The following is a 228,467-nucleotide window of genomic DNA, read 5'->3' as shown; positions in this document are numbered from 1 at the left end:
CGCGTCGGCGGCGGCGTACTCGTCGCCGGCCGTCGCCGCCGCCCACAACGCTTCGACCCGTTCGCGGACGTCGTATCTCATGGCAGCCTCTGTCCGGCAGCGTCATGCGATTCCTCGCGGGACGCGGTGATGGCGACGACCGCCATGTCGTCGTGCTCGCCACCGCCGACCCACTGGCACGCCAGCATCTGGACCCGATCGGCCAGGGCTTCTGGAGGCATGCCGGCGCACTGCCGGAGCTGCTCGCACAGCCGCTCCTCGCCGAAGAACTCATCGCCGAGCGGGCCGCCCCTGGCCTCGACGATGCCGTCGCTGTAGAGCAGGCACGTCTCGCCGGGCTCCAGCAGTACCGACTCGGTGACGCTGGTGATGGGCTCCACCAAGCCGATCAGTGTGCCGGCGGCGCGGACCGGCTCCACGTGGCCGTCGTTCCGCACGATCAGCGGCGGAGGGTGCCCGGCGCTGGTCAGCCGCAGCACGACCTGCCCTCCGCGGCGTCCGATCGAGGCCAGTACGAGCGTGACGTAGCGGGTCGGATCGCCGTCGGTGAGCAGCACACCGTTCAGCAGTTCCAGCACTCGATGGTGGTCGTCGGCCAGCGGCACCAGGGCCCGCAGGATGTTGCGGATCTTGCCGGTGAGCACGGCGGCCTCCAGGCCTTTGCCGGACACGTCGCCGAGCACCACCAGCGACTCTCGCGCGGAGCCGACGACGGGATGCACATCGTAGAAGTCGCCGCCGACCTGCTCGCTGTCGCCCGCGGGCCGGTAGCGGGCCGCCAGCTCCACGCCCTCCAGCGGCGGCGCCGCGGGCGGCAGCAGCCCGGCCATCAGGGTCTCGGTGATGGCCGTCTGCTCGGCGTACAGCCGTGCGACGGAGATCGCCGCGCCGGCCCACGCGGTGAACAGCGGCGCGAACACCTTCTCGTCCTCCGAGAAGCCCGCCTGACGGGTGCGGCGCAGCAGCACCAACGCGCCCGCGGACAGGCCGTGGCCGGGCAGTGCGGTCACCGCCACGGAGCCCACCTCGCCGCCTTGGTCCCGGAGCACCCAGCCGGGGGCCTCGGCTGGATCGATCCACCGCGTGGGCGCCGGGGGGAAGCCCTGCAGCGCCTCCGTGAGCCCTGGGACCGTACGGGAATCGATGGCCGCACTCTCACGGACCACCTGACCCCGCGGATCGCAGTAGACGATCGCGTGCTGGCGAAGGGCCAGCGGCATGACGACCAGCGCGGCGTCGGCGAACTGCCGGGCGGCCAGGCGCGCGGTCGCCTCCAGACAGCGCTCGAGGTTCAGGGAGGACAGCAGCTCGGCGGACGCCTCGACCATGAACGCGGTCCACGCCCGCTCGGCGTGCAGCGCCTCGGCGGCCCGCTGGTGCTCGTTGACGTCGACGAGCCACCACGTGACACGATCGCCGTCGGCGTGTACGGCATGTGCCTCGAACACCGACTGGCCGACCGGCCCACGAGCCGGCTCACACCCGGTGCGCCGGCGGAGCCCGGCGCAGATCTCGCGGTGGGCCCGCGACAGCCATGCCGGAGCGACCCGCGCCAGCGGTACGCCGGCGGCCGCGCCGACGAGGAGCAGGCGGGCCGCTTCGTTCGCCTGCTCGATGATGCCGGCGGCATTGATCGCCAGCATCGGGTACGGCGCGTCTTCCCACACCATCCCGATCGTGCCTCGCCCCAGCCCCCTCTTCAGATCCGTCACTCTACGTGGTGCGGGCCGTGGCCTTCTTCACATCATTTGGTTCTTTGCAGTAACTTTCACCCTCCGCAGGCCGGCCCTGCCACGCGTTCACAGGCGGATATCGATTCCCAGATTTAGCAAGCCGTAACAGCAAGTTCTTGACGGTCGGCGTGTCGACTCCTACATTTCTGAGAAATCGATTGCTCGCCCCCCGAGCTCTCTCCAGATCAGGAGGATGCACTATGTCGGCTTTCGAGAGGGTGACTCGCAGATCACTGCTGCGTGGTGGCGCCGTCATGTTAGGTTCTGCGATGGCCGCGCCGCTGCTGTCCGCGTGCGGGGGCGGGGCGAAGGGCGGCAACGCCAAAGAGCTGACGTTCTGGAACTTCTACGGCCCCAACCCGCAGGCCGACGCGCAGAGCAAGTGGTTCACCGACCTCGTGGCCGCCTGGAACGCCGGCAACGAGGTCAAGGTCAAGCTCCACTACCTGCCCGTCTCCGAATACCTCGCCGGCACCGCGCTGCAGACCGCCTTCTCCGCAGGCCAAGGCCCCGACATCTTCCTGCTCAGCCCCGGCGACTTCCTCCGCTATCACAACGGCCATGTGCTGACCGACCTCACGCCGTACCTCAAGCCCGACCAGATCGCCGACTTCGACGGCGGCGTGCTCGACACGCGCAAGGTGGACGGCAAGATCTACGGCCTGCCCATGGAGCAGGAGCCGCTGGCCATCTACTACAGCATCGACGCCTTCGAGCAGGCCAAGCTGTCAGAGGGCGACATCCCCAAGACCTGGGACCAGCTGCTCGACGTGGCCGCCAAGCTGACCACCAAGGACCGGTTCGGCATCCTCTTCGAGACCATCCCCGGCTACTACCAGAACTTCACGTGGTACCCGTTCATGTGGATGGCCGGTGGCTCGGCCGTGCCGCAGAACGGCGGGGCCGGGTTCAACGCGACCGGCGTTCACAACGCGCTGAAGCTCTGGCAGGACGCCGTCAACACCAAGGTCGCGCCGCGCAAGCCGCAGGGCGACGGCGCGGGCAACGCACCGGCGAACCTCGGCAGCGGATACGTCGCCATGCAGCAGAGCGGCATCTGGTCGGTGTCCCAGCTGGAGCAGGAGAAGAAGGACTTCAAGTACGGCGTGTTCCCGCTTCCCGTTCCCGATGGCGGGACCTACACCACCGATATCGGCGGGTGGGCGTTCGTGGCCAACGCCAAGGGCGCGAACCCGGAGGCGGCGGCCAAGTTCATCGCCTGGGCGCTGGGCGCCACGGACGCGGCCGGTGTGGAGCGCGGACGGCAGTGGAACACGGTCGTCAAGACGAACCTGCCCGCCCGCAAGTCCGTCCAGGAGGCGGCCAAGGCGGCGGGAGCGTTCGACAAGCCCGCGCTCAAGGTCTTCCTGGAGCAGGTGGTCCCGGGCGGGCGGGGCGAGCCCCGTTACACGCCCGAGGTGTACAAGGCCGTCTCGGACGCCATCCAGGCCACCCAGCTCGGCGGGGTGGACCCGGCGAAGGCGGCGGCGGACGCCGCGTCCAAGATCGACACCTTCCTGAAGGGCTACAAGGGTGCGGCCATGCTCTGACGTTCGCGGAGCTGAAGCGGAGAGGTGGTAGGCATGGCCACATTGGTCGATCCGGGCACGGCGATCGGGAAAGAGACCGGCGCCGCGCCCCCGGTGTGGACCCGTCGCAGGCGGGAGGCGCTGGCCGGGTACGCGTTCGTGGCGCCCGACCTGCTCGGCCTGCTGATCTTCGTCGGGCTCCCCATGGTCCTGGCCGTGGGGGTGTCGCTGTTCAGCGTGGACGGGTTCGGCGGCTACACGTACGTGGGCCTGGACAACTTCCGGCAGATGGCCGAGGACGCGCAGCTCTGGCAGAGCGTCAAGGTCACGCTGACGTACATGGTGACCTTCGTCCCCATCGGCTTCGTCGTCAGCCTCGGGCTCGCGCTGCTGGTCCGTGACCACTTCCCCGGCGTCGGGCTGGTGCGCACGATGTTCTTCCTGCCGCACGTCATCAGCCTCGTCGTGGTCGGCGTGGTCTGGCAGTTCCTGCTGGCCGACAAGCAGGGCGCGGTGCCCGCGCTGCTGCGGCCCGTGGGGCTCGGCGACGTGTCGTTCCTCGGCAATCCCGCGCTGGCGCTCGGGTCGCTCGTGGTGATCAGCATCTGGTTCCTCATGGGATACCAGATGCTGATCCTGCTGGGCGGGCTCAAGGACATCCCGAAGGAGTACGAGGAGGCGGCACGGGTCGACGGGGCGACCTCGTGGCAGCGCTTCCGCCACATCATCTGGCCGCTGCTCCGTCCGACCAGCTTCTTCGTGCTGGTCAACTCGACCGTCGGCGCGGTGACCGGGCTGCAGGCCTTCGACCTCGTGTACGTGCTGACCAGGGGCGGCCCGGCCAACAGCACCTCCAGCGTGGTCTTCTACATCTACCAACAGGCCTTCACCTTCAACAACTACGGCTACGCGGCGGCGCTGACCACGGTGGTCGTCGGGTTCCTGGTCGTGGCCACGGGGCTCATGTTCGGGCTCACGAAGGGAGGCAGGTTCGATGTCGGTTAGGCTGCGCGCCCTCGTCGGATACGTGCTGGCGGCCGTCACGGTGGCGCCGCTGGTCTGGCTGCTGGTGACGGTGCTGAAGCCGGCGGACGAGCTGTTCGACGTGGCGCTGCCCTCGAAGCTGACCCTGGACAATCTGCTCTACGTGCTGACCGAGGTGCCCATCGGCACGTACATGCTCAACAGCCTCCTCGTCTCCGTGGCCGTCACGGTGGTCGCGCTCGTGCTGCACTCGATGGCCGCGTACGCGCTGGCCAGGCTGCGTTTCCCCGGGCGGCAGGTCATCTTCTCGATGATCGTGTCCACGCTGCTGGTGTCGCTGCCGGTCATCCTCGTGCCGCTGTTCCTCGTGGCCAAGCAGCTGGGGCTGCTGGACACGTACGCGGGGCTGATCCTGCCGGCGATCTTCCACGCGTTCGGGATCTTCCTGCTCCGGCAGTACTACCTGACGATCCCGCGCGAGCTGGAGGAGGCCGCGGACCTCGACGGATGCGGATATCTCCGGCGCTGGTGGCAGGTGGTCGTGCCGCTCAGCCGGCCCGTGCTCGCCTCGCTGGCCGTGCTGTTCTTCCTGGCCAACTGGAACGCGTTCCTCTGGCCGCTGACCGCCACCCGCGACCCCGATCTACGCATGGTGCAGGTCGGGATCGCCACCCTCCAAGGCCAGTACGGCTCGGCCTGGAACTACGTCCTGGCCGCGACGGTGATCGCGGCCGTGCCCACCTTGATCGCGTTCGTGCTCGGCCAGCGACGCCTGGTCGAGGCGATCAAGACCTCCGGACTGAAGTAAAGGATTCGACGGCATGACCTACGGAAATCACGGCAGCAGCCTGCGTGACCTGCCCCGCCTGCGGACGTCCCGGCGCAAGCGGGTCTCGAGCTACGATCGTACGGGCGGGAACGAGGACCGGCTGACGGTCCAGGCGGGCACCACCGTGACCCTGGCCGACATCGAGGGCCCCGGCTCGATCAACCACATCTGGTGCACGGTGGCGCTGCCGCTGAAGGACGTGCCGGACGCGGTCGACGTCGACTACCTGCGCAGGCTCGTCTTGAAGATCACCTGGGACGACCAGGAGCACCCGAGCGTGCTGGTACCGCTCGGCGACTTCTTCGGCATGGGCCACGCCAAGACCGCGAACTTCGTCTCGGCGCCGCTGCAGATGAGCCCGCAGGACGGCAAGGCCTTCAACTCGTGGTTCCACATGCCGTTCGCGCGGCGGGCCCGAGTGGAGCTGATCAGTGAGCTGTCGGCCGAGCCGGTCTTCTTCTACTACTACATCGACTACGAGCTGTTCGACTCGGCGGCCGGCGACCTGGGCTACTTCCACGCGCAGTGGCGGCGCGAGCGGCCCACCGACGGGATCCCGCAGGGCACGCAGAGCAACCGCGAGTTCCAGGTCGAGGGCATCAACGACACGGGCGACGGCAACTACGTCATCCTCGACGCCGCCGGGCGCGGCCACTACGTGGGGTGCGTGCTCAACATCCGCAACCTGCGCGAGACCAGCGACTGGAACTGGTACGGCGAGGGCGATGACATGATCTTCATCGACGGGGAGCCGTTCCCGCCCTCGCTGCACGGCACCGGCACCGAGGACTACTTCAACACCGCCTGGTGCCCTACGCAGACGTACCACGCGCCGTACCACGGCATCACCATGCCCGGCGGGGACAACTGGAGCGGCGAGATCTCCCTCTACCGCTTCCACGTCGAGGACCCGATCACCTTCACCGAGTCCATCAGGGTGACGATCGAGCACGGCCACGCGAACAAGCGCTCTGACGACTTCTCGTCGGTCGCGTACTGGTACCAGACGCTGCCTCACAAGCCGTTCGGGCTCGCACCGGTGGCGGAGCGGCTGCCGTTCCCGCGAGCGTAATCGATTTCCCACACCCCCGCCCGCGTCGCTTCGCTGAGATGGGATGAGTTTGGTCAAAATCCAGGACGTCGCGCGGCACGCCGGGGTCTCCGCCGCGACGGTCTCCCGCGTGCTCAACGGCCGCTCCACGGTCAACCCGGAGCTGGCGGCCCGCGTGCTCGCGGCCGTACGCGAGCTCGAATACCGGCCGAACGGGGTGGCGCGCAATCTCCGGCGCAGGCAGACGACGCTGTGGGCGGTGCTCGTCTCCGACGTCGGCAACCCGTTCTTCACCTCCCTGGTACGGGGGGTGGAGGACGGGGGCCGGCAGTTCGGGTACTCGGTCGTGCTGTGCAACACGGACGAGAACCGGGCACGCGAGGCCGAGTACATCGCGGTGGCGCTGGCCGACAACATGGCCGGTGTGATCATCTCCCCGGCGGACGACTCCACGGACATCAGCACGCTGGTCGCCGCCGGGACCGCCGTGGTCACCATCGACCGGGAACTGGCCGAGACCGAGGTGGACGCGGTGCTGGTGGACAACGAGAAGGGCGCGGAGATGGCCACCACGCACCTGCTGTCGTCCGGCTACCGGCGGATCGCCTGCATCACGGGCCCGCGCCGGATGTCGACGGCCATGCAGCGGCTCCGCGGCTACCACCGGGCCCTGCGCGCCTTCGGCGTGCCGGTGGATCGTGCTCTGGTGCGGCACGCGGACTTCCGGGAGGCGGGCGGCTACTCGGCCATGGCCGCGCTGCTGGACGAAGGGGTGGAGATGGACGCGGTGTTCGCCGCCAACAACCTGATGACGGTCGGGGCGGTGGAGTGCCTGACCGAGCGGGAGGTGCCGATTCCGGAGCGGCTGGGGGTGATCGGATTCGACGACATTCCGTGGGCCCGGCTGTTCCGGCCCGGGTTGAGTACGGTCCGGCAGCCGACGTACGAGCTGGGGCGGGCGGCGGCGCAACTGCTCGCGGACCGGATCGAGAACCCGAGCCGTCCGGCCGCCCGGATGGTGCTGCAGACGGAACTCCACCCCCGCGAAAGCTCCCGGCCCCGCCTGGGCTGAGCGGCTTGTGGCGGGCTCCACGGGTCTGGGCTTTCGTGTCCGGGGCACCGGCGCCCTGCCGGCGTGCCGGGGTCATGGCGTGCTGGTGTGTGGATGTGCGTTGCGCCAACGGCCGCGCCTCCAATGACGGCGCGCCCAACGGCGGCACTTCCACGGCGGCGCTTTTCAACGGCGACGAGTCCGGCGGCGGTGCGTCCGACCGCGGCGGGCCCGATGACGGCGGCCCCGATCGCGGCGGCGCCCACGGCCGCGTGTCCGTGGTGGGACCAACGACCGTGCCTGCGATGGCGGTGCGAGTTACAGGGGTGCTCGTGTCCGCGTCGGCTCAACCGGTGGGCTGGGGGTTTGCGAAGAGCGGCGAGAAATCGGTTCACCGTTGCGATTCTGTGATGTGATGCGGGATTGACGGTCCGAAGGGTGAGATTTAGCTTGAGTGGAAATCGATTTCTGAGCAATCGATTTCTTGAGTATGGAGGACATACCCCGTGGCACGTATCGGAGTGCTGAGCATCTCGGACGGGCGTGACTTCGTCGCCCGCGATCTCGTGGAGCACATCACCAACGCCACCACCGCCCTCGCAGAGGCCCTGCGCAAGGAGGGGCACGAGGTCATCGTGGCGCCGGAGATCGTGTGGACCAACGAACTGGCCACGTCGCAGGCCCGGTGGCTGGCCGATCGCAGGCCCGATCTGACCATCTTCAACTACGCGGTCTGGGCCTTCCCGCACTTCACCATGCTGGCCGCCGAGTCCACCCCCGGACCGCTGCTCCTCATGGCGAACATCGACCCGGCGCAGCCCGGCATGGTCGGCATGCTCGCCGGTGGCGGTGGCCTGGACCAGATCGGGCGGGTGCACGCGAGGGCCTGGGGCGACATCGACGACCCCGCCGTCAGGGAGCGCGTGCTGACCGAGGTCCGGGCCGCGCAGGCCGTGAGGGGGCTGCGCGGCTCGACGTTCGGCAGGATCGGCGGCCGGCCCATGGGCATGTACACCGCCGTCGCCAACACCGACCAGTGGATGCGTACGTTCGGCGTCGACGTCGAGGAGATCGACCAGTGGGAGATCGTCCGCCGCAGCGAGAACGCGTCACAGACCCGCGTCAAGGAGGCCCGCGAATGGCTCGAGACCAAGGGCAACGTCCATTACGACGGCAAGCAGCTCACCCCTGACCTGCTGGAACGCCAGATCCGCACGTACTACGCGATGCGCGAGCTCATCGACGAGTGGAACCTGGACTTCTCCGGCATCAAGGGCCAGCCCGAGCTGACCACCCACTTCTGCACGATGGACATCGCCGAGGCCTTCCTGAACGACCCGTACGACTGGGAGGGCCCGAAGGACACCCACGTCTGCGCCACCGAGGCCGACATGGACGGCGCCCTGACGATGCAGATCCTGAAGCTGCTGAGCGGCGACCCCGTGCTCTTCGCCGACGTCCGTCACTACCACGCGGACAAGGACGTCTGGGATCTGTGCAATTCGGGTCAGCACGCCACCTGGTACGCGGCGAGGTCCGACGATCCCGAGGAGAACCTCGCCAGGACGCACTTCTACCCCGAGGTGTTCTTCTTCCCGGCGGGCGGAGCCGGCGTGCATCACCTCGCCGCCCCCGGCGCCGCCACCTTCGCCCGCCTCACCCGCAGGGACGGCGACTACCGCATGCACGTGATGCGCGGCGACTTCGAGCTGTACGACGACGCCACCAACGAGGCGATGGCCCGGCAGTCCACGTTCGAGTGGCCGCACGCCTTCACCAGGCTGCACGTGCCGGCCACCGAGTTCCTCGGCCGGTTCGGCTCCAACCACATCCACGCGGTCCCCGGTGATTACGTCGCCGAGCTGGAGGCGGTCTGCAAGCAGCTGGGTGTCGAGTTCGAGGGGTTCGGCGATGCGGCTTAGTGTGATTCTGGCGACGGCCGCCCTGGTCGTGGCGGGTTCAGCGGCTCCCGCGCTGGCGGCGACGACCGCCAAGGGCCCCGTCGGGTGGGACGTCTACCGCAGGCTCGACCGGCTGCCCGAGCTGCCGGTCGGCGTGCAGACCAAGCAGTTCTCCAGCTTCGACCGCACCGGCGACAACAACGACGGCTTCGAGGGCAAGTACTCGTGCCTGAGCACCACCAGCCAGGGCTGCGTGATCGCCGAGCACACCGGCGCCGGTGAGGTGCAGGCCATCTGGTTCACCAGGGATGGGGGTGACGTCACCAGGACCGGCAAGATCACCATTGAGCTGGACGGCGAGAAAGTGGTGGACGCGAGCCTCCAGGACCTGGTGAACGGCAAGCTCGGCGCCCCCTTCGCCTACCCTCTCGTGGGCAACGCCGACCAGAGCTCCGGCGGCGTCTACGTCGAGGTGCCGATGCCGTTCACCCGCTCGATGCGGATCACCACCGAGCACAACCCGCTCTTCTACCACGTCAGCTACCGCACGTTCGCCGACGCCGAGGGCGTGAGCACGTTCGACCCGGCCGACAAGGCGCAGGACGTCATCGACCGACTCAAGGCGGGCGGCGACCCCAAGCCCGCGATCCCGGGCACCCGCACGCAGGACGCGGCGATCAGCCTCGCTCCCGGCGCGTCGGTACGGGTGGCGCGCACGCAGGGCTCGGGCCTGCTGTCGGGGATCAGGCTCAAGCTGCCCCAGGCCGAGCAGGTCCTGCCGAAGACCGAGGCCGACGAGGGCCGGGCGTTCGGCGCGAACGGCTCCAGCGAGTTCACGGTGAAGATCGACCCGGCCAACGACGGGGTGCGGTTGACCAGGCGCATCGACCCGGCCATCGGCAGGCAGGTCGCCAAGGTCCTGGTGGACGGCCAGGAGGCCGCCCAGTGGGCGCCGAGCAAGCTGGGCGCCGCCGGGATGTGGGCCGACGAGGTCGTGGACCTGCCGGCCGCAGCGACCAAGGGCAAGTCGCAGATCACGATCAAGAACGTGTTCGTCTCGTCGGACCTCGACTACAACGAGTTCACGTACTGGGTGGACAGCAACGGCAAGCGGACCGACACGGTGGACGTGGGCGACGCGGCCGGCGAGGCGGCGCACAACTACAAGATCGTCGCACAGACCTGGCAGGGCGAGCGGACCTTCGCCTTCCCGATGGACCAGGGCCAGCTGGCCGAAATCAGGACGGCGCAGGAGATCCTGCAGGGGCTGCGGCTGCGGATCAGCTTCGACGGCCGGCGTACGGTCGACTCGCCGGTCGGTGAGTTCTTCGGCAGCGGGCACGCGATGCTGCCGGTCAAGTCGCTGATGTACGACATCGACGCCACGACCAGCACACTCAACGCCTGGTGGCCGATGCCGTACAGGACGGGCGCGACGGTCGAGCTGTACAACGACTCCGACCGCACGATCGAGGGGCAGGCTTCGGTCGCATCGGCGAACCGCCCAATATCAGGAAATGTTGGATATTTCAGGACGCAGTCCCGCGCCGGCGGCACCACCCCCGGCAAGAGCTGGACCTTTCTGCGCGCAACAGGGCAAGGCAAATTCGTCGGGATCAGCCACACCATGCGCGGCCCGACCACCCGCAACTACCTGGAGGGTGACGAGCGCGTCTTCGTCGACGGCTCGCGTACCCCGCAGATCCACGGCACCGGCACCGAGGACTTCTACCAGGCGGGCTGGTACTTCAACCGCGAGACCTTCAGCACCCCCTTCCACGGCAACACCGCGCACCTCGCCCCCGCGACCGGCTGCCCGGCCGGCAACGACTGCACCGGCGCGTACCGGCTGATGATCGGCGACGCGGTGCCGTTCGGGAGCTCGCTCACGTTCGACATCGAGCACGGATGGACGAACGACGTCGAGGGCGTCTACTCCTCCACCGCCTACTGGTACGGCCGCGACCAGGCGAGCGCCGCCCAGACCGACAGCCTCACCGTCGGCGACCAGGCGAGCGAGCAGTCGCACGGCTACACCGGCCAGGGCGAGGTCGCGACGCTGGAGTCGGCGTTCGAAGGCGACTTCAGGAACCCCGTGACGCTCAAGGCCACCCACCGCGTCACCCAGGATCCGGTCACCTTCAAGCTGAAGATCGACCGGGGTAACCAGGGCGTCGAGCTGCGCCGTACCAGCGACCAGAGCGTCGCCGGGCAGCACGCCGAGGTCACCGTCAACGGGCGCAAGCTGCCCGACTGGGTGCAGCCGCTGGGCAACCAGACCCGCAGGTGGCTGGAGGACGTCTATCAGATCCCGGCGGGCCTCACCAGCGGGCAGCGCGAGATCACCGTCCGGCTCACTCCGAAGAGCCCCTGGTCGGCGGCCTCCTACACGGCGTGGAGCCTGAGGTGACGACGGTTCTGACGATGCGGGCCATCGGCAAGTCCTTCCCCGGCGTGCGGGCCCTGGACGGGGTGTCGCTCACCGTGGCGGAGGGCGAGGTGGTGGCCCTCCTCGGGGAGAACGGCGCGGGCAAGTCCACGCTGATGAACATCCTGGCCGGGGTGTTCAAGGACTACGAGGGCGAGATCGAGGTCGGCGGCGAGGTCGCGCACATCCACTCGCCCAAGGACGCCCGGCGGCACGGCATCGCCATGATCCATCAGGAGCTCAACCTGGTGCCCGAGCTGTCCATCGCGGACAACATCTTCCTCGGCCGGGAACGCGCGATCCTCGACCGGAAGGCCACGGAGTCGCGCACCGCCGAGCTGCTGCGCGGCCTCGGGCTGGACCTTTCGCCGCGCACGCTCATCAAGCAGTGCAAGATCGCCGAACGCCAGCTCATCGAGGTGGCCAAGGCCCTGTCGCAGAACGTCCGCGTCCTGGTCATGGACGAGCCCACCTCGGCCCTGGCCGACGCGGAGGTGCACCGGCTGTACGAGGTCATCCGCGACCTGACCGGACGCGGCGTGGCCGTCATCTACATCTCGCACCGCCTGGAGGAGCTGGAGGAGATCGCCGACCGGGTCGTCGTGCTGCGCGACGGCCAGTACATCGGCGAGCGCTCCGGCATCAACCGGGACGAGCTGATTCAGATGATGGTCGGGCGCCCCCTGGGCGAGATGTTCCCCCGCGCCGACGGCGACTCCACGGGCGAGGAGCTGCTGAAGGTCGAGGGGCTGTCGGTGCCCGGCGAGCCGGGCTCGGGGCGTACCGCGCTGCGTGACATCTCCCTGTCCGTATGGGCGGGAGAGATCGTCGGCGTCGCCGGCCTGATGGGCGCCGGCCGCAGTGAGCTGCTGGAATCCATCTTCGGCGCGCACAGGCCGGCCCGGGGCGAGATGACCCTGGGCGGCAAGCCGTACCGGCCGAAGAGCCCGAAAGGCGCGATCAGGCGCGGCGTCGCGCTGGTCGCCGAGGACCGCAAGGCGCAGAGCCTGGTGCTCGGCAACACCATCGGCTTCAACGCCAGCCTGCCTTCGCTCAAGCGGTTCCTGCGGCTCGGAGTCGTGGACGCCAGACGCGAGAACGCGGCCGTCGAGCGGCAGGTACGCGAGCTGCGGGTCAAGGCCCCCGGCACCCGCTTCACCGTCGGCAACCTCTCGGGCGGCAACCAGCAGAAGGTCGTGCTGGCCAAGTGGCTGCTGACCACGCCGTCGCTGATCCTCATGGACGAGCCCACGCGCGGCATCGACGTGGGCGCCAAGGCGGAGATCCACGCGCTCATGTCGTCGCTCGCCTCGGAGGGCAAGGGCGTGCTGGTGGCCTCGTCCGAGCTGCCCGAGCTGCTCGCCATGTGCGACCGGATCCTCGTGCTCTGCGAGGGCAGCATCACCGCTGAGTTCCGCGCGGGCCAGGCGACGCAGGAGGCGATTCTCGAGGCCGCCATGGCCAGACAAAAGGTGACCGTATGACAACCGTGAAGACCGCACCGCCCGTCAAGGCGCCGGGGGAGAGCCGGATGCGGCGTACGCTCTCCGCCCTCGGGGCCGCGCAGGCGTACATCGGCCTGGTGCTGATCCTCGCCGTCGGGATCGCCACCAAGGGCGAGATGTTCCTGAACGAGACGAACCTCACCAACGCCATCGGCGCCTTCGCCTCCCGCGGCATCCTGGCCGTCGGCGTCACGCTGGTGATCCTGACCGGCGGCATCGACCTGTCCGTCGGCTCGCTGCTGGGCATCGCGTCGATGACGGCCGCGATGATGCTCTCCAAGTTCTCGCTGGAGCCGTGGCAGATCGTCCCGATCTGCATGGTCGTGGGAGCCCTGTTCGGGTTCCTGAACGGCGCCGGCACCGCATGGCTGCGCATCCAGTCGTTCGTCATGACGCTGGCCATGCTGTCCGTCGTACGCGGTCTCGACCGGCAGGTCAGCGACAACGTCAGCGTCGGCACCCAGATCGCCGGGCCCGACGGGAAGCTGACGCCGCAGGCGGAGGCGTTCCAGGTGTTCGGCACGCCCGGCCACAACCTGTTCGACCGGTTCTACTACCCGGTGCTGGCGTTCATCGTGGTCTGCATCGTCTTCCACCTGATCCTGACGAAGTCCCGGTTCGGCCGGCACGTGTACGCCGTCGGCGGCAACCCCACCGCGGCCCGGCTGTCCGGCGTCAACGTCACGGCGGTCACGATCGCGGTGTTCACGTTGTCCGGCATGCTGGCCGGTTTCGCCGGGCCGATCGACGCAGCCTACAGCGCCTCGGCCGACCCGCAGGCCGGGCAGTCGTTCGAGCTGGACGCCATCGCCGCCGCGGTCATCGGCGGGGCGTCGCTGGCGGGCGGCAAGGGCACGATCGCGGGCACGTTCGTCGGGGCTCTCATCCTGACGCTCCTGGACAACGTGCTCGGCCTCAACGCGGTCAGTGACAACTGGCAGCTCGTGATCAAGGGACTGATCGTCGTCGTGGCGGTCGTCCTGCAGCGTCCCGATCTCTTCAAGTTCCTCCGGGGAGGGTCTCGATCGTGAAGAAGACCATCACTCTTGTGCTCTGTGCGCTCCTGGCCGCCGCGTGCGCGTCCAAGGCGCCCGCGCCGTCGGCGTCATCAGGTGCGAAGAAGAAGTTCGTCGTCGGCTACTCGCAGTCGAACAACGCCGAACCGTACCGGGCCCAGCTCAACCTGCAGCTGCAGCACTTCCTGAAGAAATATCCGGACATCGAGCTGTTGCCGATCGCCGACGCCAAGCAGTCGAGCGCCACCCAGGTCTCCCAGGTCCAGAACTTCATCACCCAGAAGGTCGACGCGCTCATCGTCTCGCCCACCGAGCCCGCCCCGCTGACGGCGGCCGTGCAGCAGGCGTGCGACGCGAAGATCCCCGTGATCGTCCTCGACCGCACCGTGAACACCGACTGCTACACCGCCTTCATCGGCGGCGACAACGTGCTCATCGGCAGGAAGGCGGGGGAGGAGGCGGTCAAGCTGCTGCCGGACGGCGGCAACATCGTCGAGCTGCGCGGCATCATGTCCAACCAGCCGCAGATCGACCGCGACAAGGGCTTCCGCGAGGCCATCGCGGCCAACCCCAAGATCAAGATCATCGCGGACCGCGAGGGCAAGTGGCTGAAGGAGCAGGCCACGCCGATCATGCAGCAGTGGCTGGCCCAGAACCAGCAGATCGACCTCGTGTACGGGCACAACGACCCGATGGCGCTGGGGGCGTACCTGGCGGCGCAGGCGGCGGGCAAGGCCGACAAGATCAAGTTCATCGGCATCGACGGCCTGGCCATCCCCGACGGCGGCATCCGCGCGGTCCAGCTCGGCCAGCTCTCGGCCACCTTCATCTACCCGACGGGCGCGCAGGAGGCGGCCGACACCGTCAACAAGATCCTGCACGGCCGGCAGGCGGAGAAGAAGCAGGTGCTCGGCACCACGCAGGTCACCAAGGAGAACGCGGCCGAGCTGTACAAGCAGTACGACCTGTCGGGCCAGAACTGATGTTCCTCGGCGTCGACATCGGGACCTCGAGCTCCAAAGGGGTGCTCGTGGCGCCCGGCGGCACGGTCGTGGCCACCGCGGTACGCGAGCACCATACCGCCACGCCGCGGCCGGGCTGGTTCGAGCACTCCGCGCAGGATGTCTGGTGGGCGGACTTCGCCTCGATCGTGGCGGAGCTGGCCCGCCCGGACATCGCCGCCGTCGGGCTGAGCGGCATCGGTCCGTGCGTGCTGCCCTGCACGCAGGACGGCACGCCGCTGCGGCCCGCGATCCTGTACGGGGTGGACACGCGCGCCACCGCCGAGATCGCGGCGCAGACCTCCCGGTACGGCGCCGCGGAGATCTTGGAGCGGTGCGGGTCGCCGCTCACCTCCCAGGCCGTGGGGCCCAAGCTGGAGTGGCTGCGGACCCACGAGCCCGAGGTGTGGGGGCGGACCCGGCGGATGTTCATGGCGCACTCGTGGCTGGTGCACCGGCTGACCGGCGCCTACGTGCTCGACCACCATTCGGCCAGCCAGTGCACGCCGCTGTACGACACCCGTACCCATGAGTGGATCAGCGACTGGGACCTCTTCCCCGAGGTGGAGCTGCCCGCGCTGGCATGGAGCGGCGACGTCGCCGGCACGGTGACAAGGTCGGCGGCGGCGGCGACCGGGCTGCCCGAGGGGATCCCGGTGGTCGCCGGGACGATCGACGCGTGGGCCGAGGCGCTGAGCGTCGGGGTGACCTCGCCGGGGGACGTCATGCTGATGTACGGCACGACGATGTTCCTGGTCGAGGTTCTCGCCTCGCGGGCCGTGTCGCCGCGGCTGTGGGGGACGGCCGGGGTGTCGCCTGGGACGTACAACCTGGCGGCGGGGATGGCCACCTCCGGGGCGATCACCGGATGGCTGCGGGACCTGACCGGCGCGTCGTACTCCTCGCTCACGGACGAGGCCGCCGCCGTGGGACGTGGGGCGGAGGGGCTGCTCATGCTGCCCTACTTCGCGGGGGAGCGGACGCCGCTCTTCGACCCGGACGCGCGCGGCACCCTGATCGGGCTGACGCTGCGGCACGGGCGCGGGCACCTGTACCGGGCCGCGCTGGAGGCGACCGCCTTCGGGGTGCGGCACAACCTGGAGGCCATGCGGTCGGCGGGCGGGTCGGCCAAGCGGCTGGTGGCGGTGGGAGGTGGTACGAAGGGCGGCCTGTGGACGCGGATCGTGTCGGACGTGCTGCAGCAGGCGCAGGTGCTGCCCGCCCACACGGTCGGGGCCGCCTTCGGCGACGCCATGCTGGCCGCGGGCGCGGTGGGGGTCTCGAGCGACGGCTGGAACCCGCCCGCCTCCGTGGTGGAGCCCGATCCGGGGGCGGCCGAGGACTACGGGCGGCTGTACGAGCTCTACCGGGACCTGTACGGCTCGACGTCCCACATCGCCCACGAGCTCGCGGCGCGTTAGCGGGAGCTGCTCTGGCGCGGGTGGAGCTCGGCGGGCAGGACGATCGTGGCGGGTTTGGCCGCAGGGGCCGCGATGCGGTCGACCAGGAGCCGGGCGGCCATCCGGCCCAGCTCGTACGTCGGCTGCGTCACCGTCGTGGGCGAGGGATGCACCAGGTCAGCCCACGGGATCTCGTCGAAGCCGACCAGCCCCATCGCCCCGGGCACGTCCACGCCGCGCTCCGTCAGGCAGCGCAGCGCACCCACCGTCATCAGGTTGTTGGCCACGAACACCGCGTCGGGAGGCTCGGGAGAGGACAGCAGTGAGGCCATGGCGTCGTAACCCCCCTGCTCGCGGAAGTCCGTACGGACGATCACGGGAGGCGTGGACAGGGCGGCGGTGTAGCCGCGCAGGCGCAGGTCGGCGGTGCTCACGCCCTCGGGCCCCGTGATGCACGCGATCCGCCGGTATCCGGCCGCGAGCAGGTGCTCCGTGGCCGTGCGCGCGCCCGCCTCGTTGTCGACCACGACCGTGTCCACGACGCCCCGGGGCAGCTCGCGGTCGACGGCGACGACCGGGATGGGCGATTCGATCAGGGTCTTGGCCGCCTTGACGCTCCCGGACGACGAGATGATCACGCCTGCCATCTGCTCGCTCAGCGCCGCCGCGACGTACGTCTCCTCCTTGGCCGGGTTCTCGTCGCTGTTGCACAGCACGACCGAGTAGCCCTCCTGCTGGGCGACGTCCTCGATGCCGCGGACCATGGCGGTGAAGAACGGGTTGCCGATGTCGGAGATGATCACTGCCCAGAGTGTCGTACGGCTGCGCCGCAGGTTGCGCGCCACGGCGTTGGGACGGTAGCCGAGCTCGCGGACCGCGGTGAGCACCCGCGCGACCATGGCGGGGTCGACGGTGCGGGCGCCGTTGAGCACGCGGGAGACGGTGGCGGCGGACACACCGGCCTCACGCGCGACGTCGTAGATAGTGGGCATCGCTCCAAGTTTCTACCATCGCGGAGCCCCGTACCCCCTGCCTCGCGCGGACCGGGGTCGAAGTCCTGGTCCAGGAATCGCTTTCCCTCCATGATCATACTTCCACATTTCTTGAAATATTGAAATGTAGTGGTCTAGCTGCGGAAATGCTCGACTTAAATCCTGACAATTCAGGGCTTGACGGGTGTCAGGGCGCGATTGTACGTTCATCCAGAAATCGATTGCTCACTCTCTTCTCCCTTCACCCCCACCCTCACGGCCTCCTGACTGCCGCGCGCTCAGGGTCCCGTACTGCCAGGAGAAGCCATGTTCTCGATCGTTCGACGATGTCTGGCCACGGGCCTGGCCGGCCTGTTGACAACAGCCTTGGCGGCCGTCCCGGAAGCCACGGCCGCCGTCTCACCGCCGCCCAGCCCGTTCTTCTCGACTGTGCAGATCGACTCCGGCGCCACGGTCGGCGCGCCCGCCGTGGGCGACAACCGCAACCACGGCGACCTGTGGCCGAACTGCTGGTCCGACGACGACAACGTGTACACCGCGTACGGCGACGGCGTCGGCTTCGGCACCGCGTACAGCGACATCGGAGTGGCCCGCATCTCCGGCATGCCGGGCAACCTGGCCGGCGCGCAGCTGCCGATCGGCGACAACGTCGGCCAGGTGTGGAAGCCGAACCACACCCGCAAGCCCACCGGCATGGCCTGCGTGGGCGGCACGCTCTACCTGGCCGTGCAGGACCTCGCGTTCGACTTCGACGACGCCCCGGCCGCGACGATCGCGAAGTCGACCGACCACGGCCGGACGTGGACGTGGGACCGGTCGGCGCCGATGTTCGACAACGGCCTGTTCACCACCGTCTTCTTCCTCGACTACGGCAAGGCGTACGGCAACGCCCCCGACGGCTACGTCTACGCCTACGGCCTCGACCACAACTGGCGCGACTCCTTCAGCGGCCACGTGCCCGATCCGGTGGACCTGTGGCTGGCCAGGGTGCCGAAGGACCAGGTGCAGAACCGGGCGGCCTGGGAGTTCGTCAGCGGCTTCACCGCCTCAGGCGCGCCCACCTGGACGTCGGACATCGGCAGGCGGGTCGCGGTCATGCACGACGACCGGCACATCTACCAGGACGTCTACACCGCCAACCGGGCCAAGAACATGACCGTGGTCAGCCAGGGCGGCGTGGTCTACAACAAGCCGCTCAACCGCTACATCTACACGTCCTGGACGGAGTACACCTTCGAGTTCTACGAGTCGCCCACACCGTGGGGCCCGTGGAAGCAGTTCTCCGGCAAGGACTTCGGCGGCTACCCGTGGACCACGACCAAGCACGGCGGCTACGCCACGACGATCCCGTCCAAATACATCAGCGCCGACGGCAAGTCCATGTGGCTCCAGTCGAACGTCTGCCCATGCGGCGGCGGCTTCCCCGAGGGGCAGCACTGGGCGTACACGTTCTCGCTGCGCAAGATGCGCCTCGAGCCGCACGTGGACACCGCCCCGGCCAACACGCCCGACGGCGCCAGGAACCTGGCCCGCGAGCCGGGCACGGTGGGCATCGAACGGGTGGCGCATTTCGGCAACGTCGGCTACTACAACGACGGTAACAAGGCGCAGAGCGAGGACGACTGGAACGACGAGCGCAAGGGCGCCAGCTGGTGGGGCTACACCTGGCCGCGCGAATACCTGATGAACAAGGTCGTCTTCACCAGCGGGCAGATGTTCGGCGACGGCGGCTGGTTCGCCCAGGACCTCCGGGTGCAGGTGCGCAGGAACCACGAATGGGTGGACGTGAGCGGGCTGCGCGTCACGCCGGACTACCCGTACGACAACACGGCCGGGCCGAACCGCACGTACGAGCTGGGGTTCAACCCGGTGGACGGCGACGGCGTGCGCGTCATCGGCGCGCCCGGCGGCACCCGCACGTTCACCTCCATCGCCGAGCTCGAGGTCTACTACGGCGGCACCACCGGGATGCTGCTCGGCGGCTCGCCGGCGGATTTCACCGGTGACGGCAAGGACGACATCGTCGCTTTTACGCACGGGTCGAGCGCGGACGTGTGGGCGGCCGCCTCCACCGGGACGGGCTTCGGCGCGTCCGGCAAGTGGCACGATTTCTTCGCCCCGAGCGGCGAGACCCCTTTGACCGGCGATTTCACGGGTGACGGCAAGGACGACATCGTCACCTTCACGCACGGGACGAACGCCGACGTGTACGTGGCCCCGTCCACCGGCACCGGCTTCGGCGTCGCCGCCAAATGGCACGACTACTTCGCGCCCAGCGGCGAGATCCCGGCGGTCGGCGACGTCAACGGCGACGGCAGGGACGACATCGTGACCTTCACGCGCGGCTCCGACGCGGACGTCTACGTGGCCTTGTCGACCGGCACGAGCTTCGGCGCGGGCCAGAAATGGCACGACTGGTTCGCGCTCAACGGCGAGTTCCCGGCCCTCGGCGACGTCAACGGTGACCGCAAGGACGACCTGATCGTCTTCACCCAGGGCGCCACGGCCGACGTCTACGTCGCCCTGTCCACCGGCACCGGCTTCGGCCCCGCCACCAAGGCGCACGACAACTTCGCTCCCGGCGCGGAACAGCCCCGCGTGGGCGACTTCAACGGCGACGGGAAAGACGACATCGCCACCTTCACCGGCAACCCCGCCGCCGACGTGTACGTGGCCCTTTCCGACGGCGCGGGATTCAAGACCGCCGCCAAATGGCACGACGACTTCGCCCCGGCCGGCGAGTTCCCCTACGTCGGCGATTTCGACGGTGACGGCAAGGACGACATCGTCACCTTCACCAAGGGCTCGGCCAACGACGTGTTCGTGGGCCTGTCGAACGGCAGCTCGGCCTTCGGCACCGGGATCAAGTGGCACGACTTCTTCGGCCTCAACGGCGAAACCACCCTCTGATTCAGGAGAACACCATGAGAAAGATCCGAGTTCGCCGCGCGTTATCCATCACCGCGGGCGCGCTGGCCATCGCCGTGGCTTCCGCCCTGCCCGCCCAGGCAGCCCCCGACCCCGGCAAGCAGCCGCACCGCTCCAACGCCGAACTGCTTCTCGCCTGCCCCTCCGTCCCCTCCACCCATGACCAGTGGGTCACGACGGCCGTCTACCGGGTCGGCCGCAGCCTCGACGCCAACGACAAGGTGATGCTCGCGGCGTTCGAGACCGGCTGGGTCGAGTCCCACATGAACAACCTCAACTGCGGCGACAAGGACTCACTCGGCGTCTTCCAACAGCGCCCGAGCCAGGGATGGGGCACCCCCGAGCAGATCCTCGACGTCAGCTTCGCCGCCAACTCGTTCTTCACCCGGGCCATCAAGAACGACGCGGCCAACCCCGGCTACAGCCCCGGCCAGCTCGCCCAGAGCGTCCAGCGCTCCGCCTTCCCCGACCGCTACGACCAGTCGGAGGCCAAGGCCCGCTCACTCCTGAACGAGGCCGCGTGGATGCACGGCATGCAGGCGGGCTCGCCGGCCGACTTCAACGGCGACGGCAAGGACGACATCATCACGTTCACCAAGAACGCCTCGGCCGACGTGTACGTCTCCACGTCGGACGGCACGTCGTTCGAGGGCACCTCGGTGAAGTGGCACGACTTCTTCGGCCTGGGCGGCGAGACCACCTACACCGGCGACTTCACCGGTGACGGCAAGGACGACATCGTCACGTTCACGCACGGCTCCAGCGGCGACGTGTACGTGGCGGCTTCCACCGGCAACGGCTTCGGTCCCGCCGCGAAATGGCACGACTACTTCTCACCCGGTGGCGAAACAGCGGCCGTCGGCGACTTCGACGGCGACGGCAAGGACGACATCGCGACCTTCGCCCGCGGGACGACGCAGGACGTCTTCGTGGCCCTGTCCAACGGGAACGGGTTCGGCGCGGGCCAGAAATGGCATGACTTCTTCGGCCTGAACGGCGAGTTCCCGGCCGTGGGCGACGTGAACGGGGACGGCAAGGACGACATCATCGTCTTCACCCAGGGCTCGACCAATGACGTTTACGTGGCGACGTCCACCGGGACGGGCTTCAACGCCGCGGTCAAGGTGCACGACAACTTCGCGCTCGCGGGCGAGCAGCCGCGCGTGGCGGACGTGAACGGGGACGGCAAGGACGACATCGTCACCTTCACCAACAACAACCTCGGCGACGTCTGGGTGGCCATCTCCGACGGCCAGGGCTTCGGTCCCGGGCTGAAGTGGCACGACTGGTTCGCCCCGAACGGCGAGTTCCCTTACACCGGCGATTTCGACGGCGACGGCAAGGACGACATCGTCACCTTCACCAAGGGCTCGGCCAACGACGTGTTCGTGGCTCTGTCGAACGGCAGCTCGGCCTTCGGCACCGGGATCAAGTGGCACGACTTCTTCGGCCTCAACGGCGAGACCACCCTCTAGAAGGAGCTGGAACAATGCAGTGGAAGCATGTGCGTAAGACGCTCTTATGCGCGGCCGTCGGCGGGCTCCTGCTCACCGCCAGGCCCGCCGTCGCCGCCCAGCCGGACGGGCTGGACGAGGCGTTCGCCGACGCGACGGCGGAATACCAGGTCCCCAAGGACCTGCTCGTGGCGGTTGGCTACGGCGAGACGCACCTCGACGACCACGACGGCGAGCCCAGCAGCGCCAACGGCTACGGCGTCATGCACCTGGTGAGCAACCCGCAGAACAAGACCCTCGAACAGGCCGCCAAGCTCACCGGCGAGTCCGAGGGCCAGCTGAAGACCGACACCGCGGCCAACATCCGCGGCGGCGCGGCGGTCCTGCGCGCCCTCGCCGACCAGGCGGGGCTCGACGCGTCCAAGCGCAAGGACGTCAACGCCTGGTACCCGGTCGTCGCCCGCTACAGCGGCGCCGCCGACGACCAGGTCGCCCGCCTGTACGCCGACACCGTGTACGGCATCCTCGCGCAGGGCCTCAAAGGTCCTGAGGTCGTCGTGCAGCCGCACAAGGTGAGCCCGGACCGCGGCAAGTACGCGAAGGTCAAACCCCTGGCGGCCTCCACCGGTGACGCCGAGGCCGGGATCCTGAGCACCGACTACCCGCCCGCGCACTGGGTCCCCGCACATCCCAACAACTACTCGGTCGGCCGCTCCAGCCCCATCCGTAAGATCGTCATCCACGTCACCCAGGGCTCGTACGCCGGCACGATCAACTGGTTCCAGAATCCGTCCGCGCAGGTCAGCGCCCACTACGTGATCCGCTCCTCCGACGGCGACGTCACGCAGATGGTCCGCGACACCGACACCGCCTACCACGTCAGATCCTCCAACCCCGAGGCCCTCGGCATCGAGCACGAAGGCTACGTCGACAACCCGTCGTGGTTCACCGACGCGATGTACCGCTCGTCGGCCGCGCTGACCAGGTACCTGGCCGACAAGTGGGGCATCGCCCGCACCCGCGCCAACATCGTCGGCCACAACGAGCTGCCCGGCAACGACCACACCGACCCCGGCCCGAACTGGAACTGGGACTACTACATGTCGCTGGTCAACGGCGGCGGCCCGGCCCTCGGCGGCTCCCCGGCGGATTTCAACGGTGACGGCAAGGACGACATCGTGACGTTCACGCACGGCGCAAATGCCGATGTGTACGTGGCGACGTCGAACGGCAACGGGTTCGACGGTACGTCGGTGAAGTGGCACGACTACTTCGCGCTGAGCGGTGAGACCCCGCTGACCGGCGATTTCACCGGCGACGGGAAAGACGACATCGTCACGTTCACGCACGGGGCGAATGCCGACGTCTACGTGGCTCCCTCCACGGGGACGAGCTTCGGGGCCGCCGCCAAGTGGCACGATTTCTTCGCCCCGAGCGGGGAGATCCCGGCGGTGGGCGACTTCGACGGCGACGGTAAGGACGACATCGTCACGTTCACGCGTGGTTCGGCGAACGACGTATATGTGGCGCTGTCCAACGGGACCGGTTTCGGCACGGGCATGAAGTGGCACGACTGGTTCGCGCTGAACGGCGAGTTCCCGGCCGTGGGCGACGTGAACGGGGACGGCAAGGACGACATCATCGTCTTCACCCAGGGCTCGGCCAACGACGTTTACGTGGCGACGTCCACCGGGACGGGCTTCAACGCCGCGGTCAAGGTGCACGACAACTTCGCGCTCGCGGGCGAGCAGCCGCGCGTGGCGGACGTGAACGGGGACGGCAAGGACGACATCGTCACCTTCACCAACAACAACCTCGGCGACGTCTGGGTGGCCATCTCCGACGGCCAGGGCTTCGGTCCCGGGCTGAAGTGGCACGACTGGTTCGCCCCGAACGGCGAGTTCCCCTACACCGGCGACTACAACGGCGACGGCAAGGACGACATCATCACCTTCACCCGCGGCACCACCAACGACGTCTACGTCGGCCTGTCCACCGGCACCGCCTTCGGCACCGGGATCAAGTGGCACGACTTCTTCGGCCTGGACGGCGAGACCACCCTGTGAAAGGGACGAGCATGACCCGAAAGCTGCTCGCCGCGTTGTCGACGGGCCTGCTCATCGCCGCCTCCGCCGTCGCCGTCACAGCGCAACCCGCTGTCGCGGCGGCGGGGGCCGGCAAGGGGCCGATCGGCTGGGACGTCTTCCGGCGCCTCGACCGGCTCCCCTACCTGAGTCCAGGCACGCAGACCCGGCAGTTCTCCAGCTTCGACCGGGCCGGCGGCAACACCCAGGACGGCTTCGACGGCGCCTACTCCTGCCTGCGCAAATCGGGCAGCTCCTGCGTGATCGCCGAGGACACCGGGCCGGGCGAGATCTCCTCCATCTGGTTCACCAGGGACGAGGGCGACGTCTCGGCCACCGGCACCATCACCATCGAGCTGGACGGCGCCACCGTCGTCAGCGCACCCCTCCAGTCCCTGGTCAACGGACAAGTGGGCGGGCCTTTCGTCTACCCGCTGGTGGCCAACGCCGACCAGAGCTCCGGCGGCGTCTACATCAAGGTGCCGATGCCGTACCGCGAGTCGATGCGCGTGTACGTACAGAACAACCCCCTCTTCTACCACGTCACCTACCGGCACTTCCCGGACGCGGAAGGGGTGAAGAGGTTCGACGTCACCGAGAACGCCACCGACGTCGTCAACCTGCTGAAGGCGTCCGGCACCCGAGACCCGAAACCGGCCCAGCCGGGCGCCCAGACCGTCACCCAGAAGGCGACACTGACGGCGGGGCAGCAGCGGGAAATGGCAAGGGTGACCGGGTCCGGCGCGATCTCCGCGCTGCGGGTGCGAGTCCCGGACGCGCAGGCCACCGACGACACCCTGGCCGGGCTGCGGCTGCGGCTCGACTTCGACGGCCGCACCACCGTCGACTCGCCGGTCGGCGAGTTCTTCGGCTCGGGGCTGGGCGAGCATCCCGCCAAGTCGCTGCTGTTCGCCATGGACACGGCGCCGGGCGGCTGGTACACGACGTGGTGGCCGATGCCGTACCGGACCGAGGCCAAGGTCAGCCTGGTCAACGGCACCGGGCGCACGCTGACGGACCTCGAGGCGCAGGTGACCTCCGCGGCCGACCCGGCCTGGGCCGACGCGCTCGTGCCCGGCGGCAAGGCGGGCTACTTCACCACCGAGTCCCGCCGCGGCGCCGTCGTACGCGACACCGACTGGCTGTTCGCCGACCGGACGGGGCGCGGCAAGTTCGTCGGCGTCTCGCACACCATGCAGGGGCTCGTCGCCGGCGGCAACACGCGGCAGTACCTCGAGGGCGACGAGCGCGTCCACGTGGACACGGCCCTGTCGCCGCAGCTGCACGGCACCGGCGGCGAGGACTTCTACGAGTCCGGCTGGTACTTCAACCGCGGCGAGTTCTCCAACCCGCTGAACGGCAACCCCGCACACGAGAAGTTCGCCGGGGGCTGCCAGTACGAATGCGACGCCACGTACCGGCTCATGCTGTCCGACGGCGTGGAGTACTCCAGCGCGCTGAGGTTCGGCATCGAGCACGGCTTCCAGAACGACACCCCCGCCACGTACGGCTCCACCGCCTTCCTCTACGCCCAGCCCACGTTCGGCACGCACCGCACCAGCGTCCTCGACGTGGGCGACGCGACCAGCAGGGCCGAGCACGACTACCGGGAGACCGGCGCGGCGACCCAGGCCACGCTCACGTCCGTGTACGAGGGCGACGACGACCACCAGACGGTACGCGGCGTCACCCGGTCCACGTCGAGCGCGGTCTCGTTCCTGCTGGGCCTGGACGGGGAGAACGCGGGCGTGCTGCTGCGGCGTACCTCCGACCAGGCCAACGCCTACCAGGCGGCCCGCGTCCTCGTGGACGGCACCGACGTCGGCGAGTGGCGGCAGCCGCTCGGCAACGGCACGCAGCGCTGGCTGGCGGACACGTTCTCACTCCCCGCGAGCGTGACCGGGGGCAAGCAGCTGATCCGTGTGGAGCTGCGCCCCACCTCCGGGGTGTGGACGGCAGCCAGGTACGCCGCCGACAGCCTCGTCCTCGCGCAGCACGTCGACGCGCGTGCCCCTTCGGCGACCGAGGGCGCGTCGCCGACCGGCGGGACCGACCACGCGCTGCACCTCACCTGGCGCGAGCCGGACGACGACCTCGGCATCCGCGAATACCGCGTGTACGGCTCCACGTCGCCGTCCGCGCAGGACACGCTGCTCGGCACGACCCGCACGCCGGGCTTCACCCACGGCCCGCTGGCCGCCGGCGCCACCTGGTACTACCGGGTGGAGGCGGTGGACCTGTCGGGCCGCACCGCCGACGTGGGCCAGGTCGTCTCCGCCCGCACCGGCACGCCCACCCGCACCGACGTCAGCAAGGACGGCAAGGACGACGTGCTCACCTTCACCCGGGGCAGCACGGCCGACGTGTACGCCTCGCTCTCCGACGGGACCAAGTTCGTGCAGGACGGGTGGAAGTGGCATGACTCGTTCGCGGTCGACCAGGAGATCGCCCTGACGGGCGACTTCGACGGCGATGGGCGGGACGACGCGGTGACGTTCACGAGAGGGAGCTCCGCCGACGTCTACGTGTCGCTGGCGGACGGCGGGAAGTTCGTGCAGAACGGGTGGAAGTGGCACGACTACTTCGCCGCGGGCACGGAGATCCCCGCCGTGGGCGACTTCGACGGCGACGGGCGCGACGACATCGCCACGTTCACCCGGGGCGACTCGGGTGACGTGTGGGTGGCGCTGTCGACCGGGTCCGGGTTCGGGGCGGCGCGCAGGTGGCACGACCGCTTCGCGATCGGCGACGAGTTCCCTGCCGTGGGCGACTTCGACGGGGACGGCAAGGACGACATCGCCACCTTCACCCGCGGCACGTCCGCCGACGTGTTCGTGGCACTGTCCAGTGGCAGCGTCTTCCGGCAGGACGGGTGGCGCTGGCACGACAACTTCGCGGTCGGCACGGAGACGCCCGCCGTGGGCGACTTCAACGGTGACGGGCGCGACGACATCGCCACCTTCACCGGCGGGGCGGCGGCCGACGTGTTCGTCTCACTGTCGGACGGAGGCAGGTTCGTGGAGAACGCTTGGAAGTGGCATGACAACTTCGCGGGCGGCGACCAGGTGCCGGGCGTCGGCGACTTCAACGGCGACGGCAAGGCCGACGTGATCGCCTTCACGCGGGGCGAGGCCGCGGACGTGTTCGTGGCCACGTCCGAGAGCGGCCGCTTCCAGCCGGTGGCGGCGAAGTGGCACGACCACTTCGCCGCCGGCACGGAGTGGCCGCAACCGAGCCAGATCCGCTGACCGGCCGCTCAGCCTGAGCCCGTCTCCTGTCCCGCCAGGGGGCGGGCTCTCGCCGTCGTCCTCCGCCCGGTTGCCGCGCAGCCCCCACAGCGCGCAGTCCAGCGGCGTCGGCCCCTCGTCGTCGAAGGCACGATCGTCCAGATCCGCGCCACGTGAGATCAGCAGCCGCACCGTCTCCGTGCGGCCGTGCATGGCGGCCTGGTCGAGTGGCGTGAAATTGCTCCAGCCCCGGGTGTCCACAGCCATCCCGCCGTCCAGCAGCGCCCGCACCACGTCGGTACGGCCCAGCAGCGCGAACCGGCCCAGGATCCAGCCGAAGTCCCCCCGCGCAGGTGCTCGAGCGAAGGGCGCTGGGGAAGAGCAGGCACGGCGAACCTCCGTATGCCCGTGTCCGCGTGCGCGGGCCGAGGTCCGTCGGCAACATGCGAGATGCCGCCGGTGGGATGGTCCCTTCCCCGCGGACTGGACGCGCCCGGCAACGCGACCCCCATTCCAGCGTTCGGGGGCCGCGCCGCGCTGTCAGGGCGTGATCGCCACCCGAGTGCCCGTGCGGGCCGACTCCAGGGCGGCCGTCACCATGGCCAGGCTGCGGATGTTGTCGTGGCACTCGCCCTGCGGCGCCCGCCCCGTACGCAGCCCAGTCACGAACTCCTCCAGCCCTTCGGCCAGCCCGCCGAAGCGCCGGCGATCGGGGAACGGATCGGCTCCCGGCAGGTACGCCTCCAGCGCCTGCCCCTCTGCCGCCTCCGCCGTCGGATGCCCGTCGCCGTCCCAGCGAGCCGTGCCGCGCGTGCCGGCGGCCCGCCAGCTGCCCGTCCACGACGTAGGCTGGCCGGGCGCCGACCAGCTCCCGGCGAACGTGTACCGCAGCCCGCCGGTCATCTCGAAGATCGCGGTGGCCGAGCACGCCCCCGGATACCACGTCCATGAGGGCCGGAACGACTCGCAGTAGACGGAGACCGGATCCGCTCCCGACACCGCCCGCGCCGCGTCGAACAGATGGATCGCCATATCCTGTAACAGCGGATGCTCCAGGGTGTCGAGGAAGGCCTTCCCCCGGTAGGGCATGAAGAACTCCGAGGTCAGCACCCCCAACGGCCCCAGGTCGGCCACCGTGCGCCGGAAGGCCACCAAGGTGGGCATGAAGCGGCGGTTCTGGTTGACCGCGAACAGCCGCTCCGCCTCGTCGGCGGCCCGCACCATGGAGCGGGCCTCGTCCAGGGTGACCGCCATGGGCTTCTCACTCAGCACCGACACCCCACGCCGCAGCGCCGTGACCGTCACGTCGTGGTGGGCCTGGGGGACGGTGCAGTTGACGATGAAGTCGGGCTCCTCGCCGTCCAGCACGGCGGTGAGCGAGGAGCTGACGGGCAGGTCGTCGAGGCCGAGCTTGCCGGCGGCGGCGTGGGCGCGCTCCTCGTCCACGTCCACCCAGCCGACCAGCGAGGTCTCCGGGTGGGCGAGCAGCTCGGGCGCCCATTGGCCGCCGATGAAACCCGCGCCGACCACCACGCCGCGTAGCCGCCTGTCCTCTTCGACGGTGTTGAAGGTCATGCGGCGCCTACCACGTGATCGGGGTGTGGGCGTTCTGCAGCGGCTCGCCGACGCCTTCCGGCGGGGCGGCCCACAGGACCGCGTTGGCCAGCACGCGCCGGACACCGGGGTGGTGGTAGATCGGATATTCCTGGTCGCCGGGGCTGAAGTAGAAGATCCGGCCCAGACCCCTGCGGAAGCAGCAGCCGCTGCGGAACACCTCGCCGCCGCTGAAGTTGCTGATGAACACCAGCTCGTCGGGCTCCGGGATGCCGAACGGCTCGCCGTACGTCTCCTGCTGCTCGATCACCAGGGGCCGGGGCACGCCGCGCGCGATGGGGTGGCCGGGCGCGACCGTCCAGACCAGCTCGCGCTCACCCGCGTCGCGCCAGGTGATCGTGCAGGTGGTGCCCATCAGCGCACGGAAGATCTTGGAGTAGTGGCCGGAGTGCAGCACCAGCAGGCCCATCCCGCCCAGCACGCGCCGCCGCACGCGCTCCACGATCTTGTCGTTCACCTCCTCGTGCGCCATGTGGCCCCACCAGGTCAGCACGTCGGTGCCGGCCAGGACCTCGTCGGTCAGGCCGTGCTCGGGGTCGTCGAGCACGGCCGTGCGCACGCGCACCTGGTCGCCCAGCAGCTCGGTCAGCCCCTGCGCGATGGCGCCGTGGATGCCGTCGGGATAGATGCGGCGTACCGCCTCCTCGCGTGGCTCGTGGTAGTACTCGCTCCAGACAGTGACGTTGACCGCCATGGTTTCCTTCCTGGCACGTACGGGCGCGTGATCAGCGTACGTCGCCGTCCGCCGTCTCCAACAGCACCCGCACGTCCCACGGGTCGAGTCGCACCTCTGCCCCCGCCTCGAGCGCGGAACCGCCGAGCACGTCTCTGACCTGCACGGACGCGGGCTCGTCGGTGAGGTCGCTGAACTCGTCGTACCAGGCGCCCGTGACCTCGGCGGGCCTGCCCCGCTGTACCTCCCTGCGCGCCCGCGCCCCGCTGGGAGATCCCTAGAACGTCACCTTCCGCAGGTAGCGGTATCCGACCTCCGCCGTCTGCCGAGGAGTCACGTCAGGCGTGTCGTTCTCCACGATGTACTCCTTCACGCGGTGCCTGTCGAAGATCCGCCGGAAGTCGATGGTCCCGGTGCCGAGGTCGGCCATGTCGCCGTCCAGATGGCGATCCTTGACGTGGAACTGCAGCACGCGCTGCGGCGCCTTGCGGATGACGTCGAGCGTGAAGCCGACCGGGTCGGCCGCGCCACGCCCGATGCCGCCGGTGACCGCCCAGTAGATGTCGATCTCCAGGTGGACCAGGCGCGGATCGAGTTCGGAGGTGAGCACGTCCCAGGGGGTCCGGCCCCCTCCGAGGTCGGTGGTGAACTCGTGGGCGTGGTTGTGGTAGCCGTAGCGCAGTCCGGCCGAGCGGGCGGCCTCCGCCTCGACGTTCATGCGCTCGGCCCACGCCTTCCACTCGTCCTTGCTGGTGGAGTTCAGGTAGGGGACGACGACGAAGGACTGGCCCAGGGTGAGCGCATTGTTGATCTTCGTGTCCAGCGCGGCCTGGTCGGCGGTGAGCCCGTCGTGGCTGGAGGTGGAGCGGATGCCGAGCCCGTCGAGGAACGCGCGGAGCTGCTGGGCCGTCCGGCCGAAGTAGCCGAGCGCGAGCTCGACCTTCGGGTAGCCGATCTCGGCCAGGTAGGCGAGCGTGGTGTCGTAGTTCTTGGCGAGGTCGTCGCGTACCGTCCAGAGCTGGATGCTGATCTGGCCGGGAGGGATGTGGCCCCTGCCGTGGTTGAGCGGTGCGGCCGCGGCGGCGGGGGAGGCGGCGGCGACGGCGGCCGCCCCGAGTCCGAGGCCTGCGGCGAGCAGGGACCGCCTGCTCGGGCCGTAACCGTAACACATGGTGATCTCCTGACGTGTGGGCTGGAGCACGACCTGGTCGCCGCTGGTCAGCGGGGGCAGGTCGCCGGTGCCGGGGTCGGTGAGGTGGTCGGTGTCCGGATAGTGCCTGATCGGCACGGTGGTCTGGATGGAGCCCGAGCAGCCGCCGTCCCAGAGGCTCGCGTGGCGGCGGCCGCAGCAGTGATGGCCGCGGGTGCTGTTCGCGCCTTCATGCCTCTCCCTTCGGTCTGCTCGGGGGGATAAGAGAGGGCAAAGCAACGCGAATGTAACCCGACTTGCGCCGACAGGGGAGGGCCTAATCGCGGACGTACGCGCATCTTCCGCTTCAAATCGGACTAAGTGCCCGAGTCACCTCGAAACTGATTGGCGTAGGGCGTTGACGTCGTGTTACGGTGCAATTAACGTCCTGAGTTAAATATTTGGCTCCATGGACGGACACACCCCGCATGAGCGATCTCAGCAGACGAGGATTCCTCCAGCTCGGCGCGGCCGCGGCCACCCTCGCCCTGGCCGGCTGCGCCGGGGGCGGAAGCTCGGGTGCCAGCCTCCAGTTCGCGTGGTGGGGCAGCACGACACGCCACACCGCGACGCAGAAGGCCATCGACGCTTTCAGGAAGAAGAAGCCCGGCGTCCAGGTCAAGACCCAGTTCTCCGGCTGGGAGGGCTACTGGGAGAAGCTGGCCACTCAGACCGCGGGCGGCAACGCCCCCGACGTGATCCAGATGGACTACTCCTATCTCGGCGAGTACGCCAGGCGCGGCAGCCTGCTGGACCTGGGCCCGTATGTCGGCAAGGGCCTGGACCTGTCCGGCTTCGATCCTGACGTGGTGGACGCCGGCAAGATCGACGGCAAGCAGTACGCCGTGAACTTCGGCATCAACTCCATGGCCCTCATCGTCAACAAGACCCTGGCGGCAGAGCGCGGGGTGGAGATCCCCGAGACCTTCACCTGGCCCGAGTACGGCGAGCTGGCCAAGAAGCTGGCGGGCAAGGGTGTCTTCGGCACCGAGGACGGTGCCCAGGACGGCGGCGCGCTGGAGAACTGGCTGCTGGAGCGGGGCAAGATGTTCTTCACCGCCGACGGCAAGCTCGCCTACGACGAGAACGACCTGAAGGAGTGGTTCACGTTCTGGGACGGCCTGCGCAAGTCGGGCGCGGCCACACCGCCGGACGTACAGGCCACCGCGCTGGGCGACGTGCAGAACAGCCTGGTCGCCACCCGCAAGGCGGTCATGGACTTCGCCTGGTCGAACCAGCTCACCGCCTACATGTCACTCACCAAGGACGAGATCGGCATCCACACCTTCCCGACGGGCGACAAGCCCGGCCAGTACTACAAGCCATCCATGCTGCTGACCGTCAGCGCTGGGAGCAAGGCCAAGGACGACGCGGTCGCCCTGGTCAACGCGCTCGTCGCGGACGCGGACGTGGCCGCCCCGCTCGGATCCGAGCGCGGCATCCCGCCCGCGAAACCGATCCGCGCCGCGCTGCGGCCCCAGGCGTCGCCGTCCGAGCAGCTGGTGTACGGCTACATCGACGCCATCAAGGACGAGATCGGCCCGCTCCCTCCACCGCAGCCGCTCGGCGCCGGTGAGCTGCACAACAAGGTGCTCACCAACATCAACCAGCAGATCGGCTTCGGCAAGCTCACGATCGATCAGGGGGTGTCCCGATTCTTCGAAGAAGCCCGACGCCTGCTCAAGTAGAGGGACGTTCGGCCTACCTGCTTCTGCTGCCGTGGTTCGCCGGTCTGCTCCTGCTGACCGGCGGGCCGATCCTGGCCTCGCTGGCGCTCTCCTTCACCGACTTCGACCTGCTCACCGCGCCGTCCTTCGTGGGCCTGGACAACTACGCCAGGATGCTCACCGACGACCCGCACTTCGTCAACGCCGTACGGGTCACACTGATCTACGTCGTCTTCTCCGTTCCGTTGTCCGGCGCGTTCGCGTTACTGGTCGCGGTGCTGCTGAACAGGCCCATGCGTGGCGTCGGGCTGTACCGCGCCGCCTACTACCTGCCGTCGCTGCTGGGCGGCAGCGTCGCGGTGGCGATCCTCTGGCGGCAGATCTTCGGGGCGGACGGCCTGATCAACGACGCCTTGCGATATTTCGGGATCGTGGGGCCGAGCTGGATCTCCACGCCCCAGTACGCGATCTACACGCTGATCGTGCTGCACGTCTGGCAGTTCGGCTCGCCGATGCTGATCTTCCTGGCCGGCTTGAAGCAGATCCCCGCCGAGCTCTACGACGCCGCCGCGGTGGACGGCGCCGGGCGGGTGCGCGCGTTCTTCCGCATCACGCTGCCCATGCTCAGCCCGATCATCTTCTTCAACCTGGTGCTGCAGACGGTGAACGCCTTCAAGGCGTTCACCCCCGCGTTCATCATCAGCGGCGGCACCGGGGGACCGGCGGACTCCACGCTGTTCTACACACTGTTCATCTACCAGGAGGGTTTCGGGAACTTCCGGATGGGTTACGCCTCCGCGCTGGCCTGGGTGCTCCTCCTGGTGACCGCGGCCTTCACCGCGCTGGCCTTCCGTTCCGCGAGGTACTGGGTGCATTATGCCGACTAGGCGCCGTCGCTGGGCCGTCCACCTGCTGGTCGTGGTGGGCGCGCTCGTCATGCTCTATCCGCTGTTCTGGCTGATCAGCTCCTCGTTCAAGCCCAACGACGAGATCTTCACCGATCCCGGGCTGGTGCCCGAGACCGTGGTCGCGGACAACTACGCCACCGGGTGGGGCGCGCTGGGAGTGCCCTTCAGCGGGTTCTTCGCGAACTCGTTCATCATCGCCGCGGCGGCCGTGGCCGGGAACGTGATGTCGTGCTCGATGGCGGCCTACGCCTTCGCCCGGCTGAGCTTCCGGTTCAGGAAGCTCTGGTTCGCGATCATGCTGATGTCGATCATGCTGCCGATCCACGTGCTGATCGTGCCGCAGTACACGCTGTTCAAGTACCTCGGCTGGGTGGACACGTTCCTGCCGCTGATCGTGCCGAAGTTCCTGGCCGTGGACGGGTTCTTCATCTTCCTGATGGTGCAGTTCATCCGGTCGCTGCCGCGCGAGCTGGACGACGCGGCCCGCATCGACGGGTGCGGGCCCATCCTCGTGTACTGGCGGATCATCCTGCCGCTGTCGCGGCCCGCGCTGATCACGACCGCCATCTTCACCTTCATCTGGACATGGGACGACTTCTTCAGCCAGCTCGTCTATCTGAGCGATGTGTCCACCTACACGGTGCCCCTCGCGCTCCGGGCGTTCCTCGACTCCAGCGGCGGCTCCAGCTGGGGCCCGATGCTCGCGATGGCGGTGCTGTCGCTGATCCCGATCCTGGGCTTCTTCCTGATCTTCCAGCGCCGCATCACCGAGGGCATCTCGACCACTGGCCTCAAGGGCTGAGGGCACGTCGGATCCGTGCCCGTCCGCGGCTGCCCGCCAACGCCTGGCGCCCCGGTGTCCGCTCGCCGGGTGACGGCCGGCGCGCGGTCCATGGCGCCGGGCTGGGCGGCCGCGGGGCTTGGGAAGGCTCAGCCCTGGGCGGCGGTGTGGTCGCCCAGCCGTCCGGCCGATGCGCACACGAGACCCCGGCGGGTCCTGAAGTAGTACGAGGTCGAGCCTTCCGGCAGGTCGGACGCCCTGTCGACGGTGCGGTGAGTCAGGCCACGCATGCCTTGTGCCACGATCAGCCTGGTCGCCACACCGGCGATGTCCTGAGCCCAGAGCCTGCCAGTCCAGGAAGTCGGCCGCGTCGTCTCGTGTGGCGCCGGCCTGAAAGAGCGTGACCGGCCGCTATTTGAGGCAGTCCTGCGCCTTCATGACGAGGGCCACAGCGAGGACCCCGTGCTTGCCCACGTTGAAGACGTAGGACGCCTTCGGGTTGCCGGGCACATTGGCGGTAGGCCCGAGCGGGCCGTTCTTCAGATCGGGATAGGCCGCCTTCACCCGCACGCTGTCGGCCCCCCTGCCGATGCCCTGAGGCGTCTTGGCCCCGGAGGGCGCGACGATCGCGGCCACGCCGCGTTTCTTCGAGATGAACACCCCTGCCCGGTCGTTGCCGTATCGCTCCTCCTTCAGGTCCCAGGTCGTGCACGTGGTCTGCGCGTCGATGGTCTTGCGGACGATCTTGCCGGTCGCCCGGGCCTTCGCGGCGGTCATCCCGAGCTTCAGGCTGCCGTACCCGAACGGTCCTAACGTGATCTTCTGCGCGGCGGTGGGGGCGGCGAGCGCCGCGGGCGTTACCACGGCCAGAGCGACCCCTCCAGCCAGCGCCGTCACCAGCGCCGACCGGCCGATCCGCAGTGCGATGGTCTTTTTCATGATCGCGACCATATACCCCCTGTAAGGAGACGCGCCCGAGTTGGCCCGGCTCGCCCGCTTGTGGCAGTGCGGGCGCGTCGCCATCACGAAGAGGTGGCCGCGTTCTACGCGGTCCACCTGATGTTGGGGTTGATGCCGCCGGTCCAGTTGAAGGTGGCCATGTTGTCCCACTGGTCGCCGGTGCCGTTGATGTTGGCCGGGTCCCAGCCGTTGCCCGAGATGGCGTACCAGGTCGGTTCCCAGTAGAAGACGCCGATCGCTCCGGCACTGCGGGCGGTGTTCTGGACCGCGGTGAAGTTGTTCGCCTGTCCCGTCCAGGTGGCCGGGTAGCCCGAGCACGGCGCCGAGCCGCCGACCACGTTCGCCTCACTGTCGGCGTTGGCCGCGGTGAACGGGTAGGCGGTCTCCGCCACGATGACCGGCTTCCCGTAGCGGGAACGCGCGTCGTTGATCACAGTGGACAGGGTGGACAGCGAGCCGTGCCACATGCAGTAGTACGACAGCGCGGTGATGTCCCATGGCACGCCCTTGGCGCGGATCCCGTCGTAGAACCAGCGCGCGTTCGCGAGGCTGTCGGCGTCCGCGGTGTGAATGATCACCTGGGTGCCGCTGCTGCACGCCTTGGTGGCGTTGTAGCCGGCCTTCAGCAGCAGGCTCAGGTTGGTGAAGTCGTTGTTGATGACCTTGCCGTCGTTCCACAGCATCCCGACGTTGATCTCGTTGCCGATCTGCACGCTGTCCGGCGTGGTGCCCTGCGCCTTCAGGCTGTTGCAGACGTCGTAGGTGTAGTTGTAGACGTCGGTCTGGAGCTGGCTGATGCCGTGGCTCGCCCACGCCGCCGGCTTGTACTGCTTGCCCGGGTCGGCCCAGGTGTCCGAATAGTGGAAGTCGATCATCAGGCCGAGGCCCTTTGCCTTGACCGTCTTGGCGTAGGCCAGGACCTTGGCCTTGTTGTTGTAGCCGCTTGCCGGGTTGTTCCAGATGCGCAGCCGGACGTAGTTGACTCCGACGCCCTTGAGGATGTCGAGCGGGTCGGCGGCTGTGCCCCCGGCGTCGTAGTACTTGGCCCCGAGGTCCAGGCTCCGCTGGAGCGAGGAGACATCGGCGCCGCGCATGGTCAGCGTCGCGGCGGCCGCGGGCGCGGGACTCAACGGTACGACCGCGAGCAGCGTCGCGAGTGTCAGTAGGAGCGTGACCCGGATCCTTCGTAAGCGGTGGACGGCCATCCCGATCTCCTTAATTTGTGTGAACGCTCACAGACGGAGAAGGCGGTGATATGCCTTAAGAATGCGCTTATGGGGGGCAGGGGAGGCCTTCTTTGTACTGTGAACGTTCACAGAATCCTTGAGCACGAGGATAAAGAAGAATCCGGCAGCGGGGAAGAGAGTGTTTCGCCCTTGTTTCGCGAGGGTTCCTGGCCACCGTGGGACGTGTGACCTAGTTGTTCCTATTTCGTGACAGATGCCCAGAATGAGTTGATCGTTTCCCTTCCCTTCTCTCACTCGATGCACACTGTTCACTCGTGCGCTCCAAAGTGTCCGCCCGAGAGCACGCCGCCTTATCGGCTGCTTATGCGCGACATAGAAGGGACTGCAGCTGATGCAGCCATTGGCAGCACGAAAGCTACTGGGCGGTTTACGGAGCCGAGGACGTCTCGCCGCGGTCGCCGCGGCCGCGGTGTTGCTGGCCGGCAGCCTCGTAACCGCGGCGCACGCCGACCCGGGACAGGCGGAACAGGATCGGGGACGGCCCAGCCCGACGCCGACCAGCTCCCAGAGCCAGCCGACGCTCACCCCCGCCGGCGGTTCGTACCTCGAGGGCACGGTGAAGGTCGCGGCGGTCCCGACCGCGGCCGGTGACAGCGTCACGAAACTCGCCATCGACGACACCGCACTCAACGCCACCCGGACGGTGGGCGTCTCCAAGCTCAGCTTCGACGTCGGCTCGAACTCGACGGAGGCGCAGTACCACAGCTACGTGCTCGTCAACGGCGGGTACCGCAGCGAGATCGGCAACTTCGTCAACGAGCGGGCGACGATCGAGATCCCGAACGAGCACCTCGTCAAGGGAGAGAACACCGTCGAGATCGTCGTCGGGACGATCCAGTCCTCATGCGGCCTCAACTACGACGACTTCGTGCTGTCCGACGTGGGCCTCGAACTCCTTGGGGAGGTCGCGGACGGCGAGGACAACCCGTACACCTTCTCCTTCGGCGACGGCAGCTGCGGCACGAACACCACGCTGCTGAAGCGCGCGACGCTCAAGTTCTTCGTCCAGGGCGACCCGCAGGGCACCACGGGCCTCACTGCGGACGTGGACACCACCACGCTGGCCAACGGCGAGCACGCCATCACCGCCACGACCGCGGCCGGCGTCGCCGTCAAGAACACCGTGACCGTGAACAACGCTCCGACCGGGGCGCCGAAGCTGCTGCCTACGGACGGCACGCTCGTGGCAGGCACCAAGCCGGTCTTCGCGACGGTCCCGGCCACGGGCGAGGGCGGCGTCAAGTCCCTCACCGTCGACGGCGCCGAACCCGCCACGAAGGCCATACTCGGCAACGGCGCCGCGAAGTTCGCCTTCGACGTGGGCGCGGACTCGATCGACGACAAGTTCGACAACTTCCTGCTGGTCAACGGCAAGCGCATCGACCTGGGCGGCTCCTGGGCGAACCAGCGGGCGACCGTCGCGATCCCGGCCCGGTTCCTGGCGCCCGGCGACAACACGATCAAGGTCGTCACCGGGGACTACAAGGAGTCCTGCGGCAACGGCCGCGACGACTTCACGATCGCGAACCTCGATCTCGCCCTGGACGGCGCCACCGTGACCGGCAAGGACATCAAGTCGTCGTACGAGATGGGCGACGGCACCTGCGGCAGCAGCCAGACCCTGCTCCGCGAGGTCGAGTTGCGCTACACGATCGACGCCCCGGCGGTGCACATCGTCGAAACGCTCGGCTCGGGCAACGCGACCCTCAGCTTCAACGTGGGCAGCAACTCGATCGAGGCGCGCTACCAGAACTTCGTGCTCGTCAACGGCCAGAAGGTCGTGCTCGACGGCGACTTCGTGAGCAAGCGCGTCGACCTCACGATCCCGGACGAGTTCCTGGTGCCCGGCTGGAACACGATCGACTTCGTGGCCGGCACCTTCCCGACGTCGTGCGGCAACAACCGCGACGACTTCGCGATCTCGAACATCGTCCTCACCCCGGCGCGGGGCACGGCATCCGGCCAGATGCTCAAGTCCTCGTACGGCATGGGCGACGGCAACTGCGGCGACAACGTGAACCCGCTCACCGAGATCGACCTCGAATTCCTCGTTGACGCTCCGGCCCGCGGCCTGCGCGCGGACCTGGACACCACGGCCATCAAGGACGGCAAGCACACCATCGCCGCGACGTCGGCCGCGGGCGAGGTCGCCACCCGCGTCCTGATCAGTGACAACTCGGCGCCGAAGGTCGCCAAGAGCGTCCCGGCCGCGGATGTGAAGATCACCGCGTCGGTCGTGCTGGACGTCAAGCTCGAGGACGCCTCCGGCGTCGTGTCCGGACCGGACGTCAAGCTCGACGGCAACCCGATCGAGCTGGGCGCCCAGGTGGGCCCCGGCCTGCACGCCGGCAAGCACACCCTCGCCGTGACCGGCGCCGACGGTCTCGGCAACACCGCGACCCGCGAGATCGTGTTCGAGTCCGCGGGCATCCCGGACGTGCCCGCCGAGCTGACCCCGGCGCTCGGGGCGGTGGACGTGTCGGATCCCGTCAAGCTCTCGGCGAAGGTGGCCGAGCCCGACGGCGGCCAGGTCACGGCCACGTTCTCCCAGGCCGAGATCCTCGCCCCGAACCAGGTCTTCCAAGGCACGGCCCAATCCGTCCCGACGACCCTGCAGGTTCCGGGCGAGATGCGCGTCAAGACAGACGAGCTCGAGCCCGCCGACGGCAAGACGCTCGACGCGCCCGCCGGCCAGGATGTCGTCTACCAGCGGTACGACGTCCAGGTACAGGGTCACGTGGACTCCCCGGTCCTGCGCTGGGAGGGCGTCATCGACCCCGAGCGCCTGGCGTCGCTGCGGGTGTGGAACACGAAGACCAAGGCGTGGGACCTCTTGACGAGCGCCCGCGGCGTCGCCGGGGGCAAGACCGCCCTCACGGCCGTCGTCGACCGGGGGTACGTCGACAAGCAGCAGGTCCACGTCATGGTAACGGGTGAGGACCCGTTCGCCGACGACATCGAGCCCGGCGACCCGAACGGCTTCGCCGACCCCGCCACCTACGACTTCTCGATCGTCCACTACACCGACACGCAGTACCTCTCCGAGGGCGCGGTGGAGCAGGAGACCCCCGAGGAGCGCGGGGTGTGGGAGTCCGGTTACTCCAAGGTCATGGACTGGATCAAGGAGAACAAGGACCAGCGCAAGATCTCGTACGTCGCCCACACCGGCGACATCATCGAGAACAACATCCGCAAGCCCGCGGACGAGGCCACGCAGAAGCAGGTCGTCGGCGAGTTCGAGCTGTCCTCGAAGCTGCAGAAGGTGCTGGACGACGCGGGCATCCCGAACGGCGTGATCGCCGGCAACCACGACAACCAGTCGGGCACCGAGGACGGGCCGGAGGCCATCTACAACAAGTACTACGGCCCCGGCCGGTACCAGAACCTGTCACAGGGCTGGGAGCACGCCAAGTACGGCGGGCCGTGGAAGGAAGGCGACAACCAGAACCACTACGACCTGTTCTCCGCAGGTGGGCTGGACTTCGTCGTGGTCGGCCTGTCGTACGGTGTGACGAGGGAGGAGGCCGAGTGGGCCGACTCCATCTTCAAGAAGTACTCCAACCGCAACGGCATCCTGCTCTCGCACGACTACCTGGTGCCGAGCACCAACCCCGACGGGCGCGGCACCGGATTCTCCGCCCCTGACGGCTCGATGCTCTACAAGACGGTGGTCGAGAAGAACCCGAACGTCTTCCTCATCCTCGCCGGGCACGAGCACGGCGTGGGCACCAACGTGAAGCCGAAGGTCGGCCAGGTCGGCAACGGCGTGGTCGAGCTCCTGGCCGACTACCAGTTCTACACGGTGTCGGCCGACCGCCTGGGGCTCACCCAGATCGGCGGGTACAACCCGCAGGACCAGCTCCAGTTCGGCGCGAGCTTCTTCCGGCTGCTGCAGTTCAACGTCAAGCGGGCGGAGCTGAGCGTGGACACCTACTCCCCGCTGCTCAACGACTTCGGCGCCACCGAGTTCGACCCGCTGCGCCGCTATGACGGGCGCGAGGACAACATGGTGCTGCCGGTCGATCTCACCTCCCGTACGACGACCTTCCAGACCGACTCGCTGGCGCTCTACAAGCCCACGCGGATCATCGGCAAGAGCACGGTCGCGTCGGGCCAGCTCGCCTCGGTGACCTGGGACCGCCTCAAGGACGACACGGCTTATGCCTGGTTCGTCACGGCACGATCCGCCGGTGGCGGCGTGACCGCCTCCGAGCCGAGCGTCTTCGTCACGAAGGACGAGCACGGAGGCCCGGGCAAGTGGGGGCCTGACTCGCCCATGTACCGCTGGTTCAACCGCTAGCCGACCGCTGCCGCCCCGGACCCGGTCCGGGGCGGCATTCACCCTCTGATCTGGAGAAACAGACATGCCCCGCAGGCACTGGCTGTTCGCCGTCGTCCTCGCCGTCATGATCGGCGGCGTGCTGGCCGACCTGGTCCACCCCGCCCCGGCGGCGGCGCACGACGCCACCACGACCGCCCACGCCGAGGTAACCGGCAAGGGCGCGAACGTCAGTGTCGTGCTCGACCTGGAGTACGACCTCCTCATGAAGTCGGCCTGGCTCTACGCGGAGGCCTATGAGGCGAAGGAGCGGACCGAACAGCTCCGCCAGCTCAAGCTCAACCGTGACGCCGTGACCGACTACGTGACGCGCCGCTTCGCCGTGGCGTACGACGACAAGCCGTGCGCGCTCACGACGGTGGGCGACGCGGACGTCCGCCTCCGCGGCAAGACGGCCTTCGCGGTGCTGACCCTCGCCTACGCCTGCCAAGGCGGGGAAGGGGGAACGCACGCGATCTCGAGCGCGTTGTTCCCCGACGCCGAGAGCTTCGTCCACAGCACGAAGACGATGGTCCGGTACGACCTCGACGGCGAGACGAGCTCCGCGGTCCTGGACGCCAGGATCCCGACCCTGCGGGTCGGCGAGCGCCCGGCATCGCATCAGGTCTGGGAGTTCTTCCTGCTCGGTACCGAGCACCTGGCGTTCGGCCTGGACCACATCCTTTTCCTGCTCGCCCTCCTCATCGGCGCGCGGCGCCTGCGCGACGTCGTCGTCACGGCCACCGCCTTCACGGCCGCCCACAGCATCACGTTCCTCCTGGCGGCGATGGGGGTCGTGGACGTGCCGGGACAGATCGTCGAACCGGTCATCGCAGCGTCGATCATCGTCGTGGCGGTCGCCAACCTCCTGGGCCGCGAAGAGGACAAATTGGGCAAATGGCGGCTGCCGATCGTCTTCGCCTTCGGCCTGGTGCACGGGCTCGGCTTCGCGGGCGCGCTCGACATCAAGGAGAGCGGGTCGTGGGAGCTGCTCCTGTCGCTCCTGAGCTTCAACGTCGGCATCGAGGCGACACAGCTCGTGATCATCGCGGTGCTCTTCCCGCTGCTCGTGCTGCTGCGCCGGACGTCCGCGGCCCGCTGGGCGGTGGCCGCGATGTCGGTCCCCATCGTGGCGGTCAGCCTGTACTGGTTCTTCGACCGCATCCCGCTGCCGCTCTGACAGGTGATGCCGGCTCTGCCGGGGCGAACGACACAACGACCTTGCTCCAGCGCCGGGCGTCGGCGGCCCCTTGAGACACCGCCACCGCGGTGCCGAGCCCGAAAACTGACGTTCGGCGTCACGGCTCGTGATCGCCAAGACGGCCGGCATCTTGTGGTGGAAGCGGCTCGATCCCGTCAACGTCAGCTCGCGGGCGCCCGCGACGTACAGCGGCCCACCCGGAGCGCCAGCCGTAGGGGCTCGTCGAACATGTCGGTCGCCGTGACCGTGGCCGCGGCACTGGCAAGAGCGACGGGGAGGAGACCGATGGGACCGGCGCCGAGATCCCATCAGCGGCCGGTGAACCGGCGGTGAGCGTGCGGTGAGCCATCGCCGCCATTGTCATTCCATCGCCGGAGCCACCGAGGATCCGGCCACGGAGTGAGGAGCGGAAATGGACGTTCTGGCTGGCAAGACCGCGCTGGTGACGGGCGCATCGCGGGGAATCGGCCGGGCGGTCGCGCTGCGGCTGGCCGCGGAGGGCGCGCTCGTCGCCGTGCACTACGGCGGCAACGACGAGGCGGCCAAGGAGACCGTGGCGCGGATCGAGGAAGCGGGCGGCCAGGCATTCACTGTCCGGGCGCGGTTCGGCGAGGCCGGTGCGGTGGACCAGCTGTTCGGGGGGCTGACCGCCGGCCTGGCGGGACGCGGGCTGGACATCCTGGTGAACAACGCGGGCATCGCCTCGGTCAACCCGATCTCGCAAGTCACCCCGGAGGAGCTAGACCGGCTGCTGGCGATCAACGTCACCACGCCGTTCTTCGTGATCCAGCGTGCGCTGCCGCTGCTGAACGACGGCGGCCGCATCGTCAACATGGGTTCGACGGCCAGCCGGTTCGCGGTCACCATACAGATCGGTTACACCATCAGCAAGGCAGCGCTGGAGTCGATGGCCCCGTCGCTGGCCAACGAGCTCGGCCGGCGCGGCATCACGGTGAACACGGTCGCACCGGGCGCGGTGCGGACCGACATGACCGCGGGCTACAGCTCCATCCCCGAGGTGGTGGCCGGGCTGGAGGCGATGACCGCGCTCGGGCGGCTCGGCGAGCCCGAGGACGTCGCCGACGTCGTCGGCTTCCTGGCGGGCCCGCAGGGGCGGTGGGTGACCGGCCAGACGATCGACGTGTCCGGCGGGACCTACCTGGGCCCGATCGCCCACGCGTGATCCTCGCCGGTGGATAATCACCGGCATGCGGTTTGCAATCCTGGGCGAAACCCGGGCGTGGCGTGACGACGGGGCGGAGGTTCCGCTGGGCGGCCCGGCCCGCCGTGCGCTGCTGGCCCTCATGCTGGTCCGTCCGGGCGAGGTCGTGTCGGCCGACCGGCTGGCCGACGAGATCGACCCGGACGGGGCGCTGTCGGCGCACGCGCTGCAGTCCCAGGTTTCTCGGCTGCGCACGGCGCTGGGCTCTGCGTCCCTGATCGAGCGGGCCGGGGCGGGCTACCGCGTCGTGGTCGACGACGATGACGTGGACGCCTGCCGGTTCGAGCGGCTGGCCCAGGAGGGCCGGGCCGCGCTGCGCGACGGCGACGCCGAGCGGGCGGTCGCGCTGCTGCGCGAGGCGCTGGAGCTGTGGCGGGGGCCGGCACTGGCCGGCCTGGGCGAGAGCCGGACCGCTCAGTCCGCCGCCGTACGGCTGGAGGAGCGCCGGCTCGGGGCCCTCGAGGATCGGATCGAGGGCGAGCTCCGGCTGGGCGAGCATCGTGCGGCCGTGGCGGAGCTGCGCGAGCTGGTCGGCCGCCATCCGCTCAGGGAACGGCTGGCGGGGCTGCTGATGCGGGCGCTGTTCGCCGAGGGCGGGCAGGCCGAAGCGCTGGTGGTGTTCGAGGAGACCAGGCGGCACCTGGCCGACGAGCTGGGCGCCGATCCGTCGGCCGAGCTGGTCGCGCTCCACCGGGAGCTGCTGAGCGCCGATCCGTCGCCGTCCCCCACCGCGCCGCCCGCCCAGCTGACGTCCTTCGTCGGCCGCGCCGAGGAGGTGGCCGAGGTCGCCGAACTGCTGCGCGTGGCCCGGCTGGTCACGCTGGCCGGTCCGGGCGGGGTCGGCAAGACCCGGCTGTCGGTCGAGGTGGCCGGTGTCGCCGCGGACGATGTGTGCTTCGTGGAGCTGGCGCCGTTACGTGATGGCGGCGCGCTGGCGCAGGTGCTGCTGGGCGCGCTGGGCTTGCGCGAGAACGGGCTCCAGCTGGGGGACGGCGGGCAGAAGCCGCTCGATCGCCTGGTCGGGGCACTGTCGGACCGGCTGCTCCTGCTGGTCCTGGACAACTGCGAGCACCTGGTCGAAGAGGTCGCCGCGCTGGTGGCGCGGCTGCTGGCGGCCTGCCCGCGGCTGCGTGTCCTGGCGACGAGCCGGGAGCCGCTCGGCATCATCGGGGAGAACTTCTGGCAGGTACGGCCGCTCGACGACGAGGCGGCCGTACGGCTGTTCACCGATCGGGCCCGAGCCGTGCGGCGCGGGTTCGCGGCCGACTCCCAGATCGTACGGCGGGTCTGCGCGGCACTCGACGACCTGCCGCTGGCCATCGAGCTGGCGGCGGCCCGGCTGCGCACGCTGGACATCGACGACCTCGCGGGACGGCTCGACGACCGGCTCGCCGTCGCGGCCCGCGGCAGCCGTACGACCGATGAGCGGCACCGGACGCTGCGCTCGGTGGTCGCGTGGAGCTGGGAGCTGCTGTCCGAGCCCGAGCAGCGGGCCGCGCGGCGGTTCACGGTCTTCGCCGGGGGCGCGACGGCGGAGTCCGCCGTGCGGGTGTGCGGCACCGACGCCGAGACACTGGAGTCGCTGGCCGACAAGTCACTCCTCGAGGTCGCGGGGGGCCGCTACCGCATGCTGGAGACGATCCGCGCGTACGGCGCCGAACGGCTCGACGCGGCGGGCGAACGCGACTCGGCCCGGCGCGCCCACGCCCGGCACGTCCTGGAGCTGGTGCGGATGGCCGACCCGCATCTGCGGCGGGCCGAGCAGCTGGAGTGGCTGGCGGTCCTGGCGGCCGAGCACGCCGACCTGCTGGCGGCCGTGCGCTGGGCGGTCGAGGGGCGGGAGGTGGAGACGGCGCTGGAACTGCTCGCCTCGGCCTCGACGTACCTGTGGATCCGAGGCGCGGCCGCCTCGGTGGCGCCGCAGGCGATCGCGCTGCTTGATTCATTGAACTCGCTGGACTCCGTGGGGTCTGTGGACTCCGGGAGCCGCGCGCTCCCGGCCGGGCTCGGCGAGGAGTACGCGGCGTGCGTCCTGCTGGCCGCGTCCGGCGAGGACGGGCGGCCGGTGTGGCAGCGGCACCGCGCGCAGGCCGGCAAGGCGCTGGCCGCCGCGTGGTCAGGTGCCGAGCCGGGCCGCTATCCGGCCGTCCTACTGCCGTGGATGATGTGGAACGCGAGCGAGGCCGACCCGCACGGCGCGTTCGCGCTCGTCTCGTCCCAGCGCGACCGCTCAGAGCCGTGGGTACGGGCGGTCGCCGAGTACGTGTGGGGATTCGGGCTCCTCGGTGAGGGTGACATCGCGGCGGCGGAGCGTGGCTTCGGCGCGGCCGCCGAGGGATTCCGCTCGCTCGGAGACCGGTGGGGCACCGCGCTGGCGTTGGACACGCTCGCGAGTCTGGCGGGCACGCACGGTAATCGCGCGACGGCCATCGCGCTCACCGATGAGGCGCTCTCCCTCGCCGAGCAGCTCGGCGCCCTGGAGGACAGCGCCGACCTGCTGGTCAACCGGGGCGATCACCTTGCCGGCGACGACGCGGCGGCGGCCCGCGCCGACTATGCCAAGGCCGCCGACCTCGCCCGCCGCGCCGGCAGCGCCACCACCCTGGCGGCCGCCTTCCGCGGCCTCGGTGACATCGCCCTGCTGGAGCAGGACCTTACCGAGGCGGAGCGGCTGTATGCGAATGCTCTTGAACGGATCGACCCGTACTGGATCAAAAGCCTCGGCAACCGGGTGCGCGCGCTCGCCGGGCTCGGTCGCGTCGCCGAGGCGCGCGGCGACCACGCCGCGGCTCGGTCGCGATACCGGGAGATCGTCGAGTCGGCTGCCGTGATCGGCGCCTCCACCCCGGACGCGCTCCGCCTGATGGGCCTGCCCGAAAGCCTCGTCGAGGCGGTGATTCTGCTGCGGTGAGCTCCGCCGGGGCAGCCATCGAATAGGTTTTGGTCATGGGCCACCGCGAGGAAGATCCGCACCCCGCCGGCGCCGGCTACACCCCCATGGTCGCTCCGGAGCAGGCCGAGCTCATCCGCCGCTGGCACGAGCGGGCCTACCAGGCCGCCAGGGCCGAGGCCGTCACCGAGCAGACTTTCACCTATCTGGGCAGGACCGTGGTAGTCCCGCCGCAGGTGCAGCCGATCACCGGGATGTCGCATCTGCTGGGCGAGGCCGTCCTGGCCGAGGTGCGGGCGGGAGACCGTGTCCTGGACATGGGCACCGGCAGCGGCGTCAACGCCATATTGGCCGCCTCGACCGCGAAACAGGTGCTGGCGGTCGACATCAACCCCGTAGCCGTCGAGGCCGCACGCGGCAATGCCGAGCGCAACGGCGTCGCCGACCGGGTCGAGGTCAGGCTCAGTGACGTGTTCGGCGACGTCGACGGGCGGTTCGACCTGATCGTCTTTGATCCGCCGTTCCGCTGGTTCTCCCCGCGCGATCTGCTCGAGGCCGCCACCACCGACGAGAACTACCGGGCCATGACGTCCTTCTTCCGCCAGGCCAGAGAGCATCTCACCCCGGCGGGCAGAATGCTGATCTCCTTCGGCAGCTCCGGAGACCTGCTGTACCTCAGACATCTGATGGACGAGCAGGGCTTCGCCGTAGAGGTCGTCGCCCAGCAGGACCTGGCCAAGGACGGCCAGTCGGTCAGTTACTTCACCTTCCGCCTGACCTGACCCATGACCTATGGGCGCAGATCAGCAATCAGTCCCCTCCCGAGATGGAAGCCCGCATGACCGTCACTCCCGCACAATTGCGCGCCCTCGCGAGCCGCGCCGAGACACTCACCGCCGAGGTCCGGGAACTCTGCGGCAGCGTCCCGGCCGGATCTCCCGAACGCGATCACCTTGGGGCCGCCTGGCATGCCGCGGACTGGCTCGCCAGAGGCGCCGAGGACCTGCAGCACGCGGCCGAAGACCTGGCCAGGCTCAGGTCCCAGCCGGTGTGCGGCATCGGCTGGGGCGTCTGCCCCGAGCACGGCAACACGCTGTCCTCCCGCGCCGGCGTCTCCACGTGCCGGGTGTGCCGCCTCGAGTGGAACTATGACCGGCTCGGCCAGCCGTGCCGCGAGCCGGTGACCTGGAAGGTGACCGACCCGGCCGGGACGGAGACGAAAATGTGCGACGGGCACGTGCTGGGCGCCCGCGCGGCCATGGGGAGCGCCACCTTCACACGCGTCGACGCAGGGGCCGAGCAGTGGTGATCGCTTGATCGCGCGGGGAGATCGCCACGGGCGGTCCAGCCCATGATCGACCTCCCCAGGTCGTCGCCACCCTCAGGTGAGAGCCTGGCGGTGCAGGCGGGCGGCCTTGGCCATGTTCCAGCCCAGCACTCCGGCGACCTCGCCGCCGAGGCGGTACAGGGCGACGAAGCGGTTCTGCTCGGGATCGCCCTCCACGACCTCGACCTCGGCGTCGCGAGAAAGGAAGCCGTGGGCCTGGATCTTGACGTCGTACTGGTCGGTCCAGAAGTAGGGGATGGGCGTGTAGGCGCGCTCCTCGCCGAGGATGTTGGCCGCCACGACCTGGGCCTGCTCGACGGCGTTGGTCCGGTTCTCCAGCCGTAGCCTGCGGTCGAGCGTCTCATGGTGCCAGGAGGCCAGGTCGCCCACGGCGTAGACGCCGTCGGCGGCGCGCAGCCGGGCGTCACACTCCACGCCGTCGCCCACCGGCAGCCCGCTGCCGTCGAGCCAGGCGGTCGCCGGGCGGGAGCCGATCGCCACCACCACCGCATCGGCCGGCAGCAGTTCGCCGGAGGCCAGGCGCACCCCTGTGACCCGGCCGCCCTCGGAGGCCAGGCTCTCGACCCCCACACCGAGCCGCAGCCGGACGCCGCGCTCGGCGTGCAGCCGGGTGAGCAGCGTGGCGGCCGGGTCGCCGATCAGGTCGGCCAGGACGGCGCGGCCGAGGCCGACGAGGGTGACGTCGAGGCCCATCTCGCGCGCGGTGGCGGCGACCTCGGCGCCCAGCACGCCCTCGCCCACGACCACGAGCCGGGGGCCGTCGAGCAGATGGGCCCGCAGGGCGAGCGCGTCGTCCAGGGTGCGCAGCACGTGCACGCCCGCCAGCCCGTCCTGGCCGGGGAGCCGGGACGGGGTGAGCCCGGTGGCCAGGACCACGGCCTCAGCGCGCAGGGTCCGCCCGGACGCGGTCACCACCTCGTGCGCCGCGGCAGCCGCGCTCGCCACCTGGCCCGCCGCCGGGGCCAGCCGTACCGCCGGATCTCCCAGGACGAACTCGGCGCCCAGCTCGGCGAGCTGGGCCTCGGCCCGCAGGTGCGCCCGCTCGCTCTGCCACGCCCCGGACAGGACCTGCTTGGACAGGGGTGGCCGGTCGTAGGGCGGGTGTGGTTCGGCGCCGAGCAGGGTCAGGCCGCCTTGGTGGCCCTTGCGGCGCAGCGCCTCCGCGACGGCCAGGCCGCCGGCGGAGGCACCCACGATCAGGACGTCGGTCAAGGGGTCACTCCTCCACGGTGATCGCGGCGCCCGGGCAGACGCTGGCGGACTCGCGGACCGCGGCGTGGTGCTCCGCGGCGGGGGAGGCGTCCAGCAGGATCACGATGCCGTCGTCCTCGCCCTGGTCGAACACCTCGGGAGCGAGCAGCACGCACTGTCCCGCGCCGCAGCACTTGTCGGCGTCAACGGTGATGTTCATCAAGGTTCCCTTCAATTACCAGGTGACCGGGACCTGCTCCAGGCCGCCGACGAGGAGCCCTTCGCGGCGGGAGAGCTCCTCGGCGGGCACGGCCAGTTCCAGCGTGGGGAGCCGGTCGAGCAGCACCTTGAGCACGGTCTGCAGCTCGGTGCGCGCCAGCGACTGGCCGAGGCAGGCGTACGGGCCGGCGCCGAAGATCAGGTGCGGGTTGGGGGAGCGGGTCAGGTCCATCTCGGCGGCGTCCTCGAACTCGCCCTCGTCCCGGTTGGCCGCCGACAGGCTGCAGATGACGGTGGTGCCCTTCGGCAGCGTGGTGTCGGCGACCTCCACCTCTTCGCTGATGTAGCGGGGGATTCCGAAGCCGAAGTTGGTGTCGTAGCGCAGGCACTCCTCGACCGCCGGGCGGATCAGCGTGCGGTCGGCCACCAGCCGCTCCCAGCGGGTGCGGTCGGCCAGCAGCATCGCGACCATCTTGCCGATCATGTTGGCGGTGGTCTCGTGCCCGGCGACCAGCAGTCCCTGGGCGGTCATCAGCATGACCTCCTCGGTGACCTTGCCGTCGAGCGCGCCGACCATCGAGATCAGCTCGCTGATCAGGTCGTCGCCCGGCTCGGCGCGCTTGGCCGCCACGTGGGCGCGCATGTACTCGGTGAACTCGGCCTGGGCGGCGTCGATCTCGTCCTGCGTGTACTTGGTCAGGCTGAGCAGCGTGTCGGACCAGTACGCGAACCTGTCGCGGTCGGAGTCGGGCACGCCGAGCAGGTCGCAGATCACCCATACCGGCAGCGGGAAGCCGAGGGCCGTGACCAGGTCCACGGGGGAGCCCTGCTTGACCATCTCGTCCACCAGGTGTTCGGCCATCGCCTCGATCCTGGGCTGCATGGTCGACACCCGCTTGGCGGTGAACGCCTTGCCGATCAGCTTGCGCCACTCCCGGTGGGTGTCGTCGCTCACGCGCGAGCCGCCGCCGTTGCCGAACACGCCGCCGGACTCGTTCGAGGTGACGTTGGCGGCGTCCTCGGCGACCAGGTGGTGGGTGAAGCGGGGGTCCGACAGCAGCTGCTTCACATCGGCGTACCGCGTGAGCAGCAGCGCCTGGTCGCCGCTGGCCAGCCGGATCGGCGCCACGGGACAGCCCTGACGCAGCTCGGCCCACTCCTGCGGCGGCTCCAGAGCGCTGGGCGCGGGGAACGGATACGGCGGTACCTGCTGAGTGGTGTCGCTCACACTTCCTCCAAAGTCATACAGAACCGGGGGTTGAGCTGCGCTGAGCGGCCGGGCGACCGGCGCCAACCGGACAAGATTGTCCGGTAACACCGTAGCTTGCTCTTCTGGCAGATGTCGAGTAAAGGGAAAGTCAATGTCAGAAGAGCGGACTTTGATGTCCGGTTGCTATCGTTGCCACCATGCCTGACACGCGCCGGACGAACAGAGGCCCCGGTGCCGCGGCGCAGAACCGGGCGGCGCTGATCGCGGCGGCTCGCGAGGTGTTCGCCACCGCCGGTTACGACGCGCCGCTCAGCATGGTCGCCCGCGCGGCGGGGGTCGGTCAGGGCAGCCTCTACCGGCACTTCCCCGACCGCATCAGCCTCGCGATGGCCGCCTTCGAGGACGCCGTCGCCGAGGTGGAGGCGCTGGCGGCCGAGCCCGGCGCCACGCTCGACGACGTCCTGGCCCTGATCATCGAGCAGACCATCGCCTCGACCGCGTTCATCGACATGGTCAGCGTGTCCCCCGCGGACCCCCGGATCATCGCGGTGCACCACCGCGTGGCCGACGTGCTCGCCGGCAAGCTCACCGAGGCCCGGCGCGCCGGGCGCGTCCGCGCCGACCTCACGGCCGAGGACGTGGTCCTGGCCGTGGGCATGCTCGCCGCGGTCATCGCCAAGAGGCCGGCGCCCGCCCGGCGCGTCGCCGCCGCACGCGCGTGGACACTGCTGCGCCGGGGCCTGAACGCCTGATCACCGCCCTGATAGGTTCAGGCGCAGATAGCGGTCGTCGGCGTGCTCTACGCGTAGTACGAGGCACCGGCCGAGGGCGTCACCTCCGGCGACGTGCTGCGCGCCGAGGCCGAAGGGACGCTATGCCGACGTCGCCGGGCCCGAGCCGCAGGACCTGGTGGACATGGCCCGGCGCACCAACCAGGCGCTCGGCCGTGAGGTGAAGCTCGTGCCGACCTGGTCGGGGCTGTTCGGCACGGGGATGGCCGGCGACGTGCTGCTGCCCGGCGAGGGAGCCCGCATCGCACCGACCACCTTCGACGAGTGGCCGGCCGGTCAGCGATAGAGCGGCCGGGGCCATCAGGGCCGTCGCGACCCGCAACGCCCAGTCGCCGCCGTGACCGGGCCGCGCACCATCAAGGGTCGGGGGTCACGGGCGCCAACCACACCCCGACGAGCGCGTCGATCAGCCCGGTCGCGGCGTCGTGCCAGCTGGAGCGCGGTGTGGGGGTGCCTTCGGCGAGAGCGCGTTCGCGCTCGGCGCACATGTGCGTGATCAGCTGACGTGCCATGTCGCTGCGCTCGGCACGCACTTCGGCCGGCAGTTCCGGCAGGCACCGGTGAAATCCCTCGAGAGTCCGTCGCAGCGAGGGGGAGGAGCGAGTCTCCTCAGCCATGATCGCGCGCAGCGCGGGGTCGGTCACCACCTGGGCGACGAAGCGGGCGTACCAGGTCGGCGAGCCCTGGGCGTCCAGATGCTCGGTGACCGGGCGCACGAGGCAGGCGGCCCAGTCACGCACGTCGGCGGAGTCGCCGAGGTCGGCCAGCATCCGCTCGCGTATCCGCTCGATCGGCTCGCCGTGTTTGCGGGCGATCGCGCGTACCAGGTGGGTCTTGGTCCCGAAGTGGTAGCCGACCGCCGCGTTGTTGCCCTGCCCGGCGGCCTCGCTGACCTGCCTGTTGGACACGGCGAACACCCCATGCTCGGCGAACAGCCGCTCCGCCGCCGTCAGGATCCGCTCGCGGGTCACACTGACCCGCTCGGCCCGATCGGTCTTGCCTGTCATCGTCACCACCGCACCGGGACTTCCCGCAGGCCGCCGACGACGAGTCCTTCGAGCCGGCGCAGGTCCTCCACCGGGACGGCGAGCTCCAGGGAGGGGAGCTTGCGCAGCAGCACCCCGAGCACGGCCTGCAGTTCGGTGCGGGCCAGCGCCTGCCCCAGGCACGAGTGCGCGCCGGCGCCGAAGGCCAGGTGCGGGTTGGGGCTGCGGCCCAAATCCATCTCGCCGGCGCCGTCGAAGGTGGTCTCGTCGCGGTTGGCCGCGGCCATGCTGCACACCACGGTCGTGCCGCGCGCCAGCACCGTCCCGCCGACCTCGGCCTCCTCGCCGATGTAGCGCGGCATGCCGAAGCCGGAGTTGGCGTCGAAGCGCAGCGCCTCCTCCACCGCCGTACGCACCAGCGACGGGTCCGCCAGCAGCCGCTCCCAGCGCCGCCGGTCGGCCAGCAGCATGCTCATCATCTTGCCGATCATATTTGCCGTGGTCTCGTGCCCGGCCATCAGCAGGGCGAGGCCGGTGGCCACCAGTTCGGCCTCGGACATCCGGTAGCCGTCGGCATCGGAGGCCGCGATGAGCTCGCTGAGCAGATCCGTGCTCGGTTCCTCCCGCTTGGCGGCAATGTGGGCGGCCATGTAGGCGGAGAACTCGGTCCGCGCCGCCTGGATCTCCGCGTCGGTGTAGCGGGTCAGGTTGAGCAGTGTGTCGGACCAGTGGGAGAACCTGTCCCGATCGGAGTCTGGGACCCCGAGCATGTCGCAGATCACCCAGACCGGCAGCGGGAAGCCCAGGCTCGCCTTGAGGTCGGCCGGCTGGCCGGACTTGACCATCTCGTCGATGAGCCGCTCGGCCATCGCCTCGATCCCCGGCCGCAGCGCGGCCATGCGCTTGGCGGTGAACCACTTGCCGACCATCCGCCGCCACCGCAGGTGGCCCTCGCCGGATTGGGGCAGCGCCTTCGCTGAGCCGGAGTTGAACACGCCGCCCGACTGGTTGGCGGAGATCCGGGCGGCGTCGCCGGCGTTCAGCTGGCGGGTGAAGCGTGGGTCGGACAGCACCTGCTTGACGTCCTCGTAGCGGGTGAGCAGCTTCGCCTCGTCGCCGCTGGGCAGCTTGATCCGCGCGACCGGGCACTGCTGACGCAGCTCCGCCCACTCCGCGGGCGGCTCCAGCGCCGCCTCGCTCGGAACCGGATAGCTCAACATCTGCTCACCTTGGCTCACGAGGAACCCTCCTTCGATCTGACTGGCAAATCGATGCTGTTAGTCTTAAGTCAAGCGACTGATTTACCGTATACCTCATTGCTCTCCTCCCCAACCCCCGTAACGGAGTCTTCGCATGGCCACAATCTCCGCCCATCCTTCTCACGCGGCCGGGCCGCCGCGGTCGAGCACCTTCGTGGTGGTGCTCGCCTTCGCCGGGATCGTCGTGTCGTTGATGCAGACCCTGGTCATCCCGCTGATTCCCGAACTTCCCAAGCTGTTGGGAGCCTCGGCGTCCGACACCACCTGGGCGGTCACCGCCACGCTGCTCGCGAGCGCGGTCGCCACGCCGGTGTGGGGACGGCTGGGGGACATGTACGGCAAGCGGCGCATGCTCCTGGTCAACCTGGTCCTGCTGGTCGCCGGATCAGTCCTGTGCGCCTTCAGCGACACCTTGACACCCATGATCATCGGGCGGGGCCTGCAAGGCCTGGCGTCCGGCGTCATCCCGCTCGGCATCAGCATCATGCGTGACGAACTGCCCACCGAGCGGCTCGGCTCCGCGACCGCCCTCATGAGCGCCTCGCTCGGCGTGGGCGGTGCCCTGGGCCTGCCGGCCGCCGCCCTCATCGCCGAGAACGCCGACTGGCACGCGCTGTTCTGGACCGCGGCGGGTCTCGGCGCCGTGGCCCTCGTCGTGGTACTGATGCTCGTGCCCGAATCGGCGGTGCGCAGCGGCGGCCGGTTCGACGTGGTCGGCGCCGCCGGGTTGTCGGCCGCGCTGGTGTGCCTGCTCCTGGCGATCTCCAAGGGCGCCGACTGGGGCTGGGGCGACGCCCTCACCATCAGCCTGTTCGTAGCGGCGGTCGTGGTGCTGCTGCTGTGGGGATGGTGGGAGCTGAGCATCCGGGAGCCGATGGTGGACCTGCGCACCACCGCACGGCGTCAGGTGCTGTTCACCAACCTCGCCTCCACCATGATGGGCTTCTCGATGTTCGCGATGTCCCTGGTGCTGCCGCAGGTGCTGCAGCTGCCTGAGGCCACCGGCTACGGACTGGGGCAGTCGATGCTGGCCGCGGGCCTGGTGATGGCGCCGTCCGGCCTGGTGATGATGGTCATGGCGCCCCTGTCGGCACGTGTGTCCGCGGCCATGGGGCCCAAGGTGACCTTGATGATCGGCGCCGTCATCGTCGCCGCCGGCTACGGTCTCAACATCGCTCTGATGTCCGAGATCTGGCATCTCGTCCTGGTCTCCTGCGTCATCGGAGCCGGTATCGGATTCGCGTACGCCTCGATGCCCGCCCTCGTCATGGGGGCCGTGCCAGTGACCGAGACGGCCGCCGCCAACAGCCTCAACACCCTCATGCGCGCCGTCGGCACCTCCGTCTCCAGCGCCGTGGCGGGTGTCGTCCTGGCCCAGATGACCATGAAGCTCGGCCCCGCCACGCTTCCCTCCCAGGACGGCTTCCGCGTCGTCATGGCCGTCGGTGCCGGCGCGGCGCTCCTCGCCTTCGTGCTCGCCTCCTTCCTCCCGCGCCGGAACGCGACCGCCGCCGCGGCGGCTCCGCACGCGGCCCCCGCCACGGCGACTGCCCCCGCGGACGCCCCGGCACGTTCCGAGGACGCGTTCGCGTCGGCCGGCGACCCTTGGGCGAACAGGCCGGACGGCGGCGTCGAGATCCGCGGCTTCGTCAGAAGCGATGACGGCCGCGCGCTCGGCCACGCCACGCTGACGCTGGTCGACGTGCGTGGCCACCAGCTCGGCCGGTCCCTGCCCCTGGCCGACGGCAGTTACAGCATCTGGACGCCCGGCATGGGCACCTATGTCCTGATCGCGTCGGCCGCCGACCGCGATCCGCAGGTGGCCACCCTCGTCGTGGGGGACCAGCCGGTCGACTTCAACCTGATCCTCGCCGGCTCCAGCAAGCTGACCGGTGTCGTACGCGACCTGGACGGCAAGCCGGTGCGCGGGGCGGTGGTCGTGCTGACCGACGTCCGCGGCGAGGTCGTCACCACGGGCGCGACCGACGCGGAGGGCTCCTACGGCTTCTCCGGGGTGAGCTCCGGCGGCTATACGCTCGCGGTCAGCGCGGACTCCTTCCGCCCGGCCGCCGTTCCCGTCGAGGTCATCGGCACCGGCCAGACCAGGCAGGACGTCGAGCTGCGGCCCGGCGCCCTGATCCGGGGCACCGTACGGGTGCGCGACCGCGGCCCGCTGAACGACGCGCGGGTCACGCTTCTGGACGCGGCCGGGAACGTGGTCGGCACCACGACCACCGGCGAGGACGGCGCATACGCCTTCGCCGACCTGACCGGCGGCCAGTACACCCTCATCGCCACCGGATACCCGCCCGTGGCCGACACCGTGACCATCAACGGCCGGGACGACGACGACCGCGACCTGTGGCTGGCCCACGCCGAGTAGCGCCCAACGCCCGGAGCAGTCGTTCCGGCGAGATCGTAAGGACTGCTCCGAAGGAACGAGCAGGGAGAGCAGGAGCACCATGTACACCAGCCAAGAGGCCGCTCACACCAGCCGGCAGGCCGAGCAGCGCGGCCCGAGCGGCCGCCGGGGCCTGCACGCCCTGATCCGTACGAAGGACGGGTGGCCCGTGCAGCAGGCGATCGTCACGGTGACCGACATGACCGGACAGCAGGTCGTGCGGGCCGAGGCCGACGCCGACGGCGTCGTGTCGAGCGGCCCCCTGGCGTCCGGCGTGTACACGGTCGTCGCCACCGCGGTCGGGTACGCCCCTGCCGCCATGACGGCGATCGCCACCGGATCCGGCACCGCCGAGCTGGGCACGGTGGTGCTGGCCCGGCAGGGCGGCGCCGACCTTCCCCCGCCCGGGATCTGGACGCTCGATCCCGCCCACTGCACGATCGCGGCGACGGCCCAGCATCTGGGGCTCAGCACCGTCCGGGGGCGGTTCACCGAGTTCGGTGGGCGGATCGAGATCGGCCCGACCCCGGAGACCTCCGCGGTGGCCGCCGACATCGTCGCCGCGTCGATCGACACGGGGAACAACATGCGGGACGACCATCTCCGCTCGGCCGACTTCCTGAACGCCGCCTCGTACCGGATGATCTCCTACCGCAGCACCGGGCTCACCCCCGCCGGCCCCGACCGGTGGATCGTGCACGGGACGCTGACGCTCGCCGGGGTGGCGCGGCCCGTCGATCTCGACCTGGCGTACCTGGGGACCGGCCCGGACCCGTGGGGCGGCCTGCGGGCGGCGTTCCGGGCCGAGACCGAACTGCGCCGCGAGGACTTCGCGATGACGTACAACCAGGTAGTGCGGGCCGGGGTCAATCTGATCGGCGCGACGCTGAAGGTGGAGCTGGACATCCAGGCCGTGCAGGGCTCATCCCTGCCGTAGGGGGTTCGCCAGGCCCGCGGTGAGGATCTCGAGGAGGCCGTCGGCGCGCCGCCCGCCGCGTGAGATCGGTCCGGCGAGCAGCCGCCATTGCGGTGGGATGGCCGCCCGGCCCTGGATGATCCAGGCCCAGGGCCGGGCGACCGTGCCGGGTTACGGCTGGGTGGCGGGTAGCTTCCCGAAGCCGACCTGGTCGGCCTCCTGATCGCCGCCGCGGTCGTCCAGGGTGACCACGAGCCAGCCCTTCGCCGGCGTGGCGGCGAGTTTCGACTGGTCCACGGTCAGCTGGACGCTGGAGGAGGCGCCCGGTGCGAGCGGCACGTACGCCCCCGTGGAGATCGCCGGAGCGAAGGCGTCGAACGCCGCCGCCTCGGTCTCGTCGACGAGCCCGTCGGGAATCAGCGAGAAACCGGTCGCCGAGTAGGTGAAGCGTGAGGCGCCCTCGGTCAGGCCCACCTCGGAGGCGAGCAGCGGCATCAACAGTGTGCCGCCGTTCATGGGAGCCGTGGCCACCCACGCGTCCACCATGGACCCGTCGGCCTTGAAGACGAACGTGGCGAATCGCCCGTCGAAATCGCCCGTGGTGACCAGCCCGTAGTCCGCGCCGACCAGGTAGTAGTCGCGTGTTCCGTCGTTGTTGACGTCGATCGAGACGTCGAACTCGTTGGCCGAGGCGTTGGACCAGCGGCCGGAGGTGTTGACCGCGAAGACCAGCGCCCGGTCGGTGTCGGCGCCGCCGAGTGCCGAACCGGGGAGTGTCTGCACGCCGACCGCGCGGATGTCCATCGAGTCCTCGGCGCCCTTGACGTCGTCGGCGTCGCTGATGCCCCAGGCGTAGACGTCCGCGGAGCCGGGGTGCACACCGTCGTTGCGTACATCGACAGACGTCACGAGCCCGCCGTCACCGGCCGTGTACTTGCCCGGCTTGGACGAGTGCACCTGGGACTCGGCGTCGGGGACGAGCAGGAACGCGCCCCGCAGCGGGTAGACGCCCTCGGCGGCCGTGCGCGGCGTGGCGGTGACCGCACCCTGGATGTGGACGACCGTACCGAAGTTGGAGGTCTCGGCGGCGGGAAGCGCGGCCACGGCCTGAGCGCTGAGCGACAGCGTGACCTGGACGGTGCGGCTGCTCTCCCGGCCCACGGTCACGGTCGCGGGAGATACCGAGACCTTCGCGCCGTAGGACTGACCGGTGAAGGCGGCCGCCAGGTCATAGGTGACCGGGGTCTTGCCCGTGTTGCGGATGGTGAAGCTCTCGCTCTGCCTGTAGGCGCCGTTCAGCGACTTCAGGCCGAACGACAGGTTGGCCGAGCCGTCCTTCGCCTCACCGATCACCGAGGCGCCGACCGCCTGCCGCGTGGCCACGACACCGGAGCCGGCGACCCTGGCGGTGTAGCCCGTGATCTTGGACGTGGCGTCGGCGGTGCTGACGATCGCCGCCTTGATCTGGCCGGGACGCCAGCGCGGATGAGCCTGCTTCACGAGCGCGGCCACGCCCGCGACCATCGGTGAGGCCATCGAGGTGCCCGAGATCGTCGCGGCGCCGGAGCCGGTGCCCACCCCGGTCGAGACGACGGCGACGCCGGGCGCGGTCACGTCCGGCTTCAGGAAGCTGCTGACGTTGGCCGGGCCGCCGGAGGAGAAGGAGGCGAGCTGGGCGTAGCTGGGATTGGGCACGGTCAGCGCCGCCAGCGTGGTGCTCTTGCCGTCCAGCGACGCGGCCGCGGCGCCGTCGGTGCTCTTGATGCCGAGGAACGGAATGGTGACCGTGTAGGACTCACCGGTGTCCGGGTCGGAGGTGATCTGCCCTTCCAGGGGCGGGTACGCGCTGTCGGTGTTGATCATCGCAACCGCGGCGGCGCCGGCCTTCTGGCCGAGGATGGCCCGCTTGACCCGGGCGCAGGAGCCGCGCAGGGTGATCACGAGCTTGCCGGTCACTCCGCCTGGGTAGGCGGTGAAGTCGGCGGGATCGCAGCCCAGCGAGAGCGGGCCGGACGGATAACTCGTACGCAGCACCGCGATGGGCAGGGTTCCCGAGGGCAGGGCCGCCTCGTTGGAGTTCTGCGCGATGACCTCGGTGCCGTTCGCTGAGATCTTCGCCGCGGGCAGCTGAGCACGTGCCGCGTCAATGGCGGCGACCGAGATGGCCGTCGGGGCGATGGCGGGTGCCCCGACCAGGTAGGCGTTCTGTCCCGAGTTGCCGGCGGAGGCGACCACCGTCACGCCCGCGCGGGTCAGCGTTCGAACGGCCTGCGCCGACGGCTCGTCGATGCGGCCGAAGGGCGAGCCGAGCGACATGTTGACGACGTCGGCACCGTCCTTGAGCGCCCGCTCCATGGCCGAGACGATGACGTCCTCGCTGGCCGAACCCTCACAGCCGAAGACGCGGTAGGCCATCAGCGAGGCAGCCGGCGCCACACCCGGTCCGACCTTGAAGGTCCTGGTGTGCGTGGTGGAGTCGTACGGACCTGTGTAGGTCTTGCCGTCAGCGGTCACGCCGAAGCCGGCCGTGCTGCCTGCCACGTGGGAGCCGTGGCCGTTGCAGTCGAGCGGGTCGGGGTCGGGCTTGGGCGTCGAGGCGGGGTCGTTGGCGTCGTAGTCGTCGCCCACGAAGTCATAACCGCCGATCACCTTGGCGGTCGGGAAGGTGCCCGGCTCGATCACGGCGCCGTTGTTGCCCTCGAAGTCCGCCGGATTGCCCGAGCCGCCGAAGTTGGCGTGCGTGTAGTCGATTCCGGTGTCGATGATCGCGACCTTGACGCCTGTGCCGGTCTTGTGGAGGTCCTGCCACGTCTGCGGGGCCCCGATATAAGGGATGGCGGCGGTGTTGTCGGCTCTGAACGTGCGTACCGGGTGCACGGAGAGCACTCCGGGGGTCTGCTGGATCGCCGGCAGGCTGCGCTGTGGAATCGAGGCGGCGATTCCGTTGAAGGTGTCGGTATAGGTGGTGAGGACCTGTCCACCCTCCGCCTTCACCTTCTCCTCGACGCTCTGCTGCTTGCCGTGGAGCGCGGCACGTAAGCTCGGCCTGTCGACCGTCTTGCCGGCCTCGGCGGCGTCGGCGGCGGCGTCGCCGACCGGCGTACCGTCGACCTGGATGAGGACCTTGAGCTGCCGGGTGGGATCGAGCGCGGCTGGTTTGAAACCGGCGTAGCCGAACGCGCCGTCCAGATGCTGGAAGCGATCTGGGCGGGCGGGTTCTGCGTTCGCGGTTAACGGCATCATGGTCAGCGGAATCGCAATTCCCGCGGACGCGAGCACTGCGAGAAGCGGACGCCTCTTCAAGGATCACCTCGGGTTGCTGCGTGGGATAGAGCTGATCAAAGAGTGAACCCGCCACAAACGCTTCAGATCGCACTTCGGTAACAAATGGAACACAGGTTCTGTAAAGGCACCGGTCGTCACCTGACCGCCTGTGACGACCGGCAGCCTCAGCAGCTCAGATCCGGGCAGCTCAACGCCAGCACCAGGCGGTCGCTCCCGTATACGCCGGCGTAATCGCCGCGGAATTCGTTGACCAGCCACACTTCTCCGCTCGCCGGCCAGTACGCGACGTTCTGCGCGTTGGCTGGAACAGTTGTCATGTAGTGGACGTCGAGTGTGCTCCGGTCGGCGGAAACCGTGACGCGGTGAAGGCAGGACTTCCGGTAATCGCCGTAAATGCTCGCCGTGCCGCCCGGCATGTAGCTGACGGGAGGCGCGCCATCGGGGCACAATCCGACCAGGATGCCGTTGCCGCCGGTGAACACGCCGCCTTGAAGTTCCCAGACCGGACTTGTCCATCCCTCGGTGGGGTGAACGAGCCCGTCGGAGCCGGTCTTGAGCAGGGCGGTGGACGCGTCCAGGGGCCAGCGGAGTATCTTCCCGCCAGAGGCGCCCTTCTTGTACTCGACAGTGGTGAGGTGGTCGGCACCGCTCCGATCGAGGGAGACGCCGTTGAAACAGGGCCTCGCCAGGTCAAGGCTGACGCACACCTCGGGCGAGTTGAGCCGGTAGTAGCCGATCTGCGGCAGGGCGAAGCCCGAGTATGCCGCCGAACAGACGCCGCCGGCGCAGCCGACGTTCCCTGACGTCGTGGAGTTCATCTTCCAGAAGTGGGTGAGGTCGAAGACCCGTACCAACCGGTCGCCGCCGGACACGGCCGGGTCTCCGCCTGTGACGAGGAAGAGCTTGTTGCCGTACCACGAGATGCCGTCGGCGTGGGTGGCGATCTCGTGGAAGCCCTCGCTGGTGCCGTCGGGTTCGACCAGCACGACATGCCGGTAGGGTGCTCCCGCCATTCCGTCGGTGACATCGACGAAAGTGACCCTGGCCAGGCGATTGGCCCCGTATTCGTGGGAGGCGCCGCTGCGCCAGCTCACCGCCACGATCTTCCGGCCGGCGCAGCCGTCGCAGGGCGGGTAGAGCACCGAGCCGTTCATGCCGTCGCCGCTGCCCGTGAGGCCTTGCGGGAACCAGTTCGCGGTCGTGTCGTCGGTGCTGTTCCAGCAGAATCCGCTGACGTGAACCGAGAGGTGGAGGTCGGTGGGGTGGCAGATCGCGCGGGTGGAGTAGCCGCCGGTGATGACGGTGTCCATCCTCACCTTGGTCACCGGCAGGGTGGAGGCGACCGCGTCACGCTCGGCCATGGTCGAGGTGAAGGCCAACGGCCGGACCTGGGCCAGTTGGGGGGCCGTCAACGCGTAGCCAGTGGCGGCGTCGGCGGGCAGGGGGACGATCAATAAGGAGGCGAGCAGCAGGACCAGGGCGGCTAATCGCGAGACCAAGTTGTCCTCCCGGGACGGGGAGGCCGACGCCATCCCCTGTTATGAAGGTTTCCTGCATTTCTTACCCCAGGCCCCCGGGAAGGTCAACGAGTCGACGGGACAATCCGCGTTACTTAATGAGGATTCCTGCGTATTGCCGGGAGTTTCAGCCGATCGGCTCCGGCATCCGGATCACTTGGTAGGCGAGCTGGATGGCGGCGCCGGTGACCGGGTCGCCCAGCTCCACGCGCCAGCCCTCCGCGAACTGGTCCACGTCCTTCGCCATGGGGATCGTCCCCGAGATCAGGACGGTGCCCGGCAGCAGGTCACCGCGATCGCGCAGCACGTCGATCCAGTAGGAGGGCGGCAGCAGCTCGGCGAGGGTGCCGTTCTGGATCTCGACCTCTTCGGTGCCCTGTGTGATCCAGGCCCGGAGTGTCAGGTCGTCGATGCGCTCCTGGACGTCGGCCAGGCGCCAGGCCTGTGAGGCCAGCACGTCGGGGGCGGCGTTCTTGCTCCATGCCACGCCGTGCGCCTCGAGCTCGCGGTCGGTGTGATCGCATGCGACCGTCAGAAGCAGCTCGCCGTCCTCCGCGACCACCAGCGCCCATTCGGCCTCCCCGGAGGTGCGCCCGTGCTGGACGCTGACGTGGCCGGTCTGCTGGGCGAGGTAGGGCGCGATCGGGTAGAGGGCCGGGGTGACCTTGGGGGCGGGCACTCCCAGCTCGGCGAGCTCGGCCACGTGGGCGGCGACGTCCGCCTGGCTCCGGCCGGCGTATCCGGCATTGAACACCTGTACGACGTCAACGGCCTGGTGAGAGCCGTCGGATAGCGTGAAAGTCAGCCTGCTCATGGTCCTCCTCGGACGGTCGCCCGTTTCGAAGCGGTTAACTTCTCAGGGCGGGACTTGCGCATACGAACGGTATACAGCAAGTATGCCGTAACGCGTCAGCGCCACAGGACAGGACGACATTCATGCACAATCCAGACACCCCGCCCCCGGTCCGGCCAGGAGCCCGCCGCGCCTTCGTCGCCAGCCTGACCGGAACCGCCCTGGAGTGGTACGACTTCGCGGTCTACTCCGCGGCGGCGGCGCTGGTCTTCGGCGACCTGTTCTTCCCTTCGGAGGACCCGTTCACCGGCACCATCCTGGCCTTCTCGACCTACGCCGTCGGCTACATCTCCCGGCCACTGGGCGGCTTCGTCTTCGGCCGCCTCGGCGACGTGCTGGGCCGCAAGAAGATCCTCATCGCCACGCTCGTTCTCATCGGGGTCACGACGCTGCTCATCGGCGTCCTGCCTGCCTACGACACGGCGGGCATCGCGGCCCCCATCGCGCTGGTCCTGCTCCGTTTCGGCCAGGGCGTCGGGGTGGGCGGCGAGTGGGGCGGGGCAGTCCTGCTGTCCAGCGAGTTCGGTGACCCGCGCCGGCGCGGCTTCTACGCCTCGGCCGCGCAGATCGGCCCGCCCGCGGGGAACCTCGCGGCCAACGGCGTGCTCGCGCTGCTGGGAGCGCTGCTGAGCGAGGACCAGTTCCTGTCGTGGGGCTGGCGGGTGGCGTTCCTGCTCTCGGGCGTCCTGGTGGTCTTCGGGCTGTGGATCCGCGTGAAGCTCGAGGAGACACCGGTCTTCAAGGCCATGGAGGCGGCCCAGACCCGGCCGGAGGCACCGATCCGGGAGGTGTTCACCACGCAGCCCCGCGCGCTGGTGGCCTCGATTCTCAGCCGCATCGCCCCCGATGTGCTGTACGCCATGTTCACGGTGTTCGTCCTGACCTATGCCACGCAGGAACTGCACATGTCACGCGGCTCGGCGTTGACCGCGGTGCTCATCGGATCGGGCCTGCAGGTCTTCCTCATGCCGCTGGCCGGCGCCCTGTCCGACCGGGTCAACCGACGTGCGCTCTACGGCTGCGCCGTCGTCGCCGCCGGCGTGTGGCCGTTCCTGTTCTTCCCCGCCATCGGCGGGGGCAGCTGGCCGCTGCTCATGATCGGCGTCGTCGGCGGGCTGGCCATCCACGCGTTCATGTACGGCCCCCAGGCGGCCTTCATCGCCGAGCAGTTCTCCCCGCGGCTGCGATACACCGGTTCCTCGCTGGCGTACACGCTGGCCGGGATCGTCGGCGGGGCGATCGCGCCGGTCCTCTTCGCGACGCTGCTCGGCAGTTACCGCTCCTGGGTGCCGCTCGCCCTCTACATCGCGATCGCGGCGGTGCTGAGCTGCGCGGGCGTCTATCTGGGCAGGAACGCGGACCACTCGGAGGACGAGGAGTTCGAACGGCTCAACTCCGTGGGCTCCCGGTGAGCCCGGCCGGACGCCTCAGGCCCCGAGCAGAACCCTCAGGGTCGTCTCCAGGTGGGCGCTGATCGCCGTACGGGCCGCCTCGGCATCGCCCTTGGCCAGCGCGTCGTAGATTTCCCAGTGCTCCCTGAGCACTTCCTGCTGACGGCCGGCCTGGCTGTACAAGGCGATCACCCCGGCCCGTATCTGGCGGCTGCGCAGCCCGTCGTAGTGCCTGCTGAGCAGGGAATTGCCGACGGCGGAGACGATCGTGGCGTGGAACAGGCGATCCACGGCGATGAACTCCCTGGCGTGCTCAGGGCCGCTCAGCGTGCGCTGGCGGTCCATGAGCTCGGAGAGCTCGGGCAGTGGCGTGTTGCCCGAGCCGATGACCTGCTCGGCCGCGTAACGTTCCACAATGCCGCGCAGCTCCATCAGCTCGGTGATCTCGCGGCCCGACAGCGGCGCGATGTGCGCTCCGCGCTTCGGGACCAGCTGGATGAGATCCTCGGCCGCCAGAAGCAGCAAGGCCTCGCGGATCGGCGTGCGCGAGACGCCGATCCTGGAGGCGATCTCCTGCTCTGAGAGAAACTTCCCCTGCATGTCGGGATCGGTCAGCACGGTCTCTTTGAGATACGCGTACGCCTTGTCTCGTCCGGACTGCACGGGCCCTCACCATCGATCGCATACAGCTGGTATGCAGAAATTACCATGATGCCCGCTCCCCCTGAGAAGGACCATATGGATCTGATCCCGACCGCACAAACGCCCGGCGACGACGCGGCCAAGCTGTCCGACGCCGCCGACGCGACCCTGATCCGCCGTCTTCACCGCGCCCTGGCCCGGCGGGAGGCCACCTCCGACGGTCCTCCGCCCGTTGCAGCCGAGGGCGAGGGCAGGGCGCGGCATGTCCGCGACGGCGGCCCGTACACCTGGACGGCCCCGCACGGATGGACGCCCGGTGACGTCCGCCCGGGCGCGGGCCTGCTCGACGGGTGGACGCTGGCGGTCAAGGACCTGATCGCCCTGGCCGGGCGGCCCATCGGTGCCGGCTCCGCGCTACGCGACCACGCGGCGGCCGAGACCGTGACCGCCGAGGTCGTCGCCCGGCTGATCAGCGCCGGCGCGGAGGTGGCCGGGACCACCGCGTTGCACGAGTTCGCGTTCGGGACCACCGGGATCAACCGGCACACCGGAACCCCTGACAATCCGAACGCCCCCGGCCGCATCACCGGCGGGTCCAGCTCGGGGTCGGCGGCGGCCGTCGCCGACGGCTCCGCGCGGCTCTCCCTCGGCACCGACACGGGGGGTTCCATCCGGATTCCGGCCGCCCTCTGCGGGGTGGCGGGCTTCAAGCCGTCCTTCGGCCTCTATCCGGCCGCCGGCGTCTTCCCGTTGAGCGCGTCCTTGGACCATGTCGGGCTGCACGCCCGCAATGTGGCGGACCTCTGCCTGGCGCATCGGGCGCTCGGGCACACCGTCGGCGAGGCCGTGGGGCGTATCAGGTTCGGGGTGCTGACGAGCGATGTCGAGGCGGCCGACGGCCCGGTTCGCGAGGCGATGGAGCGCGCGCTGGCCCGCCTCGGCGAGGCCGGTCACGATCTTGTCCCCGTCGAGGGGCCCGCACCTGAGCTGGTGTTCGCCACGAGTACCGCGATCATGTTCACCGAGGCCGCGGCCGTGCACGAGCCCACACTCGGCTCCCTCCACTACGGGCCCGACGTGTACGGCAGGCTGGCGACCGGTGCGATGATCGGCGGCACCACGTACCACAATGCCCTGATCGCCAGGCAAGGCCTGATCGCACAGGTCCGAGCGTTGCTGGCGGACGTGGACGCCCTGATCGGCCCGACCGTGCCGCTGCTCGCCCCCACCGTCGAGGCGGCCACGCAGGACGGCGCGCTGCCCGCCCGGCTCGTCGCGAACACCCGGCTGGCCAACGTCACCGGCCTGCCGGCCGTCTCGCTGCCGCTTCCCACCGCCGGACCGCCCATCGGCCTGCAGCTGACCGGGCTCGCCGACAGCGACGTGCTCGGTCTGGCCGCCGTCGTGGAGAGCGTCGTCGGCGGTTCCCAGACCGCCATGACAGACTGCCTGACCGGGAGATGATCGTCCATGGCAGACTCATGTGGCGGGGATGTGGTCGGCGGAGTTCGGCAGGGGTGCCTTGTTACATGGACGGGTCGCCGAGAAGGCGGAGAAGCCCATGGGTACGGACCGATGATCGGTACCGCGAAGAAAGGCTGGCCGGCGATCAAGATGGGATGGAACCCCATCTTCTGACCGTGCTCATGCCATCGCCCGGAGCCTGATGCGGATGCGAAGCGCGAAGATCGTACAGTTCTGTACGTGGAGGTGCGGTGATGCCGGAATGGCTGCAGGCGGGGCTGTGGGGGCTGGTGGCCGGCGGGGCACTGGTCCTGGGGGCCGGAGTCGCCTGGCGGGAGAGGGTTCCGGAGCGGGTGATCGCCATGATCATGGCCTTCGGGGCCGGTGTCCTGATCTCGGCGCTCTCGTTCGAGCTGATGGACGAGGCTGAGCGCACCGGCGGGCTCTTACCGACCGCCGCCGGCTTCCTCGCCGGCGCCTGCGCCTACGTGGCGGCCGATGCGCTGCTGGCCCAGCGCGGCGCCCGGCACCGCAAGCGTTCGGGCGATCAGCAACCGAGCGAGGCCGACGTCCAGGGGAGTGGCGCGGCGATCGCCATCGGCGCCCTGCTCGACGGCGTGCCCGAGTCCGTGGTGCTCGGCCTGTCTCTCGTGGGTGGGGGGAAGGTCGGGCCCGCCGTGGTCGCCGCCGTGTTCATCTCGAACGTTCCCGAAGGGCTCTCCAGCGCCGCCGGGATGAAGCGCGCGGGCCGCAGCGCCCGCTATGTGTTCGGCATCTGGGGAGGCATCGCGCTGGCCAGCGGCCTGGCGGCCCTGCTCGGTGATCTGACCATGCAGTCCGCCTCGCCGGCGGCCACCTCGGTCATCATGGGCGTCGCGGCCGGCGCGATCCTCGCCATGGTGGCCGACACGATGATCCCCGAGGCCTTCGAACGCGCGCACACTCTCACGGGGCTCATCGCCACGATCGGGTTCCTGGCGGCTTTCGCCATCGAGCGCCTGGCGGATTAGCGATTCCACACCCGCTTCATGACCGCGCCGCGGCGCTGTCCTTCGGCGACGGCGCGCACCGGTGTCCCGGATGGCGTCGGCGCCCCGCGTGAGCGTCGACAACGACATCGGCGGATACGAGATCCGCTGACAGTCAGAGCGGGGGAGTGAGCGGAATTCCAGCGATCGTCCAGCGATCGTCGAGAGAGAATCCACGGCACCGCCGAACCATCCCTGTATGAACCGTGGAGAAGAGCGGTATGGAGACCGGCTCTACTCGCACCAGGATCCCGCTGAGGCAGACCGTCTCGGGGCCTTGGCGCAGGTCTTCGACCCGTACTCATTCGAGCGGCTGCGGCCTCTCGTCCGCCCAGGCTTTCGAAGCTGTGACGTCGGAGCCGGGCTCGGAACGGTCGCCCAGTGGCTGATGAGCAATTCCGGCGCGGAAACGGTCGTGGTCGACACCGATACTCGCAACCTCGGCGGTCGCGGCTTCCGGGAGATCCAGGCCGACATCACCGATCCCACCTTCGATCCGGGCCTGTTCGATCTGGTGCACGCACGTTTCGTCCTGATGCACCTGCGTGAGCGAGACGCGGTGCTGAGGCGCATGGCGAACTGGGTGCGGCCCGGCGGCTGGCTGGTCGTCTCCGATTCCTGGGAGCTGGGTGCGCCGACCTCGCCGTGTACGGCGTACCGGGAGACGGCGGCCATGGCGAGTGACCTGGCCGCGCGGACGACCGGCAGCGATTTCAACGCGGGCCGGCGATATCCGCGGCCCATGGCCGAGCTGGGATTCTCGCAGATCGGTTTCGCGGTCGATGTCCCCGTGATCGAGGGAGGCGGGGCGCTGGCCCGGTTCTGGGTGAGTACGGCGAACGCGGCCCGTCCCGCGCTGGTGCGCGAACTCGGATCTGAGACCGTCGACAGCGCCTTGGCGTATCTCGCTGATCCGGATACCCGTGACATCGGAATCGCGATGGTCACCATGTGGGGACGCCGCGCCTGACCGTACTCCCGCAGCGAAACCCTGATCGCCGAAGGATCTCGTCGCCACGCCCCCGGAGGCAGTTGATGACCGCCACAGAAATGCTGTTCAACCCGTTCGCTCCAGGTTTCACCGACGACCCCTACCCGACCTATCGCCGAATGCGCGAGGTCGATCCGGTGCACCAGCATCCGTTCGGATTCTGGGTCCTGAGCGCGTACGACGACATCGCGGCGCTGCTGCGGGCCGGGCTCTCGGTCGACGACCGGGAGGTCACAGGCGGCCAGATCCGCGAGCAGATGGACCAACTGGACCTCGGCGTGCTCAACATGTCCATGGTCCATCGCGACCCGCCCGACCACACGCGGCTGCGGTCCCTGGTCGGCAAGGTGTTCACCGCACGCTCGGTCGCGGCGATGGAAGGCGAGATCACCGGACTCGTCGACGCCGCGCTCGACCGGATCGAGGCGGCCGGGCACGCCGACCTCGTCGAGGCGCTGGCGTTCCCGCTGCCGTTCGCGGTGATCTCGAAGATGCTCGGCATGCCGCCGACCGACCACGCCCGCATCCGGGAGCTGACCGGGGTGCTGGCTCTGTCCCTGCAAGTGGTCACCGATCCGGAGGTACTCAAGAAGATCGCCGAAGCCGGCCGGGAGATGACAGAGGTCACCAAGGAGCTGATCGCCTGGAAACGGGCGAACCCGGCCGACGATCTGTTCAGCGCGCTCATCGCCGCCGAGCACGAGGGCGACAAGCTCAGCGACGACGAACTGATCGCGCAGGTCGTCATGCTCTACATCGCGGGACACGAGACGACCGTGAACCTCATCTCCAACGGCACGGTCGCCCTGCTCCGCAACCCTGACCAGCTCGCCCTGCTCCGCGCCCGGCCGGAGCTTGCGACCAACGCCGTGGAGGAGTTCCTGCGCTACGACAGCCCGGTCCAGCAGTCCAAGCGGATCACCCTGACCCCGTACACTGTGCGCGGCCGTACGATCCCCGCCGGCACCTTCGTCTTCGCCTGCCTGGCCTCGGCCAACCGCGACGAACGCTTCTGGGGCCCGGACGCCGACCGGCTCCGGCTGGACCGCCCGAATGCCCGCAGCCACGTGTCCTTCGGCGCGGGCCCGCACCACTGTCTCGGCGCGGCGCTGGCCCGGCTGGAGGGACGAGTGGCCATCGAGCGCCTGGTGCACCGTTTCCCCGGCCTCGCCCTTGACGGCGAGGTGGAGTGGAACGGCCGGATCAACCTGCGCGGCCCGGCAAGACTCCCTGTAGCGGTTTAGGCGCCCCGGTCAGAAGATGTTCTTCAGAAAAGGCAGCAGAGCCTCGGCCGTACGCCCGGGAAGCTCCGACATCGGGTAGTGGCCCGCGTCGTCGATCACGACAGCCTGCCCGCGCAGCAGCGACGCCTGGGTCTGCGCCTCCGCAGCCGGGTCGGGGAAGTCGGGGTCCTTGGCGCCCATGAGGACCAGGGCCGGGCAGCGGACCTGGGGGATGGCCTGCTCGGCGTCCGGCTCGCGGTTGAGGAGCATGGTGCGCATCGCCTCGTGCCGTCCGGGGTCGCGCAGCATGGCCACCAGCTTGGCGCGGTGTTCGACCAGGTCGGCTGGCTTGGCGGTACGGTGCGCCGTGGCGTAGTAGAGGCTCCACAGCCGCGGGGACGAGGCGATCAGGCGGACGAGCGCGCGGACGGCGAAGTTGAGCGGGATGGCTCGGATGAATCCATCGATCGGGACGATGCCGGCCACCCGCTCGGGCGCGTCGGCGGCGGCGCGGATGATGCCGCCTCCGGCGTACGAGTTGCCGAGCAGGACGGCGCCGGGCGCGTCCAGCTCCTCCAGCAGGACCACGATGTCGCCGCCCACCGCGGACTGGGAGTAGTCGTCCCATCCCGCCGACGACTCCCCGTGGCCCCGCAGGTCCATCGTCACCACCCGGTACCCCGCCTCCACCAGTGGCAGGCGCAGGAACCGGTAGGCCTCGCGAGTGTCTCCCAGGCCGGGTACGCACACGAGGAGCGGCCCTTCGCCGACGGAGTCGTAGGCCAGGCGACCGCCCGGTACGTCGATGAACATGTCAGCACCTTTCTAACTGAGGACATCGACGGCGAGGCCCAGGACGAGCAGCAGCGTCATGACGCTGCCGGAGACGATCGCGCGCCAGGTGAAGGGTGCGCGCCGCCATACCGAGCGGAAGTACAGGATGGCTCCGGCCACCAGGAGGACCCCCTCGACGGCGGCCGTAGCCCAGGGGGTCTGCCACAGTCCGAGGCCGAGCAGCGGCAGGCCGCCGGCGTTGCCGGGCAGCAGGGGCAGGTCGGCGCGGTGGACGAGCAGGTCGAGCAGCCAGTGGCTGAACACCACCGCACCCAGCACCAACCCGGTCCTGCGGCCCCACCGCCATGCGCTGAGGCCGCCGTACAGCGCGGAAAGCAGCAACGCACCCAGCAGTGAGTGGGTGTACTGCGCGTCGATCAGGGCCTCGCCGTATGTCCCCGGGGCGACGGCCCGGAAGGACTCGATTCCTCCCGCCAGGTACAGGGCCACGAAGACGACGTCGAGGAACTGCGTGGCGAGCATGAGCGACCACAGCGGGACGCGCGGCTGGGTGGCCTTGACCGCGGCGGCCAGTCCGAAGTGTCCGACGAACATTCAGCGCCCCTTCGTGGGGATACGGGTGGCCCAGTGGTCGAGCCCGCCGCACAGCACGGCGAACAACAGTAGAAAGATCAAGAAATCCACACGCTTCTCCCTTACGTCTCGGACCCTGCCTGGCGGTACGACGTTAGGGATCAGGGGCGTCCGCCCGGTATCGGACGATTGACTGGTGCCGCCTGTCAGCTCGTCCGGCGGCGACGGTAGATTCCGATGGTGCTGTGGGGGCGGGAGCGGGAACAGGCGAAGATCGAGGCGCTGATCGCGCAGGCCGGGGGCGGCCGGAGCGGGAGCCTGATCCTGCGAGGCGAGCCCGGGATCGGCAAGTCCGCGCTCCTCGACCACGCCGCCCGGTCGTCGGAGGGCATGCGACAGCTGCGCGGCACCGGCATCGAGACCGAGGCCGAGCTGCCCTTCGCGGCGCTCCACCTGCTGCTCCGCCCGGCCCTCGACCGGATCGGCAGGCTCCCCGCGCCGCAAGCCAGGGCGCTGGAGGGGGCGTTCGGCCTGGCCGCCGCCCCTGAGGACCGCTTCCTCATCGGCCTGGCCGCCCTGTCGCTGCTCACCGAGCTGGCCGAGGACGGCCCGCTGCTCTGCCTGGTCGACGACGCCCAGTGGATGGACCGGTCGTCGGCCGAGGCGCTGCTGTTCGCGGCCAGGCGGCTGCACTCGGAGGGGATCGCGCTGCTGTTCGCGGCCAGGGACGGGTTCCACGCGCCCGGGGTGCCCGAGTTACGGCTCCAAGGCCTCGACCGGCCGGCCGCCGGCGACCTGCTGCACGAGCACACGCCCGGGCTGGGCCCCGCCGTACGGGAGAGGATCCTCGCCGCGAGCGGCGGAAACCCGCTCGCTCTGATCGAGCTGCCCCGGCTGCCCGATTCGCTCCAGCACGCACAGGAACCGCTGCCGCTGCCGCGCCGGATCCAGGAGGCATACGAGGCGCGGATCGCCGTCCTGCCGCCGGACAGCCAGACGATGCTGCTGGTCGCGGCCCTCGACGACGCCGGGGATCTCGACGTCGTCGTGCGCGCGGCCGGAAAGCTGGGGGTCGATGCCGCCGCCCTGGGCCCGGCCGAACGCGCCGGGTTCCTGTCCATCGCCGGCGGATGCCTGTCCTTCGGCCACCCCCTGATGCGTACGGCGGCGGCGCGGCGGGCGGCCTACGACGAGCGCCTGGCCGTGCACGGCGCCCTCGCCGGGGCGCTCGACGACGAGCAGGACGCCGACCGCCGCGCCTGGCACCTGGCCGCCACCGTGACCGGCCGCGACGAGCCGATCGCCGCCGCGCTCGAACAGGCGGCGGGCCGCGCCCGCGAACGCGCGGGCCACGCCGCGGCCGCCGCTGCCATGGAGCGGGCGGCCCGCCTTACCCCTCAGCCTGCCGAACGTGCCCGGCGGCTGGCCCTGGCAGCCGAGGCCGCAGCGGACGCCGGCGCCCTGGAGCACGCGCAGGTCCTGGCCGATCAGACGCGGCGGCTCGCCGACGACCCGCTGACCCTCGCCCGGCTCGCGGGCCTGCGCGGCCGGATCGCGTTCGACCGGGGCGCCGTGCATGACGCCCACCGGATCCTCCTCGACGGGGCCGCCTCCGTCGCGGATCTGGACCGGAAGGGTGCGGCACTCATCCTGCTCGACGCGGTGCGCAACGCGTGGTACCTCAGCGATCCGGCGGCCGTCGCCGAGTCCGCGGCGCGGCTCGCCGGCCTGCCGCTGACGCCGGAGGACGGGCTGGACGGGTTCGTCCGGGCGGCCCGCGCGATGGCCGACTTCCTGGCCGGCGACCTGGACCGGGCGCTCCCGCCGTTTCGCGAGCTCATCGCCGTGGCCGGGGCGATTCCCTCCGGCATGTCGGCCCTCAGGATCAGTATCTGCTCGCTGGCCGGGATATCGGGCGACTTCGACAACGGGCTCGGCATCGCGCAGTCGGTGATCGAGGAATGCCGGGCCGACGGCATGATCGGGCTGCTGCCGCTCGCCCAGGCGGTGCTGGCGATCCACCAGATGTACCTCGGGCGCTTCCGCGACGCCGTCATGACCGCGACCGAGGGACGCCTGCTCGCCACCGACATCGGCCAGACGCACCGCGTCGCGCACTTCGAGAGCGTCTTGGCCATGGTGGCCGCCGTCCAGGGGCGGGAACAGGACTGCCGCGAGCTCGCCGAGCGTACGATCGCGCACGTCACCGCCCATCCGGTGGCGACGATCGTGGGCTGGGCCGAGTGGGCGCTCGGCCTGCTGGATCTCGGCCAAGGCCGCTTCGAGGCCGCGCTGGAACGCTTCGACGCCGCCGCACGCGGGCCGCTCCGGCACCAGATCATGCCCATCTACTTCGTTCCCGACCAGATCGAGGCCGCCGTACGGCTGGGCCGGCCCGCCCGCGCCGCACAACCGCTCGCCCGCTTCGAGTCCTGGGCCACGGCCGCCCGCCATCCGTGGGCGGACGCCGTACTGCACCGCTGCCGTGCCCTCCTCGCCCACGACGACGAGGCGGAACGGCATTGGGAGCAGGCCGCACGGTCACACGCCGACGCGAACCGACCGTACGAACGGGCCCGCACCGACCTGCTCTACGGCGAGTGGCTGCGCCGCGCCCGCCGGAAGAACGACTCCCGCACCCGCCTGCGCTCCGCGCTGGAGACCTTCGAACGCGTCGGCGCCCGCCCATGGGCCGAGCGGACCCGCGCCGAGCTGCGCGCGGCGGGTGAGACCCTGGCCCAGGGCGCCCCCGACCTGGTCGCCTCGCTCTCACCCCAGGAACTGCAGGTGGTACGCCTGGCCGCCACGGGGGCCACCAACCGGGAGGTCGCCGCCCAGCTCTTCCTCAGCCCCAAGACCGTCAGCCACCATCTGTACCGCGCCTTCCCCAAACTCGGCGTCACCACCCGCACCGAACTCGCCCGCCTCGACCTGGGCTGAACGGAGCCTCGGCCCGCGCGACATCGCCGCGCGGTGCCCCTGCTCTCACCGGCTACCAGCGCCGCGATCTGGCGGGCGACGTCCGCTGCCGCGCCCCACTCGCCGACGAAGCAGGCGGCCGGCTGCTCCAGCCAATGCCCGCCCCAGGACGTGTGTGGATCGTGGCCGTGACGGACGACTCGGCGACGAAAGTCAGGTACTTCCTCGCGCGCGAGGAAGTACCTGACCGCGGGCGCCACCCCGGCCCTACGAGTTCACGTGGGCGGCTGTCCAGCAGTCCACCGCGCCGGGCTTGCCGCACCCCTTCAGCGCATCGAGGACCTTGCTGAGGTCGGCGGTTCTGGCGTTGCCGGGGTCGTTGGACTCCTCGCGAGGATCGGTGACGGTGTTGTAGTACTCGGGCTTCGGATCGCCCTTGTACTCGACATAGAGCTCACCCGCGGTGCGCACGGCATTGTAGGTGGGCGGACGGGAGTTGCCCTTCTTGAGGGCGTCCGCGTCGGGGTCGGGCTGGCCAGGCGCGTTGGGGGTCGGCTTGACGTGCTCGATCAGCGCCGCATCGCGCCAGCCGGCGACCTTCTGGCCCTGGATGAGGGGCAGCAGGCTGCGACCGTCGCGGCTGTCGCGCGTCGCCTGGTCGACGCCGGCCATGTCGAGGAAGGTCGCGAACAGGTCCACGTTCTGGGCGATGGCGTTGGTCACGAGGTCGCCGTGCTGCCCCGCGGCCGGCCGCCTGACGATGAGCGGCACCCGTACGTCCTGGTCGTAGGCGGTGGCCTTGCCGCGCACCAGGCGGTGCTGCCCAAGGTGGAAGCCGTTGTCGCTGGTGAACACGACGTACGTGTTCTGCTTCTCCTGCTCGGTCAACGCGGACAGGACGCGGGCCACCATGTCGTCGATCGACTGCACCATACGGATCCGGTCGCGGAAGTCCTCGCGGAGCTGCTCGACGATCTTCGGGCCGATCGGCGCCCGCCGTACCCAGGAGGGCTTGTCGGCGGTGTCCTCGTTGAACGTGGGCAGGGCGGTTACGTCGATGCTGTCGCAGTCGACGCCGCCGCAGTCGCCGTGGGGGAACTCCCCGCCAGGGAACCGGTCCTTCGGCCGGTCGCGTTCCGCGGGCGGAAAGCGCGGCTCCGTGTCACCGGGCTTGACGTTGACCCTGTTGTGCGGCGAGAAGGGCGAGACCTGCAGGAAGAACGGCTCGCCGGGGGCGTACTTGCGGGACCGCTCGATGAAGCCCACTGCCCGCTGCCCCAGCTCGTCCACCAGGTACGTGCCCCCAGAGGGATCGGTCGGCCGCTTGCCGCCCGATTCCTCCTTGATGTAGCGGGTGAGCCGGTACTTGTACTCGTTGTATCCACCGGCCGCGGTCACATGCCACTCGTCCCAGCCGACCGGCACCTTGTAGCCGTGGCCGGCGGGATACTCGTTGATGTACTTGCCCAGGTAGCCCGTACGGTATCCGGCTTGATGGAGGGAGACGGCGTACGTCCTGCCCTCGTGCTTCTGGAACGCCTGATAACCGCCGTGGTCGTAGCCCTGGTTGGTCCGCACGCCGGTGTTGTGGGGGAACTGGCCGGTGAACATGGTGGCCCGGGACGGGCAGCAGAGCGAGTCGGCCACGTAGTAGTCGGTGAACGAGGTGCCGTCGTGGGCGAGGCTCTTGACCGTGTCCATGTACTGGAGCAGCTCGGCTGACATGTCGTCGACCAGGAAGAAGATGATGTTCGGCCGCTTGGGCTGGGCCACGGTGCCGGCGGCCGCCTGGGACGCCATGGTCAAGGCGAGGACGACGGCTACCACCAGCGCCAAGCTTTTCCTGATATTTCCGGACATCGCCATGACAGCCTCTTCGGCGCAGATAGGAGGTTGGGAGTGCCGATGCACAGTAATTCAGGACAAATCACCCAAGCAACTCAAAGCATCACAAGGAGGTGTATATCACCCCATGGATGCCTCGACGTGGCCGTGGGTCTGGGCGTGGACGAGGCGGGCGTAGCGGCCGCGCAGGGCGAGCAGTTCGGTGTGGGTGCCGCGTTCGGCAATGTGGCCGTCCTCCACCACGAGGATGAGGTCGGCATCGCGTACGGTGCTGAGCCGGTGGGCGATGACGATCCTGGTCTGGGTCAGCCAGGCCAGGTTCTCCTCGATGGCGGCCTCCGTGGCGCTGTCGAGATGGCTCGTGGCCTCGTCGAGCAGGAGGATCTTCGGGCTGGACAGCAGCGCGCGGGCCAGGGCCAGGCGTTGCCGCTGGCCACCGGACAGGCCGCCGCCTTCCACGAGCATGGTGTCGTACCCCATGGGCATGGCGACGATCTCGTCGTGCACGCACGCCAGCCGGGCCGCCTGGACGATCCGATCGAGCGGAGCCCCGGGGTCGTTGAGTGCGATGTTCTCCTTGATCGTGCCGGTGAAAAGGGACGGTTCCTGGGTGACCACGCCGAACTGGCGGCGTAGCGAGCGCAGGTTGAGCTCCGGCACGGGGACGCCGTCGTAGCGGATCTCGCCCTCGGTCGGCTGGTGCAGGGCGAGCAGCAGCCTGGCCAAGGTGCTTTTGCCCGATCCCGACGGGCCGACCAGCGCCACCTTCTGCCCGGCCCGTACCGACAATGACACGTCGCGCAGCGTCCACGGCCCGCGCGGATCGTGACGGAAGCTCACGCCACGCAGGTCGATCGACCCGCGCAGCCGCAGCACCTCGATGCCGTCCGCGGGCTCGGGCTCGGCGGTGAGGATGTCGGACAGCCGGTCGAAGTGAGCGCCCGCCTGCTGGAGGCTCTGCAGGTTGCCGATCAGCGAGCCCAGTGGGCCGAGCGCGGCGACCGCGACGGCGTTGAGCGCCAGTAGTGTGCCCAGGCTCAAAGAGCCGTCGAGCACCCGCCAGGCGCCCGCCCACAGCAGGGCGAGCGGGGCGAGGTATCGGATGGCGCCCAGACCCGCCTCCACCACCCCTTGGACGAGGCCGCCGCGCACGTCCGCGTCCAGTTGCACGGTGAACTGGTCCGACCACCGCCGCATCACCTGAGGTTCCGCGCCCGACGCCTTCAAGGTCTCGATGCCGCCGATGGCCTCGAGCAACCGGTCCTGGGTGGCCGCCAGGGCCGACATCTCGCGCGCGGTGAGGTCGCGTACCTTTCTCGACGTGCTCAGCAGCAGGCCCGCCTGCAACACCGCGAGCGCCGCCACGCAGCCGCCGAACAGCGGATCGCGCGCGAAGACCAGAGCCAGATAGACCACCGCCAGCGGCCCATCCAGCAGCGACGACAGGATCTGCCCGGTGAGCATGTCGCGCAGCGACGAGACGCTGTGCGCCCGCATCGCCAGATCGCCCCTGCCTCGCGCCGCGAAATACCGGAAGGGCAACGCGATGAGATGCGAAACCAGACCTCTGGTGACCTCGCCGTCCATGCGAGCTCGCAGGGTGACCAGCAACGCCGCCCGCAGATACCCGATGACGAACTGTGTCAGCGCCGCCGCGACGACCAGCACGCCGAGAAGCGTGAGCAGCGAGGCGTCGCCGCCGCCCGGCAGGACGCGGTCGACCACCACCTGAGAGGCCCCGGCCAGCCCGAGCCCGAGAGCCTGGAGCAGGAACGACGCCAGCAGCACCTGGGCCAGCAGGCCCTTCCTGCGGGCCAGCAGCACTCGCAGGAAGTCGCGCCGCCACGCGCCCGACGGATTCGACCGCCTGCGCCGGAACCCCGGCCCCGGCTCGAACGCCAGCAGCACCCCCGTGAAACCGTCATCGAACTCCGCGGCCGTCAGCCGCCGCCGCCCCTGTGCGGGGTCCACGATGTCGGCGCGATCGGGCCCCCACCGCTCGACCACGACGAAGTGCTGGAAGTCCCAGTGGACGACGGCCGGAAGCGGCACCCTGGCAAGGTCGGACGGCTCCAGCGAGAACGCCCGTGCGTGCAGGCCGTGCTCGCGGGCGGCTGTGACGATGTCGAGCGCGCTCAAGCCGTCCCTGCCGACCTGGAGCGCGCCGGCGATCTCCGGTATGGAGGTGCGGCGGCCGTGGAAGGAGAGGATCATGGCCAGGCAGGCGGCCCCGCACTCGGCTGCGCCGCTCTGCAGGAGCAGCTGGACTCGCCGCCTCATATGCCGCCCCGCAGCAGCAACCACGTCAGTACGCAGATTGCCAGCGCCAGCGCGGCCACCGCCGCCCACAGCAACGCGAACGTCCGGCTGTGAACGTCCAGCGGCTCCGGCGGGGCCGGCGGCGGGGCGGCGCGGCGGCGCAGCGGCTCCCGACGGAAGACCCGCCCGTTCACCGGGCGCTCGTCCTTGCCGTGGTGCCCCAGAACCATTCGACCCTCGCGGTACGGCGCCGCTCCTGCAGCCACTCCTCGAAGATTCGCTGCTCCACGCGTCTGCGAGCCGACGCGTCCAGTTCGGCGGAGCTGACGGAGATCACCCTGATCAGCTCATCGCCGGGCGCCGGCTTCTGGAGGTCGGTGAGCGGCACCTCCTCGATCACCAGCCTCGCTTCCCCCGACTCGGCCAGGGTGTAGAAAACGTCAAGCGCCTCCGCGGACTCGGCGAGTCTCCCGGCCGCGCGGTGGGCCGCTGCGGCGTCCGGAAACGTCAGCCGGGCGATCCTGGCTGTGCCGAACTCGTCGCGATGCTCGTCGAAATACCGCTCCACCCGCCCCTCGGTCACCCGGCGGCGGATGTGCTCGGCCGCGGCCTCACCCGCCACGAGCTCTTCCAGGTCGCGCGTGGTCATCGAGCGCCGCTCCATCCACTCGCCGGTCTGCGCCGCGGTCAGCAGGCCGCGGGCGCGGCGGAAGGCGTCCACCGCCTCCTGCAGCTCGCCCTCGGCGAACTCGACCGGCGACTCCTGCAGGTCCTGTTGCAGCAGGGCAGAAGAGATCAGGCGGTCCATCAGCCCGGTCTCCTCCCACAGGAAGTCCAAGCGGGCCACGACTTCCGAGATCAGCACGGTGACGCCGTTGACGCGCAGGAACGCCAGCTCCCCGGCGCGGTGCACGCTGCGCAGCGGCCACGGCAACGCCCGGTCGGGGCACCAGGACAGCGAGACCGTGCCCTCGCCCGGCGTGGTGATCAGCAGGTCGTAGTGCAGCGAGCCGTCGTACTCCTCCCGCTGCCACAGCAGCCGGAACCGCGTATGGGGATGGCGTTCCCGCAGGTCCTTCAGCCGCTCCTGGGCCTCCGTCGGCTCCAGGTCCGCCACGGCGCGCAGGGTGCCGAGCGCCTCACGCAGCATGGCCCCGCCCCTCTCCGGAGGTTCCGTGCATGAGCAGGTCGCAGATGGCCGCGCTGATGGGCAGGCCCGTGGCGTTCTCGATCCACAACCACTGGCCGCTCGGGTTGATCTCCAGAAAGACGTAGCGATCGTCCGGGGTGAGGATCAGATCGATCGCCCCGTACGTCAGCCCGAGCCGTACGACAAGCTCGACGCATCGCGCGGCGACGTCGGGCGGCAGGTCGTGCACCGCGTGCCGGGTGGCCGCCAGGTCGTAGCGGCGCCAGTCGTGGCGGGCGTGGTTGTTCTCCTGCGAGTGGATCTCGGCGGCGAACACCGTGCGGCCGACGACGGTGACGCGCAGCTCGACGCGTTTGGCGACGTACTCCTGCACGATGACCGGCGCGAAGCGGATCGCGTCGGCGTGGCCCACGTCCCGTGTGGAGACCGGTTCCGACATGCGGCTCACCGCCTCGCCGTCGGCGCGCAGCGCCTTGGGGTCGTTGAGCGGCTTGGTGATGATCTGGCCGCTGTGCCGGTTGTAGAAGTCCAGGAACGTGCCGGGGTCGTGGGTGATCAGGGTGTCGGGCAGTTCGAAGCCGAGCCGGCCGGCCAGGGCGAGCTGGGAGGTCTTGCGCTGGGCGCGGCGGATGGACTCGCGCGGCGCGGGCACGTACCGGCAGCCGAGCTGGTCCCACAGGTCAGCGGCGAACGCGGCGCATTCCCGCTCGACGCACGCGCGGACGGCCGGTTCGATGATCTCGGGGTGCGCGGCGGGCGGCCTGGGGCGGCGGAACCACACGGCGGTCAGGGTGTCGAGGTCCACGTGGGCCTCGCCAGTCTGGAGCGTACGCCGTACCCGCCTGCCGTAGGCCGCCTCGATGCGGGCCCGCGAGGGGTAGTCGGCGGGGTCGAAGAGCACTGCCCGCGCGCCCCGATCGGCGAGGAGCCCGGCCACCTGATGGGCGTGCGTGTCGTCGTCGCAGGTCAGGATGAGGATTTCAGCTGACATATCGCGTTTTCTCCTGAGAAAGCCCGCGGGGCGCCGGACGGCGCCCCGCGGTGATATCGACTACGCGTCCGACATGTCGTCCCGGTCCGGGTACTCGCCCATCCCGATGACGATGACCCAGCTGGTCCGGTCGAACTTCGCGCCCCCGTTGACGAGGCGCAGGTCGCCCTCGTTCAGCTCGGGCCCGGCGGCCGCGATGTCGTCGATCTTGATCTTGGACACGGTGTTTCCTTTCGACGTCCCCGTAGGTGGCCGCCCGGACGGGCAACCGGAGAGAACGCTAGGAATCACCACTTGACGGACACTTCGCGAAATCTTGGATCGGACTTGCGATCCCCGCCCAAGCCGAACGTGCCCTTCACAAGTCGCGCCCAAGTCGCGCGCAATTCACCTGACAAGGCGCCGTACTGGGTGATCTGCACGTAGCGTCAAGAGCCTTTCGGGATCTACGATGTGCCCGTGCTCATCGAGGTTCCAAGACGGGACTTATCCGGCTTCCCGTTGGATCGGTCCAGGATCGTCCGGTGATCCGCATCGGGGTGCTCGGTCCCATTCAGGCCGCCGTCGACGGCTCCGCCGTCCCGCTTCGCGGAGCGCGGCAGCGCGCCATCGTCGGCCGGCTCGTGGCGGCCAGGGGAGACGTGGTCTCCGTCGACCGGCTCATCGACGACCTGTGGCAGGGCGAACCGCCGCCCCAGGCCATCGCGGCACTCCAGTCGTACATCTCCAACCTGCGCCGGGCGCTCGAGCCCGACCGGCCGCCGCGTGCCCCGGCCCGCGTCCTGGTCAGCGCCGCCCCCGGCTACGCGATCCGGCTGACCGACGACGCGGTGGACGCCTGGCGGTTCGAGCGGCTCGTCCGCGAGGCCCGCGAGCACCACCACGACAAGCCGGCCCACGCGAGGACCCTGCTGGAGGAGGCCCTCGCCCTGTGGCGCGGGGACGCGTACGCCGAGATGGCCCACGAGGAGTGGGCCGTCGCCGAGGCGGCCAGGCTGGAGGAGCTGAAGCTCGGCGCCGGCGAGCTCCTGGTGGCCACGATGCTCAGATCCGCCCCGATCGCCGACGCCGTGCCCGCGGCCGAGGTGCTGACGCGGCGGCAGCCGCTGCGCGAGGAGGGCTGGCGGCTGCTCGCGCTGGCCCTGTGGGGCGGCAACCGGCAGGCCGACGCGCTGAGCGCGCTGCGCAGAGCCCGCGGCACGCTGATCGACGAGCTCGGGCTCGATCCAGGACCGGCCCTGGTGGAGCTGGAGGAGGCCATACTCCAGCAGCGCATGGACGTGCTGCACGCCTCCGTGGCCCGCCACGACACCGGCGCGGCGCCCGTACGGGCGATGCCCGAGATCGCCCCGCAGCGGTCGCTGTTCGTGGGGCGGGCCGCCGAGCTGGCCGCGCTCACCCGCGCCGCGGACGAGGCGCTCGTGGGCACCCCGAGAATCGCCCTGGTCGCCGGGGAGCCGGGGGCCGGCAAGACGGCGCTGCTCACCCAGCTGCACGACCGTCTGGAGCCCGGCCAATGGCTCGTGACCGTGGGCCGCTGCCCGGAGACCGAGGGCGCGCCCCCGGCCTGGGCGTGGCTGGAGGCGCTGCGGCCGCTGGCGCGCATGTTCCCTCCCGGCGAGCATGAGACGGCGCTGTCGCCGCTGCTCGGGGAGGGTTCGCTGGCCGGCGACGATGCCTCGGCGGGGCGGTTCCGGCTGCATCGGGCGGTCTGCTCGTGGCTGCGTACGATCCCGCGGGGCAGGTCGCGGCAGGCGCTGGCGATCGTCCTCGACGACCTGCACCGAGCGGACACCGAGACCCTCGCCCTGCTCGGCGCGGTCGCCGACAACCTGGGTGACGCGCGCGTCCTGCTCATCGCCGCCTTCCGGCCCGCCGAGATCATCGAGACGCAGCAGGAGGACGTGCTGGCCGCGCTCGCCCGGCACGTCCCGCTGCGGCTGCACCTGGACGGGCTGCCCGTGGCCGACGTCGAGCGGCTGGTCACGTACGTGTGCGGCAGGACCGTCGATCCCGGCACCGTCGCGTCGCTGGCCGAACGCACCGGCGGAAACCCGTTCTACGTGTGGGAGAGCGCCCGGCTGCTGGCCAGCGAGGGCAGCCTGTCCCTGGTGCCGGAGGGCGTGCGTGACGTGCTCCGCCGCCGCCTCGCCAGGCTTCCCGCGGCGGCGGTGAGCGTGTTGCGGCTGGCCGCGGTGGTCGGCAGGGAGGCAGAGGTCGAGGTCCTGATCAACGCCGCCGACGGCGACGAGGACGAGGTGCTCGACGCGCTGGAGGCGGGGGAGCTGTCCGGGCTGCTGACCGAGCCGTCGCCGGGACGCGTCCGGTTCGTGCACGCGCTCGTGCGCGACACCCTCTACAAGGACCTTCCCCAGGTACGGCGGACGCGCATGCACGCCCGCATAGCCGAGTCGCTGCGGGCGCTGCATCCCGGCGATGCGACCGCGCTCGCGCACCACTACGCCAGGGCGGCGACCTCGGCCACGGCCGCGCACGCGGTGGACTACTCGGTCCGCGCCGCCGAGCTCGCCACCCGCAGGTACGCCCACGACACCGCGGTGGAGCTGCTCGACCAGGCGCTGGACTGCTTCGAGCGGGTCGCCGACGCCGGCGGCCGCGACGCCCGCCGGGTGGAGCTGCTGGGAGAGCTGCTGCGGGCGCAGGTACGCGCGGGCGCCGTGGTCGCCGCCCGCGACACCCGGGAACGGGCCGTCCAGGTCGCCAGGGAGTCAGGGCGCGACGAGCTGCTGATCGCCGCGTTCACGTCGTGGACCGAGGCCACGCCCTGGCAGATCCGCCCGTATGGGGTGGTGGACACGCCCACGGTGGAGTTGCTGTCGCGGCTGCTCCGACGCGGCGACCTCGATCCGGTCACCCGCTGCCGGCTGCTCGACGCGTTCTGCGGCGAGCTGGCGGGCGAAGGGGACCCGCGTAGCCTGGCGGCCGCCCGCGAGGTCGCCGACCTGGCCCGTGACCTGGACGATCCCGCGATGACCGCGCTGGGGCTGGCACTGCTGATCAAGGAGGCCGACTACGAGCGCGAGGCGCACGTCCGCGGCCCGCTGGCCGGGCAGCTGGCAGCGCTGTCGGAGGAGCACGACCTCATCGCCTACCGGTGGTTCGCCGAGTGGACCCTGACCACGGTGGCGGGCGCGGTGGGGGACACGGGCGCGCTGCGGGCCCACATCGACCGGGGCATGGAGATCGCGCGTGCGTACCAGATGCCCGAGGCCCTGACGGTCGGGCTGTGCGGGCACGCGATGCTCGCGCACATCGCCGGGCGCCTCGACGAGGCCGAGCGCCTGTACGGCGAGGTCCACGAGAAGATGGTCAGGGACGGCTCCATCCACGCCGGCATCGTCCACGGCCTCGCGCTCATCGCCATCCGCATCAGCCAGGGCCGGATCGGCGAGCACGAGCCCGCGGTGCGGCGGCTGTACGAGGCCGGTGGGCCCCTCCTCGCCGACGTGCTGGCCCTGTCCCTGGCCGCCGCCGGGCGGCCGGACGAGGCGAGAGCCGTGCGCCGCGACCTGCCGCCGCTGCGCCAGGACTTCTACCACTCCGTCTTCGCGACGCTACGCGCGATGGCCGTTGTCGCGCTGGGCGCGCGTGAGGAGGCCGAGGGCCTGGTGGAGGCCCTGCTCCCCATCCGCGACGTGGTGCCGGGGGCCGCCACCCACTCCCTCGCGCTGCGCCCGGTGGCGCACACGCTGGGCGAGCTGGCCCTCCTCCTGGGCCGCCGGGACGAGGCCGTCGAGCACTTCGAGCACGCGGTGGAGATCGCCCGCCGCTGGGGATCGCCGCTCTGGGAACGCGACGCCCTCCGCGGCGTGTAGCAGCTCACTCCGGTTCGTTGTCCGCCGAGCCTCCAACGGTGAAGCGGGTGGTGACCCCCTCGTACATCAGGTGGGTGACGAGCCCCTCGGAGGCGTGGGGCAGGTTGTGGCAGTGGTCCATCCAGACGCCGGGGTTGTCGGCGACGAACGCGATCTCGTACGACTCGTCGGCCCCGACCTCGAGGGAGTCCACCCACCAGGGGCTGCCGGTGGCCGGCACGCCGTCGCGGCTGAGCACCACCGCGTGGTGGCCGTGCAGGTGCATGGGATGGCCCTCACCGCTGTGGTTGGAGATGCGCATCCGCACCACGTCACCCTCGGCCACGTGGAACATGGGCACGTCGGGGTAGAGGTGGCCGTTGATCGTCCACCACACCCCCGGGACCCCGTCGAGGAAGCCGGGGCGGCGCCCCACGTCGTACTCGAACCGCCGGTCGGGCTTGCCGGGGTCGAACGCGAGCGGCGCACGGGTGCCGTACGTGAGCAGGTCGAGCGTCGCCGCCGGTCGCGGCACCGCAGGCGCGTCGTACGACCTCGAGCCGAGCACGACGCCGGCGGGGCCGCCGAGGTGGATCCGGACCGGGGAGCCGTCCTCGGGCATGGTCACCTCGATGTCGGCGCGTCCTCCGGCGGCGACCGCGAGGGCCTTGCCCGTCACCGGCGCGGGCCCGTTGATCTCCGTGCCGTCGACGGCCACCAGCCGGTACGGCGTGCCGCTGACCCAGGCCGGCATGACGCCGTACTCGGTGTTGATCACCCGTACCCGCGCCCGCGCGCCGGGCGCCGCCTCGACGTGCACGTCGCCCTCGCGCCCGTTGACGGTGCGGACCCCGTTGTACAGGTGCACCAGCGCCACGGCGTCGGTGACCTCGCCCTTGCGTGATCCCGGCTCGACCACCAGCGCCCCGAGCAGCCCCCCTCGGACCTGCTCGTGTGACATCTGGTGAGAGTGGTACCAGAAGGTGCCCGCACGATCCGCGATGAACCGGTAGGTGAACTCCTTGCCGACGCCGACCGCGTCCTGCGTGACCCCGGCGACCCCGTCCTCGGCGTTGGGCACGTCGACGCCGTGCCAGTGCAGCGTGATGCCCCCCGGCACCGACTCGTTGATCAGCCGCACCTGCACCAGCTGGCCCTCGGTGGCCTTGATGACGGGGCCGGGGGACTGGCCGTTGAGCGTGTAACCGTCGAACTCGCGGCCGGAGGACAGCCGGAAGCGCTGCTTGCGGGCGACCAGGCTCACCGAGACGTCGGCCTGGCGGCCGGCGTCGGCGGTCAGTCGCGTCACGTCGCGCCCGGCCGCCGGTCCATGGCCTGCATGGGCCGAGGCTCCTCCTGCCGAATGCGCTTCGTGCTGGGAGGAGCCGTGCGGTCCGCCCCCGTAGTCGGCGTACCCCATGTCCATGACCGAGTACGCCTCCGGCAGCAGGCTGTCCTGCCAGAGCCAGATCAGCGGCCCGAGTACGGCCACCGTCGCGGCGCACGCGACGATGAGACGGACGCGGCCGCCCGGGGGATGGCGAAGCATGAGACGCGCCGTCAGCCGTTGGCCACGGGGTGCACGGCGACGGGCGCGCTCACGGCCGCACCACGACGTGCCGCGTAGATCGCCGAGCCGAACAGCAGCAGCGCGTTGATGCCGTGCACGGCGCCCACCAGCGGGATGTCGTGGCCGAAGAGGCCGAAGGTGACCTGCAGGACGACCAGCAGGAGCACCAGCCCGGCCGCCTTCACGGCTCCGGGGACCTTCGCCCAGAACGAGGAGATCAGCAGGAGCAGCGCGAGGGCAGGGATGACGAACATCCCGTTCATGCCGTGGATGATGATGCCCAGGAACTCGGGGAACGGCGCTGCCCCGCTCTCGACGAGCGTCTTGTCGGCCACGCCGCCCCCGTCGATCCACTTGCCGAGTCCGGCGTCAAACCAGACCACCATCGACGCCTGCACGGCCACCTCGATCGCGACCAGATAGGCCAGGACCTTGTAGACCTGTTTCATTGAGCCCCTCCCCTTGCGAAGTCCGGCCATCGAGGACCGGTGTTCTCAAGGTAGGGAGCGCGAGTTGCAGGGGAATGGTGGACGACTTGTTACGGACTTGGTGGACCGCGGAGGTTGCTAGGCCACCACCGCGCCGGAGCCGGGCAGCCCGGCCTGGTCGGGCACCACCCGGGGCAGCCCGCGTAGCCATGCCCGCAGGTCAGCGGGCCACCACCGCCCCGCCGTCAGCCGCCCCAGCTCCTCGGCGACGGCTCCCGCCGAGGCGTGCACCGGCACGACCCGTACGGGCGCGGCTCCGCCCAGCACCCCGAGCCACCAGTGCCGCCACGTCTCCGTCATCCCGTCGGGGTCCAGCACCAGGTAGTAGTCGGGCAGCACCAGCCGGTCGGCGCGCAGCTCGCCCAGCGCGGCCTCGATGGCCACCTCCAGGGCGCCGGTCACTCCCGTGCCGTCGAAGTACGCCGTCCACGCCGTGGCCACATCGGCCAGCGGATCGGCGTCGTGCACGACGTACGTCGCCGCCGACCGCCCCGCGATCTCCATCACCTCGGCCGGCCGGCGCTCTCCCCGTGGGATCGCCCGCACGTTGTGCAGCCCGTCCAGCCCGGCGACCACATCCGCGGCCCCGTCTCCCGCCACCACGACCACCGTACTGCTCAATCGCCGCATATCGGGCAGTTTACTGTCGGCTCGCCCGGCATGGCGGGGCCTCGCATCCTGGGCATCGCCCAAGTGGCCCTGCTCATAAGACCGGTTTGCCTTGACGTCAGCGTCAAGGTTCTACGATCCGGTCCGCCCCTCCGGAACGAGCTGAAGGAAACAGCGGATGAAGTTCGGCGTCAGCTACAGCACGCCCCATTTCGGGGTCGACCCCGACAAGATCGTGGCCTTCGCCCGGCTCGCGGAGGAATGCGGCTTCGAGTCGCTCTACCTGCCCGAGCACATCGTGCTGTATCCAGGCGCCGCGGTGGGGCCGTACGAGTTGCCGCCCACGCTGCCCTACGTCGATCCGCTCGACTGCCTGAGCTTCGTCGCCGCGGCCACGGAACGGATCCTCCTCGGCACCGGCGTGCTGCTGTTGCCGTACCACCATCCGGTGATCCTCGCCAAGCGCCTGGCCACCATCGACGTGCTGTCCAGGGGCAGGATGCGGCTGCTGACCGCAGGGCTGGGCGCCCTGCCCGGCGAGGCCCGGGCGATGGGGGTCGACTTCGCCACCCGCGGCCGCCGCGCCGACGAGGCGATCGACGTGCTGCGCCTGCTGTGGGGCGGTGGCGAGGAGGGCGTCAGCTTCGACGGAGAGTTCTTCTCCTTCGAGAACCTGGTCAGCTTCCCCAAGCCCTACCAGATCGCACAGCTGCCCATCCACATCGGAGGATCGAGCCGGGCGGCCGCGCGCCGGGCCGGCAGGCGCGGCGACGGCTACTTCCCCGGCGGCGCGCTGGACGCGCGGGAGCGGGCCGTTCAGTGGGAGCTCGCTCGCTCAGGCGCGACGGAGGCCGGCCGCGACCCGGACGCGCTGGAATACACCCGCTTCGCCTCCATCGACATGCCCGTCGAACGGATCGAGGAGTTCGCCGCCCAAGGGGTCACCCGCGTCGTCGTCAACACCGCCGCCACCGAGCCGGACCAGCAGCGCGAGGAACTGTCCGCGTTCGCCAAGAGATTCGGCCTGCCCCAGTAGTACGATCCGCGCTTCGGAGGTCTCATGTCGCACGCAGTATCTGACGTGGAGCTGGCACGTTCGCTGGAGGGCGGGTTCGTCAGCAGCCATGCCGACGTCAACGGGATCCGCCTGCACCATGTGGCCGGCGGCCGGGGTGAGCCGCTGGTCCTGCTGGGCGGGTGGCCGCAGACCTGGTGGGAGTTCCACAAGATCATGCCGCCGCTGGCGGAGCGTTTCCGGGTGATCGCGGTTGATCTGCGGGGGATGGGCGGCTCGGACAAGCCCGCCTCCGGCTATGACAAGAAGACCATGGCGGGCGACATCCACGCGTTGATGCGCCATCTCGGCCATGACGCCGTCAACATAGCCGGGCACGACATCGGCGGAATGGTCGCCTACGCCTTCGCGGCGAACCATCCCGCGAGTACGCGGCGGATCGCGCTGCTGGACATCGCTCACCCTGACGACCGTTTCTACGGCCACTCCCTGCTGCCGCGCCCCGGGCGCCAGCAGATCGACGGCGACATCCACGCGGGTCCGGGGCGTTTCCTGTGGTGGTTCGCGTTCAACCAGGTTCCCGGCCTGCCCGAACGGCTGCTCGCAGGCCGGTCACGCCATCTGATCGACTGGATGTGCGACTACTTGATCGAAGATCCCAGCGCTGTCAGCGACCGCGACCGGGACATCTACGCTCACGCGTACTCCACCGCGGACGCGATCCGGGCCGGCAACGCCTGGTACCGGGCCTTCGGGCAGGACATCGCCGACGAGAAGACGTACGGTCCGGTGACCGCGCCGATCCTGGCCCTGGGAGGCGGGGAGGGAGGCTATCGGCTGCTGCGGCAGGTGCTCACCGGCAAGGGGACCGACGTCGAGGTGGTCGAAGTGCCCGGCAGCGGCCACTACATCCCCGAGGAACAACCGGACACGGTCGTCAAGCATCTGACGCGATTCTTCGCCTGACACGGTGGCCGGAGCCGATCGTACGGGGCATTTGACCTGGAGTGCGCTCCAGCAGGCAGGGTGTTCTCATGCACAACGTCCTGACAACGCGCGCCATCGGAAACCGCCAGGTGGGAGCCATCGGGCTCGGTGCCATGCCCATGTCGGTGGCCGGGCACATGCCCGACGAAACCCAGTCGATCCGTACGATTCTCGCGGCCCTGGACGCCGGCGTGACCCTGATCGACTCGGCCGACGCCTACACGCCCTCGCACGACGACGTCGGTCACAACGAGCGCCTGGTGGCACGCGCCCTGGCGCTGTGGGCCGGCGACGCCGACACGGTGCTCGTCGCGACCAAGGGCGGACACACCCGTACGCCCTCCGGCTGGGACCTCGACGGCCGCCCCTCGTACCTCAAGCAGGCCTGCGACCGTTCCCTGAAGGCCCTCGGCGTGGACAGCATCGGCCTCTACCAGCACCACCGGCCCGACCCGCGGGTGCCCTACGAGGAGACCATGGGCGCGCTCAAGGACCTGCACGACGCCGGCAAGATCCAGATGGCCGGCATCTCGAACGCCAACCCGGCCCAGATCAGGCTCGCCCACGACATCCTCGGCCACCGCCTGGTCAGCGTCCAGAACGAGTACTCCCCGCGCTTCCGCACCAGCGAGCCCGAGATCGACGTCTGCGCCGAGCTCGGCCTCGCCTTTCTCCCCTGGTCTCCGCTGGGCGGCGTCGGCCGTGCCGGGGAGCTGAGTCAGCAGAACGCGGCCTTCACCGAGATCGCCGAGGCGCGCGGCGTGTCTCCGCAGCAGGTCTGCCTCGCCTGGGAACTGGCCCGCAGCCCTGTGGTGATCCCCATTCCAGGCGCCAGCCGCCCGGAGACCATCCTCGACTCCGTCGCGGCCGTCGGCCTGGAACTCAGCGAGGAGGAACTGGCGCGCCTCGGCTGACCCGGCGGTGCGGGTCGAGGTCATGCGTAGTGCTTGAGCGGCACCACGTCCTCGGCCACCTCCGCCGGGGGCTCGGTGGGCGGCTGGAGGAACCAGCGGGCGGCGGTCCGGCCGTGCAGCTGGTTGCGTTCGACGTAGTCGCGTAGCCGCCGCTCGTACGCGGCGAAGGCGGTGGCGTGGCCGGGGGCCTCGGCCAGCTCGCCCGCCAGCACGTACGCGCCGATCAGCGCCTGGGAGGTGCCGCGGCCGGAGGTGGGGGCGGCACAGTAGGCGGCGTCGCCCAGCAGCGCGATCCGGCCGGTCGACCAGGAGTCCATCACCACTTGGCCGGAGGAGTCGAAGAAGAAGTCCTCGGCCTCGTGCATCGCCTCGAGCAGCCGGGGCACCTCCCAGCCCGCGCCCGCGAAGTGCTTGACCACCAGCTCCTCCTGCTGCCGGCGGTCGCGCCGGTCGTAGTCCAGGTGGTCGGCCCCGAACGACAGGCCGACCCGTAGCTCTGTGTTGCCGCGGGCGGGGAAGGCCAGCGCGTTGCGGCCGGTGGTGTTGTGCATCAGGCCCGTGCGGTCGAGGCCGAGGATGTTGGGAACGGTGAACAGCGCGCCGTAGATGCCCAGGTGACGGACATAGCGGGACTCGGGGCCGAAGGCGAGCCTGCGCACGGTCGAGTGCAGTCCGTCCGCGCCGATCACCAGGTCGAAGGTACGGGGCTCGTTGCGCTCGAAGGCCACGCGGACGGCGGAGTCGTCCTGGTCGAGCGCGGTGATCGTGTCGTCGAACAGGTACTCGGTGGTGTCGCGGGTGGCCTCGTACAGGATGGCCGTCACGTCGGACTTGAGCACCTCCAGGTCACCGGAGATGGCGGTGGCCGGCAGCTCGGCCAGGGCGGCGCCGGCGTCGTCGACCAGCGTCATCCCGGTCATCCCGGTCTCGTGCCGGCGCATCTCCTCCAGCAGGCCCATCCGCTCCAGCACCTGCAGGGCGGAGCCACGGAAGTCGATGGCGGCGCCGCCGCCGCGCATGGCGGGCGCCCGCTCCACGATCGTCGGCCGGTGGCCGTGGCGGTGCAGCCAGTAGGCCAGGGCGGGGCCGGCGACGCTGCCGCCGGAGATCAGGATCCGCATGGGGGTTTCCCTTCCGTAGGTCGAGGCCGTCACCGTACGACAGATTTGCGCGTACGCGCAAGACGTCTGTCTCATGCGTACGTGCTACGCTTGCCCGCCATGGGAAACCGTGAGGATCTGCTGGCCGGGGCGCGGCGCTGCCTGGAGGAGAAGGGGTGGGCGCGCACGACCGTCCGCGACATCTCGGCGGCGGCCGGGGTCAGCATGGCCGCGATCGGCTACCACTTCGGCTCGCGCGAGGCGCTGCTCAACGCGGCGCTGGTGGAGGCGATGCGGGAGTGGGGCGAGGAGATCGGGGCGGCGATGGCGGCCGTGGACTCGTCGGGTGCCGCACCCGCCGAGCGCTTCGAGGCGCTCTGGGAGCAGCTCATCGCCTCGATCGGCGAGCACCGTACGCTGTGGCTGGCCAACCTGGAGGCCATGGTGCAGGCCGAGCACTCGCCGGAGCTGCGTGACCAGCTCGTCGCCGGGCAGCGCGAGGGCCGCCGCGGCATGGCCGCCCACCTGGTGGGCGGGGACGAGGCGGACATACCCGAGCGCGAGGTGCGCACTGTCGGCTCGGTGCACCTCGCGCTGCTGCTGGGGGTGATGGCGCAATGGCTCAACGACCCGGAACACTCCCCGACGGGGGCGGAGGTCCTGGCGGGCCTGCGCACGCTGGCGTCCCAGTTCGGTGCGCCCGGCGCCTGATTCGAGAGATGGGGCCGTGATTTCACCAGACCCTTGCGCCGGCTACTGAACCGAATAAGCTGCGGCCATGATTCTTGATCGAATCCTGATTTATCCGCTCAAATCGGGAGGAAGTCACTCGCTGTCGGAGGCGACCGTCCACCCTTGGGGCCTGGACGGGGACCGGCGGTGGGCGGTCGTCGACGAGCACGGTGACAACCTGTGGCTGGGCGAGTTCCCGCGCCTGGCTTCCGTCACCGCGCACCCCACTCCCGGGGGTGGCCTGCGGCTCACGGCACGAGAGATGGAGCAGGTGACCGTGCCGCCCGCCACCGGCGAGGCGACGCCGGTCGGCTTCTCCGGGCTGGACAAGGCGGTGCTCGCCGATGGGGCGGCGCACGCCTGGTTCACCGAGCTGCTGGGACGCCCGGCCAGGCTGGTCTGGCTGGACGACCCCGGGCGGAGGTCGATCGATCCGGCGCATGGCGGATTGCCGGGCGAGGTGGTGAGTTTCGCGTGGGACGCGCCGCTCCTGCTCGTTTCGGAGTCGTCCGCAGGTGTCCTGGACGGGTGGCTGGCCGAGGAGGCGGCCACGCGAGGTGAGGATGCGCCCGGGCGGTTGTCGCGGTTGCGGTTCCGTCCCAATGTGATCGTCGAGGGTGCGGAGGCGTTCGCGGAGGACGGCTGGCGCGAGGTCCGGATCGGTACGGTTCCCTTCCGCGTCTCAGAGCTCTGCGACCGTTGCGCGGTGACCACGATCGATCCGGAGACCCAGGTGAAGGGCAAGGAACCGCTGCGAACGCTGGCCAGGCACCGCAAGTGGGACGGCAAGACCTGGTTCGGGGTCCGCCTGGTGCCCCGCGAGCCCGGCCGGATCCGGGTGGGGGATCCGGTCACCGCCCGCTGAGCGGCGAAACATGCGGCGCCGGCGGTCAGCTCTCGCCCTCGAACAGGCTGGTCACCGAGCCCTCCCGGAACACCTCGCCGATGGCGCGGGCCAGCAACGGAGCGATGGACAGCACGACCAGCTTGCCGGAGGGAAAACGCTCCGGAGTGGGCAGCGTGTCGGTGATGACGAGCTGGGCCAGGTCGGCTTTCTCCAGCCGCTCGACCGCGTCGCCGGAGAGCACCCCGTGGGTGGCGGCCGCGATGACCTGGGTGGCGCCCCGGCTGGTGAGCGCCTCGGTGGCCCGTACCACGGTGCCGCCGGTGTCGATCATGTCATCGATGATCACGCAGGTGCGCCCCGCCACCTCGCCGACCACCTCGTGCACGCTCACCTCGTTGGGCCGTTCGGCGTTCCGGCGCTTGTGGATGATCGCCAGCGGGCAGCCGAGCCGGTCGGTCCACTTCTCCGCCACGCGGACCCGGCCCGCGTCCGGCGCCACCACGGTCAGCCGCTCCGTGTCCACGTGCCGGGTGACGTGCTCGGCGAGCAAGGGAAGCGCGTGCAGGTGGTCGACGGGGCCGTCGAAGAACCCCTGGATCTGTGCCGTGTGCAGATCGACGGTCATGAGCCTGTCGGCCCCGGCGGTGGCGAACAGGTCCGCCATCAGCCGGGCCGAGATCGGCTCGCGGCCGCCGTGCTTCTTGTCCTGGCGGGCGTACCCGAAGAACGGTGTCACCACGGTGATGCGCCGCGCGGAGGCGCGCTTGAGCGCGTCGACCATGATGAGCTGCTCCATGATCCGGGAGTTGATCGGGCTCGCGTGGCACTGGATCACGAACGCGTCCGAGCCGCGAACGGACTCGGCGAACCGGACATAGATCTCGCCGTTGGCGAAATCGCGCAGCACGGTCGGGGTGATCTCGGTCCGCAGTTCCTTGGCGACCGCGTGGGCGAGCTCGGGGTACGCGCGGCCGGAGAAGAGCATCAGCTTCTTCTCTCCGGCTTGCTTGATTCCTGTCACGACCCCTCCCCGGATCGCCGGGAACGGTGGTGGGCGAGCATGATGTCCGTCACGATGAGCGCGATCACGACGCCGATGGCCGCCGTGAGCACGGGAATCCCGGCGGACAGGCTCAGGACCACCAGCCCGGCCGCGATGATCAGCGCGATCGAGCCCAGCATGATGTGCACCGCCTCGGCCGGAGTCTCGCTCGCCGTCGGCGTCTCTGTGCGCGAACGCCTGCCGGGCCACCAGTGCCCGGCGCGTCCACCCGGAGACATGTCCCCCTCGCTGGTTACCCGCTCATCGCGGGCTGTTTCTGTTCCTCGATGTACGACTTCAGCCGCAGCAGGTCATCCTTGAGCCTGGTTCCCGGGTCGGCACCCAGCAGCCGGGCGATCGCGTGGCCCGCGGCGCCCGCCACGGGGTTGTAGGTCAGCTGCACCTGCACCCGTGTCTTGCCGCCTTGCTCGGGCGCCAGCCGCACCTCCCCGGTGTGGGCGATCAGCTGGCCCTCGAGGGACTTCCACGTGATGTGGCTGCCCTCCTGCCGGCCAGTCTCCACGGCGTCGAAGCGGACCGCCCGCCCTATGGGGCCGCGGATCTCCCAGTGCGACCGCCTGCCATCGGGGGATCGCCGGACCTCGCGGACGTCGGGCATGATCCTCGCGAAGATGGAGTAATCGCTCACCAGTGGCCAGATGCGCTCAGGAGGCGCCGCGATCGAGACGGCGCGGGTCACGTCGACGGCGCGGCGGCCGGCGTTGATGCCCGTCAGCCGGCGCAGCGGCAGGTTGGTGGCGGCGCGGGCGCCGAGCACGAGCCCCGCGCCACGCAGCGGCCAGGAGATGGCTCGCGGGAACCGGCGGGCGAAGATCCACAGGGCGGCGGCGCCCGTGCCGGCCAGGAAACGGGCCGACGGAGCCCAGTGCTGCTGGAACAGCTCAGGGACGGGCGACCGGACGCGGGACGTGCCCTGGAACCGCGGCACCTCCGACGCGTCGCGGTGGACGCGCCACCTGGCGTCGACGGACTTGATCCCGGGGATGCGGCGAACCCCCCGCACCGCGCGCCGGTCCTCGCCGCTGAGCACGTCGCCGTCCAGCCGCGCCACTCCCTCCTCGACCTTCACTTCCACCGCATGCGGATGGGCCAGGTAGCGGCCGATCTGGGCCCGTACGCGCTCGTACAGGATCCGATCGTCCGCGGAGCGGCCGGCCAGCCGGAAGCGGGTCCCCGCGGCGACGCCACGCGACCGGTTCCTCAGATCGCGGCTCAGCCGGCCGAGTCCGTAGGTCAGCTCATGCGTGGCGTGCGAGGCCTGGTCACGTACCTTCGCCCGGCGACTTCGGCCGCGGTCGGGATCGAACAGGTACTCCACGGCGACGCCCACAGCGGCGCCGACGCCGGCCACGGCCACGATCCTGGCCTGCGGACTGTCTGCCTGTACCGGTGTTTCAGAGTCGTTCCGGCGCGTGCGCATGATCTCCGCACCCCCTTCCTCGCCTACCAGCGCGGCTACCCCAGGCCATGAGCCGCTAACAGCTCGGCGACGGGGTTTGGCGATGCCCTGTCCGGGGTAATCCGGGCAGCCGGATGCGCAGGTCAGAATCCGATAGTTGCCGAGATTTCGGGATAGGGGAGTCAGGGAGGGAGGCGACGACGCGACATGGCACGCACCAACGACGACGTGGCCGCCATGCTGGAGGAGTATGCCGACCTGCTGGCCATCACCGGCGGTGAGGACTTCAAGATCCGCGTCTACCAGAAGGCGGCCCGCTCCATCGGCGCCCACGTGGCGGACATCGCCGGCTACGACGCCGGCGAGCTGCGGCAGATCCCGAATGTGGGGGAGTCGATCGCCAAGAAGGTGGCCGAATATCTGCGCTCCGGCACCTTGACGCAGCTCGAGGAGCTCCGCGGCCGCATCCCCGCGGGGGTCCGCGCGCTGACCCGCATCCCCGCGCTGGGGCCCAAGCGGGCGATGGCGCTGCACCAGCGCCTGGGCGTGGACTCCCCGGAGAGCCTGGAGGCGGCGATCCACGCCGGCGCCCTGCACGGCCTGCCGGGTTTCGGCGCCAAGACCGAGGAGAACCTGCTGCACGGCATCGCCCTGCTGCGCGACGCCGGTGAGCGGGTCCATCTCGGCGTGGCCATGCCGCTGGCCGAGGACATCGTGACGGCGCTCAGGGCGGTGGGGGGCTGCCATCGCTGCGGGTACGCCGGCTCGCTGCGCCGCATGAAGGACACCATCGGCGACATCGACATCCTTGCCACCTCCAACCGGCCGAAGGTGCTCATGTCCGCCTTCGTCGATCTCCCTCAGGTGATCGAGGTGATCGTGCACGGCGACACGAAGACCTCGGTCAGGACCAGCGAGGGGCTGCAGGTGGACCTGCGCGTGGTGCCGCCGGACGCGTGGGGCGCGGCCATGCAGTACTTCACCGGCGCCAAGGCGCACAACATCCGCACCCGCGAGATCGCCGTCCACCGCAAGCTCAAGCTGTCGGAGTACGGCCTGTTCGACGCCGTCACCGATGAGCTGATCGTCTCCAAGACCGAGGAGGAGGTCTACCAGCGGCTCGGCCTGCCGTGGATCCCGCCGACGCTGCGCGAGGACATCGGCGAGATCGAGGCAGCCCTGGCCGGAGAGCTGCCCGATCTGGTCACCGAAGAAGACGTACGCGGCGACCTGCACACCCACACCACGCTCACCGACGGCCACGCCTCGCTGGAGGAGATGCTCGCCGCCGCGGCCGAGCGCGGGTACGCGTACTACGCCGTCACCGACCACGGGCCCAAGCTCTACATGCAGCAGATGACCCTGGACAAAGCCGTCGCGCAACGCGAGCGCGTCCGCGAGCTGGACGGCACGGGCGGGCTCAGGCTGCTGCACGGCATCGAACTGAACATCGACCCGGACGGCGACGTGGACTGGCCGCCCGACGTGCTGGCCGGCTTCGACGTGTGCGTCGCCTCGGTGCACTCCCACTTCGACCTGCCCCAGGACGAGACGACAAGGCGGCTGGTCCGCGCCGCGGAGCACCCATGCGTCAACATCATCGGCCATCCCAGCGCCCGCCTGATCGGCCGCCGCCCGCCGATCGACGCCGACTGGGACCAGGTCTTCCAGGCGTGTGCGCGCTCAGGCACCGCGCTGGAGATCAACGCCTTCCCCGACCGTCTCGACCTGGCCGCCGAGCTCATCCGGCGGGCCCGGCGGTACGGCGTGAAGTTCGCCGTCGACAGCGACTCCCACGCGGTCGGCCACCTGGCCAACCTCCGGTACGGCATCGGCACGGCCCAGCGCGGCTGGCTCACCGCCGCGGACGTGATCAACACCTGGCCGCTGGAGCGGCTCACCACCTTCCTGCGGAAGGAGAAGGCGTTCACGGGGGCAGGCAGAGGCCGCTGACGGTACGCTGTGAGCTGCGCAAACGTCCTCAGCTGACGTCCCGCGGCGCCCGATCCGCGAAGGAAGGCCCCATGAGCAATCACGTCCACGTCCGCGTCAACCACGGCCTGGCCGTCACCGAGGACGGAGACCTGATCGAGGAGTACCGCTGCGGGTGCGGTGCCACCTGGACCCGTGTTCACCAGGCCGACGAGGGCCGTCCGGAAGACTGACCGCCCCTCCGGGGCCGCGTCAGCCGCCACGTACTCGACCCGAGGCCTGACGTCGCCGATATCCGAAGCCTGGCCCGGTGCTCGTCGCGCGCTGATCGTCATCACAGCGGGTCCGGCCAGGACGATGGCGGCGCCGACGTACAGCGGAGCGGTGTAGCCGAGGCCGGCGCTGATGGCCAGGCCGCCGAGCCAGGCCCCCAGCGCGTTCCCGACGTTGGAGGCCGACACGTTGGCGCTGGCAGCGAGCGGGACCCCGTTCGCGTAATCGGTGACGCGGGTGATCATGCCGGGGACGCCGGCGAACCCGAACAAGCCCAGCAGGAAGACCAGGACCACCGATGCGACGGGACTACTGACCAGCAGCCCGAACGCGGTGAGCGTAACGGCGAGGCCGGCCAGGGAGACGATCAGCGTGCGGTCCCGGTTACCGTCCGCGGCCCGCCCGCCGGCCATGTTCCCGATCACCAGGCCGCTGCCGTGCACGACGAGCAGCCAGGCGACTTTCGGCGCTGGTGAAGCCGGTGATCCGGGTGAAGGTGTAGGCGATGTAGCTGAACGCGCCGAACATCCCGCCGTTAACCGAGCGCGGTGGCCGCCAGACCTGCAAGGAGCGGAACGCGCGTAGCTGGACACGCAGCCCGTTCAGGCCGGAAGCCGTGGAGGGATGTTATCCAGGGTCCGAGAAGGCGTCAGGCATGCACGGCAAGTGGGCTCCCGTGGAACATGCCTGACAGGTTATCTGCATCTCCCGGGCTCGATGGCGTGGGCCGACGAAGGAGACCTGCGGCGGCGATCGCCCCGGCCGCGCCCCGGCCCTGTAGGGGTCCCGGACTGGTGAGCTCGCCTGTTCAGCTGTCGTCAGTTCGACGGGGTGGCCACTGACCGGCCCGGTGCTGTAGGTCTGGCCCGGGAAGCGATGAGGGCTTGGAAGATCGCTTCCGTGTGTCACGAATGCAGGAGGAGTGTTATGTAGGCAGACAACCCTGATTGCAATGCTGCGTGGGAGATGAAGGTCATGGCCCTTCGGAGTCGCCCTGCGGGGGGAGATTCCAAACCGCCTCGTGCTGCGTTGGCTGAAGACCGTCGTGGTGAGCGATCGAGGAAAAGGCGCCTGCGAGGCGTCAGGTGGGGACCGGAAAGGCGAGCGCAAGCGAATCGCTGCTGACGTGTCGAAAATCTACAGATGGCATCGAAACCGGGGCGTGGAAGCGGATCCGGGATAAGTCTGGCGGGTGCCCGTTTATTGGCCAGGCGGTGCCCGGCATGGAGGCGACGCGAGTCCGGTCTGCTGCTCCCGCGTGGAACGTGAGAAGGCGTGCCCCGACACCGATCACCCACCTGGGTGGCGAGAGGGAGTGCCCGAGTCAGGTGTGCCCTGTAGGGCCTTGAGTACCGTCGCGGGGGGCGCTGGCGGACCGGTTCGTAGTAGCGGTGAGGCACCTGCAATGGGGGCGGAGCGAAGGGGCCGGGTCATCCGTGGCTGTTGTTCGGTCAGTCAACCGGGATATCCGGGAGGAGCTGGGTGGACGAGCTGAAAGCACAAGGCAAGCCGTTCGATATCTCGAAGCAGGAGGTCTGGGAGTCTTGGTGTGAGGTGAAGGCGAATAAGGGTGCGCCGGGGGTGGATGGGCAGTCCATCGATGACTTCGAGGCTGATCTGCAGAACAATCTGTACAAGATCTGGAATCGGATGTCGTCGGGGACGTACTTTCCTCCTCCGGTGCGTGCGGTGGAGATTCCGAAACAGCACGGTGGCGGCATGAGAATGCTCGGCATTCCCACGGTCGCTGACCGGGTTGCCCAGACCGTGGTGGCCAGGCATCTGGGAATTCGCGTGGATCCTGTGTTCCATGAGGACTCCTACGGCTACCGGCCCGGGAAATCGGCCCTTGATGCGGTGGAGCGCTGCCGGCGGCGTTGTTGGAAGCGGGATTGGGTGATCGACCTCGACATCCAGAAGTTCTTCGACAGCGTCCGGTGGGACCTCGTCGTCAAGGCCGTGGAGACTCACACCGACGCCGTGTGGGTGAAGTTGTATGTCCAGCGGTGGCTTCAAGCCCCGCTGCAACTGCCCGACGGCACTGTGCAGTTGAGGGACCGAGGGACTCCCCAGGGGTCGGCGGTCTCACCTGTTCTGGCGAACCTGTTCATGCATTACGCGTTCGACACCTGGCTGATGCGCCGCTACCCGCAGGTCGAGTTCGAACGTTATGCCGACGATGCGGTTGTGCACTGCGTCAGCGAGGACCAGGCCCGCAAGGTTCTGGCAGCGCTTGCGAACAGGATGGAGGAAGTCGGGCTACGACTGCATCCCGACAAAACCCGGATCGTGTACTGCAAGGACCAATCACGGCGTGGCTCGTACGAACACGTCGCGTTCACGTTCCTGGGGTTCACGTTCCAGCCAAGGCAGGCGCAGGACAAGTACGGGAGGCGGTTTCTCAGCTTCCTTCCTGCGATCAGCAATGACGCCCTCAAAAGGCTCGCCGCCGTCGTCCGTGCATGGCGGCTGCACCAGCGGGTCACCCTCACTGAGCAAGAACTCGCCAAGGCGATCAACCCGATCGTGGCGGGTTGGATGCGGTACTACGGCCGGTTTTACCGATCGAAGCTGTATCGGCTCCTGACGCGCATCAACGCCTATCTGATGCGCTGGGTCCGCTCGAAGTACAAACGGCTGCGGGCGAGGAAGAAGGCCCACCAGGCGTGGCTGAGGGTCACCAAGCAGTACCCGAGGCTGTTCGCGCACTGGCGCTGGATCACCACCATGCCCGCCGTCTGGTGACCAGGGTGACAAGAGCCGTATAAACCGAGAGGTTTACGTACGGATCTGTGGGAGCCGGGAGGTGAGATCCCTCCCGGCTACCCGACCGAGAGCGGCGTGATCGTTTCCCAGGCTAACGGAGAAGTAACAGCGCCTCGGTGCTTGCCGCGGGAGCATTGACGCGCTTCGCGAGACGGGATGCGTCCCCGGCGAAGATCCACCGGGTCACTGCCTGATCGCTTCGGCCAGCTCGTCGCGGAACTCAGCCCCTGCCAGAGGGTTGGCGTAGTCGCGCGAGTGGACGATCAGCCCGTTCCTGATCCGCATCACCATGACGTAGGAGAAGACGAAGGGCCGACCAGACCTCGTCATGGATCCGTGGAGGTCGTACTCCACGATGACGACCTCCGGGTCGCGCGTCTCGTGGATGACGACCGGGTCGGCCTTCTCGAACCGCCGCAGCCCAGCGGCTGCCTTGAATCGGGCACGGAAGATCTCCCGCCCCTGCGATCGGGCTGGGATGTCCTCGGGCGCGAAGGGGATCTCGATCACTGCGTCGGGGGCGTACAGGTCGGCGAGGTCGTCCCAGGCATTGGCGGCTGAGACGCGCAGGAAACGGTCGACGACCTCGCGGGGTGAAGGGGTGCTCGTGCTCATGGAACTCCTTGAGGGGAAGATGGCCGTGCAGGCCGTGGATAGAATCGGAACGATCCACCCGGTTTGGACGTTACGGAACGATCGCCCCGTTTGTCAACGCAGGCCTAGGAGGAGCACATGTCCGACGAGGTCGTCCGCGACGGCGTCGCGCCCGCGCGGGCGGACGCGCGGCGCAACCGGAGCCGCGTGCTGGAGGCGGCGCAGCGTGCCTTCGCGGAGCTCGGCCTCGAGGTGCCGCTGGACGAGATCGCGCGGCGCGCCGGAGTGGGAGCCGGAACGGTCTACCGGCATTTCCCGAGCAAGGAGGCTTTGTTCGAGGCGGTGGTGCTGGAGCGCCTGCAACAGCTCACCGAGGAGGTCAACGCCCTGACCGCCTCCCCTGATCCCGCCGAGGCGTTCTTCGAGGCGGTCCGCCTCACGGTCGAACGAGCCGCGCTGAACAAGGCCCTGTGCGACGCCCTGTCCGCCGGGGTGGACCTGCGCCTCGCCGCGCCGGCCCGGGAGGAGTACGCGGTCGCCCTCGGCACACTGCTCGACCGGGCCCAGCGCGCCGGCGCAGTACGGTCGGACGTCGACGCGGCCGACGTACGGACGCTCCTAAGCGGTTGCCTGACCATGGAGGGTGGGCGAAACGGCGCGCCCGGCCGGGCGACGGCGATCGTCCTCGACGGGCTGCGTCCCGCTCCGGCGGACGGGCGCCCCTCTCTGCCGCCCGTAACGAAAGCCCCTGCAGAACTGTCACGAAACTCGGCGACGGGCGCCGACAGCGGTGACGAAAGGGACGGTGCCAACGGATCCGGAGAGGAGGACCGTCCGCGCTGCCGGCAGTGCGGACGGCACCTCCGGCCCTCCCGCACCGGGCGGCCGGCCTGGTTCTGCGGCCCCGCATGCCGCCAGAAGGCGCACCGTCGCCGCACCACCGGGCGCTGACGTACGCGCACGCCGCGAGGAGCTGATGGTCGACAGAGCCGTACGCCCCACGCTGGCACGCATCGGCGAGTGACTATACCGAGTGATGGGCAGATCGGCCGACCGGCAGTGGGTTCAGCAGGTGGAGCAGGTCCGGTAGCGCTCCCATGCCCCAACGCTGCTCGCGCGTGCTCGCAGCATCGCGTAGCTGCTGCCGGTCTCATTGACTTCGGTGGTGACGTATCTGCCGTTTCCCAGCGACACCATCGATGACTGGCGCAGTGTGAAGGGATCGCCGCTGAACCGGAACTTTTCCCACGGCCCGGGACTGTCGGCGCGGGCGCGTAGCAGGCCGGAGTAATGGCCTTCATAGTTTAGTTCGGCCGAGACATATTTTCCGTTCGCGAGGGATTGGATCGTCCACGTGGTGCTGCCCGCCAGGCCATCGGACTCACAAATACGGAACCGTTCCCATGGGCCCACGGACGTCGCCCGCGCTCGGAGCATGCCGTACAACGTGCCGGTCTGGTTAAGTTCGGCGGAGACGAACATGTTGTTGACGTCGGAGATTATCGTCGTGTTCAGGCAGGTATCCGCGTTCGCCTGGGAGGGGGACATGGACACCAGTCCAGTCGCGGCGACGACGGCAGCGACAGGAAAGGCAATGAATGATCGTTTGGGCACGGAATTCTCCTTCGTAGCGGGTGGCCGGACGGCAGAAGCGAGACGGTCGGGATCCTCGGCAAGCAGCCACCCGGCGAGGTGGTTGGCACATCGAGAATCTTGCGTCCCGGAAGGCCGTGGTCGGTCGCCTGTGGACCATTCGTGGACCAAACTCGTACCGCTGAAACTGTCATCACCAGCAAGCCGATGTATCACCACGTGATGGAGTCGATGGCGATTGACATGGGGGCGTCGGATTCGGCGTAGAACTGCATACCTATGGCATGCAGATGGTCCACCGGGGGGACAGTCCACGTCAGAGGCGTCCACCCAGGATGGATCGGCAGCGGTATTTCGGTGTCGGGATTTTCCGGAGCCCACACCGGCTTGGAAGCCGAGTTCATCGCGAAGAATCTGACACCGCCGTGCTGGGCACCCGGTGCCCACACCCATACGGTCACCGCCATTCCTGGATGCAGCTCGGTCAGCCCGTGTGTAGTTCCGATGGCCGAGTACCCTTTCGACGCGGATGCCCCGGATATCGTGACCATGAATGAGCATCTTCCATCGCGTGCCAAGGCGCTGGTCACTTCGGCCTTGGCCACTTGGGAACCCCAGAACACCGCCAGGCGCTGGCCCTGACGTTCGAAACCGATCCGGACCGTTCTGGCCGGAGGGCTGGTGCGAGTATTCGCTGCTCCCGCACTGCCCTGGCCGGTGGGCGACAAGAGGGCGGCAATCACCGACGCCACCGCGGTTAGCACCAGCGCACTCAAAGCGATCGTGGAAGGAGAGGTGATGCGCCACCGTCTCTGACTACCGTTCTCGGTCGTGTCCTCCGGCATATCGGCGCGTGCCACGACCACGTCCGAAGAGATCACAGCCGAGTTCTCGGCCGAAGAGGCTGCGGTGGTTGGGGCACGGTCTGAGGGATCCTCGAGTAGCACAGCCGCGTGACGGTCGGCGCGCTCGGACAACGCCGCGGCACGCAACTTGAGCAGCTCCCCGTCGGGAACGTTCAGTACCCGCTCACAGGCCACAAGCAGATCCCGCGGCGGGATGCGCCGACCGTGCTCGTAGTCGATGAGCGTCCCGTGTCCACTTAATCCGACTTGGTGAGCCAGCGCCCGCAGCGAGAGCCCTTGCGCCAGCCGCCAAGTGCGCAGGGCGGCACCTAACTCTCGTATTGCCGTGTTGCTGTTCTCGCTCATCAGCGCTCTTTCCTCCAGGCGACGTCAACGCCGGTTTAGGGCACTCTCCCCGGGTCGTAAACCGGGAGAGAGACCAGGTGCAGCTCGAACACAAGTCGGTGGCGGTCTCGCCGGTCGCCGCCTCAGCGGACGATCCCGTGGGGACGATCCGCTGCCTGGTCGCGATCACGGGGATCGAGGACGGTGCCGGCGACATCATCATGCCTGGCGCGTTCGCCCGCACAATCGCCACCAGGAAGCCGAAGGGCATCCACTCCCACGACACCAAGGCGGTGGGTGGCGCGCGCCGACGCCGAGACCCGGGCAGTGCGCGCGGAACTCACCGCCGGGCGGCGCCGCTTGGACGACGAACGCGACCGGCTCCGCGAGCAGGCCGACCAGGCACGGCGGGCCCAGGCCGAGGTCAACACCGCGGCGGCGGCCGCTGAGACTCGGCTCCAGCTCACCCGGAGGACCTGCAGCAGACGCGTTCCCAACTGGTCGCCGCGCAGGTCGCCACCGGCCTGGCCCTGCTGACGCCGACGGACCTAGCCCGCGATCTCGGCGACGGGGTCAGCGGCGTCGTACTGCCTGAAGCCGCCATCGAGGCGGTCACCCGGCACCCCGGCGGCGCCGTCGTGCTCTATCACCAGGGCGACCAGATCCCACTCGGCGACGCGCCCACTGAGGATGCCCAAGCCCTAGCTCTGGCCGCCGCGCTGATCGCCGTCGCCGCCCATCGGCCGCCCACTGCGGCGGGTCCAGAACCTCTCCTCATGACCGGCCCAGCCACCCGGTGGCGATTGTGGTGGAGTCAGATAATGCGGGGGATACGGAACGAGCGCTGTACACCGCACGGTCGGCCGCCGACGACGCCCTCCGCCCTTCTTGATGCTGTCTCCTAGCTGGTCAGCTACCGGGGTGAGCTGGATCAATCACCGTGCTGGCCAGGGCGATCATGACGGTGCCCGTGTCAGGCGACAAACGTTCGCGCCGGACAAGCGTCCCGTGTTTTCGGACATAGAAGTCTCCCACTGTTCTTATATGGGGCCACTGGTGCAGAGAGTTGAGTTCGTCGAATGGGGTGGCGTGGCAAAGATCCTCGCCGCTCCGATGTGTCACCAGGAAGCTCACCTTCGGAGGAGCACTCTGATGTCCGATCTACGAGTTCACAACTTCTCAATCTCGCTCGATGGCTTCGCCACCGGTGCTGGTCAGGCCGCCAACGCGCCGTTCGGTCACGCCGGCGAGCGCCTGCACGAGTGGATGTTCGCCACCCGGTTTTGGCATGAGATGGTCGGCGGCCAGGGCGGCAGTGGCGGCGCCGACCACGCGTTCGCCGTGCTGCACGGTCCCGGTATCAGCGCCGAGATCATGGGCGCCGGCAAGTTCGGCCCCCCTGGTTGGCAGGACGACCCCGACTACAAGGGCGCGTGGGGCCCCAACCCGCCGTTCCACACGCCGGTCTTCGTGCTCACCCACAGGCCACGACCCTCCATCGAGATGGCCGGCGGCACCACGTACCACTTCCTGGACGCCTCACCCACTGAGGCGCTCAAGGTGGCCCGCGAGGCGGCCGGCGACCTGGACGTGCGCCTCGGCGGCGGAGCCTCCGTCATACGCGACTTCCTCACTGAGGGGCTGGTCGATCACATGCACGTTGTCCAGGTCCCGATCCTGCTCGGCCGCGGTGTCCGGCTCTGGGACGGCCTGGAGTCGCTGGAGGACGCCTACCACATCGAGGCGGTCTCCACGCCCAGTGGCGTCACTCACCTGACATTCACCGCTAAGAGCCGATGACCGCGAACGCGACGAACCGTAGGGGAGTGGAGACCTTGGACACCTTCATCAAGGACGTGGCGTCGTTGGTCAGCAGCATCGACGACGAATACGAGATCACGAAGCAGGTCGCGGCACTGTTGTCCGATCTGCTGGCCAGCGACTACCGGCTTCCCCCGGAGGTCATCCGGCCGTCGAACGAGCGCCACGTGAATTACCCGCTCTACATCGCCCCCGACGACAGCTGGTGCCTGGCGTCGGTCGTCTGGAACGTAGGTCAACGCACACCCGTGCACGGACACGAGACCGGGGGCGTCGTCGGAATCTACGCGGGAGCCGAACACGAGATCCGCTACGTCAAGCCCGTGGCGTCTGAGCCGGGCAGAGCCCTGACGCCTGCCGGTGAGCAGGTGTGGGAACGCGGGCAGGTCACCGTGTGCTGTACGACCGACGACGACGTCCACGCCGTCGAGGCCGTCGGCGACGAGCCCACCGTCGGCATACACGTCTACGGAGGCAACATCGGCACCATCAACCGGCGGTTGTACGATCCAGCCACCGGAGCTGTCCGATGGTTCGTCTCCGGCTGGGACAATCCGGCAGGCGGCGAATGAGGGAACCCTGCCCTTCCGGTCAGCGATGCGGACGGAAGGCTTCGGCGGTGGACTCGTCGATGGTCGTCAACGGAGGGTGGACGTACCGGGCCGATGGAGACCCTGGTCAGGGTCAGGCCGACATCGCCGTCGTTGCGCTCTCACGAGATGCTGTCCCGACGCAGTGCGTACGGTTCCACCGAATGCCCCACCACGGCGCTGGGTGCGTACCCGACAGCCCACGCCTCATCGGCCGACCGTACCGCCAGCCCGGTGAGCGCACGCCGGCGACCGGCTCGGGAACCTGCACCACCGTCCATGCCTGACCGTCCAGTGCACGGCCGGGGACCTGATCGAGGCCTCGTAACGGGCCTGGCCCGCTGCCCACATGTCGTCGGGACGGACAGCCGCCACCGCGTTCAGCCGACTCGGGCTACCTTCGCCCATGTCCGCCGGTCCCGGCAGGATCTTGAACGCGCCGTCGAGCCAGTGCGTGATGAGCACGTCAAGCCGACGAAACCGGGCCCGTTCCTGCCGCGTACCATCGAACTCGGCGTCTACCTCGGCCTCAGGTCCGGCCGCGTGCTGGTGGCGCTGGCCGGCGAACGCCTGCACCCGCCCGGCTGGACCGAGATCAGCGCCGTCTGCACCGACCCCGCCCACCGAGGCCGCGGACTGGCAACCAGGCTGGTGCTAGCCGTCGCCGCGGGCATCCGGAACCGGGGCGAGACGCCATTCCTGCACGCGTCGGCCGCCCACAACGGCGCGATCCGCCTGTACGAGCGGCTCGGCTTCCGCCTGCGCCGCACCCCGGACTTCCGCGCCGTACGCGTTCCGGCGCTGGATCCGTCCCAGGGCACCCCGGTGCCGATCACATAACCGACGCGACGGCCGCAGCGCGACCACGGCCGTCGGCACCAGCCGTCCGTTTTTCGGCCCCGTCCAGAAGGAACGGGGCCAAACACGGATCTTCAGTGGTCTTCCTGGTACGACCTACGAGAACAGTCGTGCGGCGTGACGTAGAGCGTAGGCCGCGACCTGGCGGCCCAACCTCACCCCGGCCTGGTCGGCGGAGCGGGTGTGGATACCCGACCAGACCCGGGCGTCGACGTTCTCGTCGGTCAGGACCTTCCATGTGGTGTAGGTGCGGGTGACCCCGGGCGCGGTCGGGCTCGTGAGCTCGAACGGTTCGCGGGAGTGGGAGCCGACCAGTGCGGTCAGCACTTGCTCGGCGGCACCGGCGTAGGTGTTGTGGCCGCTTGGGTAGTCGGGGTGCGACGGCGTCGTGTGCAGCGGTGTCCAGGCTGGATCCGAGGGAATGGAGGGGTGGCCGGTGTCGACGGCGCGAAGCGCGGTGACCGGGCGCCATCTCACATAGGTGTATTTGGCATCCGAAGTGGCGATCTGGGTGTCCACCAGAGCGACATGGAAGAGCGCGACGAGTTCGGTCTTCCTCGATGCCGGCAGGCGGGATTGGACGAGGGCGGCACGCAAGACGCCGTTGTAGATGGTCAGTGAGGACCCCAGCCAGAACTGCGCGATGTCCGTCTGGGCCTGCGTGCGTGCGATGCTGTTCGCCGCGCCGTAGTCGCGTACTTCCTCAAGGTCGGCCCGATATTCCGGAGAGCCGAGCTTGGGAGGAGGCCCTGGCCGGAACCGGTCGACGCGGCCCAAGAGGAACGGTCTGGCAAACCTCGTGCCCGCCTGAAGGGCCGGCCCGAGAGCCGGCGGCGTGGGCTGCCAGACTCCGGGCGCGGCTTGCGGGACCGGGTACGGCGGGTTGACCGACGCCGGGTCCAGGCCGTCATCGGTTCGTTCGGTGAGCAGCGCCGTCGCCTCCTCGGCTCCGGCCGCCACACCCCGATCCTTGGACGGGCCGGCGGGGATGCGCGCCAGCGTCGCCGCGAACGCAGCGTCCAACTCGGCGGCGCGGGCCGGAATCAGGCTCACGAGTGAGGTGCGGACCGCGGAGGCGAGCGCGGCGTCCTGGAAGGCGCGCAGGCGGGGACCGGATCGCAGGGCGCGGGTGGCGGACACCCAGCTGATGGCCCACGTGCGGCTGTTGGTGACCTGTGTGGAAGACCCGGCGGCGGCGATGGTGTCGGCGGTGACGTCGTACCATTCCACCGCCACGTCGACGTCGGGCGGGCCCGATGTCCGCGCTGTCGACGCGGAGGCGGCTGTGCCGCTCAAGGCCGTGCTGGTGGCGAGCACGGCCACCGTGACGGCGGAGCGCAGCCGGTGAGGCGGAGTGTTTCGCGTGCGGGGTGAAGGCGTTAACAAAGTGAGGCGTCCTTTCTGAGCGGCAAAGGGATGCGGTCGGTCTGAGCATTCGGCTGTGGCATCAGGCATCGGCGCTCATCCGCGCAACAGCGGTAGGAGCAGGTCGCCCTGACGCTTGATCTCTGGCAGATAGGGGTGTCGGAGAGGACGAAGTGGGTGATGCCGAGAGCCTGGTATTTGCGCAGCGACCACCTCTCCGCGTGCGGTCAGGTCGAGCAGCCGTTGCTGGCCGACGGCGGTGAACCGGTTGGGGTCGCGGGAGATGCCCGCTCGATCCGCTCCCCGATGCCGTCGAGTGGCTCGCCCCAGAAGAGCTGGACGTCGGCCTCGGTGGCGGCCACCTTCTCGGCGGCTTCCGAGGCGCCGCCGAAGTAGAGCCGGGGGTGCTTGCGTTCGCCCCGGACGACTGTTCGCGGCACGACGGTGGAGTCGGTGACGCTGAAGTGCTCGCCGCGGTAGGTGACGTTCTCCTCGGTCCACAGCTTGCGCACGATCTGGATGAACTCCTTGGTGCGGGCGTAGCGGTGGGCCTGGTCGCCTTCGCTGTCGCCGTACGCCGCGAGGTTGTCCTTGCCCGACACGATGTTGATCAGCACCCGTCCCCCGCTGAGATGGTCGAGGGTCGCGGCGACGGAGGCGAACTTCGCCGGATGCCAGTAGCCGGGCCGGACGGCGATCAGCGGCTGGAACGTCGTCGTCCGCGCGGCCAGCGCGGTGGCGACCGTGAAGGTGTCGGGCCGTCCCCCGCCGGTCCCGAGGAGCGCCCCGCTCCACCCGTGCTCCTCGAGGGCCTGGGCGTGGCTGGTGAGGGTCTCCAGGCTGTTGTGGTCCGCGACGACGTCGTCGCCGCGGTGCCCGGGCTGCGCTTGGTTTGGGATGTACCAGAGCAACTGGAGATTCATCAGTCGGTCTTCCTGCTCGGTGGTCCTATGACTCAGATCGCTTGGCAAAACCCACTCTTCATGTAGGTAAACTATAGATTCTGATTGGTTGCTTCGATACTCCAGGCGCGAGATTGACTTCGCTTTCTTCGCCGGCGCGCTGTGTCAGCGCTGATCGTGTACCGCTCGAATAGTGAGTTACGGGATTTGAGCTGTGGTCAAGCGGCGTGAAGGTATTCGCTGATCATGCCGGTGACGACGAGTTTTCGGCGGACGGTTCGCCGGTCACTCACGTCCATGGCCAGGTTGCGGGCCGCTGCACCGTCCATGCTCCGGTCGGGTGCGGGGGTCACTCCGGCCAGGTGCGGCCGCCGGTGCCCATGCTCGATGAAGACCAGCACATGCATCTGTGCCCCCATGTCGGGTACACCTTGCGATGGTCGCAGCTGCCGTCCTGATCATGCAGCAAAACCCCAGTTCAGAGCACGAGGTCGGGTTTCCGAGCGGGACACCGCTTGCGCAAAACGATCCTGGCTCCGGCGCCTTGCGCCGCAACCTGCTCACCCGTCTGCGTGTTCCCGTGCGCCCCGACCGGTCCTGAGGCTGAGCAGGGCCAAACCCAGGACGCCTACGAGCTGGCCCTGTCGGCGTTCGAGCGGTTCCCGCGGCACCCGGTCGCGGCGCGTTACGGCTTCCCCTACGACGACCTTGAGGACTTCGTCGCGCGCGGCTCGGCGCTCGCCGAGGTGGTCCCGGTGGTCCGCGTGGAGCTGGGCTGAGACCGGCACAACCGGAGACGATCATGCCGCCCGATCGCGAGCCGGGCAGTGCGATCGGCCCGTCCACCGCCTCGGGCAGGCAGGGGATGGGCCGTTCCCTTCAGCGGGGGGACGATGGCCCGAACGGGCGGTCGCCGCGCAGAGTGATGCGGTGCATGACCCGGTGGGCGGTGCCGTAGTCGCGGTTGGCGTAGTGGGATGTGCTGCGGTTGTCCCACATGGCCACGTCGCCGAGGCTCCAGCGGTGGCGGATGATGTGCTCCGGCTTGGTCAGGTGAGCGTAGAGCAGGTCGAGGATGTGACGGCTCTCAGCCTCGGAGACGCCGACGACGTGCGAGGTGAAGCCGGGGTTGACGAACAGGCCCTTGCGTCCGGTCTCGGGGTGGACGCGTACGACGGGGTGCTCCACCGGGTCCAGCCGGGTGACGACCTCGCCGTCCCAGACGCTGCCCTTGCCGCCGCGCCGCTGGGCCAGGTAGTAGCCGAACTCCCGGTTGCCGTCGTGCACCGCGGTGAGCTGGTCGGCCAGTTCCCGTACGGGCGCGGCAAGGGAGTCGTAGGCGAGCTGGCTGTCGGCCCAGCTCGTGTCCCCGCCGGTGGGAGGCAGGACCACGGCACGCAGGATCGAGCCGAGCGGTGGGCGGGGCATGAAGGTGACGTCGGTGTGCCAGACGTCGGCGAAGCCGTTGTCGGCGCTGTCGAGCGCGTAGATCTCCGGGTGCGCCTCGTCCACGCCGCCGACGACGGGGTGGGATGCGGTCAGCTCGCCGAGGCGGCGGCCCAGGGTGACTTGGCCGTCCTCGTCGAGGGTCTGCCCGGAGAAGAAGAGCACCTTCCGCTGGACGAGTGCGGCTCGTACCGCGGCCAGCTCCTCGTCGTCGGCGGTCGCCAGGTCGAGCCCTTCTATCTGAGCGCCGAAGTGCGGTCCGAGCGGGCGCAGGGTGAGCTTGGCGGCCAGGGGTGTGGACATGTGCGCTCCTGTTCTGTGGTGGTCATCCGGCGGCGTCGCGGACGGCATGACTGACGGTGGCACGCAGGGCCGTGTACTCGGGGAGGGCGCGGAGTTCGTCGGGCTCCAGGCCGGTGCGGGGCAGAGGGACGTCGAGGTCGAGGGCGATCTGGCCGGGCCTGCTGGTGAGCACGACGACGCGGCTGCCGAGGAAGACCGCCTCTTCGACGCTGTGGGTGACGAACACGGAGGTGCGGCCCGTCTGCTCACTGACCCGGCGCAGGTCCTCCTGCAGCCGCTCGCGGGTGAGCGCGTCCAGGGCCGCGAACGGCTCGTCGAGCAGCAGCAGCGGATTGTCGCCCGCCAGCGCCCTGGCGATGGCCACGCGCTGTTGCTGTCCACCGGAGAGCTGCCAGGTCCGGCGGTGGGCCACGTCGTGCAGGCCGACCCGTTCCAGGAGCTCCGGCACCCGGCGGGCGCGTTCCTCGCGGGGGACGCCGGCGTAGCGCAGCGCGAGCCCGACGTTGCCGCCCACGCTCTTCCAAGGGAACAGCCGGGGCTGCTGGAACACGATCCCGGCGCCGGCGCCGGGCACCGGCAGAGCTCCGGCAGTGCGGACGACGCCGGCGGTAGGACGCTCGAAGCCGGAGATCAGGCGCAGCAGCGTGCTCTTGCCGCAGCCGGACGCCCCGACGATCACGAGGAACGAGCCCTGGGGGACGTCCAGCGAGATCGGGCCGAGCGCGGTCACGGCGTCCGCGCCCGTCCCGTACACGTGCACGACCTCCTCCACGTGGACGGCGGGGTCCGTACCGAGCTCAAGGGGTGAGGACATCGGGCAGGCCCTTGTTGTAGATGGCGTTCCGCACGGTCGACAGATCGGGGACGGCTTCGATCTTCTGCAGGTCCTTGAGGAACTGCGCGGCGCTGACGAGGTTCTCGGCCAGCGCGCCCGGCCGCTCCGGCGTGCCGAGCCATTCGGCGGAGGCCAGGTCGGCGGGCTTGAGGAAGACGCCCTGGGTGAGCTGCTCCTCGGCGTCCTCCTTGGTCAGGTTGAGCTCGGCGGCGACGGCCGCGCCGGCCTCGGCGCGGTTGTCGGTAATGAGCTGTAGAGCCCTCGCCTCGGCCTTGCGCCAGGCGTCCACCGCGTCCGGGTGCGCCTTGAGGAACGTGGTGGACACCACCCCGAGGTCCAGCGTGGGCTTGCCGGCCGTGGCCAGCTCCCGGCTGGTGATCAGGACCTTGCCGTCCTTCTCCAGCTTCTTCAGGGTGGGCAGCCAGGTGTAGGCGGCGTCGATGTCGCCGCGCGTCCAGGAGGCGAGGATGTCCTGCGGTTCGAGGTCGACGATGGTCAGCTCCGACTCGCGCACCCCCGCCCGGTCGAGCGCGGCCAGCAGGCTGTAGTGGGAGGTCGAGGCGAACGACGTGGCGACCTTCTTGCCGCGCAGGCCCTCGATCGCCGACACGCCGCTGTCGTTCCTGACGACCAGGGCCTCGTTGTCGCCGGCCACGTCGAGCACGAACGCCACCTGGTACGGGATGTTCAGCGGGGCCGACAGCCCACGGGCCACGGGGCTGGAGCCGATGGCGGCGATGTCCACGCTGCCGGCCACGAAGGCGGTGTTGATGCTGGCACCGGAGTCGAACTTCGTCCACTGGATCTGGTAGCCGGGCAGCGCCTCCTCCAGCCACCTCTTGTTCTTGACGATGAGGTCGCCGCTGGGGAACGCCTGGTAGGCGAGGCGGATGCGGTTGGCCGCCGCGTCGTCACCGCCTCCCCGGGACGCGGTGCCGTCACCGCAGGCGGCCAGGACCGTGATCAGCACGAAGGACAGCAGGAATCTCAGACGCATGGCGGCTTCCTCATGAGGGACGTGCGGCGGGTCACGAGCGGCCCCGCCAGGGGATGAGCCGTCTCTCCGCGACCCGCAAAAGGCCGTCGATGAGCAGACCCGACAGGCCTATGGCCAGCAGTCCCAGCACCACGACGTCGGTCTGCAGGTAACGCTGGGCGTCCCGCACCATGCCGCCGATGCCGGGCACGCCGTTGACCGTCTCGGCGGCGACCACGGACGAGTACGCGATGCCGACGGCCAGGCGCACGCCGGTGAAGATCTCCGGCAGGGCGTTGGGCAGCACCACGTCCCGGATGACGTCGCGCCGCCTGGCGCCCAGCGCCCTGGCGGCCTCGACCAGGTCGGACGGCGCGCCGTGCACCGCGGCGGCGGTGGCCACCGCGACCGGCGGTAGCGCCGCGATCGCCAGCAGCCACAGCTTGGGCGTCTCGTCGATGCCGAACCAGATGATGAGCAGGCTGAAGTATGCCAGCGGTGGTAGCGCCCGCACGAACGTGACCACCGGCTCGGCCACGACGCGGATCCACGGCACGGTGCCGAGCACGACGCCCACGACGAGCCCGCCTATCACGCCGATCGCGGATCCGATGAGGATGCGCCGCAGGCTGATCCCGAGGTGCTCGACGAGCAGGCTGCCGCTGTAGCCGCGGATGCCGTCGTACGTCGTGGACAACCGCAGGAGCTGCTCCCACACGGCGCCGGGGGAGGGGATGAAGGAGGGGTTGGCCGCCGCGGTCGCGGCGAGCTGCCACAAGCCGAGGAGTGCGGCCGCGGCGAGCACGCGCACCACGATCCTGCGTGTCGCCGGTCGCCGGGTGGCGGACGCCGGTCCGCCGCCGGGAACGGCGGTCGAGGGGGCGGCCGTCGAGGTGGGCGAGGTCACCGTCTCAGACGGGCTCATGACCACGAAGCTACGGCGGGACCTCGCCAAAGTCAACATTTCCTACTAGTTTTAAGGGTTATGCTCCGGGCCGTGGATCGTCAACGACTACGAGAGCAGCGAGGTCATTGCGACCTGGCCGCCCTCGGCGTCCGGCTCGACGTCTCACCGGGGCCCGAGGCGGCGCTGCGCGCCGTGCTCGGCACCCCGCTCGGCCACATGACCCTGAGGTGATCATGACCACCCTTCGCGAATACCTATCGCACAAGCGCACCGCGCTGATGGCCCGCCGCGCGGCCCCCGCGTCCGGGCCGGTACCGCTGCACGCCCACGTCACCGCGGAGGGCCGCAGCGGAATCCGGCGCATCAGGATCAGGGACCACCAGCTCATCAGTGACAGCGGCCCCGACTTCGCCGGCTACGACCTCGGCCCCGCCTCGCCCGAGCTGCAGGCCGGCGTGCTCGGGAGCTGCGTGACCCACATCTTCCTCATCAAGGCGGCCGAGCTGGAGGTGCCGCTGGACGCGCTCGAGGTGGACGTGCGCGCCGAATACGACCCCAGGGCCCAGCAGCCGGGCGAGAGCGGCGTCCCGGTGCACCCGTACGGCTTCCGCTACGAGGTGCTGATCGACTCGCCCGCCTCGGACGAGGAGCTGGCGAGGCTGCACGACGAGGTCGAGCGGGTCTGCCCGATACTCAACCTGATCCGCAATCCGCAGCCCGTCACCGGGGCGGTGGTCAGGATCCGCTGATCGTCCGGGTCCGGGCCGTGGCGCCGTGCGCGCTCAGAAGCCGATCGGCTCACGCACCAGCACGGCCGTGGCCAGCTCCGGCAGGGCCTCGCGCTCGACGATGAGGATCTTGCCGATGAACGACGACTGCCCGAACTCCTGGAGGCGCCGGTGCTCGCGCGGCAGGCTGTACGAGCGGACCCGCCGCAGCGCCGTCTCCAGGTCCGGCACCACCTTTTGGGCGCCGGCCACCCAGACGACCTTGCGCGCTCCCGACGCGTACGGCGCGAGCTGGCTGCCGCTGGCCGAGGCATGACCAGGTGGCCCTCCTCCGTCACCGCGTGCACGCTGCCCACGACGTACTCTGCCGTGGCGCCGAGACGGACGACCGCCTGCACGTCGCCCTTGGGGTCCTCGGCCCCGGCCCGGACGGAGGCGAACCGGCCCGACTCGTCGAGGTCCGCGGCGATGCCGGACAGCCGGAGCGTCTCGCTGGAGGTGGTGAAGACGCTCTCGTCGCCGGGGATCAGTCCGGTGACGAGCTCGCGGGCCTCGGCGGCGCTGTCCACGACGTGCACGATGAAGCCGTTGTCGCGCAACGCGGCGGTCGCGCGGTCCAGTTGCCCGGCGGGCGCGGGGGCGGCGAACGTCTCGTCGGGCGCGCCCGGGGTCGTGCTGTTCCTGCTGGATCTGGCCGCCGCCACCGGGCACGAGGCGTACCTGGAGGATGCGGCGCGGTGCGGAGTGGCCGGCGGCCACCTGACGGCGGGAGGACGACCTGACGCTGCACCACGGGCTGACTGGCACGATGATCGCAGAGGCCGCTACCGCACCTCCTACGAGGACTCCAAGCAGCACGAGCGGTTGCTCGGCACAGGCGTCCAACGGCTGCCCGCCACCCATCCGGGTGCCGCCCACCGCCGCAGGTAGCGGACAGGGCTACTGGAGCCCGGAGCGGACGGAGGTGATGCGCCGGGTGTTGAAGCCGAGCCAGTGCATCCGGCCCACGTAGCGCGCGTGCTCGACCTTGAGACAGCGGTCCATGATCACGCTCGCGCCGCCGTCCTCGGCGATGCGCGCACCCTCCTCGTTGATCACGCCGAACTGGCACCAGAGGGCTCCGGCGCCGATCGCCACCGTCTCCCGCGCGATCTCGGGCAGGGCGTCCGGCGCGCGGAAGACGTTCACGAGGTCCACCGCAACGGGCACGTCGAGCAGACTCCGGTAGCTGGTCTCGCCGAGGATCTCCTTCTCGCGCGGGTTCACCGGAACAATCCGGTAGCCGTGCCGCTTGAGGTAGTAGCCGACGAAGTGGCTGGCTCGCAGCTCGTTGCCCGACAGGCCGACGATCGCGATCGTCCTGGTCGAATGCAGGACGCGCTGGATCGTCAGCGGGTCCTGGTAGCGGTTGAGTCCGGTCATGCCGAGGCCACCTTTCCGCCGATCGTTGCCGCCACGCGGGTCAAACCCTGCTCCAGGTCCCAGATCAGGTCGTCGACGGACTCGGTGCCGACCGACAGCCGCACCGTCCCCGGCCCGACGCCGGCCGCCCGCAGCTCGTCGTCGCCGAGCTGGCGGTGCGTCGTGCTGGCGGGGTGGATGACCAGGCTCTTGGCGTCGCCGACGTTCGCCAGGTGGGACCAGAGCGTCAGGCCGCCGATGAGGCCCTGCCCGCCGGCCCGGCCGCCGGCGCAGTCGAAGGAGAACACCGCGCCGGCGCCGCGCGGCAGGTACTTGTCCACCAGCGGACGGTACCTGCTGTCCGGCAGGCCGGGGTGGGTCACGTTGGAGGCCAGCTCGTGCGCCTGGAGGAACGCCGCGACCGCCCGCGCGTTGTCGACGTGGCGATCCATGCGCAGCGACAGCGTCTCCAGGCCCTGCAGGAACAGGAAGGCGTTGAACGGCGACAGCGCCGCGCCGAGGTCGCGCAGGGTCTCGGCGCGCAGCTTCATCAGGTAGCCGTACTCGCCGAACGTCTCGTGGAAGCGCAGCCCGTGGTAGGCCGGCGACGGATCCGCGACCACCGGGAAGCGCCCGTTCGACCAGTCGAACGTGCCCGCCTCCACGACGACGCCGCCGATGCTCGTGCCGTGGCCGCCGATGAACTTGGTCGCCGAGTGGGTCACGATGTCGGCGCCCCACTCGATCGGCCGGCACAGGTACGGCGTCGCGAAGGTGTTGTCCACGATCAGCGGCAGCCCGTGCTCGTGCGCGATGCCCGCCACGGTCTCGATGTCGAGTACGTTTCCGGCCGGATTGCCGATGGTCTCGCCGAAGAACGCCTTCGTGTCCGGCCGGACCGCCTTGCGCCAGGCGTCCGGATCGTCGGGATCGACCCACGTCAGCTCCACGCTCATCTTGCGCAGCAGGTGCTTGAGCTGGTTCACCGTCCCGCCGTAGAGCGCCGAGGACGACACGACGTGGTCGCCCGGCTGCAGCAGCGTGAACAGCGCCGCTGCCTGCGCCGCGATCCCGCTGGCGAACGCCACCGCGCCGGCGCCGCCCTCCAGGTTCGCCACCCGCTCCTCGAGCACCGCGACGGTCGGGTTCATGATGCGCGAGTACGTGTTCCCGTACTCCTGCAGGTTGAAGTACGCCGCCGCGGACTCCGGGTCCTCGAAGACGTAGCTGGTCGTCTGAAAGATCGGCACCGCGCGGGCGCCCGTGTTCGGGTCCGGCCGTTGCCCGGCGTGCAGTTGCCGGGTTTCGAATCCGAACTCGCGGGCTTCTTCCGCGTGGGGGAGCTGGTCGGTCACAAAAGCCTCTTCCTCGACGTCAAGCGGCCCCGTCCTGGGCCAGGAACCGGCGGATGATGGGCGTCTGTCGCGCCTCTTCCAGCAGGAAGCAGTCGTGGCCGTACGGCGCCTCGATCACCTGCAGCTCCACCGGCTTGCCGAGGCCGCGCAGCGCCTGCTCGATCTCCTCCGACGCCGACGGTGGGTACAGCCAGTCCGAGCTGAAGGCGATCAGCAGCGTGCGCGCCGAGACGTCGTCGAGCGCCCGCGCGAGCGACCCGCCGCCGTGCTGCCGGGCGAGGTCGAAGTACGTCAGCGCCCGCGAGGTGTAGAGGTAGGTGTTGGCGTCGAAGCGCTTGACGAACGAGTCGGCCTGGTGGCGCAGGTAGCTCTCCACCTCGAACTCCGGCTCGGTGATCGTGTAGCGGAGGTCGTCGGAGAACTGCAGTCGCCGGCCGAACTTGTCCTCCAGCGCGGGCGCGGACAGGTAGGTGATGTGGCCGACCATCCGCCCGATGCCCATGCCGGCGTCGGGCGCGCGGCCGGTGCCGTAGTAGCGGCCGGCCTGCCAGGCCGGATCGCGCATGATCGAGTCACGTGCAATCGCGTTCCAGGCCACACCCTGTGGGTGCAGGGCGTGCGTGCTGGCGATCGCCACGAGGGCGTCGACCTGGCCGGGGAACAGCACCGCCCATTGCAGCGCCTGCATACCACCGAGCGAGCCTCCGGCCACCGCCGCGAGCCGTTCGATGCCCAGGGCGTTCAGGAACGCGCGCTGCGTCCGTACCATGTCCGCGACCGTGATCACGGGGAAGTCCGGCCCGTACGGCCTGCCAGTCGCCGGGTCGATCGACGACGGCCCCGTGGTCCCCCGGCAGCCGCCGAGCAGGTTCGTCGAGATGACGAAGAAGCGGTCGGTGTCGAACGCCTTGCCGGGGCCGATCATCCCATCCCACCAGCCGAGCCCCTTGCCGCGCGCGCCGTCGCGGTCCTCGACGCCGAAGCCGTCGCGGGTGCTCTCCCCGGACGGCGCCTTGGACAGGCCCGCCGCGTGGGCGTCGCCGCTGAGCGCGTGGCACACCAGGATGACGTTGTCACGCCGGGGTGAGAGGTCGCCGTAGGTCTCGTACGCCACCCGGACCGGGTGCAACTCCCGGCCGCAGTCGAGGCGCACCGGCTCCGGCAGGTCGAGGTACTGCGTCTCCACGATGCCGACACTGCCGGCCGCGAACGTTGTGGCGGGCTGCGACATGGGACTTATGGTAGCCGCCACGCCCGATATATGGTCAAATACCTACCGGAAATACGGGAGATAGGAGCGGAAGCATGACCACAGTCGCGAACGGTGTGAACGTGCAGGCGCTGCTCGACGCGCGCGAGGTGCTGAAGGGCGCTCCCGAGGCCGCCCAGTTCGTCTGGCGGGCCTCCTCCACGTGGCGGAACGGCGTGCACAGCACCACGACCGTCAAGGAGTTCTTCGGTCTCGGGGAGGAGCGCAGCCACAAGAGGGAAGCGGTGTTCGACGCCGACCACCCCGAGGTGTTCGCGGCGGAGGACAACGGGATCACGCCGATCGAGTACCTGCTCGTCGGTCTGGCGAGCTGCCTGACGGCAGGCGTCGCGTCCGTCGCGCAGAACCGCGGCATCCAGCTCCGCTCGGTCGAGGCGACGCTCGAAGGCACGCATGACATCCGCGGGATACTCGGCACCGACGCCGACGTGCGAAACGGCTTCAACGACATCAAGGTGACGTTCCACATCGACGCGGACGCTTCCAAGCAGGACATCGAGGCGCTGGTGGCCCAGTCCCAGAAGCGCTCAGCCGTGTTCGACGCCCTGACGAACCCGACGAACGTCACCGTCGACGTCGCCTGAGCCTGGAAGGCCGAGCCATCATCGAGCACGTCACGACCGTCGTCATCGGCGCCGGGCACGCCGGCCTCGCCGCGAGCCATTTCCTCGGCGAACGGTCCATCGATCACCTGGTGGTCGAGCGCGGTGAGGTGGCCAACTCCTGGCGGCGCGAACGCTGGGACTCCTTCCGGCTGCTCACCCCCAACTGGCAGAGCCGCCTGCCGAGCCTCGCCTACGAAGGCCCGGACCCCGACGGCTACATGACCACGAAGGAGGTGACGCAATTCATCGAGGGCTTCGCCGCGCTCTCGCGGGCACCCGTCAGGACCGGCGCGAACGTCACGTCCGTACGAGCCGCCGGCGGCGGCTACCGCGTGACGACGAGCCGCGGCGAGATCGCCTGCCGGGCGGTGGTCATCGCCAGCGGCGCCTGCAACCGGCCGGTGGTGCCGCCGTTCAGCGACGTGGTGCCGCCGTCCGTGGAGCAACTGACGCCCTTCGACTACCGCGAGCCCGGCCGGCTCCCCGATGGCGGCGTGCTGGTGGTGGGCGCGTCGGCGACCGGTGTGCAGCTGGCGGCCGAGCTGCGGCGGTCCGGGAGGCCGGTGGTCCTGTCGGTGGGGGAGCACGTGCGGCTGCCCCGCACCTACCGCGGGCGCGACGTGCTGTGGTGGATGGACACCTCAGGCGTGTGGGACCAGCGGTACGACGAGGTCGACGACCTCACTCGGGCCCGGCGGCTGCCCTCACCCCAGCTCGTCGGGACCCCCGAACGCCAGACGCTCGATCTCAACGCGCTCACCTCGATGGGTGTCGAGCTGGTGGGCCGCTGGGCGGCCGTACGCGACGGCAAAGCGCTGTTCTCCGGCGGTCTGCGGAACGTGTTTTCGCTCGCGGACCTCAAGATGGAGCGCCTGCTGGACACGTTCGACGCCTGGGCTCGCATACGCGATCTCGAGATCTGCCCGCCCGAACGCTTCGCGCCGACCCGGGTGCCCGAGTCGGCGCGCCTGCAGCTCGACCTGCGGAGCGGCGAGATCCGCACGATCGTGTGGGCGACCGGTTTCCGTCCCGACTACGGGTGGCTCGACGTGCCCGTGGTCGATGAGAAGGGCCGACTGCGCCACGACGGCGGTGTTTCCGGCAGCCCAGGACTGTACGCGCTGGGGCTGCCCCTGCTGCGGCGGCGCAGGTCCACGTTCATCCACGGCATCGAGGCCGACGCGCGCGAGGTGATCGACCACCTCGCCGGGTACCTGGCCGTACGGCGGTGACTGCCGCGATCACGCGGGATGCCGGCCGGGCTCGGGCCCCAACCTGGTAGCGATGTCGGTGAGGATCTTCACGTAGTCCTCGTGGTCGAAGGTGAACGGCAGCGCGAACGCTCATGCGGTGCCGGACCCTGCGGCGTGGCGGTGCGGGATAGGCGCTTGCCCCGGCGTACTCCTTGTACCTGGCCCGCTGCTCCGGCGTGGCCGAGTCCGTGGGGATGACGACCAGCCCCTGCGAGACGCGGGCCCGCTCGCCGTCCGGGTGATGGGCGCGCAACTCCCGTATGTGCGAGAGCTGGATCTGCGGGAAGTCCTCCGGCTCCTCCGACTTGATCACGCTGCTGATCAGGAAGTTCGTGCCGTGCTCGCCAGTCCATCGGCCCTGGCGCAGGCTGGCGCCGCCGTACCACATGAGCGCGCCCAGGCCGGGAGAGTGGGGCCGCACCCGGTCGGAGAAGACCTCGAACCCCTCTGTCCCGTTGAAGGCGGTGGCCCCCTCGCGGTCGAGCCCGGCCACCTCCTCCCTGACGATGGGGATGACGTGGCGGCCGAAGTCGTGGGCCGGCATTTTGGTGAGTAGGAACGCGTGGTGGCCGGTGAAGCGGCCGGTGAACGCTTCTTCTAACGCGTTGATCTTGGCGCGTCGCCCGCGCTTGCCCAGCCCGCTGCCCAAGTGTTGGCTGGCGCGACCGCCGTCAGCTCGGCCTGATCCGGTTTGGCAGGCAGCGGCACCGGGACCTGCTGCCACGCATAACCATCCACCGCAACACGAGCGCCCGCAACGGGCCACCAGGGCGGATCTCGTACGTACTGCCCGCCCAGAAGTCCGCTTCCGAACGCCCGGCCACATCGGTCAGCTCATGTTGCCCTTACCTGGGTTGGGCGTAGGCAACACCGCCCAGCCGGAGGAACCGGCCGCAGCGGGCTCGGCCTTGATCATCGACGCATGGCTGCCTGTTCGCGGACGCTCAAGTCGGGGATGAACGCGCCATTCACGAGGACGATGAACGATGCGAGAGGACTCCAGTGGCGGCGATCATGCGCGCCTTCACCGCGAGCGCGCTGGCCGGCGCACTGACCATCACACGTGCGACTCGCGGTGGAGGGGGGACCACTAATGTGTGTCGGTGTTCTCAGTCGGGGGCGAGTCTGGCCACCAGCAGGGGTTGGTGTCTCCCTCCGGTGCAACCCCGGGTTCCGTTCCAGACCTTTGACCCGGCGTTCTGGGGGAGAATGCCTTGCCCGCCCCTGTCCTTGGGATACTTTCCCTTACTACGCGACGTGTTGGACTGGAAGCTGCCCACGAAACGGCGCGTCACTGAGCGGGACGAGCGCGAAATGGGTCCAGCCCCCACGGCGGCGCCGACTGGACACGACAAACCGCTCGGCTCCGGCGGAGTCTGGGTGGCGCTGCCAGGCCCGCGGGCGACACGAGATTCGGGTCATTGAACGCTACCGACACCGCCTGGGGAGCGTGCTTGAATTGCATCTACGGGATGCCTTCCCGACAGTGGAAACGGAACCCTAGACAAGTCCCACTGGTCAGAAAGGTATTCTCACTTCAACTCACCGACACTCTCCTGCTCGTGCTCGCGCTGACTGTCGCCTGAGCATGACCGGCGCAGCCCGTCCAGCACGAGGGTGATGACACCGTCGGCCTCGGCCCGCCAACCAGGGCGGTCATGGGCCGCACCGATGCCATGCAGTGCCATCATGACGGCACCGGCACCCACGTCGTCGCGGACGGCGCCGTCCTTCACGGCGGCGGCCACCAGGTCGGTGACAGCCTGCTCCCGGCGGTGTCACCGCCGCCATCGACCTGCACGGGACGGAGACAGCGTACGCCGCAAGGGAACTCGGCGTCCCGGACGGCCGCATCTGCACCATCGCCGCGCAGGTCGACGGCGTGTCGATGGCCAACGGCGCGAACGCCGCCCCCGGCGCCCTGGAAGAGGTCGCCCGCCTGGTCGCGGCGGGCCGACTCCGGGTGCCTATCGCGGCGAGCTTCCCGGTCGCTCCGCCGCGCGGCCGAGTTCCAGGCCGGCCGGCACGTGCACGGCAAGGTCGTCATCGACCTGTAGATCAAGGCCGTCGCGACGATGAAACGCGATGTCGTCGTCACTGATCAGGCGGGGGCGGCCTCCCGCCTACTGAGAGCGCAGGGCTTCTCGTCGAAGGCGTGGACCACATCGCGCACGGTGTCCTCGTCCGCGGCAAGCAGCCGGGCGATCGCCGACACCGGCGTCCCTGACGAGGAAGCCAGGAAGATCGTCGCCCCGCAGGACCGGACCCGAACCAGGCCGGCCACGACAACACTGCGGCCCGGCGGACCTTCCAGGTGCCGACCGCCGCGGTGCCCCACAACGACTCCAGCGCCTCGCCGACTTCGTCGTCAGCGCTACCGCGAGGTGCTGGTGCTGCACGGCCCAAACCTCGGCCTGCGCATCCCACCCCACCTCGCCGACACCGAGGACCAACGCAAAACAGAACTGGCGGCTGCTCGGAGGGACGGGCCGGTCACCGGCAGGCTCATGCGCTGGGGGCAGGTCCGGACGCCGTGAACAGCGTGGAGCGGCTGGCGTCGCCCGGTGGGTCCTGTTGGATATACGGCCTGCCTGCGGTATGCGGAGAGCAAGTGCCCGGCCGCCGCCGCAAGGTCCGAGCGCTGTGCCTAGGCGCACGCCGACGCCGTCTTCGGCATCGAAGATCCGCCATGCGGCGAACAAATCTCCCCCTGCTTTCCGCGTGGTCTTCTCCTTCGCTCCGCCGATGACTGCTACATCTCGTGCTCCCAGCTGCCGCGCGTGTCGACGTCCGCAGCATCCGCCAACGCTTCCAGCTCCGCGATCTCTTCGTCGGCGAGATCGATGCCGCGAGCTCGGACCAGCCCGTCGATGTAGCCGGCCTTCGTGACCCCGACGATCGGGGTGGTCCCCTTGGCGATGGCCCAGGCGATGGCGACATCGGCAACGGACCCGCCTCGGTCCTCGCCGATCTCCCCCATTCTGTCGGTCAGCGCCTGCAGCCGGGGCAGGGTGCCGTTATACGCCGCCGCCCGGCTGCTGCCTTCAGGCAACGGGTTGGCCGGGCTGTACCTGCCGGTCAGCGCCCCTTGTTCGAGGACCATGTAGGAGAGGAACCGCACGTCGTGCTCGCGGCAGTGGTTGAGGATGCCCGCGCGCTCAGAGCTCCGGTACAGGAGGCTGTAGTGGTTCTGGACCGCCTCCACGCGGAAGCCGGCCTCGCCGAGGATCTGATCGGCAAGAGCGATCTCCTCGATGTTGTGGTTCGAGACGCCCACATGCTTGATCTTGCCGCTCTTCAGCAGCGGGATCAGAAGCGGCGTCCATCGTGCCACGTCGGCAGGGTTGTGGATCCAGTAGAGATCCACATAGTCCGTACCCATTCGGTTGAGGCTCTGCTCCAGCATGTCCGCGACCGGATCGTCGCCGTCGCCCGCGATCTGCGGGGTGAACTTCGTCGACAGCTGGTACTCGCTGCGGTCGTAGCCCTTCAGCGCCTGGGCGAGGACCGCCTCCGAGCGGCCCATGCCGTACGCCACGGCGGTGTCCCACAGGGTGAAGCCGTTGGACTGCGCCTTCTCGACGACCTTTCGCAGGCCGGACTCGGTCAGCTGACTGCCGAAATAGCCGTCGCCCACCTCGCCGCTGTCTCCCCAGGCCCACGTGCCCAGCGCCGCCGCCGGCACTGTCAGTGTCTTGCTCGTCATGTCATACCTCCATTGCCTGTTCGGCCATCTCCGTATCGCAGGGTTGGGTCCAACGTGCTGATCCCAGGAAACCCGCCTGGCCGCGCGCGAGGCAGAGCGTTTTTATAGGGGGGACAAGCTCAACCCCCTTACCGCCGCCACCTGCGCGAACCCTGCGACTACCGTGGAGGGTATGGACCACCGGCCCGACCACCGCGCCCAGATCCGGGACTTCCTGGCCACCCGGCGCGCCAAGCTCACCCCTGAGCAGGTCGGGCTGCCCACCAGCGGCCGGCGCCGGGTTCCCGGGCTGCGCCGCGAAGAGGTCGCGGTGCTGGCCGGTGTGAGTACCGAGTGGTACACCCGGCTGGAGAAGGGCCACATCAGCGGCGTGTCCGAAGAGGTGCTCGACGCGGTCGCCCAGGCCCTGCGCCTGAACCAGGACGAACGCACCTACCTGTTCGACCTGGCCCACGCCGCCCGGCCCGCCCGCCGCACGCCCTCGCGCCGCAAGGACGTCCAGGTCCCGCCGCGGGTCCAGTGGCTGCTGGACTCCATGACGATGTCGGCGGCGTTCGTGCGCAACGGCCGCCAGGACATCGTCGCCCACAATGCGCTGGCCCGGGCGCTGCTCGCGCCGGTCTTCGACAGCCCTGCCACCACGCAGCACGGCCGCGCCAACATCGCCCGCTACGTCTTCCTCGACCCGGGCTCCCAGCAGTTCTTCGTCGACTGGGACGAGGCCGCCGTCGTCTCCGCCGCGCTGCTGCGCGCCGAGGCCGGACGCGAGCCCCATGACCGGGCCCTGCGCGACCTCGTCGGTGAGCTGTCCACGCTCAGCACCGAGTTCCGCAGCCAGTGGGCCGTCCACGACGTGCGTATCCGCCACGACGGCAGCAAGCGGCTGTGGCACCCCCAGATCGGCGACCTGGAGCTGACCTACCAGTCTCTCGACCTGCCCATGTCCAACCGGACGGTGTACGGCCTCACCATCTACACCGCCGAACCGGGCAGCACCTCAGAAGAGCGGCTCAAGCTCCTGGCCAGCCTGGCAGCCACCCAGCCGGCACACCCCACCAGCCAGCCGCGTTGAAGCGCGCCGACCTGCTCACCAGCGCAGTCAGACGGGCACTGCGAACGATTCGCCGTGCCCCAGGGGACTACGCTCCCTCCTCGTCCACGCCCCGCGGAGTAGCTACCCTGGACGTTGAGGTGGGCGTGGCCGAGCGGAGAGCCGGGCGGTGTCGGAGGTCCTTGACCGGAATGCCTTGGGCGCGCAGCTGGTCGACTGCGGCACAGGTACGCGAACCACAGCGCTGATCGTCCAGGAGAAGCTGCAAGCCACCGAAGCGCTCACGGTGGTAGCGCATTTCAACGAAACCAGCCGGTCATCGTAGGCAACAGGCGTGCCGAGGCAAACCCTGGACGGGCAAATCTGCCCGCCTACCAGCGTGTTGCCCTGCGTCACCTCCTCGCCTGGATCAGGCTCAGCGACCCGGAGGCGACGGGCTGCGGTGTCTGCGTGCCCCCCAGCACACCTCTGCCGTGAGCTGGGTGCCGACACCCTGTTGAACGCGTTGGCCCGGTGGTCCATGGTCCCGACGCAGTCCACAACGGTCTGCCCGATGTAGACCAGTTCCGCGGCGGTCAATGCGACCCGCGGGCTACGCGTGTTTCCGAAGCGGCTCCCTCACCCCTGTGCAGAGGACGTCGGACATCCGCGCAGGCGACTTCGGAAATCGACAATCCCCAAACGGAGCACATTGTCGGGGCGAGGTCGGGCGCGGGGAGGGCCCTTCAACAGCGAGAAGTGAGATCTGGCCCACCTCGTCGCTGAGAGTTTTGCGGGCTGCGCTGACCTGCCGGCTCAGCGGACTCGGTCGTAGATCATGGCGAGTTCGCCCAGCTCGCCGGTCTCCTGGTGGGTGAGCGTCCATTTCGTAGCCGGCAGGCCGTCGTCGAACAGTCGTTGCCCGCCTCCGGCGATCTCAGGGAAGATCATGAGGTACAGCCGGTCGAGCAGGTCTGCCGACAGGAGCGGCTTGATGATGCTGGCGCTGCTGTTGACAAGGATGTCGCCTTCACCGCTGGTCTTGAGCTCGGTGACGACGTCTGCGGCGGGGGCGTTCACCACGCGGGCACGTTTCCACGGCGCGTCGGTCAAGGTGGTCGACAAGACCACCTTTTCCGTGTCGACCAGCCACTTGGCGTATCCGCGGTCGCGCGGGTCGGCGTTGTCGTCTTCGGCGACCGACGGCCAGTAACCCAGGAATCCCTCGGCGTTGATCCGGCCGAGCAGTGCCGTCGTCGCGTGCTCCCACATGCAGGTCATGTGGTTGCGGGCGACGTCGCTGGTTACGTATGGGGCGAACGCGGCGAAATCGCCGGGCCCGCCGGGACCGTTGTAGCGCCCGTCGAGGGTGAGGCTCAGGTTCGCGGTCACCCTGCGGCCGGTCGTGTTCGTCATTTCGTGCTCCTTGTGTCGGTGCTGTCCGTGTCGGTGTCGTACGTGGCGAGGGTCGCCGCGAGCTTGTCGAGGGTCTGGCCGTAGCCGATCTCGATGCCCGCGATGAAGTCCGCGGAGTCGACGGTGCTGTCGGTGATCCGGACCTGAACGTCGAGGTCGGCGCCGGTGTCGGTGGGCCGCAGATCGATGGCGACGTGGGCGGTGAAGGCGACGCCGCCGCCGGCAAGTATCGGGGAGGACCGGTAGGCGAGGCGCTCACCCGGGCGTACGTCATCGACGACTCCCTCCGCGCGCCCGGCGATCAGGTCGGAGCCGTCGACGTCCTCGGTGTCGCGGTACTCCAGGACGACCCGTCCACCCGGCCGCGCCTCGAAGACGAGCTCGGAGACGCGCAGGTCGTCGGGCGTCCACCAGCGGGCGAGCAGGGGCGTTTCGGTGAGGTGGCGCCAGATCACCTCGGAGCGCTGGGTCAGCGACCGGAGGAACCTGAACGAGCGGCCGTCGGCCCACCCCGACTCATCTGCGGCGAGTCGCTCCGCTTGGAGGCTGAGCCCGTACCGGTTGTAGGTCGCGCGCGGACCGCCGGCCTGGTCCGCGGTGTCGGCGAGCCGGCTGAGCGCCGCCGCCAGGTGCCGCAGCGGAGCGGAGCGGAGCGCGTAGACGCGGCGCTGGCCGGTGCGCTGGGAGGTGACGACGCCGGCGCGCTCGAGGGTCTGCAGATGCTTGGTCGTCTGCGGCTGGCGTGCCTCGGCGAGCTGGGCCAGGACGCCGACCGAGCGGGGCCGCTCGGCCAGCAGGGTCACGAGCCGCCAGCGGGCCGGGTCGGCCAGTGCGATGAGAAGTGCATCCACTGCGTCCATGGGCATAAGTATTCGCTATGGCGAATATTCGTGTCAAGGAATATCTTAGATGTGTTGAGCGAGGTGGGAATCCGGGGGTGAGGAACCGGCGGACAGCCGTTATCGATGAGAACGATCTTGCAAGGGGGCGCGGTCGAGCAGAGTAGGGGCGCCGGGTAGATGCGGACGCGACCGTACGGCGGTGGCTCCGAGATCGCGGTCGGAGAGACCGCTGCCGGTCGCCTATTCGAACAAGGACGTGTCTCCCGTGCCCCGGCGGAGAATCTCGGGTTCCTCCTGCGAGAAGTCGACGACGGTCGTCGGAGCGGCGCCGCATTCGCCGGAGTCGATGACCGCGTCCACCACGTGGTCGAGCCGCTCCTTGATCTCCCAGCCCTGCGTCGAAGGTTCGGTCTCGTCGGGCAGCAGCAGGGTGCTGGACACCAGCGGTCCGCCGAGCTCAGCCAGCAGCGCCTGGGTGACGACGTGATCAGGGATGCGGACGCCCACCGTCTTCTTTCGGGGATGCAGCAGCCGCCGCGGGACTTCTTTGGTCGCGGGCAGAATGAACGTGTAACCGCCGGGAGTCGCCGCCTTGACCTGGCGGAACAGCGCATTGCTCAGGTGAACGAACTGACCGAACTGGGCAAAGTCACGGCATACCAGGGTGAAGTGGTGGTCGCTGCCGAGGCCGCGGATCTCCCTGATCCGGTCGAGGCCCTCCTTGTTGCCCGGCCGACATCCGAGGGCATAGCACGAGTCGGTGGGGTAGGCGATAAGCCCGTCCGCCCGCAGGATCTCGGCGATCTGGCTGATCAGGCGAGGCTGGGGATTGTCCGGGTGAAGATCGAAGTATCTGGCCACGCCTCGGATCTTAGGGTCCGGCACCATGGCATGACAGGCGGCCCCAGGGCGGTACGGTCTCGCCGTCCGGCAGCGCCTCCCCGTTGATCCACTTTGTAATCGAGTGCGAGTCGGTAGCCGAGTTCGCGTGCGGGTTGGGCGAAGTGGGCGGGTTGTTGGTCGGTGCAGGCCCGGTCGACGACGGCGAAGGCGGTGGGGAAGCCGAGCGCGGCCAGGGGTTTTCAGGGTGGTGATGGCGTTGGCGCCGATGCGTTTGTGTGGGGTGTCGAGGACCAGGCCGAGCGCCAGTTGCGGGAAGGAGTTGGGAACCGAGCGGGTCCGGGCGGCGACGGTGAGGGTGGCGCTGTAGCCGTACTCGGGTGGGTCGTTCCGGCCGAGTGGTGCCAGCCTACGGTGATCTCGGTGCAGACAGTGAGTTCTCCGGTGGAGCGGCGAGTTCGGGGCGGGCGGGCGAAGACCGGGACGGCGGTGGTGTCGATGCCGACGTCGCCGCGGAATCCGGCCAGGTAGCCGCGGCCTTTGCTCCAGAGGGCCGGGGGTGAGGACGAGTGCGGTGACGATGTCTTGCAGCAGGTTCCGCTTGCGGGTGTGGCCGGGATTGTTATCTTCCTAGGCGGTGGCGAGCAGGTCGGCCTCGTGCTGTGGCAGGCGGGTGCGGCGGTCGTGCCGGGCCGGGTCCAGCAGGCTGGTGAGCCGGTCGAAGGCGCGGTAGAAGCGCCGGTTGTCGGCCAGGCAGCGGCGAAGATGCCCGGCCCGGACGGCGGCCACCTCCCTATACTGGCGCAGAGCACTTATTCGAAGCGTGCGGTATTCCGAGTCCCGCCGAGTGTCGATGCGCAGTGTGGGCTGGACAGGCCGGAGTCAGCTGGTCTCGTTGAGATCACCGAGGATTGTGAGGGTTCGGGTGATCTGCTCCTCTGAACCGAATGGCACGGCGATGAATTCCGTCGCGCCGGCGTCTGCGAACCTACGAAGTTCTTGCTCCACCTGCCGTTCATCGCCGACGACCACGACGCCTTCGGGTCCGCCCACGCCTTCGCGTTGGAACAGCGCCCGGTAGCTCGGCACCCGGCGGGAGGCCCCGAAATGCTCCGTGATCCAGGAACGCGCGCCGTCGGGATCATCGGTGACCGCGATCGGCAGATTGACGACGATCTTCGGCGCCGGTCGTTGGGCAGCCTCGGCTGCCGCCGTGATCAGTGGAGCGATGTGCGTTGCGATAGTGCGGACGCCGGTCCAGACGGTGACCGTCCCGTCGGCGAGTTCGCCCGCGGTACGGAGCATGACGGGCCCCAGCGCGGCCAGGAGCACGGAGGGCGGCTGTGCACCCGGTGTGCGGATCCGCCCGGTAACGTGGTGGACCTCACCATCGAACTCGACCGGCTCGCCGTGAAGCAGTGGCATCAACGCGCTCAGATATTCGCGGGTGTGGCGGGCCGGTCGGTCGAAATTCATCCCGAGAGTCGTTTCGACTTGCTGCTTGTGTCCGGGGCCGATGCCGAGGGTGAGCCGGTTCCCGATGGCCGCCTGAACCGTCAGTGCCTGACTGGCCAGTGCCAGCGGGTGGCGCGGATAGGTCGTGACGACGGCCGTTCCGAGCCGGAGCCCGGATACCACGAGTCCGGCGACCGTGGCGGACGTGAGCGCGTCGGCGGTATGCCGTTCCGCCCACCACGCACCGCCCAGCCCGAGGTCAGCGGCGCGCCGAGTTTCTTCGACGATTTCGGCGATCGTCCGTGGGCGATCGATCCCGATACCGACGTTAGTGCTGATGCGCATTCACGCTCCTGAGGGTGAAGATCCTTAGTCAGGCGGCTATGGCGGCCATCGTGCGGTGGTGCTTCGGGGTCTCGATCTCGTCGATGAGCGCGACCGCGAGATCGACGTAGGAGAAGGAGGCCGTGCCGTCACCGCACGGAAGGACCTGGCTGCCGCCGATCCGGTATCGGCCGGTGCGCGCTGCGTCGTCGTCCAGGACGACCGGTGGCGGGGCCAGCACCAGCCAGTCGATCTCGGTGTCCGCTTCACGGAACACATCGAGTTCCGCGGAATGTCCCAGGGAGAACTCCCGGCCTTCCGCCGGGAAGCCAGGCGCGTCATGGACCATGATCCCCGGTGCGGTCTCCAGCGTCGTGCCGATCCCCACCAGCACCAGTCGGCCGGCTCCGGCGCGTCCGAGGCCGTTCAGCAGGGCGTGCGCCGAACCCGTGAAGAACTCCTGCGAGGGGACGTCGAGCCGGACGGCGGCGTTGATCGCCGCATCGTGCCCCGCCGCAGTCACCGCGACGCTGTCCGCCTGAGTCACATCTCCGGAGACCAGCCTCACGCCGTCGCCGTCCAGGTGCCGATACTTGGCTGGCTTGCGCACGACGGCAGTGACCTGATGTCCCCGAGTGACGGCCTCGGAGACCGCGCGCCTGCCCGCACGTCCGCCGGCGCCGAAGATAACGATCTTGCTCATCGGAAGAACTCCGTTCGACAGAGGCCGCCTGGTCGACGACCGCTGCCCCGGACGCTACGGGGTCCCCCCTTGGTTCCCGCAACGATAGTTACCTACGCTCCTTACGAGGTCAGACCGCAACCGAAAGCCAGCGCCATCAACGCCAGCGCGTCGGTGCGGGCCTGCCCGGGCAGGCGTTCGGCCCAGCCGCGCAGCCGGCCGAGCTGGGCCGGCGAGTACGGCGGGCTGACCCCCTTGGGAGCTTTCATCGGTGGCGGCGCCTGTTCACCGCGTTCCAGCCAGGCCAGCGTGGCGCGCATGTGCCGAAGCCAGCTGCGGTAGGTCTGCGCCGAACTCGGAGCCAGATCGGTGCAGCCGGTCAGCACGAACGCGTCGATCGTCTCGTGCCGCAGCCACACTTCCGGGTCATCCGGCAGGCCGCAGCGGTGACACCACACGGCCAGCCTGGCGGTCGCGGTGAGCAGCCTGAGGGGCCACGGAGTTGCTCGTGTGTGATCGGGCAGGCTTCGGGTTGGTAGCCGCTGGCGCGTGAGCACTTTGAGGTCCTGGACCTTGAGTCCTGTCCAAAGACCGTGCCCCTGCCAGTAGCTGGGAGAGTGATCGCTGCTGGGATGTCGTGCTCGCTCGTATGTGGCGTGAGCACTGTGTTCATTAGGTCGCTGATGGTTCTCTCCCGACCGGCTGCCACAGGAGATTGAGGCTGAGGAGGGGGAGCGGTGCTGTCCGTCGGGGATGACCGGGCTGAGGACCACCACGATGTGGAGGTGATGGACCAGGCCGGGAAGCGGCTGGCCAAGGCGCGGCTGCCGGAGGGCGTGGCGGGGATGGCCCGGCTGCACGCGATGATCGGCGAGCAGCTGGGCGAGCCGGCTCCGGACGAGGACGAGGCGGCCGCGGAGGTGCTGATCGGCATCGAGACCGACCGCGGGCCGTGGGTGCAGGCGCTGCTCGCCCGAACTCGTCGTACGCGGCTCGACCCTGGCAGCCTGACCAATCGGGTGTCAGACGGTCAGGTGAGGGTCGTCTCCCGGCAGTCCTTCTCCTCGCCTCCCTTGTAGAGGCACACCCGCGCCACCGGCGAGCCGACCGTGCCCGATCCGGTGGTGAAGGTGCCGCAGCGGTCGGCGTAGGCGCCGTCGTTGCCGGTCATCACCAGGCTGCCACCGGTGCGAGCGCGCACATAGGCGCGTACACCCCAGCCATCCGGCGCGTTGTCGCAGATCCGCAGCGTGGAGCTGTTGTCGGAGTACACGGCGAGGTTGGCCCAGCCCTCCCGGGACGCCGCCCCGGCCAGGACCGCGCCAACCTTGGTGGCCGCTGTGCCCCTGATGGTCACATTGGCCACCACCGGATAATGGTCCGAGGCGGAGGTGGTGACGGTGTGAGCGTCGGTGACGTCGAAGCCGGGGGTGGCGTAGACATAGTCGATCCGGGCGTCATCACCGTCTCCGGGGTGGGTGATGACGTCGGCGCCGATGTTGGGGTTGACCTGGGTCCAGGTGTCGTACCAGCCGGCTTGGGCGAACCAGGGCCTGATCTCGTTGTCCGGCCGCACGTTGAAGTCACCGGTGAGCAGCATCGGAGTGGGCATCAGCGAGGCGCTGGACACCTTGTCGATCGCGGCTCTGGCCTGCCTGTTGCGCCGCTCGGTCGCCTCGGTCCCGAGGCCCGGGGAGAAGTGGGTCGTGTAGATCCGCACGTCGGTGCCGTTGACATTGATCTTGGCGCCGCCGAGGCTGCGCAGCACGGCATCGCTGTCGGATGGATACTGCGGCAGCTGGTACGTGAGCTTCTCGGTGATGTCGTACTTGGAGAGGATGAGGTTTCCCGCCACCCCGCCGAGGGCGTTGGTGTCGCTCTTGGCGAAGTGCGCCTTGTAGGCAGGGAACCTGTTCAGCAGGAGCTGCCACTGGTTGTCGCCGCCGACGGAGGTGTTGTTGTGCAACTCCTGGAGCGTGACGATGTCCGGATCCTCGGCCGCGATGACATTGACGATGCGCCCGAAGTCGTACACGCCGTCCGTTCCCGTGCCGCCCTGGATGTTCCAGTCCATGACCTTCAGGCTGGTCGCGGCGGCCGCGACCGCCCTCGCCCTCTCGCCTCCGGCACCGGGTGCCACCACCACAGCCAGCACCACCGCCGCGGCTGTCAGCGCCGTCCTCAAGCTGAGCTTCGGTATGACCGTATCTCTCACAAGATCTTCACATCACAACAGCCTTCACAGGTCAACCTGTCGCACAACGGTTCGTCCAGTGATCTGAGCCCTTTCGGGGACAGGGCGCTCTCGTGATCATTATGATCTCGGCCAGCTCGCGCTCCTTCCTGGCCTTCATCACCGACCCGCACCTGGGCGCGATCGACACCCCCAACGGGCACACGAAGGCACGGCCGGGGAAGGGGAACCTCTTCCGTGTCAGGCAATGGCAACAGGTGTTCGATCTGAGCTCGGAGACTCACCAGCAGTGGAAATCTTCTGCTGTCGTCCCATGTCCATGGTCGTCCGCCAGCATCGTCACACGCCTGGTCACGCAGCGATCGCCTGCTGCGGCCGTAGCGGCGTCGACGGCTGTGACGTTCTCGCGTGAATATGATCGGTCACGTGGGCAAGGAGCAGAACCTGGATCATCTGGCCGAGCAACTCGTGGCGTTACCGGTGCATGAACTTGTCGATGTCTTGCGGCGCGTCTTGCCGCACTACACCGAGGAGGGGAACGGGCTACGAACAACGTTGGTCCTGGCCACTGCGACCGAATATGAGGATGAGGTGCCCAGCAGATTCCGGACAGTCGGCTACATAAGCTGACAGAAGTCTGGAAGAGGTAGGTACGTGACGAGGCGTCGTAGGCAGTTCTCGCCTGAGTTCAAGGAAGAAGCTGTCCGCATGGTGCTGGAGGGCGAGCGGACGGTCGCGTCGGTGGCGCGGGAGTTCGACATCAACGCCAGTACTCTGGGCAGCTGGGTGAACCGGCATCGGGTCGTGAGCGCGCAGGAGGAGCGGCCGCCGGTTTCCGGGCCGGAGCGGGCGCGGATCCGGGAGCTGGAGCGGGAGAACGCCGAACTGCGCGAGAAGTTGATCTTCTTGAAAAAAGCAGCCGCCTTCTTCGCGTCCGAGACTCGATGACGCTCGCCAAGTACGAGCTCATCGACGCGGAGAAGGCCTGCCACTCCATCGTGAAGATGTGTGCCTGGCTGGGCGTGTCCCGCTCGGGCTACTACGAGTGGCGCGAGCGGCCGGCCTCGGCCACCGCGCAACGCCGGGCGCTGCTGACCGCTTTGGTCGCCGAGATCTTCGCCGGCTCCCACGAGACCTACGGCTACCGGCGCGTCCACGCCGCCCTGGCCCGCCGCGGCGAGCACTGCTCACCCGAACTGGTCCGCGCCCTGATGCGCGAGCAGGGCCTCATCCCGGCCCAGGTGAGGGCGTTCCGGTTGATGTCCTTGTGGCCGCAGACGAGTTGGGCGATGTGCGGCGGCATGCCGTTCATCACGGCGTCGGTGACGAAGATTCTGCGTAGGTCGTGCGGGGCGAACAGCAGCGGCCGGCCGCTGGCGTCGGTGATGCCGGTCGCCTTTGCGGCGCGTTTGAGCAGGTCGCGGTCGACGCCCACGTCCACGGCCACGGCGGCGTTCAGCGCGGCGGCGCAGCCGTGCAGCAACGCGTCCAGCAGCGACTCCACCGCGCGGCAGCCTTCGAAGAGCTCGATCAGGCACTGCGTTGCCAGGACCCTGGCGCCTGCCAGGCTGAGCGGTGTGACCGCTGCGACCAGCATCCACGCCGCCACCGCGGCCATGGCCATCGCGACCAGGAACTGGAAGAGGATGAAGGCCGCCAGCGCCGCCCCGGCCGTGTACAGGGTGAGGGCGGTGACCACCGCACGGATCTCGACGCCGCGCAGATCGGTCAGGTAGGCGTCCATGCGGCGCTGGAAGGCCCGGCCATCCTCGCTGCGCCAGCTCATCTCGGCTACGTCGGCGACCAGGGCCTCGACGGCGAGCCGGGCGGCGGTGACGTCGTCGTGCACCTTGATCCAGGTCTGGGCTTTGTCGAAGAACTGCTGCGGGTCCCAGGCTACGCCGGGCCAGTTGGGCGAGGTTCACATCAGCCTCAGGGAACTCGCGTATTCGGCCGCCTGCCAGGTTCCCAGAGAGGCGGTCATGCCGTCCTGGATGCGTACCGTGTCATCGGCCCGGTGATGTAGCTCCGCGATCGTGAACGCCTCGACCTCGTTGTACGCCAGCGCGAGTGAGTACGTGAACGATGTGAAGGCGTGCTCCGCCACCGTGAGCGAGACCAGGCGCGGCAGCGCGTTCTCGAGCGGCTTGGCCGCCTCGGGCAGGCGGGACCTGATCTCCCGCAGCCTGGCCCGCTCGATCTCCACCTCGTGCGGGCTCGTTGGCTCTGTCCATGGACTGGGAATTGTTGGCATAGTTCGCTTTCGTTAGCCCTTGTGGTCTTCCCAGCGTGTCTCGAGGAAGATCGGGGCGGGGAGGTTCTGACGCAACCTGTACGCGAATCTGGCGTTCCACCTCGCGATCTTGACGCTCGAGACGCGGGCGTATGCGTCCCCGAGCGCCCTGGCCGCCAGGAGGAGAATCTCCTTCTTGATCGTTTTCCGCGCTCGTCGAGGCGCGGGTGGTCATGGCTGGCTCAACTCGGCACGACCCTGCTGATCCTCACCGTTCATGACGACGGCGGCCCCTCCACCCCGCACCTGTGCCAGGCCGAAGCCGACGACCAGCGCGGCCGCGGCCTCTACCTGGTGGAGACGCTGACCACGCGCTGGGGCATACACGGAGACGAAGCCGGCCGCGCCGTCTGGACCCTCATTCCCCTCGCCCCCGCCAACCCCGCCACCTGAGCCCACGGCGCATAGCACTCCTGTGAACCTGCCACTGCGTCGACGTCACCTACGAACTGTGCGCCGCAGGCGGCCAGACCTACCTCCGGCGCACCGACACAGGCACCGGGACGATCTACGAGACCCCCATGAACAGACGCACGTGCCATGCCACGTGGCAAGCCCTACTTCCATCCCCTACGTGCTGCCGCGGAAGTGTTTAGGTTGGCTGGGTTGGCAGATCCAGCTCGGGACGGGTCATCAGCTTCGGAGGCTAGGCCGGTTCGGCGTCGGCGGCGAGCTCCGACGATGCAGTTGGCGAGCCGGTTGACTCGTCACTCTGCTGATGGTCGGTGAGATTGCGCAGGTGCCGGATCGGTGAGGCCAGCAGGACCAACGGCATGCAGGCGGCCGCGACGACGAAAATCATCAAGGTGACGCGGCCGCTGAGGACCCCGGCGATGACTCCGGCGATCAAGCCGCCGATCGGAATTGCACCCCAGGAGACGAAGCGGACCGTCGCCATCACCCGGGGCAGCAGTTCGGGCGGGCTGGCCATCTGCCGGTAGGTGCGGGTGACCACGCTGATCACCACCACACCGGCGGAGAAAACCACGTTGCCGGCGGCGAAGGCGACGAAGGCCTGCCAGCCGGTGCCGAGGGGAACGACAAGCGCCCCGGCAACCGAGACGAATCCGGCGACGATCAGGGCGCGGGCGGTCCCGAGCCTGGCCGTGATCTGGTTCGTCAAGACTGCGCCGATCAGCGTGCCGACCCCGTCCGCCGCCAGCAGCAGGCCGACGAGGCCGGGCTCTGCGTGCAACTCGCGTACCAGGTACAGCGCGTAGAGCGCGTGCTGTGCCCCACAGACCGTGTTCGCCGCGGTGGCGACCCACATGCACGGGCCCATCACCGGGTGGTGCACGACGAAACGCCAGCCTTCGCGGATCATCTCGCGTATCGGTGGCCAGCGGTCGGGGGCCTCGGCGCGGCGTTCTGGGAGGGTTCGCAGCAGCAGGGCTGAGACGAGGTAGCTGGCCGCGTCGACGAGGAGGGTGGGGACCGCCCCGAGCACCTGGACGATGAGACCGCCGACGGATGGTCCGCCGAGCTGAGTAGTGGCGTGCGTGCCGGAGGTCAGGCTGTTACGGGACTGCAGCTGCTCCTTGCTCACGATCGATGGCAGGAAGGTCGAGTTGGCGACGTCGAAGATGACGTTCGCGAAGCTGATCACGAGGGCCACGATCACCAACTGGGCGACCGTCAGACAGCCGAGCCACCAGGCCAGCGGGATCGAGATGACCGCCGCCGCGCGGGCCAGGTCAGCGCCGATTTGAACCCTTCGCATGGGTAGTCGCTGCACCATCACCCCGGCGGGTAGGCCGATCACGATCCAGGCGACGTAACTGGCGGCGACGATCAGGCCCATCTCGAACGCGGAGGCGTCGAGCACCGTCAATGCCGTCAGCGGCAGCGCCACTGCGCCCACCGCTGAACCGACCGCGCTGGTTGTGCCGGCCGTCCACCACCGCCAGAAGACGCTCGCGCCACGAGCACTGTCGACTGCCATCCCGGCGCCCTCCCCAAGTGAGTTTTAGAATGGAACGCACTATACTCGGGTGTGTGAAGCGCGCTGATCTACCCGACGCCGACTGCGGAATCGCGCAAGCGCTCGGAGTGATCGGCGACTGGTGGACATTCCTGGTGGTGCGGGACATCGCCGGCGGCACCACTCGTTTCGACGACCTTCAGCGTGGGCTCGGCGTCAGCCGTCGAGTTCTGGCCGAGCGCCTGGCCGGCCTCGTCGCACACGGAGTACTGGAGAAGCGGCCCTACTCCGATCACCCGCTGCGCTACGACTACCTGCTGACCGCGAAGGGTGAGGGTCTGCTGCCGGCGCTCATCGCGCTACAGGATTGGGGCACCAGACATGTGATGGGCGATGGCGCGCTGACCGCGACCAGCGAGGACGGGTCCGCCGAGACCCGCCGGGTGCAGGAGCTGGTCGGTCGGAAAATGCCAGATGTCGTTCTGGAACGACACGACGGCGAGTGGGCCGCGCCCAACGCACCCGGTGTCTGGACCGTGCTCTACTTCTTTCCTGGTGCCTTCGCGCCCGGCGCCCAGGGCTACCCGCCTGGTTGGGCCGACATCCCTGGCGCCCAGGGTTGCACTCTGGAGTCCCTCACCTACGCGTCACGGCATGCCGACTTCGAGGCGTCGGGTGCCGTGATCCGAGGCGTCAGCACCCAGCCACCCGACCAGCTGTCCGCCTTCGTCACGCACGCGAGGTTGCCCTACCCGCTTCTGTCCGACCAGGACAGCAAGCTCGCGGCCGGGCTGCTGCTGCCGACCTTCCGGGCGGCGGGCGTCGACCGCTTCAAGCGCCTCACCTTGCTGGCCGACCCCGACTCGATCATCCGCGCGGTACAGTTTCCGATCAGCGACCCGGCCGGCTCAGTGGAAGACATGCTCGCTCTGGTCCGCGCTCAATAACAAAGACCCCGATCCGCTCATGCCGCGGAGCATGAGCACCTCCTTGATGCCTTTCGCGTACGAAGTGCAGGACATGGCGTGCTGTCAATGTCGCGTCAGTATTTCCGCGGCCGGCGTCTGAATTGCGTAGCGATGGAGGATTGTGGCCGGTGACGGTTCTAGCGTCTGCCGGGTACGACTCTTCGCTGGAAGGAAGCAGATGTCAGAGTCCCGATTGTGCGTGCCCGTCACGGTGGGCACGTGCGCCTCGACCCTTCGGTTGTTCCGCACCGCCTCGGGCAAGCGGACGGCGGTCGCGTTCTCCTCGCCGCTCAAGCTGGCCAAGGTGCTCGGAGCCGGCCAGCAGTGGATGCTGCTGACCGCTCCGGCGCTGCGCGGCATGATCGCTGAGCTGGACGTCATCGGCATCGTCATCGACCCGGCGGGCACGATGACCAGGCCCGCGAAGCGGGTGGCGTGATGTGCGTCCTTCACCAGGACCTGGCAGAGCAGGAGTCGCTGACAGCCGACGAGTCCTGAGGGGACACCTTGCGTTTCCGCTGATGGGGTGGGAGAGGCCGGCTTGCGCTGCCCCGCCTTCCCGTCCCACGCTGTAGGCCGCGAGAACGCTGTCGTGGCGAACTCGCCGACCCGGCTGGTCGGTTAAGGCGTCAGGAGCGGCCTCAAGGGTGTCCGGTGTGGGATCCAGCATGAACCGGCCGTTTCCGACGCAACTCGACCCCCGTGCCGGGCAGCCCTCGCCGGTCGACGTTCCAGTGTTTGCGACCCCAGGTCACGGTCCCGCCCTGTTCCAGGCGGAGGGATGGCCGGTCAGGGTGCCGTACTGGAAGCGGCAGCCCCGCAGGCGCAACAGGTCGGTGAGCTGGGCCGTGTGACGCGGCCGGCCACCGCGTCGGGTTCTTCGGCGCACTGGGCCACCGTCTCCGTGTCGCCGGTTCGCTGATGCGCCGTCAATGTTGCGTCAGGATTGCCGCGGCATGCGTCCAGATTGCGTAGAAATTGGCGGCATTGTCATGCGGTGCGCTTAGCGTCCTAGTTGAAGAGTTCTCGGAGGAGGAAACAGATGTCAGAGCTCGGGTTGCCCGTTCCCGGACCGCGTAGGCCCGTGTGGTTCAACGAAGTGATGCAGGAATCGCGGTTCGCGGCGGAGCCCTGGTCGGCCACCACTCGTTTCCGGCCGGTGGCCTGCGTCGGTGGTGTGCCGCTCATGGACATCGTTGAGCGCTTCGGCACACCGGCTTACGTGGTGGACGAGGCCGACGTGCGTGGGCGCTGCCGCGCCTTCCGCACCGCGCTCCCCGGCGCCGACATCCTGTACGCCGCCAAGGCGTTCCTGTGCCGGGCGATGGCCACCTGGGTCCGGCAGGAGGGGCTGGGCCTGGACGTCTGCTCCGGCGGCGAACTGGCCATCGCCCGGTCCGTCGGCTTCCCCGCCGACCGGATCGTCTTCCACGGCAACGCCAAGACCCCGCATGAGCTGGCCGAGGCGGTGGAGTACGGGGTCGGGCGGATCGTCGTCGACAACCTCGCCGAGGTCGTCCGCCTCGCGATGCTGGTCCCGCCGGGTCATCGGCAGAAGGTGCTGGTGCGGGTCATCCCGGACATCGAGGCGGGCGCGCATGCGGCGATCCGGACCGGCGGCGAGGGCCAGAAGTTCGGCCTGTCCATCGCCTCGGGAGATGCCGCCGCGGCCGTGGCCAGGGTGCTGCGCCAGCCGGAACTGGAGCTGGTAGGCCTGCACTGCCATCTCGGCTCCCAGATCCGCAGCCTGGAGCCGTACGAGCAAGCAGCCCGGATCATGGTCGAGCAGCTCGCCGCCATCCGCGACGCGTACGGGATCGCCCTTCCCCAGCTTGACCTGGGCGGCGGGCAGGGCATCGCCTATCTGGAGGGTGAGCACGGGCTGACCCCGGACGAGTACGCCACGACGGTCACCAAGGCGATCGAGGAACGCTGCGCGACGCTGCACCTGCCCGTGCCCCGGCTCACCATCGAGCCGGGCCGCTCGATCAGCGGTCCGGCCGGCCTCACCCTGTACCGGGTCATCGCGGTCAAGCGCACCATCGACCGTACTCATGACCGCACGTTCGTCGCCGTCGACGGCGGGATGAGCGACAACCCCCGCCCGTCCCTGTACGGGGCCCGCTACGCCGCCCGCCTGATCGGCCGCCGGTCGGCCATGGCCGACCGCCCGGCCACCCTGGTCGGGCACCACTGCGAGGCGGGCGATGTCATCGCCGAGAACGTTCCGCTGCCTGCTGACATCCGGCCAGGCGACGTCATCGCGGTGCCGGCGACCGGCGCCTACCACTACTCGATGGCCTCCACCTACAACCTGACCGGTCGCCCGCCCGTCATCGCGGTCGCCGAGGGGGCCGCCCGCATGGTGGTGCGCCGGGAGGAGATCGACGACCTGCTGCGCCGGGACGTGGGACTGTGACGCGTATCCGGCCGGAACGCGCAGGCTGGGCTCGCCCGAGTTCACCGTCCGCAAGGTCGCGGGTGGCGGTGGGCGATGAGGATGCACGCGGCCTTCTGGTGAGGTACGGCCTTACGACCGGGCCGCTGGACGGCCAACGTGAGATCGTGCCGGCCTCACCAGGCTGAGGGCGGCAGACCGGCATCAGGGACCTGCCCCAGCGAGAGCCGACCAACGGGGTCCCTGAGCTTCGTTACTCGGCCGGGCCATGTCTCGGTGCTGCGCGGACGTGCGCGCGTTCGCCTTGTTTCCCGATGAGACTCAGGTACTCGACGGGGCCGGCGCTGGTGGCCCCGAACCAGTGCGGGGTGCGCGTGTCGAACTCCGCGGCCTCCCCGGGCTTGAGGATGAGGTCGTGTTCCCCGAGTACAAGGCGGAGCGTTCCGTTGAGGACATAGACCCAGTCGTAGCCCTCGTGGGTGCGCAGGTCGGGTTCGGCGTCGTCGCTTCCGGTCGGGAGGACGAACTTGTAGGCCTGGATTCCTCCGGGCTTGCGGGTCAGCGGCAGGATGATCGAGCCGTCGCTGCAGGGGATTGGACGCATGTTGATGCGGGGGTCGCCGGTCGGCGGCGCGTCGACGAGCTCGTCGAGCGTGACCCCGTAGGCGCGAGCAAGCGGAAGCAGTTGCTCGAGCGTGGGACGTCGCAGGCCCGCCTCGAGCCGGGACAAGGTGCTGGTGGAGATGCCGGTCTCCGCCGCGAGGTCGGCGAGCGTGACGTCTCGATGCAGTCGAAGGCGTTTCAACCTTGGTCCGACAGCGTCAAGAGTGCGGTCAATTGCTTCATCCACCCCTCCATTTTGCCATTCGGCAACAACGTTTGCACATCCGCCTTCTCCGCCAGCACCATGAGCGAACCGGAGAACGCACCCGCAGAGGGGGTGCACGATCTGTCGGCGCGGGTGAGCCCGGTCACCGGCTACGGCGGAGAGATCATCACGAACGAGGAGGACGACCTGTGACGTATGGATTCGACAAGGACTTCTGGGAGCGGCACTGGCAGCAGGGGCGGGCCGGGGGCCTCGGATCCATGGGGGGCAACCCGCCGAACCCGTACCTCGCTCGTGAGACCAGCGGCCTGACACCGGGAACGGCACTGGATGCGGGGTGCGGCGGCGGTGCCGAGGCGATCTGGCTTGCCTCCCAAGGCTGGCACGTCACCGCAGCCGACATCTCGTCCGAGGCCCTTGCTCGCGCGGCCGAGCGCGCGGCGACCAGCGGGGTCTCCGAGCACTTGCAGTGGGTTGAGGCGGATCTGAGTGTCTGGAGCCCGGGCGCGCAGTTCGACCTGGTCATGACCCACTACGCCCACCCGGCGATGCCTCAGCTGGAGTTCTACGACCGCATCGCCGGATGGGTGGCTCCCGGCGGCACGCTGCTCATCGTGGGGCACCTGCACGCCGCGGGCTCTACCGGCCACGGGGACCACCCTCCTGCCGAAGCGTCGGCCACCTGCGCGGCCGTCACCGCGCGCATGGACGGCGTGGAGTGGGAGATCGTCACCGCCGAAGAGCGCCTCCGCACGCTCACCGGCCACGGGGGCCGAGCGGTCCTTCTCCACGATGTCGTCGTGCGCGCCACCCGACGCCGGTAATCACACCATCCGACAGCGCCGGGGCCCGCTGCTCCGGCGCCGATTCCCCTTGCCTTGTTGAAAGGAATCCCATGAGTACGAACCGGTCCTCAGACGCGGGAGCCCCCGACCCAGCCATCCAAGACCCACGACAACGACGTACGATCTTGGTCGGGGTCTGCATCGCGCTGATGGCGGTCATCGCTTCGGTGTCCGGGCTGAATGTCGCCCAGCCGGAGCTCACCGTCGCGTTCGACGCCTCGCAAACCGAGGTCTTGTGGTTCATCAACATCTACACCATCACTCTGGCCGCGTTGCTCCTGCCGCTCGGCGCGATGGGCGACCGGTGGGGCCGCAGGCCGGTGCTGCTCGCGGGCCTGCTCGTCTTCGGTATAGCGAGTGCGGCGGCCGGCCTTGCCACCTCGTCCGAGATCATGCTCGCTGCGCGTTTCCTGAGCGGCGTAGGCGCAGCGATGATCATGCCGGTCACCCTCGCCGTCATCACCTCGACCTTCCCGGACGAGGAGCGCTCCAAGGCGATCGGCGTGTGGACCGGCGTCGCCGGCGGTGGCGGCATCTTGGGGATGTACCTGTCGGCCGTCCTGGTCGACCTGGCGAGCTGGCGGTGGCTCTTCGTCCTGCCGGTCGTGCTCGTCGTCGTCGCCATCGTCATGGCGCTGCGATCCATCCCGAACTCGCGCGAGGCGTCAGGGAACGGGTTCGACGCCGTCGGTTCGCTGTCGTCCGTGGTCGCGGTGGTCGGGCTCGTCTTCTTCCTCCACGAGGGCCCCGAACGAGGCTGGACCGCACCCGCGGCGCTGCTGAGCCTCGTCGTCGGCGTCGTCGCCGCTGTCGGATTCGTGGCATGGGAGCTGCGCCGGCAGGCTCCACTCCTCGACGTCCGCCTGTTCCGCGAGCGAGGTCTCGCGAGCGGTTCCGTGTCGCTCGTGACGGTCTTCGGTGTGCAGGCAGGGATCTTCGTGGTCCTCTTCCCGTACTTCCAGGCGGTGCTCGGCTGGTCCGGCCTTCGCTCCACCCTGGCGCTCATGCCGATGGCGCTGCTGATGATGTTCGCCTCCGGTCTCGCCCCGCGGGTAGCCGCGCGCGTCGGCAGCCGCTCGACGATTGCCTCTGGGATCTTTCTGGGCGGCGCGGGGCTGGTCCTCATGGCTGCCTTCGTCTCCGTCGACGGCGGCTATCTCTCGATCCTCCCCGGCATGCTCGCCATGGGGCTCGGTATGGGTTTGACGATGACGCCCTCCACCGAGGCCATCACCGCCGCGTTGCCGCGTGAGCGTCAAGGTGTCGCGTCCGCGCTCAACGACATCACCCGGGAGTTCGGCACCGCGCTCGGTGTCGCGCTGCTCGGAGCGGTCCTGACCGCCGGCTACCGCGGCGCCATCGACTCCCGGCTCGACGGAGTGCCGCACGACGCCGCCGACACCGCCCGTGAGGGCGTCGCCAACGCCCTCGCCGCCGCCCACGGGGTGGGCCCTCAGGCGCAGGCGCTGACCCGAGCCGCCCAAGAGTCCTTCGTCGACGGCTGGCAGCAGGCCATGTGGGCAGGCGCAGTAGTCATGGCGGTCCTGTTCGTCTACGTTCTCGCGCGAGGTCCGCAGCAACGGCCCCAGGGTTCAGGTAGCAACAGCTGTGAATCCAACGATGTAGTCGCCGACCTGCGCTGACTCGCCGAGGGGCGCGAACGCCAGCCGGTGGGACGAGCTCCGTCCAAGCCAAGGCCATCCGTTTCAGCACACTCAGCTGTATCTGCCACGTCTTGGGCTGCCGCCCGTTCGATGAGATCCTGCGCCGATGCAGGCGTCCAGACCATGCTCACCGGGAGCCGGATGCCGCACATACGCCGAGGAGATCGGCTCGGTGGCGTCCTTCACGAGAATTCACATGCCGCTTGACCTGCACGGGCGAAGATTTCGGCAGGCGCAATGTCGCTGGGAGCCGGTCGGGACGCCCCGGCCATGCCCGCCCCTCGGCCCGCCAGTCCCACGTCGATCCGATCACGGGATGTGTGCCTGAGCCGACGTCAAGAGACGGGGCCCGCACGGGCGGTAGCCGGCAGCCGCAACGAGGCCGACGAGCCAGGTGACGAGCAGGACGGTGATCGGAAGTCCCTTGTATCTTGATAACGGTGTTGATAATCGTTTTCATTGATGTTAGACATGACTTCGGCTGATTGGTTCGGCCCTCGCATCGATGCCCCCGCCCCCGTTCGTGGAGGTCTGGTGACCCCTTTTCCGCTGGATGATGTGTCGTGCCCGTCGCTGGACGAGGTCGTCTCGTGTGTGGCGCAGGTGCTCGGGATCGAGGAAGGGGAGGTGGATCCGGACGCCAGGCTCACGGAGCTGGGCCTGGAGTCGTTCACGGCCGTACGGTTGCGCCGCAGGCTGCGCGAGCGTGTCGGGGCGGACCTGCCCATCGCCTCCTTCCTGGGCGACGCGTCCGCACGCTCGATCGCGCGGCGGGTCACGCCGGAGGACGCCGCCTTCCCCCTGACCGCCGCCCAGTCTGCGTACTGGGTGGGCCGGGATCCCGCATTCCCGCTGGGCGGCGTCGCGACGTTCTTCTTCCACGAGTACGACCGCCACCCCGACCACGGGCAGGCCGATCTCGACCGGCTGGAGCAGGCGTGGAACGTGTTGGTCGAGCACCATCCGATGCTGCGCATGGTGGTCGGTGACGACAGCAGGCAACGCATACTCCCGTCGCCGGGGCCGTACCGCATCGGCCGTACCGACCTGCGGGAGGCGTCCTCCGAGGAGGCCCGGCAGGTGCTCGACCGGCTGCGCGCGGAACGGTCGCACCAGCTTCGCCCGACCGATGTCTGGCCGCTGTTCGACATCCACGCCGCGCTGCTGCCCGACGGCCGGACGCGGCTGTTCGTCGGCATGGACATCCTGGCGCTCGACATGGCGAGCTGGCTGCTCGTGATGCGCCAGTGGGGCGAACTGGTCGCCGACCCCGCCGCACGGCCCGAACCGTGCGCGACCGACTTCCCCACCGTGGTCAGGGAGCGCGAGTCGGACCCCGAGGAACGCGAGCGCCGGGCGCTGGCCGGCGCGTACTGGGCCGAGCGCGCGCCGGACCTGCCGGCCGGGCCTACGCTCCCTCTGGCCGTGCCGATCGAGGAGCTCGGCGTGCCCAGGTTCGCCCGGCACGAGGGCCGGCTCGCCACTGAGGAGTGGACGCTGCTGCGGGCCCGCGCGGCCGAACATGGGCTCAGCCCGACCGGCGTGCTGCTCGCCGCCTTCGCCCTGACCCTCCACCGGCGGGGCGCGTCCGACCCCTTCTGCCTGAACGTGACGCTTTTCGACCGCCCGGACCGTCCGGAACTGCGTGACGTGGTGGGTGATTTCACCACGACGGCGCTGGTCGGCATCCCGGTCCCCGACCTCTCACGGCCGTGGACCTTCTCCGGATGGGCGGCCGAGGTGAACCAGCGGTTCTGGACCGATCTGGAGCACCGCGCCGTCTCCGGCGTCGAGGCGCTGCGGGCGGCGGGACGCACGAGCGGCGTGCCGGCGCATCCGGTCGTCTTCACCAGCGGCGTCGGGCTGGCCGGCGAGGAGGCCACCGCCTGGCTGGGGGAGGAGGTGTTCGGCGTGTCGCAGACCCCGCAGGTGCTGCTCGACCACATCGTGCGCGACGACGGCGGGCCGCTGAGGATCGCCTGGGACGCGGTGGAGACAGCTCTTCCCGAGGAGTGGGTGCAGGGATGTCTCGACGCCGAGGTACGCCTGCTGCGCAGGTTGACGGACCCGGACGCCTGGACGTCCGCGACCCTGGCCACCGATCCGGGCTTCCATGCCGACGAACCGCTGGAGTGCGTGCCGTTCCCCGAGGCCGGGCCGCTGCTCGACGACCCGTGGGCCACGGCTGCGCGCCGTGACCCCGGCGCCCCGGCCTTGCTGGGGCCCGGCGGCGCGATGACGCACGGAGAGCTGGCGGAGGCGGCCGGCAGGCTGGCGGCGGGGATCAAACCGGGCAAACCGGTCGCGGTCGCCCTCGACAAGGGGTTCGACCAGATCACCGCCGTCCTGGCGGTCGCCGCCGCCGGCGCCTGGTACGTGCCCGTCGAGCCGTCCTGGCCCGCCGCCCGGGTCGCCTCCGTGTGTCAGCAGGCGGGCGTCGCGCACGCGATCGCCGCCGACGGCGTCCCGGTCAACTGGCCCGACGGCGTCACCGTCCATCGGGTCGGCGACCACCCGTCCCCGGTCAACGGCCGGGTCCGGGAACGGCCCGAGCCGGGCGACCTGGCGTATGCCATCTTCACCTCCGGCTCCACGGGAACGCCCAAGGGCGTCGCCGTCGAGCACCGCGCGGCCCGCACGACCGTGGACGACATCGTCGACCGGTTCGGGATCGACCACCGGGACCGCGTGCTCGGGCTGTCGGCGCTCAGCTTCGACCTGTCGGTCTTCGATGTCTTCGGCGTCCTGGGCGTGGGTGGCGCGCTGGTGCTCCCCGAGGTGGCGCGGCAGCGCGACCCGGAGCACTGGCTGGAGCTGGCCGAACAGCACGGCGTCACGGTCTGGAACACCGCCCCCGCGCTCCTGGAGATGCTCGTCGAGTACGCCGAGCTGGACCCAGGCGCGGCCCGCCGCCAGTTGCGCTCGCTGCGCCTGGTGATGCTGTCCGGCGACTGGATCCCGGTCACCCTCCCCGAACGGCTGCGCGCGCTCGCGCCCCAGGCCCGCCTGTTCAGCCTGGGCGGGGCCACCGAGGCGTCGATCTGGTCGATCTCCCATCCGGTGGAGGAGGTGGACCCGGCCTGGAAGAGCATCCCGTACGGGCGGGCGCTGCGCGGGCAGAGCTTCCGCATCCTCGACGAGCACGGCGTGCCGGTGCCGCTGGGCGAGCCGGGGGAGCTGTACATCGGCGGTGACGGGCTGGCCCGCGGCTACCTGGGGGACCCCGAGCAGACCGCGGCCAGGTTCGCCGTGCACCCGCGGCTCGGTGAGCGGCTGTATCGCACGGGCGACCTCGGGCGCTGGCGGCCCGACGGCACCATCGAGTTCCTCGGCCGGGTGGACCGGCAGGTGAAGATCCGCGGGCATCGGATCGAGCTGGGCGAGATCGAGGCCGTGCTGGCCCGCGAGCCGGGGGTCAGGGCGTGCGTCGCGGCCACCGTCCGCGGATCGGACGGGCGGCCGAGGCTGGTCGCGTACGTGGTCGGGAAGGAGCCCCTGTCCGAGGAACGGCTGACCGCGGCCCTGCGGGAACGGCTGCCGTCGTACATGGTTCCCGCCCGTCTGGTGATCCTGGACCGGCTGCCGGTCACGGCCAACGGCAAGGTGGACCACGCCGCTCTGCCCGACCCGTACGCGCGGGCGAGCCGTCCCGCAGCCGAGGAGCAGGTGAACGTGCAGCCGGACGGCACGCGGGACCTCACGGACTGGGTGGCGCGGGTCCTTCGCGAGGCCCAGGAACGCGGCCTGGAGCTGGCCCTGACGATACGCCCCGGCGCATTGGAGCCGTCCGCGACGTTCCGGGCGCCGGACGTGGAGCCCGCACCCACCGCGCCGGACGTCCCGCGCGGACCCGGCCGCGAGAGCGGCGCCCCGGCCGATCCCGAGGTGCTGCGGTCCGTCGCCTCCGTCCTTGAGGAGCTGCTCGGGCACCCCGTCGATCCCGACGCCACCTTCTTCGACCTCGGGGCCACGTCGATCACCCTCGTCCTGGCCCACCGCGAGCTGCGCCGCCTGGCTCCCGCGCTCTCCGTCGTGGACCTCTTCGAACGGCCCACGGCCCGCGCCCTGGCGGCCCACATCGCCCGCCGCGCGGCGCCACCGGGGCCGGTCCGCGTCGCGGACTCCCAGCCTGCCTGTGTGGTGGACCCGGCGACGGCCCGCGGGTCGCGGCTGCGGGCCCGCGCGCACGCCGAGGAGGTGTCCCGGTGAACACGGCCATCGCGGTCGTCGGCATCGATTGCCGCTTTCCCGGCGCACCCGACGTGGAGTCGTTCTGGCGCATGCTGGTCGAGGGCAGGGAGGGTCTGGTCCGCTTCGACAGGAGCGAACTGCTGGCCCGGGGCGTGGACCCGTCCCTGCTGAGCAGACCGGGATACGTCCCGGTCGGCGGGCTGATCGAGGGTCAGGACCAGTTCGACCCCGATCTGTTCGGCATGACCGAGGCCGAGGGCGCGCTCGCCGACCCGCAGCAGCGGCTCTTCCTGGAGTGCTGCTGGCGGGCGCTGGAGTCCTCCGGCCACGGGGGCGGCGTCGGCGCGGGCACGGTCGGCGTCTACGCCGGGGCCGCGCACAGCTCCTATCTCATGGCCAACCTGCACAACCGCTACGACCCCACGGGCGGCGGCGCGGACCCGGTCGGCAGCCTGCAGTCGGCGATGGCCACCGTCGCCGACTATCTGCCGCTCCATGTCGCGTACCGGCTCGGGCTCACCGGACCGGCGCTCGCCGTCAACACCACCTGCTCGACCTCCCTGGTCGCCGTACACGTCGCCGCGCAGGCGCTGCTCAACGGAGAGTGCGACACCGCGCTCGCGGGCGGGGTATCGCTGACGGTCCCGCAGGGGCACGGCTACCTGCACGTGCCGGACGCGATGTTCTCCGCGGACGGCCGGGTGCGGCCGTTCTCGGCGGAGGGCAGCGGCATCGTCTTCTCCCAGGGCGTGGGAGCCGTCGTGCTGCGCCGCCTGGACGACGCGCTCTCCGACGGCGACGAGGTGCTGGCCGTGCTGCTCGGCTCGGCGGTCAACAACGACGGCGCCGACAAGGTCGGCTTCACCGCCCCCTCGGTGCGCGGGCAGGCCAGGGTCATCGCGGAGGCGCTGTCCGTCGCCGGGGTCGAGCCCCGCGCCATCGGGTACGTCGAAGCGCACGGCACCGCCACCCGCCTGGGCGACGCCGTCGAGGTGACCGCGCTGCGCAAGGTGTTCGGCCCGGAGGGACCGGCGTGGTGCGCACTCGGCTCTGTCAAGGGCAACATCGGGCACGCCAACTCCGCGGCCGGCATCGCGGGCTTCGTCAAGGCCGTGCTCGCGGTCCGCCACGGCGTCATCCCGGCCTCACTCGGCGCCAAGCCGCTCAATCCGGCGCTGGAGCTGGACGGCTCGCCGTTCGAGGTGGCGGTGGCGACCGGACCGTGGGAGGGGCGCCGGTACGCGGGCGTCAGCGCGTTCGGCATCGGCGGCACCAACTGCCACGCGGTCCTCGGAGAGGCTCCGCCTCGCCCGCAGGCCCCGGCGGACGACCGTCCCCAGCTGCTGCTGGTCTCGGCCCGTTCCGCCCCGGCGCTCACGCGGGCCGCCGAGGTGCTCGCGGCCGCGGAGCCGGCGGATCTGGCCGACGCCGCGTACACGCTGCATGCCGGGCGCAAGGCGTTCGCCCACCGCCTCGCCGTGGCCGTCCCCGGCCCCGCCGACGTGCCCGGCGCGCTGCGCGCCGCGGTGCCCGCCGCCGTGCCCGAGACCGCGCCCCGGGTCGTGTTCGCCTTCCCCGGCGGGGGTGCGCAGTACGCCGGCATGGGCTCTGGCCTGTACGGCGACGAGCCGGTCTTCGCCGAGTCCGTCGACCGGTGCGCCGAGGCGCTGGTGCCGCTCCTTGGCGCCGACGTACGCGAGCTGATCCTCGCCCGCCGCGACGACCCGGCGGCACGGACCGCCGCCCGGAACCCCGGGATCGGGTTGCCCGCGCTGTTCACCGTCAGCGTGGCCACCGCGGCGCTGCTGGAGTCGTGGGGCGTCGTGCCGGACGCCGTGCTCGGGCACAGCCTCGGCGAGTACGCAGCGGCCGTGGTCTCGGGCGCGCTGTCGATGCAGGACGCGGCGTCCCTGGTGGCTGTCCGGTCGACCGGCATGGCCGCGGCCGCGGGAGCGATGCTCGCGGTGTCCCTGCAAGAGGAGGCGGTCGGCGAGTTGATCGGCCGCCACCCGGACCTCGACCTGGCCGTCGTCAACGCCCCGGACTCGTGCGTGCTCTCCGGGCCCGCCGAGGCGGTGGCACGGGTGCACGATGAACTGCGAGAGGCAGGCGTCGAGGCCACGCTGCTGCACCTGGACGCCGCGGCCCATTCACGACTGATCGAACCCGTCATGCCCGCACTGCGCCGCGCTGCCGAACGTCTCTCGCCCCACACACTGAGGGTGCCGCTGGTGACCACGCTCACTGGGGACTGGGCGGGCGACGCGCTGTCCGATCCCGAGCACTGGGTACGTCACCTGCGCTCCACCGTGCGCTTCTCCGGTGCCGTGCGGACCGCCGTGGGGGACTCGCCCACCGTGCTCGTCCAGGTCGGACCCGGCAGCGGGCTGGTCACCGCCGCCCGCCGCCACGGTCTGCCCGCGCTGCGGGCCGCCCTGGCCACCTTCCCGGCGCCCGCCGAGGACCAGCAGGACCGGGCCGCCGCGCTGTCGGCCGCCGGACACCTGTGGACGCACGGCGTGCCGCTCGACGCCGCAGCCCTGCACCGGCCGGGACGCCACCGCGTCGCCCTGCCCGGGCACCCGTTCCGGCGCCGCCGCCTGTGGATCGACCCGCCCGCCCCGAGCGCGGCGGCGGTGCGGCACACGGGGGAGCTGCTGCAGATCCCCGTATGGCATCGGGCGGTCCCGGCTCCCGCTCCCCGGCTCCCGCACGGCCAACGATGGCTGGTCGTCGGCGGATCACCCGAGCTGGCGGACGCCCTCGCGCGAGCCGGGGCCGAGCCCGTCACCGCTGCCGATTTCCCGGGCGCGAGCTGTGCCGGAGCCGTCTACGTCCTCGATCGCCAGGACCAGGAGGAGAGCTTGGACGGGCGGGTCCGCGAGGCCGTCGTCGGCTTCGCGCGCTTCGCCGCCCTGCTCGCCTCCCACCCCGACCCGCCGCGGCGCCTGCTGCTGGTGACCGCCGCGGGCGAACGGGTGGAGAGCTCCGACACGATCGACCCGGCAGCGGCGGCGGTGCGGGCGCTGCCACGCGTCCTCGCACAGGAGAGCCCCGGCTTGACCTGGCGGTCCGTCGACCTACCCCGCGGTCCCGTGGACGTGCGCGCCGTGGTCTCCGAGGCCGCCGACCTCGCCGCCGCCGAGAACAGGCAGCCTGGGGGCGCTGTCGAGCCGGGGCCCACCGCCGCGGAGATCGCTGTGCGTGGTGCGGCGCGGTGGCTGCGTTCCTTCGCGCCCTGGCGGCCCGCGGCGGACCCGGCCGGGACCCGCGAGGGTTCGGTGGCGGTCATCCTGGGCGGTCTGGGCGACGTCGGGTTCACGATGGCGGAGCACCTGGCCGGTCAGGGGGTCAAGGTGGTGCTGACGTCCCGTACCGGGGTGCCTGCGCAGGCCGCTCCGGAGAGCCGGGACGCCGAGCGGCTGGCCTGGCTCCGGCGGCTGGCCGGGCTCGGGCTGGAGGTGCAGATCGAGGTCGCGGACGCCGCCGACGCCGGCGCGACCCGTGCGCTCCTGGACGGCGTGGCGCGTCGGCACGGGCGGCTCGACCTCGTCGTGCACGGCGCCGGTGTGGTCGCCTCCGCCGGGATCGGTCCGCTGCGAGAGGCCGACGCCGGCGTCGCCGACGCGCACGCCCGCGCCAAGGTCGGTGCCGCCGTCGCGCTGCGGCAGGCCATCGACGCGCTGCCCGAGCAGGTCAGGCCGCGCGCTGTGCTGTTGATGTCGTCGGCCACCGCCGCCGTCGGCGGGCTCGGCCTCGGCCCGTACGCGGGGGCCAACCGCGCGCTCGACGCCGTCGCCGAGCAGGCGGGAGCCGGTACGGGCACCCGATGGGTCAGCGTGGCCTGGGACGGCTGGCGGGTCGGCCCGGCCGGACGGGAGCGCATCGTCGCCTCGGCGCACTCCATCGGCGCCGCCGACGGCATGCGTGCCCTCGACCGGATCCTCGTGGCCGTGGCCGACGGCAGCGCGCCGCCCGTGGTGGCCGTGTCACCCGCCGATCTGGCCGCCCGCCTGTCCTTCGACGCTGCGGATGTCTCCAGGGAAGCGCCCTCGGAGGGAGAGAGCGTTGACTGGCGTCCGGCGGAGCGGCTCGTGGGCGCCCTCTGGTCCGAGCTGCTCGGCTTTCCCGTGAACGACCGCGAGGCGGACTTCTTCGCGCTGGGCGGGCACTCCTTGCTGGCCACCCGCATGCTGGCGCGGCTCGCCGACGACCACGGTGTGCCGCTGCGGCTGAGCGACCTGCTGGCCAGGCCCACGGTGACCGCGCTCGCCCAACTGCTGCCGGACGGCGGGTCCGGCGGCCCGGTCCAGGTCTCGGAACCCGCCTCGACAGGGGAGACCGACTTCCCGCTGACCCGGGTGCAGCACGCGTACTGGGTCGGTGGCGGAGGCGGATACCGTCACGGCGGCACGGCCTGCCACTTCTACCTCGAATACGACTGCCCGGATCTCGACATCCCGCGATACCAGCGGGCGTGGAACCGGGTCATCGCCCGGCACCCGATGCTGCGCGCCGTCATCACCCCCGAGGGCCGCAACCGGATCCTGGACCGGGTGCCCGAATACCGCATCCGCGTGCACGACCTGCGCGAGGAGGCCGATCCGGCGGCCCGCCTGGCCGTGCTCAGGGAACAGCTGTCGCACCGGACGCCGCGCCCCGACCGCTGGCCGCTGGTCGAACTGCGTGCCGCCCTGCTGCCGGCGGGCACGGTCCGCCTTTTCGTCGGCGTGGACGTGCTGGTCTGCGACACCGCCAGCTACCTGCTGCTCGATCGAGAGCTGAGGCACTTCTACGAGCACGACGGCGGCCCCGACCTGCCCCCGATCGGCACGGATTTCGCGGCCTGCGTACGCGCCGTGGAGGAGCGAGAGTCCGGACCGGCGGCCGAGTACTGGCGGGCCAGACTCGGCGATCTGCCGGGCCCGCCCGCGCTGCCCGTGCGGGACGGCGAAGCGGCGGCCCCGAGGTTCACCAGGCGCAGCGCCACGCTGACCCCCGAGGTCTGGGAGCGGCTCAAGCGGCGGGCCGCCGACCACGCGGTCACCCCCACCGCCGCGCTGCTCGCCGCGTACGGTGACGCGCTGCACGCCTGGTCGGGCAGCGATCGGTTCTGCGTCAACCTCACCCTGTTCGACCGGCCGCGCATCCATCCCGACGTCGGCAAGGTCGTCGGCGACTTCACCTCGCTCATGCTGCACGAGGTGGACCGGAGAACTCCGGCCACTTTCGCCGAGCGCGCCAGGGCCGCCCAGCGCAGGCTGTTCCAGGATCTCGACCACCGCGACTTCTCCGCGCTGGACGTGCTGGCCGAGCAGTCGGCCCGCACGGGACGGCTGGCACAGGCGCCTGTCGTCTTCACGAGCGCACTCGGCCTGGACGACACCCACGACCTCGACTGGGTCGGCACCCCCGTCTACGGGGTCAGCCAGACACCGCAGGTCTGGCTGGACCACCAGGCGTTCGTCCAGCACGGAGAGCTGCTCCTGCAATGGGACGTGGCCGAGACCGCGCTCCCGGCGGACGAGGCCGACGCCGCCTTCGACCGCTACGTGGCCGAGGTACGCCGCCTGGCCGACGACCCTTCAGCCTGGGAGAGCACGTACGGCGACCTGACCCTGCTGCTGCGCGAGGGCACCCACCCGCGGCCGCTGTTCCTCGTGCATCCGTCCGGCGGAGACGTGCTCTGCTACGCCGAGCTGGCCCGCCTGCTCGACACCGACCGCGCGGTCGTCGGGCTGACCGATCCCGCCTTCGCCGGCATCTCGCCGCCCGGCGACATGGAGGCCCTCGCCGACCTGTACGTGCGGGCGGTGCGCGCCTGGCAGCCCGCCGGCCCGTACGCGCTCGGCGGCTGGTCCATGGGCGGCACTCTGGCCCAGCTCATGGCCTGCCGCCTGGCGGAGGCGGGCGAGCGGGTCGAGCTTCTGGCGATGCTGGACTCGAACGTCCCCGACCGGATCCGTCCGCTCCCCGCCGAGAGAACCGATGCGCACGCGGCCGCCCGCTACCTGCGCTCCCTGCAGGCGTTCCGCGACGCGGACCTCGACGTATCAGCACCGGACCTGGAGGCGCGCCTCGCGGCACTGCACGAGGCCGACCTGCCGGGTGAGGTATCCGGGCTGCTGCGGCGGGCCGGGCTGCTCGGCGCCCGCGACTCGGTGGCGGAACGGCTAGAGGTCTTCACCCGCCACCTGCGCGTCCTCGGCGAGCACCGGGCCCGCCGCCTCGACGGCGACACACGGGCCCTCCTCGTCCGCGCCGCGCTGCCGTCCCCGCTCAACGGCGGGATCGGCATGGGCGTCGACGACGTGCCCGACCGCGACCACCTCGGCTGGCGCCCGTTCCTGCCCGGGCTCCGGGCGGAGCCGGTCGACGCGCACCATTACTCCCTGCTCCGCGCGCCCGCCGTGCGCCGTGTCGCGGAACTGCTCGACGAGCTCCTTCGCGAGCCCTGACCCTCCGGAAGAGGAATCCATGACCTTCAAGCAGCGACGACCTGCCCTGCTGATCGCTCTCGCGGTGCTCGTCGCCGGTTGCTCGGCGCCGCCGCCTACCTCGGGCAGCACCAGTACCCTGCGGTACGTGGCCGCGGGCAGCCCCGCCGCCGCGAGCAACGACCCGCACGGCGGGCTGGCCAACGAGTCGGACGGGCTGCGGTTCTCCCTGCTCTACGACGTCCTGACCGTGCCCGGGGACGACGGCACAGCCAAGCCCCGCCTGGCCGCCTCCTGGGAGCCGGACCCGACGCTCACCCGGTGGACGTTCCGGCTGCGCCCGGAGGCCACGTTCAGCGACGGGCGCCCCGTACGGGCCGCCGACGTGCTGTACTCGCTGCGCCGCATCGAGCGCAAGGCGGCCGAGAACTACGGCAGGCTCGCGTCGTTCGACACCCAGGCCTCCGCCGCGCCCGACGATCACACCGTCGTCCTGGTGAGCAGGACGCCGAACGCCCTCGCGCCCGAGGCGCTGGAATCGGTCACGTTCGTCGTCCCCGAGGGCAGCGAGGACTTCGGCAAGCCCGTGGCGGGCTCGGGGCCGTACCAGATGGCCGGCGGCGACGCCCAGACCGCGGTGCTGAAGCGTAACCCCCGGTGGTGGGGCCCCCGCCCGAGCCTGGACGGCGTCGAGATCCGAGCCGTCGCCGATCCCCAGGCCAGGGCCGCCGCGGTCACCTCCGGCCAGGCCGACGTGGCGGGCAGCGTGAGCCCCGCCGCCGCGAAGGCCGCCGGCACCGGCGTCCGGGTGGTGCGCCGCACGCCGGTGACCCAGTACCCCTTCGTGATGCGCCTGGACCGCAAACCCTTCGACGACCCGCGGGTCCGCGAGGCGTTCAAGCTGGCCGCCGACCGCCAGGCCCTGGTCGACACCGTCTTCCTCGGGTACGGGAAGGTCGCCAACGACCTGCCGACCCCGTACGACGCCTCCTACCCCAAGGACCTGGCGCAGCGGTCCCGCGACGTGGCCCGGGCCAAGGAGCTCCTGGCCGCCGCCGGACACGCGGACGGGCTTCAGGTCACCCTGCGCACCTCCACGTCGTACCCCGGCATGGACAGCGCCGCCACCCTGTACGCGCGTCAACTCGCCGACATCGGGGTCACCGCCACCGTGCGCAACGAGCCGCCGGACACCTATTTCACGAACGTGTGGAGCAAGGCCGACTTCTACACCGGCTACTTCGGCGGCATCCCTTTCACCGACGTGGCCAGAGTCGCGCTCGTCTCGACTTCCCCGACGAACGAGACCGCCTGGAAGCGGCCCGCCTGGGACAAGGCGTTCGCCGCGGCGCTCGCCGTCCGCGACGCCGCCGACCGCAACAGCCGCCTCGGGGTGCTGCAGAAGGAGCTGTGGAAGGACGGCGGGTACGTCGTGTGGGGCCTCGGCGAGGGACTGGACCTGACCTCGCCCGCAGTCCACGGCCTGCCCACGGGGCCCGGGTTCCAGCGCTTCCTTCTCGACGGCGTCCGGCTCGGCGACGCGGGCTGAGCGTGCGTCTCTCCACGCCGACGGGGCTGCCCCGTGCCGTCCTGGCGCCGTTACGGGCGGTCGTCCTGCTGGCCGCGGTCTCGGTCGCGGTGTTCGCCGCCACCGAGCTCCTGCCGGGAGACGCCGCCGACGCCGTGGGCGCCGGCCGGGCCTCGGCGGCGCAGCTCGACGAGCTGCGCGCCGAGCGCGGGCTCGACCGGCCCGGCTGGGAGCGCTGGGCGAGGTGGGCCTGGGCGCTGGCCCACGGCGACGCGGGCCGGTCCCTGCTGACCGGCCGCCCCGTCGTGGATCTGGTCGGCGGGCGGCTGCCCGCCACCGCCGTGCTGGCCGGGTCCGCCTTCGCGCTGACCGCGCTGCTCGTCCTGCTGGGCTGCGCGTTCGCCGGCCGCCGAGCGCTGCGCCGTCCGGGGGACGCCGGCGGCGGCCTGGCGACGGCGCTCACCGCCGTGCCCCAGGTGGTCGTGGCGGCCGCGCTCGCGGCGCTGCTCAGCGGGGTGCTGGGGTGGGTGCCGCCGGTGTCCCTGCTGCCTCCGGGCGGCGGTCCGCCGGATCCGTCGATCCTGGTCCTTCCCGTCCTGACGCTGGCCCTGCCCTCGGCGGCGTTCGGCGTCGCGCTGCTCGGCGGCGTCGTGGCCGACGCCCTGCGCAGGCCGTACGTGACGGACGCCCGCATCCGTGGTGTGCCGGCCGGTCGCATCCTGCGCCGTCACGTGCTGCCCGTGCTGGCCGCACCAGCGCTGCGGGTGCTGGCGGTCGTGGTCGGCGGGCTCACCGCGGGCAGCGCCCTGGTCGAGACGGTCTTCGGCTACGCGGGGGCGGGCGAGCTGCTCGTCAGCTCGGTGGCCGCCCGGGACACGCCCGTGGTGCAGCTCCTGGGGCTCGGCTCGGCCGCGGCCGTCCTGGCGGTGCTGCTGCTCGCCGACCTGGTCCCGGTGCGGCGGCCGTCGTGAGCCGGATCTCCCTCGCGTTCGCGGTCGTTGTCGTCGCGGTGACCTTGCTGGGGCCGGTCCTCGCCCCTTACGACCCGGCCGCTCCCATGACCGCGCCGTGGCAGGCAAGCTCCGCCGGCCACCTTCTGGGAGGCGACGTGCTGGGCAGGGACGTGCTCTCGCGGGCCCTGGCAGGAGGGCGGGACCTGCTGATCCTCTCGCTCGTGGCGGCGGTGGCCGCCACTCTCGCCGGCACGCTCGGCGGGCTCGCGGCCGGGTGGGGCGGGTCCCGCGTGCTCGCGGCCGGTGCCGACCTGCTGCTCGCCGTGCCGGTGCTGTTGCCCGCGTTGGTGCTGGCCGTGTCCCTGCCCGGGGACGCCGCCGTCGTCGCCGCCACGGTCCTGGCAGGAGCGCCGCTGACGCTGGGAGTGGTCCGCGACGCCACCGCGGGCGTACGGGAACGCGGATATGTTCGCGCGGCGCGGCTGCGGGGCGAGCGCACCCTCGCGGTGCTGCTGCGCGAGGTGCTCCCGGCCGTGGCCGGAGTGCTGGCCGCCGACCTCGGGCTGCGCTTCGTCACCGCGCTGCAGCTGGCCTCCGCGCTCGCCGTGCTCGGCCTCACCGACGCGCCTGCCACGGGGGACTGGGCCGCGATGCTCCGCGAGAACCTGGCGGGCGCCGCCCTCAACCCCGCGGCCCTCGCGGCTCCCGCGCTGCTGCTCGCCCTGCTGTCCCTGGCCGTCGCCGCCGCCGCGCACGCAGGACTCCGCCACGCCTTCGGGACGGGGGACGCCTGGTGACGGCACACGAGGGACTGCGCGCCGACCGGATCCGCGTCACCGGCCCTGCGGGCCGCGTCGTCCTCGACGGACTCGGTACGCACGCCGCGCCCGGCCGCGTCCTCGCACTGACGGGACCCTCGGGCAGCGGGAAGACCACACTGCTCAGGGCCCTGCTCGGCTGCCTGCCGCCGGGGCTGCGGCTCGCGGCCGGTGAGGTGCGCTGGCGCGGTGGCCCGGTGCCCACCGGACGGGCCGGCCGCCGCTGGCGTCTCACCCAGGTCGGCTGGCTGGCGCAGGACCCGGCCTCCACCCTCGACCCGTGGCGATCCGTGCTGGACCAGGTCACCGAGGCCCTCGCCGACCGCGGCGCCACGGAAACGGCCGCACGCGCCGAGGCCGCCGCGCTGCTCGAACGCCTCGGCCTCGATCTCACCCTGCACACGAGGACACCGGAGCGGCTCTCCGGCGGGCAGGCCCAGCGAGCCGCCCTGGCCCGCGCCCTCGCCGGAGACCCGCCCCTCCTGGTGCTGGACGAGCCCACCAGCGGCCTGGACCCGGCCTGCGCCCGGCTCGCCGCCGAGGCCGTGCGCCGGCGGCGGGGCGACCCGTCGCGGGTCACGGTGCTGGTCTCCCACGATCGGCGGTTGGTGGCGGACCTCGCCGACGACGTGACGGAGATCGCCGCCGTCGCCCCGCCCCGCAACCCGGCGAGCGTGTTTCGGCGGACGGACGCGCCCGCGGTGCTGACCGTACGCGGGCTCGTCCTGGACCACCCGGCGGGCGGGCCCCCGCTCCTCGCCGCCGACCTGACCCTGCACGCCGGCGAGCTCGTCGCGTTGCTCGGACCCTCCGGCAGCGGCAAGAGCACTCTGCTGCGCGCCCTCGCCGGGCTGCACGCGCCCGCCACGGGGACCCTGATCCTGTCGGCGGCCGACGCCGCGGGATCCCTTCCGCACCTGGCGAGCGAACGCAGCCGCGCCCAGCTGCGCCGCATCCAGCTCGTCGGCCAGAACCCCCGCGACGAGCTCAATCCCGCCCATCGGGCCGTGACGGCGGTCGCCCGCCCGCTGCGCACGCTCGCGGGCCTGGGACCCGCCCCGGCGCGGGCGCAGGCGCTCCGCCTCCTGGCCGACCTCGGCGTGGACGCCGAACACGCCGCACGCCGCCCGGGACGGCTCTCCGGTGGCCAGCGGCAGCGCGTCGCCGTGGCCCGCGCGGTGGCCCCGGGCGCCGCCGTCCTGCTCGCCGACGAGATCACCTCGGCCCTGGACGCGGCCACCGCGACGCGGCTGCTCGACCTCCTCGACCGGCTCCGCGCCGACGGCCTCGCCGTGCTCCTGGCCACACACGACCCGGACGTGGCGGTCTGCGCCGACCGGGTCCTGCGCCTGAGCGCCGGAGCCCTGCGCGAGCAGGACGTGAGGGCGCATCCATGAACACCATCCAGACGGAGGACCAGCCGTGACCGACGAAGCCATCCTTGACGTGCTGCGCGACCACCCGTGCGTGGCCACCGCGCGCCGGGGTCCTGAGGGCGTCCTGGTGCGCCCGCGGCCCGAGGTGCTCGCCGTGCGCCCCCGCCCGGGAGCGCTGCTGCGCGAGTTCCTGGAGCACTGGGGAGACGTCTACGACTGGGTCTACGAAGGCTCTCCCAAACCCGGCGAACCCGACTTCTCCGGCTGGCGCGCCTCCGACACCGGCCTGCCGTTGCCCCAGGAGCACATGGCCGACTGGCTCCGAAACACCGTCGACCTGGTGCTGAGCTGCCGCCCGTCGCGCGTGCTCGAACTCGGCTGCGGCAGCGGGCTGCTGTTGCACGCGCTGCGCGAGCACCTGACCGCGTACGTCGGCACCGACGTCTCCGCCGCCGCCGTCGAGCGGCTCGGCCCGGTGACCACATCAAGGGTCGCGGTCGTCCGCGCCGCCGCCCACGAGGCCCGTTCAGAACAGGTGACCAGGGCGCTGGCCGACACCATGGGACCGCGGGCCCGGCCCGACTGCGTCCTGCTGAACTCCGTCACCCAGTGCTTCCCCCATCTCGGCTACCTACGGGCCGTGCTGCTCGATGCCCTCGCCCTGGTCGCCCCCGGTGGCACGGTGATCGTCGGTGACATCCGGCACGCCGGGCTCCTCGGCCACTACTGCCGCTGGGTCGAACGCGCCAAGGACCCCGGGGCCGACGAGGCCGAGATCGAACGGCGGGCGGTGCGGCGGGCCGCGCAGGAGGAGGAGATGCTGCTCGACCCGCGCACGATCGCGCGCATCGCCCTGGAGGCGGGCCGTTCCGTCGCAGTGTCGGCCCACGCCCGCACCATGGCCGACGACACCGAGCTCACCCGCTACCGCTACGACCTCGTCCTGCACGTCGACGCCGAGAGGGCCCGGGCGTGGCCCGGGTCCGGGCTGCGCGACGGCATCCCCAACGCGCTCCTGGACGACTCCCCGGACGCGAGCACGCCCCACGCCCTCCGTCTCGGGACGCCGGATGACGGGTCGGTACTGCTCGATCTCGCCGATCCGGGCCGCCTGACCGTGGCACGGCCCGCGGCGGCCGGACGGTTCACGGCCGAGAGCGTCGCCGCCCTGGCCGAGGGCGTCGAACCGGGCCGGCTCGCGCACGAGCCCATGACCGCCTTCGTGGCCCGGCGGCTGCCCGAGGTGCTGTACGACCACCTGCGCGCGGCCCTGCCCGGCACGCCGCTTCCCGGCATCGGCGTGGAGGAGGCGCCCGGCGATGCCCATTGAGCTGCCCTCGCGCGACGATCTCCGGCTGGTCCGCCGCGCCCTCGAAGGGCTGCCTGGCGTGGCCGAGGCGGAGGTCTTCCTCATCGCCGACGGCCCCAGGGCAGCCATGTCAGCCCTGGTCTCCGACGGGCGCCCGCTGCCGGAACCTTCAGTCGCCACCCCGCCACCGGCCCGGCTCGGCAGTGGCGAGACGCAGGTCGTGCCGGGCTGCCTGGCGGCCATGGAACGGGCGGCCTTGCTGGCCATCGCCCACACCGTGCACACCACGGGATTGTTCCGCGACAGCGCGGAGGCGCTCGGGGCCGCCCCACGCCACCGGTGGATCGTCCGCCGCTGGCTGGCCGCACTCACCTCCGAGAACCTGCTAGCGCCCCCATCCCGCCAGGAGTTGGCCCGCGCCATGCGGGACCTCGACGCCGCCCGCCAGCAGCTGGGCTATCCCGCCGAGATGGGCCGCTTCTTCCAGACGGCGCTGCGCAGCCTGCCGCGGCTCGTACGCGACGAGATCACCCTGCAGTCCCTGCTCTTCGCGGGCGGAGGCATGACCACCGCCCGGGGCAACTACCGCGACAACCTGATCAGCCGCCACCTCAATGAAGTGGCGGCCACAGCCGTGGCGGCACGCGCTCCCGCCCGAGTGCTGGAGATCGGCGCGGGGGTGGGCGCCACCACCGACGCGGTACTCGCCGCCGTGGGCGAGGTGGACTACTTGTTCACCGACGTCTCCGCCTTCTTCCTGGACGCCGCGCGCGAACGCTTCGCGCACCGGCCGGGGCCGCGCTACGCCCTCTTGGACGTCAACGCCCCGATGGCGCTGGACGAGCAGCCGTTCGACGTCGTCCTGGCGGCGAACGTCCTGCACAACGCCCGCCACGCCGGACGCACCCTGGCCGCGATCCGCGAGCTGCTGGCACCCGGCGGCACGCTCGTGCTGATCGAGTCGTGCGTCGAACACCACCTGGTGTCGGCCTCGATGCACTTCCTCATGTCGCCGCGGACCGACGAGCTTCTCCCCGGCTTCGCCGACGTTCGGCAGGGCCAGGACCGCGTCTTCCTGAGCCGTACCGAATGGATCCGGCAGCTCACGGCGGCCGGGTACCGGGACGTGCGCGTCGAGCCCGCTCCCGACGACCCGCTCGCCGCGGCCGGACAGTACGTCTTCACCGCAGTACGCGGCGACCGCCACCCGGACCCCGCCCCGTTACTTTCCAAGGCGGCCGAGGCGCTGCCGCCGCGCCTTGTCCCCCGCGAGATCCACACCGTCGACGCCCTCATTACAGATCGGAGCCACCGCCCGTGACCGTAGACCCCGAACCCACGCTGCGCCGGATCTGGGCGGACATCCTCGACCTCCCCGAGAACGACATCTCTCCGGGCGACAGCTTCCTCTCCCTGGGCGGCGACTCCGTGCTCGCCGTCCGCACCGCCGCCCTCGTCCGCAGGCGACTGGGGGTGGTGCTGGCGATGTCCGACATCCCGGTGCAGCACACGCTCGCCGACCTCGCCGCCGTCGTCCGCGAGCGCGGCTCCGTGCGCGCTGCCGACGTGCCCGACCTCAAGGTGGCCCGGCGGGACGACCCGCTCGCGCCGTTCCCCCTGCTGCCGCTCCAGCAGGGCTACTTCGTCGGCCAGCAGGACGGCTGGGAGCTGTCGTACGAGTCCGCGCACCACTACGCGGACCTCGGCCTGACCGGCGTGGACGGCGACGAGGCCGCCGAGGCGCTGCGCGACGCCCTGCACCGGCTCGCCGCCCACCAGCCCGCACTGCGGGCACGCATTCTGCCCGACGGCAGCCAGCGCATCCTCGACCTGGACGCGCCCGGCGCGATCCCCTCCCTGACCGTCCACGACTGGCGCGCACTCGACCCCGACGAGGCCGTCCGGCAACTGGCCGGACTCCGCGCAGACATGCGCGCGCACGGCCCTGACCCGGCCACGGGGCCAGGCATCGACCTGCGCCTCAGCCTCCTGCCGGACGGGCGCGGCAGGCTGCACTCCTCCATGAGCCTGCTCCTGGTGGACGGCTGGTCGTCCGGCGTCTTCTACCGCGACCTCTTCGCGTTCGCCGCCGACTGGAACACCGTGCTCGCGCCGCTGGACATCGACTTCGGCGACTACGTCACCGCCGTCCAACGGCTGCCGGAGACACCGCAGTGGCAGGCCGACCGCGACTGGTGGTGGCAGCGGCTCGACACCTTCCCCCAGCCACCCGCGCTGCCGCTCGCGGCCGAGCCGGACGCCGTACGGGCCGACGTGATGCGCAGCCTTGAAACCCGGCTGGCCCCCGAGCGCTGGACCCGTGTCCAGGAGCTGTGCCGCGCGCACGGGGTGACGCCGTCCGCCGCCGCGCTGGCCGCCTACGCCGTCGCGCTCGCGCGTACCGCCGGCCATCGGCGCTTCCTGCTCAACAGCCTCCAGCTCAACCGGCTGCCGCTGCACCCGGACGTGCATCGCATGGTGGGCGCGTTCTCCTCCACCGTGCTGTTGCCGGTCGAGCTGCCGGAGCGGGCCTCGTTCGCCGCCCTCGCCCGCGACCTTCAGACGCTCACCGGCGAGGCGCTCGCGCACAACCTCGTCTCCGGCGTGGAGGTGTCCAGGGAGCTCGCCCGCCGATGGGGTACGACCCGGCCGGTCGCGCCCGTCGTCTTCCAGAGCACGTTGGGGGTGGACGCGGCCATGGGCAGCTCGGTTCCGGATGAGGCCGGGCCACTGGGCCGCATCGACCTGGCCGACCACCGGCAGGAGCTGCGCACCCCGCAGGTGGCCATGGAGGGGCGCCTCTACGAGGCCAGGGACGAGCTGGTGATCGTGCTGTCGCTGGTGGAGGAGCTCTTCCACGCCGCGGACGTGGAGCGCCTGTTCGTCACGTTCACCACGCTCCTGCGATCCTTGGAAACACCGGAGGGCTGGAAGAGCGACTGCGACCTGCCGGGCGTACTGGACCTGGAGGGCGGCCTCCGGCTCGGCGCCCGCCCCCGCGCCACCGCCGGGCAGGACAGCGGCCCGCCACGCGACGAGCTGGAACAGGCGGTGGCCGACTGCTGGCGCGAGCTCCTCGACCTGCCGATGCAGAATCGACTCGACCGGGCGGCGGAGTTCTTCGCGCTCGGCGGGGACTCGCTCATCGCCATCCGGATGCTCACCCGCCTGGCTCGCTCAGGACTCCCGCAGATCACGCCACGGGACTTCCTCGCCGCGCCCACCGTCGCCGGACTGGCCGCGGCCATCCGCGAGAAGCGCTGACCGGACGGCCCGGCGGCCGCGTGCCGCCGGGCCGTGTCGTCGTTCAGCTCACGCCCGGCGCGGCCAGGCCGGCGTCCTCGCGGAACAACTCCTGGTCCACCCAGACCGCGGCCCTGGCGCCGTCCGCCGCCCCCATGACCACGAACGTCATCGCGTCCGGCAACGCCTCAAGCCGGGCCATGTCGCCCGCCGCGTACACCCCGCGTACGGAGGTCTGCTGAAACTCGTTGACCCGCACGCACCCGTCCGGCAGCAGGTCACAACCCAGCCGCTCGGCCAGGTCGGAGTGCTGCCTGATGCGCGTCCGATGGAACACCGCCCCGCGGACGAGCGGCTGCCCGCCTTCGAGGCGCAGCTCAAGAGCGCCGAACTCGCCGCGCACCTCCGTGACCCGTTCCTCGCGCACCGCCACTCCGGCCTTCTCCAGGCGCTCGCGGTGCTCGTCCGGCGGCGCCTCGCCGTTGCCGCACAGCACGACGTCGTCGCTGAAGCGGTCGGCGACGTACAGGGCGAGCATGACGCTCGGAAAGTCTGAGCCCAGGACGGCGATGGGCTGCTCCCTGGCCTCGTAACCGTGGCAGAAGGGGCAGTGGAACACGCTGCGGCCGAACCGCTCGGCCAGGCCGGGGACGTCGGCGAGGACGTCGGTCTGACCGGTGGCGAGGACGAGCTTGCGCGCCCGTTCCCGGGAGCCGTCGGCCAGGGTCAGCTCGAAGCCCGAGGCGATGGCCGACGCGTCGACGACCTCGGCGGAGCGGGTCTCGACCGTGGGATAGGCCCGCAGATCCGCCTGCCCCGCCTCCCTGAGCGCTGTGGGGGAGAGACCGTCGCGGGACAGCAGCATGTGCGTCTCCTGCGCGGGTGCGTTGCGCGGCACGCCGCTGTCCAGCAGCAGCACGCGCCGCCGCTGCCGTCCCGACACCAGCGCCGCGTTGAGCCCCGCGGGTCCTCCGCCCACCACGATGACATCGAACATTTCGTATGCATCCCTTCGTCTTAGGTCGCCTATGTAACGATAATCATTTCCATCCTTGGGATGCCACAGATACGGTGGAAACGCGAGAATCATTGCGGGTGGCTGCAGGCACGACCGGAAATGATCGAGGTACGAGGTCTCTTCACGCCGTCGTCGGTGTCGCCGACCTGTCACTCCAGCCGGCGCGCGTGCGCTGGGCGCCGATGGCGCGGCAGGCCAGGTAGATGGTGAAGGAGATGGTGGTGACGTAGGGGCTGATCGGGATGCTGCTGCCCAGGGCGAGCAGGATGCCGCCGACCATGGAGGTGACGGCGAAGGCGACGCTGAGCAGCGGTACCAGACGGGGTGAGGCGGTGACGCGCATGGCGGCCGCGGCCGGGGTGACGACCAGCGCGAGGACCAGTAGCGCGCCCACGACCTGGATGGCGACGGAGACGGCCAGGGCGAGGATGACGGTGAAGACGGGTGACAGTGCGCGTACCGGTACGCCGCGTGCGGCGGCGACCTCAGGGTCGGTGCTCGCGAAGGTGAGGGGACGCCACACGACGGCGAGCGCGGCCAGCGCGAGGGCGCTGATGCCGATCAGCCAGGTCATCTGCGGCGTGTCGACGGCGACGATCTGCCCGGTGAGCAGGCCGAACTTGTTGGCCGCTCGGCCCTTGTACAGGGCAAGGAACAGCACGCCCAGCCCGAGGCCGAAGGGCATCAGCACGCCGATGATGGAGTTGCGGTCGGCGGCTCGGACGCCGAGAGCGCCGATGACCAGGGCCGCGACGATCGATCCGGCCAGCGAGCCGGCGGCGACGCTGACCCCGGCCAGCAAAGCGGCCGAGGCGCCGGCGAACGACAGCTCGGCGATGCCGTGAACGGCGAAGGCCAGGTCGCGCATCATCACCACGACGCTGATGAGACCTCCGACCACGCCGAGCACCGCTCCGGCGATGAGAGAGTTGGTGACCAGCGCCAGTAGCTCGCCGTAGTTGTCGTAGTTGAAGATCTGGCTCCAGATGCCGGGGTCGTCGGCGATCATGTGGATGATCATTGCTTCTCACCGCCGTGGTCATAGGAGCCGGGTGCGCCGACCACCACGAATCTGCCTTGTGCCCGGATCACCTCGACCGGGCTGCCGTACAGGTCCGACAGTACGGCCGAGGTCATGACCTGCTCGGGTGGGCCGATCCGGAAGCTTCCTGCGGCCAGGTAGAGCACCCGGTCGACGTACTGCAGGATCGGGTTGATCTCGTGGGTGACGAACAACACCGCCGTGCCGTGTTCTCGTCGCCGCTGGTCCACCAGGCCGGCCACTGCCCGCTGGTGGTTGAGGTCGAGCGACAGCAGCGGCTCGTCGCACAGGAGGAGGATCGGGTCGGTGGCCAGGGCCTGGGCGACACGCACGCGTTGTTGCTCGCCGCCCGACAGCAGGCCAAGCGGCACGTCGGCGTAGGGCGCGGCGCCCACGGCGGTCAGCAACTTGTCCACGCGCCGCCGGACGCGCCCGCCGCCGAGCGGCAGGCCCCAGCGGTGCCCGTCGATGCCCAGCCGTACGAGGTCGCGAGCGCGCAGCGGGGTGTGCGCGGCAACTGACCGGTGCTGGGGGATGTACCCGATCAGATCGCTTCCCCTGCGCTGTGGTCGCCCGTTGATCAGCAGGCTGCCCGCCGTCAGCTGCTGCTGTCCGAGCAGGACGCGTAGGAGGCTGGTCTTGCCCGATCCGTTCGGGCCGAGCACCGCGACGAACTCTCCGGCCCGCAGGTCGAGATCGAGATTCCGCCACAGGACGCGCCGGCCGTACGCCAGTGCCGCGTCCCGGAGGCTGAGCACGGTTGTGCCGGAGACTTCGTGTTCCGGTTCGACGTCGGTCACGGTGGTGTGATCGGTCATCGGCCCAGCGCCTTGGTGAGGGCGTCGAGGTTGCCGGTCATCCAGCCGATGTAGTCCTTGCCGGCGGGCAGGGTCTCGGTGACGGGTACGACCGGGATGCCGTTGTCGGCGGCGGCCTGCTGGAGCTTCTCGGTCTGTGGCCCTGCGGTCTGCTCGTTGTAGACCAGCGCCTGGACCTTCTTGCCGCTGAAGAGGGCGAGCGTCTCGGCCAGGACCTTGGGGGAGACGTCGTCGCCCTCCTCGATCGCCTCGGCGAACTCCTGGGGCGTGGCGTTGACCAGGCCGCACGCCTCCAGCATGTAGCCCGGAACCGGTTCGGTGATCGCCACGGCCGTGCCCTTGGCGGTCTCGGCGGTGCTCGCCTCCCGGTCCTGGAGGGTCTGGAGCTTCTGCTTGAAGGCGTCGGCGTTGCTAGTGAACATGGCCGCGCCGGCCGGGTCGGCCTTGCCCAGCGCGGCGGAAAGCTGGTCGGCCAGTTTCGCGACCGTGGGGAAGTCGTACCACACGTGCTCGTTGAGCGCGCCGCCCGCCGGGGCCGTTTTGCCGGAGATGGTGACGGCGTTGAGGAGCTGGGCCGAGGGGTTGTCGGCGGCCTTGAGCATGGTGTCGACGAAGTCGTCGTAGCCGCCGCCGTTCTCGATGACCACCTTGGCCTTGGACAGGGCGAGCTGGTTCTGCGTGTTGGCCTCGTAGGAGTGCGGGTCCTGCTCGGGGTTGCTGACGATCGAGGTCACCTGGACCTTGTCGCCGCCGATCTGCTGGGCGATGTCGCCGTACACGTTGGTCGAGGCCACCACGGTGACCGGCGCGGAGGCCGTCGCGGCGGCGGGGGTGCCGGAGGCTGAGGGAGACGATGAAGATCCGCAGGCTGTCAGCAACACGGAAGCCAGACTGGCCAGGACGAACAGCAAAGGACGGCGTTGAGGGGAACGCATACCGACCACCTAGGAACGATAACGATTTTCAAGTCAATTTAGCACCGTTCCAGGAGGCTGCTACCGAATGGGGGTATCAAGGGCATGGTGTGATGTAGTCGTTGTGATCCACCGACCGTTGATCTCCGGTCTGAGTGGTTTCAACGCTTCACCACACGTTGCGCGCCTGGTGGCGCGCGGTGTGTGGGCGTGCTGGGTTCGTGGCGACGTGTCCAGCGATGCTTAGTGCTCGTCCCAGTGGTCGTCGTGCTGCGCATGACGGTGGTCGTCATGGATGTAGTCCACGTGGTCCTCGTGTGGTACCGCGACGTGGCCGCAATTGGCCCCATGCTGATGATCATGGCCAGTGTGAGTGCTGTGGCCATGAGGGGTGCAGTCGTCGGCGTGGTCCTCGTGCAAGCGGTGCAGGTGTCCATCGTGAACGTAGTCCACGTGGCCCTGATGGGGTACGGCCACGTGCCCGCACGTTGGGCCATGCTGGTGGTCTTTGTTGTTGTGGACTTGAGGGTCGGCGGTAGTTGTCATGGGTGCGGTCCTCCGTCAGGTAACCAGGCTTCGGCCATATGCGGCTTCCTTTCTCCTGGCGTAGTAGGACCTACCCGGCTGATGCGACCGGCCATGGAGTTTGTGCTCTATTGGCCGACCGGTGGGGGAACCGAGGAACGGTCAGTCCGGCCGCCGAGGCTCGTGGCGGGCGTCGACCGCGAGCGCGACGGCCAAGCCGGTGACGGCCAGCGCGAGCGCGGGCACGATCGCCAGGCGTGGCGCGGCGACCAGCAGCGGCGTGGCCTCGCTCACCATGCCGCCCCAGTCGGTCTCGGGCGGCGGCAGCCCGATGCCGAGGAAGCTCAGCGAGGTGACGGCGATCAGCGTCCTGGCGAAGTCCGCGGTGGCGACGGTCAGGACGGGCCCGGCGATGTGCGGCCCGATGGTACGCCGGAGCAGGTAAAGCGGAGACGCGCCGATGGCCCGCACGGCCAGGACGTAGTCGGAGGAGGCCACCCGCCGGGTCGCCGTATGGGCGACGAGGCCGCAGTTGACCCAGCCGAGTGGTACGAGGGCGGTCAGGACGGCGACGTCCCCGGGCGGCAGCACGCCGGCCAGCGCGAGCGCCAGTGTGAGGCCGGGCAGGGCGAGTGCCATGGTGGCGGCCAGACGCAGCAGCCGGTCAGGGACACCTCCGGCGAGCCCTGCCGCGGCGCCGAACAGCGTGCCCAGAATCGTGGTGATCGCCGTGATGGCCAGCGCGAACAGCAGGGACATGCGGCCGGCCGCGGCGGTTCTGGTGAGGAGGTCGCGGCCGAGCTGGTCGGTGCCGAGCCAGTGTTCCGTACTCGCCGGCAGGAGAGCGTGCTCCAGGTCGGGCAGATGCGGGTCGTACCCGGACAGCGTGGGGGTGAGCAGGCAGAACAGTACGACCACGGCGAGCATCGCGATGCCGGCGCGGCCCCTCACCGGCGGCGCACCCGCGGATCGGCGGCCGCCAGGCAGAGTTCGAACAGGGCCAGGAGCAGTACGGTCGTGACCGCGGTGACCAGCACGTACGCCTGCACGATGGGCAGGTCTCGCTGCCTGATCGCCGACACCGCGAGCTGTCCCACGCCCGGCCAGGAGAACAGCGTCTCCACCACCACCGCGCCGGCCAGCAACTCCACGAGCACCGTACCGGCTGCCGTGATGGCGTTGGGCGCGGCCACGCGCAGAGCGTGCACCATGATCGCGCGCCGGGGCCGTACCCCCTTGGCGGCGGCGAGTTTGACGAACGGCAGCCGTAAGGCCTGGGCCAGGTCGGCCCGGAGCAGCCGCAGCAGCGTCGCGGCGCCCGCCAGGCCGAGGGTGAGGGCGGGGAGCACCACGGCTCCGGGGCTGTCCGCCCCGCCCGTGGGCAGCGCGCGCAATCCGACCGCGACGACGCTGATCATCAGGATCCCCACGATGTAGGGCGGGACGCCGGCGATCGCCACCGTCACGAGAGCGACGGCGCGGCTGTCGAGCGCCCCCGGCCTGAACGCGGCTCTGACGGAGGCGAGCACGGCGAGTACGACCGCGACGAGTGCCGCCGCTCCGGCCAGCCGCAGTGTCGCCGGAACCCGCGAGAGGATCTCGGCGGCGACGGGGGAGCGGTCGGTGTAGGAGTGTCCGAAGTCGCCGCGCAGCACGGCGAGCAGCCACCGCAGGTACTGGGTGAACAGCGGCTGGTCGAGACCGAGTTCGGCGCGCAGTTCCGCCACACTGCGCGCGGTCGGCTGGATGCCGCCGCGCCGCAGGATCTCCTCGGCGGGATCGCCCGGCGCCAGCGAGGTGAGCAGGAAGACCAGCACCGAGAGCGCCAGCAGCACGAGCAGGAGTTCGGCGGCGCGGCGCAGGACGGTGGCCGTCACCTCAGGGGGGCCAGCTTGCCCAGGTCGACCACGTACGCCACGCTCTGTGCCACCCCGCCGACCTTACTCGTCGTCACGATGGGATTGTCCTGGTACGCGAGCGGGATCATCGGGCGGTCGCCGGCGAGCAGGCGCTGGATCCGGTGGTAGAGGTCACGCCGCCGGGCCGGGTCGGTCTCTGTCGCGGCCTGGTCGATCAGCTTGTCGAACTCGGTGTTGCGGTAGCCGAGCCTGCGCTCGATGTTCCAGGAGGCGTCGGAGCGCAGGAAGCGGCGGAACAGGTAGTCGGCGTCGCCGTTGGGCACGCTGTAGGCGCTGAGGAAGATGTCGTAGTCCCCGGACTCCATCACGGACTTGGTGGCCTCGGCCACGGTCACCTTCGCGGGCAGGCCCGCCTGCTCCAGCGACGTACGCAGCACCTCGGCGATGTCGGTGTAGGGGAACTGGCCGGTCTCGGCCGAGGAGATGAGGATGGAGACGGGCGTGGTCGGCGCGCCCGCGGCGGTGACCAGCCCACGAGCCTTGCCTGGGTCGTACCTCGCGGTTGATCCGGGCTCGGCGAGGTCACCGAAAACGGGCGACAGGAACCCGGCGCCCGCCGTGGCCGTGCCGGCGAGGAGCTTGGCGGCTATGGACCGTCGATCGATCGCCAGGTCGGCCGCCTCGCGCAGGCGGGGATCGGAGAACGGCTCGCGCGAGGCGTTGAAGGTCAGGTAGTGCGTCAGCACCGAGGGGCTGCGGACGACCCGGAAGCCGCTGTCGCCGCCGACCGCCGCGACCTGCCCCGGCAGCAGCGCGCCCTTGTCGATCAGCCCGTCCACCTCACCGGCGCGCAACGCCGCGACCCGCGCGTTGGCGTCCGGGATCACCCTGACCACGATCTTCTCGTAGGCGGGGGCGGCGCCGTAGTAGTACGGGTTCGCGGCAAGCTCGGCCTGCTGGCCCTTGACCCAGTTCACCAGCGTGTACGGCCCCGTCCCCAGCGGCTTGCCGGCGAAGTCGCCCGAGGAGGTGAACGCCTTCGGCGACTGGACCATGCTGTAGAAGCCCGCCAGCCTGCTCGGCAGGTCGGCCACCGGCTGGTCCAGGACGAACGTCACCTTGCCGCCCTCGGCCCGGACATCGCCGAGCTTGCCGTAGGCGGCCTCTATACCGGCGTCCAGGCTGAAGAACGCCGACTGGCGGGGCGCGATCCGCAGGAACCGTTTGATGTTGGCGACCACCGACTCGGCGTTCAGCGGCGTACCGTCGCTGAACCGTACGCCGTCCCGTAGCGTGAACGTCCAGCGCCGCCCCTGGTCGGCGCTGTCCCAGGCGGTGGCCAGCGCGGGAACGGGCCGCAGCTTGTCGTCCACGGTCACCAGGGGCTCCCACACCCGTAACGTCTGGTGCGTGTAGTACGGATCTGCGGGGCCGGCGACGAGGTCGCGCGGGGCTGCCAGGGTCAGTTGGCGGCCGTTCCGCTCTGGGGGCTCCTGGCCGCCGCACCCCGCGAGGAGCACTCCCAAGAGCGCCGCCAGCATGATCGCGGCTCGTTTTCGCATCCCGATCTCCGTTCCAGAGGCCCGTATTCAGGTGTAAACGATAACCGTATTCATTCTGGCTTGGCAGATCGAGGGTGCTATTCGTACGGCTCGACGGGTGGGGATATCGGGTGGACGTCGGAAGCGGTCATGGCCGGTACGTACGTGTCCGATGGCCGGCCCTTTCGGGGGATCCAGGTGCCGGTGACCCGTACCCAGGTGTCCCTTGCCGGGGCGGGGGCTCCTCTGACGATGACCTTCATGGTCAGGGCGTCGGCGGCGCAGCAGCTGATCCGCATGCGAGCGATGTGCCACTCGCCCTTGTCGTGAGACGGCAGCACGAACCCGGTCAGGCTGATGGGCTTGCCGGCGAGCGATCTGGTCGGCTCATACCAGGCCCGGTCCGCGAATTCGGCCAGGCTCAGGACGTTCACGCGGTCGCTCTTGAGCGGTGTGAGGGGTTGCGCGTCCACGATGGCCGGCGGAGGTGGGGGAGGGGCCTGTTCGGCCTGCTGGGCAGCGTACGAGCCGAGGGCGGGCGGGGCGATCAGAAAGATCGCGGCAACCGGAGCCGTCAGCAGCCACGCCACCCTGCCGCCTTCCCCGTGTTCGTGGCCGGGCGAGCATGCCTGCACAGGGGTGGCGGGCTCGCGGCCGGTCAACTGTGCCAGGTGGGCGTCCTCGGCGAGGCGGGCGTGCGTGAGACGCGCCTGCCGCGTGCTGCGGATGCTCTTGCGGCGCTCCTCGATCAGAGTGGCCACTGCCAGGATGACCAGCGCCGCGCCCGCCGCGACCAGCAAAGGCCGGAAACCCGGCTTGACGTAGTTGGTGAAGTCCGTGGAGAAGGCGGAGATCTTCAACAGTGCTCCGCCGAGCAGGAGGAGCAGCAGGCTCTGGCTCTTCATCGGAACTTATTCGTAAGGTTCCGCTGGTTGCGCGATGGCGGTGACTTCGGTGGCGGTGAGTGCCGGCGGTTCGTAGTCATCGGGAATGCCCCCTTTCCAGGGGGTCCACGTGCCGGTGACCCGCACCCAGGCGTTCTCCTTGGGGGAGGGCACGCCGTGCACGGCGACCTCCAAGGCCATGGCGTCGGCGGCGCAGCAGTTGATCCGCATCCTGGTGACGTACCAGCCGGTCTTGGACGGTACGGCGAAGCCGGTCAGCCTGACCTTCCTGCCCGTGAGCGAGGAGCCTGACGGTGCGTAGGCCCGCCCGATGAACTCGCCCAGCGTCAGCTCCGTCACGCCGCCGCGGCCGAGCTTCCCGTAGTTCGCGGTACGGGATGGCGCGGGCGCGCCGTCGGCGAGCCTGACCGCGAACGAGCCGAGCGGGGGAGGCGCGACCATCACGACGGCGAACACGGGCGCGGCCAGCAACCACGCTACCCGGGGTGCGTGACCGTGGGCGCCGGGCCTGCCCAGCCAGCCCTGGACGACGGAAAGCAGGCCCAGAACCACCAGCACCACACCGGCTCCCACGAGCAGCGGCCGGAAGCCGGGCTTGACGTAGTTGACGTACGTCGTGGAGAACGCGGAGATCGTCAGCAGCACCGCGCCGAGGATCACCAGCAGAGCCCCCTGCGTCTGGCGGTTCACAGCAGCGCCCAGCCCGCGACGAAGCTGACGCCGATCGCCAGGGCCAGCGTGAGCGGCACGAAACGCCAGGCGAAGGCCCGTCCGAAGGTACCCGCCTGGAGCGCGATGAGCTTCAGGTCCACCATGGGCCCGACCACCAGGAACGCCAGCTTGGCCGTCGGGGAGAACGCCGTGAGTGAGGCCGCCACGAACGCGTCAGCCTCCGAGCAGATCGACAGCAGCACCGCGAGCAGGGCCAGCACCAACACGGACACGACCGGTACCCCCGCCACCGTGGTCAGCCACGCTCTGGGGATCACCACATTCAAGGTCGCCGCGGCCAGGGCGCCGACCACCAGGAATCCGCCGGCGTGCATCAGGTCGTGGCGCATCGCGTCCAGGAAGGCGTACACCTTGCTCTGCCCGGCCTCAGCCGTGCGGCGAGGTGCCGGCAGCCACTCGCTCCGCCCGAACCGCGCCCAGATCCACCCGGCCAGCACCGCGACCGCCAGCGAGGCGGCGAACCGCGCGACCACCATCGAGGGCTCGTTCGGGAAGGCCACCGCGGTGGCCACCAGCACCACGGGATTGATCGCCGGCGAGGCCAGCAGAAATGCCAGCGCCGCGGGGGGAGCGACGCCACGGGCCATCAGCCCCGAGGCCACCGGCACGGACGCGCACTCGCAGCCGGGCAGCACCGCCCCGGCAACCCCGGCGATGGGCACCGCCGCATAGGTACGCCGTGGCAGCGCCCTCGTCCAGAACGACGCGGGCACGAACGCGGTGATGCCCGCCGACAGCGCCACCCCGAACACCAGGAACGGCAGCGCCTGCACGCACACCGCCACGAACACCGTCGCCCACGTCTGCAACGCCGGAGCCGTCAGGTACGGCGCCAGCAGGAACCGCCCCACCACCAGCAAGGCCGCCAAAGCGATGAACGCCCATGGCAGCCGGATCCCACCGGAGTCCTTCGTGGGGGCGTGGCTCTCCTGGCCTGGCAGAGCCGTCGTGCTCGGCTGCGTCATCGCCCTCCTCGGCCCCGGCGCGAGCTCATACTGATACGCGGCAGCAGCGTAACGGTTGATCTCGCACCGACAGACCGCCTTTGGCTGTATTCGGTCGTTTCTAAATGGCGTTGCCCGTTATGGCGGGGGGGACCACCGAGCCGGCGAGGTGCGGCTCGAACTCAGCGCTTCTCGCAGGTCGCGCAGACTCCGTAGACCTCTTCGGCTCTGAAGCCGTCCACGACGTCGTTCTCCTGCCGTTCCGCCACCATCCCGCAGACGCGGCAGACGAGATGGTGGTGCCTGGCGGGGCCGCACAGCCGGTACACGGCCTCTCCCGTGTGCGTGAACGCGTGCACGATCCCGGCCTCCGCCATCGAGGTGAGTGCGCGATAGACGGTGGTGAGCCCGGCGTTCTCGCCGCGGTCCTGCAGTTCGGCGTGGACGCGCTGCGCCGAGACGGGCAGCCGATGGGCCGCCAGAACATCGAGCACGAGCAGCCGCTGCTTGGTCACCCGGATGCCTGCCGCTGCCAGCATCGGTCCCCACCGCGCCGTATCGACCATGCCTCCTCCATCGCCGATGCAACGGTCATGGGCGTTGGCCCCGCGCGACCCCTTACTCGGGTGATCTGGTGATGCACCACAGACCGAGATCGGTTAGGCCGGTGGGGTTGACGTGCAGGCCGTGTTCGGAGAGTTCAGCCTTGAGCCTGTCAGGGCCGAGGACCCACCAGGCGTACTCGACCTCCACTTCCTCGGCCGGTTCCCCGTCCTGGAAGACACGGTAGGTCATGCGCCAGGTGACCTGCTCGGGCCCGGCGGGTTCAGCGCGGCCCCAGCCCTCGTACCGGCGCCGCCCGATACACAGCTCGGAGAAGCGGGTGTGCGGCACGGCCATGGGTTCGGCCGGGGGCTGGAGGTTGAGCACGGCCCGGCCGCCCGGCAGCAGGCGTTCGGCCAGCAGCCGCCAGATCGTGCGGCGCCCGGTGGGGTCGAAGTGGCCGATGACGTTCATCGCGACCAGCGTGCCCAGGCGGGGCGGGAGCGTGGCCCGGAGCAGGTCGCCGGGCAGCACGGTCACGCGGTCGCGCAGCTCCGGGTCCTCGTTGACCCTGGCGAGCAGGACCGCGCGCAGGCCTCGCGACGGCTCCACGGCGAAGATCTCCGCCTGGGGCATGGCCCGCGCGATCACCCGGGTGCCGTGGCCGCCGCCGGCCCCGACGTCCACGACCGGTCCGGGGGCTCCGCGCAGCGTCTCGGCCAGCACCGGGTCCAGTGCCGTCCAGACCGGGGCGAGCATCACGTCCACGAACTCGGCGGAGCGTTCGTACTGGTCCATCTCGGTGACATGTACATGGTTAGGCTTCACGCGCTCTCCTCCAGATTCAGTACGGGTGCGAACGGATCGTCGTAACAGGCCCACGCCGCGGCACCCGGCAGGATGTCGTCCTGGTCGATGAGGCAGGAGTCGAGCAGGCCGCAGATGCGGTCGCGGTCGATGTCGGGCCCGGTGAAGACCAGGTGCTGGACGCGGTCGCCGATGATCGGGTTCCAGTCCAGCGCGGCGGCGACCCGGCGGATCGGGGAGATCAGATCCCAGGCGGCCTCGGGCAGCGCGGCCAGCCAGGGACCGGCGTCCGCCACGGAGATCACTCCGGCGACGGCGTCCCAGGCCAGCATGCGTTCGTGCCGGCTGGCCAGCCAGAACCGGCCGCGGGAGCGGACCGTGGTGGTGACGAGCTCGTCCATGGCGTCGAACAGGCGGCCGGGGTGGAGCGGGCGCAGACGGTGCCAGACGACCGTGGTGACCTCGCCGGTCTGCCTGTCGGCCGGGAGCTGGGCGGTGGCCGGGTCGACGCGTTCGGCGAGTTCGTGGACGTCCAGCTTGGGGCCGGTGACGTCGGGGAGGGTGACGATCGGCGTGTGCGGCGCCAGGTGGCCGAGCACGGCGGCCGACAGTTCGGCGTCCTCGGCGTCGCCGCCGTGCAGGGACAGGCTGGTGGCGTACTCGATCTGGCGGGCCAGCACCTCGGCCAGGTGGCGCTGGTCGCCGGCCATCGCGGCCTGGCCGGTCTCGGTCAGTTGGTCGCCCCGGCAGATGTCCAGCGGCAGGTGCCGGGCGTCCAACGCCGTGTGCACGCAGGCCAGGCGGAGTTTGCGGGTACGGGCCAGCGCCTCGGCCACCGGGCGCGGCTCGATCGAGTCCCAGAGGTCGATGATCAGCAGGGAGGCGCCGGTGACGTGCCGGACGAGCTGGGAGAGAAGATCTTCATGGACGGTGCGAGTGACGCAGTCGCGGGCGTTTCGCACCTCGGCGCGGTCCAGGACGCCGGAGGTGTCGCGGACCACGCGCTCGACCCGGCCCGCGACGACGGCGTGATGGATCGCGACGGCTCCCGGATGGCGGTGCAGCAGCCGATCGACCGCGGCGGCCCGGGCAGTGTCGTACAGGCCCCCGACGAGGGCGACGGGAACGGGCTTGTTCATGCGCTGGGGCGTGAGGCGTAGGGGAGCAGGGCCATCTCCCGGGCGTTCTTGATGGCCCTGGCGATCAGGCGCTGCTGCTGCACGGTGACGCCCGTGACCCGGCGGCTGCGGATCTTGCCCCTGTCGGAGATGAACTTGCGCAGCAGTGCGGTGTCCTTGTAGTCGATGCGGTCGACGTGCAGGAGCGGGTTGGGCTTCTTCCGCGGGGTGCGGCGGGTCTTCATGCGTTCTCCTTGATGAGGATGGGGGCGAACGGGTCGTCGTAGCGGGTCCAGGCGTCCTCTCCGGCCTGTTCCTCCTCCTCGGTGAGCAGGCAGGAGTCGAGGAGCGTACGGAAGCGGGCGGCGTCGAGATCGGGGCCGGTGAAGACCAGGTGCTGGACGCGGTCGCCGCGCTCGGGGTCCCAGTCCAGGTCGGCGGCCAGACGGCGGGCCGGGGAGACCAGGTCCCAGGCCGCCTTGGGCAACGCGGCCAGCCAGGGGCCCGCGGCCTCGACCGAGACGATGCCGGCCACGGCGTCCCAGGCCAGCAGCTCGCCGGGGTGGTTGGCCAGCCAGAAGCGGCCGCGCGAGCGTACCGACTCGGTCACCAGCTCGTCGATGGCCTCGAACAGGCGGGCCGGGTGCAGCGGGCGGCGGCTGCGCCAGACGGTGGTGACGATCTCGTCGGTCTGGGCGTCGCCGGGCAGCTGGGCGGTGGCGGGGTCCACGCGTTCGGCCAGTTCGCCGGCGCATACCCGGGCGCCGGTGACCGGAGGCAGGGCCTCGACGGTGTGGACGGGAGTGAAGGGGGCGAGGTGGGCGAGCACCGTGCGGGACAGCTCCCGGTCGTCCTCGTCGCCGCCGTGCAGCACCAGGGCGGTCGGGTATTCGAGCTGCCGGGCCAGCACCTCGGCCAGGTAACGCCGGTCACCGGCGGCCGCGGGCCTGCCGACCTCGCTGAGGCGTTCGCCGCGGGTGATGTCATCGGGCAAGGCCGCGGCGTCCAGCGCGGTGAGTACGGCGGCGAGCCGCAGGGTCTCGTGCGCCTCGTCGCAGTCGATCGCCTCGGCCACCGAGCGGGGCTCCACCGAGTCCCACAGGTCCACGATCAGCAGTGCCGCGCCGGGCGCCAGCATGACGAGCTGAGGGAGCAGGTCCTCGCGCACGGTGCAGGTTATGCAGCCGTGCGCGAGCCGCACCTCGGCCGTGTCGAGCACGCCCGTCCTGTCCCGAACGCTGCGGTGGACGCGCCCGTGGGTGACCTGGCTCAGGTCGTGGTGGATGGCGAGCGAGCCGGGATGCTCGGCGAGCAGCTGTTCGACGGTGGCGGTGCGAGCCGTGGCGTGCAGGCCCGCGACGAGGACGACCGGGGTTGGCACGGAGCCTCCAGTTGCAAGTATGAAAACCGTTTTCGTTATCATGGCACACCATGGCAAGTGGAAAGGAACCGTTTTGGCCAGAAATGAGGTGCGCCCCGTGATCAAGCTCAGATCGACGGCGGGCACCGGCTACACCTACGTGACCAGGAAGAACCGCCGGAACACCCCCGACAGACTCACCCTTCGCAAGTACGACCCGACCATCCGCCAGCACGTGCTCTTCCGGGAGGAACGATGAAGAAGGGCGTCCACCCCGACTACCGTCCGGTCGTCTTCCGCGATCCCGGCGCGGACTTCGCGTTCCTCACGCGCTCCACGATCACGAGCGACAAGACGATCGAGTGGACCGACGGCAACACCTACCCGGTGGTGGACGTCGACGTGTCCTCGGCCAGCCACCCCTTCTACACCGGGCGCAGCCGCGTCCTGGACACCGCCGGTCGCGTCGAGCGGTTCAACCAGCGTTACGGGAGGACATGATGTCCGCGCACTGCCAGCTCACCGGGGTCAAGCCGGTCTTCGGCAACAACGTCTCCCACTCCCACCGGCGCACCCGCCGGCGCTGGAACCCCAACATCCAGCAGCGCCGCTACTGGCTTGAGAGCGAGGGCCGCTACGTCCGGCTCACACTCAGCGCCCGCGCGATCAAGACCATCGACAGGATCGGCATCGACAAGGCCGTCGCCCAGATCCGTGCAAGAGGAGAGAAGGTCTGATGGCCAAGAAGAGCAAGATCGCCGCGAACGAGCGGCGCAAGGCCGTGGTCCAGCGCTACGCCGCGCGGCGGGCCGAGCTGAAGGAGATCATCCGCACCGGCACCCCGCAGGAGCAGGCGGAAGCGGCCCGGGCACTGGCCCGCCAGCCGCGCGACGCCAGCGCCACCCGCGTCCGCAACCGCGACTCCGTCGACGGCCGTCCCCGCGGGCACCTCACCAGGTTCGGCCTGTCCCGGGTGCGCTTCCGCGAGATGGCCCACCGCGGCGAGCTGCCGGGTATCAGGAAGGCGAGCTGGTAGCCGTGGCCGTGCCCAAGCGCAAGACCTCCCGCAGTAACACCCGGCATCGCCGCAGCCAGTGGAAGGCGACCGCGCCCGACCTCGTTCCGATCACCGTGAACGGGCGACAGCTGCTCGTGCCCCGGCGCCTCGTCCGCGCTTACCAGCGGGGTTTGATCGCCGTCGACTGAGCTGACCCGGCCACCGGGCTCCTGCCGTGCATGGAAAGCCGGGCGCGGCGGCACGGCAGGATGCCCGGTGGCCGACACCGATCGACGCTGCGGGCTTCTCCGCTGAGCGTCCGTGCGGACTCGTCCGGGCCGGTGAGCATGCCACGGAAGCCGCTGCCGAGAGCGACCTGCCAGGCGAGGGCCGGGTTCAGAGGGATCCGCAGCGGTGCGCGGGTCACGGCCCAGGTGCTGATGACCAGCCGTCCGCCGGGCCGGACGAGCCTGGCCAGGCGGGAGGCCGATGCGTCCATGTCGGTGCAGCAGGAACACGCCGTGGACGCATTGCATCACGTCATAAAGGTGCCTCTCGTGAGGCTCCCAGGCGGTGGCCAACCTGGCGAACCTGCGGGCGCCCTCTTCGGAGGGTGCTTCCCGGATGGTGACAGACTGCCGGACGCCGGCCGATGAGTTTCGCCGCGCCCGCTGGTCTACATTGCGAACATCGAGAAAGGGTGACCCAGATGACCGAGCCCAAGACCCACACCCTCGAGGCGCCCAGCGGCATCCTGTACTACGACGTACGGGAGGCCGAGGCGAGCGGCGCGCCGATTCTGCTGATGATCGGATCGCCGATGGACGCCAGCGGGTTCACCGGCCTGGCCGGGCGCTTCGGGGATCGTACGGTGGTCACCTATGACCCGCGCGGGATCGGGCGGAGCAAGCGGACCGACGGCGCCGTCGAGTCGACGCCCGAGCAGCATGCCGACGACCTGCACCGGCTGATCACCGTGCTCGGCGGCGGGCCGGTGGACGTCTTCGCCAGCAGCGGGGGCGCCGTCAACGGGCTGGCGCTGGTGGCCCGGCATCCGGAGCAGGTGCGTACGCTCGTGGCGCACGAGCCGCCGGCCGCCCAGCAGCTGCCGGACCGGGAGCAGGCGCTGGCTGCGGTGGCGGACATTCGCCGGACGTATGAGCGCGAGGGTTTCGGGCCTGCGATGGCGAAGTTCATCGCGGTCACCAGCCTGCGGGGCGAGATTCCGGCCGACTTCGCCGATCAGCCCGTTCCGGGCCCGGCCGATCTCGGGATGCCGGCCGAAGACGACGGTTCTCGTGACGACCCGCTGTTCGGGCAGAACATCATGACCTGTACGCACTACGAGCACGACTTCGAGGCGCTCCGCGCGGCTACGACGCGCATCGTCGTCGGCGTCGGAGCCGAATCGGAGGGCGAAATGGCCTACCGCGCGGGCGTTGCGGTCGCCGAACGGCTCGGCACCGAGCCGGTGATCTTTCCCAGCCATCACGGCGGGTTTCTCGACGGCGAGTTCGGCATGAAGGGCGACCCCGACGCCTTCGCCGTCACGCTGCGCGGAATTCTGGCCGAGTAGGGGAGGGCCGCCGCCTCGCTGCTACCCGATGAGGGCCTGGGTGCCGAGCACGGTCAGCAGCGCGAGGCGTTCGGCGTCCTCGGTGCCGGGCTCGGCCGTGTAGAGCATGATGCGCAGGTCGCTGCCGGCGACAGTGAGCACGTCGCAGTCCAGCGTGAGGGGCCCCACGTGCGGATGATCGATGGTCTTGCGGGCGGCCTCGTGGTGGCCGACGGCGCCGGAGTCCCACAGCTCGGCGAACCGGTCACTGCCGCCCCGCAGTTCCGCGACCAGCCGCCGTAGCCGCTGGTCAGCGGGGTAGCGGCCGGCGGCCGCGCGCAGGTCGGCGACCAGCGCGGCCTCGAAGGCGCGCAGGGACTCCGGCGTGTGCCGTGCGCGGCTGCCCGGGCCGAGAAAATGCCGCCACACGGCGTTGCGCTGGTTGCCACGCCATCCGGACGGATCGCCCATCAACGCCGTGTACGGCGGGTTGGCCATGAGCAGCGTCCAGGACGCGTCGTAGACCGCGACGGGTGTCCCGGTCAGCCTGTCCAGCATGCGCTGGACGCTCGGGGTGATGTACGCGGGCACCGTTTCCGGGCCCGGCGGCGCCAGCCCGGCCAGCCGGAACAGATGCGCCCGCTCGGCTTGCGACAGCCGCAGTGCCCTGGCCAGAGCTTCGACGACCTGAGCCGACGGGTTGGACGCGCGGCCCTGCTCGAGGCGGGTGATGTAGTCAACGGAGATCCCGGCGAGCAGCGCCAGCTCCTCGCGGCGCAGCCCGGTCGCGCGCCGGTGCCCGCCGGCGGGCAGCCCGGCGGCCTCCGGCGAGACCCGGTCGCGCCAGAGGCGCACCGCCTGCCCGAATTCCGTTGTCGCCATACCCACCAGTCTGCACCGCGGGCAGCGGACCTGCCTGGTACCGGCAGTCCCAGGAAGATGGGACGACTGGCTGACCACACCGCTCCGGCCGGAAGGTGGGGGCATGACAACAACACTGATCACCGGAGCGAACAAGGGACTCGGCTTCGAGACCGCCCGCCGGCTCATCGCGGCAGGTCACACCGTCTACATCGGCAGCCGGGACGCCGAGCGCGGGCGCCTGGCCGCCGAGCGGCTGGGCGCGCGGACGGTCCTCATCGACGTCACCGACGACGCGTCCGTCGCGGCGGCGGCGAAGGCCATCGAGGCCGACGGCGGACTGGACGTGCTCGTCAACAACGCCGGCATCGAAGGGCGGACTCGGGATGGAGGTGTGATCGGCGCCGCGGAGGTGACCGGTGACGTGATGCGGCACCTGTTCGATACGAACGTCTTCGGCGTGGTGCGCGTCACCCACGCGTTCCTGCCTCTCCTGCAGCGGTCGGCCGCCCCTGTCGTGGTCAACGTCAGCAGCGGTCTGGGCTCGATGGCCCGGGTCACCGCCCCGGGCACGCCGACGTACGCGTACCCGGGGCTCGCCTATCCGGCGTCGAAGGTCGCGGTCAACATGATCACCGTGCAGTACGCCAAGGCGTTCCCGGGCATGCGGATCAACGCGGTGGAGCCCGGTTACACCGCGACGGACCTGAACGGGCACACGGGCACGCAGACCGTCGAGGAGGGCGCCGAGATCATCGTCCGCATGGCGCAGGTGGGCCCCGACGGCCCGACCGGCGGCTACTTCGACGCCGCTGGGACCCTCCCTTGGTAAAAGGGGATGGTTCCTCACCCGAGGAACGCTCGGAACCGAGTTCAGACCCGCCCTCCAGCGCGGTGGCCGTCGGCGCGGCGTACGCGGGTGCTGCGTGAGCGGCGGCCGGTCCCGTCCGGGCACTCGAAGGTGCTGAGCTGGTGAGCGGGGGAACTCATGACGTGCCGGTTCGGTTCAGTACTGGGCCACCCAGGTCTTGAGCGCGATGATGGCCAGTCCGAGCGCGAGGTTCGCGCCCCCGGAGAGGACCACGATCCGCGTCGAGGAGCGGGCCTTGACGGCGGCCGCGACGGCCCAGGCGACCTGGCTCGCCACCGCGACACCCAGCGCCACCCAGGTCGCGACCACGTCGGACAGGCCGAGCGTCGAGGCGAAGGCGGCACCCACGGCAGGCGGGAACGAGGCCTGAGCCACCGGCCACTCGTGACGGCCGGCTTCGCGGAGCCGCCGCCAGGTCGGGCCGTCCGTTCCGTGGGTCACGACCGAGGCGTAGACGTGGGCGATCCAGAACACCACGCCCGTGCAGAGCAGCACGACCACGAGGCTCCCCGCCGAGATCGGTGTGCCGTCCACCGCGGTGCCGGCCGCGACCGAGGCCGCCAGCAGCGAGCCGTACACGGCCCCCGCGAACTCGGCCCGCTCCGGGGATCCCTCACTGTCACGCGCGTTCATGGCAGCAGTGTCGTCGGGGGCCTGCCGGGCTCGACCGGTCGGCGTGCGGGACGATGCATAGTTTTGGGGTGTTCGAGAAGATCACGCGGCGGCGCGGGGGGCCGCGCCGCCGCGAGGAGCCGCGTCAGGTGCCGTGGAAGGGAGTCCAGTTCCCCAGGTACGCCCGAACGGTGTAGTCGCGCGCCTGGTCGTCGGTGAGCTGCGGCCGGTCCGCCGTGACGGCCGCGCCGGGGCCGGTGTTGCGGTACTCGGCGAAGCGGCCCGCGCCCTCCCACGGATCATCCTTTATCTGCGCGCCCAGCCAGGAGTCGCGGACCACGACGCCGCCGGAGGTGCCCAGGGAGACGGACCTGGCCGCGTCGCCCTCCAGCCGGCTGCCGGCGATGAGGACGGAGCCGCCCGCGGTCACGCTGCCGGGGCCGAGCGACCTGATCACGCAGCGGTCCAGGACGGTTGTGCCCTGGCCTCGGACGATGCCGGCGTCGCCCTCCATGTAACAGTCGCGCAGGTACGCGCGGCGGCCGTCGGACTGGTAGACGCCCTCGTTGCCGAGGAGACGGGTGTTCTTGAAGGCGATCCGTTCACCGGCCGTCTGTACAGCGGGAGCCGGGCCGGGGGCGGCCGACTCGTCGTAGGTGTTCTGGAGTGTGACGTCTTCGACGGTGATGTCGCTGCCGAGCAGGCCGACGGTGGCGCTGCCTGCGGGGCCCCACGTGCCGCCGTAGAACTTCTGGCCGTTCGCGGGCAGCTCGTAGGTGATGACGACGTCCTCGGCGCGGCCGGTCGCGCCCTTGATCGTGAGGTCGCGGCGGTCCGGCCAGACCCTGACCATCTCCCGGTAGACGCCGGGTTTGACCGTGATCACCGCGCCGCGCGGGGCAGCGCCGACGGCGGCCTGGACGCTGCCGAAGTCGCCGGTGCCGTCGAGCGCCACGGTGATGCGGCGCGGCGCCGGCCGCTCCCCGCCGAGCGGTCCCGCGCCGTGGGTGACGATGGCGGGCACCCGGTCGGCGGGGTCGAGGGTGTAGGCGTAGTAGGCGGACGGGTCGAACGCGGTGCCCACGTTGTCGGTGCGCCCGCGGGTGCCGTCGAACACGTTGCCGCGCTGGACCACCTGCGAGCCCGGGTCCTTGGCGACGATCGGGTCGGGCACCGAGCGGTAGTAGCTGTTCTCGACGACCATCTTGCCGCTGCCGCGGATCATGGTCCCGTACATGCCGATGTCCTGGACGTAGTTGTTGTACAGGTGCGCGGCCTCGGTGTTGTCGATGCTGCCGTTGCGCTGGAACGTCCCGCGGATCCAGTTGTGGTGCATGGTCACCTTGGTCACCACGTTGGAGGTCCAGCCGACGCCGATGGCCTTGTTGTGGTCGCTGAACACGTTCCAGGAGACGGTGACGTAGTCGCTGTCCTTGCGGATGTCGAGCAGTCCGTCGCCGGTGCGGGTGAAGTGGTTGTGGTCGATCCACACGTGGTGGGCGCCGTCCATCTGCACACCGTCGTAGTCCTTGCTCTTGCCGTCCCAGTCGCCGGGGACGTAGGAGTCACGGATCGTGAGGTTGCGGATGACGACGTTGTGCACCTGGTTGAGGAAGAAGCCGCCCTGGACGATCTCGGCGCCCGCGCCGTCGCCGACGATGCTCTTGTCGGAGGCGACCTCGATCTCCCTGCCGTACGGCTCCATCTTGATCGAGCCCTTGACCTTGATGACGTACGGCTCGGTCGCTGTGGCGTACCGCTCCAGGTCGGCCTGGTTGTCCACGGTCACGGTCTGGCCGGCCGCGCCGCCGGTGGTGCCGTCCACGCCGAGGGCGTTCAGCGAGGCGAACCCGTCGGCCCGATCCGGCCACCGCGTGGCCGCCGTCGCCGGGGCGGGGGCGGCCGCCGTCAGCGCCGCCACGAGCACGGCGAGCAGGGGAAGACGTCTCATCAGGATCCTCCGTTGCGCTGCTTGTAGGACGCCTGCGCCTCGGTCAGCTTGGCCGCGAACTGGTCCAGGAAGTCCTTGGCGCTGAGCTGGGCGAGCAGCACCTTCTGGAACTGCGGCTCTGCCCACGTCTTGGTGATGTCGTTGAACTCCGGCAGGTGGTAGGGCATCTGCACCACCTTGGTCGCCGGGTCGTTCATCACCCGCTGCGCCTCGGTGATGTGCGCCGCCTGGGACGGAGGCACGTCGGTGTTGGCCGGGATGACGCCGCTCTTGTCGGCGATGTAGCCGTCCATGTCCTTGGAGGCGAAGAACTCCGCCAGCTTGAACGCCGCCTCCTTGTTCTCGGAGCCGGAGAAGACGCCGACGCCGCCGACCGGGTTGGACAGCACGGACTGGACCCCGGAGTCGGATTTGGGCACGGAGAAGGAGGCCACCTTGTCGGCGCCCAGCGCCTTGATGTGGTCCTGGTAGGAGCCCAGGTTGTGCTGCATGACGGCGATGCTGCCGGCGGTGTCGAACTGGGCGACCATCTTGACGTAGTCGTTCTGCAGGTCGGCCTCGGGGGTGTTCTTCTTGTAGAGCCCGGCGTACTTCTCCAGCGCCGTCACGTTGCGCGGGTCGTTGAGCGTGGCCTTGCCCGAGGCGTCGAAGAACTCGGTGATCCCCGACTGGCCGTAGACGACCTCCAGCATCTGGGCGATGGAGCCGGCGCCGCCGCGAATGGTGAAGCCGAACCTGTTCTCGCTCGGCTTGGTCAGCTTGTCCACCGCCGTGAAGAACTCGCTCCACGTCTTGGGCGGCTCGAGGCCCGCCTCCTTGAACCAGTCCTTGCGGTACCAGAACGCTCCGGCGTTGGTGGACAGCGGGATGATGTACGTCTTGTGGTCCGGCACGACGTTCTTGACCGTGGTCAGGAGGGCCTCGTTGAACTTGCCGTTCAGCGCCGGGTTCTTGGCGATGCGCTCGTCCACCGGTTCGAGCGCCTTCTGCGCGACGAGATTGCCCAGCCCCGAGGTGGACACGTCGGCCACGTCCGGCACGCCGCCGCCGGCGATGGCGGTGTCGATCTTCTGTGGTGCCTGGGCGATCGGCACTCCCACGTAGTTGACGTCGATGGTCGGGTTGGCCTTCTCGAACTCGGCGATGGCGTGCTGCCAGATCGGCGTGCGGGCGGGACCCGCGTTGGTGTCCCAGAAGGTGATCTTGGTCTTGCCGTCGGAGCCCGTGTCCGAGCCGCACCCGGCCAGAACGGCGGCGGCCAGCGTGATCACGGCGATCGGCGCTTGTCGTCTCATTGCCTCTACCTCTCGATGTCCACGGTGAACCGGTCGAAGATCGCCTGTCCTGTGCCGTCTCCCGCGGCGAACAGGCCGAGCACCGCTCCCACCCAGCGGCCCTGGGTGGCCTGGAAGGGCGTACCGACCTCGCACAGCCCGTCGCCGGTGTCGGCCAGGAACGTGACCAGCGCGCCCTCGCCGACGCGTGCTCCGATGACGACCTGGTCGCGCACCGGCACCGGCTCCATGTCCCCGCACACCAGCACCAGCCCGTCCGGTGTGCGCTCCACCCCGACAAAGGCGTAGGTGTCACCGGTCACCACCAGCCCCGCCCTCCCCTGGCCTTCCAGGGTGAGGCTGGTGGTGACCGTGCAGGGGTCGCCGGGCAACCGCTGCCCGAGCACGGACGGACGCTCCCGCAGATCCTCCGACCCCGGCACACAGGCCAGGCGGAGGGTGCCGTCGCTCACCTGCCACCAGGAGGGGTCGGGGTTGGCCTGCCAGCTCCACTGCAGCCCCAGCTCGGGCCCGGCGAAGTCGTCGGAGGTGGCGGGCTCACTCGGCGTGCCACCCTCGACCGGGACGGGCGCCTCGGCCACCGGCTCGCCGTTGTCGCCCATGACCGGCCAGCCGTCCTCTGCCCAGGTCATGGGCTGCAGGTGGACGACCCGGCCGTAGGGGCCACGGTCCTGGAAATGCATGAACCAGTGCTCACCGGACGCGGTGTCCACCCAGCCGCCCTGATGAGGCCCGTTCACCTCGGTGCCGCCCTGCTCCAGCACGATCCGGTCCTCGTACGGCCCGAAGACCGAATCGGCTCGGAACACCGACTGCCAGCCCTGCTCCACACCCCCGGCCGGAGCGAAGATCCAGTAGACGCCGTCGCGCTTGTAGAGCTTGGGTCCCTCCAGCGTCCGGTAGCCGGGAAGCAGGTCGGCGTCGATGACCAGGGTGCCCTCGTCCAGCACCTTCCGGGCGTCCGGCGACATGCGGTGCAGCGTGAGCCGGTTCTTCACACCCGCGCGGCTCTTGGCCCAGGCGTGCACCAGGTAGGCCTGGCCGTCGTCGTCCCACAGCGGGCACGGGTCGATCAGCCCGAGGCCGGGCTTGACCATGTGCGGCTCGGTCCACGGCCCGCGCGGGTCGGCGGCGTTCACCTGGTGGATGCCCACGTCGGGGTCGCCGTAGAAGATCCAGAAGCGGCCGTCGTGGTGGCGCAGGGAGGGCGCCCACACCCCGCAGCCGGGCCGCACATCGTCGTAGCCGCTGGTCACGGCATGCCCGATGATCGTCCAGTTCACCAGGTCACGCGAGTGCAGGATCGGCAGCCCTGGCACCTTGGTGAAGGTCGAGGCCGTCAGATAGAAGTCGTCGCCGACGCGGATCACGTCGGGGTCGGACCAGTCGGCGTTCAGGACGGGGTTGCGGTAGGTCGAGGTCATCCCTTCACCGCCCCGGCCGACAGCCCCTGGACGAGGTAGCGCTGGATGAAGGCGAAGACGATGACGACGGGCAGTGCGGCGACGACGCCGCCGGCGGCGAGGGCGCCGAGGTCGACGCTGTTCTCGCCGAGGTTGTAGGCCAGGCCCACGGGCACGGTGAACTTCTCCTGGTCGTTGATGAACATGAGGGCGAAAAGGAAGTTGTTCCAGCTGTGGATGAAGGCGAACGAGCCGACCGCCACCAGCGCCGGGCGCAGCAGCGGCAGCACGATGGCCAGGAAGGCGCGCAGCCGCGAGCAGCCGTCGACCCAGGCCGCCTGCTCGAGCTCGTACGGGATGTTCCTGATGAAGCCGCTGATGAGGATCAGGGAGAGCGGCAGCTGGAAGACCGTCTCCGCGATGACCAGGCTCCACAGCGAGTTGGTCAGCGCCAGTGTCCGGAAGATCTCGAACAGCGGGATGATCATCAGGGCGCCCGGAATGAACTGCGTGCAGAGCATCCCGACCATGAACGCGCCCTTGCCGCGGAAGGTGTAGCGGGCCAGGGCGTACCCGCCGGCCAGGGCGACGACCGTGGTGGCGATCAGGGAGGCGAGGCCGACGAGCAGGCTGTTCTGGAAGAAGACGGCGAACCCCATCCCATTCCAGACCGTGTCGAAGTGCTCGAACGTGATAGGCCACGGCACCATCGACATCGATCCCGCCGGGCGGAACGCGAAGACCAGCATCCAGTAGAACGGCACCAGCGTGAACAGCAGGTACAGGCCCAGCGGGACGTAGATCTGCCAGCGGGACACCCGGTTCGCCCGGGCTCGCACCGGGGCGGACAGGACGCGCGGACGCTCGGACACCAGGGTCATGACTTCGCCCCGAACTTGCTCAGACGCAGATAGACGATGGAGAAGAAGGTGAGGATCACGAACGCCACGGTGGTCAGCGCCGTGGCATAGCCGAAGTCGTGCGACTGTGCGGCCAGCCCGGCGACGTACAGCGGCAGTGTGGTGGTCTGGTGGGCCGGGCCGCCGCCGGTCAGCGTGTACAGGAGGTCGACGTTGTTGAACTCCCACACCGAGCGCAGCAGCGTGGACAGGATGATCGCGTCCCTCAGGTGCGGCAGCGTGATGTGGAAGAACCTGCGCATCCGGCTCGCGCCGTCGACCGAGGCCGCCTCGTACAGCTCCTTCGACACCGACTGCAGGTCGGCCAGGAGCAGGATCGCGAAGAACGGCACCCCCCGCCACAGCTCGGCCACCACTGCGGCCCAGAACACCGTGCCGGGGTTGGCCAGCGGCGCGGCCCCGTAGTCCATCAGGCCCATGTCGGCGAGGTAGCGCGACATCCCGGTGAGCGGGTTGTAGAGCAGGACCCAGATGGCGGTGGTCAGCACGCCGGAGACGGCCCACGGCGAGAAGACCAGTGCCCGCGACAGCGCCCGGCCTACGAAGCTCTCGTTCACGATCAGCGCGAGCACGAGCCCCAGCACGAACTGGATCGCGACCTCGACGACCACCCAGCGGGCGGTGAAGCCGAGGCTCTGCCAGAACAGCGGGTCCTCGAACAGCAGCCTGCGGAAGTTGTCGAGCCCGGCGAAGCCGTTGTCCCAGGGCTTGGTCACGTTGTACCGCTGGAGGCTGTAGTAGATCACGCTGGCCATCGGGTAGACGAGGAACCCGAGCATCGCGACCAACGACGGAGCGATCAGCAGGTAGGGCGTCAGCGCTCCCCGGCGAGGACGACGGGTCGCTGGAACGGCGGCCACGTATGTGACTCCTTTGTTACGATTCCGGCCGTTGTGCCGGATGCTGCAAGCGGTTGCAGGAAACGTTGCGGTAGCACGAACGCAACGTCAATGGCCCGTGACCGTACGAGATGCCACTGAGCAGGAAAAATCGCCGCAATCTCGAAATTTTCGGTGCGATGGTCTGGTGGCCTGCGGACTCAGCGGAGCAAAGTGTGAGGATGACCGTCGAAGACCCGGCCACGCCGTTGCCCAAGCTGGCCCTGATCGCCCGGGAGGCGGGCGTTTCGGTGGCAACCGTTTCCAAGGCGCTCAACGGCAGGCCGGACGTCTCCGCGCAGACCCGCCGGCTGATCGCCGAGGTGCTGGAGCGGCTCGGCTATCCCAGGCAGCGCCTCAAGCCCGCCAAGGGCAGCCTGGTCGACGTCGTGTTACAGGGGCTGGGCTCGGCGTACGCGCTGGCGATCCTCGAGGGCGTGGAGGAGGCCGCCTGGCGGCTGGGCGTGGACCTGGTCCTGTCCGCCGTGGTCGACCGCACCAAGCACGGCCAGCCACCGCCCGCCTGGATGGACCGGATCAGCGCGCGCGACAGCGCCGGCGTCCTGCTCGTACGCACCATGCCGACCGCCACTCAGCGGACGTGGATGGCCGACCACGGCATCCCCGCGGTGATCGTCGAGCCGCCCCGGAACGCCCCGCACAACATGCCCGTCGTCGCCTCCACGAACCTGGCCGGCGCCCGCGCCGCGACCGAGCACCTCATCGGCCTGGGCCACGAGCGCATCGCCATCGTGACCGGCCGCCCCGGGGTGCCGTCCGCCAGGGAACGGCGGGCCGGCTATCGCCGGGCCATGGGCGCGGCGGGGCTCAAAGTCGACCCGCGCTGGGAGGTGTGCGGCTACTTCCAGCGGGAGGATGCTCTCACGGCCACCAGGGCGATGCTCGCCTCGCTGCCCGAACCGCCGACCGCCGTCTTCGCCTGCTCCGACGTCATGGCGCTCGGGGTCTACCAGGCGCTCGGCGAGCGTGGCCTGCAGGTTCCTGACGACGTGAGCGTGGTCGGCTTCGACGATTCGCTGGCTGCGGTGCATGCCACGCCGGAGCTGACGACCGTCCGCCAGCCGTGGCCCGAACTGGGCGCGGCCGGGCTCACCGCCCTGCTCTCCGGCAGACCGCCGGCGAGGGTGGAGATGCCGACCACCCTCGTCGTACGGTCCAGCACGGCGACCGCATGAAAGTTTCACGCGCGACCTCCTTTTCTGACCCGGATTTAGTTTGTTGAGTTGACATACCTATTCCGGTGCTTCTTTCTCGGTGGCTACGAGGAAGGAGAACGCGAGATGTACATGCGCAAGCTCGTGGGCGTCGCCCTGCTCACGGCGACGGCGATCGTCTACGGGGCGTCGCCGCAGGCCGCCCAGGCGGCCGCCGCGCCCGTGACGGGCGGTGTCTACCAGCTCAAAGTGACCAAGAGCGGTATGTGTCTGGATGTCTCCGGCGGCTCGCCGGACAACGGCGCGTTGCTGCAGCAGTGGGGGTGCACCGCTGACCCTGGCAGCGGTTCACCGTGGTGTCCGCCGGGTCGGATTCCTACACTCTCCGCAACCTGAACAGCGGCCGGTGCGTCGATGTGCCGAACGGCGCGGCCACCAGCGGGCTGCGGCTGCAGCAATGGGGGTGCGGTGACGGCACCAAGAGCAATCAGTTGTGGCGGTTCGTCGCCTCGGGGAGCGGCACGTACCAGGTCATCAGTGTCGCCACCGGGTTGTGCATGAGTGACGAGGGCGCCTCCACCGCCTCCGGAGCCGCGATCATCCAGGAGACCTGCACGGCCAACACCAACAAGCAGTGGCTGTTCGCCTCCGTCGGCGGGCGCACCTGGTCCAACGCCGCCGACGGGTTCGCCGCCACCAGCGGCAACGGCCTGGATGCCACCACCGGCGGCGCGGCCGGAGCCACGGTGACCGTCACCACCTACGCCGACCTGGTCAAGTACGCCACCGCCAGTGAGCCGTACGTCATCAAGGTCAACGGCGCCGTCACCGTCACGCCGTACGGCACCGAGATCAAAATCGCCTCCAACAAGACCATCGTCGGCGTCGGCACCAAGGGCCACATCGTCAACGGCGGCTTCTTCCTCGGCTCCGGCGTGAGCAACGTCATCATCCGCAACCTGACCATCCGCGACACCCGCATGGCGGACGACGACCAGGACGACAAGCTCTACGACTACGACGGCATCCAGATGGACACCGCCCACCACGTCTGGATCGACCACAACACGGTCACCCGGATGAACGACGGGCTGATCGACAGCCGTAAGGACACCAGTTACCTCACCGTGTCCTGGAACGTCCTGTCGGAGAACAACAAGGCGTTCGGCATCGGCTGGACCGACAACGTCACGGCCCGGATGACCATCCACCACAACTGGATCCACGACACCAACCAGCGCAACCCCAGCACCGACAACGTCGCCTACGCGCATCTGTACAACAACTACCTGCAGAACGTCACCAGCTACGGCAACTACTCGCGCGGCGCCACCAAGATGGTGATCGAGAACAGCTACTACGACACGGTCAAGGACCCCTTCTACCCCGACTCCACCGCGCAGCTCCGCCAGAGCGGCAGCATCCTGGTCAACTGCACGGGCAAGCAGACCACCAGCGGCTCCGCCTTCACCCCGAGCTCGTTCTACTCCTACAGCCTCGACCCGGCCGCCAACGTGCCGTCCCTGCTCAGGACGTACGCGGGCCCCCAGGCCAATATCGGGACCTGACGCAAGCGCGAACCGGCGCCCCACCTACGCCCCGCAGGTGGGGCGCCGGCCTGATGGACAACGACCGGGCCCTCGGCACCCTGATACGCCTTGTCCGCCAGGGTGATGACGCGGAACCTGCGCGCCGACATCGGCATCCAACAGCGCATGAACGTACGTCGCCTCCTATGTTCGACCGCTCTGGCAGCCCCGGTCCTGTACGCCGCGGTCAACCTGATCGCGCTCCAGCTGATCGCCCATCCGACGGGAGAGCTCAATCCCTGGTACGAAGAGCCATGGAATGACATGTTGCTGGAGCAGCTGGAGCGGGAGGTCGCGCATGCGCGGAATGTGACGCTCGGCATCACCCTGATCCTGGCCGCCGAGGCGGCTCTCATCGCCGTGCTCGACCGGCTGAACCATCGATCACCCTCCAGGTCCAGCGTGCCGACCGGCGTCTGGTTCATCCTGTACGAACTGACTCTGGTCGTGGGTGTGCTGCTCTCTCCCCTGACCCGGTTTTGGCTGCTCAATGACGATGGCGATCTCGAGATGATGGCTCCCGAGTGGCATTCGCCCGCGTTGATCGCCATCCCCGTCCTGACACTCATAGGCCTGATCGCCTGGATGTCCGGCCCGCCGGACGCTGTACCGGGTCCGCGCGATGAGCGGTGAGGGGGTCAGCGTGCCTTGGGGAAGGCGGCGCGCCGGCTGGAGACTCCCGTGCGCCTCAACGGTCGAAGGGCGACGATACATCATTCCGGAGCGCGCGCTCTGTTATTGTGGTCCGCATGCCTCGGCCCCGGGCTGACGGAGGGCCGGAGCGGTTGACGGTGCGGGGGCTGGCGGCGGCCTCCGGGTGTCGAACGGGGCGATCTGCCACGCGTTCGGGTCACTCCCGGTCGCCTGCTGCGCCCGTGCCGCGCGGTAGCCGCGCGGGCCGCCGTTGCGTGTGATCTCGCGGCCGACGGTCGACCTCGGCCGCTCCAGGCGACGGGCGATCTCCGCTTGGACGAGCCCTTCCGCCAGTCCTTCGGCGATCTTGTGGCGGTCCTGGTATGTCAGGTGGCCTCCCGGCATGCGTCCCCTCGCCGGTGCTCGGTTTCTACACACGGTATGAGTTGTTGCATTTGCCCACATTGTCGTTTCGCCAATCAATCAATCCTGAACTGCGATTACGACGTTTACGGATTGCCGAATCATCAAACGCATCCGTAGCTTTTCCATATGCGTGAACGATCGCCGTTCCCGCGGAGGGCGTGGGCCGCGCCGTGTCGCATGTGCTCGAGCTCTACCAGAACATGCGCGAACTCCTGATCGAGGAGATCAGCCGACAGAGACTCACTTGGCTGGAGGAACCGTGGACATCGTCAATCTGACAGACCCGGCACTCATGCAGGACCCCTTCGGCGGCTTCGCTCGAATCCGCGAGGAGGGGCCAATGGTCAGGGCCTCCTATCCCGGAGATGTGACTCCGATGTGGCTGATCACCCGCTACGAGGACGTGAAGAACGTGCTCAGCGACACCCGGTTCGTCAACAATCCGGCGAGCGTGCCCGGGATGGATGTGGGCAACATTCGCGAGCAGCTCATGGCGGCCACGGACATCGACCAGGAAGTGGCCCCTTACCTCCTCGGCAGCATCCTCGACGCGGACGGCGCCGACCACCTCCGGCTGCGCCGCCTGGTCTCCCGCGAGTTCACCGCCCGCCGGGTCATCGACCTGCGTCCCCGCATTGGCGAGATCACGGAGTCGCTGCTCGACCTGCTGGACGACGAGACCGACCTGATCGAGGACTTCGCCTACCCGCTGCCGATCGCGGTCATCTGCGAACTGGTCGGCGTACCCGAGCGGGACCGTCTCGCCTGGCGCGAGCAGGGTGAGGCCCTCATGACCCTCCCGCCCGGCGCGGTGAACGCACCGTGGCGGGGCATGATCGAGCTGTCCCGGGACCTGATCGAACGGCGGCGCGCGGAACCGGGGAACGACCTGATGTCGGCTTTGATCCGCACCCACGACGAGGACGGCGACCGGCTGAGCGACCGCGAACTGATCACCATGATCATCACCCTCATCCTGGCCGGGCACGAGACGACCACGCACCTGATCGGCAACGGCACCCTGGCCCTGCTCACCCACCCCGACCAGCTCGACCTGGTGAAGAAGGACCCAGGGCTGTGGCCGCGTGCCGTACACGAGCTGATGCGCTGGTGCGGGCCGGTGAACGGCACCCAGATGCGGTACGCGGCCGAGGACGTCGAGATCGACGGTCAGACGATCAAGAAGGGCGAGGGTGTCATCCCGGTCCTGGTGAGCGCCAACTACGACCCGCGCCGCTTCGCCGACCCCGAAGGGCTCGATGTGAGCCGTGAGCAGGATTCCCGGCGCGAGGTGCACGTGGGCTTCGGTCACGGGCTGCACTATTGCCTGGGGGCGGCGCTGGCGCGCAGCGAGGCGGAGATCGCGTTCAACGCGCTGTTCCGCCGGTTCCCCGACCTCGCCCTGGCCGGTGAACCGGAGCGGCAGTACGTGCCGTGGTCCTGGCGCCTCGCGAGGCTCCCCGTCCGGTTGTCCCACTAGGCGCTCCTGAGACTTTGACGGACTGTCTTGATGAACCCCCCTATTCCGCGCTGCCCTCTATTTACGCAACGCTGGGATGACGGCGGTGATCGGCGATCTCGTTCGGCCGATCCATGCGTACATGGCGAAAGCGCGGGCGGACGCGGTTCCCGTTCAGACGGAAGTTCTCGTCTTGGAGGACGCCATGCACTCTGGTGGAATCCGGATGTCGACGAAGCCGAGCCGCGGAAGAAAGCGGAGGCCTTCGTCACGGACCCCGGGAGCTCGCGGCGCATCCCTCCACACGCCACCGGGGGAGCCGTGGATCTGACCCTGGCGGACGCACATGGGCGCGAGCTCGACATGGGCACGCCGTATGACCACTTCGGGCCGGAGCCGGCCGCGCTCTACTTCGAAGACAACGCCCAGAACACGGCTGCCAGGAACAATCGGCGGATACTCCGGGACGCGATGACGGGCGCTGCTTTCGATACGACGCCGATGAATGGCGGCACTTCGTTTTCGGCAACCAGACCTGGGCTGCGCACTACAGCGCGCCGGTCGCCTGTTATGGCGAGATCGATGTCTTCGACAAGAAAGCGGCCGCTCTCGTGCGGTCACCTGTTGATCCCTTGCCCGTACGCCCGCGATGGCCGGCTCGCGACCGCCATCATGCCTAATTTCCCGACTGACTTACATCAGCTGTAAATTCACTCGAAAGTGGTGTCATCTGTGAAAACAACTCACCAGGCCCCGAGACTCATACGCGTGGCGCCCGCGATCGGGCTGTTCTTCCTGGCGCCGCTGGACGCAGAGGCCCTCATGGGGAACTTCCCGCTCGCCAGCCCGATCGGTGTCGTGGGGTTCCTCGCCGTACTTCCCCTGTACGGGGCCGGCGCTCTGTTCATCCGCGAGGTGGTCCGGCGGAGCGGGCGCGGCTGGCCGACCATGCTCGCGCTCGCGCTGGCGTACGGGATGTACGAGGAAGCGTTCGTCACCCAGACGCTTTGGAACGAGGACTGGGTCGGCATCCGCATCCTCGACTACGGCTACATGCCCGCGCTGGGGACGGCGCTGCCGTGGATCATGTTCATGGTAGGCGTGCACACCATCTGGAGCATCAGCGTCCCGATCGCGATCATGGAGACGCTGGCCGGTCCGCGTCGCACCACGCCATGGTTGAAGAAGCGCGGCTTCGTGGCCGTGGGCGTGATCTTCGCCGTCTACTCAGTGTTCGCAGCCGTCGGCAACGCCGCCCAGGAGGGAGGGCTGCTCGCCGGCCTGCCCCAGTTCATCGTGGCGGCCGTGGTGGTTGCCGCGCTCGTTGTGCTCGGCCTGCGCCTGCGCCGCAGCGCCCCCACGGTCGAGGGGACGGCGCCCGGCCCGTGGGCGGTGTTCGCCTTCGCCCTGGTGGCCGGTGCGATCTTCGTCCTCCTCTACGCGGTCGACCCCACCGGCCTGTCGCCGTGGCTGGCGATCCCCATCCCGGCGTGGGGCAGCGTGCTCATCTACCTGGCCCTGTTCGCCACGGTCGGCCTGCTGGTGAGGCGCTGGTCGCACCGCTCCAACTGGTCGGACGCGCACCGGCTGGCGCTCGCGGCAGGGGCCATGCTCACGTACGCGTGGCACTCGTTCCCATGGAAGCCGACCTTGACCGTGCCCATCGACCAGGCGGTCGACCTGACCAGCAACACGATCACAACGGTCGGTGCCGGCGTCCTGCTCGTGATCGCGGCCCGCCGGGTCTCCGCGTGACCAGCGGGCAGCGGCCACGGGCCCTACCAGCGATGGTCGCAACGCCGCGTGCACGCTATCTCGCATGACCAGGAGCTGAAATGATCTACCAAGGGCGGGCCAATGCGCCCGCCATCGCTCCGCTCAGCGAGACCCGGCTCTGGTCACGATGGCGCCGTAGCCATCAGGCCCGAGCTCGACGATGCCACTGCCAACGGAGACCCGACCGTGGCGCAGAGCGGCACTGGAGTGCTGTCGGCGTGCTTCCTGCGGGCGGCGTACTCGCTCTGCTCGCAGGAGCCAGGCCGGGTCGGCGGTTCAGCGGCCGGTGCGGAGTTGACCGGTTGCAGGGCCATGACGGAGGTCGTCGCAAGCACGACCTACAGAGATTTGCGAGGCATCGAGACTCCTGACTCTTGGTTCAGAATGACGTGGTCGAAGAGGTCGGATGCTGCACGCGTCCGGAGATCGGCTCCGCTGCGAGTACGTGCTGCGGCTGGTGGGCGGGCGCCGCGCGGGGCGCCCGCCCACCGTGCCGGGTCAGTGCAGGGGCCGGCCGGTCACCGACAGCGGCCGCTCCTCCGTCGCGCGCACCGAGGCGGGCGGCTGTGAGGGGTATTCGGGAGCGCAGTGTGTGCCGTTCGGCGGCAGTTTCAGGCTTGTCAGGTATGTCTCGATGTGGGTGCGGGCGCAGGTGCTGTTGCGGTACTGGCCGTGGCCGACGCCGTCGTACTCGAGGATCGTGGTCTTGGGGATCTGTGCGGCCGCGGCGTAGTTCCAGGCTGCCGGGGTGCCGACGTCGTAGCGGGCCTTGGGCAGCAGGGTGGGCTGGGTTCCTGAGATGTCCAGGCGGTGCTGTGGGTTGGTCACCTTGCCCTGCCAGTTCAGGCAGCTCATCACGTCCGACCAGAACGGTGAGAGCTTGGTGTGCGGGTAGAGCGCTTCCAGCCGTTTGCGGTACTGGTCGAGCTCCTTGAAGCCGCTGACCTGCCACTTCCAGTCGGAGCACCAGATGGCCGGGTAGGCGTAGTTGACGGTCTCCGCCTTCGGCGTGGCCACGGTGCGGAGCTGGGCGGCCTTGCCGGCCTGGAGGGCCTTCAGGGTCGTGGCCACGTCGAACCAGCTGCCGGCCGGGTCGTACATGCCGTCGAACAGGAACACGCGCAGCTGCTCGGCCGTGATCGGATCGCCGGTCGAGGGGTCCTTCAGCGTGCCGTCGGCCGCCTTGCGGTGCAGCCCGTCCCAGAGCGCCGTGACGTCCTGGCCGTGGAGCGGGCAGGACTGCGTCTGGCCGCACCATCTGGCGAACGCCTTGAACGAGCCCTCGAAGTCCTCGGTGGTCGTCTGCAGGTAGCGGAAGGCGGAGGTGATGCTGTGGTCCATGTTCGAGTCGATGGCCATGGCCCGCAGGTTGCGCGGGAACAGCTCGGCGTACTGCTGGCCGACCTGGGTGCCGTAGGAGATGGCGAAGAAGCTGATCTGCCGCTCGCCCAGCGCGGCGCGGATGGAATCGACGTCGCGGGCGGCGCTGGTGGTGTCCACGTGGTCGAACGCCGGGCCGGTGCGCTCGCGGCAGTTCTGCGCGAGTTTCGCGTTGTAGGCGAGCCAGGCCTTGTACTCGCTCTCGCTGGCCGGGTAGGTGAGCGGCCCCTGCTCCACCACGTCCAGGTCGCACTGGACCGGGTTGCTGCGGGCGACGCCGCGCGGGTCCACGCTGACCAGGTCGAAGTACTGGCGCAGCGCGCTCTCGGCGGGGATGGCGTTGCGGAGGATGAACGGGTTGATCCCCGAGGCGCCGGGCCCGCCCGGATGCACGATCAGCACGCCGATCCGCTTGGCGGGGTCGAGCGCCTTGAGCCGGCCGATCGCCAGGTCGAGGGATGCGCCCGACGGGTTCGCGTAGTCGACCGGGACCTTGATCGTGGCGCATTCGCCGCCGTACTCGCCGCACGCCTCCCAGCTGACGGGGGCGGGGGCGGTTACCTGGGGTTTCGGTTTGGCTGAGGCGGCTGTGGCAGTCGCGGTGGCGAGCGCTACACCCGCCAGGAGGGCACTGACTAACCTTTTTCGCATTGAATTCCTATCTCAGATTGCTGCTGTCCTGCCAGCTGGCCAGGCAGATCGACGCGTGGACCCTGATGCGATGCCTCGATCGCCGTGGAGGCCGAGTGTCACGGCGGCCGACCCCGGTCCCTTGAGAGGATCGGCAGGGTCCTCGGCGCCTTCGCATCCCGCCGAATCTCGGGTCGCCCGCAAGAACGGTGAAGAGTGTGGCTCAAGGGAAGTGGTGATCCATCGCTGGGCCATGTGCCCCCACGCGCACCTCGACTGGGATCCCTGAGCGCGCCGGCCGGTCTTCCAGCCGTTTCCCAGCTTCTGCGCGAGGCCCTCGGCTCCGCTCAGACGAAGATCCTCATGCGACCGCTTCCGCCAACGTTCCAAGATCGACCCGTTACTTTGGGTAATTGCTCGGTCATAATGGCTCCCCAGAAGATACATCATTCCGGAGCACGTGCTCTGTTATAGTTGGGGCATGCCTCGTCGTCGGACGCATGATCTCGATCGGTTGCTGGATGTCGCTGAGCAGCTGGTGGCCGACGGCGGTCCGGAGCGGTTCACGGTGCGGGCGCTGGCGGCGGCCTCCGGGGTGTCGAACGGGGCGATCTACCACGCGTTCGGGTCGTTGCCGGTGCTGCTCGGGCGGTTGTGGCTGAGGGCGGCGGAAGATTTCCTGGATCTGCAGGTCGAGCTCGTCGACGCGGTGCGTGGGGGCGACCGCGAGGCGGCAGTCGAGGCAGTGGCGGCGGCGGCGAGCGCGCCCGCGGTGTTCGCCGACCGCCGGCCCGCCGCGGCCCGGATGCTCATAGCGGTGCGCCGTGACCAGTTGCTCGGTCCCGAGGTGCCGCAGGAGCTGGCCGAGGCGATGTTCGCCCTGGACAAGCGGTTGGTGGCGTTGCTGACCCGCCTGTCGCGGGCATTGTGGGATCGAGCTGACGGGGCGAGCGTCGAGGTGGTGACACTGTGCGTGGTCGACTTGCCGACGGCTGTGTTCCGCCGGGCGTTGACCGGGCCGACCACGGACGGCCGGCCCTCGATCGGAGCCGACAGCCGAGAACGTCTGAAGGCGGCTGTCCGCGCGGTCCTCGCCCTCCCGCCGCCCCCACGGGCCGTGCGGCCTTCTGGCGGTTGATCGTGGTCGACACCCCTTCAGCCGGACTGATAGGCAAGACGGCTCGGGCCTGGCTCGCGCAGACCCGGCCCACCCGCCTGATCGGCGGCGGCTTCTGGTCGCCCGGCCAGGCCGTACACGCTGCCCTCGGCGTGTCCTTCGTCGTGCTGATCCACCTGCACAAGGTCAAGGCCGCCAAGCTCCCGCCATGACCTCTCCAGTACGGTGATCTCATGGCCGGAGTTTTCGAGATGTTCCAAGCTTCGCCCGACGATGGGGATGTGGTCGGTGAGATCCACGCGGAGTCCTGGAAGGCCGCTTACGCCGGCTTCTTCACCGCGGAGTTCTTCGACGCAGCGGTGAGCCGGCGGCGCCACAAATGGCATGGCGTGCTCGCCGAGGGCAAGGACACCATCATGCTGGCCGCGTTGGACGGGCGACCGCTGGCCTTCTCCTACTTCGGCCCCTCGCCGACGCGGCCGGAGTCGGCGGAGATGTTCGGCTTCTACGGTCACCCGGATGGCTGGGGGAGCGGCGTCGCGAAAGCCCTGATGAACGCCTCCCTGGACACGATCCGCGAGAAGGGCTTCAAGCGGGTCCATCTGTGGACGCTGCGTGACACGCCGCAGTCACGCCGTTTCTACGCCAAGAGCGGCTTCACGGAATCCGGCGCGGTCCGCGCGCACGACTTCGGTGACGGCAACCCGATCGAGCAGGTCGAGTACGAGCTGATCTTCCGGTTCGGATCTTGATCGCCGGTCAGGCGCGCGTCACCGACATCTTCAAGACCAGCGAACCGGACGTGTCCACCGGCGTGATCGGCCGCCAGCACGGCGTGGCCGCCGGCGCTGGTGACCTGGCTCGTCTCCTGGGGGTCGCTCGGGTCGAGGGCAATCCCAAGAATGGCGCGAACGCGACCTGACACCCGGTGTGAGCCCGCGGGCCGGATGGCGGGATCGCCCGCCATCCAGCCGCACTCGCATGCGCATGCCGGTGTCCCCATCGATCGAGCCGCGCCGACGCTCCCCGACGCGGAGAGGGCCGCCTCCGGAGGAGACGGTCCTCTCCGCAGAGAGGATCAGCGCACGCCGTAGGCGCGCATGATCGTCTGGACCACGGTGTTACCCGCCTCGTCGGCCGCCTTCGCGCGGAGCGAGACGAAGCCCTCGGCGTCGGGGTTTCGGACCTTGGCCTCGCCGTTCTCGACCTCGACCGCCTGCCAGGTGGCGCCGTCGTCGAAGGACACCTCCAGGCCGGTCAGGCGCGCGGGCGAGGGCGCGGCGCCAGGGCTGCGCTCCACCGAGATCGCCAGCTTGGTCTGGTGGCCGGCCTTCGCGTAGTTGCTCATGTCGAGCCCCTTGGCCAGGGCGCGGACCGCGATCAGCGGCACGATCTCGATGTCGTCGGTGGCACCGGAGTCGAAGGTCCACTCCGTCTCGACCCTGGTCGAGATCCCGGCGTAAGGCCGGTCCCTGAGCACGGTGCCGCGCAGGGTGTAGGTGCCCCTGCCCGCAGGGACGGTCGCCGTCGGCTGCCACAGCCCGACGGGCGACCACCGCTTGATCAGCTTGCCGTCGAGCTCCAGGTCGAGCGTGCCGGTGGCGCCCCAGTCGGTGCCGGTGGAGCCGGACTCGCCGTCGATGAACCATTGGATGCCGTAGCTGGAGTTCAGTCCGATGACGTTGCCGAGCCTGGCCACACCGTCGATCGCCATGGTCGGTCCGATGATCCCGGCGTTCCACACCAGGCGGTTGCGCTGGTCGGGGCCGTACTCACGGGGGGCGGCCTCCAGCGCCATCCTGCCCTCCACCCTGATCCTGTCCCGCCAGGCGCCGGGGGTGCGGTAGTCGACGACCTGCGACGGGAAGGCGACGGGCTGGTCGAACATCGTGGTCGGGTGCCCGTCGAGCGGCACGGAGCCGCTGTTGCCGGTGGACGGGGCGCCCTGGGCGCGGTACTCGACGCGCACCGCGGTCAGCCGGTCACGACCGGTCCGGTAGGACAGGTCCGCGGGCACGCCACCCTCGCGCAGATCGGTCACGTGGTAGAAGAACGGGCTCGGCTCGGCCGCGGTCGCGCCCTTCTGGGCGAACGTGGCGTGCGTCCGGTAGGAGACCGAGGGGTCGTCAAGCGGGGTGAGGTAGACCTTGCCGAAGTCGGTGGTCCCCGAGGCGGACACGGTGTACGAGCGGGAGCCGTCCAGACGCGGAAGCAGGACGCTGGCCACGAGCGCGACGCCCTCGGCGCGTTCGTCGTCGACCTTGACGTCGACCGGGGTGCCCAACCTGGCGTCCACGGTCACGGACTTGTCGCCGTCCAGCGTCACCGGCACGATGGCCAGCGTGCGACTGCCGTCGGAGGGGGTGTTCACGCTGTGCACGGCGTAGTACTGGCCCTCGGGGACGCTGATCGATCCCGTTCCGCTGGTCAGGCTGACGTAGTGGTTGACGCCCGTGTAGCGCTCGTACAGCTCCACACTGCCCTTGGCGGGCTGCCCTGCCCTGTCGAGCGAGTTGATCGTCAGTTTGCGCGAGGGAATCGGGGTGTAGTCGGCGAGGATGGTCCGCACTGAGGTCGTGCCGCTCCTGGCGATGAGCGCCGCGGCCTGCGCGCCGCGCGGCATGACGTCGTGGATGGTCACCGTGACGGCCGCGCTGCCGTGGGCGGGCACCTCCACGCTCTGCTTGTCCAAAGTGAACATGGTGGGGTTGCCAGGGGCGCCGCCCGTCGAGGACGGGGTCTCCACCGCCAGGTCGAGCGTCACCGCGCTGTCGCCGTCGTTGGTGTAGGTCACCTCGTGAGAGGCCTCGCTGCCTGGCTGCCTGCCCCAGCCCGCCTTGACCGACAGGTTGGCGGGAGAGGCGGTGATCTGCTGGCCGACCGCCCTGGCCGCGTCCACGCGGCCGGAGCCCTGGTGGTACGGCGTGAGCCCGGCCGTCGGGGCGGCGGCGCCGATGAGCGCGGACTTGATCTTCGCGCCGTTCCAGCCGGGATGCTGCTGGGCGATCAGCGCGGCCACGCCCGCCACGTGCGGGGTCGCCATCGACGTGCCGCTCATCGCCACGTAACCGCCACCCATCCTGGCTGCCACGATGCCGACGCCGGGACCGGTGATCTCGGGCTTGACGGCCATGTCGCCGAGCCTGGGCCCGCGGCTGGAGAAGTACGCCAGGGCATCGGAGCGGTCGACGGCGCCCACCGACAGTGCGGCGTCGGCGGTGCCCGGGCTCTCCACGGTGCCCAGGCCCGCTTCGCCGGAGTTGCCCGCGGCGACCACGAACAGCGCGCCGGTCTGGGCGGAGAGCTGGTTGATCGTGTACTCCAGCGGGTCGACTCCCGCGTAGTCCTGCCCGCCGAGGCTCATGCTGACGATCTTGGCGCCCGCGGTGGTGGCGGCCCAGGTCATGCCTTCGATCATGGCGGAGTCGGAGCAACTGCCGTTGTTCGTGCAGACCTTGCCGACGGCCAGCGTGGCGTCCGGCGCGACGCCGCGGTAGCCGGAGTCGGCCGAGCCGCCGATTGTGGAGAGCACATGGGTGCCGTGCCCGTGGTCGTCCTCGGGGCTGCCCACACCGGTGAAGTCCTCGGCGAGCGTCACGCGCCCGGCGAGCATGGGGTGGTCGGAGTCGTAACCGGAGTCCAGCATCGCCACAGTGACGCCCTTGCCGGTGTAGCCCGCCGCCCAGGCGGTGGGCGCGCCGACCTGCGGGACGCTCTTGTCGAGCGTCAGCCGCGTCTTGCCGTCCAGCCAGACCTTCGAGACGCCCGAGCGCAGGCGCGCGCCCGCGGCGATCTGCTGCCACAGGGCGCCGGTCCTGGACTTGTCCGCGGTCAGCGTGGTCACGCCGAGTCCCGGGATGTCCTTCTTGACCGTGGCGGCGCTGAGTGCCGCCCGAGCTTTGGCCAGACCGCCGGGGGCCTGCACGATCAGCGGCAGGTCGGCGCGCGAGACGTCGTCGTAGCCGAAGTCGAGGAGCGTGCCGATCTCGAACAGGCGCTGGTCGAGTGTGCCCGCGGCCAGCATGGGCATGGCGTCGGAGGGGATGACGGCTAACTCGCGCGGCCCGTCGGAGTGGGTGGCGAACGTGATGTCGTCACGCCCAGGGCCGGGGTGCGCCTCGAACGAGACGATGCCGGAGGCGTCCGCCACGGCGGTGACGGTGTCGCCGGTGATCAGCGTGAAGGCGAACGTGCCCACGGCGGGGCCGGTGGCGAACCGGGCCGTCGGGACGGCCTCGGTCTCGGGGGCGGCGGCCGCCGTGCCGGGCGCGGCGGCCAGCGCGAGAGCGAGAGCGGCGGCGGCCGCCGTCGCCAGCGCGCGTCCTGGGTGATGCAAGGGGAACTCCAAGGGGGTGTGGGGGTCAGTCGTGCCGTACAGATCACGGCGGCCGCGCACGACCGGCCGTAGTCGGACACTCCTAGAGCTCTTCTGGCAGCGGCAGGGGATCTCCGGTGCGGATGCGGAGGCCTCCGACGCCACCGGCCACGGCCGCCTCCTCCACCGCGTAACCGCGCCGCCCGCACCAGGCGGTGGCGGCGGCGCGGACCTCGGCGTCGTCGGTGACCAGGTCGATGAGCCCGCCGCCTGGCAGGTGCGCCACGCGGTCGGACAGCACGGGAACGACCCGTGACCACGGCTCGCCGCCCGCGTCGATGACGACGGCGGCGGGAGGCACGTCAGCGGGCATCGGGGTTTCCCTGGGTCGATGTGTTCGGGTCGGGAGGACCCTAGACAGCGGTCGTTACCGGGGCATTACCGGCCTCCCGCGCCGCGGCGGCCAGGCCTTCGCGTAGGTGCGCGGCCCTGGCCAGGTCGCGCTGCGCGACCGCGCCGCCCGCCGCCGCAGCCCGGGCCTCCAGCAGCCGCGCCAGGCCGTACGGGTAGGGCATCGCCTCGGCGCGCTCGACCGACTCAGTGAGCACCGCCACCGCCGCTCCGCCGCGCCCCATGGTCGTCAGCGCCATGCCGAGGACGAGCGAGGCCTCGATCCCGGCCAGCCCGTTCGCCTTGGGCCCCGCCGCCTCGGCGGCCTTCGCCGCCCCCTCGGCGTCGCCCGTGGCGAGCAGGGCGCGCGCTTTGACGGCCGGCTCCACCTCGCCGATCAGCGCCTCCTCCGGCCTGCCCGCGCCGATCGCGATCTCGGCGAGCATCGTACGGGCGTCGGCCAGCACCTGCCTGTCGCCCGTCGCCTCCGCCAGCTCCACGCTCTCCGCCAGGCACGCGGCCGCGCCCTTCCCGTCTCCCGTCCAGAGCCGGGAGGCGCCCAGGTTGACCAGCGTGTACGGCAGGCACCACGAGGGCCCGAGCGGCCGGGCGAGCGACACCGCCGAACGCGTAAGGCGCAGCCCTGCCGCCCAGTCGCCGACGAGCAGGTGGAGCCTGCCCAGGTTGCCGGTGCGGAAGGCGACGACGGCGGGATCTCCTACCCGCGCGGCCAGCTCCAGCGCCCTGCGCGCGTACTGCCTGGCCTCGCCCAGCCTGCCGTCCAGGCCGGCAAGTTCGCCGAGTTGAGCCACGACGGTTCCCGTCAGAGCGGCGTCGCCGGTGGCCTCCGCCGGCTGGAGTGCCTGGCCGGCGGCCTCCTCGGCGGCCGGCAGTCTGCCGAGCATGGCCAGCGAGACCGAGCGGCTGACCAGCGCCCTGACCAGGAGCCGCCGCCCGTGAGGCGGTCCGGCTTCCACCGCGAGATCCATCGCGGCCGTGACGGCGGCCAGGCTCTCGTCGTACCTGCCGGTCGCGAAGCAGGTCAGGGACTCGGCCAGGTGGCGGGCCGCCCTGGTGGCGGCGGTCACCGACGGCTCGGCCGGCGGCGCGGTGGCGAGCAGGCCGCGGGCCTTCGCGGGCTGCCCGGCGCCGACCAGGACCTCAGCCAGCAGGGTGACGGTCGCGGAGACACGGTCGGCGGGCGGCTCGGAGCCCGTCCCTTCGAGTTCCGCCCGCACGCACGTGGCGTCCATGCCGCGAAAGGTGGCCAGCGCCGCGGAGAGCTCCCGCTCGGCCGCGTCGTACCTCCCGGTCCTGCGCAGCGCCTCGCCCCAGGCCAGCCTGGCATCGGCCGCCGCGGCGGCGCCCGCGGCGTCGAGCAGCCCGACCAGCCGCTCCAGGTAGCCGGCCGCGCTCTCGTTCGCGTAGAGGGAGGCCGCGCGCTTGGCCGCCCGCCACAGGTACGGCACGGCTCGCGGATCACCCGCCCTCGTCAGGTGGTAGACCACCGCGTCCACAGCCTCGGGCCTGTGGCTGAGGACCGCGTCGGCGTAGGCGGCGTGGAGCCCCGTGCGCACGACGCCGCTCAGCCGTTCGGCGCAGGCCAGCCGTACCAGGGGGTGCCGGAAGCCGTGGCCGGGCACGTGCCGCCCGTCGAGCAGCACCTCGCGCTCCTCCACGATGCCCGTCTCGAGCGCCTCCGCCAGCGCGGCGGCGACCTCGGGCCTGGACATCGGCGGGTAGAGGCCCGAGGCCGCCACCTCGAACACCTCCGCGAGCGGCGCGTCGCCGCCCGCCACCGCCAGCACCTCCACCATCCGCCGCGCGGGCGTGTTCATGCGCGCCAGGCGGCCGCCCACGAGGTGGCGGACCGCGACGGGCACACCGGCCTCGCCCACGCCACTCGTGACCACGGCGGGGTCGTGCAGGTAGGCGCCCGCCAGCTCGATCGCGAACAGCGGGTTGCCGAGCGACAGCCCATAGGCCCAGTCCAGCTCGGCCGGGGTAAGGGGGCGGCCGACCGCCTTGGTGAGGAGCCTGTCGCAGTCGGCCCTGCCCAGGCGCATCAGCTCCAGGCGCTGCGCCAGGCCGTGCCTCAGCACGGCCTCCAGCGTGTGCCGCCGCCCGTCGTCGACCGGCAGGTCCTCCTCCCGCCAGGTCGCGAGGAACCGCCATGGCCGCTCGCCGGTGGACCTGGCCAGGTGGTAGAGGAGCTGCGCCGACCCCGTGTCAGCGGCGTGCAGATCATCGAGCACCACCAGCAGCGGACGTGCGGACAGGTCCGTCAGCAGGGCGGCGACCGCGCTGAAGATCCGCGCCCGTTCCCGCTCGTGATCGCCGTCTCCGGGCGGGATCAGGCCGAGCGACGGAAGCAGCGTGGCCAGCTCGGGATACTGCGAGCCGATGGCGGCCCGCTCGGCGGCGGGCCTGTCGGCGAGGTAGCCGTCGAGCGCCTCCACCCACGCGCCATAGGGAGTGTGGCCCTCAGCCTCGTGCCCGGCGCCCCACAGGACGAGCGCGCCGCAGGCGGCGTGCCTGCGGGCCGCCTCCGTCACCAGGCGCGTCTTGCCCACGCCCGCCTCGCCGCTGATCAGCACCAGAGGCGCGGCGGCCGAGCGCCCCGGGCCGACGAGCTCGGCGGCGTGCTCGCGGCCGACCAGGTCGTGCCTGGAGGGGCGGCGAGCCTGCGCGGGCAGCAGCGGAGCGGCTCCGTCCCCGGCGGCGGTCACGACGACGCGCTCGGCCAGCGCCCGCCGGTACAGCCGCTCGGTCTCCTTCGCGGGCCTGGCGCCCAGCTCGGCGGCGAGCGCGTCCCTGCAGCGGTGATACTGGACGACCGCGTTGCGCCGCCGGCCGAGCGCGAGATACGCCTCGATCATGGCCCGGTGCGCGTCCTCGGCGGCGGGGTCACGGTCCAGCACGGGGCCGAGGACCTCGACCGCGCGCTCCGCCGTTCCCTCGGCGACCGCGGCGGCGGCCAGTGCGAGCACCACCCGGCGCCCGAGCACGTCGAGCGCCTCCCTGCTCGGCGTCGCCCACTCGGCGTAGCGGTCTTCGGGCAGCAACTCGGCGGCCAGCTCCCCATGCGCCTCCTCCAGCGCCGCCAGGCCGCCATCCGCCAATGCGAGGTCGGCCAGCGCCATGACGTGGTCGAGGTCCACCTCGACGAGCTCGGGATGGAGCAGGAGCAGGCCGCCCTCTCCGAGCAGGTAGGAGGAGGGCGCACGGGCGGGCAGTTCGGGTTCGAGGGTGTGCCTGGCGGCGTGCAGCGCCACCCGCAGGCTCCTGACCGCGGACTCCGCGTCGGACTCGGGCCAGCAGACGTCCATCACCTGGTCGCGGTGGAGCCGGTGTCCCGGGGCGACGGCCAGCAGCTTCACCAGAGTCTTCGCGCTCGGTCTCCGCCATCTGCCCGCGGAGGGCGCGGTGCCGGGCCGCTCGGCCGCGAACCCGCCCAGCAGACGCAGACGCAGGGGCGGAGGGGGAGCCATGAACTGCACAATATCGGGCGATTGTTTCCGGAACCGCTGGCGTGCGCCCGTTGGGTCCACGCGTGTACCCGCCAGAGCTCGAGTATCGCCGCGCGCGCCGGGGAGTTACCGGGTATGGGTGGAACCATGATCTTTTTGAGGCGGGCGGTCCAAGCCGCCGTACTCACTCTTCTGGTCATCCCGATCATCGCCGTCCCGCACGCGGTGGCCGAGACGCGTAAGCGGCCGCAGGCCGCTGCCGGGGCGCTGGCCCGCCGCATGCTGGCCCAGCTGAAAGTCGCCAGGCCGTTATCCATCCGTGGTTACAGCCACCGGAAGTTCCTGCCGCGATGGGCTCATCACAGAGGCAGGTGCGATTCACGAGAGGTGGTCCTGGCTCGCGACGGGCGGCACGTGCGCAGGAACGCGGCCTGTCACCCCGTGAAGGGCATCTGGTACAGCCCCTACGACGGTAAGCGGCTGAAGAGCGAGAAGCAGGTGGACGTCGATCATCTGGTGCCGCTTTCGTACGCCTGGCGCTCCGGCGCCGGCAAATGGAGCCAGGCGCGCCGGCGGGCCTTCGCCAACGACCTCGTCCGCCCGGAGTTGATCGTGGTCAGCCACTCCGCCAACGTCGCCAAGGGCGGCCAGGGACCGCAGAGCTGGCGACCGCCACGCCGCGCCTACTGGTGCCGCTACGCGACCTCGTGGATCACCGTGAAGCATCACTACCGGCTCTTCGTGACGCGGAAGGAGAAGACGGCCCTGCTCAACATGCTCCGCACCTGTCCGGGGCGCTGAACGGGCCGGAAACCTGGACGTTGAAGTGGCCGGACCCGGCTATAAGGGACTAAATGCCAGCTTGACGGTTAAATGACCATCTTTGGCTAGGGGTTTGACGGGCCGTTAACGTGCCAGTAATAGCCACTTCATAGCCTCGAGAAGATGGCAAAGCTGACACGGGCCGCCGGGCCGGGCATGCTCGCCGCCCTCACCATGGCAGCCTGCGTCGCCGGCTTGAGCGGGACCGCGATGTTGACTCGCGACGATGCGCCCAAGAACCCTCCGGTCGCAGCGTCGATCTCCGGCTCCGGCTCGAGCGCGCAGAAGGGCGCGATGGACGCCTGGCGCGCCGACTTCCACCGGATCTACCCCGACCTGCGGGTGGACTACCGGGCCGACGGATCGGGTGCGGGCATCCGCGAATTCATCGAGGGCACCACCGCGTTCGCCGGCTCCGACGTCGCGATGGGACCTTGCGAACAGGCGCTGGCCGACAGGCGCTGCGGCGGTAAGGCCGTCCACCTTCCCATGGTGGTCGGCCCCATCGCGGTGGCCTACAACCTGCCGTCCATGCCGAACCTGAAGCTTTCGCCCACCACCCTGGCCGGCATCTTCAGCGGGCAGATCACCAGATGGGACGCCCCGCAGATCGCCGCCGACAACCGAGGCACACGCCTGCCGCACACCAGCATCCGCGTCTTCCACCGCTCCGACGAATCGGGCACGACCCACAACTTCGCCACCTATCTCAGGGCGGCGGGCCGGTGGCCGTCCCAGCCGTCCAGGAAGTGGACCGGCGCCGGGCGGGGCGTCGCGGGCTCCGCGGGGATCACCGAGGCCATCCAGCACACCCAGGATTCCATCGGGTACGTCGAGTACGGGTTCGCCAGCAACGCCAGCCTGTCCACGGCCAAGGTCCGCAACGCCTCCGGTCAGTTCGTCGCGCTCTCGCCCCAGAGCGCCACCAACGCCCTGAAGGACGCCCGGATCGTCGGCAAGAACGATGATCTGGTGGTGAAGTTCGACTACCTGACCAAGAGCAAGGACGCCTACCCCATCGTCCTGGTCACCTACGAGATCACCTGCTCGAACAACCGCAACCCGCTCGTGACGACCTTCCTGAGCTACACCGCGGGCAACGCCGGCCAGTCCTACCTCTCTCTGTACGGCTACGCTCCGCTCCCGCCCGACCTCCTCGCCAAGGTGCGCGCCGAGCTCGGCGTCACCCGCTGAACGAACTCGTCGTCCGGGTCCGCTGACCCCGGCCGCAAATTTCTTCAAGACCGGCGAGGCCCGCACGGCCGATACTCGGCTGCGTGATCCCCTCAACCCTTCCTGCTGTGACGGTCGTGCGCCGCGGACCGATGCTGGCCGTGCTGCTCACCGGTCAGGCCATGGCGTCCATGGACGGCTCGATCGTGTCGGTGGCGGCGCAGACCATCCGGCAAGGACTGCATGCCGGCGACGGGGCGATCCAGCTGATCATGTCCGGCTACCTGCTGACCGTCGGCGTGCTGCTGGTCACCTGTGCACGGATCGGCGACATCGTCGGGCAGCGGCGCGCGTTCCTGCTCGGCCTGGGCTGGTTCACGGGAGCTTCGCTGGTGTGCGGGCTGGCACCCAGCGCGACCCTGCTCGTGCTGGCCCGCATCGCCCAGGCCGTGGGGGCGGCGCTGCTGATGCCGCAGGTCTTCTCGCTCATTCACCGGCACTGGGACGGAGCGGCACGCCGCCGGGCGATCGGCCTGTACAGCATGGTGCTCGCCTTGGGCGTCGCGCTGGGCCAGGTCATCGGAGGGCTCGTGGCAGGCGCCGACCTGTTCGGCCTCTCCTGGCGCCCGGTTTTCTTGATCAACATCCCGATCGGCGCGGTACTGCTGGCCGTCGGCCCGCGTCTCCTGGTGAACTCCCGCACAGACGAGCGGGTACGCCTGGACCCGGCCGGAGTGGCGGTTCTGACCGTCGCCATGGCCGCGTTCACCGTGCCGCTCATCTTCGGCAGGGACCACGGCTGGCCCGCCTGGGCATGGATCTCGCTGGCCTGCGGAGCCGTGCTGTTGGCGGCGTTCGTCCGCTATGAGACCAGAGCACGGCACCCGCTGCTGGAGCCGGCGGCGGTGCGGCCGAACGGGGTGAAGCCAGGGCTGGTGGCCTGCTGGATCATCATGGGCTGCTACACCGTGTTCCTGTTCATCCTGACCCTGCACCTGCAGTCCACCCTGGGCTTCTCCCCTCTCCAGGCCGGGCTGGCGTTCGTTCCGTACGCCATCGGTTTCGGCATGCTCAGCCTGAGCTGGAACCGCTACCCGCGGCGGCTGCAGAACGCGTTGCCGGTGGCGGGTCCGATCGCGTTCGCGGTGGGAGCGGTCCTGCTGGTGCTCCTCTATCGCGACCAGTGGCACCCGTACGGCACCGTACCGCTGCTGCTCCTGGCCGGAGCCGGACACGCCGCCGGCTACAGCCCGCTGATCGCACAGATCACATCCCTGGTCCAGCCGCGCCTCGCCTCGGCGATCTCGGCGCTCAACTCCACAGGCCCGACACTCACCGGCGTGACGGCCGTCGCCGGGCTCGGCAGCGTCTATTTCGCGGCACCTTCCTCCGCCGAGGGTCTCCTCCGGGTCGTCACCGCCGTGGCCGCTCTCCTCGCGCTCGGGACGGCATGCGCGACACGGGTCGCGCTGGCCCGCCGGACCCCCTAGCCGGAGGCCCGTTGTTTAACCGTTTACATAGCTGGGTCAGGATCCCCTCCTCCGCTCCAGCGCCACGGGATTTGACGCGCCGGACCACGTGCGCAATCATCCCGTTTAAGCGGTTACATGGGTTTGCCAAGGGTGAGGGAGGTCGGATGCCTCGCTGGGCCATGCCCGAAGACGGACGGCCTCGCCCCTCGACGATCCGGGACGTGGCCAGGCACGCCGGCGTCTCGGTCGCCACCGTCTCCCGGATCCTGTCCGGCAGCTACCCCAGCGCTCCCGCCACACGCGGCAAGGTGATGCGTGCGGTGCGCGAGCTCGACTACGTGGCCAATGCCCATGCGCGCGGGCTGGCGGGCGTGCGCCCCAAGAGCGTGGCCATCGTGGTCACCTCCGTCGTCTCCCCGCACTACGCCCATGTCGCGCAGGGGGTGCAGGACCAGGCCGCGCGCGAAGGCAGGCTGTGCATCGTCGGCACCACCGGCGGCGACCCCGAGCGGGAGCTCGCCACGGTCCGGTTGCTGCGCGAGGAGCACGCCGAAGCCGTCATCCTCGTCGGCAACATGCCGGCCGACGACGCCTACCGCGAGCGCATGGCCGGCTACGCTCGGGCGCTGGCCGTGGCCGGCTCGCGGCTCGTGCTGTGCGGCCGGCCCCCGCTGGGCGATGACGTACCGGCCATCGTCGTGGAGTACGACAACACCGGCGGCGCCTACGCGATCACCAGCCACCTGCTCTCGGCCGGTCACAAGCGCATCCTGTTCCTCGGGCGGCGGACCGGTTACACCACGCCCGAGAGCCGGATCGCCGGCTACCGCGCGGCACTGGCCGCGCACCGCGTCCCGCACGATCCTGGGCTGGAGGTCGACAGCGTGGTCATGGATCGGCGCGACGGCTACCGCATGATGCGCGAGCGGCTCGACGCCGGGCCGCGGGACTTCACCGCCGTCTTCGCCGGGAACGACCTGATCGCCGCAGGTGCGCGCGCGGCTCTGCGCGAACGCGGGTTGCGCGTTCCCGGCGACGTCTCGCTGGTCGGCTTCGACGATCTTCCCCCGGCGGCCGACATCGACCTCACCACCGTGCACGTGCCGCACGAGGAGCTGGGCCGCACCGCCGTACGGCTGGCCCTGGAGAGCGAGACGCCGGGCACCGCCCAGCACGTCATGCTCGGCACGCACATCATCGTCCGCGACTCAGTACGCCCCAACCTGGAAGAACCGCCTTCACTCTGATGATTCCGCCCACCGACCCCCGGCTGTCCCCTTATACCGGCTGGACCCGCGCTCATTGGGAGAGCGTGGCGGACCACCTGCTGGACTCCGTGGTGCCCTACGCCACGGACGACTTCGCCCAGTTCCGCCTGCCCGGCCCGGCGAGCCGGTCGGGCCCGGTGAGCGACGGCCTGGAAGGCTTCGCCCGCACGTTCCTGCTCGCGGCCTTCCGCATCGCCGGGGCAGGCGGCGCCGTGCCGCCCGCCCTCCTGGAGCGCTACGCCGCCGGGCTGGTGGCCGGCACCGACCCCGCCCACCAGTACGCGTGGCCGCCCCTGGCCGACATGTCCCAGCCGCTCGTGGAAGCCGCCTCCGTGGCGCTCGCGCTGCACGAGACCCGCCCCTGGCTGTACGACCGGCTCTCCCCGGCAGAGCAGGAGCGGGTGGTGGCGTGGCTGGCCGGGTTCGTCGGGCGGCGGACGCCGGCGAACAACTGGGTGCTCTTCCAGGTGGTGGTGGAGCAGTTCCTGGCCGAGGTGGGCGGGCCGCACGACCCCGGCGAGATCGCCGGCGGGCTGGAGCGGATCGAGGACTGGTACGTCGGCGACGGCTGGTACTCCGACGGCAAGGGCAAGAACTTCGACTACTACTCCGGCTGGGCGATGCACCTGTACCCGTCGCTGTGGGCGAGGATGGCCGGCGACACCGCCCGCCGGCAGCTCTACGCGGCCCGCCTGCACCGGTTCCTGGACCAGTACCAGCATTTCTTCGCCGCCGACGGCGGGCCGGTCCACCAGGGACGTTCGCTGATCTACCGGTTCGCGACGGTCGCGCCGCTCTGGCTGGGCGCGCTGACCGGCGCCTCGCCCCTTCCGCCGGGACGGACCAGGCGGATCGCGAGCGGCGTGCTGCGCCACTTCGCCGAGCGTGGCGCCCCCGACAGCCGCGGCCTGCTCACGTGCGGCTGGTACGACGCCTTCCCTCCCGGCAAGCAGGACTACTCCGGCCCCGCCTCGCCGTACTGGGCCAGCAAGGCCTTCCTCGGCCTGCTGCTGCCAGCGCAGCACCCGGTCTGGACGGACGCCGAGGTGGCCGCGCCGATCGACCTCGCCGACCAGGTCGTGGCGATGCCCGCGCCCGGCTGGCTGCTGCACGCCACTCGAGAGGACGGCGTCGTCCGGATCGTCAACCACGGCAGCGACCGCGATCGCGTCCAGGATCCCGCCGGCCCGCCGGACCCCCACTACCTCAGGCTCGCCTACACCAGCCACACCGGCCCCGACATCGGCGATGAGGCGATCGACGGGCAACTCGCCGTCGTCTCACCGCAGGGAGCCACCTCCCGGCGGCGCCGCATCCAGCCCCTCACCGTGGGGGAGCGCCTCGCCGTCTCGGCCTACGACGACGGCCCCGTCCGCGTCGTGACCGCCTCCGTGGTCGACGGCGCGGCCGAGGTGCGCATCCACCAGGTCACGGCGCCCGCCGGGCACCGGGTACGCGACGGCGGTCACGCGCTCGCCGGCCAGGAGCCGCCCGCGACCCGCTCCGAGGACACCTGGGCGCAGGCCAGGCGCGCGGACGGCCTGACCAGCGTGGTGCGCGGGCTGCACGGCTACACCGGGGCGGGCGTGGCGAGCGCGCACGGCGTGAACGCCTTCGGACGGCACTCCGCCACGCCGTACCTGACCTGCGACGCCCATCCTGGCGGCACCGCCGTGTACGTCAGCCTGGTCCTGCTCACGGGAGCCGAGCAGGAGCCGCCCACGCCGGAGATACAGGTCGACGGCGAGGAGGTCACCCTGAGGCTGTCCGGCGGCGAGCCGGTCAAGGTCCGTCTCAGCGACCTTTCCGCCGGCCGGCGGCAGGAGTAACCCGACCGCGCCGACCACTTCAAAACAGCCGGCTGACAGGTATGGCTCGAGCCGGACGCTTCAGCGCAGGATGCGGGTCCGCCCTTCTCGGGTCATGATCGTCATGAGGGAGGACGCGATGAGTACTGCGGAGTGGTACAGGAGCTTCGGGGCCATGGAGGCGCGCGGGCAATCCCCGGCCTATGACATGCTCGCCGGCCGGATCGCCGACGACGCCGAGATGCTGGCCCTGCTCGAGGAGCTTCCCGAGCCGAAGCGGCAGCCGAACCTGCTGTTCGGAGTGGTGCGGTTCCTCGGCGGCCCGGTCGAGGACTATCAAGCGTTCCGGACGTGGACGTCGGCCGAGTGGGAGCGGGTACGGCAGGCCATGAGCGAGCGCCGTACCCAGACGAACGAGCCGGGCCGGTGCGCCGTGCTGCTGCCGGTCCTCGCCACTCTGCCGCAGCCGTTGGCGCTGATCGAGGTCGGCGCGTCGGCCGGGCTGTGCCTCTATCCGGACCGCTACCGATACCGCTACGACGACGGGCATGTGGTCGGGCCCGCCGACAGCCCGGTCGTGCTCGAGTGCCACACGAACGGGCCGGTTCCGCTGCCTGAACGCGTGCCCAGGGTGGTCTGGCGGGCCGGCGTGGACCTCAATCCGCTCGATGTGCACAGCGCGGAGGACATGCGATGGCTGGAGTGCCTGATCTGGCCGGAGCAGCATGAACGGTTGCCGCGGCTACGGGGCGCCGTTCGCGTCGCCCGGGAGGAGCCCCCGCAGCTGGTACGCGGGGATCTCAATGAGGTGATCGGAGACCTGCTCGCCAGGGTCCCCGCGGACGCCACGCCGGTGGTCTTCCATACCTCCGTGCTGGCCTACCTGTCGACCGAGCAGCGGGAGGCCTTCGCCGAGAAGATGCGGGGCCTGCCCTGCCGCTGGGTCTCCAACGAAGCGGTCGGTGTCCTGCCGTCCGTGGACCGCCGCCTTCCCCGGCCGGCGCCCCAGGACCGCCTGGTCTGCGTTCTGGCGCTGGACGGGCGGCCGCTGGCCTTCGCCGGGCCTCACGGCCAGTCCCTGGACTGGTTCGGCTGAGGTCACGAGCCGGTGATGCTGATCTGGGTGAACCACTCCCCGGGGACGTGGACGATGCCCGGTGATTTCGGTACGACGGCGAGGTAAATCCCCGCGTCCTTGAACACGGCCTTGTGGGCGAAGCGGTTGCCGTGGCTCAGCGCGGCGGCGACGCGCTCGCTGACGCCCACCGTGGAGCTGGTGCCGGGGCGGGCGGTCATGGTGGACTGCTGCCTGATGCCATACCAGACGAGTGCGCCGCCGGCCGACGTCCTGAGCGCGTAGATCTCCGGCGTGGGCTGCGAACGGACCGTCATGGTCCACTGGCCCTGTAGTGCCTTGCGATCGGTGGCCCCGGCATCGCCGTTGAGCCTGGCGGGAGAGTTGGCCGTGAACATCTGCCGGGCACGCCGGTCCTGGCCGAAGGTGCTCTGCAGGCGGGCGTGGGCCTGGGCGATCTGGCGCGGGGAGGCGATGAGGGCGTCGCCGTCGTCCGGCGCCACCGCCGTGGCCAGGCCGTTCTCGTCGCGCGCGGCGGCGGGCGGCCTGGACTTGGACGTGGTGACGGACATGGCTATCGCGCGCCAGCCGGCGGACGTCTTCTGCAAGATCGCCTGCCACCAGCCGGAGGCGCCTTTGCGGCCGTACTCGACCATGAACCATGGCGCGCCGGACACCTTCCCCGGTATGGCGAATCGCGGTTTGACGGCGGCCTTCCAGGGCTTTTGTGAGCTCTCGCCGAGCATTTTGCTTATCTTGCGCTGGACGGTGCTGATCTCCGCGGCCAGGCCGGCCTCCGCCGCCGTCCAGTCCGTACCGCCCTGCCGGTCGGCCTCCTTCTCCGCCTTCTCCCACTGGTCGAAGACGGCCTTGGCCTCGGCGACGGTCACGACGCCGCGCGGCGCGGACGGCGCTGTCGAGGCCGGGGGGCTGCCGAACGAGGACGCGGCCTGTCTGCCGGAGCTGCAGGCGGTGGCGGGCAGGGCGAGTGCGACGAGCACGACAAGTAAGGGGCGGACAGGCATGGCAGGTCTCCGGGAGGTTGATTGCCCGGAAGTACGTGATCGCCGTCCGCCCGGGTTCAGCCCCGGCCCGGGCGATAACGAGAAGGTTGGTGACACGCCCCAAAGACGAGAGTTTCGGTCATCCGTACAAATTGACCTCTAACGGCAGGGGCGAAGCGCGAAGGCGGCGCGCGGGTTGGCGATCAGCGCCGACTTGGCCACCTCGCCGAGCCCCGCCGCCTCCAGCCGCGGCACGAACCGCTCCAGCAGGTACGTCAGCCCCGGCCCGCCACCCAGCCCGGGCCAGTACGAGCGCCGGGCCAGGTCCATGCCGAACAGCAGCCGATGCCCCAGCCCGCACCCGGCCAGTTCGGCGACGAGCGCGACGATCTCGCTGTCCGGCCCGTACTTGATCCGCCCGGGGCGGTCGAAAGCCAGGTACGCCCCCCTCTCCGCCAATGAGGTGAGATATCCGGCGTCGGGGTTGTGGTCGATGTGCCCGAGTACCACCTGATCGGCCTCCACACCGCAGGCCGACAGCGCGTCCAGCAGTTCGTGCCCCATCGTGCCCTTGTCGCAGTGGGTGACGACCGGCACGCCGGTGCGGAGGGCGGCGGCGGCCACGGCGCCGACCAGCCGCTCCACTCCGCGCCCGAACGAGTGGTACGAGGTCGCGATCTTGATGGCTCCCGCGCGGGCGGACGACCGCCGGACCAGCGGACCGACCAGCCCGTACTCGTCCATGCCGAGCTCGATCTCGGCCACCAGCAGCTCGGCGATCTCGCCGGGGGAGTAGCGATGGAGCCAGTGGGCGTCGCTGTAGTAGGTGCTCTTGTGGAAGCCGGTCACCGCGATCACGTGCAGCCCGGTCCGCTCGGCCAGCGCCTTCATCAGCGACGGGCTCCGCCCGAACCCCAATGGCGTCATCTCGACCACCGCGGACAGCCCGAGCCGCTGCGCCGCCGCCACCTCGGCGACGGCCGCGTCCAGGGAGTCCAGCCGATAGTCGGGTTCGTTGCGGACGGGCCAGTCACCGGTCATGAAGAGGTGCTCATGCGCATAGGTCACGCCGAGCTCCTCGACGTCCCCCAGCACCGTGCGAACCATCACAAAAGCGCTCCTTCCTCGCGTAGCCGGGCGCGCAGCAGGTCCACGTCCACCGCCGCGGGCTCCACCCCGGCCTGTGCGGCCAGCGCCGCGGCCGTCCCGGCCGCCTGTCCCATCGCCATGCACTGCCCCATCGACCGGGCCGAGGCATGGGCGTCGTGCGTGGCCGACAGGCACCGCCCCGCGACGATCAGCCCGTCGACCTCGACCGGCAGCAGGCACCGGTACGGGATCCCATAGGTCCCGTAGTCGTGCACGTACTCCCATCGGGTGGCCGACCCCGCGGCGTGGTCCTCGATGGGCGCGCCGCACCGGGCGATCGTGTCGGGAAAATCCCTCCCCGCCAATACATCATCAGAAGTCAGGACATATCGCCCGACGAGCCGCCGCGACTCCCGCACGCCGATCCGCACGGAAGTGCCCAACAGCACCGCCGACTCATACCCGGGCACTTTGGCGCGCAGGAAGCGCACATATTCGCGCACCTGCGCACGTCCCTCACGTTCGGCACGCGACAGCTCGAACGGGTCGGTCGGGTCGAGCCCGGTCACCCGGGTCAGGTTGGTGTGCACGATCCCGTCGTGGACGGTCCTGTGCACCGAGCCCTCGCGCCTGGGCAGGTCGGCGTCGGCCATCAGCGCGTGCAGCTCGGCCGTGCTGGTGGCGGACAGGTCCACCCCGCCCAGCCGGAACGTGGCCGTCATCGGCTGCGACCGCATGCCGGGGCGCTCCAGCGTGGCCCCGGCCCGCCACGCCACCTCGCCGTCGCCCGTCGCGTCCACGACCACCCGGGCCTTGACCAGGAACCTGCCCGCCACCGTCTCCACCTCGGCCCCGGCGCCCGGCACGTACTCGCACACCCGCGCGTGCAGCAGCACGCCGGCGTCCGAGGTGAGCGCGTCCCAGACGAGCTTGAGCTCCTCCGGCTCGTACGTGACGCCGGTGCCGGCCCCGTACGTGTTGGGCCGCTCGAAGGCGGCTCCGGCCGAGAAGAGCCGTTCGCACACCTCCCAGCCGATCCCGCCGACGACGCGCCGCGAAACAGGGCCCGGGGCGTAGAAGCCGTAGAACGTGTCGAGCACGGCGACACCGGTGCCGCCGAGAAAGCCCGCGGGCTCCACCAGCAGGCACGACGCGCCGGCCCGCACCGCCGCGACGGCCGCGGCGCAACCGGCGCTGCCGCCGCCCGCGACGACCACGTCGCCTTCCCACAGGACGTTCACCGCAGATGCCACCCTCCGTCGACGGGGATGACCGCGCCCGTGGTGCGCCCCGACGCCGGCGAGAGCAGCCACAGCACGGCCTGCGCGACCTCCTCCGGCAGGCAGGGTGACGCGCCGAGCGGCATCAGCGACGGCAGCCTGGCCTGGACGGAAGCGGACGTACGCGCTCGAAGGCTCATCGGCGTGGCCACGAGACCCGCCGAGACCAGGTTGACCCGCACGCCACGCGGCGCGGCCTCCCGGGCGGCGGTCCTGATCAGCGGGATCAGCGCGCCCTTCGCCGAGGCGTAGGCGACCGTGCGGAAGTCGTCGTCGATCGACGTGCCGAGCGCCGAGCCGATCACCACGATCGACCCGCCGTCGGGCAGCGCCGGGATCGCCGCACGCAGCAGCCGGAACACCGACTCGTGGTTGACCCGGTGCACCTCGTGCCAGGCCTCGTCGGTGCATTCGGCCACGCCGCCGTCGCCGAGCCGCCTGCCGGACATGCCGACCGCGTGCACGACGCCGGCGAGCCGCCCGTGCAGGGCCTGGGCCTGGGCCAAGGCCTTCTCGACCCCGCCTGGCGCCGTGATGTCGACGCCGTCGGAGAGGTCCACGCCGTACGCACTCGTACCGGATGCCTCGACCGCCTCCACGCAGGCGCGGCCGATGCCGCCGTCCGATCCGGCCACCAGCACGGCGCTCATGGCTTCCTGAGCACGGCGGCGGCGCGGCGGGCGTGTTCGAGGTAGGCGGCCTCGAACAGCTCGTCGGAGCGGGGAGCGCCGACGAGCTTGGCGCTGGAGATGACCGGCGGCGTCCAGCCGCCCGCGACGAGCAGCTCGGCCGTGCGGACCTTGATCTCGTTGACCACGGAGACGGCTGCCAGCGTGCTGCCGGGCCCGACCGGCTCGGCCAGTCCTTCGACCTGGCACAGCGCGTCGCCGACCGGGGTGCGCAGGTCGATCACCACGTCGGCGTGGTCGGCGAGCCGGGTCCCGCTCGGGTGACCCGGCTCGACGGCCATGGTCTCGTTCATCGAGGTCACGGCCACGACGGGCAGACCCGCCTTGCGCAGGCCCATCGCCATCTCGATGGGCACGGCGTTGAGCCCGCTGACGCTGAACACGATGGCCGCGTCGCTCGGCCGCAGCTCGAAGTTGGCCAGGATGGCGTCGGCCAGCCCTTCGACGCGTTCGATGAACATGGCCTGCCGCATCCCGTTCGAGCCGGCCACCTGGGTGTAGAACGTCGTGGACAGGTCCACGATGGGGTGGAAGCCGGGATAGGAGCCGTAGCGGGGGAACATCTCCTCCACACCCATCCGCGAATGCCCGGTGCCGAACGTGTGCACGACTCCTCCGCCGAGGATGGCCTTGGAGGCGATGCGAGCGGCTTCGGCAAGGGCCTCCTCCTGTGTCCGCTGGATCTCGCCGAGCAGTTCCATGGCGCGGCTTATCCACTTCATCCAGATCTCCTCCCATAGAGCGCGGCGCCGATGGCCCCGGCCAGCGGGCCGAGTACGGCGGGCAGTACCGCGATGTCGCCGATCAACGGTCGTCTCCGTGCGAGTTCGGCATGCAGGGCGGGGCGCATGAGATCGAGCGCGCCGGACACGCCGCCGCCCACGACCACCGAGCCGACGCCGAAGAACGAGGCCGCGTCGCCCAGCGCCACGCCGAGCGCCCACCCGGCCCGCTCGAACACCTTGGCCGCCCGGCCGTCGCCCGCCCTGGCCGCCTCGGCGACCGCCGCCGCCGTGATCTCCGCCGCTGTGATCTTCGCCGCTGTGATCTTCGCCGTGCCCGAGCCGAAGGCCCGCACGATCCCCGGCCCGGCGGCGAACGTCTCCACGCAGCCCCGGTTGCCGCAGCAGCAGGCCGGACCCCAGGGAGCGACCGTGACGTGCCCGATCTCGCCGAGGTTGTCGCGCGGCCCGACCAGGACGTCTCCGCGCAGCGCCACGGCCCCGCCCACGCCGGTGCCGAGCACGGCGAACAGCACGTCGGCCAGCCCGCGGGCCGCGCCCAGCTCCAGCTCGGCGAGCGCGAACGCGCGGGCGTCGTTGACGACGGAGACCGGGACCCCGACCAGCGCCCGCAGCCGGGCGCCCACGGGGTAGCCGTCCCAGTCACCCGGAGGATTCGGGACGAACAGCGCGGTTCCGGTGTCACGGTCCACGTGCCCCGGGAGCCCGATCCCGATGGACTCGGCGCGCGGGGCCAGCGAGGCCGCCAGCTTCACCGTCTCATCGGGGCCGGGCGGTGTGGGGACGGTGCCCGAGCCGGCGACCACGGCCCCCTCCATCAGTACCCATTTAGTGTACGTGCCGCCGACGTCGATCCCGAGCAGGGTCACGGCCCGACCTCCAGCACCCGGGAGGCGAAACGGGCGCCGCCGCGCGGCCGCCGGAAGGGCTCGACGCCGAGCAGCCGCAGGTAGGCCAGTAGCGGCTGGGAGTGGCTGTGCAGGTTCGCGACCGGGTACGCCTGCATGGCCACGCCCACGTCGGCCAGGTCCCACGTACGTCCGGGACGGCCGGTCTCGGGCGCCAGGTAGGCGTCGGGGCCCGACAGCGTGCCTTCCCAGACGTCCGGGTAGGCGGTCGTGTGCGCGGCCAGCGTCATCCGCCGCCACCAGTCCCAGGCCAGCTCGGGGAGGTGCCCGGCGGCGGCCCAGACGAGCGTCATGTTGATCGCGTACCAGATTGTGCCGACCCCGCCCGGGCCGTACTCGTCGCGCACGGGCCAGCGCAGCCGCGCGCCCAAAGGGGAATCGGCGGCGGAGGTGCACTCGATCGTGCGCAGAAGCTCCACGGCCCGCTCAGGCGGGGCGGCGCCGCACAGAATGGCCCAAGGTTGCACTTCCAGCCACAGATCGTCGTCGCCGACGACGGTTCCCGGGCCGTACGCGCGGCGGTACCAGCGGCCGTTCCACTCGCCCGCGACCAGCTCGCGCAGCTCCTCGCCCAGCTTGCGGGCCTCGGCGGCGGTCGCGTCGTCGCCGAGGCGCTCGGCCAGCGTCGCGTAGCGCGGCAGGACCCAGGCGGCCATGGCGGAGTTCAGGACGGACTCGCCCTGCGCGATCATCACCTCGCGGGGCACGCCGCTCTCGGTGATCGCCATGTCGTTCCAGTCGGCGTTGAGCATGCGGATGTGCCCGTGCTCGCCGCGTCCGACCGCGTCGGTGAGGAACCTGAACTGCCTGCGCAGGTTCTCGTGCAGCGGCACCTCGGGGGCCTCGTGGACCGGGTGGTAGGGCACCTTCGCGTGGAAGGCGGCCTCGTCGCCCGTCGCGCTCAGGTACTCGGCGGCCAGCCACAGGGCCCACAGGTTCTGGTCCGACGGGCGGAACAGGCCGGTCCAGGGCTGCTTGTCCGGTCCGAGCGCATAGGGCAGGTCGCCGTCGGGCCCGCCCCATGCGCACGTGTTGCGCAGCACGGACAGCGCCAGGTCGGGCTCGATGTAGACGAGCGGGAGGGCGTGCTGGAGGGGGTCGCGGGCGGCGCCGTTGAAGCCGTGCCTGAAGGAGTAGCAGGATCCCTGGTCGAGGGTGTGGCCGCCGAGCACGCCGTCGGCGCAGGCCGCCCCGGTGAGCAGGGCGGCGTGCCAGGGGATCTCGCGCCCGGCCTCGGGTGCTCGTGCGGCGGACGCGCGCGGCAGCCGGGCGCGCAGGGCCTCCAGACTCTCCTCGAACGTCGCCGTCCAGGGTGCGGAACCGAGCAGCCCGTAGCGGAAGTCCAGTACCCGCTCCTCGCCCGCCCCCAGCTCCAGCGGCACCTCCAGCCGCCCGGACCGCGTCCTTGACCCGCCGGACAGCTCCAGCTCGAGCCCGGGATCGTCCGCGTCCACGGCGCCGGTGATGAGCTCGACCCTGGCTGCTCTGACCTCCCATTCCTCGGTCAGCTCCAGCCGTACCGGCGAATCGAGCAGGTTGCGCACCCGCAGCCGGATCAGCACCCACGGCTGGTCGCCCTCCGGGCAGAGGACGGCGCGCTCCAGAGACACCCGCTCGTCTGCCACCCGGACGATGGCGAAGGTGGGCCCAAAGACCCGCTCAGATCCCGAAATATCAGTGAAAAGCCCGCCGACTCTGGTCACGCCGGCGCCCCGAGTGAGCCACAGCAGGCCCGTGTGCTCGTCGAACAGGTCGCTCAGCCCGTAGTTGTCCGACACCAGCGTGATCCGCCGGTTGCCCACGTGCGCGAAGTGCCGCCGCGTGGGCGGGTCCAGCACGGGGTCCCACTCGGCGCGCGGGTCCCGCTCCTGGTCCAGCGTGTACGCGAACGCGGGCAGGCCGTAGGCCATCGTCCACTCCCCGTACGAGCTCATTTCCGCAGCCCTCCCAGCGTCAGCCCCGCGACGTAGTAGCGCTGCAGCAGGAACATCAGCGCCAGCGGGGGCACCGCCGTGATCAGCGCGGCGGTGCTGACCAGGCCGATGCTGAAGTCGTACTCGGTCTGGAGCTGCGACAGCCCCACGGGCAGCGGCCACAGCCCTGGATCGTTGGCCACGATGAGCGGCCAGAGCAGGTTGTCCCACTGCGCGAGGAACTGCAGGAGGAAGAGCGTCAGCAGCGCGGGCCGTAGCAGGGGGACACCGACGCGGACGAAGATGCGCAGCTCGCTCGCCCCGTCCACCCGCGCCGACAGCAGCAGCTCGCGCGGCAGCGCCAGGGCGAACTGGCGGACCAGGAACACCCCGAAGGCGCTCATCATGAACGGCACGATCATGCCCTGGAAGGTGTCGATCCAGCCCAGCGCCTTGACGACGAGGTACATCGGCACCAGCACCACGATCGGCGACAACGACAGCGTGCCCACGATCATCGCGAACAGCGCGCGGCTGCCGGGGAAGCGGAGCTGCGCGAGCGCGTACCCGGCGGCGGAGGAGAGGACCACCTCGAGCACCGCAACGCCGAACGCGAGGATCAGGCTGTTGCGCAGGTAGAGCGGGAAGCCGCCCTGGCCGAACAGCTGCGCCACGTGCGAGCCGAGCTGGGAGACGTCGAACGACAGCCCGCCCAGGTCGTTCGCGTCCGAGGCCGAGGAGACGGCGAGCATCGCGTACACCGGCAGCAGCATGACCGCCACGACCAGCGTGAGCACGACCTTCATTGGTCATCGCCTCCCCGCAGTACGCGGAACTGCGCGAGCGAGAGCGCCAGCATGGCCACGAGCAGCACCATCGCGATCGCCGACGCGTAGCCCATGCGCTCGAACGTGAAGCCGGTCGCCCACAGGTAGAGCGGCAGCACCTCGGTCGCGCCGGCCGGGCCGCCCTTCGTCAGCAGGAAGGCGGGCACGAACGACTGCATCGCCCCGACCACCGCGATGACCAGCACGAACAGCAGCGTGCGGCGCAGCAGCGGCAGCGTGATGCGGTAGAAGATCCGTAATGGTCCCGCACCGTCGAGCGCGGCGGCCTCGAAGACGCCCGGTGGCAGCCCCTGGAGGCCCGCGGTCAGGATGATCACGAACAGGCCGAGGTGCTTCCACGTCGTCATGATCACCAGGGCCCAGAGCGCGAGCCCCTCGTCGGTCAGCCACGGCCTGGGCTCCACGCCGGCCAGCCCGATCAGCGTGTTCGCCAGCCCCTTGTCGGCGAAGATCACTGACCATGTCAGCGAGGTGGCCACCAGCGGCATCGCGGCCGGGATCATGACCAGCGCCCGGAGGAAGGCGTTGTAGCGGCCCGGCTTGCTCAGCGGCACGGCTATCGCCAGCCCGAGCACGATCGACGGGACCACGGACGCGACGGTGTAGACGGCGGTGACCTTGGCCGAGTTCCAGAAGCCGGGGTCGGCCAGCATCCTGCGGTAGTTGCCCAGGCCCGTCCACTCCGGCGCGCCGGCCAGATCGTAGCTGGTGAAGCTGAGGTAGACGGCCGAGACGAACGGCACGAGCCAGAAGAGCAGGAAGTACACGGCGGCGGGGAGCGCCAGCAGGCCGCCGGTGCGTGCCTCGGCGCACCGCTGCCCCTTGCCCGACACCCGCGCGACGCGCGGTGCGATCTCCAGCGACAGCGTCATAGGGCGATCCGCATCGCCTGGTCGAAGTCGGCCGCGGCCTGCTCGGGCGTCTTCTTGCCGTAGGCCACCGCGTCGGCGGCGTCGGTCAGCGCTTTGGCCATCTCGTTCCAGACCGGCGTCTGCGGGCCGAAGTCGGCGTACGGGGCGGAGGCGGCCATGATGTCGATGGCCTTCTGGTCGGCTCCGGGCAGCTTCTCCCAGCCCTTGACCGGGGTGAGCAGGCTCGCGTCCTTGAGCTGCGTGGCGGCGACGTCCTCGCGCTGGAGATAGTCGATGAAGTGCCAGGCGGTGTACTGGAGCCGGGACTTCTCGGCGACCGCCCAGCCCCAGGTGTAGGCGGGCGCGACGGGCCGGCCCGACTCCCAGCGCGGCATCGGCGCGATGTCGAAGGCCTTGCCGAACGTCAGCTTGGGGTTCAGCGTCGGGAACAGGTCCATCGCGAACAGCCCGGACACCAGCATGGCGGCCTGGCCAGTGGCGAAGAGCCCGAAACCGGATAACGGGTTCGACAGCTTGGGGTTGCCCAGGCTGCCGTAGTAGCGCAGCGCCGCGACCCCGGCGTCCGTGGCGAGCGTGGCCTGGGCGGCGTCGGGGCTGAGTATCGCGCCGCCCTTGCCCTTGACCAGGGCGAGCAGCTGCATCAGCGTCCACTGCGGGTTGCCCAGGATCCACTGCAGGCCCACCTTCTTGCCGTCGGCCGAGGTCAGCCGCTTGCTGTACTCGGCGACCTCCTCCCAGGTGGTGGGCGGCTTGTCCGGGTCGAGCCCGGCTTCGGCGAACCTGTCCCTGCGGTAGTAGAGGTAGCAGATCGTGTAGTCGATGGGGACGCCGTACAGCTTGCCGTCGTAGGACAGCGAGCCGATCGCGTGCTCGTCGTACGCCTGCACCAGCGCCTTCTCGTCGGCCACGCCCATGGCCTTGGGGATGATCGGGGCGAGCCTGCCCTTGCGCGCGTGGCCCGGGATGGTCCAGCCGCCGATCTTGAACAGGTCGGGCGGGACGTCGCCGGCGAACGCGGTCAGCAGCTTGGCGTCGAGCTTGTCGACCGGCACGTACAAGGGGGTGATGTCCACGCCGCCGAACTCCTGCACGTAGCTGTGGAGCAGCGGGTTGAACACCTTGTCGTACGCTTTGGTCTGGTGCAGCCAGACGGAGAGCTTCCCGCGAGGCACCCCGTCGGCGGGGACCGTGGGGGCCGGGTCCGAGCCGCAGGCGGCGAGCAGGCCGGAAGCCGTCGCGAGCGTGGCGGTTCTGAGCAGGGCACGGCGGGACAACCTGGTCATGCGCGACCTCCCGGTACGGGGTTACTGACCCATGAGAGCGTTCTTGGCGTCGTTGAGCTCCACGGAGAACACCGTGAGGTCGCCGCGAGCGTGGCGGATGGTGTACTCGAGGGCGATCCCGCTCTCGGCGCACGTGCTGCGCGCGGTGGCCAGCAGCGCCGCGGCCATGGGCACGCGCAGCAGCTCGGCGAGCCGGTAGTCGGCGTTGACCGCGCCGATCGTCTCCCGGCCGCTGGCGGGGGTGAGGCCGTACTTGGTGCGCAGCAGGTCGTACAGGGAGCCGGTGAGGTCCTCGTCGAGGATGCCGGGGACCAGCTCGACCGGCAGGTGGGCGCTCTCGAGCATGCACGGCACGCCGTCGAGCAGGCGCAGCCGCTCGACGAAGACGACCTCCTGGCGCTCGCGCACGCCGAGCGCGACGGCGACATCGGGCCCAGCGTGCTGGAGGCAGGCTTTGAGCACCTGCGTCGTGGGCTTGCGGCCCAGCCGTGCCATCGTCTCGGTGAACCCGACCGGCCGCGATCCCAGCTCCGGGGTCACGGCCAGCGGGGCGGTGTAGGTCCCGCTCCCTTGCCTGGCGACCAGGAGCCCTTCCTGCACGAGGTCGCCGATCGCCCGCCGGGCCGTCGCCCTGCTCACGCCCGCGTAGACCATCAGGTCCTTCTCGGCGGGAATCATCGTGCCGGGCTCGCAATCGCGGATCACCGCCCGCAGGCGCTCTCGCAGCTGGTAGTAGAGCGGCACCGCGGCTGAGGGGTCGAGTGCCAGCCTGCGTTCCCAGTCGGTCATGCTTCCCCGCCTAAGTTGTACGGACGACCGTATCTTTTACGTTCGGCGGGGAAGTGTCAACCATGGCCGCTCCTCACCCCTCCAGGGCGAGGACCACCCAGGACTGATCCGGAGCCAGACCGGCCAGTTCGCGGCCGCACTCCTGAAGGACCTGCGGGCCCGAGGTGATGTGCGCGGTGCCGGTGTGGACGTCCCTGAACAGCCGCTGGATCAGCCCGTCGCGCACCGCCGTGGTGCCGCCCGACGCGTAGACGAATCGGGCCACCTCGGCGACCGTCGACGTGATGTGGTTGAGCGCGAGCCGCACCATCGTCTCCTGGCGTACGTCGAGCGCCCGGCCCGAATCAAGGGTGCGTTCCGCGTCGTCCCACGTGTCGTGCACCAGGGCCTTCGCCGCGCGGAACTTCGCCTCGGCGCGGGCGAAGTCGGCGTGGAAGGCGTCACTGCCGGCGATCTGGCCGGGCCGCCCGGACCGCGCCACGGCGTAGCGGACCAGCTCGTCGAGCAGCCGGCGGCCGACCCCGAGTGCCCAGCCGGAGTGGCAGATCAGCGCCTGGTCGAGCACGCCGAGCCGGTAGATCGCGCCGCCGCGCAACGGCTCGTTCTGGGTGAAGACGTGCGTCTGCGACTCCGGTACGAAGGCGCCCTCGATGGCGTAGTCGATGCTGCCCGTCGCGCGCAGGCCCAGGACGTCCCAGTTGCCGAGCATCTTGGCGTCCTCGATCGGGGTGATGAAGATCCGGGCCTCGTCGGTTCCCTCGATGGCGCCCAGGCTGTGAACGTACTGGGCGTGCAGCATGCCCGAGGCGAAGCTCCACTGGCCGCTGAGGCGGAAACCGCCGTTCTCGCGCACGGCGGTGCCCGGCCGGGTGCCCTGACCCGCGATGAGCGGCATCCGCGGGCCCTTGAAGATCCGCTCGACGGCATCGTCGCCCAGGTAGGCGCCGGCCGTGCCGTTCTCGAGCGTGGTGGCCATGACCACCCAGCCCGTCGAGGGGTCGGCGTACGAGAGCTCCTCGAAGACGGCGATCAGTTCCGTGGGTGACAGCTCGGCACCGCCGAGTGGCACCGGCACCCATAGGCCGAAAAGTCCCGCCTCGTGCAGGGCGTCCACGACGGGGGTGGTGAGCCTGCCCTGCGCCTCGGCCGTGGTCGCCTCGCGCTCGATCAGCGGGCGCAGGTCGCGGGCTCGCTCCAGCAGGGCCGGGCCGGCGGTGTGCAGTCGCGGCGTATCGCTCATGTCCAGGTGCTCCTGTTCGTGATCGGCGGCGCTCCTCCTCTGTCAGATCACGTGAGCGGCACGTTGTCCAGAGCCGGTAACGGGATCCAGTACTGGTCAGTCTCCGATTCATACGTTTTCTTGACGCCCTGACCAGGCGAATTACCCCTTTGCCGTGGATAGTGTGCGATGCGGCTTGATGCGGTCTTTACGGAGGGGTGTGCCCGTTATGGTGCTGGCGAAGCGGCCGGCCGCTACGGAAGGGACTGTGCGTTCCTGGCTGTTGGAGGGCTTGCAGACCGACCGTAGGCAGATCGAGCACGGTCCCCATGTGAAGCATCCGTGGTGGCGGGTGATGTGCCTGACCGGCGTGGACTACTTCTCCACGCTGGGTTACCAGCCGGGCATCGCGGCGCTGGCGGCCGGGCTGCTGTCGCCGCTGGCCACGCTGTTCCTGGTGGCGCTGACGCTGCTGGGGGCCCTGCCGGTGTATCGGCGGGTCGCCGCCGAGAGCCCGTACGGGCAGGGCTCCATCGCGATGCTGGAGAAGCTCGCGCCGCAGTGGTGGGGAAAGCTGTTCGTGCTGGCGCTGCTGGGTTTCGCGGCGACCGACTTCGTGATCACGATGACGTTGTCGGCGGCGGACGCGACCGCGCACCTGCTGGAGAACCCGTTCGTGCCCGACTTCCTGGCCGGACAGCGGGTCATCGTGACGCTGGTGCTGCTCGCCCTGCTCGGCGGGGTGTTCCTGATGGGCTTCACCGAGGCCATCGGCATCGCCACGCTGCTCGTCTTCGTGTATCTGGGGCTGAACGCGGTCGTCGTGGCGACGGCGATCCTGCACGTGCTGGAGGCGCCGCAGGTGGTGGTGGACTGGCAGCGCGCGCTGAGCCTGGACTTCAGCAGCCCGCTGACCATGATCGGGCTGTCCCTGCTGGTCATGCCGAAGCTGGCCCTGGGCATGTCCGGGTTCGAGACGGGCGTCGCGGTGATGCCGGTGGTCAGGGGCGACATCGGGCAACGGGTGAAGGGCACTCGCCGCTTGCTGACCACCGCGGCGTTGGTCATGAGCGTGTTCCTGGTCTTCTCCAGCTTCGTCACCACCGTGCTGATCCCGCACCAGGAGTTCGAGGAGGGTGGCAAGGCGAACGGCCGGGCGCTGGCCTACCTGGCGCACGAATATCTGGGCAACTGGTTCGGCACCGCCTACGACGTCTCCACGATCGCGATCCTGTGGTTCGCCGGGGCGTCGGCGATGGCCGGGCTGATCAATCTGGTGCCGCGTTACCTGCCCCGGTACGGCATGGCGCCGGAGTGGACGGGCGCGGTCCGGCCGCTGGTGCTGGTGTTCTCGGCGATCGCGTTCGGTATCACGATCATCTTCGACGCCGATGTGGACGCCCAGGGCGGCGCGTACGCCACCGGCGTGCTGGTGCTCATGCTGTCGGCGGCGGTGGCGGTGACTCTGTCGGCGTGGAAGAAGCGTCAGCAGGTGGCGACGGCCGGGTTCGCGGTGATCTCGGCGGTGCTCGGCTACACGCTGGTGGACAACGTGATCGAGCGTCCGGACGGCGTCAAGATCGCCTCGTTCTTCATCGCGGCGATCATCGTCACCTCGTTGATCTCCCGCGCCACCCGCTCGACCGAGCTGCGCGTCACCGAGGTGCACCTGGATCCGCTGGCCGAGGAGTTCGTGAACGAGGCGTGCGGGGACATCCACGTGATCGCCAACGAGCCGAACGCGCGGGACCAGGAGGAGTACAACGACAAGCTCCGCGAGACGTGGGTCAATCACCGGTTGCGCAGCTCGGAGCCGGTGCTGTTCGTGGAGGTGTCGGTGCCGGACGCCTCGGAGTTCGAGACCGAGCTGCACGTCAAGGGCGAGGAGCGGTACGGCCACAAGATCCTGACCATCGAGAGCTCGGCCGTGCCCAACTCGCTGGCGGCGCTGCTGCTGTATCTGCGGGATCGGACCGGGGGAGTGCCGCACATCTACTTCCACTGGACCGAGGGCAACCCGGTCGTGGCCATGCTGCGCTACCTGGTCTTCGGCGGCGGCGACGTCCCGCCGCTGACCCGTGAGGTGCTGCGCCAGGCCGAGCCGGACCCGGAGCGCAGGCCGCACGTCCACGTCGGCTGACAGCCGGTCCTTGGGAAAACTCCCGCCCGCCGTACTGGACGGCGGGACGGTCGGCGAAGCCCAGGAGGCCGCGTCAGCCCAGGATGACCGTGAGGTCGAACGTGCCCTGGTGAGGGACGCGGAGGGGCGTGGAAGCGGCGAGCACCGTCGCGGAAGAAGCGCACGGTGCCGGCCGCGACGGCCGCCTGCAGGGGGGTGTCCCAGCGGAAGCGGATCGTGGTGCGGCCCCGGCGCACGTCGAAGCCGTCGGCGGTGGCGGTGGTTCAGCCGCCGAACGTGGCCCGCGTGCCGTCGGTGAAGGTGAGGACGTCTTCGGGCTGGAGGACGGGGGATCTGCTCGGTGGCCGGGCCACTCGCTGCCGCCGGGGGCGCCGCGGAAGTAGGCGGCCGGGAGTGGGCCGTTGGAGTCGGGCGCCTGGCCGGGGAAGACGGTGGACCATGCGCGGTAG

200 protein-coding genes and 7 pseudogenes (1 of these 207 only partly in view) are annotated in these 228,467 nt (G+C 70.2%); 100 read left to right on the top strand and 107 right to left on the bottom strand.

Annotated features, from left to right (window positions below; translation table 11 throughout):
• On the bottom strand, window positions 1–81 hold the beginning of the coding sequence (locus ACQPWU_RS33125; RefSeq protein ID WP_433428706.1) for a cobalamin B12-binding domain-containing protein. Its footprint begins 966 nt before the window's first position; only the first 81 of its 1,047 coding nucleotides appear in the window; its start codon is at window positions 79–81; its stop codon lies off the left edge, out of view.
• On the bottom strand, window positions 78–1,712 hold the full coding sequence (locus tag ACQPWU_RS33120; protein WP_433428703.1) for a PP2C family protein-serine/threonine phosphatase: 1,635 nt from the start codon (window positions 1,710–1,712) through the stop codon (window positions 78–80). Before ACQPWU_RS33120 ends, ACQPWU_RS33125 begins: the two co-directional genes overlap by 4 nt.
• Window positions 1,713–1,987: 275 nt before the next feature.
• Between ACQPWU_RS33120 and ACQPWU_RS33115 the strand changes: the two genes are divergently transcribed.
• The 11 genes from ACQPWU_RS33115 to ACQPWU_RS33065 all read left to right on the top strand — a co-directional run bounded on the left by ACQPWU_RS33115 (window position 1,988) and on the right by ACQPWU_RS33065 (window position 16,449).
• Window positions 1,988–3,283, top strand: coding sequence for an ABC transporter substrate-binding protein (locus ACQPWU_RS33115; protein ID WP_433428700.1), 1,296 nt, complete (start codon window positions 1,988–1,990; stop codon window positions 3,281–3,283).
• Window positions 3,284–3,316: 33 nt separating this feature from the next.
• Window positions 3,317–4,267: a carbohydrate ABC transporter permease gene (locus ACQPWU_RS33110; protein ID WP_433428698.1), complete on the top strand. Its 951-nt coding sequence runs from the start codon at window positions 3,317–3,319 to the stop codon at window positions 4,265–4,267.
• Window positions 4,257–5,054 carry a carbohydrate ABC transporter permease gene (locus ACQPWU_RS33105; protein ID WP_433428696.1) on the top strand — a complete coding sequence of 266 codons (798 nt, stop codon included), beginning with the start codon at window positions 4,257–4,259 and terminating at the stop codon, window positions 5,052–5,054. The genes ACQPWU_RS33110 and ACQPWU_RS33105 overlap by 11 nt, the downstream gene beginning before the upstream one ends.
• A gap of 13 nt (window positions 5,055–5,067) precedes the next feature.
• Window positions 5,068–6,147, top strand: a complete 1,080-nt coding sequence (locus ACQPWU_RS33100; RefSeq protein ID WP_433428693.1) for a glycoside hydrolase family 172 protein — start codon at window positions 5,068–5,070, stop codon at window positions 6,145–6,147.
• Between the two features lie 43 nt (window positions 6,148–6,190).
• Window positions 6,191–7,198 carry a LacI family DNA-binding transcriptional regulator gene (locus tag ACQPWU_RS33095; RefSeq protein ID WP_433428691.1) on the top strand — a complete coding sequence of 336 codons (1,008 nt, stop codon included), beginning with the start codon at window positions 6,191–6,193 and terminating at the stop codon, window positions 7,196–7,198.
• 485 nt (window positions 7,199–7,683) lie between these two features.
• Window positions 7,684–9,099, top strand: coding sequence for an L-fucose/L-arabinose isomerase family protein (locus tag ACQPWU_RS33090; RefSeq protein WP_433428689.1), 1,416 nt, complete (start codon window positions 7,684–7,686; stop codon window positions 9,097–9,099).
• Window positions 9,089–11,488, top strand: coding sequence for a glycoside hydrolase family 172 protein (locus ACQPWU_RS33085; RefSeq protein WP_433428686.1), 2,400 nt, complete (start codon window positions 9,089–9,091; stop codon window positions 11,486–11,488). The genes ACQPWU_RS33090 and ACQPWU_RS33085 overlap by 11 nt, the downstream gene beginning before the upstream one ends.
• Window positions 11,485–12,990, top strand: coding sequence for a sugar ABC transporter ATP-binding protein (locus tag ACQPWU_RS33080; protein WP_433428684.1), 1,506 nt, complete (start codon window positions 11,485–11,487; stop codon window positions 12,988–12,990). Before ACQPWU_RS33085 ends, ACQPWU_RS33080 begins: the two co-directional genes overlap by 4 nt.
• Window positions 12,987–14,042, top strand: coding sequence for an ABC transporter permease (locus tag ACQPWU_RS33075; protein WP_433428681.1), 1,056 nt, complete (start codon window positions 12,987–12,989; stop codon window positions 14,040–14,042). Before ACQPWU_RS33080 ends, ACQPWU_RS33075 begins: the two co-directional genes overlap by 4 nt.
• On the top strand, window positions 14,039–15,010 hold the full coding sequence (locus ACQPWU_RS33070) for a substrate-binding domain-containing protein (protein ID WP_433428679.1): 972 nt from the start codon (window positions 14,039–14,041) through the stop codon (window positions 15,008–15,010). The genes ACQPWU_RS33075 and ACQPWU_RS33070 overlap by 4 nt, the downstream gene beginning before the upstream one ends.
• Entirely contained in the window at window positions 15,010–16,449 is a 1,440-nt protein-coding gene (locus tag ACQPWU_RS33065; protein ID WP_433428676.1) for an FGGY-family carbohydrate kinase, read from the top strand. The genes ACQPWU_RS33070 and ACQPWU_RS33065 overlap by 1 nt, the downstream gene beginning before the upstream one ends.
• Here the strand turns inward: ACQPWU_RS33065 and ACQPWU_RS33060 are convergent.
• Window positions 16,446–17,420, bottom strand: coding sequence for a LacI family DNA-binding transcriptional regulator (locus ACQPWU_RS33060; protein ID WP_433428674.1), 975 nt, complete (start codon window positions 17,418–17,420; stop codon window positions 16,446–16,448). The two genes, ACQPWU_RS33065 and ACQPWU_RS33060, sit on opposite strands and share 4 nt — an antisense overlap.
• A gap of 306 nt (window positions 17,421–17,726) precedes the next feature.
• Here ACQPWU_RS33060 and ACQPWU_RS33055 point away from each other — a divergent pair, with 306 nt between their 5' ends.
• The 4 genes from ACQPWU_RS33055 to ACQPWU_RS33040 are packed head-to-tail and all read left to right on the top strand — an operon-like array spanning window position 17,727 to window position 27,134.
• Window positions 17,727–20,330, top strand: coding sequence for an FG-GAP-like repeat-containing protein (locus ACQPWU_RS33055; protein WP_433428672.1), 2,604 nt, complete (start codon window positions 17,727–17,729; stop codon window positions 20,328–20,330).
• 14 nt (window positions 20,331–20,344) lie between these two features.
• Complete coding sequence (locus tag ACQPWU_RS33050; protein WP_433428669.1) at window positions 20,345–21,823, top strand: FG-GAP repeat domain-containing protein; 1,479 nt, start codon at window positions 20,345–20,347, stop codon at window positions 21,821–21,823.
• Window positions 21,824–21,837: 14 nt separating this feature from the next.
• Window positions 21,838–23,868 (top strand): N-acetylmuramoyl-L-alanine amidase, encoded by a 2,031-nt coding sequence (locus ACQPWU_RS33045; RefSeq protein WP_433428667.1) that lies wholly within the window; start codon window positions 21,838–21,840, stop codon window positions 23,866–23,868.
• Between the two features lie 11 nt (window positions 23,869–23,879).
• Window positions 23,880–27,134, top strand: a complete 3,255-nt coding sequence (locus ACQPWU_RS33040; RefSeq protein ID WP_433428664.1) for a DUF2961 domain-containing protein — start codon at window positions 23,880–23,882, stop codon at window positions 27,132–27,134.
• A gap of 81 nt (window positions 27,135–27,215) precedes the next feature.
• Here the strand turns inward: ACQPWU_RS33040 and ACQPWU_RS33035 are convergent.
• The 5 genes and pseudogenes from ACQPWU_RS33035 to ACQPWU_RS33015 all read right to left on the bottom strand — a co-directional run.
• Window positions 27,216–27,422 (bottom strand): annotated as a pseudogene (locus tag ACQPWU_RS33035) (ankyrin repeat domain-containing protein); the annotation flags it as partial.
• A gap of 231 nt (window positions 27,423–27,653) precedes the next feature.
• Complete coding sequence (locus ACQPWU_RS33030) at window positions 27,654–28,688, bottom strand: Gfo/Idh/MocA family protein (RefSeq protein ID WP_433428662.1); 1,035 nt, start codon at window positions 28,686–28,688, stop codon at window positions 27,654–27,656.
• Window positions 28,689–28,695: 7 nt separating this feature from the next.
• A complete protein-coding gene (locus ACQPWU_RS33025) occupies window positions 28,696–29,421 on the bottom strand; it encodes a ThuA domain-containing protein (RefSeq protein WP_433428660.1) in 726 nt (241 codons plus the stop codon).
• Window positions 29,422–29,452: 31 nt separating this feature from the next.
• Window positions 29,453–29,572, bottom strand: a pseudogene (locus ACQPWU_RS33020) (Beta-galactosidase C-terminal domain); the annotation flags it as partial.
• Between the two features lie 105 nt (window positions 29,573–29,677).
• Window positions 29,678–30,688 (bottom strand): sugar phosphate isomerase/epimerase family protein, encoded by a 1,011-nt coding sequence (locus tag ACQPWU_RS33015; protein WP_433428657.1) that lies wholly within the window; start codon window positions 30,686–30,688, stop codon window positions 29,678–29,680.
• Between the two features lie 329 nt (window positions 30,689–31,017).
• On the opposite strand from ACQPWU_RS33015, the gene ACQPWU_RS33010 reads away from it, so the two are divergent.
• The 3 genes from ACQPWU_RS33010 to ACQPWU_RS33000 are packed head-to-tail and all read left to right on the top strand — an operon-like array spanning window position 31,018 to window position 33,966.
• Complete coding sequence (locus ACQPWU_RS33010; RefSeq protein WP_433428655.1) at window positions 31,018–32,277, top strand: ABC transporter substrate-binding protein; 1,260 nt, start codon at window positions 31,018–31,020, stop codon at window positions 32,275–32,277.
• Window positions 32,244–33,143 (top strand): carbohydrate ABC transporter permease, encoded by a 900-nt coding sequence (locus ACQPWU_RS33005; RefSeq protein ID WP_360694265.1) that lies wholly within the window; start codon window positions 32,244–32,246, stop codon window positions 33,141–33,143. The genes ACQPWU_RS33010 and ACQPWU_RS33005 overlap by 34 nt, the downstream gene beginning before the upstream one ends.
• On the top strand, window positions 33,133–33,966 hold the full coding sequence (locus tag ACQPWU_RS33000) for a carbohydrate ABC transporter permease (RefSeq protein WP_433428652.1): 834 nt from the start codon (window positions 33,133–33,135) through the stop codon (window positions 33,964–33,966). Before ACQPWU_RS33005 ends, ACQPWU_RS33000 begins: the two co-directional genes overlap by 11 nt.
• A gap of 128 nt (window positions 33,967–34,094) precedes the next feature.
• Here ACQPWU_RS33000 and ACQPWU_RS32995 read toward each other — a convergent pair whose 3' ends face one another.
• The 3 genes from ACQPWU_RS32995 to ACQPWU_RS32985 all read right to left on the bottom strand — a co-directional run bounded on the left by ACQPWU_RS32995 (window position 34,095) and on the right by ACQPWU_RS32985 (window position 36,110).
• On the bottom strand, window positions 34,095–34,235 hold the full coding sequence (locus tag ACQPWU_RS32995; protein WP_433428650.1) for a hypothetical protein: 141 nt from the start codon (window positions 34,233–34,235) through the stop codon (window positions 34,095–34,097).
• A 121-nt stretch (window positions 34,236–34,356) separates the two neighbouring features.
• Entirely contained in the window at window positions 34,357–34,884 is a 528-nt protein-coding gene (locus ACQPWU_RS32990) for a hypothetical protein (RefSeq protein ID WP_433428648.1), read from the bottom strand.
• Between the two features lie 104 nt (window positions 34,885–34,988).
• A complete protein-coding gene (locus ACQPWU_RS32985) occupies window positions 34,989–36,110 on the bottom strand; it encodes a glycoside hydrolase family 53 protein (protein WP_433428646.1) in 1,122 nt (373 codons plus the stop codon).
• Window positions 36,111–36,483: 373 nt separating this feature from the next.
• Here ACQPWU_RS32985 and ACQPWU_RS32980 point away from each other — a divergent pair, with 373 nt between their 5' ends.
• The 6 genes from ACQPWU_RS32980 (at window position 36,484) to ACQPWU_RS32955 (ending at window position 47,092) form a co-directional block, all read left to right on the top strand.
• Window positions 36,484–40,452, top strand: a complete 3,969-nt coding sequence (locus ACQPWU_RS32980; protein ID WP_433428643.1) for a metallophosphoesterase — start codon at window positions 36,484–36,486, stop codon at window positions 40,450–40,452.
• 64 nt (window positions 40,453–40,516) lie between these two features.
• Window positions 40,517–41,650 carry a HupE/UreJ family protein gene (locus ACQPWU_RS32975; protein WP_433428639.1) on the top strand — a complete coding sequence of 378 codons (1,134 nt, stop codon included), beginning with the start codon at window positions 40,517–40,519 and terminating at the stop codon, window positions 41,648–41,650.
• Between the two features lie 433 nt (window positions 41,651–42,083).
• Window positions 42,084–42,854, top strand: coding sequence for an SDR family NAD(P)-dependent oxidoreductase (locus ACQPWU_RS32970; RefSeq protein WP_433428637.1), 771 nt, complete (start codon window positions 42,084–42,086; stop codon window positions 42,852–42,854).
• A gap of 25 nt (window positions 42,855–42,879) precedes the next feature.
• Entirely contained in the window at window positions 42,880–45,804 is a 2,925-nt protein-coding gene (locus tag ACQPWU_RS32965; RefSeq protein WP_433428635.1) for a BTAD domain-containing putative transcriptional regulator, read from the top strand.
• Between the two features lie 35 nt (window positions 45,805–45,839).
• Entirely contained in the window at window positions 45,840–46,565 is a 726-nt protein-coding gene (locus tag ACQPWU_RS32960; RefSeq protein WP_433428634.1) for a methyltransferase, read from the top strand.
• Window positions 46,566–46,621: 56 nt separating this feature from the next.
• Complete coding sequence (locus ACQPWU_RS32955) at window positions 46,622–47,092, top strand: hypothetical protein (protein WP_433428631.1); 471 nt, start codon at window positions 46,622–46,624, stop codon at window positions 47,090–47,092.
• A 72-nt stretch (window positions 47,093–47,164) separates the two neighbouring features.
• Here ACQPWU_RS32955 and ACQPWU_RS32950 read toward each other — a convergent pair whose 3' ends face one another.
• The 3 genes from ACQPWU_RS32950 to ACQPWU_RS32940 are packed head-to-tail and all read right to left on the bottom strand — an operon-like array spanning window position 47,165 to window position 49,769.
• Complete coding sequence (locus tag ACQPWU_RS32950) at window positions 47,165–48,343, bottom strand: NAD(P)/FAD-dependent oxidoreductase (protein WP_433428630.1); 1,179 nt, start codon at window positions 48,341–48,343, stop codon at window positions 47,165–47,167.
• A 4-nt stretch (window positions 48,344–48,347) separates the two neighbouring features.
• On the bottom strand, window positions 48,348–48,542 hold the full coding sequence (locus ACQPWU_RS32945; RefSeq protein WP_433428627.1) for a ferredoxin: 195 nt from the start codon (window positions 48,540–48,542) through the stop codon (window positions 48,348–48,350).
• A gap of 15 nt (window positions 48,543–48,557) precedes the next feature.
• Window positions 48,558–49,769, bottom strand: coding sequence for a cytochrome P450 (locus tag ACQPWU_RS32940; protein WP_433428625.1), 1,212 nt, complete (start codon window positions 49,767–49,769; stop codon window positions 48,558–48,560).
• Window positions 49,770–49,948: 179 nt separating this feature from the next.
• Between ACQPWU_RS32940 and ACQPWU_RS32935 the strand changes: the two genes are divergently transcribed.
• Window positions 49,949–50,503, top strand: a complete 555-nt coding sequence (locus ACQPWU_RS32935) for a TetR/AcrR family transcriptional regulator (protein WP_433428622.1) — start codon at window positions 49,949–49,951, stop codon at window positions 50,501–50,503.
• Window positions 50,504–50,666: 163 nt separating this feature from the next.
• Window positions 50,667–50,828: a hypothetical protein gene (locus ACQPWU_RS32930; protein WP_433428619.1), complete on the top strand. Its 162-nt coding sequence runs from the start codon at window positions 50,667–50,669 to the stop codon at window positions 50,826–50,828.
• Between the two features lie 70 nt (window positions 50,829–50,898).
• On the opposite strand, the gene ACQPWU_RS32925 is transcribed toward ACQPWU_RS32930, so the two are convergent.
• Together ACQPWU_RS32925 and ACQPWU_RS32920 are read right to left on the bottom strand one after the other, a co-directional pair.
• Window positions 50,899–51,549, bottom strand: coding sequence for a TetR/AcrR family transcriptional regulator (locus tag ACQPWU_RS32925; RefSeq protein ID WP_433428617.1), 651 nt, complete (start codon window positions 51,547–51,549; stop codon window positions 50,899–50,901).
• Between the two features lie 2 nt (window positions 51,550–51,551).
• A complete protein-coding gene (locus tag ACQPWU_RS32920; RefSeq protein ID WP_433445349.1) occupies window positions 51,552–52,748 on the bottom strand; it encodes a cytochrome P450 in 1,197 nt (398 codons plus the stop codon).
• A 133-nt stretch (window positions 52,749–52,881) separates the two neighbouring features.
• Here ACQPWU_RS32920 and ACQPWU_RS32915 point away from each other — a divergent pair.
• The 3 genes and pseudogenes from ACQPWU_RS32915 to ACQPWU_RS32905 form a co-directional block, all read left to right on the top strand.
• Window positions 52,882–54,360: pseudogene (locus ACQPWU_RS32915) on the top strand (MFS transporter); the annotation flags it as partial.
• A gap of 198 nt (window positions 54,361–54,558) precedes the next feature.
• Window positions 54,559–55,170: an MSCRAMM family protein gene (locus ACQPWU_RS32910; protein ID WP_433445347.1), complete on the top strand. Its 612-nt coding sequence runs from the start codon at window positions 54,559–54,561 to the stop codon at window positions 55,168–55,170.
• A 79-nt stretch (window positions 55,171–55,249) separates the two neighbouring features.
• Window positions 55,250–56,125 (top strand): YceI family protein, encoded by an 876-nt coding sequence (locus ACQPWU_RS32905; protein ID WP_433428614.1) that lies wholly within the window; start codon window positions 55,250–55,252, stop codon window positions 56,123–56,125.
• Between the two features lie 150 nt (window positions 56,126–56,275).
• On the opposite strand, the gene ACQPWU_RS32900 is transcribed toward ACQPWU_RS32905, so the two are convergent.
• The 3 genes from ACQPWU_RS32900 to ACQPWU_RS32890 form a co-directional block, all read right to left on the bottom strand.
• A complete protein-coding gene (locus ACQPWU_RS32900; protein ID WP_433428612.1) occupies window positions 56,276–59,347 on the bottom strand; it encodes a S8 family serine peptidase in 3,072 nt (1,023 codons plus the stop codon).
• A gap of 206 nt (window positions 59,348–59,553) precedes the next feature.
• Complete coding sequence (locus ACQPWU_RS32895) at window positions 59,554–60,888, bottom strand: hypothetical protein (protein ID WP_433428610.1); 1,335 nt, start codon at window positions 60,886–60,888, stop codon at window positions 59,554–59,556.
• Window positions 60,889–61,033: 145 nt separating this feature from the next.
• Window positions 61,034–61,720: a DUF2848 domain-containing protein gene (locus ACQPWU_RS32890; RefSeq protein WP_433428608.1), complete on the bottom strand. Its 687-nt coding sequence runs from the start codon at window positions 61,718–61,720 to the stop codon at window positions 61,034–61,036.
• 122 nt (window positions 61,721–61,842) lie between these two features.
• On the opposite strand from ACQPWU_RS32890, the gene ACQPWU_RS32885 reads away from it, so the two are divergent.
• The gene (locus tag ACQPWU_RS32885; protein ID WP_433428605.1) at window positions 61,843–63,171 is read left to right on the top strand and encodes an MFS transporter; all 1,329 of its coding nucleotides are present in this window, start codon (window positions 61,843–61,845) and stop codon (window positions 63,169–63,171) included.
• A gap of 15 nt (window positions 63,172–63,186) precedes the next feature.
• On the opposite strand, the gene ACQPWU_RS32880 is transcribed toward ACQPWU_RS32885, so the two are convergent.
• Window positions 63,187–63,813 (bottom strand): GntR family transcriptional regulator, encoded by a 627-nt coding sequence (locus tag ACQPWU_RS32880; RefSeq protein ID WP_433428602.1) that lies wholly within the window; start codon window positions 63,811–63,813, stop codon window positions 63,187–63,189.
• Between the two features lie 75 nt (window positions 63,814–63,888).
• Here ACQPWU_RS32880 and ACQPWU_RS32875 point away from each other — a divergent pair, with 75 nt between their 5' ends.
• The 4 genes from ACQPWU_RS32875 to ACQPWU_RS32860 all read left to right on the top strand — a co-directional run bounded on the left by ACQPWU_RS32875 (window position 63,889) and on the right by ACQPWU_RS32860 (window position 68,519).
• Entirely contained in the window at window positions 63,889–65,256 is a 1,368-nt protein-coding gene (locus ACQPWU_RS32875; RefSeq protein ID WP_433428600.1) for an amidase, read from the top strand.
• Window positions 65,257–65,510: 254 nt separating this feature from the next.
• Entirely contained in the window at window positions 65,511–66,266 is a 756-nt protein-coding gene (locus ACQPWU_RS32870) for a ZIP family metal transporter (protein WP_433428598.1), read from the top strand.
• A 217-nt stretch (window positions 66,267–66,483) separates the two neighbouring features.
• Window positions 66,484–67,254: a class I SAM-dependent methyltransferase gene (locus ACQPWU_RS32865; protein ID WP_433428596.1), complete on the top strand. Its 771-nt coding sequence runs from the start codon at window positions 66,484–66,486 to the stop codon at window positions 67,252–67,254.
• Between the two features lie 65 nt (window positions 67,255–67,319).
• Window positions 67,320–68,519 (top strand): cytochrome P450, encoded by a 1,200-nt coding sequence (locus tag ACQPWU_RS32860; protein WP_433428593.1) that lies wholly within the window; start codon window positions 67,320–67,322, stop codon window positions 68,517–68,519.
• 9 nt (window positions 68,520–68,528) lie between these two features.
• On the opposite strand, the gene ACQPWU_RS32855 is transcribed toward ACQPWU_RS32860, so the two are convergent.
• Window positions 68,529–69,311, bottom strand: a complete 783-nt coding sequence (locus ACQPWU_RS32855) for an alpha/beta fold hydrolase (RefSeq protein ID WP_433428590.1) — start codon at window positions 69,309–69,311, stop codon at window positions 68,529–68,531.
• A 12-nt stretch (window positions 69,312–69,323) separates the two neighbouring features.
• Window positions 69,324–69,887 carry a permease gene (locus tag ACQPWU_RS32850; protein WP_433428588.1) on the bottom strand — a complete coding sequence of 188 codons (564 nt, stop codon included), beginning with the start codon at window positions 69,885–69,887 and terminating at the stop codon, window positions 69,324–69,326.
• A 216-nt stretch (window positions 69,888–70,103) separates the two neighbouring features.
• Between ACQPWU_RS32850 and ACQPWU_RS32845 the strand changes: the two genes are divergently transcribed.
• Window positions 70,104–72,806: an ATP-binding protein gene (locus ACQPWU_RS32845; RefSeq protein ID WP_433428585.1), complete on the top strand. Its 2,703-nt coding sequence runs from the start codon at window positions 70,104–70,106 to the stop codon at window positions 72,804–72,806.
• Between the two features lie 246 nt (window positions 72,807–73,052).
• Here the strand turns inward: ACQPWU_RS32845 and ACQPWU_RS32840 are convergent, their stop codons facing one another.
• From ACQPWU_RS32840 to ACQPWU_RS32815, 6 genes are all read right to left on the bottom strand, one after another.
• Window positions 73,053–74,612 carry a sulfatase family protein gene (locus tag ACQPWU_RS32840; RefSeq protein WP_433445346.1) on the bottom strand — a complete coding sequence of 520 codons (1,560 nt, stop codon included), beginning with the start codon at window positions 74,610–74,612 and terminating at the stop codon, window positions 73,053–73,055.
• 138 nt (window positions 74,613–74,750) lie between these two features.
• The gene (locus ACQPWU_RS32835; RefSeq protein WP_433428582.1) at window positions 74,751–76,910 is read right to left on the bottom strand and encodes a peptidase domain-containing ABC transporter; all 2,160 of its coding nucleotides are present in this window, start codon (window positions 76,908–76,910) and stop codon (window positions 74,751–74,753) included.
• Entirely contained in the window at window positions 76,907–77,083 is a 177-nt protein-coding gene (locus tag ACQPWU_RS32830; RefSeq protein ID WP_433428580.1) for a hypothetical protein, read from the bottom strand. Before ACQPWU_RS32830 ends, ACQPWU_RS32835 begins: the two co-directional genes overlap by 4 nt.
• The gene (locus ACQPWU_RS32825; protein ID WP_433428577.1) at window positions 77,080–78,039 is read right to left on the bottom strand and encodes a TIGR04500 family putative peptide maturation system protein; all 960 of its coding nucleotides are present in this window, start codon (window positions 78,037–78,039) and stop codon (window positions 77,080–77,082) included. The genes ACQPWU_RS32830 and ACQPWU_RS32825 overlap by 4 nt, the downstream gene beginning before the upstream one ends.
• Window positions 78,029–79,030, bottom strand: a complete 1,002-nt coding sequence (locus tag ACQPWU_RS32820) for an MvdC/MvdD family ATP grasp protein (RefSeq protein ID WP_433428574.1) — start codon at window positions 79,028–79,030, stop codon at window positions 78,029–78,031. Before ACQPWU_RS32820 ends, ACQPWU_RS32825 begins: the two co-directional genes overlap by 11 nt.
• Window positions 79,031–79,090: 60 nt before the next feature.
• On the bottom strand, window positions 79,091–79,252 hold the full coding sequence (locus ACQPWU_RS32815) for a hypothetical protein (RefSeq protein WP_433428571.1): 162 nt from the start codon (window positions 79,250–79,252) through the stop codon (window positions 79,091–79,093).
• A gap of 302 nt (window positions 79,253–79,554) precedes the next feature.
• Here ACQPWU_RS32815 and ACQPWU_RS32810 point away from each other — a divergent pair, with 302 nt between their 5' ends.
• Window positions 79,555–82,866: a BTAD domain-containing putative transcriptional regulator gene (locus ACQPWU_RS32810; RefSeq protein WP_433428569.1), complete on the top strand. Its 3,312-nt coding sequence runs from the start codon at window positions 79,555–79,557 to the stop codon at window positions 82,864–82,866.
• 4 nt (window positions 82,867–82,870) lie between these two features.
• Here the strand turns inward: ACQPWU_RS32810 and ACQPWU_RS32805 are convergent, their stop codons facing one another.
• The 3 genes from ACQPWU_RS32805 to ACQPWU_RS32795 form a co-directional block, all read right to left on the bottom strand.
• On the bottom strand, window positions 82,871–84,394 hold the full coding sequence (locus ACQPWU_RS32805; protein ID WP_433428566.1) for a multicopper oxidase family protein: 1,524 nt from the start codon (window positions 84,392–84,394) through the stop codon (window positions 82,871–82,873).
• Between the two features lie 11 nt (window positions 84,395–84,405).
• Window positions 84,406–84,864 carry a hypothetical protein gene (locus ACQPWU_RS32800; protein ID WP_433428564.1) on the bottom strand — a complete coding sequence of 153 codons (459 nt, stop codon included), beginning with the start codon at window positions 84,862–84,864 and terminating at the stop codon, window positions 84,406–84,408.
• A gap of 117 nt (window positions 84,865–84,981) precedes the next feature.
• Entirely contained in the window at window positions 84,982–85,533 is a 552-nt protein-coding gene (locus tag ACQPWU_RS32795) for a hypothetical protein (protein ID WP_433428561.1), read from the bottom strand.
• Window positions 85,534–85,690: 157 nt separating this feature from the next.
• On the opposite strand from ACQPWU_RS32795, the gene ACQPWU_RS32790 reads away from it, so the two are divergent.
• From ACQPWU_RS32790 to ACQPWU_RS32780, 3 genes are all read left to right on the top strand, one after another.
• Window positions 85,691–86,548 carry a TIGR03619 family F420-dependent LLM class oxidoreductase gene (locus tag ACQPWU_RS32790; protein ID WP_433428558.1) on the top strand — a complete coding sequence of 286 codons (858 nt, stop codon included), beginning with the start codon at window positions 85,691–85,693 and terminating at the stop codon, window positions 86,546–86,548.
• A gap of 24 nt (window positions 86,549–86,572) precedes the next feature.
• Complete coding sequence (locus ACQPWU_RS32785) at window positions 86,573–87,493, top strand: alpha/beta fold hydrolase (protein ID WP_433428555.1); 921 nt, start codon at window positions 86,573–86,575, stop codon at window positions 87,491–87,493.
• Window positions 87,494–87,561: 68 nt separating this feature from the next.
• Window positions 87,562–88,428, top strand: coding sequence for an aldo/keto reductase (locus ACQPWU_RS32780; RefSeq protein ID WP_433428552.1), 867 nt, complete (start codon window positions 87,562–87,564; stop codon window positions 88,426–88,428).
• Window positions 88,429–88,448: 20 nt separating this feature from the next.
• Here the strand turns inward: ACQPWU_RS32780 and ACQPWU_RS32775 are convergent, their stop codons facing one another.
• A complete protein-coding gene (locus ACQPWU_RS32775; protein WP_433428549.1) occupies window positions 88,449–89,549 on the bottom strand; it encodes an FAD-dependent monooxygenase in 1,101 nt (366 codons plus the stop codon).
• A gap of 99 nt (window positions 89,550–89,648) precedes the next feature.
• Here ACQPWU_RS32775 and ACQPWU_RS32770 point away from each other — a divergent pair, with 99 nt between their 5' ends.
• Window positions 89,649–90,239 (top strand): TetR/AcrR family transcriptional regulator, encoded by a 591-nt coding sequence (locus ACQPWU_RS32770; RefSeq protein WP_433428546.1) that lies wholly within the window; start codon window positions 89,649–89,651, stop codon window positions 90,237–90,239.
• Window positions 90,240–90,306: 67 nt separating this feature from the next.
• Complete coding sequence (locus tag ACQPWU_RS32765; RefSeq protein ID WP_433428543.1) at window positions 90,307–91,125, top strand: MOSC domain-containing protein; 819 nt, start codon at window positions 90,307–90,309, stop codon at window positions 91,123–91,125.
• A 25-nt stretch (window positions 91,126–91,150) separates the two neighbouring features.
• Here the strand turns inward: ACQPWU_RS32765 and ACQPWU_RS32760 are convergent, their stop codons facing one another.
• Genes ACQPWU_RS32760 through ACQPWU_RS32750 form a run of 3 tightly spaced genes read right to left on the bottom strand, consistent with a single transcriptional unit; the run spans window position 91,151 to window position 93,590 of the window.
• Window positions 91,151–92,128, bottom strand: coding sequence for a ribose-phosphate diphosphokinase (locus ACQPWU_RS32760; protein WP_433428541.1), 978 nt, complete (start codon window positions 92,126–92,128; stop codon window positions 91,151–91,153).
• The gene (locus ACQPWU_RS32755) at window positions 92,125–92,388 is read right to left on the bottom strand and encodes a hypothetical protein (protein WP_433428538.1); all 264 of its coding nucleotides are present in this window, start codon (window positions 92,386–92,388) and stop codon (window positions 92,125–92,127) included. Before ACQPWU_RS32755 ends, ACQPWU_RS32760 begins: the two co-directional genes overlap by 4 nt.
• A gap of 14 nt (window positions 92,389–92,402) precedes the next feature.
• Window positions 92,403–93,590 carry an SRPBCC family protein gene (locus ACQPWU_RS32750; protein WP_433428536.1) on the bottom strand — a complete coding sequence of 396 codons (1,188 nt, stop codon included), beginning with the start codon at window positions 93,588–93,590 and terminating at the stop codon, window positions 92,403–92,405.
• 186 nt (window positions 93,591–93,776) lie between these two features.
• Here ACQPWU_RS32750 and polX point away from each other — a divergent pair, with 186 nt between their 5' ends.
• Window positions 93,777–95,522: a DNA polymerase/3'-5' exonuclease PolX gene (polX, locus tag ACQPWU_RS32745; RefSeq protein ID WP_433428534.1), complete on the top strand. Its 1,746-nt coding sequence runs from the start codon at window positions 93,777–93,779 to the stop codon at window positions 95,520–95,522.
• 71 nt (window positions 95,523–95,593) lie between these two features.
• Window positions 95,594–95,734 carry a hypothetical protein gene (locus tag ACQPWU_RS32740; RefSeq protein ID WP_433428531.1) on the top strand — a complete coding sequence of 47 codons (141 nt, stop codon included), beginning with the start codon at window positions 95,594–95,596 and terminating at the stop codon, window positions 95,732–95,734.
• Window positions 95,735–95,812: 78 nt separating this feature from the next.
• On the opposite strand, the pseudogene ACQPWU_RS32735 reads toward ACQPWU_RS32740, so the two are convergent.
• Window positions 95,813–96,367, bottom strand: a pseudogene (locus ACQPWU_RS32735) (MFS transporter); the annotation flags it as partial.
• 889 nt (window positions 96,368–97,256) lie between these two features.
• Between ACQPWU_RS32735 and ltrA the strand changes: the two are divergent.
• On the top strand, window positions 97,257–98,519 hold the full coding sequence (ltrA, locus tag ACQPWU_RS32730; protein ID WP_433428528.1) for a group II intron reverse transcriptase/maturase: 1,263 nt from the start codon (window positions 97,257–97,259) through the stop codon (window positions 98,517–98,519).
• A gap of 204 nt (window positions 98,520–98,723) precedes the next feature.
• Here the strand turns inward: ltrA and ACQPWU_RS32725 are convergent, their stop codons facing one another.
• Window positions 98,724–99,155, bottom strand: coding sequence for a nuclear transport factor 2 family protein (locus ACQPWU_RS32725; protein ID WP_433428525.1), 432 nt, complete (start codon window positions 99,153–99,155; stop codon window positions 98,724–98,726).
• Window positions 99,156–99,272: 117 nt separating this feature from the next.
• Between ACQPWU_RS32725 and ACQPWU_RS32720 the strand changes: the two genes are divergently transcribed.
• Window positions 99,273–100,085, top strand: coding sequence for a TetR/AcrR family transcriptional regulator (locus tag ACQPWU_RS32720; protein ID WP_433428523.1), 813 nt, complete (start codon window positions 99,273–99,275; stop codon window positions 100,083–100,085).
• Window positions 100,086–100,199: 114 nt separating this feature from the next.
• On the opposite strand, the gene ACQPWU_RS32715 is transcribed toward ACQPWU_RS32720, so the two are convergent.
• Window positions 100,200–100,748 (bottom strand): fascin domain-containing protein, encoded by a 549-nt coding sequence (locus ACQPWU_RS32715; RefSeq protein ID WP_433428520.1) that lies wholly within the window; start codon window positions 100,746–100,748, stop codon window positions 100,200–100,202.
• 191 nt (window positions 100,749–100,939) lie between these two features.
• Window positions 100,940–101,938, bottom strand: a complete 999-nt coding sequence (locus ACQPWU_RS32710; RefSeq protein ID WP_433428518.1) for a helix-turn-helix domain-containing protein — start codon at window positions 101,936–101,938, stop codon at window positions 100,940–100,942.
• Window positions 101,939–102,214: 276 nt separating this feature from the next.
• Between ACQPWU_RS32710 and ACQPWU_RS32705 the strand changes: the two genes are divergently transcribed.
• The gene (locus tag ACQPWU_RS32705; protein ID WP_433428515.1) at window positions 102,215–102,454 is read left to right on the top strand and encodes a hypothetical protein; all 240 of its coding nucleotides are present in this window, start codon (window positions 102,215–102,217) and stop codon (window positions 102,452–102,454) included.
• 11 nt (window positions 102,455–102,465) lie between these two features.
• Here ACQPWU_RS32705 and ACQPWU_RS32700 read toward each other — a convergent pair whose 3' ends face one another.
• Window positions 102,466–102,615, bottom strand: coding sequence for a hypothetical protein (locus tag ACQPWU_RS32700; RefSeq protein ID WP_433428513.1), 150 nt, complete (start codon window positions 102,613–102,615; stop codon window positions 102,466–102,468).
• Window positions 102,616–103,069: 454 nt separating this feature from the next.
• Here ACQPWU_RS32700 and ACQPWU_RS32695 point away from each other — a divergent pair, with 454 nt between their 5' ends.
• From ACQPWU_RS32695 to ACQPWU_RS32685, 3 genes are all read left to right on the top strand, one after another.
• Complete coding sequence (locus tag ACQPWU_RS32695) at window positions 103,070–103,717, top strand: dihydrofolate reductase family protein (RefSeq protein ID WP_433428510.1); 648 nt, start codon at window positions 103,070–103,072, stop codon at window positions 103,715–103,717.
• A gap of 35 nt (window positions 103,718–103,752) precedes the next feature.
• The gene (locus ACQPWU_RS32690) at window positions 103,753–104,310 is read left to right on the top strand and encodes a hypothetical protein (RefSeq protein WP_433428508.1); all 558 of its coding nucleotides are present in this window, start codon (window positions 103,753–103,755) and stop codon (window positions 104,308–104,310) included.
• A gap of 468 nt (window positions 104,311–104,778) precedes the next feature.
• Window positions 104,779–105,168 carry a GNAT family N-acetyltransferase gene (locus ACQPWU_RS32685; RefSeq protein WP_433428506.1) on the top strand — a complete coding sequence of 130 codons (390 nt, stop codon included), beginning with the start codon at window positions 104,779–104,781 and terminating at the stop codon, window positions 105,166–105,168.
• Between the two features lie 114 nt (window positions 105,169–105,282).
• On the opposite strand, the gene ACQPWU_RS32680 is transcribed toward ACQPWU_RS32685, so the two are convergent.
• Entirely contained in the window at window positions 105,283–106,416 is a 1,134-nt protein-coding gene (locus ACQPWU_RS32680; protein WP_433428503.1) for a vanadium-dependent haloperoxidase, read from the bottom strand.
• Between ACQPWU_RS32680 and ACQPWU_RS32675 the strand changes: the two genes are divergently transcribed.
• A complete protein-coding gene (locus ACQPWU_RS32675) occupies window positions 106,397–106,534 on the top strand; it encodes a hypothetical protein (RefSeq protein ID WP_431919733.1) in 138 nt (45 codons plus the stop codon). The genes ACQPWU_RS32680 and ACQPWU_RS32675 overlap by 20 nt on opposite strands.
• Window positions 106,535–106,778: 244 nt before the next feature.
• Here the strand turns inward: ACQPWU_RS32675 and ACQPWU_RS32670 are convergent, their stop codons facing one another.
• Together ACQPWU_RS32670 and ACQPWU_RS32665 are read right to left on the bottom strand one after the other, a co-directional pair.
• Window positions 106,779–107,474, bottom strand: a complete 696-nt coding sequence (locus tag ACQPWU_RS32670) for an LLM class flavin-dependent oxidoreductase (RefSeq protein ID WP_433428500.1) — start codon at window positions 107,472–107,474, stop codon at window positions 106,779–106,781.
• Between the two features lie 197 nt (window positions 107,475–107,671).
• Entirely contained in the window at window positions 107,672–107,872 is a 201-nt protein-coding gene (locus ACQPWU_RS32665; RefSeq protein ID WP_433428497.1) for a hypothetical protein, read from the bottom strand.
• Window positions 107,873–108,025: 153 nt separating this feature from the next.
• On the opposite strand from ACQPWU_RS32665, the gene ACQPWU_RS32660 reads away from it, so the two are divergent.
• Window positions 108,026–108,232: a hypothetical protein gene (locus ACQPWU_RS32660; protein ID WP_433428495.1), complete on the top strand. Its 207-nt coding sequence runs from the start codon at window positions 108,026–108,028 to the stop codon at window positions 108,230–108,232.
• Window positions 108,233–108,332: 100 nt separating this feature from the next.
• Here the strand turns inward: ACQPWU_RS32660 and ACQPWU_RS32655 are convergent, their stop codons facing one another.
• The 4 genes from ACQPWU_RS32655 to ACQPWU_RS32640 are packed head-to-tail and all read right to left on the bottom strand — an operon-like array spanning window position 108,333 to window position 111,938.
• The gene (locus ACQPWU_RS32655; RefSeq protein WP_433428493.1) at window positions 108,333–109,202 is read right to left on the bottom strand and encodes a TauD/TfdA dioxygenase family protein; all 870 of its coding nucleotides are present in this window, start codon (window positions 109,200–109,202) and stop codon (window positions 108,333–108,335) included.
• Window positions 109,203–109,224: 22 nt separating this feature from the next.
• Window positions 109,225–110,016 (bottom strand): ABC transporter ATP-binding protein, encoded by a 792-nt coding sequence (locus ACQPWU_RS32650; protein WP_433428490.1) that lies wholly within the window; start codon window positions 110,014–110,016, stop codon window positions 109,225–109,227.
• Window positions 110,000–111,034 (bottom strand): taurine ABC transporter substrate-binding protein, encoded by a 1,035-nt coding sequence (locus ACQPWU_RS32645; protein WP_433428487.1) that lies wholly within the window; start codon window positions 111,032–111,034, stop codon window positions 110,000–110,002. Before ACQPWU_RS32645 ends, ACQPWU_RS32650 begins: the two co-directional genes overlap by 17 nt.
• A gap of 31 nt (window positions 111,035–111,065) precedes the next feature.
• Window positions 111,066–111,938: an ABC transporter permease gene (locus ACQPWU_RS32640; RefSeq protein ID WP_433428485.1), complete on the bottom strand. Its 873-nt coding sequence runs from the start codon at window positions 111,936–111,938 to the stop codon at window positions 111,066–111,068.
• Between the two features lie 72 nt (window positions 111,939–112,010).
• Between ACQPWU_RS32640 and ACQPWU_RS32635 the strand changes: the two genes are divergently transcribed.
• Entirely contained in the window at window positions 112,011–112,151 is a 141-nt protein-coding gene (locus ACQPWU_RS32635; RefSeq protein WP_433428483.1) for a hypothetical protein, read from the top strand.
• 2 nt (window positions 112,152–112,153) lie between these two features.
• Complete coding sequence (locus tag ACQPWU_RS32630; protein ID WP_433428480.1) at window positions 112,154–112,669, top strand: OsmC family protein; 516 nt, start codon at window positions 112,154–112,156, stop codon at window positions 112,667–112,669.
• Window positions 112,670–112,702: 33 nt separating this feature from the next.
• Here the strand turns inward: ACQPWU_RS32630 and ACQPWU_RS32625 are convergent, their stop codons facing one another.
• Window positions 112,703–112,900, bottom strand: coding sequence for a hypothetical protein (locus ACQPWU_RS32625; protein ID WP_433445585.1), 198 nt, complete (start codon window positions 112,898–112,900; stop codon window positions 112,703–112,705).
• Window positions 112,901–113,019: 119 nt separating this feature from the next.
• Window positions 113,020–113,217: pseudogene (locus tag ACQPWU_RS32620) on the bottom strand (hypothetical protein); the annotation flags it as partial.
• A gap of 10 nt (window positions 113,218–113,227) precedes the next feature.
• Here ACQPWU_RS32620 and ACQPWU_RS32615 point away from each other — a divergent pair.
• Window positions 113,228–113,578 carry a hypothetical protein gene (locus ACQPWU_RS32615; protein WP_433428478.1) on the top strand — a complete coding sequence of 117 codons (351 nt, stop codon included), beginning with the start codon at window positions 113,228–113,230 and terminating at the stop codon, window positions 113,576–113,578.
• Window positions 113,579–113,587: 9 nt separating this feature from the next.
• Here the strand turns inward: ACQPWU_RS32615 and ACQPWU_RS32610 are convergent, their stop codons facing one another.
• The 3 genes from ACQPWU_RS32610 to metX are packed head-to-tail and all read right to left on the bottom strand — an operon-like array spanning window position 113,588 to window position 116,635.
• Window positions 113,588–114,070, bottom strand: coding sequence for a CoA-binding protein (locus ACQPWU_RS32610; protein ID WP_433428475.1), 483 nt, complete (start codon window positions 114,068–114,070; stop codon window positions 113,588–113,590).
• Complete coding sequence (locus tag ACQPWU_RS32605; protein WP_433428473.1) at window positions 114,067–115,404, bottom strand: O-acetylhomoserine aminocarboxypropyltransferase/cysteine synthase family protein; 1,338 nt, start codon at window positions 115,402–115,404, stop codon at window positions 114,067–114,069. The genes ACQPWU_RS32610 and ACQPWU_RS32605 overlap by 4 nt, the downstream gene beginning before the upstream one ends.
• A gap of 19 nt (window positions 115,405–115,423) precedes the next feature.
• Window positions 115,424–116,635: a homoserine O-acetyltransferase MetX gene (metX, locus tag ACQPWU_RS32600; protein ID WP_433428470.1), complete on the bottom strand. Its 1,212-nt coding sequence runs from the start codon at window positions 116,633–116,635 to the stop codon at window positions 115,424–115,426.
• A gap of 74 nt (window positions 116,636–116,709) precedes the next feature.
• Between metX and ACQPWU_RS32595 the strand changes: the two genes are divergently transcribed.
• Together ACQPWU_RS32595 and ACQPWU_RS32590 are read left to right on the top strand one after the other, a co-directional pair.
• Window positions 116,710–117,258, top strand: coding sequence for an OsmC family protein (locus ACQPWU_RS32595; protein WP_364838587.1), 549 nt, complete (start codon window positions 116,710–116,712; stop codon window positions 117,256–117,258).
• A complete protein-coding gene (locus tag ACQPWU_RS32590; RefSeq protein WP_433445345.1) occupies window positions 117,255–118,511 on the top strand; it encodes an NAD(P)-binding domain-containing protein in 1,257 nt (418 codons plus the stop codon). The genes ACQPWU_RS32595 and ACQPWU_RS32590 overlap by 4 nt, the downstream gene beginning before the upstream one ends.
• Here the strand turns inward: ACQPWU_RS32590 and ACQPWU_RS32585 are convergent.
• The 4 genes and pseudogenes from ACQPWU_RS32585 to ACQPWU_RS32570 form a co-directional block, all read right to left on the bottom strand.
• Window positions 118,438–119,181: a hypothetical protein gene (locus ACQPWU_RS32585; protein ID WP_433428467.1), complete on the bottom strand. Its 744-nt coding sequence runs from the start codon at window positions 119,179–119,181 to the stop codon at window positions 118,438–118,440. The genes ACQPWU_RS32590 and ACQPWU_RS32585 overlap by 74 nt on opposite strands.
• A gap of 883 nt (window positions 119,182–120,064) precedes the next feature.
• Window positions 120,065–120,289 (bottom strand): annotated as a pseudogene (locus ACQPWU_RS32580) (hypothetical protein); the annotation flags it as partial.
• Window positions 120,290–120,633: 344 nt separating this feature from the next.
• Window positions 120,634–120,816, bottom strand: coding sequence for a hypothetical protein (locus ACQPWU_RS32575; RefSeq protein ID WP_433428465.1), 183 nt, complete (start codon window positions 120,814–120,816; stop codon window positions 120,634–120,636).
• Between the two features lie 468 nt (window positions 120,817–121,284).
• Window positions 121,285–122,238, bottom strand: a complete 954-nt coding sequence (locus ACQPWU_RS32570; RefSeq protein ID WP_433428463.1) for an aldo/keto reductase — start codon at window positions 122,236–122,238, stop codon at window positions 121,285–121,287.
• 172 nt (window positions 122,239–122,410) lie between these two features.
• On the opposite strand from ACQPWU_RS32570, the gene ACQPWU_RS32565 reads away from it, so the two are divergent.
• Window positions 122,411–123,310 (top strand): helix-turn-helix domain-containing protein, encoded by a 900-nt coding sequence (locus ACQPWU_RS32565; RefSeq protein WP_433428460.1) that lies wholly within the window; start codon window positions 122,411–122,413, stop codon window positions 123,308–123,310.
• Between the two features lie 774 nt (window positions 123,311–124,084).
• On the opposite strand, the gene ACQPWU_RS32560 is transcribed toward ACQPWU_RS32565, so the two are convergent.
• From ACQPWU_RS32560 to ACQPWU_RS32530, 7 genes are all read right to left on the bottom strand, one after another.
• Entirely contained in the window at window positions 124,085–124,684 is a 600-nt protein-coding gene (locus tag ACQPWU_RS32560) for a dihydrofolate reductase family protein (RefSeq protein WP_433428458.1), read from the bottom strand.
• On the bottom strand, window positions 124,681–125,544 hold the full coding sequence (locus tag ACQPWU_RS32555) for a metalloregulator ArsR/SmtB family transcription factor (RefSeq protein ID WP_433428456.1): 864 nt from the start codon (window positions 125,542–125,544) through the stop codon (window positions 124,681–124,683). Before ACQPWU_RS32555 ends, ACQPWU_RS32560 begins: the two co-directional genes overlap by 4 nt.
• 222 nt (window positions 125,545–125,766) lie before the next feature.
• Window positions 125,767–126,387: an L-threonylcarbamoyladenylate synthase gene (locus ACQPWU_RS32550; protein ID WP_433428453.1), complete on the bottom strand. Its 621-nt coding sequence runs from the start codon at window positions 126,385–126,387 to the stop codon at window positions 125,767–125,769.
• Window positions 126,388–126,996: 609 nt separating this feature from the next.
• A complete protein-coding gene (locus tag ACQPWU_RS32545; RefSeq protein WP_433428451.1) occupies window positions 126,997–127,155 on the bottom strand; it encodes a hypothetical protein in 159 nt (52 codons plus the stop codon).
• 93 nt (window positions 127,156–127,248) lie between these two features.
• Window positions 127,249–128,166: a TIGR03564 family F420-dependent LLM class oxidoreductase gene (locus tag ACQPWU_RS32540; RefSeq protein ID WP_433428449.1), complete on the bottom strand. Its 918-nt coding sequence runs from the start codon at window positions 128,164–128,166 to the stop codon at window positions 127,249–127,251.
• Between the two features lie 28 nt (window positions 128,167–128,194).
• Window positions 128,195–128,848, bottom strand: coding sequence for an NAD(P)-dependent oxidoreductase (locus ACQPWU_RS32535; RefSeq protein WP_433428447.1), 654 nt, complete (start codon window positions 128,846–128,848; stop codon window positions 128,195–128,197).
• Between the two features lie 101 nt (window positions 128,849–128,949).
• Complete coding sequence (locus ACQPWU_RS32530; protein WP_433428445.1) at window positions 128,950–129,384, bottom strand: hypothetical protein; 435 nt, start codon at window positions 129,382–129,384, stop codon at window positions 128,950–128,952.
• A gap of 180 nt (window positions 129,385–129,564) precedes the next feature.
• Here ACQPWU_RS32530 and ACQPWU_RS32525 point away from each other — a divergent pair, with 180 nt between their 5' ends.
• Window positions 129,565–129,906, top strand: a complete 342-nt coding sequence (locus ACQPWU_RS32525) for a hypothetical protein (protein WP_433445584.1) — start codon at window positions 129,565–129,567, stop codon at window positions 129,904–129,906.
• Here ACQPWU_RS32525 and ACQPWU_RS32520 read toward each other — a convergent pair.
• Window positions 129,858–131,012, bottom strand: a complete 1,155-nt coding sequence (locus ACQPWU_RS32520) for an endonuclease/exonuclease/phosphatase family protein (protein ID WP_433428443.1) — start codon at window positions 131,010–131,012, stop codon at window positions 129,858–129,860. The two genes, ACQPWU_RS32525 and ACQPWU_RS32520, sit on opposite strands and share 49 nt — an antisense overlap.
• A gap of 435 nt (window positions 131,013–131,447) precedes the next feature.
• Between ACQPWU_RS32520 and ACQPWU_RS32515 the strand changes: the two genes are divergently transcribed.
• Genes ACQPWU_RS32515 through ACQPWU_RS32505 form a run of 3 tightly spaced genes read left to right on the top strand, consistent with a single transcriptional unit; the run spans window position 131,448 to window position 132,757 of the window.
• Entirely contained in the window at window positions 131,448–131,651 is a 204-nt protein-coding gene (locus tag ACQPWU_RS32515) for a hypothetical protein (protein ID WP_433428440.1), read from the top strand.
• 24 nt (window positions 131,652–131,675) lie between these two features.
• Window positions 131,676–131,969, top strand: a complete 294-nt coding sequence (locus tag ACQPWU_RS32510; RefSeq protein ID WP_433428438.1) for a transposase — start codon at window positions 131,676–131,678, stop codon at window positions 131,967–131,969.
• A complete protein-coding gene (locus ACQPWU_RS32505) occupies window positions 131,966–132,757 on the top strand; it encodes an IS3 family transposase (RefSeq protein WP_433428436.1) in 792 nt (263 codons plus the stop codon). The genes ACQPWU_RS32510 and ACQPWU_RS32505 overlap by 4 nt, the downstream gene beginning before the upstream one ends.
• 185 nt (window positions 132,758–132,942) lie before the next feature.
• On the opposite strand, the gene ACQPWU_RS32500 is transcribed toward ACQPWU_RS32505, so the two are convergent.
• A complete protein-coding gene (locus ACQPWU_RS32500; RefSeq protein ID WP_433428433.1) occupies window positions 132,943–133,227 on the bottom strand; it encodes a hypothetical protein in 285 nt (94 codons plus the stop codon).
• Between the two features lie 733 nt (window positions 133,228–133,960).
• Complete coding sequence (locus tag ACQPWU_RS32495) at window positions 133,961–135,256, bottom strand: MFS transporter (RefSeq protein ID WP_433428431.1); 1,296 nt, start codon at window positions 135,254–135,256, stop codon at window positions 133,961–133,963.
• Window positions 135,257–135,309: 53 nt separating this feature from the next.
• Between ACQPWU_RS32495 and ACQPWU_RS32490 the strand changes: the two genes are divergently transcribed.
• The 3 genes from ACQPWU_RS32490 to lysA all read left to right on the top strand — a co-directional run bounded on the left by ACQPWU_RS32490 (window position 135,310) and on the right by lysA (window position 138,622).
• Window positions 135,310–136,182, top strand: coding sequence for a winged helix-turn-helix transcriptional regulator (locus ACQPWU_RS32490; protein ID WP_433428428.1), 873 nt, complete (start codon window positions 135,310–135,312; stop codon window positions 136,180–136,182).
• 199 nt (window positions 136,183–136,381) lie between these two features.
• Window positions 136,382–136,642, top strand: a complete 261-nt coding sequence (locus tag ACQPWU_RS32485) for an SAV_915 family protein (protein ID WP_433428426.1) — start codon at window positions 136,382–136,384, stop codon at window positions 136,640–136,642.
• Between the two features lie 603 nt (window positions 136,643–137,245).
• Window positions 137,246–138,622 (top strand): diaminopimelate decarboxylase, encoded by a 1,377-nt coding sequence (gene lysA, locus ACQPWU_RS32480; protein WP_433428424.1) that lies wholly within the window; start codon window positions 137,246–137,248, stop codon window positions 138,620–138,622.
• 232 nt (window positions 138,623–138,854) lie between these two features.
• On the opposite strand, the gene ACQPWU_RS32475 is transcribed toward lysA, so the two are convergent.
• Window positions 138,855–139,451 (bottom strand): helix-turn-helix domain-containing protein, encoded by a 597-nt coding sequence (locus tag ACQPWU_RS32475; RefSeq protein WP_433428422.1) that lies wholly within the window; start codon window positions 139,449–139,451, stop codon window positions 138,855–138,857.
• A 167-nt stretch (window positions 139,452–139,618) separates the two neighbouring features.
• On the opposite strand from ACQPWU_RS32475, the gene ACQPWU_RS32470 reads away from it, so the two are divergent.
• The 11 genes from ACQPWU_RS32470 (at window position 139,619) to ACQPWU_RS32420 (ending at window position 161,815) form a co-directional block, all read left to right on the top strand.
• On the top strand, window positions 139,619–140,254 hold the full coding sequence (locus ACQPWU_RS32470) for a class I SAM-dependent methyltransferase (RefSeq protein WP_433428419.1): 636 nt from the start codon (window positions 139,619–139,621) through the stop codon (window positions 140,252–140,254).
• Window positions 140,255–140,325: 71 nt separating this feature from the next.
• On the top strand, window positions 140,326–141,918 hold the full coding sequence (locus ACQPWU_RS32465; RefSeq protein WP_433428416.1) for an MFS transporter: 1,593 nt from the start codon (window positions 140,326–140,328) through the stop codon (window positions 141,916–141,918).
• Between the two features lie 555 nt (window positions 141,919–142,473).
• Window positions 142,474–146,148, top strand: a complete 3,675-nt coding sequence (locus tag ACQPWU_RS32460) for an amino acid adenylation domain-containing protein (protein ID WP_433428414.1) — start codon at window positions 142,474–142,476, stop codon at window positions 146,146–146,148.
• On the top strand, window positions 146,145–152,588 hold the full coding sequence (locus tag ACQPWU_RS32455; RefSeq protein WP_433428411.1) for an SDR family NAD(P)-dependent oxidoreductase: 6,444 nt from the start codon (window positions 146,145–146,147) through the stop codon (window positions 152,586–152,588). The genes ACQPWU_RS32460 and ACQPWU_RS32455 overlap by 4 nt, the downstream gene beginning before the upstream one ends.
• Window positions 152,589–152,607: 19 nt before the next feature.
• Entirely contained in the window at window positions 152,608–154,116 is a 1,509-nt protein-coding gene (locus ACQPWU_RS32450; RefSeq protein ID WP_433428409.1) for an ABC transporter substrate-binding protein, read from the top strand.
• Window positions 154,117–154,118: 2 nt separating this feature from the next.
• Window positions 154,119–155,066 carry an ABC transporter permease gene (locus tag ACQPWU_RS32445; RefSeq protein ID WP_433428407.1) on the top strand — a complete coding sequence of 316 codons (948 nt, stop codon included), beginning with the start codon at window positions 154,119–154,121 and terminating at the stop codon, window positions 155,064–155,066.
• Window positions 155,063–155,845: an ABC transporter permease subunit gene (locus ACQPWU_RS32440; RefSeq protein ID WP_433428404.1), complete on the top strand. Its 783-nt coding sequence runs from the start codon at window positions 155,063–155,065 to the stop codon at window positions 155,843–155,845. Before ACQPWU_RS32445 ends, ACQPWU_RS32440 begins: the two co-directional genes overlap by 4 nt.
• A complete protein-coding gene (locus tag ACQPWU_RS32435; RefSeq protein ID WP_433428401.1) occupies window positions 155,842–157,263 on the top strand; it encodes an ABC transporter ATP-binding protein in 1,422 nt (473 codons plus the stop codon). Before ACQPWU_RS32440 ends, ACQPWU_RS32435 begins: the two co-directional genes overlap by 4 nt.
• 25 nt (window positions 157,264–157,288) lie before the next feature.
• Entirely contained in the window at window positions 157,289–158,572 is a 1,284-nt protein-coding gene (locus tag ACQPWU_RS32430) for a methyltransferase domain-containing protein (RefSeq protein WP_433428399.1), read from the top strand.
• Complete coding sequence (locus ACQPWU_RS32425; RefSeq protein WP_433428397.1) at window positions 158,562–159,872, top strand: methyltransferase; 1,311 nt, start codon at window positions 158,562–158,564, stop codon at window positions 159,870–159,872. Before ACQPWU_RS32430 ends, ACQPWU_RS32425 begins: the two co-directional genes overlap by 11 nt.
• Window positions 159,869–161,815 carry a phosphopantetheine-binding protein gene (locus ACQPWU_RS32420; protein ID WP_433428395.1) on the top strand — a complete coding sequence of 649 codons (1,947 nt, stop codon included), beginning with the start codon at window positions 159,869–159,871 and terminating at the stop codon, window positions 161,813–161,815. Before ACQPWU_RS32425 ends, ACQPWU_RS32420 begins: the two co-directional genes overlap by 4 nt.
• Window positions 161,816–161,858: 43 nt before the next feature.
• Here ACQPWU_RS32420 and ACQPWU_RS32415 read toward each other — a convergent pair whose 3' ends face one another.
• The 15 genes from ACQPWU_RS32415 to ACQPWU_RS32345 form a co-directional block, all read right to left on the bottom strand.
• Entirely contained in the window at window positions 161,859–162,791 is a 933-nt protein-coding gene (locus ACQPWU_RS32415) for an NAD(P)/FAD-dependent oxidoreductase (RefSeq protein ID WP_433428393.1), read from the bottom strand.
• Between the two features lie 142 nt (window positions 162,792–162,933).
• Window positions 162,934–163,833, bottom strand: a complete 900-nt coding sequence (locus tag ACQPWU_RS32410; RefSeq protein WP_433428390.1) for a metal ABC transporter permease — start codon at window positions 163,831–163,833, stop codon at window positions 162,934–162,936.
• On the bottom strand, window positions 163,830–164,672 hold the full coding sequence (locus ACQPWU_RS32405; RefSeq protein WP_433428387.1) for a metal ABC transporter ATP-binding protein: 843 nt from the start codon (window positions 164,670–164,672) through the stop codon (window positions 163,830–163,832). The genes ACQPWU_RS32410 and ACQPWU_RS32405 overlap by 4 nt, the downstream gene beginning before the upstream one ends.
• Complete coding sequence (locus tag ACQPWU_RS32400) at window positions 164,669–165,553, bottom strand: metal ABC transporter solute-binding protein, Zn/Mn family (RefSeq protein WP_433428384.1); 885 nt, start codon at window positions 165,551–165,553, stop codon at window positions 164,669–164,671. The genes ACQPWU_RS32405 and ACQPWU_RS32400 overlap by 4 nt, the downstream gene beginning before the upstream one ends.
• Window positions 165,554–166,273: 720 nt before the next feature.
• Window positions 166,274–167,062 (bottom strand): ABC transporter permease, encoded by a 789-nt coding sequence (locus ACQPWU_RS32395; RefSeq protein ID WP_433428381.1) that lies wholly within the window; start codon window positions 167,060–167,062, stop codon window positions 166,274–166,276.
• Window positions 167,059–167,988, bottom strand: coding sequence for an ABC transporter permease (locus tag ACQPWU_RS32390; RefSeq protein ID WP_433428378.1), 930 nt, complete (start codon window positions 167,986–167,988; stop codon window positions 167,059–167,061). Before ACQPWU_RS32390 ends, ACQPWU_RS32395 begins: the two co-directional genes overlap by 4 nt.
• A complete protein-coding gene (locus ACQPWU_RS32385) occupies window positions 167,985–169,532 on the bottom strand; it encodes an ABC transporter substrate-binding protein (protein ID WP_433428375.1) in 1,548 nt (515 codons plus the stop codon). Before ACQPWU_RS32385 ends, ACQPWU_RS32390 begins: the two co-directional genes overlap by 4 nt.
• 77 nt (window positions 169,533–169,609) lie before the next feature.
• Window positions 169,610–170,416 (bottom strand): TIGR03943 family putative permease subunit, encoded by an 807-nt coding sequence (locus ACQPWU_RS32380; protein ID WP_433428372.1) that lies wholly within the window; start codon window positions 170,414–170,416, stop codon window positions 169,610–169,612.
• A 6-nt stretch (window positions 170,417–170,422) separates the two neighbouring features.
• Window positions 170,423–171,106: a TIGR03943 family putative permease subunit gene (locus tag ACQPWU_RS32375; RefSeq protein WP_433428369.1), complete on the bottom strand. Its 684-nt coding sequence runs from the start codon at window positions 171,104–171,106 to the stop codon at window positions 170,423–170,425.
• On the bottom strand, window positions 171,103–172,113 hold the full coding sequence (locus tag ACQPWU_RS32370) for a permease (RefSeq protein ID WP_433428366.1): 1,011 nt from the start codon (window positions 172,111–172,113) through the stop codon (window positions 171,103–171,105). Before ACQPWU_RS32370 ends, ACQPWU_RS32375 begins: the two co-directional genes overlap by 4 nt.
• A gap of 161 nt (window positions 172,114–172,274) precedes the next feature.
• Entirely contained in the window at window positions 172,275–172,658 is a 384-nt protein-coding gene (locus ACQPWU_RS32365; protein ID WP_433428364.1) for a Fur family transcriptional regulator, read from the bottom strand.
• A 52-nt stretch (window positions 172,659–172,710) separates the two neighbouring features.
• Entirely contained in the window at window positions 172,711–173,463 is a 753-nt protein-coding gene (locus ACQPWU_RS32360; RefSeq protein WP_433428361.1) for a class I SAM-dependent methyltransferase, read from the bottom strand.
• Window positions 173,460–174,581, bottom strand: coding sequence for a GTP-binding protein (locus ACQPWU_RS32355; RefSeq protein WP_433428359.1), 1,122 nt, complete (start codon window positions 174,579–174,581; stop codon window positions 173,460–173,462). The genes ACQPWU_RS32360 and ACQPWU_RS32355 overlap by 4 nt, the downstream gene beginning before the upstream one ends.
• Window positions 174,578–174,805: a 30S ribosomal protein S18 gene (rpsR, locus tag ACQPWU_RS32350; protein WP_357596804.1), complete on the bottom strand. Its 228-nt coding sequence runs from the start codon at window positions 174,803–174,805 to the stop codon at window positions 174,578–174,580. The genes ACQPWU_RS32355 and rpsR overlap by 4 nt, the downstream gene beginning before the upstream one ends.
• Window positions 174,802–175,941 carry a CobW family GTP-binding protein gene (locus tag ACQPWU_RS32345; protein ID WP_433428355.1) on the bottom strand — a complete coding sequence of 380 codons (1,140 nt, stop codon included), beginning with the start codon at window positions 175,939–175,941 and terminating at the stop codon, window positions 174,802–174,804. Before ACQPWU_RS32345 ends, rpsR begins: the two co-directional genes overlap by 4 nt.
• Before the next feature lie 73 nt (window positions 175,942–176,014).
• Here ACQPWU_RS32345 and rpmG point away from each other — a divergent pair, with 73 nt between their 5' ends.
• Genes rpmG through rpmF form a run of 5 tightly spaced genes read left to right on the top strand, consistent with a single transcriptional unit; the run spans window position 176,015 to window position 177,126 of the window.
• Entirely contained in the window at window positions 176,015–176,179 is a 165-nt protein-coding gene (rpmG, locus tag ACQPWU_RS32340; RefSeq protein WP_349452821.1) for a 50S ribosomal protein L33, read from the top strand.
• Window positions 176,176–176,421 (top strand): type B 50S ribosomal protein L31, encoded by a 246-nt coding sequence (locus ACQPWU_RS32335; RefSeq protein ID WP_433428352.1) that lies wholly within the window; start codon window positions 176,176–176,178, stop codon window positions 176,419–176,421. Before rpmG ends, ACQPWU_RS32335 begins: the two co-directional genes overlap by 4 nt.
• Window positions 176,421–176,657, top strand: coding sequence for a 50S ribosomal protein L28 (gene rpmB / locus ACQPWU_RS32330; RefSeq protein WP_433445344.1), 237 nt, complete (start codon window positions 176,421–176,423; stop codon window positions 176,655–176,657). The genes ACQPWU_RS32335 and rpmB overlap by 1 nt, the downstream gene beginning before the upstream one ends.
• Entirely contained in the window at window positions 176,657–176,956 is a 300-nt protein-coding gene (rpsN, locus tag ACQPWU_RS32325) for a 30S ribosomal protein S14 (protein ID WP_433428349.1), read from the top strand. Before rpmB ends, rpsN begins: the two co-directional genes overlap by 1 nt.
• Before the next feature lie 2 nt (window positions 176,957–176,958).
• Window positions 176,959–177,126, top strand: a complete 168-nt coding sequence (gene rpmF, locus ACQPWU_RS32320) for a 50S ribosomal protein L32 (protein ID WP_433428347.1) — start codon at window positions 176,959–176,961, stop codon at window positions 177,124–177,126.
• Here rpmF and ACQPWU_RS32315 read toward each other — a convergent pair.
• Window positions 177,096–177,416 (bottom strand): hypothetical protein, encoded by a 321-nt coding sequence (locus tag ACQPWU_RS32315; protein ID WP_433428344.1) that lies wholly within the window; start codon window positions 177,414–177,416, stop codon window positions 177,096–177,098. The two genes, rpmF and ACQPWU_RS32315, sit on opposite strands and share 31 nt — an antisense overlap.
• 210 nt (window positions 177,417–177,626) lie before the next feature.
• On the opposite strand from ACQPWU_RS32315, the gene ACQPWU_RS32310 reads away from it, so the two are divergent.
• On the top strand, window positions 177,627–178,493 hold the full coding sequence (locus ACQPWU_RS32310) for an alpha/beta fold hydrolase (RefSeq protein WP_433428342.1): 867 nt from the start codon (window positions 177,627–177,629) through the stop codon (window positions 178,491–178,493).
• A gap of 21 nt (window positions 178,494–178,514) precedes the next feature.
• Here ACQPWU_RS32310 and ACQPWU_RS32305 read toward each other — a convergent pair whose 3' ends face one another.
• Entirely contained in the window at window positions 178,515–179,354 is an 840-nt protein-coding gene (locus ACQPWU_RS32305; protein WP_433428340.1) for a helix-turn-helix transcriptional regulator, read from the bottom strand.
• 103 nt (window positions 179,355–179,457) lie between these two features.
• Between ACQPWU_RS32305 and ACQPWU_RS32300 the strand changes: the two genes are divergently transcribed.
• Window positions 179,458–180,165, top strand: a complete 708-nt coding sequence (locus ACQPWU_RS32300) for an SDR family NAD(P)-dependent oxidoreductase (RefSeq protein ID WP_433428337.1) — start codon at window positions 179,458–179,460, stop codon at window positions 180,163–180,165.
• Window positions 180,166–180,339: 174 nt separating this feature from the next.
• Here the strand turns inward: ACQPWU_RS32300 and ACQPWU_RS32295 are convergent, their stop codons facing one another.
• The 6 genes from ACQPWU_RS32295 to ACQPWU_RS32270 form a co-directional block, all read right to left on the bottom strand.
• A complete protein-coding gene (locus ACQPWU_RS32295) occupies window positions 180,340–180,837 on the bottom strand; it encodes a hypothetical protein (RefSeq protein ID WP_433428334.1) in 498 nt (165 codons plus the stop codon).
• 124 nt (window positions 180,838–180,961) lie between these two features.
• Window positions 180,962–182,767: a pectinesterase family protein gene (locus ACQPWU_RS32290; RefSeq protein WP_433428331.1), complete on the bottom strand. Its 1,806-nt coding sequence runs from the start codon at window positions 182,765–182,767 to the stop codon at window positions 180,962–180,964.
• Complete coding sequence (locus tag ACQPWU_RS32285; RefSeq protein WP_433428328.1) at window positions 182,767–184,062, bottom strand: ABC transporter substrate-binding protein; 1,296 nt, start codon at window positions 184,060–184,062, stop codon at window positions 182,767–182,769. Before ACQPWU_RS32285 ends, ACQPWU_RS32290 begins: the two co-directional genes overlap by 1 nt.
• A gap of 5 nt (window positions 184,063–184,067) precedes the next feature.
• The gene (locus ACQPWU_RS32280) at window positions 184,068–185,486 is read right to left on the bottom strand and encodes a glycoside hydrolase family 43 protein (RefSeq protein WP_433428325.1); all 1,419 of its coding nucleotides are present in this window, start codon (window positions 185,484–185,486) and stop codon (window positions 184,068–184,070) included.
• Window positions 185,483–186,346, bottom strand: coding sequence for a carbohydrate ABC transporter permease (locus ACQPWU_RS32275; RefSeq protein WP_433428322.1), 864 nt, complete (start codon window positions 186,344–186,346; stop codon window positions 185,483–185,485). Before ACQPWU_RS32275 ends, ACQPWU_RS32280 begins: the two co-directional genes overlap by 4 nt.
• Window positions 186,343–187,245 (bottom strand): carbohydrate ABC transporter permease, encoded by a 903-nt coding sequence (locus ACQPWU_RS32270; protein WP_433428319.1) that lies wholly within the window; start codon window positions 187,243–187,245, stop codon window positions 186,343–186,345. Before ACQPWU_RS32270 ends, ACQPWU_RS32275 begins: the two co-directional genes overlap by 4 nt.
• A gap of 200 nt (window positions 187,246–187,445) precedes the next feature.
• Here ACQPWU_RS32270 and ACQPWU_RS32265 point away from each other — a divergent pair, with 200 nt between their 5' ends.
• From ACQPWU_RS32265 to ACQPWU_RS32250, 4 genes are all read left to right on the top strand, one after another.
• Window positions 187,446–188,459 (top strand): LacI family DNA-binding transcriptional regulator, encoded by a 1,014-nt coding sequence (locus tag ACQPWU_RS32265; RefSeq protein ID WP_433428317.1) that lies wholly within the window; start codon window positions 187,446–187,448, stop codon window positions 188,457–188,459.
• A 105-nt stretch (window positions 188,460–188,564) separates the two neighbouring features.
• A complete protein-coding gene (locus ACQPWU_RS32260; RefSeq protein WP_433428315.1) occupies window positions 188,565–188,834 on the top strand; it encodes an RICIN domain-containing protein in 270 nt (89 codons plus the stop codon).
• On the top strand, window positions 188,792–190,006 hold the full coding sequence (locus ACQPWU_RS32255) for an RICIN domain-containing protein (protein ID WP_433428313.1): 1,215 nt from the start codon (window positions 188,792–188,794) through the stop codon (window positions 190,004–190,006). The genes ACQPWU_RS32260 and ACQPWU_RS32255 overlap by 43 nt, the downstream gene beginning before the upstream one ends.
• Window positions 190,007–190,111: 105 nt before the next feature.
• Window positions 190,112–190,660 (top strand): hypothetical protein, encoded by a 549-nt coding sequence (locus tag ACQPWU_RS32250; protein ID WP_433428311.1) that lies wholly within the window; start codon window positions 190,112–190,114, stop codon window positions 190,658–190,660.
• 225 nt (window positions 190,661–190,885) lie between these two features.
• Here ACQPWU_RS32250 and ACQPWU_RS32245 read toward each other — a convergent pair.
• Window positions 190,886–191,065, bottom strand: a pseudogene (locus ACQPWU_RS32245) (helix-turn-helix domain-containing protein); the annotation flags it as partial.
• A gap of 280 nt (window positions 191,066–191,345) precedes the next feature.
• Here ACQPWU_RS32245 and ACQPWU_RS32240 point away from each other — a divergent pair.
• From ACQPWU_RS32240 to ACQPWU_RS32230, 3 genes are read left to right on the top strand one after another with little or no spacing between them, the layout of a single operon-like run.
• Window positions 191,346–192,566 carry a cytochrome P450 family protein gene (locus tag ACQPWU_RS32240; protein ID WP_433428309.1) on the top strand — a complete coding sequence of 407 codons (1,221 nt, stop codon included), beginning with the start codon at window positions 191,346–191,348 and terminating at the stop codon, window positions 192,564–192,566.
• Window positions 192,567–192,596: 30 nt separating this feature from the next.
• Window positions 192,597–193,253, top strand: coding sequence for a M15 family metallopeptidase (locus ACQPWU_RS32235; protein ID WP_433428307.1), 657 nt, complete (start codon window positions 192,597–192,599; stop codon window positions 193,251–193,253).
• Between the two features lie 60 nt (window positions 193,254–193,313).
• Complete coding sequence (locus tag ACQPWU_RS32230; protein ID WP_433428305.1) at window positions 193,314–194,300, top strand: hypothetical protein; 987 nt, start codon at window positions 193,314–193,316, stop codon at window positions 194,298–194,300.
• 519 nt (window positions 194,301–194,819) lie between these two features.
• Here the strand turns inward: ACQPWU_RS32230 and ACQPWU_RS32225 are convergent.
• A complete protein-coding gene (locus ACQPWU_RS32225; protein ID WP_433428303.1) occupies window positions 194,820–196,352 on the bottom strand; it encodes an alpha/beta fold hydrolase in 1,533 nt (510 codons plus the stop codon).
• 460 nt (window positions 196,353–196,812) lie between these two features.
• On the opposite strand from ACQPWU_RS32225, the gene ACQPWU_RS32220 reads away from it, so the two are divergent.
• Genes ACQPWU_RS32220 through ACQPWU_RS32205 form a run of 4 tightly spaced genes read left to right on the top strand, consistent with a single transcriptional unit; the run spans window position 196,813 to window position 198,370 of the window.
• Window positions 196,813–197,469: a TetR/AcrR family transcriptional regulator gene (locus ACQPWU_RS32220; RefSeq protein WP_433428300.1), complete on the top strand. Its 657-nt coding sequence runs from the start codon at window positions 196,813–196,815 to the stop codon at window positions 197,467–197,469.
• On the top strand, window positions 197,466–197,660 hold the full coding sequence (locus ACQPWU_RS32215; protein WP_433428299.1) for a hypothetical protein: 195 nt from the start codon (window positions 197,466–197,468) through the stop codon (window positions 197,658–197,660). The genes ACQPWU_RS32220 and ACQPWU_RS32215 overlap by 4 nt, the downstream gene beginning before the upstream one ends.
• A gap of 21 nt (window positions 197,661–197,681) precedes the next feature.
• Window positions 197,682–198,200 (top strand): N-acetyltransferase family protein, encoded by a 519-nt coding sequence (locus tag ACQPWU_RS32210; RefSeq protein ID WP_433428296.1) that lies wholly within the window; start codon window positions 197,682–197,684, stop codon window positions 198,198–198,200.
• Complete coding sequence (locus ACQPWU_RS32205) at window positions 198,197–198,370, top strand: hypothetical protein (protein WP_433428294.1); 174 nt, start codon at window positions 198,197–198,199, stop codon at window positions 198,368–198,370. The genes ACQPWU_RS32210 and ACQPWU_RS32205 overlap by 4 nt, the downstream gene beginning before the upstream one ends.
• Window positions 198,371–198,526: 156 nt before the next feature.
• On the opposite strand, the gene ACQPWU_RS32200 is transcribed toward ACQPWU_RS32205, so the two are convergent.
• The 3 genes from ACQPWU_RS32200 to ACQPWU_RS32190 all read right to left on the bottom strand — a co-directional run bounded on the left by ACQPWU_RS32200 (window position 198,527) and on the right by ACQPWU_RS32190 (window position 205,644).
• Window positions 198,527–201,784, bottom strand: a complete 3,258-nt coding sequence (locus ACQPWU_RS32200; protein ID WP_433428291.1) for a S8 family serine peptidase — start codon at window positions 201,782–201,784, stop codon at window positions 198,527–198,529.
• Between the two features lie 82 nt (window positions 201,785–201,866).
• A complete protein-coding gene (locus ACQPWU_RS32195) occupies window positions 201,867–202,136 on the bottom strand; it encodes a hypothetical protein (RefSeq protein ID WP_433428289.1) in 270 nt (89 codons plus the stop codon).
• A 40-nt stretch (window positions 202,137–202,176) separates the two neighbouring features.
• The gene (locus ACQPWU_RS32190; RefSeq protein WP_433428287.1) at window positions 202,177–205,644 is read right to left on the bottom strand and encodes an ATP-binding protein; all 3,468 of its coding nucleotides are present in this window, start codon (window positions 205,642–205,644) and stop codon (window positions 202,177–202,179) included.
• A gap of 126 nt (window positions 205,645–205,770) precedes the next feature.
• Here ACQPWU_RS32190 and ACQPWU_RS32185 point away from each other — a divergent pair, with 126 nt between their 5' ends.
• The 6 genes from ACQPWU_RS32185 (at window position 205,771) to ACQPWU_RS32160 (ending at window position 213,262) form a co-directional block, all read left to right on the top strand.
• Entirely contained in the window at window positions 205,771–206,424 is a 654-nt protein-coding gene (locus tag ACQPWU_RS32185) for an HNH endonuclease family protein (protein ID WP_433428284.1), read from the top strand.
• Between the two features lie 144 nt (window positions 206,425–206,568).
• Window positions 206,569–207,639: a phosphate ABC transporter substrate-binding protein PstS gene (gene pstS, locus ACQPWU_RS32180; RefSeq protein WP_433428281.1), complete on the top strand. Its 1,071-nt coding sequence runs from the start codon at window positions 206,569–206,571 to the stop codon at window positions 207,637–207,639.
• An 83-nt stretch (window positions 207,640–207,722) separates the two neighbouring features.
• On the top strand, window positions 207,723–209,108 hold the full coding sequence (locus ACQPWU_RS32175; RefSeq protein WP_433428279.1) for an MFS transporter: 1,386 nt from the start codon (window positions 207,723–207,725) through the stop codon (window positions 209,106–209,108).
• A gap of 146 nt (window positions 209,109–209,254) precedes the next feature.
• Complete coding sequence (locus tag ACQPWU_RS32170; protein WP_433428277.1) at window positions 209,255–210,337, top strand: LacI family DNA-binding transcriptional regulator; 1,083 nt, start codon at window positions 209,255–209,257, stop codon at window positions 210,335–210,337.
• The gene (locus ACQPWU_RS32165; protein ID WP_433428275.1) at window positions 210,337–212,187 is read left to right on the top strand and encodes a DUF2264 domain-containing protein; all 1,851 of its coding nucleotides are present in this window, start codon (window positions 210,337–210,339) and stop codon (window positions 212,185–212,187) included. Before ACQPWU_RS32170 ends, ACQPWU_RS32165 begins: the two co-directional genes overlap by 1 nt.
• Window positions 212,188–212,305: 118 nt before the next feature.
• Window positions 212,306–213,262, top strand: a complete 957-nt coding sequence (locus ACQPWU_RS32160) for a DUF2332 domain-containing protein (protein WP_433428273.1) — start codon at window positions 212,306–212,308, stop codon at window positions 213,260–213,262.
• A 2-nt stretch (window positions 213,263–213,264) separates the two neighbouring features.
• Here ACQPWU_RS32160 and ACQPWU_RS32155 read toward each other — a convergent pair whose 3' ends face one another.
• From ACQPWU_RS32155 to ACQPWU_RS32100, 12 genes are all read right to left on the bottom strand, one after another.
• Window positions 213,265–214,266, bottom strand: a complete 1,002-nt coding sequence (locus ACQPWU_RS32155) for a hypothetical protein (protein WP_433428272.1) — start codon at window positions 214,264–214,266, stop codon at window positions 213,265–213,267.
• A gap of 138 nt (window positions 214,267–214,404) precedes the next feature.
• Complete coding sequence (locus tag ACQPWU_RS32150) at window positions 214,405–215,352, bottom strand: phosphotriesterase family protein (protein ID WP_433445343.1); 948 nt, start codon at window positions 215,350–215,352, stop codon at window positions 214,405–214,407.
• Entirely contained in the window at window positions 215,352–216,575 is a 1,224-nt protein-coding gene (locus ACQPWU_RS32145) for an FAD-dependent oxidoreductase (RefSeq protein WP_433428270.1), read from the bottom strand. The genes ACQPWU_RS32150 and ACQPWU_RS32145 overlap by 1 nt, the downstream gene beginning before the upstream one ends.
• Window positions 216,572–217,264: an SDR family oxidoreductase gene (locus ACQPWU_RS32140; protein ID WP_433428268.1), complete on the bottom strand. Its 693-nt coding sequence runs from the start codon at window positions 217,262–217,264 to the stop codon at window positions 216,572–216,574. Before ACQPWU_RS32140 ends, ACQPWU_RS32145 begins: the two co-directional genes overlap by 4 nt.
• Window positions 217,261–218,025: a sugar isomerase domain-containing protein gene (locus ACQPWU_RS32135; protein ID WP_433428266.1), complete on the bottom strand. Its 765-nt coding sequence runs from the start codon at window positions 218,023–218,025 to the stop codon at window positions 217,261–217,263. The genes ACQPWU_RS32140 and ACQPWU_RS32135 overlap by 4 nt, the downstream gene beginning before the upstream one ends.
• Window positions 218,022–218,915, bottom strand: coding sequence for an ROK family protein (locus ACQPWU_RS32130; protein WP_433428264.1), 894 nt, complete (start codon window positions 218,913–218,915; stop codon window positions 218,022–218,024). Before ACQPWU_RS32130 ends, ACQPWU_RS32135 begins: the two co-directional genes overlap by 4 nt.
• Complete coding sequence (locus tag ACQPWU_RS32125; RefSeq protein WP_433428262.1) at window positions 218,912–220,888, bottom strand: GH36-type glycosyl hydrolase domain-containing protein; 1,977 nt, start codon at window positions 220,886–220,888, stop codon at window positions 218,912–218,914. Before ACQPWU_RS32125 ends, ACQPWU_RS32130 begins: the two co-directional genes overlap by 4 nt.
• Entirely contained in the window at window positions 220,885–221,673 is a 789-nt protein-coding gene (locus ACQPWU_RS32120) for a carbohydrate ABC transporter permease (protein WP_433428260.1), read from the bottom strand. Before ACQPWU_RS32120 ends, ACQPWU_RS32125 begins: the two co-directional genes overlap by 4 nt.
• Window positions 221,670–222,587, bottom strand: coding sequence for a carbohydrate ABC transporter permease (locus tag ACQPWU_RS32115; protein WP_433428257.1), 918 nt, complete (start codon window positions 222,585–222,587; stop codon window positions 221,670–221,672). Before ACQPWU_RS32115 ends, ACQPWU_RS32120 begins: the two co-directional genes overlap by 4 nt.
• Entirely contained in the window at window positions 222,584–223,870 is a 1,287-nt protein-coding gene (locus tag ACQPWU_RS32110) for an extracellular solute-binding protein (protein WP_433428255.1), read from the bottom strand. The genes ACQPWU_RS32115 and ACQPWU_RS32110 overlap by 4 nt, the downstream gene beginning before the upstream one ends.
• Before the next feature lie 21 nt (window positions 223,871–223,891).
• Window positions 223,892–224,659: a GntR family transcriptional regulator gene (locus ACQPWU_RS32105; protein ID WP_433428253.1), complete on the bottom strand. Its 768-nt coding sequence runs from the start codon at window positions 224,657–224,659 to the stop codon at window positions 223,892–223,894.
• Window positions 224,660–224,732: 73 nt separating this feature from the next.
• Entirely contained in the window at window positions 224,733–225,899 is a 1,167-nt protein-coding gene (locus ACQPWU_RS32100) for an acyl-CoA dehydrogenase family protein (protein WP_433428250.1), read from the bottom strand.
• A 310-nt stretch (window positions 225,900–226,209) separates the two neighbouring features.
• Here ACQPWU_RS32100 and ACQPWU_RS32095 point away from each other — a divergent pair, with 310 nt between their 5' ends.
• Window positions 226,210–228,018 (top strand): amino acid transporter, encoded by a 1,809-nt coding sequence (locus ACQPWU_RS32095; protein ID WP_433428248.1) that lies wholly within the window; start codon window positions 226,210–226,212, stop codon window positions 228,016–228,018.
• Window positions 228,019–228,467 lie beyond the last annotated feature (449 nt).

The sequence above is a fragment of the Nonomuraea sp. CA-141351 genome, from assembly GCF_050944675.1.
In the GTDB taxonomy this organism is placed as follows: domain Bacteria; phylum Actinomycetota; class Actinomycetes; order Streptosporangiales; family Streptosporangiaceae; genus Nonomuraea.
The sequence above is the reverse complement of the archived record's forward strand: the minus strand, read 5'-3'. Positions and strand labels throughout refer to the sequence as shown.

What these genes read in the sequence shown, in the direction of transcription:
- ACQPWU_RS33115 (WP_433428700.1), top strand. Translation starts at nt 1,988, where the DNA reads ATGTTAGGTTCTGCGATGGCCGCGCCGCTGCTGTCCGCGTGCGGGGGC.
- ACQPWU_RS33110 (WP_433428698.1), top strand. Translation starts at nt 3,317, where the DNA reads ATGGCCACATTGGTCGATCCGGGCACGGCGATCGGGAAAGAGACCGGC.
- ACQPWU_RS33105 (WP_433428696.1), top strand. Translation starts at nt 4,257, where the DNA reads ATGTCGGTTAGGCTGCGCGCCCTCGTCGGATACGTGCTGGCGGCCGTC.
- ACQPWU_RS33100 (WP_433428693.1), top strand. Translation starts at nt 5,068, where the DNA reads ATGACCTACGGAAATCACGGCAGCAGCCTGCGTGACCTGCCCCGCCTG.
- ACQPWU_RS33095 (WP_433428691.1), top strand. Translation starts at nt 6,191, where the DNA reads ATGAGTTTGGTCAAAATCCAGGACGTCGCGCGGCACGCCGGGGTCTCC.
- ACQPWU_RS33085 (WP_433428686.1), top strand. Translation starts at nt 9,089, where the DNA reads ATGCGGCTTAGTGTGATTCTGGCGACGGCCGCCCTGGTCGTGGCGGGT.
- ACQPWU_RS33075 (WP_433428681.1), top strand. Translation starts at nt 12,987, where the DNA reads ATGACAACCGTGAAGACCGCACCGCCCGTCAAGGCGCCGGGGGAGAGC.
- ACQPWU_RS33065 (WP_433428676.1), top strand. Translation starts at nt 15,010, where the DNA reads ATGTTCCTCGGCGTCGACATCGGGACCTCGAGCTCCAAAGGGGTGCTC.
- ACQPWU_RS33060 (WP_433428674.1), bottom strand. Translation starts at nt 17,420, where the DNA reads ATGCCCACTATCTACGACGTCGCGCGTGAGGCCGGTGTGTCCGCCGCC.
- ACQPWU_RS33055 (WP_433428672.1), top strand. Translation starts at nt 17,727, where the DNA reads ATGTTCTCGATCGTTCGACGATGTCTGGCCACGGGCCTGGCCGGCCTG.
- ACQPWU_RS33050 (WP_433428669.1), top strand. Translation starts at nt 20,345, where the DNA reads ATGAGAAAGATCCGAGTTCGCCGCGCGTTATCCATCACCGCGGGCGCG.
- ACQPWU_RS33045 (WP_433428667.1), top strand. Translation starts at nt 21,838, where the DNA reads ATGCAGTGGAAGCATGTGCGTAAGACGCTCTTATGCGCGGCCGTCGGC.
- ACQPWU_RS33040 (WP_433428664.1), top strand. Translation starts at nt 23,880, where the DNA reads ATGACCCGAAAGCTGCTCGCCGCGTTGTCGACGGGCCTGCTCATCGCC.
- ACQPWU_RS33030 (WP_433428662.1), bottom strand. Translation starts at nt 28,688, where the DNA reads ATGACCTTCAACACCGTCGAAGAGGACAGGCGGCTACGCGGCGTGGTG.
- ACQPWU_RS33025 (WP_433428660.1), bottom strand. Translation starts at nt 29,421, where the DNA reads ATGGCGGTCAACGTCACTGTCTGGAGCGAGTACTACCACGAGCCACGC.
- ACQPWU_RS33010 (WP_433428655.1), top strand. Translation starts at nt 31,018, where the DNA reads ATGAGCGATCTCAGCAGACGAGGATTCCTCCAGCTCGGCGCGGCCGCG.
- ACQPWU_RS33000 (WP_433428652.1), top strand. Translation starts at nt 33,133, where the DNA reads ATGCCGACTAGGCGCCGTCGCTGGGCCGTCCACCTGCTGGTCGTGGTG.
- ACQPWU_RS32995 (WP_433428650.1), bottom strand. Translation starts at nt 34,235, where the DNA reads ATGCGTGGCCTGACTCACCGCACCGTCGACAGGGCGTCCGACCTGCCG.
- ACQPWU_RS32990 (WP_433428648.1), bottom strand. Translation starts at nt 34,884, where the DNA reads ATGAAAAAGACCATCGCACTGCGGATCGGCCGGTCGGCGCTGGTGACG.
- ACQPWU_RS32985 (WP_433428646.1), bottom strand. Translation starts at nt 36,110, where the DNA reads ATGGCCGTCCACCGCTTACGAAGGATCCGGGTCACGCTCCTACTGACA.
- ACQPWU_RS32980 (WP_433428643.1), top strand. Translation starts at nt 36,484, where the DNA reads ATGCAGCCATTGGCAGCACGAAAGCTACTGGGCGGTTTACGGAGCCGA.
- ACQPWU_RS32975 (WP_433428639.1), top strand. Translation starts at nt 40,517, where the DNA reads ATGCCCCGCAGGCACTGGCTGTTCGCCGTCGTCCTCGCCGTCATGATC.
- ACQPWU_RS32970 (WP_433428637.1), top strand. Translation starts at nt 42,084, where the DNA reads ATGGACGTTCTGGCTGGCAAGACCGCGCTGGTGACGGGCGCATCGCGG.
- ACQPWU_RS32965 (WP_433428635.1), top strand. Translation starts at nt 42,880, where the DNA reads ATGCGGTTTGCAATCCTGGGCGAAACCCGGGCGTGGCGTGACGACGGG.
- ACQPWU_RS32960 (WP_433428634.1), top strand. Translation starts at nt 45,840, where the DNA reads ATGGGCCACCGCGAGGAAGATCCGCACCCCGCCGGCGCCGGCTACACC.
- ACQPWU_RS32955 (WP_433428631.1), top strand. Translation starts at nt 46,622, where the DNA reads ATGACCGTCACTCCCGCACAATTGCGCGCCCTCGCGAGCCGCGCCGAG.
- ACQPWU_RS32945 (WP_433428627.1), bottom strand. Translation starts at nt 48,542, where the DNA reads ATGAACATCACCGTTGACGCCGACAAGTGCTGCGGCGCGGGACAGTGC.
- ACQPWU_RS32935 (WP_433428622.1), top strand. Translation starts at nt 49,949, where the DNA reads ATGCCTGACACGCGCCGGACGAACAGAGGCCCCGGTGCCGCGGCGCAG.
- ACQPWU_RS32930 (WP_433428619.1), top strand. Translation starts at nt 50,667, where the DNA reads ATGGCCCGGCGCACCAACCAGGCGCTCGGCCGTGAGGTGAAGCTCGTG.
- ACQPWU_RS32925 (WP_433428617.1), bottom strand. Translation starts at nt 51,549, where the DNA reads ATGACAGGCAAGACCGATCGGGCCGAGCGGGTCAGTGTGACCCGCGAG.
- ACQPWU_RS32920 (WP_433445349.1), bottom strand. Translation starts at nt 52,748, where the DNA reads ATGTTGAGCTATCCGGTTCCGAGCGAGGCGGCGCTGGAGCCGCCCGCG.
- ACQPWU_RS32910 (WP_433445347.1), top strand. Translation starts at nt 54,559, where the DNA reads ATGGGCACCTATGTCCTGATCGCGTCGGCCGCCGACCGCGATCCGCAG.
- ACQPWU_RS32905 (WP_433428614.1), top strand. Translation starts at nt 55,250, where the DNA reads ATGTACACCAGCCAAGAGGCCGCTCACACCAGCCGGCAGGCCGAGCAG.
- ACQPWU_RS32900 (WP_433428612.1), bottom strand. Translation starts at nt 59,347, where the DNA reads ATGATGCCGTTAACCGCGAACGCAGAACCCGCCCGCCCAGATCGCTTC.
- ACQPWU_RS32890 (WP_433428608.1), bottom strand. Translation starts at nt 61,720, where the DNA reads ATGAGCAGGCTGACTTTCACGCTATCCGACGGCTCTCACCAGGCCGTT.
- ACQPWU_RS32885 (WP_433428605.1), top strand. Translation starts at nt 61,843, where the DNA reads ATGCACAATCCAGACACCCCGCCCCCGGTCCGGCCAGGAGCCCGCCGC.
- ACQPWU_RS32875 (WP_433428600.1), top strand. Translation starts at nt 63,889, where the DNA reads ATGGATCTGATCCCGACCGCACAAACGCCCGGCGACGACGCGGCCAAG.
- ACQPWU_RS32870 (WP_433428598.1), top strand. Translation starts at nt 65,511, where the DNA reads ATGCCGGAATGGCTGCAGGCGGGGCTGTGGGGGCTGGTGGCCGGCGGG.
- ACQPWU_RS32865 (WP_433428596.1), top strand. Translation starts at nt 66,484, where the DNA reads ATGAACCGTGGAGAAGAGCGGTATGGAGACCGGCTCTACTCGCACCAG.
- ACQPWU_RS32860 (WP_433428593.1), top strand. Translation starts at nt 67,320, where the DNA reads ATGACCGCCACAGAAATGCTGTTCAACCCGTTCGCTCCAGGTTTCACC.
- ACQPWU_RS32855 (WP_433428590.1), bottom strand. Translation starts at nt 69,311, where the DNA reads ATGTTCATCGACGTACCGGGCGGTCGCCTGGCCTACGACTCCGTCGGC.
- ACQPWU_RS32850 (WP_433428588.1), bottom strand. Translation starts at nt 69,887, where the DNA reads ATGTTCGTCGGACACTTCGGACTGGCCGCCGCGGTCAAGGCCACCCAG.
- ACQPWU_RS32845 (WP_433428585.1), top strand. Translation starts at nt 70,104, where the DNA reads ATGGTGCTGTGGGGGCGGGAGCGGGAACAGGCGAAGATCGAGGCGCTG.
- ACQPWU_RS32835 (WP_433428582.1), bottom strand. Translation starts at nt 76,910, where the DNA reads ATGAGGCGGCGAGTCCAGCTGCTCCTGCAGAGCGGCGCAGCCGAGTGC.
- ACQPWU_RS32825 (WP_433428577.1), bottom strand. Translation starts at nt 78,039, where the DNA reads ATGCTGCGTGAGGCGCTCGGCACCCTGCGCGCCGTGGCGGACCTGGAG.
- ACQPWU_RS32820 (WP_433428574.1), bottom strand. Translation starts at nt 79,030, where the DNA reads ATGTCAGCTGAAATCCTCATCCTGACCTGCGACGACGACACGCACGCC.
- ACQPWU_RS32805 (WP_433428566.1), bottom strand. Translation starts at nt 84,394, where the DNA reads ATGCTTCGCCATCCCCCGGGCGGCCGCGTCCGTCTCATCGTCGCGTGC.
- ACQPWU_RS32800 (WP_433428564.1), bottom strand. Translation starts at nt 84,864, where the DNA reads ATGAAACAGGTCTACAAGGTCCTGGCCTATCTGGTCGCGATCGAGGTG.
- ACQPWU_RS32795 (WP_433428561.1), bottom strand. Translation starts at nt 85,533, where the DNA reads ATGCGGCGATTGAGCAGTACGGTGGTCGTGGTGGCGGGAGACGGGGCC.
- ACQPWU_RS32790 (WP_433428558.1), top strand. Translation starts at nt 85,691, where the DNA reads ATGAAGTTCGGCGTCAGCTACAGCACGCCCCATTTCGGGGTCGACCCC.
- ACQPWU_RS32785 (WP_433428555.1), top strand. Translation starts at nt 86,573, where the DNA reads ATGTCGCACGCAGTATCTGACGTGGAGCTGGCACGTTCGCTGGAGGGC.
- ACQPWU_RS32780 (WP_433428552.1), top strand. Translation starts at nt 87,562, where the DNA reads ATGCACAACGTCCTGACAACGCGCGCCATCGGAAACCGCCAGGTGGGA.
- ACQPWU_RS32775 (WP_433428549.1), bottom strand. Translation starts at nt 89,549, where the DNA reads ATGCGGATCCTGATCTCCGGCGGCAGCGTCGCCGGCCCCGCCCTGGCC.
- ACQPWU_RS32770 (WP_433428546.1), top strand. Translation starts at nt 89,649, where the DNA reads ATGGGAAACCGTGAGGATCTGCTGGCCGGGGCGCGGCGCTGCCTGGAG.
- ACQPWU_RS32765 (WP_433428543.1), top strand. Translation starts at nt 90,307, where the DNA reads ATGATTCTTGATCGAATCCTGATTTATCCGCTCAAATCGGGAGGAAGT.
- ACQPWU_RS32755 (WP_433428538.1), bottom strand. Translation starts at nt 92,388, where the DNA reads ATGTCTCCGGGTGGACGCGCCGGGCACTGGTGGCCCGGCAGGCGTTCG.
- ACQPWU_RS32750 (WP_433428536.1), bottom strand. Translation starts at nt 93,590, where the DNA reads ATGCGCACGCGCCGGAACGACTCTGAAACACCGGTACAGGCAGACAGT.
- polX (WP_433428534.1), top strand. Translation starts at nt 93,777, where the DNA reads ATGGCACGCACCAACGACGACGTGGCCGCCATGCTGGAGGAGTATGCC.
- ACQPWU_RS32740 (WP_433428531.1), top strand. Translation starts at nt 95,594, where the DNA reads ATGAGCAATCACGTCCACGTCCGCGTCAACCACGGCCTGGCCGTCACC.
- ACQPWU_RS32725 (WP_433428525.1), bottom strand. Translation starts at nt 99,155, where the DNA reads ATGAGCACGAGCACCCCTTCACCCCGCGAGGTCGTCGACCGTTTCCTG.
- ACQPWU_RS32720 (WP_433428523.1), top strand. Translation starts at nt 99,273, where the DNA reads ATGTCCGACGAGGTCGTCCGCGACGGCGTCGCGCCCGCGCGGGCGGAC.
- ACQPWU_RS32710 (WP_433428518.1), bottom strand. Translation starts at nt 101,938, where the DNA reads ATGAGCGAGAACAGCAACACGGCAATACGAGAGTTAGGTGCCGCCCTG.
- ACQPWU_RS32695 (WP_433428510.1), top strand. Translation starts at nt 103,070, where the DNA reads ATGTCCGATCTACGAGTTCACAACTTCTCAATCTCGCTCGATGGCTTC.
- ACQPWU_RS32670 (WP_433428500.1), bottom strand. Translation starts at nt 107,474, where the DNA reads ATGAATCTCCAGTTGCTCTGGTACATCCCAAACCAAGCGCAGCCCGGG.
- ACQPWU_RS32665 (WP_433428497.1), bottom strand. Translation starts at nt 107,872, where the DNA reads ATGGGGGCACAGATGCATGTGCTGGTCTTCATCGAGCATGGGCACCGG.
- ACQPWU_RS32655 (WP_433428493.1), bottom strand. Translation starts at nt 109,202, where the DNA reads ATGTCCACACCCCTGGCCGCCAAGCTCACCCTGCGCCCGCTCGGACCG.
- ACQPWU_RS32650 (WP_433428490.1), bottom strand. Translation starts at nt 110,016, where the DNA reads ATGTCCTCACCCCTTGAGCTCGGTACGGACCCCGCCGTCCACGTGGAG.
- ACQPWU_RS32645 (WP_433428487.1), bottom strand. Translation starts at nt 111,034, where the DNA reads ATGCGTCTGAGATTCCTGCTGTCCTTCGTGCTGATCACGGTCCTGGCC.
- ACQPWU_RS32640 (WP_433428485.1), bottom strand. Translation starts at nt 111,938, where the DNA reads ATGAGCCCGTCTGAGACGGTGACCTCGCCCACCTCGACGGCCGCCCCC.
- ACQPWU_RS32630 (WP_433428480.1), top strand. Translation starts at nt 112,154, where the DNA reads ATGACCACCCTTCGCGAATACCTATCGCACAAGCGCACCGCGCTGATG.
- ACQPWU_RS32615 (WP_433428478.1), top strand. Translation starts at nt 113,228, where the DNA reads ATGAAGCCGTTGTCGCGCAACGCGGCGGTCGCGCGGTCCAGTTGCCCG.
- ACQPWU_RS32610 (WP_433428475.1), bottom strand. Translation starts at nt 114,070, where the DNA reads ATGACCGGACTCAACCGCTACCAGGACCCGCTGACGATCCAGCGCGTC.
- metX (WP_433428470.1), bottom strand. Translation starts at nt 116,635, where the DNA reads ATGTCGCAGCCCGCCACAACGTTCGCGGCCGGCAGTGTCGGCATCGTG.
- ACQPWU_RS32595 (WP_364838587.1), top strand. Translation starts at nt 116,710, where the DNA reads ATGACCACAGTCGCGAACGGTGTGAACGTGCAGGCGCTGCTCGACGCG.
- ACQPWU_RS32570 (WP_433428463.1), bottom strand. Translation starts at nt 122,238, where the DNA reads ATGACGAGCAAGACACTGACAGTGCCGGCGGCGGCGCTGGGCACGTGG.
- ACQPWU_RS32565 (WP_433428460.1), top strand. Translation starts at nt 122,411, where the DNA reads ATGGACCACCGGCCCGACCACCGCGCCCAGATCCGGGACTTCCTGGCC.
- ACQPWU_RS32560 (WP_433428458.1), bottom strand. Translation starts at nt 124,684, where the DNA reads ATGACGAACACGACCGGCCGCAGGGTGACCGCGAACCTGAGCCTCACC.
- ACQPWU_RS32555 (WP_433428456.1), bottom strand. Translation starts at nt 125,544, where the DNA reads ATGGACGCAGTGGATGCACTTCTCATCGCACTGGCCGACCCGGCCCGC.
- ACQPWU_RS32540 (WP_433428449.1), bottom strand. Translation starts at nt 128,166, where the DNA reads ATGCGCATCAGCACTAACGTCGGTATCGGGATCGATCGCCCACGGACG.
- ACQPWU_RS32535 (WP_433428447.1), bottom strand. Translation starts at nt 128,848, where the DNA reads ATGAGCAAGATCGTTATCTTCGGCGCCGGCGGACGTGCGGGCAGGCGC.
- ACQPWU_RS32505 (WP_433428436.1), top strand. Translation starts at nt 131,966, where the DNA reads ATGACGCTCGCCAAGTACGAGCTCATCGACGCGGAGAAGGCCTGCCAC.
- ACQPWU_RS32495 (WP_433428431.1), bottom strand. Translation starts at nt 135,256, where the DNA reads ATGGCAGTCGACAGTGCTCGTGGCGCGAGCGTCTTCTGGCGGTGGTGG.
- ACQPWU_RS32485 (WP_433428426.1), top strand. Translation starts at nt 136,382, where the DNA reads ATGTCAGAGTCCCGATTGTGCGTGCCCGTCACGGTGGGCACGTGCGCC.
- lysA (WP_433428424.1), top strand. Translation starts at nt 137,246, where the DNA reads ATGTCAGAGCTCGGGTTGCCCGTTCCCGGACCGCGTAGGCCCGTGTGG.
- ACQPWU_RS32465 (WP_433428416.1), top strand. Translation starts at nt 140,326, where the DNA reads ATGAGTACGAACCGGTCCTCAGACGCGGGAGCCCCCGACCCAGCCATC.
- ACQPWU_RS32450 (WP_433428409.1), top strand. Translation starts at nt 152,608, where the DNA reads ATGACCTTCAAGCAGCGACGACCTGCCCTGCTGATCGCTCTCGCGGTG.
- ACQPWU_RS32425 (WP_433428397.1), top strand. Translation starts at nt 158,562, where the DNA reads ATGCCCATTGAGCTGCCCTCGCGCGACGATCTCCGGCTGGTCCGCCGC.
- ACQPWU_RS32415 (WP_433428393.1), bottom strand. Translation starts at nt 162,791, where the DNA reads ATGTTCGATGTCATCGTGGTGGGCGGAGGACCCGCGGGGCTCAACGCG.
- ACQPWU_RS32410 (WP_433428390.1), bottom strand. Translation starts at nt 163,833, where the DNA reads ATGATCATCCACATGATCGCCGACGACCCCGGCATCTGGAGCCAGATC.
- ACQPWU_RS32405 (WP_433428387.1), bottom strand. Translation starts at nt 164,672, where the DNA reads ATGACCGATCACACCACCGTGACCGACGTCGAACCGGAACACGAAGTC.
- ACQPWU_RS32385 (WP_433428375.1), bottom strand. Translation starts at nt 169,532, where the DNA reads ATGCGAAAACGAGCCGCGATCATGCTGGCGGCGCTCTTGGGAGTGCTC.
- ACQPWU_RS32380 (WP_433428372.1), bottom strand. Translation starts at nt 170,416, where the DNA reads ATGAAGAGCCAGAGCCTGCTGCTCCTCCTGCTCGGCGGAGCACTGTTG.
- ACQPWU_RS32370 (WP_433428366.1), bottom strand. Translation starts at nt 172,113, where the DNA reads ATGACGCAGCCGAGCACGACGGCTCTGCCAGGCCAGGAGAGCCACGCC.
- ACQPWU_RS32365 (WP_433428364.1), bottom strand. Translation starts at nt 172,658, where the DNA reads ATGGTCGATACGGCGCGGTGGGGACCGATGCTGGCAGCGGCAGGCATC.
- ACQPWU_RS32355 (WP_433428359.1), bottom strand. Translation starts at nt 174,581, where the DNA reads ATGAACAAGCCCGTTCCCGTCGCCCTCGTCGGGGGCCTGTACGACACT.
- rpsR (WP_357596804.1), bottom strand. Translation starts at nt 174,805, where the DNA reads ATGAAGACCCGCCGCACCCCGCGGAAGAAGCCCAACCCGCTCCTGCAC.
- ACQPWU_RS32335 (WP_433428352.1), top strand. Translation starts at nt 176,176, where the DNA reads ATGAAGAAGGGCGTCCACCCCGACTACCGTCCGGTCGTCTTCCGCGAT.
- rpmB (WP_433445344.1), top strand. Translation starts at nt 176,421, where the DNA reads ATGTCCGCGCACTGCCAGCTCACCGGGGTCAAGCCGGTCTTCGGCAAC.
- rpsN (WP_433428349.1), top strand. Translation starts at nt 176,657, where the DNA reads ATGGCCAAGAAGAGCAAGATCGCCGCGAACGAGCGGCGCAAGGCCGTG.
- ACQPWU_RS32315 (WP_433428344.1), bottom strand. Translation starts at nt 177,416, where the DNA reads ATGGACGCATCGGCCTCCCGCCTGGCCAGGCTCGTCCGGCCCGGCGGA.
- ACQPWU_RS32310 (WP_433428342.1), top strand. Translation starts at nt 177,627, where the DNA reads ATGACCGAGCCCAAGACCCACACCCTCGAGGCGCCCAGCGGCATCCTG.
- ACQPWU_RS32305 (WP_433428340.1), bottom strand. Translation starts at nt 179,354, where the DNA reads ATGGCGACAACGGAATTCGGGCAGGCGGTGCGCCTCTGGCGCGACCGG.
- ACQPWU_RS32300 (WP_433428337.1), top strand. Translation starts at nt 179,458, where the DNA reads ATGACAACAACACTGATCACCGGAGCGAACAAGGGACTCGGCTTCGAG.
- ACQPWU_RS32295 (WP_433428334.1), bottom strand. Translation starts at nt 180,837, where the DNA reads ATGAACGCGCGTGACAGTGAGGGATCCCCGGAGCGGGCCGAGTTCGCG.
- ACQPWU_RS32290 (WP_433428331.1), bottom strand. Translation starts at nt 182,767, where the DNA reads ATGAGACGTCTTCCCCTGCTCGCCGTGCTCGTGGCGGCGCTGACGGCG.
- ACQPWU_RS32285 (WP_433428328.1), bottom strand. Translation starts at nt 184,062, where the DNA reads ATGAGACGACAAGCGCCGATCGCCGTGATCACGCTGGCCGCCGCCGTT.
- ACQPWU_RS32280 (WP_433428325.1), bottom strand. Translation starts at nt 185,486, where the DNA reads ATGACCTCGACCTACCGCAACCCCGTCCTGAACGCCGACTGGTCCGAC.
- ACQPWU_RS32275 (WP_433428322.1), bottom strand. Translation starts at nt 186,346, where the DNA reads ATGACCCTGGTGTCCGAGCGTCCGCGCGTCCTGTCCGCCCCGGTGCGA.
- ACQPWU_RS32265 (WP_433428317.1), top strand. Translation starts at nt 187,446, where the DNA reads ATGACCGTCGAAGACCCGGCCACGCCGTTGCCCAAGCTGGCCCTGATC.
- ACQPWU_RS32260 (WP_433428315.1), top strand. Translation starts at nt 188,565, where the DNA reads ATGTACATGCGCAAGCTCGTGGGCGTCGCCCTGCTCACGGCGACGGCG.
- ACQPWU_RS32250 (WP_433428311.1), top strand. Translation starts at nt 190,112, where the DNA reads ATGACGCGGAACCTGCGCGCCGACATCGGCATCCAACAGCGCATGAAC.
- ACQPWU_RS32235 (WP_433428307.1), top strand. Translation starts at nt 192,597, where the DNA reads ATGAACCCCCCTATTCCGCGCTGCCCTCTATTTACGCAACGCTGGGAT.
- ACQPWU_RS32225 (WP_433428303.1), bottom strand. Translation starts at nt 196,352, where the DNA reads ATGCGAAAAAGGTTAGTCAGTGCCCTCCTGGCGGGTGTAGCGCTCGCC.
- ACQPWU_RS32220 (WP_433428300.1), top strand. Translation starts at nt 196,813, where the DNA reads ATGCCTCGTCGTCGGACGCATGATCTCGATCGGTTGCTGGATGTCGCT.
- ACQPWU_RS32210 (WP_433428296.1), top strand. Translation starts at nt 197,682, where the DNA reads ATGGCCGGAGTTTTCGAGATGTTCCAAGCTTCGCCCGACGATGGGGAT.
- ACQPWU_RS32195 (WP_433428289.1), bottom strand. Translation starts at nt 202,136, where the DNA reads ATGCCCGCTGACGTGCCTCCCGCCGCCGTCGTCATCGACGCGGGCGGC.
- ACQPWU_RS32190 (WP_433428287.1), bottom strand. Translation starts at nt 205,644, where the DNA reads ATGGCTCCCCCTCCGCCCCTGCGTCTGCGTCTGCTGGGCGGGTTCGCG.
- ACQPWU_RS32185 (WP_433428284.1), top strand. Translation starts at nt 205,771, where the DNA reads ATGATCTTTTTGAGGCGGGCGGTCCAAGCCGCCGTACTCACTCTTCTG.
- pstS (WP_433428281.1), top strand. Translation starts at nt 206,569, where the DNA reads ATGGCAAAGCTGACACGGGCCGCCGGGCCGGGCATGCTCGCCGCCCTC.
- ACQPWU_RS32170 (WP_433428277.1), top strand. Translation starts at nt 209,255, where the DNA reads ATGCCTCGCTGGGCCATGCCCGAAGACGGACGGCCTCGCCCCTCGACG.
- ACQPWU_RS32165 (WP_433428275.1), top strand. Translation starts at nt 210,337, where the DNA reads ATGATTCCGCCCACCGACCCCCGGCTGTCCCCTTATACCGGCTGGACC.
- ACQPWU_RS32160 (WP_433428273.1), top strand. Translation starts at nt 212,306, where the DNA reads ATGAGTACTGCGGAGTGGTACAGGAGCTTCGGGGCCATGGAGGCGCGC.
- ACQPWU_RS32155 (WP_433428272.1), bottom strand. Translation starts at nt 214,266, where the DNA reads ATGCCTGTCCGCCCCTTACTTGTCGTGCTCGTCGCACTCGCCCTGCCC.
- ACQPWU_RS32150 (WP_433445343.1), bottom strand. Translation starts at nt 215,352, where the DNA reads ATGGTTCGCACGGTGCTGGGGGACGTCGAGGAGCTCGGCGTGACCTAT.
- ACQPWU_RS32140 (WP_433428268.1), bottom strand. Translation starts at nt 217,264, where the DNA reads ATGAGCGCCGTGCTGGTGGCCGGATCGGACGGCGGCATCGGCCGCGCC.
- ACQPWU_RS32135 (WP_433428266.1), bottom strand. Translation starts at nt 218,025, where the DNA reads ATGAAGTGGATAAGCCGCGCCATGGAACTGCTCGGCGAGATCCAGCGG.
- ACQPWU_RS32125 (WP_433428262.1), bottom strand. Translation starts at nt 220,888, where the DNA reads ATGAGCTCGTACGGGGAGTGGACGATGGCCTACGGCCTGCCCGCGTTC.
- ACQPWU_RS32120 (WP_433428260.1), bottom strand. Translation starts at nt 221,673, where the DNA reads ATGAAGGTCGTGCTCACGCTGGTCGTGGCGGTCATGCTGCTGCCGGTG.
- ACQPWU_RS32115 (WP_433428257.1), bottom strand. Translation starts at nt 222,587, where the DNA reads ATGACGCTGTCGCTGGAGATCGCACCGCGCGTCGCGCGGGTGTCGGGC.
- ACQPWU_RS32110 (WP_433428255.1), bottom strand. Translation starts at nt 223,870, where the DNA reads ATGACCAGGTTGTCCCGCCGTGCCCTGCTCAGAACCGCCACGCTCGCG.
- ACQPWU_RS32105 (WP_433428253.1), bottom strand. Translation starts at nt 224,659, where the DNA reads ATGACCGACTGGGAACGCAGGCTGGCACTCGACCCCTCAGCCGCGGTG.
- ACQPWU_RS32100 (WP_433428250.1), bottom strand. Translation starts at nt 225,899, where the DNA reads ATGAGCGATACGCCGCGACTGCACACCGCCGGCCCGGCCCTGCTGGAG.